The organism is Corynebacterium endometrii, from assembly GCF_004795735.1.
In the GTDB taxonomy this organism is placed as follows: Bacteria; Actinomycetota; Actinomycetes; order Mycobacteriales; family Mycobacteriaceae; genus Corynebacterium; species Corynebacterium endometrii.
The window spans coordinates 403001-630169 of the sequence record NZ_CP039247.1; the positions used below are offsets into that span (position 1 = coordinate 403001).

A 227169-nucleotide genomic window follows, 5' to 3' on the forward strand; every position below is an offset into this window, starting at 1 on the left:
CCACTAAGGTCCTGACTGACGCCGCGATCGACAAGCGCTCTGACAAGCTGATTGGCCTCAAGGAGAACGTGATCATCGGTAAGCTGATCCCGGCTGGTACCGGTATCTCCCGCTACCGCAACATCACGCTGAAGCCTACCGAGGCCGCGCGCAATGCCGCTTACTCCATCCCAACCTATGGTGATTCCATCTACGGCGACGATGGCTTCGGTGAGTTCACCGGCGCCTCGGTCCCATTGGATGAGGATTTCATCTAAGGCCAGGATTCGCGCCTAGGCGCCGAGTTAGTGCCGATAAGCCCCGGTTTCTTCCCCGCCCACGCGCGGTGGGGGAGGCCGGGGCTTTCGCATGCCGCGAACACGCGGCGTTTTGAATAGAAGCCATATCGTTTTTAGCCGCAAGGTGCTAGGATCAGCGGCGTTGCGCTTAAAGCGTGGACTTTACAATTACACATACACGGGTGCCTAACGGCCGCGCACCGCGGCCGGGCTGAGATTCCGCAGAAGGCGGGAACCGTTGAACCTGATCCGGGTAATTCCGGCGAGAGGAAGAATCATGACAAATACAGGGACTAGTGCGCCTGCCCGCAGGCAATCCAAGGGCTGGCGAGTGGTAGACATCATCGTGGCCTCCATCCTGGCGGTAGCCTGTGCGCTGCTGTTCGTGGTGTGGAACACCGTGGGCTACGCCGGATTCAATGCGCTAGACGCGCTCACCCCGGGCTTCGGTGGCCTGATCACGGGATTCTGGCTCATCGGCGGCGTATTGGGCGGCATCATCATTCGCAAGCCGGGCGCCGCACTTTACGTCGAGGCGCTCGCCGCTTCCCTTTCCGCCGCGCTGGGTAGCCAGTGGGGCGTGGAGACCCTCTACTCCGGGATCGTGCAGGGCTTAGGCGCCGAACTCATCTTCGCCATCTTCCTGTACAAGCGATTCGGCCTGGGCGTTTCGATGCTGGCTGGTGCTGGCGCGGGCGTGGCCGCGTGGTGCCTGGAGCTAGTCACCAGTGGAAACATCGCCAAATCTTTGGAATTCAACCTTATCTACCTTGGCTGCACGGCCCTGTCCGGCGCGATAATGGCTGGCCTGGTTGGGTGGTTGCTTACCCGAGGGCTAGCCGCCACCGGTGCGCTTGACCGATTCGCCGTGGGGCGCGAGTCACGAAATGCCCGTTCCGCCCGCTAAGCAATGGCGATAAACAGTGGGACCAGGGTTGAAGCCCAGGGGTTTGGGTGGACCCATGCCGGGCGTGACCGAGCGGCGCTGCGCAATATCGACCTGGTGATCGAACCAGGGGAGAAGGTATTACTGTGCGGCGATTCCGGTTCGGGTAAATCCACCCTGCTCGCCGCCATAGCAGGCGTCCTCGGCGGGCCAGATGAGGGTGAACAGCAGGGCGTTGTGCGGCTCGTCGATTCGGCCGGCCATGCCGAGCAGCCGGGTGGATCCATCCCCGTTGGCCTAGTCCTCCAGGATCCGGATAGCCAGGTCATCGCCGCGCGCGTGGGGGATGACGTGGCCTTTGGATGCGAGAATCTGGGCCTGCCTCGGCACGAGATCTGGAAGCGCGTGGATGAAGCCCTGGACTCGGTGGGCCTGGGTGTGGGCCTCGATTTTCCCACCGCGCAGCTTTCAGGCGGGCAGAAGCAACGCTTGGCGCTGGCGGGGGTGATGGCTATGGGCGCTGGGCTCATCCTGCTCGACGAACCCACTGCGAATCTGGATCCCGCAGGCGCCCTGGCGGTACGCGAGGCCGTGGCGAAGGTAGCGGAGGTTACCGGCGCCACGCTGATTGTGGTCGAGCACAAGTTTGAGCACTGGGCCGAACTCCTTGACCGGGCCGTGCTGATTGAGGACGGTGCTATTGCCGCGGACGGCGATTTTGCCGCCGTGACCGCGGGCCGCGAGATTACCGGACTCCCCGTGGCCACACCCGTGGCGGGCGGTGATTATGCCTTGTGGGCTAAAGACCTGGTTACCCAATGGGGGCCGGCTCGCAACTTAGGCTTTATTTCCGGCGCGTCTAACGTTGTCACTGGTGCCAATGGTGCGGGAAAGACCACGTTGTTGATGACCATGGCGGGGTTACTGCCGGCTAGATCCGGTGAGATTGGGGTAGCGGAGACCGTGCGCAGCGGGCTTAAGGGCTCCCCGCTAACTTGGAAATCCCGGCAGCTAGCCAGGCGAATAGGCACGGTGTTTCAGAACCCGGAGCATCAGTTCGTCACGCGTTCCGTCTACGAGGAACTCCTGGTGAGCTCCAAGGTCATGGGGAGGGACGTGGATGCGGCGCGGGTGGAAGAGCTCGTGGAACGCCTGCGGTTGAGCGCCTTGGCCGAGGCCAATCCATTTACCTTAAGCGGCGGAGAAAAGCGCCGGCTATCCGTGGCTACGGCACTGGTGGCCTCGCCGGCCGTGCTGCTGCTAGACGAGCCCACCTTTGGCCAAGATCCAACCACCTTCGTGGAGCTGGTTGGGCTCCTTAGGGGGTTAGTAGATGACGGGGTGACCATCGCCTCGGTAACCCACGATGAACTCTTTATTCGGGCGCTGGGAGATTGGCGGGTTGAGATTACCGGAACCGGACATGATTGGCCGGGGGAGGGGCGTGGATAGGTTGAGCAGGCTAAACCCCTTGACGCGTTTGGCGTTGATCGTAATCGTAACCACGCCGCTGCTGCTAAGCATTGACTGGGTAAGCGCTTCCGTTTCGCTGGCCCTGACCCTCGTTCTGGTTCCATTCGTGGGAATGACCTACACGCAGCTGTGGCGGGCGGGGTGGCCACTAGCGCTCATCGCGCCGCTATCGGCGGTATCCATGCTGCTTTACGGCGCCCCGGGCGGCACCGAATACTTCAGCTTCTGGCTGGTGAAAGTGACCTCTAATTCCGTGGAGCTGGCCATAGCTATGGCGCTGCGCGTGCTGGCCGTGGCGCTTCCGGTCATTGTGTTGGCGCGTGGGATTGACCCTACTCGGCTGGGTGATGCGTTGGGGCAGATTCTGCGCTTGCCGGAACGCTTCGTCCTTGGCGCCGTGGCGGGACTGCGCATGATCACCTTGTTTAAGGATGACTGGTCTTCGATGGAGCGAGCCCGGCGGGCAAGGGGGCTGGGCGATGAGGGAAAAATAAAGCGCTTCGCGACCATGACCTTTGGCCTGCTAGTTCTGGCACTTAGGCGCGGAGGCAAGCTGTCCACCGCGATGGAGGCGCGGGGGTTTGGGCGTGCGCCGGTGTATGCACAGTCACGGACATGGGCCCGTGAGTCTCGCATGGGGACGGCGGATTACTGGGCACTGGCCGTAGGTTTGCTGGTGGCCGCGGCGCCGGTCGTGGTTTCCGTTGCGTCCGGGGCTTGGCGGTTCCTAGGCATGTAGCGCCCTATGCTTGCTGCTGGCCGAGGGGCGGGGATGCTGGACGCGTGTGGGAAAGAAAATAAAGCCAGGCGCCGCGTTATCCGCGTCGGAGCTGGTGGTATTTTCGATAGAAAGTAGCGGCTGGAGAACCTTTGGGCTCCCGCTGCTGCGGGGCCGGGTTATCGGCAGGACACAGACTTTTCCCAAAGAGGATAGATGGGGCCTAGGCCATGGAGAAACACACTCGCGACGAGGAGTTTACGGCGGAAGTAGAGCGCCTGGTGGGGGAGATCATCCGGGCAGCGCAGGATCGAAAACGCCCGTTTAAACCGGTAACGGTGCTGGTGGATGGGCCCTCGGGCGCGGGGAAGACCTGGTTGTCCGCCACCCTGTCGGAGCGGACTGGCTGGCGAACCGTTCACCTCGACGAGTTTTATCCCGGCTGGAAGGGCCTGCAAAAGGGCTCGGCGATGGTCGCGGAACAAGTATTGCGCAAAAACAACCCGGGCTACTGGCGCTGGGATTGGGATGCCAACCTGCCGGGGGATTGGGCCTCCTTGGACGCGCGCGATGAACTGATCGTGGAGGGCGCCGGGGCGATTACCAAAGAGTCAATTGCCGCGGCGGAAGAGCGTGGCGGGGTGGTCACGGTTTACGTCGACGGTCCCGTTGAGTTGCGCAGGGAGCGTGCGATAAAGCGCGATCCGGGCTACGAGCCCTGGTTTGAGGACTGGGCGGAACAGGAAAAGGCTCACTTCGCGGTCTGGGGACCGGAGGGGATCGAACCAGAAATCGCCTGGCGATGGGAATAGAAGGCGCTTGCCGGCCTGCGTGACTGGCCGCCGGCGGTAGGCGATAGCCGCAGAGGGAAACTCCCCCATAGAGATCGAAATAACGTTTTGATCTGCGGCTTTAGATGTGTTAAGTTAGACGGCGGTTCGCCTGCAGAATCTGCAGCGCGAAGGTCTGATCATTTATTGGCCGCAGGCTAGTGAAATGTTCTGGACATGCGGAAGGGCCCCGGAAAAGAGCCCCTATTTTTGCATGTTTAGGTCTTTTGCCTCGCCTGGCAGGCTGAAACTCAATAGAAAGACTGGTTAATGCCAACTATTCAGCAGCTGGTCCGCAAGGGCCGCCACGATAAGCGCTCTAAGGTAGCCACCGCAGCGCTGAAGGGTTCCCCTCAGCGTCGTGGTGTTTGCACCCGCGTGTACACCACCACTCCTAAGAAGCCTAACTCCGCACTGCGTAAGGTAGCCCGTGTTCGCCTTACCTCCGGCATCGAGGTTTCCGCTTACATCCCAGGTGAGGGCCACAACCTCCAGGAGCACTCCATGGTGCTCGTACGTGGTGGTCGTGTGAAGGACCTCCCAGGTGTTCGTTACAAGATTATCCGCGGCGCACTGGATACCCAGGGCGTTAAGGACCGTAAGCAGGCTCGTTCCCGCTACGGCGCAAAGAAGGGACAGTAATCAACAATGCGTAAGAATGCTGCACCAAAGCGTCCAGTAGTTAAGGACCCTGTATACAACTCCGAGCAGGTAACCCAGCTCGTCAACAAGGTTCTCCTGGACGGCAAGAAGTCCACCGCTGAGCGCATCGTTTACGGCGCTCTGGAGATCTGCCGCGAGAAGACCGGCACCGAGCCAGTAGGCACCCTGGAGAAGGCACTGGGCAACATCCGCCCGGATCTCGAGGTTCGCTCCCGCCGCGTCGGTGGCGCTACCTACCAGGTTCCGGTTGAGGTTCGCCCTGGCCGCGCAAACACCCTTGCACTGCGCTGGCTCGTAACCTTCACCCGTCAGCGCCGCGAGAACACCATGACCGAGCGTCTCGCCAATGAGATTCTGGACGCCGCTAACGGTCTTGGCGCTTCCGTCAAGCGCCGCGAGGACACCCACAAGATGGCTGAGGCAAACCGCGCGTTTGCTCACTACCGCTGGTAGTCCTTGGCATGAGTTTTATGACCCAGGCTCACTGAGTGGCCGCGGCCTCGTGGTGACGGGGATCCGCCGCCGGTTGGTGCTGAGCCCGGGTCATTTTGCTAAAGACCACGCGTGTAGGGGAAGCCTTACACCACGGCATTTTCGTTAAGCCGGACTTGATTACCGCTGCCGGAATTGCCGAGACGTGGCACAATGGAACAACGAAATTATCCGATTACATGAGTTGGAGTAATAAACGTGGCACAACAAGTGCTTAAGGACCTCAACAAGGTCCGCAACATCGGCATCATGGCTCACATCGATGCTGGTAAGACCACAACCACCGAGCGCATTCTCTTCTACACCGGTATCAACCGTAAGGTCGGCGAGACCCACGACGGTGCATCCACCACGGACTGGATGGAGCAGGAGAAGGAGCGCGGCATCACCATTACGTCCGCTGCCGTCACCTGTTTCTGGAACAACAACCAGATCAACATCATCGATACCCCGGGGCACGTGGACTTCACCGTTGAGGTTGAGCGCTCCCTGCGCGTCCTCGATGGAGCAGTCGCCGTCTTCGACGGTAAGGAAGGCGTAGAGCCTCAGTCCGAGCAGGTTTGGCGTCAGGCCGCTAAGTACGACGTTCCCCGTGTCTGCTTCGTCAACAAGATGGACAAGATGGGTGCTGACTTCTACTTCACCGTAGACACCATCGTTGAGCGCCTGGGTGCTAAGCCACTGGTTATGCAGCTGCCGATCGGCGCTGAGGATGACTTCGACGGCGTAGTAGACCTCCTTGAGATGAAGGCTATTACCTGGCGCGGCAAGGTAGAGACCGGTGCCGAGCCAACTATCGAAGAGATTCCAGCCGACCTGCAGGAGAAGGCTGAGGAGTACCGCGAGAAGCTCATCGAGACCGTTGCCGAGTCCGACGAAGAGCTCATGGAGAAGTACTTCGGCGGCGAGGAGCTGACCCTTGAGGAGATCAAGGGCGCTATCCGTAAGCTCACCGTTAACTCCGAGATCTACCCAGTTCTGTGCGGTTCCGCATACCGCAACAAGGGTATCCAGCCTCTGCTGGACGCGGTTGTTGACTACCTGCCTCACCCACTGGACATCGGCGAGGTTAACGGCCACGCTGTGGGCAACGAGGACGAGGTCATCACCCGTAAGCCTTCCGTAGAGTCCCCATTCGCTGCGCTGGCATTCAAGATTGCCGCTCACCCATTCTTCGGCACCCTGACCTTCATCCGCGTGTACTCCGGCCAGGTTGTGCCGGGTACCGAGGTGATGAACTCCACCAAGTCCAAGAAGGAGCGCATCGGCAAGCTGTTCCAGATGCACGCCAACAAGGAGAACCCTGTTGAGCAGGCAGACGCTGGCAACATCTACGCCGTCATCGGCCTGAAGGAAACCACCACCGGCGACACGCTGTGTGACAAGGACAACCAGATCATCCTGGAGTCCATGGACTTCCCGGATCCAGTTATCAAGGTTTCCATCGAGCCAAAGACCAAGGCAGACCAGGAGAAGCTGGGTACCGCTATCCAGAAGCTCGCCGCCGAGGATCCAACCTTCACCGTCGAGCTCGATGAAGAGACCGGCCAGACCGTTATCGGCGGCATGGGCGAGCTCCACCTCGACGTTCTGGTTGACCGCATGAAGCGTGAGTTCAAGGTCGAGGCAAACGTTGGTGCGCCTCAGGTTGCCTACCGCGAGACCATCCGCAAGAAGGTCGAGTCCCTGGACTACACCCACAAGAAGCAGACCGGTGGTTCTGGTCAGTTCGCGAAGGTTATCGTCACCATCGAGCCTTACAACCCAGACCCAGCAACCCTGGAAGAGGGCGAGTCCGCTACCTACGCATTCGAGAATGCCGTCACCGGTGGTCGCGTTCCACGCGAGTACATCCCATCCGTTGACGCTGGTATCCAGGATGCAATGCAGTACGGCTACCTTGCAGGCTTCCCACTGGTTAACATCAAGGCAACCCTGGAAGACGGCGCTTACCACGACGTTGACTCCTCCGAAATGGCCTTCAAGCTCGCTGGATCCCAGGTGCTGAAGGAAGCCGTTGCCAAGGCAAAGCCAGTACTGCTCGAGCCGGTTATGGCCGTTGAGGTCACCACCCCTGAGGAGTTCATGGGCACCGTTAACGGTGACATCTCCTCCCGCCGTGGCCAGGTTTACGCAATGGAAGACCGCTCCGGCGCAAAGGTCGTTAAGGCTAAGGTTCCGCTGTCCGAGATGTTCGGCTACATCGGCGACCTGCGTTCCTCCACCGCCGGCCGCGCAAACTTCTCCATGGTCTTCGACTCCTACGCTGAGGTTCCTTCCTCCGTAGCCCAGGAGATCATCGAGGAGCGCACCGGCAACAAGGCTTAATCCCCTCTGGAAAGCCTTGAACGGGGCTAATGATTATTAGCCCCGAACGCCTGGGATCCTTAGTTGGTCGCAGCTCGCCAGTAGTGCGGCCAGGTAAGAATCCGGCTGAGGCGTTAATCGGGGAGTAGCGGTCCGGGCTGAGCTCGCGAAAGCCCTTAGGGTGCGAAGCGCGGGCTGAGCCGGCCGTTACTCTCCAAACTAAGATCCACCATGGATTCTTGTGCGGAAAAGTACGTCCGTGAGAGTTTTTCCACGGACATATCGAATTCCTATGGATTCGGTTTGAAAAATCCGTGGCATAAATCTAGGATCGTGTAACTGGCACGTAAAGAAAGCGTCATTAGCGCTTCGAGCTCCGGTTTAGGCCGGTGAGCGGGTGCCAATGACAATGTTAAAACCACGTGGCTGCGAACGTCGTAGCCACCTATGAAGTCCAGGAGGACAAACAGTGGCAAAGGAGAAGTTCGAGCGTACGAAGCCGCATGTGAACATCGGCACCATCGGACACGTCGACCACGGCAAGACCACCACCACCGCAGCGATCACCAAGGTTCTGGCTGACCAGTACCCTGAGGAGAACGAGGCATTCGCATTCGATCAGATCGATAAGGCTCCTGAGGAGAAGGAGCGCGGTATTACCATCAACATCTCCCACGTTGAGTACAACACCCCTAAGCGCCACTACGCACACGTAGACGCACCGGGCCACGCTGACTACATCAAGAACATGATCACTGGTGCAGCTCAGATGGACGGCGCAATCCTGGTTGTTGCTGCTACCGACGGCCCAATGCCTCAGACCCGCGAGCACGTTCTGCTGGCTCGCCAGGTTGGCGTTCCTTACATCCTCGTTGCACTGAACAAGTGCGACATGGTTGACGATGAGGAAATCATCGAGCTCGTTGAGATGGAAATCCGCGAGCTGCTCGCCGAGCAGGAGTTCGACGAGGACGCTCCAATCATCCACATCTCCGCTCTGAAGGCTCTTGAGGGCGACGAGAAGTGGGTACAGGCTGTCGTTGACCTCATGCAGGCTTGCGATGACTCCATCCCAGACCCAGAGCGTGAGACCGACAAGCCATTCCTGATGCCTATCGAGGACATCTTCACCATTACCGGCCGCGGCACCGTGGTTACCGGTCGTGTTGAGCGCGGTCAGCTGAACGTCAACGAGGACGTTGAGATCATCGGCATCAAGGAAAAGTCTCAGACCACCACCGTTACCGGTATCGAGATGTTCCGCAAGATGATGGACTACACCGAGGCTGGCGACAACTGTGGTCTGCTGCTTCGTGGCACCAAGCGTGAGGACGTTGAGCGTGGCCAGGTTGTTATCAAGCCAGGCGCTTACACCCCTCACACCAAGTTCGAGGGTTCCGTCTACGTCCTGAAGAAGGAAGAGGGCGGCCGCCACACCCCATTCATGGACAACTACCGTCCACAGTTCTACTTCCGCACCACCGACGTAACCGGCGTTGTGCACCTCCCAGAGGGCACCGAGATGGTTATGCCTGGCGACAACGTTGAGATGAGCGTTGAGCTCATCCAGCCAGTTGCTATGGATGAGGGTCTGCGCTTCGCTATCCGCGAGGGCTCCCGCACCGTTGGCGCTGGCCGCGTTACCAAGGTTCTGGACTAATTTAGGAAGCTCCCAGAGCGCCTAAAGAGTCCTCACCTTAACCGGTAGAGCTTAAGCCGCCCCATTCTTTGACTTCGGTCACTGAATGGGGCGGCTTTTTGTTGTCCTAACCCCTATGGATTCAGCTGTAGATCTGCCGGGTGGGGTAGCAGTGTGGGCCGGCGCCAGATAATGATGCCGTAGGCGTCGCTAGAATTGAATGAGGGCCCTTTCGCGGGAAAGCCTGTTTGTGGCTTCCGCGAAGGGCCCTCGGCGCTACCTAAAGCGGCAGGGTGGGATTGTAGTTACTCCTTGGCCCAGCCGATGTTTTCTTTTGGTAGGACGGCGAAGCCGGCGGCTCCCATGTTCGCCAGGCCCTTCTTTACCGCAACGTAGGAAGGACCGTTTGCCCATGGGAGCAGTCCGTACTGCGCGAAGGCTTCCTTCTCAAGCTCGTTGGAGCGCTCGATTTGTTCCTCGGCGGTAGGCAGCTGCTGGAGTTCCTTGATCTTCTCATCCAGTTCTGGGGTGCCGGTGCCGGACATGTTCAGGTCAGAATCGGAATTGTAGATCTGACCGAAGTAGGCCACGCCGAACGGATCGGATGAGGCGAAGCCGGAGAAGAACATATCGAAGTCACGCTCAGAGGTGATATCAGAGAACTCGGAGGACGGCTTGTTATCGATGGTCATCTCGATGCCGATATCCTTGAGCATCTTCTGGGTAGCCAGGGCGATGGACTTAGAGACCTCATCGTCGCCAACTACTACGTAGCGGATGGACAGCTGCTCGCCGTCCTTCTCGTAGTACTCAGCGTCGTTGAGGGTGTAGCCGGCCTCTTCGAGGATGGACTTGGACTTTTCCGGATCGTAGGAGATTAGATCCGCCAGGTTGTCCTCGTAGTCTTCCTGGGTGGAGAAGAGGATGAGTGAGCCCGGCAGCTCCTCGGAGTAGCCCATGCCGTTGTAGCGAATCTGGGCTAGCTGGGAGCGGTCGATGCCGTTGAAGATTGCCTCGCGGACCTTGATGTCTGCCAGCGCGGGGGCGTCGGAGTTCAGGGTGAATAGGGCGTTGGAAGGCTGCAGGGCTGCGCGTACGTCGATGGCGTCACCCATGGAGGCCGCGACCTCGAGGTTCTCGCGGTTGCCAACACCAGCGGCGTCAATTTCGCCGGCCTCGAAGGCGTTGATTGTCGCTTGGGACTCCATCTGGCGGTAGGTCACCTTATCGAGTTTCGCTTCGTCACCCCACCAGTTGTCGTTGCGGGTGAAGACCACGGTGCCGGCGTTGAAGTCAACGGATTCTACCTTGAATGGGCCCGCGCCATATTCAGGCTTGAGGTTGTTGAGGTACTCATTGTCGAACTTCTCAGGCGTGTTGATCTCCGGGTGCAATACGTTGTTGAACAGACCCTGCCACCATGGGTACGCAGTGGAGAACTTGACGATAACCTCGAAGTTATCGGCACCCGCCTCGACGGTCTCGATGAGTTCGTAGCCGTCGGTGGAGTTCGGGGTGACGGCAGCGTTGGAGCCGTTGTTCATCTCCCAGGTGTTCTTGAAGGCTTCGATGTCGATAGGGGTACCATCATTGAACTTAGCCTCAGGGTTGAGCTTATAGGTGACAACCGTCTTGTCATCTTCAACGCTCTCCTCCGCGGAGAGGACGTACGCTTCATTAGGGGAGTAATTGCCCGCGCCATCGAAATTGGCCAGCACCGGGTTGTACCAGTTCCACACCGCCCTGGTGTCAGAGGTCATGTTTGCGTGGAATGCATTTTGCTGCTGCGTTAGCTCACCCAGGGCAAGGGTCAGCTCGCCGCCGTCTTGGATCTGGTCGCGCTCGAGTGGGTTGTAGTCTCCTTCGGGGTTGACCTCGATATCGAGGCCCTCGGGCGCTGGCGACACGTTGGATGCACCAGCACCGTTTGAGTTACCGGCATCGCCACCACAAGCGGCGAGGGTCAGGGACAGTGCCGCCATAGTGGCAACACCGGCGAGGCGCAGGCGCTTAGTCTTCTGCATGAAATTACTCCTTTTGGTAGGGGTGTTAAATGAATACGCACCGCGGCCCGTTCGGATGTGTCGCAAGTCCGTATTCATCCAGGAATTAGCTAGTGGTCCTGGCCTTTAGCGTCGTGCCATGCAATTCACTGGAGGGGTTGTCAAGCGATATGAAGTTGTAAGTCATTGAAATCTTCAGTGGTGCGCTATGCAGTTTTGTTGATTTTTATCTGTTACCCGAAAGAATTTGACCGCTTCCCCTATCTTGCCACGCCCTACCCGGCTCGTCCCGGGCTTTGGGCTTTTAATTGGCAAGATAGGTAAAGCGAGGCGTTTACCTCGGGTGCTACTCCGCTAGCGTATGGATTTGTCCTCGACGGCCTGGGCCGCCAAGGCGTCTCGCCGTGTGCGCTTCTCGCGGGCTGCCACCGGGTCCGGGATGGGGATGGCGTCCAGCAGCTTCTTGGTGTATTCGTGCTGCGGGTTATCGAAGATGTCATCAACGTCGCCAAACTCGACGAATTTTCCCTTGTACATCACGGCGACACGGTCGGAAAGGTGCCGAACCACGGACAAGTCGTGGGCCACGAAGAGGTAAGTCAATCCCAGCTTGCGCTTCAAATCCTCGAGCAGATTGATGACGCCCGCCTGGATGGACACGTCCAGCGCGGACACGGGTTCGTCAAGGACGATGACCGAAGGATTGGTCGCTAGAGCGCGCGCCAAGCCAATGCGCTGGCGCTGGCCGCCGGAGAAGTGCCCGGGGAAGCGGTCGATCTGGGAAGAATCGAGACCAACGAGCCCCATCAACTCGGCCACGCGTGCATCCACGTCTCCTTCGTAGCCCAGGGAATTGAGGGGTTCGGCGATCACTTCGCGGACGGTTAGTCGCGGGTTCAGCGAGCTCATGGGATCCTGGAAGACAATCTGCAGATCCTTGCGGGCCTCGCGGCGCTCCGCGCTAGACATCGCACGCGCATCCTGACCATTGAGGGAGATCGAGCCATTCTTTGGGTTCAAATCCATGATCTCGAGCAGGGTTGTGGTCTTACCGCATCCGGATTCGCCGACGATTGCCATGCACTCGCCTTCGCGGATATCGAACGTTAAGCCGTCAACGGCCTTTACGGTACCCACCTTGCGTTTGACCAGGGATCCCTTGGTCAGGGGGAATTCCTTGCGCAAGTCCTTTACTTCCAGAGTGACCTTGCGGTCCTCACGCGCCACATTCGCGAACTTATCCTCGCTCAGCGGGGGAACCTTAAACAGTGATTCGCCGCCGATGCGCTTATCGTGAATCTCGTGGGAACGGATGCAGGCGGTTGCATGCCCGCTATTTTCATCCGAGAGCGGAAGCAGCTCGGGTTCGCGCTGCGAGCACTCCGGCAGCGCGACCGGGCAGCGATTGGCGAATTGGCACCGCTTGTCCAGGTCGACCAGGATCGGAGGGTTGCCGACGATAGGCGTCAATGGCTCCTCCGAGGAGACGTCGGGGCGCGGGGTAGAACCCAGCAGGCCCACCGTGTACGGCATACGTGGTTGAGAGAAGATGGTGTTGACATCGCCCCGCTCGACCGGGCGGCCCGCGTACATGACCATGACATCGTCGGCGGTTTCCGCGACCACGCCCATGTCATGGGTGATCATGATGGTCGCCGCGCCGGTCTCGCGCTGGGCGACGCGGATGACGTCCAAGATCTGGGCCTGGATAGTTACATCGAGCGCGGTTGTGGGCTCATCGGCGATGAGTACTCGGGGATTATTCGCGATGGCGATGGCGATCACCACTCGCTGGCGCATGCCGCCGGAGAACTCGTGGGGGAAGGATTTCAAGCGCATCTTAGGCTCGGGGATGCCCACGAGGTCCAACAACTCCGCCGCCTGCTTGAGCGCCGCAGCCTTCGGGATTTTCTGGTGCGTCTGAATCGCCTCGACAAGCTGGGTGCCGATATCGAACACGGGCGTTAGCGCGGACAAGGGGTCCTGGAAAATCATGCCGATGCCGTTGCCGCGGATAGCTGACATTTGCTTATCGCTAAGGCCTAGCAATTCGCGGTCATTGAGTTTGACTGATCCCTCCACCTTTGCGTAGTCCGGGAGCAGCCCCATAATGGCCATCGATGTCACGGACTTGCCGGAACCGGATTCGCCCACGATACCCAAGGTGCGGCCGGGGTAGAGGTCAAAGTCCACGCCCCGCACCGCGGACACGGAACCCGCCTCGGAGGGGAAGGAGACCTTTAGATCCTTGACGGAAAGTACTGGACTTGTTGGATTGGTCATTTAAGCCTTGCCTCCGGACTTCGAATTGGGATCTAGTGCATCGCGTAGGCCATCGCCGATAAAGGCCATGGACACGGTCAGTAGGGTGAGTGCGCCGGCCGGAAAGTAGAACAGCCACGGCGTTGAGCGCAGGGTGGCGGTGCCGCCCTGCAGGAGGGTGCCCAGCGAGACGTCGGGCAGCTTGACGCCCAGGCCGAGGAAGGAAAGCGCCGTTTCCGAACCGACGGTGCCGACGATGCCGAAGACAAACTGGATGATGAGAAGGGACCCGATGTTAGGGATGACGTGGCGTACGACGGTCGTGAAGCGGGAAACGCCCATGTACCGCGCGGCGCGGATGTAGTCCTGCTCGCGAATCGAAAGCGCCAGCGACCAGATGACGCGGGCCTGGTACATCCAGCCGAAGGCGATGAGAACCACGATGAGTAGGCGCCAGTCGCCGCCAGAGTCGCTGACCAGCAGGGCGATGATGAGGAAGGTAGGGACCGAGAGCAGGAAGTGGATAATCGCCAGCACGACCTTTTCCGGGGCCCCGCCCCATAGGGCTGCGCCGGCGCCGACCAGCGCCGAAATCACCAGGGTCGCGGCGGACACAATCACCGCGATGGTCAGGGAACGGCCGATGCCGTGGACGATCTGCGCGTAGAGGTCCATGCCGGAGTTGTCCGTGCCGAACCAGTGCTCGTCATTCGGTGGCACCGCGAGCGACAGGAAGTCAGGTTCGGTGTAGTGCCATTTTGCGAAAAACCCGCCGAAGATCGAGAACAACGCAAGGGCTAGGAAGATAATAAGCCCCACCACGGCCAGCTTGTTGCGGAAAAATCGGCGAATATACAGCTTGGCGCGTGACGTGCCTGAGGTTTCGGCGGCGTCGGCTGAGGCAAGCGCCTCGGCCTCCGCGGCGGTGAGCTGGTTGTGCGCGGCGACCTCGGCCTGCGGTGATAGCTCGCCGGTGCCCTTATCGGCCCGGGCCTTCAGTGGCTCGATACCCTTGGACTGCTGTGGTTTGTTAGGAGTAGTCATCTTTTAGCTCACCCTCACGCGTGGATCTAGGGCAACCACGACCAGATCGGCCAGGACTGCAGAAATAGCCGTCATTGCGGCGCCGAACGCGGCCACCGCCACTGCGCCGTTGATGTCATTTTTGGCAATGGTCTCGAGGAAGTACTGGCCCATGCCGTTCCAGCCGAAGATGCTTTCCGTCATCACGGCGCCCGTGAAGATGCCCGGGATGGAGAAGGCGACCGAGGTGGCCACCGGAATGATCGAGGTACGCAGCGCGTGGCGGCGGATTGCGGTGGTGCGGGTAAGCCCCTTAGCGCGGGCGGTACGGACGTAATCGGCATTCAGGTTGTCCAGCAGCAGGGTGCGCTGGGTCATGTGGTAGCTGGCGTAGGAGATGATGACCAGGGATATGGTCGGCAGGATCATGTGCTGTGCGGAATCGATGAGCTTATTCCAAAAGCCTTCGACGCCAATAGAGCTGGCGCCCACCACGTAAAAGATGCGGGTCCCGGTTATATCGTTAATCTTGATGGCCGCCCACACCACCGCGATGGAGGCCACGACAACGTGCGTGTTCATCGCGAAGATGGAGATACCTTGCCAGACACGGTCGCCGAGCTTGTACTGGCGCGAGGCGGTATACACGCCAACGGCGACGCCCAGAACGATGGAGATGACCGTCGCCAGGAGCAAAAGCTGGGCGGATACCCAGATGCGGTAAGAGATCTGTTCGTTGACAAAGTCGCCGACTGGGGAACGGCCCCAGTCCCAGCGGGTGATGATGCCGGTGAGCCACGTCCACCACCGCTCTAGCAGAGGGGTGTCAGGGTTGAGGTTGTAGGGCTCGAGAAGCGTAGATATCTGTTCATCTGACAGTGGAGGGCGGCGGCCCTCGTAGTTTGACCGCGGGTCTAAGAAGAACGAGGCCAGGAAATATGTCAGGTTCGTCGCCAGGAAGATCATCAGTAGCCAACCGACGGTCTTCCGGAATAGATATCTAAGCATGCAGTGCTCCACTTGAGTCGGAGTAGTACGTCATCGGGGATTCCCAGTGCTGAGCATCGCGGCGGGTGGCGCAGGCGACAAATCAACCACTAATAGAAATGCCTTGGGAAAGAATTTAGCGGGTTTGTTACCTAAACCACAATTATTACTGCTAGTGGTAGCGATCCCCTGTCGGTCGATAAATATTAAATGCGCGTAAAACCCCTCAAAGGCGTGCGTGCGCAGTGCGTTGGTGCGGGGCAATGAGCCACCGGGCGCGCGACGGCTTCCTGCCTACGATCGCCGTAGGCGAGGCATTGGTTGAGGCGCTTGGGAAGCGGCTAGGCTAAGATGCCATGCTTGACCCCACGAGAATTGAGCCCACCCTGGACGCCCTGCGCCGCGCGTGGGAAGGCCAGCCGGATCTGAGCCTGTCTACCTTATTTGGGATTCTGGCGGGTCAGGGCGTTGGATGGGGCGCCTCAGACGAGGCGCTGATCCAGGCTTTGGATTCGATGTCCGCGCAGCACCCGCCTCTGCTTCCACTGGGGGCTGACGGCCTAGCCAAGGGGGCTTGGCTTGCGACGTGCAATGGCGGACGCGTAATGGTGACGCTGACGCGGGATTCTAGCGGTGCTGCCTGCGTGATTGTTCGCCGAAGGGACAAATCCTCGACGTCGCCGGGCCAGCCGGTGGTGTGGAAATACGCGGGCTTGCGCCCCGCAGGACCCGGCCGCCCGCTAGTCATCAAGGATATGGATGGCATAGAGCACCGCCTGGGTGTGGTGGACCTCCTCACCGCTGTGCGCACTACCACGGCGCCCGCTGCGGAACTCGAGGGGCGCACGCGGCGCAGGATTGGCGATTCCTGCTACGTCATCCGCACCACCGAGGGACTGCTTTTGCTCGAACGGCGAGCCTACAACTTCACCACCGGCCGGCGAACCGTGGATTGTGATGCGATGGAGTGGTCCCGCGTGGAGCAGTGCCGCCCCGGCCAGCCGTTGATTCTGGCGTTACCTGGCGGCCGCCAGCGCGACTGCGGCGCGGTGGAAGAAGTATTCTTGGCCCAGTAGCGCCCAGTAGCGGCGGCCATTGGGGTCAAGGCTCCTTAGGGGTCGCTGCGGCGCACCGTGTAGTAACCGTTTCGCGTAGGTGCGCGGACGAGTAGGCCCCAACCACCTAAATCTATAAGTGGCTGGGGCCTGAAGCGTGTGTGCTACTTGACCGCCAGGTTGGCTGAATGCAGTCTGTAGACGGTTTCCACTTCTACGTCCGGCAGGGCCGCGCGGAAGTCGCGCTCGGTTTGCTCGATGAGTTCGCGCAGCTGCTTCGGATGCATTTCCGCGGCGGAGGTGACCGTGAAGGTCAACGTTGGACGCTTGCGGTCTAGGGCCACTTTGCGGTCACACTTGACGATGTTGGGGTGCTGCGCCAGGGATTGGGAAATGCCCTCGGCTATGCCCTGTATGGAAGCGGTGATCTTGCCTTTGTCCGACGAAGCCTCCGATACCACCCGGTCAAGCTTGTGCGGGCGCAGGTTGGCGATGAGCAGCCACAGCCCGCAAAACAGCAACAACAGGCTCGCACCGGCCAGGGCCCACGGCCACCAACCCGCCCCCGGAACGGCGGCCCATGCGTCATGGTCAACCCAGCGCGATGCCTCCACCGCGAGTGGCACATCGAAGTGCAGCAGGATGGGCCAGACGCCTAGGGCAAGCAGGACTAATCCCAGCACGAAGAACAGGATTCTCTCAAAAGTAGCCAGCCCCTTAGACATTGTTATCTACCTCCTGAGTCTGTTCGTAGTGCACGGTCAGCTCCGGGCGGGGACGCAATCCCTCAATCGTGTGTTCCAGCGCCGCGGTGGTGCGTTTCGCCAGGGTGGGGTCCTCAGCGTCACCGTTGATGATGACGCTGACCTTCTTGGCGGAGGTATTGCTCCGGGCGGCCGCCACTCCGGGCACGGTACGAGCCGCCGCCGCGACCCTGCGGGCCACATCGACCGGGCGCGTCCACATGCTGGTGATTTCTGTGGAGTAATCGATGTGCGTTGACTTGCGCGGTTTGAGCGCCACGAAGAGGAAGACGAGGCCCAAGGCTACGGCCCCGGCGCCCGCCCAGACCATCCAGTCCTGCAAAGCATCCGTTTCCATTATGGAGAAGAACCATTGCAGCCAGGATTGGGCATTGCCATCCCCGAAGAGCAACCAGGCCTCTCGGGCGGCAACGAAGGAAGCGCCCAGCAGCGCTATCGCCAACAGGACGGACCATGGGCGCACCGCCGGCGAAGGCTGGGGTTCCTGCCCTCGACGGTAGGGCAGGCTCTGACCGGATGAGTTCTCATTCATGGCGGCCTCCAGGTTGTGTGCGGATGCGGGTTGGTTCCACCCTGATGTCTTTAAGCTTTAACGGGCGGACTTCGATGGCGCGCAACGGCTGTGGCCGGGGCGCCTGGACTCGTACCGGATTAGACGGGCGCACCGTTACCGGCTTAAGCGGCGATGCCTTGGGAACGGAAACCGGCCGCGTCTGCATAGGCTTTGGGCGGCTTACAGGTACCAGCTCTTGCGGCTCAGGGGCGCTAACCGAACGCACGGGGGCCGGATTAGGGGTGCCGATAGTGCGGACCTCGACGGGGGCAATATCGCTCACGGACGGGCTGCGTACCTCCGCTCGCGGCGCGATAGTGGGGGAGGAGATCCCAAGGGGGTGCTTAACCACCACCGGCTTGAGTGATACCCTGCGCTTAACCTGAGGCTGCCACACGTTCGTGGGGGTTACCTGCGGGGCGCGCGCGGCGGCAACGGGGCGTGCGGCGAGATCTTGTTGGCTTACACGCTTGCCGGGCACGGTGCGGCCGATGGCCACGTTGACACGGGTGGTCTTAAATCCCAGGTAGGCGTCGATGGCCTCGGCCACGGCATCCTGCACGGCCACGGAAACATCCGTGATGGGGGAGGGCCACACGGTGGCGATGGCGCAGTCCACCGCGGCCACGTTCGCCTCCGGGTCGAGCTGCACGGCCACGCGAGGGTACGCCCTGCGGCTAAACCCGCCGAGCTTAGAGTCAACCGTGGCAATGCCGGGCACGGTTTTAATCGCCGCGGCCACCAGGCGTTCTACTGCGCGCATGGAAAAGGCGGTGCCACCATGGTCACCAATAGATGACTGGTTGGCCGGGTCTTCCCCGGTTCCGGTCTCAGGTGCGGCGGGAGAGGTCATGAAGCTCGGCCTTTGCCCACCAGGGTCTGGTACAACTCAACCAAGTTGATGCGCCCGTCAAAGTGGGCGCCGGCAATGGCGCCAATCAACGCGAAGATAACTGCGGTGAGAAAAAGCTTCCAGCCGCCCAGCACCAAAATCATAGCTATGGCTACGCCTAGAAGCGCGCCCAGCAGGGTGTAATTCTTCATTATGTTTTCCTCATTAACAAGGTGTGCTTCTACGCCGAGACATCAGCGAAGATGACGTCCACGGTAGTTATCTCTGGACAGGCAGACTGCACGGCCTCGCGGATCTGGGGTGTCAGGTCACGTAAAGGGGTGGCTTTTTCAAGCCCGCCCTGCGCGGATAGGTCCGCGATGACAAAAATCTCTAGGTGGGTGTCATCCTGTACGTGGGCCTTGCGCAGGCCCTTGATGCGCTCACCGGGGTAGAGCAGAGAGATTTCCCCGTAGCTGCCGCCGTACATGCCGGCGATTCCAGGTAGCCCGGCCACCGCCTCGGCGATAGCCTTAGCGCCGGCCTGGGTCAGCTCGAAACCAGACATGGGCTAGTTCTGGGGCGCAATGGCGGTTTCTGGGTCCTGCTCGTTGGCAGCTTCCTGCGGCAGCTTGACGTCAGTGACACTGACGTCTACGCGGTCTACCTCGAGTCCGGTCATGCGTTCCACGGCGGTCATGATGTTGCGGCGGATGGCCTCCGCGAGCTCGTGGATGGCGACGCCGTACTCGGCGATGATGGACACGTCAATATTGGCCATGCCATCGGCCACCGCGACGGAAACGCCCTGACGGACATCCTCCGAGGCGCCAAGGGACTCGCGGATGGAACCCAGCATGCGCGCACCGCCGCCGCCCAGGGCAGCCACGCCGGAAACCTCGCGCGCCGCGATGCCGGCGATCTTGGAGACCACCACGTCCTCAATGGCGGTGGTGCCGTGTTCCGTCTCCAAGTTCCTATTAATCTTGCGCTCCGGGACGGCGATATCCTGGGTGCCCGGGGTGCCTGGGGCGGCGGGTGCTTCTGCGACGGGGGCGTCGGCAGGAGTGGTTGCGTTTGCCGGGGTATTGGTTGCGGTGGAATCAGCCATGACGAGCCTTTCTTTGCGATTGTCCTAGTGCCCTCATGGTAACGCTTTTAGCCCGCAAGCGTCAGAAAGTGATTTTGAACACTGTTGCCTGAAAGGTTTGTGTTTAGGCCTGGGACGTGCTTAAATACAGGGGTTGCTTTAACAGAGGTAGCGGAAACGCGAACCGGATTTATCCGGCGCAGCGGGGAAGTTATCCCTGGTAAGGCGAACATGACACCTTTGATTCCGAATGCGTAATCATTAGTGAGCGCAGGCGGTAAGAAGGTCGGTCACACGGGCTAGGTCCGCGCTTTTAGCGCTTTAAGCAGAGACATCCCGTGAGGCTGGACCGGAGAAGGGGCATGGCAAATAAACAGCGGCAGTATACGAAATGGGTCATTTTCGGCTGTGTGGCGTTTCATCGCCGCGCGTAATGCGTGAAAACCGTCCCCTTCCGTGATTCTTATGACTTCGGGTCTCTTGTACCCCGTCACGAGCACTGCAAGATGGTTGTTTGCCGGCTTGTATCTCGTGGTCATCATGACAATCTAAGACAACTGGCGTTTGGCCTGGCCCTAGAGACCGGTACAACGTTATAGAGAAATCGAGAAAGCTTTTTCCCACCGCTTTACGCCCCGGATACGCCGGGTATGTGAAAGTGGGGAAGCGAGGAAGAGGATAAGCGTGGCGGGACAAAAAATCCGCATTCGGCTGAAGGCCTACGACCACGAGGCAATTGACGCTTCTGCAAAGAAGATCGTTTCTACCGTAACTTCTACGGGCGCTCGTGTTGTTGGTCCAGTGCCGCTCCCAACGGAGAAGAACGTATACGCCGTTATTCGTTCTCCACACAAGTACAAGGACTCTCGCGAGCACTTCGAGATGCGCACTCACAAGCGCCTCATCGACATTCTCGACCCAACCCCGAAGACCGTTGACGCCCTCATGCGCATCGACCTTCCGGCAAGCGTCGACGTCAACATCCAGTAGCCAACAGCTGCTGTCGAAGTAAATACTTTGGTGGAGAAGAATTAATGAGTGAAAACGAGATCAAGGGCATTCTGGGCAAGAAGCTCGGCATGACTCAGGTCTTCGACGAGGATAACCGCGTAGTACCGGTTACCGTCGTTGAAGCTGGTCCATGCGTAGTGACCCAGATTCGCACCGCAGAAACCGATGGCTACAACGCCATCCAGATCGCCTTTGGCGAGATTGACCCACGCAAGGCCAACAAGCCTGCCACCGGTCACTTCAAGAAGGCTGGCGTGACCCCACGTCGCCACGTTGCCGAAATCCGCATGGATGACACCTCCGCATACGAGGTTGGCCAGGACGTGACCGTTGACATCTTCGAGGGCGTAACCTTCGTTGACGTCACGGGCACCACCAAGGGCCACGGCTACGCAGGTGCTATGAAGCGCCACGGTTTTGCAGGTCAGGGTGCCTCCCACGGTAACCAGGCTGCACACCGTCGTGTTGGTGGCATCGGCGCATGTGCTACCCCAGCACGCGTCTTCAAGGGCAAGCGCATGGCCGGCCGCATGGGTCAGGACCGCGTTACTACCCAGAACCTGAAGATTCAGAAGATCGACGGTGAATCCAACCTGCTGCTCATCAAGGGTGCTATCCCTGGTGCTCGCGGCGGCCTGGTTACCGTCAAGACCGCAGTGAAGGGCGGTGCACACGCATGAGCAACCTCAAGCTAGACGTCCGTACTGCTGAGGGTAAGACCAACGGCTCTGTCGAGCTGCCGGCTGAGATCTTTGACGCAGAGGTGTCCATCGCTTTGATGCACCAGGTTGTCAACGCTCAGCTTGCTGCAGCACGCCAGGGCACCCACGCAACCAAGACCCGCGGCGACGTTCGCGGCGGTGGCCGTAAGCCATTCCGCCAGAAGGGCACCGGCCGTGCGCGCCAGGGTTCCATCCGTGCTCCTCACTACACCGGCGGTGGCACCGTTCACGGTCCACAGCCACGTGATTACGCACAGCGCACCCCTAAGAAGATGATCAAGGCCGCCCTGTTCGGTGCACTTACTGACCGTGCCCGCAACGAGCGCATCCACGTCATCGAGGAATTGGTTGCAGGCCAGGAGCCTTCCACCAAGAAGGCAAAGGCATTCTTCGCAGACCTAACTGACCGCCGCAACATCCTGCTGGTCATCGGTCGCGAGGATCTGACCGCCCGTCGCAGCGCCAACAACCTGCCTAACGTTCACATCATCGATGAGGGCCAGCTGAACACCTACGATGTTCTCAAGTCTGACGATGTTGTGTTCTCCGCAGAGGCACTGCACACCTTCATCTCTCGCGTATCCAACGCTCGCGATGAAGAGAAGAAGGAGGAGAAGTAATGGCTAAGATCGCCAATCCGCGCGATATCATCATCGCCCCGGTTGTCTCCGAGAAGTCTTACGGCCTCATGGAACAAAACACCTACACGTTCTATGTAGCCACTGACTCCAACAAGACCCAGATCAAAGATGCCGTAGAGCAGATCTTCGGCGTGAAGGTTGACTCCGTGAACACCGTAAACCGTGCAGGTAAGCGCAAGCGCACCCGCACCGGCTTCGGTACCCGTAAGTCCACCAAGCGCGCTTACGTGACGCTCCGAGAGGGCAGCGACGCTATCGACGTCTTCGGCGCTGGCGCCTAAGAAGAAAGTCGAGAAGTAAGGAAGAATTATGGCTATTCGTAAGTACAAGCCGACAACTCCGGGTCGCCGCGCATCCTCCGTTTCTGAGTTTGATGCACTGACCCGCTCCACTCCGGAGAAGTCCCTTCTCCGTCCGTTGAGCAAGACCGGTGGTCGTAACAACTACGGCCGCATCACCACCCGCCACATCGGCGGTGGCCACAAGCGCCGTTACCGTCTGATCGACTTCCGTCGCAACGACAAGGATGGCATCCCAGCGAAGGTCGCTCACATCGAGTACGACCCAAACCGTACCGCTAACATCGCCCTGCTCCACTACGTGGACGGTGAGAAGCGCTACATCATCGCTCCAAAGAACCTGCAGCAGGGGCAGATCGTGGAGTCCGGTGCGAATGCTGACATCAAGGTGGGCAACAACCTGCCACTGCGCAACATCCCAACCGGTACCACCATCCACGCTGTAGAGCTAAAGCCGGGCGCTGGCGCTAAGTTGGCTCGTTCCGCTGGCGCTTCCATCCAGCTGCTGGGTAAGGAAGGCAAGTACGCAATCCTGCGTATGCCATCCTCCGAGATTCGCCGCGTGGACATCCGCTGCCGCGCGACCGTGGGTGAGGTTGGCAACGCTGACCAGATGAACATCCGCTGGGGCAAGGCCGGCCGCATGCGCTGGAAGGGCGTTCGCCCAACCGTCCGTGGTGTCGTTATGAACCCGGTTGACCACCCACACGGTGGTGGTGAGGGTAAGACCTCCGGTGGTCGTCACCCAGTATCCCCATGGGGTAAGAAGGAGGGTCGCACCCGCAACCCTAACCGTTACTCCAACAACATGATCGTGCGCCGTCGTCGCCCGAACAAGAAGCGCTAAGAGGAGGTAAACAATGCCACGCAGCCTTAAGAAGGGCCCGTTCGTCGATGAGCACCTCCTCAACAAGGTGGATGCTCAGAATGAGGCCGGCACCAAGCAGGTCATTAAGACCTGGTCTCGCCGTTCGACCATTCTTCCAGATTTCATTGGCCACACTTTCGCCGTCCATGACGGCCGTAAGCATGTTCCAGTGTTTGTCGATGATTCCATGGTCGGCCACAAGCTGGGCGAGTTCGCACCAACCAAGACCTTTAAGGGTCACGTCAAGGACGATAAGAAGGGACGTCGATAAGCGATGAGTGACAACATCACCTCCGCATCCGCAACGGCCCGCTACGTCCGCGTTACCCCGATGAAGGCACGCCGCGTCATCGACCTGGTTCGCGGTAAGTCCGTAGCTGAGGCTCTTGCAATCCTGAAGTACGCACCTCAGGGCGCTGCAAAGCCAGTAGCTAAGGTAGTTGCTTCCGCAGCGGCTAACGCTGAGAACAACTTCGGCCTGGATCCACAGACCCTGGTTATCTCCGAGGCTTACGCCAACGAGGGTCCAACCATGCGTCGTTTCCAGCCACGTGCGCAGGGTCGCGCGTTCATCATCCGTAAGCGCACCAGCCACATCACCGTGGTTGTCGAGAGCCAGAAGGAAGGGGCCAAGTAATGGGCCAGAAGATCCATCCTCACGGCCTACGTTTGGGCATCACTTCCGACTGGAAGACCCACTGGTACGCCGACAAGGACTACGCAACCTACGTTGCTGAAGACATCAAGATTCGCGAATACCTCTCTAAGGGCCTCGAGCGCGCCGGCATCGCCGACGTAGTTATCGAGCGCACCCGCGACCGCGTCCGCGTTGACATTCACACCGCCCGTCCGGGCATCGTGATTGGTCGCCGCGGCGCAGAGGCTGACCGCATCCGCCGCGAGCTGGAAAAGCTCACCGGCAAGATGGTTGCGCTCAACATCCTCGAGGTCAAGCAGGTAGACGCAAACGCAACCCTGGTTGCTCAGTCCATCGCTGAGCAGCTGGTTAACCGCGTTGCTTTCCGCCGTGCAATGCGTAAGGCAATTCAGTCCGCTATGCGCCAGCCACAGGTAAAGGGCATCAAGGTCCTTTGCTCTGGCCGCCTTGGTGGTGCTGAAATGTCCCGCACCGAGCGCTACCACGAGGGTCGCGTTCCACTGCACACCCTGCGCGCAGAGATCGATTACGGCACCGCAGAGGCCCACACCACCTTCGGCCGCATTGGCATCAAGGTGTGGATCTACAAGGGTGACGTAGTTGGTGGCGTGCGTGAGTCCGAACTGAACGCTCCGTCGCAGGGCCGTGGCCGCGGCGACCGTAACGGTCGTCCTCGCCGCGGTGGCCAGCGTCGCCAGCGCGCAAATCAGAAGCAGGAGGGCTAATCCATGCTGATTCCAAAGCGCGTTAAGTACCGTCGCCAGCACCGCCCTACTCGTAGCGGCGTGTCCAAGGGCGGTAACCGCATCAACTTCGGTGATTACGCTATCCAGGCTCTGGAGCCTGCGTACATCACCAACCGCCAGATCGAGGCAGCTCGTATTGCCATTAACCGCCACGTCAAGCGTGGTGGCAAGGTCTGGATCAACATCTTCCCTGACCGTCCTTTGACCCAGAAGCCACTTGGCGTTCGTATGGGTTCCGGTAAGGGCCCAGTTGAGAAGTGGGTGGCCAACGTTAAGCCAGGCCGCGTACTTTTCGAGATGAGCTACCCAAATGAGGCTGTTGCACTCGAGGCTCTGCGCCGCGCTGGCCAGAAGCTTCCTTGCAAGGTCCGCATCATCAAGAAGGAGGACCAGTTCTAATGGCAACCGGTACCCCTGCACACGAGTTCCGCGAGCTCGATAACGCCGAGCTGGAGCAGCGTCTTGCAGATGCGAAGGAAGAGCTGTTCAACCTTCGTTTCCAGAAGGCCACTGGCCAGCTGACCAACAACCGCCGCATCGGAACCGTAAAGCGCGACATTGCGCGCGTGTACACCGTTCTGCGCGAGCGCGAGCTTGGTCTGTCCACCACTCCAGGAGCTGAGGCATAATGACTGACGTTAAGAAGGAAAAGGGCGCACGCAAGGTTCGCTCCGGCTACGTTATCTCTGACAAGATGCAGAAGACCATCGTAGTTGAGCTCGAGGACCGCAAGCAGCACGCCCTGTACGGCAAGATCATGCGCTCCAACTCCAAGGTGAAGGCGCACGATGAGGATGAGATCGCCGGCGTCGGCGACCGCGTCCGCATCGAAGAGTGCCGTCCGCTGTCCAAGGACAAGCACTACCGTCTCGTTGAAATCATCGAGAAGGCTAAGTAATTCCTTCGGGGCGCAACGCCCCGGCAGCTGAATTAACTTTCCGCACGAGCCCCGATACTTAGTTGTATCGGGGCTTTTGCGATCTTCTATTCCTCGGCGGATTCTAGGGATCGTCGAAACACCTGACCTTGATTGGTGGTGTTTGTGGTGTCGAGTCGTTGGGATCCTTCGCCGGAGGTGGTGGAGCAGCTGTGCGTCTTAGTCCACGGTGGCCGCAGCGTGTGTAGTGCCGCGACGGAATTGGGCCTTAGCCTGAATGTTGCTTATCGTTTAGCCCGCGAACTTCAGCTGCCTATTCGCAGTAAGAAGACTCTTTCCAGGCCAGATGCTCAACGCATTGAACAGCTGTGGAAGCAGGGCGTGAAGCCAATGCAGATTGCGTCCCGGCTCAATCTGACCCCGAGCGTGGTCTACCGCATTGGTATTGAGCGTGGCCTGTGGCACCGCAATCGGCATGGTCGTCGCGCAAACGCCACGTCACGTCGCTGTGAGTATTTGACGCTGCGGGTTAGCGCAATGGGCCGAAAGGACGCCGCAGAAGCCGTCGGGACCAATCCGCGCGACGCCCTCGATATCGACAAGGCAGTTATTAAGCTCAATCCTGTAGGACGCGTGCCGTTTGTCCCCGACGGACCCGATGTCGCGCTCTATAAAAGACTTATGCAGGTCTTGCCCTATGTTGACGGCCGCCTAGCAGTACCCGTCGAAGTCATCCCACAGCACGCAATAGACAAGCGCATCAGTTCACGGTATTTGTCCGTCGAGGAGCGCGAACTCATCGCCGATTTGCACCGTCAAGGCCTTGGTGTGCGTGCTATTGCCCGACGATTGGGACGCTCTGCTGGAACGATAAGCAAGGAAATGGCACGCAATCGCGACGAGTGTGGGCTGTATCTACCGCATGCAGCTCACAGGAAATCGGTGCTGCGCAGGTTTCGGCCAAAGCCACGCAAACTCGACACGAACGCGGCACTGCATGAGGTGGTGTGGTCGTTGCTGAAACAGCGGTATTCGCCGGTGCAGATTTCGAATCGGTTGCGTCTGGACTTCCCTGACGATGACACTATGAGGGTGTGTCCTGAAACTATCTACATGTCGTTGTTCTTCCAAGCTAAAGGGGAGCTGAAGAAAGAAATTGCTGCGTGCCTGCGTCAAGGCCGCGCCGTGCGCAAGCCTGGCAATCAGCGCATTCCACGTCAACGGTTTAGCGATCCCATGGTGATGAGGTCAAGTCCTGGGTAGTGGTGTATCTGTATTTCGAATCTGGGGTTAGTTTCATGGCGGTGGTTTAGGGGCCGTCTCGGGGATGTGGGGTGAGGGTATTCATGCGGCGTTTTCCTGGTTGTTGTCGCGGTCCTCGTCGATGACCCCAGCGGCGATGATGTCTTTGGTCTGTGTCAGGCTGGCCAGTGACATATAACGCTTCTGTTGGATCCAGTCATCGTGCTGTTCGGCCAAAACCGCCCCAACAAGGCGCACAACAGCGTCTCGGTTTGGGAAGATTCCTACGACATCGCTACGCCGGCGGATCTCCCTATTGAGCCGTTCAGTGGGGTTATTCGACCAGATTTTGCTCCACACCGCTTTCGGCGCAGCGGTAAACGCCAACAGCTCGTCGAGACACTCCTCGAGGTAGCCTGCCACGTTCGGGAACTTGTGCTGGCAGAACTCCACCACATCCCTGGCCTGGATCCACACGCTGGTGGCATCGGGTTGCTGGAAGATCGTGTGAAACATTGCTGATAGGGTCGGCCACTGGGTCTTCGGTACCTTGGCTGATAGGTTCTTCGCGAAGTGGGTGCGGCACCGCTGCCAACTAGCCTGCGGCAGGCAATCACCCACGGCTGCTTGAATACCAAGATGGGCATCACTGGTGACCAGGAATACCCCGGTGAGGCCACGGGCGATGAGGTCGCGGAAGAAACCCGTCCACGACGCGGTAGATTCCGCGGTGGCAACCTGCATGCCAAGCAGTTCGCGGTAGCCGTCAGCGTTGACACCTGTGGCCAGTAGCACGCTGGCTTTGACGACTCGGCCGCCTTCCCGCACTTTCATCGTCAACGCGTCACAGGAGAGGTAGTAATACGGGCCCTGGTCCAATGGTCTGGTACGGAATTGTTCGACCATCGTGTCAAGCTCTTTGGCCATCTCGCTGACCTGTGATTTCGATAGGTTGTTGATACCGAGTGTGGCGACTAGGTCGTTCATCCTGCGGGTGGAGACCCCCTTGAGGTAGCAGGTGGCGATAACTGTGGTCAGGGCGCGTTCGGTGCGGCTGCGGCGCTCTAGCAGCCAGTCGGGGAAAAATGAGCCGGTGCGTAGCTTCGGGATTGCCACATCAATACTGCCGACGCGGGTATCTAGCTGTCGGTGACGGTAACCATTGCGGGTGTTTGTACGATCCGGCGAGACTGTTGCATAATCTGCCCCGCAGACGGTGTCTGCCTGGGCGGAGAGAATCTGGTTGATGAAGTCAGTGAGCATTTGGCGCATCAGGTCTGGGGAGGCTTGAGTCAGTAGCTCTTCGACATACGCGGTCGGATCGATATGATTGGGGTCAGCGGCCATCGCAGGGTACTTCCTTTCGAGGATAGGTAAGAGTTGATTCGAAAGGTACCCGCGATGGTCGCCTCATTGTGCACCGGCACAAGGCCTACCGCGGGCTACAGATACACCACGCTAGCGGACGCAACCGGTGATGATTTCTCAGCGGCCTGCAACGGTCGACGATCGCGCAGTCCCTGGACATTGGGAAGGCGACCTCATCTTGGGCAAAGCAAACAAGTCAGCAATCGGCACCCTTGTAGAACGCAGCACCAGGTACGTGATGTTGCTTTACCTGCCCAACGGCCACGGTGCTGTGGAAGTACGCAACGCGCTCGTTGATGCTATCGAGCAGTTGCCGGCGCATTTGCGTGGTTCGTTAACGTGGGATCAGGGAAGTGAAATGGCTGGTCATAAGTCCTTCACCATTGCCACAGATTGCCCGGTGTACTTCTGTGACCCTGCATCACCATGGCAGCGAGGAAGCAACGAAAACACCAACGGGCTGCTGCGCCAGTATTTCCCCAAAGGCACTGACCTATCGGTCCATACCAAAGAAGACCTCGAGTTCGTAGCCATGCAACTCAACGACAGACCACGCGCAACCCTAGGATTCGCCAAACCAGCCGAAAAGATGGCTGAACTGCTAGGCTGTGCCAACGAAAACTAGAACCGTGTTTCCACGACCACTAGAATCCGCCCTCACGGGGAATCAAGAGCTGTTCCTGAGGGGAGCTGAGCCCCGGGGTAGACGGTTCGATGAGCAGGGCAAGTACATCCGTCGCCACGGCCAAGAGGGTTTGGCACGCCGGTTTGTTTGTCGGGCACCGAGCTAGCGTTGCAATACCACGGACGCATCCGGCCGCGATAAAGATAGGTGAGGTGGACCTGAAGCGGCGTATCGAGTCTAGGATCGATAATTGCGCTAATGAGTTGGAGCGAAGGGGCGGGAGCTGATGCTTACTTCAGTGCCAACATGGGAGCAGTGGGCCTTGCCCACGAGTGCGGGGCACTACTTAAACAGGTGCGGATTCTGTGCCGCGTACTCGGCCAACACGATGCGCCAGGTGACCTTTGTTCCGGGCTGGAATTCGGGCACTCCAAGCTTGGCTAGCGTGTCCGCGATGTATTGGATCTTCCGTTCAAGCTTCTTGGAGCTCCAGCCCAAGTCCGCGGCCAGTTCCTCATGGGACTTTACCGCGATGCGCGGCTCCTTATAGGGGTGGTCCAGCAGGGGCTGGGCCAGGCGCCGGAGGAGTTCGCGCTGCTCCGCGTTGGGTTCGAAGGTATTCGCGGTGAAGGTGCCGTCCGGAGGGAAGCTATACTCGGGCTCCCTGACCCCCTCGGCCACGGTTACTTCAATCTCGTAGTCCATCTGCGGGGTGGAGAAGTAAATACTAGAGACCCCGGGTTGCAGGATTTTGCGGCCACCCGCCGGCAGCTTTTCCGCGGTGTAGGCCTTGTCCGCGCGGGGCTGGATGGAAGCGGAGACGAAAGAACCGATGTTTTTGATGTACCACTGGCTGCCGTTGCTCCATACCTGAAGGAAGTTGCGGTGGAGGGAGGTATCCTCGGCGCCGACCACGAAATCGGAAAGGCGGCCGATGGTCAGTGACTCGCCGGGGCGCACTACGCGCCGGTTGCCAATCAGGTCGTCGACTAAGAGTTCACCGCGCTGGAGCATGGAGCACCTTTCTTCTCATGGATACGGGGGATAGTTTAGTCCACCTCGGCAGCGGCGGGGAGTAGCCCCCAATAAACACCCCGCCGGCTGTAAGGAGCGGTCTAATGAAGTCACTCTATTGCCAATCACGGGAGAAACCATGGATGCCCCACTGCCATCGCAATTGCTGCCAACTCAGCCAGGAATCCCTACCCTGGCCTACCTTGCGGGGCAGTGGGACTCAGATCAACCAGTCCAAGATTATGACTGGGGACACTGAGTAAGCAGGATTAGTCTTCTGCATAAAGGTGACAACTCACGGGCTGAGGCCACAGTTGCTTACGGTTGACCACCGTCTAACCGGGAGGGCCCTTACGGGCGCTAGGCCCAAGTGAAAGGTGGGGCTGCGGGCCGCTAATGGGAAGGGCCCGTCAACAGTAAGGGCCGGTGCGAGCTGTAGTTATCTGCCCGCTGCAGTCTGGATGGAACTGAGGAAGGTCGCGTAATCCTGGCGGATCGCACCCAGCGGCTCCACCACTTGCTTCTCGGAGGTCTCGGCCACCTTCCTGCGCAGGGCGGCGCGGGTGCGGGATTTGATGCCGGCGCCGATGAAGCCGCCGAAGACCGCGATTAGCGTGCCCAGCAGAATGCCCAACAACAATCCGCCCGCAATGAGCAGGGTTGGGATTGACCAGCCCTCGACCTCGGGGGTCAATTCATTGCCGAGGAGCGGAACCAGCACGCCTGGCAGGAATGCCACGGCAAGGTACCACGCCACGCCCACCAGCGCGGCGAGCAGCGCGAACCACTGGATGACCTGGAAGATTTTCCAGGCGCCGGACGGCTGCGCGGGCAGTTTGGTGCCGGAGGCCGCGCGGTCCAGATGGTCCGGCATTTTCTCGGCGATCGCCTCGGCGCGGTCAGAGACGGCGGAAGACCAGGCGTTCGGCAGGCCTTCGGAGGCAGCCGCGGCGTAGTGGCGCACGCCCTTGTTGGCAATTGCTTTGCGTGAGGCGTCCAGCTCGGGCATGGACGTGCGGCGGACGCCGAGCTCGTCGGCCTCCTCGCGCAGGCCCAAGCGGCGCAGCGGATCTGGCTTGAGCTTCGTGATCCACGAGGTCAGGAGCCAGCCGGTGGTTTGCCCGAGGCGCTGCCGGTAGGCCTTGGACGTGGCGTTAGCGAGTTCCTCGGCGCCGGCGGCCTCGGAAAGCAGCGTGTCCATCTCCTTCTTGGCGGACTTCGGCACGCCTTGGATAGCGGCGCCCTCGGTCCACGGAGTAGTTACGGCGGAAAGATCTGCCTCGATACGCCGGGTCTGGGCGTTGTGAGCCTTGGCCACGCGGGTGATTTCCTTGCGCAGGTCATCGATGCCCATGCCATCTCGAGCGGAGGTCGGTACCACCTTCACCTTCTTAAGCCCGTCCTCGCGCAGCAGCTGAGCGTAGGACTCGCACACGGCCTGGACATCGCCGTCACGGAGCCTATCGGCTTTGTTGAGCACGGCCAGCGTTACCGCGGAGTGGTTGGCGTGGGGGCGGATAAAATTCTCGTGGATGATGGAATCAGCGTACTTCTCCGGATCTGTGACCCAGACCAGCACATCTACCTGGCCCGCCAATCGCGTGGCGATTTCACGGTTAGAAAGCTCCACGGAGTCAAAGTCGGGCAGGTCAAGCAGAATAAGCGGCCCAGCGCCCGGGGCGAATTCGCCCGAACGGTTGCGGCGGTCTTCCACGCTCAGCCAGTCAAGCAGCGCCTCGGAACCGCGGGGCTCCCACACGGCAGCCAGTGGGGAAGAAGTGGTAGGGCGGCGGGGAGAAGACTTGCCTAGGTCCTCGCCCACCACGGCGTTAAAGAGCGTGGTCTTGCCGGAGCCGGTGGCGCCGAAGAATCCCACCACGGTGTGGTCTGCGGAGAGCTCGCGGCGCTCGGCGGCTGCCTTGGCCACGCGGTCGAGCGGCTCAAGCTCGGTTGGGGTCAGGTACGCAGTGCCGGCCTCGCGGGCGGAATTTAGCGCCTCGAGGCGCTCGGAGAGTTGGGGCTTTTTCTTAAACATCGCGATCCTCCTCGCGGATAACCGGGACGCCGCGCAGGCGGTTGAGGCGATCCATAAAGCTTGCGGTCATTGTTGGCCGAGCGGACTCGATTTCCTTTACCTCGTCAATCACCTCGCCATCGATGATGGCTGGCTCGATGGCCTCAACCCCGGCCTCTTCACGCACCGCGGCGGCGGCAAGCCGCGCGGCCTGACGCATCTCGCCGGAGGTAGTGCCGGAGGCCAGGGAGTCAATGAGTTCGTTGTAGCGGGCTTCTTCCTGTTCGAACAGGACGTGCACGCGGGCGTTGAGATCCTCGCGGGCGTGCCTTGCCATGCGGCGAACGGCGTCTTCACCAAAGATGGTCTCGAGCAGTTTCTGGCCCACCACGGCGGAACCGCCGGCGATGGCTAGTTCACCGCCGGAAAGACCAGCGGTGGATGCAAACACCACAAGCATGAGTGCCACGGTCACCACGTTGAGACCGATGGACATCACGCGGGCCTTCATGCGCTTATCTGCCGCGTTGTCCTGGATGTAACCCATGAGCCCGGTCTGCCACTCGCGGACCAGCTCAGAGGCGGACCCGTTGATGGTGGTGGAGGCGTGGGCGAGCTCTGGGGCGGCGTCGGCACGCAGGGAAGGCGCCACCGAGCCCAGGTGGGACCAGGAGCGGGTGGCGGCGGTCTCGGCGGCGTCCACGACCACGGCATGGAGGCCGGACTCTATTTCGGTTTCGACCTCGCGCATCGGCGCAGGTTTACCGCTGAACCAGGACCCCAGTTTGTCCAGCGCGGAGGAATACCACCGTTCGATTGTGCGAAAGGCATCCGAGGTCCCCACAAAGTCCTGCCAGCGGGCCATGACTTCCTGGCGGAGCAGGTTGCCATCCGACGTCGCGTCAATGACATGCTCACTCGCGCGGTCATAGTTCGCGGAGATGGCCTCACGCAGCTGGGCGGCGAAGGCCTCCTGGCGGGCGCGTTCCTCGGAGAGGGCGTCCACGCGGGCGACCAGGCGCTCCATAGCGCCTAGGACCGTCTTGCCTGCCATCTCGCGGCGGGCTGCGGAATCCGCGGCGAGTCGGGAGAGTACTTCGCGGGCTGGGGCCACGGTCTCGTCCGGAAGGAATTCGGCAAAATCCTTCGCGAATGGGACAGTAATGAGCCGGGATTCGTTAAGGCCAGCTTCGTCCATCATGCGGCGCAGGTCCTGCGGCACGGTGGCCATGGCGTCCTCATCCACGCGGTTCAAGATGACGAGGACCTCAATATCGCGGCCGGCCGCGTCATTAAGGAAATCCCACACGAGGTTATCCGCGTAGCGCGCCGGGGTGGTCACAAACACCCACAGGTCGGCGGCGGCCAGCAGCTGGGAGGCGAGGGCGCGGTTCTTATCATCGATGGAATCAAAGTCCGGCGCGTCTAGCAGGGCAAGTCCCGGGGACAGGCGCGGGGTCTCGACGATGCGGAGGGAATCAGCCTGTGCGCCGGGTTCCTCAGGGCCGTGGGTGCGCGGCAGATCCGGGAGCACGTGAGGGGAATTGAACCACTCAGCATCCGCCGGGTTGACAACTAAGGATGGCTGGCGGGTGGTGGGGCGAATAACGCCGGAGGCGGTGACCTTCTCGCCGATTGTGGAATTGACCAGCGTTGACTTGCCGGAGCCGGTGGAGCCGCCCACCACGGCCAGTAGAGGGGCGTCAATATTGGCCAGGCGGGGCAGGACGTAGTCATCCAACTGGGCGACGATGGCGCTGGCATCAGCCCCGGTCTGGTCTTCGGGGCGAAACCTGGCCGCGGCTAGCTTATCCCGCAGGGCGGTCACTGATTCGAGGCTTTGAATACTCACCCCATATATCGTACAGAGGGGCCCGCGCCTCCCAGCGCAGATGCCCCTAACCTGGATTTGTGCAGGCCGGGGCGATGTGGTTAAATATTCGGGTTGCTTGAAGCCGGTCGGCTCCGGCGTGGAAGTTTCCGGTCCACCCTTGCCGAGACCCCTCGACTAGTTCGTTGCACACTTCAAGCCGCAAGCAAGTAGACCAGGTGCGTTAAGGCCGGAAATCTTACGCACAATAATCCAGGTCAGGAGACCAAGCAGTGATTCAGCAAGAATCTCGTCTGCGAGTCGCCGATAACTCTGGTGCACGAGAGATTCTCGTCATCCGTAACCTCGGCGGTTCCGTTCGACGTTTTGCCGGCATTGGTGACGTTGTAGTTGCCACTGTCAAGGAAGCCGTCCCAGGCGGCAACGTAAAGCAGGGCGAAGTTGTCAAGGCTGTTATCGTTCGCGCGAAGAAGGAAACCCGCCGTCCGGACGGTTCCTACATCCGCTTCGACGAGAACGCGGCCGTCATCCTCAAGGGTGACAACGAGCCACGCGGTACCCGTATCTTCGGCCCAGTCGCGCGCGAGCTGCGCGACAAGCGCTTCATGAAGATCGTTTCTCTCGCACCGGAGGTGATCTAATCTTATGAAGATTCATAAGGGCGATATGGTGATTGTTATTTCGGGTCCTGACAAGGGCGCGAAGGGCAAGGTCATCGAGGCATACCCACAGCGTGACAAGGTTCTCGTTGAGGGCGTAAACCGCATCAAGAAGCACGTTGCAAACTCCGCCGCTGAGCGTGGCGCTGAGTCCGGCGGCATTGTTACCCAGGAAGCCCCAATCCACGTTTCCAACGTTGCGATTGTTGACTCTGAGGGCAACCCAACCCGCGTGGGCTACCGTTTCGATGAGAACGGCAAGAAGGTCCGCATCGCGCGTAGCAACGGGAAGGACATCTAAACAATGAGCGAGAACTACACTCCACGCCTGAAGGCTCGCTACCGCGAGGAAATCCGCAAGACCATGCAGGACGAGTTCTCCTACGAGAACGTCATGCAGATTCCTGGCGTCACCAAGGTTGTTGTCAACATGGGTGTTGGCGAAGCCGCTCGTGACTCCAAGGTCATCAACGGTGCGCTCGAGGATCTGACCGCAATTACCGGTCAGAAGCCACAGCTGCGCCGCGCAAAGAAGTCCATCGCTAACTTCAAGCTCCGTGAGGGCATGCCAATCGGCGCAAAGGTTACCCTGCGCGGCGACCGCATGTGGGAGTTCCTGGACCGCCTGCTGGTCATCGCGCTGCCACGTATCCGTGACTTCCGCGGCCTGTCCGATCAGCAGTTCGACGGCAACGGCAACTACACCTTCGGCCTGTCCGAGCAGTCCATGTTCTACGAGATCGACATCGACAAGATCGACCGCCCTCGTGGTATGGACATCACCGTAGTGACCACCGCTACCACCGATGAGGAAGGCCGCAAGCTGCTCAAGGAGCTCGGCTTCCCATTCAAGTAAAGCGTGATGTGGGCGCCTAACAGTAGGGCCCGCAACCGCTATCAAAGCCCCAGCCTTTGTGGTTGGGGCTTTTTGCTTGCCCGCTTTAACCCCGCGAGGTTTTATCCGCAATCCCGCTCGAAGCCGCGGGCGGGCGGGTTATCATGTTCCGGTTCCAAGATTCACCCGGTAACCCCATGATTCGCGCGGCGCATCCAAGGGCTGCGAGCGCTTATACACCGTAATGAATAAAGGCTAAGAATAATGTCATATTTCTCTCGCAGCGCGATTATCGCTCCCAAGGAGTTTAATCGCTGGCTGATTCCGCCGGCGGCGCTGGCGATCCACCTGTCCATCGGCCAGGTCTATGCTTTCTCCGTTTTTAAGATTCCGCTCATGGAGCACTTTGGCGTCCAGGATGTGGCCGTGGGATGGATTTTCTCCCTTGCCATTTTGATGTTGGGCATTTCCTCAGCGCTGTTTGGCACGTGGGTTGAGCGGGTAGGCCCGCGCGTATCGATGACGGTTTCCGGCACCCTATGGGTATTGGGATTCTTTATCGCCACCTTCGGTATTCAAGCCGGCCACCTGTGGCTGGTTTACCTTGGATACGGTTTCATCGGCGGCATTGGCCTGGGTATCGGTTACATTTCGCCGGTGTCCACGTTGATGAAGTGGTTCCCAGACCGCCCGGGCCTGGCCACGGGGTTGGCGATTATGGGCTTTGGCGGCGGTGCGTTGATCGCGTCGCCGGCGTCCAACCGCATGATGGAGTTCTTTGGTGGCGGTTCGGATACCGCCCAGCTTGCCGCCGGACTGCGCGGCACGTTCCTTACCCTCGCCGTCCTATACCTTGTGGTCATCGCGTTGGGTGCCTACTCCATCCGCATCCCTCACCCCGACTGGAAGCCAAGCGGTGGGCCGGCCGCACCGGCCGAGCCCGATGCAATGAAGACCACCGGCAACGTCTCCGCCAACACGGCCATCAAGACGCCCCAGTTCTGGTTGCTGTGGATCATCCTGTTTACGAACATCACCGCGGGTATCGGAATCCTTGAGAATGCCGCACCGATGATTCAGGATTACTTCCCGGCCATTACCGCCGGGGCGGCCGCTGGGTTTGTTGGCCTATTGTCGCTGACCAACATGGGCGGGCGCTTCGTCTGGTCCTCCCTGTCTGACATCATTGGCCGCAAGAACATCTACATGGTCTATCTGGGCATGGGCCTCCTCCTGTACTTGGTCGTGGCCCTATTCGGTTCCTCAAACCTGGTGGTCTTCGTTGCCTGTGCGCTTATCATCTTGTCCTTCTACGGTGGCGGCTTCGCAACGATTCCGGCCTACCTGAAGGATCTGTTTGGCGTATACCAGGTGGGGGCCATCCATGGACGCCTGCTCACCGCGTGGTCCGCAGCGGGCGTGGCGGGTCCACTTATTGTCAACATGGTCCTGGAGAATCAGGGCGCCAAGGGCTACGAGGGCCCAGAGCTATACAAGCTATCCCTGTTTATCATGTGCGGCCTGCTGGCCGTTGGCCTCATCGCCAATATCCTGGTCCGTCCGGTGGCCGAGAAGTACATGGAGGATCCGACGGTGGTCAAAGCTAAGGCTGACGCCGACCGCAAGGCCGTTATGGACGCTGAGGCTGAGGCTGAGGCTGAGGGCCATGATAACGGATATTCAGGCAAGCTCCACGCGGCCGTGGCGTTGATCCTGGCGCTGTTTATCGGCGCATCACTTATCTTTGGTCTCTGGGAGACCGCCGTTAAGGCGGCCCAGATGTTTACCGCTTAACCCGCGGGCTGACCGGCGCGCACCGCTTCCCTTCACTAGGGGAGGGTGCGCGCTTTCGCATTTGCTGGGGTAGGGGTCCTTTCTTGCAGAAACTATATGTGTGACGTAGGCTACAGAATAAACTTTGAGTGACCTAATCCGGGATTAAAGAGGAGATTTTCATGACGGACATCCACTTCGTGGGCGCTGCCCGCCTACCCATCGGCAAGTTTGGTGGGGTACTTGCCGGTCTAAGCCCCACTGAGATGGGGACTACGGTGGCGCAGGAAGCCATTGGGCGCTCAGGAGTGGACGCGGCGGACATTGAGACGGCGGTTTTCGCTAACGTTCTGCCCTCCGAACCGTCCGATTTGTACATCAGCCGGAAAATCGCCATCAGGGCGGGCATGCCTCATTCCTCCATCGCGATGAACGTCAACCGCCTGTGCGGTTCCGGTCTGCAGGCCATCATCTCCGCGGCCCAGACCGTACGCGACGGTGACTCCACCTATGCGCTGGCCGGGGGAACCGAATCCATGACGCGCGCGCCATACAGCGTGGAGGGCATGCGAGCGGGGAAGAAGATGGGCGATGGGCGCCTTTATGATTGGCTCACCGGCGCGCTGACCTGCCCGTTCGGTACAGGTCATATGGGGGTGACCGCGGAAAACGTGGCCAGCGATCATGGCGTGACCCGCGAACGCCAAGATGAGTTCTCCGCCGAGTCCCAGCGCCGCGCTATGCAGGCCCGCCGGGACGGCGTGCACGCTGAAGAGATTGTCCCAGTCGGTGAGTGCGACTTTGATGAACACGTCCGCGAGACCAGCGTTGAAAAGCTGGCGGGCCTCAAGCCCGTCTTCCAGAAGGATGGCACGGTCACCGCGGGCAACGCGTCGGGCATCAATGACGGCGCGGCCGCGGTGGTATTGGCCACCGGGGAGGCCGTGGCGGACAAGGGCCTGACGTCACTGGGCAAACTCATCGGCTGGGGGATTGCCGGCGTGGATCCAACCCGCATGGGTATCGGCCCCGTCGAAGCGGTCCCCAAGGCGCTGGCCAAGGCGGGTATCACACTCGATGACGTGGATTTGATTGAGTCTAATGAGGCCTTCGCCGCCCAGGCCATCGCGGTGGGGGACGCGCTTGGCTTCGATCCCGAAAAGACCAATGTGTGGGGAGGCGCGATTGCCCATGGCCACCCAGTGGGCGCGACCGGCGCGATCCTCGCCACAAAGATGCTTTACGCCCTGCGCCGGGAGGCGAAGCGCTACGGGCTTGTCACCATGTGTATCGGCGGCGGACAGGGAATTGCCATTGTTATTGAGAATGGAGAAGCATAAATGACTACTCACATTACTAAGGCAGGCGTTATCGGCGCGGGCTCCATGGGCTCCGGAATCGCGGCCCTACTGGCATCCGCGGGCATCCAGGTAGTGCTGTTGGACATGAATGAAGACGGCGCCTGCAAGGCCGTGGAACTCCAGCGCAAGCGAAAGGGCTTCTATCACCCCGATTTCGCAGACAATGTCACCGCGGGATCGGATTTCTCGCTGCTCGAGGGCTGCGAGTGGGTAATCGAGGCAATTTTCGAGGACCTTGAGGCCAAGCACAACCTATACCGGGATATCGAGCCGCACCTTGGCGCGGATACCATTTTGAGTTCCAATACATCCACGCTGCCGCTGGAACGCCTGCGCGAGGGCGTGGCCGCGGAGCGCCCGTTCGCCATCACCCACTTCTTTAACCCACCAAAGGTCATGCGCCTGGTGGAGCTTATTGCGAGTGGCGAGACCGAGCGGCGCCTGCGCGCAACCATTGAACAACAGTTGGGCAAGGTGGCCCTGGAATGCCGTGATACCCCAGGTTTCATTGCCAACCGCCTGGGATGTTATTGGATGGCGGCCGGCGCGGGCATCGCCATGCGCGACGGTATAAGCTACGAGCTCGCCGACGCCTCCTTCGGCCGCGCGCTCGGCATCCCACGCACCGGCGTATTTGGGCTGTTGGATTACATCGGCCTGCAGCTGGTGAAGCCAATCTGGGGAAGCCTTGAAGACGCGCTGCCCGCGGATGACCTCCTGTTCCGCTGGCCGCTGGGATCAAATGAATTCATCGCGGGCCTGGTCGAGCGCGGCCTGACCGGGCGCACTGGCGAAGGCGGCTTCTACAAGGGGCGTGACCAGGTCATCAACGAGGACTATGAGTATGTCCAGCGCACCCAGCCCGATGATGAGGCCTTAGCCGCTCGTGATCCACGCACCCTCCTGGAAACTGATTCGCCGGGCGGGCGCTATGCCAAGGAACTGTTCTTGGAGACTTTGGAATATTGCTGCGTCGTGGCCCCCGAGATCGCTGACCACGTGGGGCTTCTCGATGAAGGCCTCAAGCTGGGATTCGGCTGGAAGAAGGGCATATTCGAACTCGCGGACGTGGTGGGCGTTAAGTGGCTTGCCCAGCAATATGAAACCGCGCCCGCGCTCCTTGAGTCCGCCGTCAAGGCCGGTGGATTCTACGTTGACGGCAAGGTGCTGGGTAGCTCCGGCGTACTTACGCAGCTCCCAGCCCGCGAGGGCGTGGTATCCGTGGCCGGTCTGGAGGCTAAGGGGCGCAAGGTAGTGGATGAAGAGACCATTCAGGTCCTGCTGCTCGACAACGGGGTGGCCATCGCTAGCCTGAAGACCCCGCTCAACTCCCTGCCGGTGCCGGCGCTCAAGGCGCTAACCCAGGCGGTCAACGACGCGGAGTCTCTGGGCATTAGGTCCTTGGTGATCGGGAGCGATGAAACGCGCGCCTTCAGCGCCGGCGCCCACCTTGACTCCCTGGCCTCGGCAGCGGAATCCGGCGATGAAGCCGCCGTGCGCGAGATGATAGAGTCCGGTTCCATCCTCATGCGCACGCTGCGCTTTGCCCCCATCCCCGTGGTGGGCGCGGTAAAGGGCGTGGCCCTTGGCGGCGGGGCGGAGTTGGCGCTGGCCTGCGACGCTCGGGTCATTCACGCCGATACGCAGCTTGGCTTCCCGGAACGACTCGTGGGACTGTACCCGGCGTGGACCGGCACCGTGTCTTCCCTAGAGAACATGCTGGCTGCCGGGAAGACTCACCAGGAGGCCTTTGATTTCATTGCCCAGGCCGTGCCTGCCCCTAATGCGTTCTACGCGCGCGAAGCGGGGCTCCTGCGTCCCTCTGATGAGATCCTTCTTTCCGTTGATCACGTCTTGAGCCGTGCCATCGACTTGGCGGCGGAACTCGCCGAGGGCTACGAAGCACCACAAGAGCCTCGGTTGCCACTGGCCCAGGATCTTGAGATCAACCTCGAGGACGCTTCAAGCACTGACCTCGTTATTCTCGAGGCACTTAGGGCGCACTACACCGGAGACGGCGAGGTTTCCCACACGGAGCTTGCCGAGAGCGAAGTGGACAAGGCAGTTCCGGTTATCCTGAACGGGCCTAACGCGGAGCGCGCCAGGCATTATGCGGACCATCGCAAACCGTTGAAGAACTAGGCGCGTCCGGCCATGGGCCTCAGCCCGGTACTCCGTAGTAAACGGGAGCGACCGAGGATGCTATGGGGGATGCTATGGGGGATGCTATAGGCGGGCCGTTTAGCCCCTATAGCACCGCCCGTGCCTTTCTGAGGTGGCTCTGAGGCGGCTGCCGGGCGCGGCGGGGGCTGGGTCTGGGGCGGCCGCAGGGGCAAAAGTTTAAAAGACTGGTTGCAAACAACCGGCAGCAAGAAAATCCCTCGGCTTGGGAGGGGAATCCACGCGAATTTGGTCGGTGTCAGTCGTTTGTGACCAGTCTTTTAGTGACCGCGCCCGTTTAGGCTGTCTTATTTGTAGGCGGAGAAGCCCGTAATTTGCTTGCCGATGATCAGCGACTGGACAGTGTCAGTCCCCTCGTAGGTATGCATGGCCTCGATATCGGCGAAGTGGCGCACGATGTGGTGCTCAAGGAGGATACCCACGCCACCCAGCATGTCGCGGGCGTCTTGCGCGATGCGCCGCGCGGCGCGGGTGTTGTGCAGCTTAGCCATGGACGCTTGCTCGGGACGCAGGGTGCCGGCAGCATCAAGCTCCGTAACCTTGCGGGCGGTGAGCATCATCTGATTAATATCAACCAGCATGTTAGTCAGGCGCTGCTGGATGATCTGCGACTTGGCTAGCTCGCGCCCAAACTGCTGGCGCTCAAGTACGTATTCGCGGGCGTATTCGTAACAGGCAATCGCAGAGCCCAGCGCCATCCAAGCCACGCCTGTGCGGGTCGCGGTTAGAACGCGAGCTGCGTCTTTAAAGCTTTCCGCGCCGGGCAGGCGGTTTTCGGCCGGGACGCGGCAGTCCGTCAGGGTGATCCTTGCCTGCTTGATGGCGCGCAGTGAGACCTTGCCCTCCTGGGTTTCGCCGTGATATCCGGGAGTGTCCTGCGGGACGATGAAGCCGGAGACGTTTCCATCTTCCATACGCGCCCAAACAACGGTGATATCCCCGACGGAGCCGTTACCAATCCAGCGCTTTTCGCCGTTGAGCACGTACTCATCGCCATCGCGCACCGCGGAGGTTTCCAGGGCAATAGAGTCTGAGCCGTGGGCGGGTTCGGTCAGGCCAAATGCGCCCAGGATTTCACACTTGGCCATGCCTGGGAGGTATTTAGCCTTCTGCTCCTCGGAGCCCAACATGGCGATGGAGCGCATGGCCAAGCCCGCTTGGACCGCAATGACGGTGCCCATGGAGGCATCCGCGCGGGTGACCTCCATCAGCGCCAAACCGGCGGCGAGTGGGGTCATGGTCTCGTGCCCCTCTACGTCGAGCCCGTCCGTCATAAGGTCAAGTTCGCCCAGGCGGCGGACTAGGCCCATGGGGTATTCCGCCTTTTCCCACGCGTCATTGATCACGGGGAGGCAATCGCCCCGGAAGGAGCGGGCCCGTTCCCACACCGCAGAGTCTTCGGCAGAGAGGTCATTGAAGACACCTAGAAAGTCCGTGGTTCGATCAAACAGGTTAGGGGTGGGCATAGTTAACTCCTTGAGATAGGTCACTAATTTCCACTATTGTGACCCCGCTCTCAATAAGGTGTCAAGTAAAACAATTTCGTAAACTAAGTATTCAGTTCGCCGGAGTATACGTTGAAGCGGTCGCCTCGGATGAAACCAGCCAGGAACATTCCAGTCTCCCGCGCGGTCTCAACGGCCAGTGACGAGGCCGCGGACACGGCCAGCAGCGCCGGGAAGCCGGCCATGGCGGCCTTCTGGACTAATTCAAAGGAAGCGCGGGAGCTCATAACGAGCATGAGCTCACTCGCGGGCAGTAGGCCCTCCATAAGCAGGTGGCCAATGACCTTGTCGGCGGCGTTGTGGCGGCCCACGTCCTCGCGAACCACCACGGGCTCCCCGTCGAGGGTAAATGCCCCGGCTGCGTGTATTCCGCCGGTCTTTTTAAACTGGCGCTGGTGTTCTCGCAGTAGTTCGGGCGCGCGGGCGATAACGTTAGGCGCCAGCGTGCGGGGAGAAATGGGGAAGTGGGTTTTCGCAAACAACTCCTCGATCGACGAGGTGCCACACACACCACACGCGGAAGTTCCAGCGGTGAGGCGTAAATCTTTGAGCTGAATGGAATTTCTGCGTGTCAGTTCCACATCGAGCACGTTGTAGGTGTTGGCGCCGTCCGGCCCCGTCGCCCCGGCGCAGTAACGGGCGGTGTGCACGTCCTCCGCATCGCGGATGTGGCCCTCGGAATGCAAGAAGCCATGCGCCCATTCAATATCGTGGCCAGGAGTGCGCATAGTGGTGGTGACAACCTGGCCATCAACGCGCAGTTCAAGGGGTTCTTCGGCGGCGACGAAATCCGCGCGGGTATCGCGCTGGGTAATATTGCCGTCCTCGCCGAGCTGTACGCGAGTTACTGCAAATGACTTATTGAGTCTGCTCATAACTATTCAGCATAGATAAGGTGCAGAACAAGGCTGCGGGCCATATCGCGCGAAGGGGTCCGTATGTAAGTTCCGGAAGTGATGGTCGGGCCCCTTGAAGGCCTTTCCTTGTGGAGGCCTAGTGGGGTTATGGGTCATGCGCCCAGGCCTAACGGGCTGGGGCGGTATCTCGTAGGCTTTATTTTTCCGTCCGTTCCAAGAGGCTACGGACCCTGTCGATGTTGGCGACTACGTGGGCGGGAAGATCGTCGGGGGAGGTGCTGGACGCAGAGAGTCCTGCGGCAACGCCCACAAGAAACGTTGTGATTGGTGCCGCCGCCCTCGACGGCCCGTGCGCTACGTCCGAGGTCAGCGCGAGCAAATCGCCCAGGGACGTGCGTGCTAGATGCGGATCCAGGCCTAGTTCCTGTGAGGCGGAATCTAGCCAGGCGAGCGCCGCGGCTTTCTCTTCGGGGGAGTTCTTCTTGGGTTGAGGGGATGTGCGAGCCATGACCACGAGTCTATCGGGCGTGACCGCAACCTGCGTGTCGATAAAAAGCCCTGCTAAAAGGTCTTGTGTAAAGCTAAGGGAACCTGTAAAGTAGTACGTCGGGCCTGTGCTCAGGGCGGAATGAATCGCATTTCCGCTGCTTGCACGTGGTCCCCGTAAGAATTGAACAACTACTTTGTTGTAGGCCCCCCGCCAAATGCGGCGGACCGTGTATGCATCAAAGGGTGGCGAGCGCCTCGAGGTACTGACCCCGGGGAGCGTGAGTAGCCCGAAATCACACGGAGAACGTCTTTAGGTGGGACTCATGCCTAACACGTTCGTCGCGATTGGGTTCATCCAGTACGCGATGGGCGCGGTGGCGGAGGTTTGGGAACCGCAACGAGAAAGGTAACGGTCACTTAACCATGACCATGACTGATCCAATCGCGGACATGCTGTCTCGCGTGCGCAATGCAAACCATGCGCACCATGACACCGTGTCCATGCCTACCTCCAAGATCAAGGTCAACATCTCCGAGATCTTGAAGCAGGAAGGCTACATTGCTGGCTACTCCGTCGAGAACAACCAGCTGACCATCGAGCTTAAGTACAACAACCGCGACCGCTCCCTGTCTGGCCTGCGTCGCGTGTCTAAGCCAGGTCTGCGCGTTTACGCTAAGTCCACCAATCTGCCGAAGGTTCTGGGCGGCCTGGGCGTGGCTATCATCTCCACGTCTCAGGGTCTGCTGACCGATCGTCAGGCTCACGAGAAGGGCGTAGGCGGAGAAGTTCTCGCCTACGTCTGGTAAAAGGAGGTCTGACTAAATGTCTCGTATCGGTCTAGCACCAATCGCCATCCCGAATGGCGTTGAAATCAACATCAATGGCCAGGACGTAGAGGTTAAGGGCCCTAAGGGCACCCAGACCGTCAACGTTGTTGAGCCAATCACCGTGGCTGTTGAAGACGGCGAAATCAAGGTTTCCCGTCCAGATGACCACCGCAAGAACCGCGCTCTGCACGGCCTCGTTCGCTCCCTGGTTAACAACGCAGTTGTGGGCGTAACCGAGGGCTACCTCATCAAGATGGAAATCTTCGGTGTTGGTTACCGTGTTCAGCAGAAGGGCAAGGATCTGGAGTTCGCTCTGGGTTACTCCCACCCGATCCTCATCGAGGCTCCGGAGGGAATCACCTTCGCAGTGGACGGCGCAACCAAGCTCTCCATCGCTGGTATTGACAAGCAAGCTGTCGGACAGGTCGCCGCGATTATTCGCCGCCTGCGTAAGGACGATCCTTACAAGGGCAAGGGTATTCGCTACGAGGGCGAGCAGATCCGTCGCAAGGTCGGAAAGACGGGTAAGTAAGCAATGGCTAACACTGAAAACGCAAAGCGCACCCCGGTCGGCAAAGACATCTCCTCGCGTCGCCGCGAGGCACGTGCCCGCCGTCACTTCCGCATCCGTAAGACCCTGCGTGGCACCCCAGAGGCTCCACGCTTGGTTGTTCACCGCTCCTCCCGCCACATGCACGTTCAGGTCATCGATGACCTGGCGGGCCACACCTTGGCTGCCGCTTCCTCCATGGAAGCTGACATCCGCTCCTTCGAGGGCGACAAGAAGGCTAAGGCTGCCAAGGTTGGCGAGCTGATCGCTCAGCGCGCTAAGGAAGCGGGCATCGAGCAGGTCGTCTTCGACCGTGCAGGTTACAAGTACCACGGCCGCGTTGCTGCGCTGGCCGAGGCTGCACGCGAAGGTGGTCTGAAGTTCTAATGAACATCAACGGAAACATCAACGGAAGGAACGCCTAATGTCGGACCGTGAACAGCGTGACGGCGGACGCTCCGCCGAGAACAAGAACAACAACCGCGGTGGCCGCAATGATCGCCGCAACAACGATCGTCGTAACCAGGACAACGAGCGCGATAAGTACATCGAGCGCGTAGTCACCATTAACCGCGTCTCCAAGACCGTTAAGGGTGGCCGCAACATGTCCTTCACCGCTCTAGTAGTGGTAGGCGACGGCCAGGGTATGGTCGGCGTTGGCTACGGCAAGGCTAAGGAAGTACCTGCAGCTATCCAGAAGGGTGCAGAAGAGGCTCGCAAGAACTTCTTCCGCGTTCCTATGGTTGGCGGCACCATCACCCACCCGGTAGAGGGTCGCGACGCAGCCGGCATCGTAATGATGAAGCCTGCAGCACCTGGTACCGGTGTTATCGCTGGTGGCGCTGCACGTCCAGTGCTTGAGTGCGCTGGCGTTCAGGACATCCTGTCGAAGTCCCTGGGCTCCGACAATGCCATCAACGTCGTCCGTGCAACCGTGGACGGCCTCAAGCAGCTGGTTCGCCCTGAGGAAGTTGCTGCACGCCGCGGCAAGTCCGTAGAAGAGGTAACCCCAGCCCGTATGCTGCGCCTGCGCGCAGGTCAGGAGGCTTAAGACTATGGCTCTGAAGATTACTCAGGTTAAGGGCCTCGTGGGCACCAAGCCAGTACACCGCAAGAACATTGAGGCACTCGGCCTCAAGCGTATCGGCCACACTGTTGAAAAGCAGGACACCCCGATCATCCGCGGCATGGTGAACAAGGTGCGCCACCTGGTTACCGTTGAAGAAGTAGCAGGGGAGTAAACCATGGCTGACATCATTAAGCTGCATGACCTGCGCCCATCTGCGGGTGCAAACAAGCCAAAGACCCGCGTCGGCCGCGGTGAGGCTTCCAAGGGTAAGACCGCTGGTCGCGGTACCAAGGGCACCAAGGCTCGCAAGCAGGTATCCGCTGCTTTCGAGGGTGGCCAGATGCCGATCCACATGCGTCTGCCTAAGCTCAAGGGCTTCAAGAACCCTAACAAGGTTGACTACCAGGTAGTTAATGTTTCTGACCTGGCAAAGGCCTTCCCACAGGGCGGCGATGTAGCCAAGGCTGACATCGTTGCTGCAGGCCTGGTTCGCAAGAACGAACTGGTTAAGGTTCTGGGCAACGGCGACATTGACGTTAAGCTCAATGTCACCGCTGACAAGTTCTCCAAGTCCGCTGTTGAGAAGATCGAGGCTGCTGGTGGTTCCACCACCGCCGCTAAGTAATCTGCTTAAAGCTAGGGAGCCGTGGCCGCTCCTGGACTTAGAAGAAGCGCCCCGCCCCCTCCGAGTGAGGGGCAGGCGGGGCGCTTTTGCGCTGTCTAGCGATTATGCGGGAGAGCAAACCTCGGTTGGCGCGCGGTCGCTTGGAGGAACAGGGGAAATTGGGGGTCTAAAGAGCGTTATTCAAATGTGGAGATAGGCGCTTATGCTGGTAGGGTGGTGGGGTCATTACTGTTCAGCCGCCCAGTTTGCGCGCGCAAAATCTCTTTCATCGCGAGGTTTTCCGTACTAGCTGGGTCGATGAGGAAAACCATCCCTGCTTGCCTTGCGCTTGCCAGGGGCCAGGAGGATTTCTCTAGTGTCCGCCATTTTTCAGGCTTTCAAGGACGCCGACTTACGCAAGAAGATCATCTTCACCATTGTGATGATCATTGCGTACCGCATCGGTGCTCAGATCCCTTCCCCGGGCGTGGACTACGCTTCCATCGCCGGGCGTCTGCGCGACCTGACTGCGGAGCAGGGCAACTTGTACTCCGTCATCAACCTCTTCTCGGGTGGCGCGTTGCTTCAGTTGTCCATCTTTGCCATTGGCATCATGCCGTATATTACGGCCTCCATCATTGTTCAGCTGCTGACCGTGGTCATTCCGCGCTTCGAGCAGCTAAAGAAGGAGGGCCAGTCCGGTCAGACCAAGATGACTCAGTACACCCGCTACCTCACGGTAGCGTTGGCACTGTTGCAGTCCTCCGGCATCGTGGCGCTGGCGGACCGCCAGCAGCTGCTGGGCCAGGGCATCGAGGTTCTCAAGGCTGACCGTTCCATCTGGACCTTGGTGGTCCTAGTTATCGTCATGACCTCCGGTGCTGTGCTGGTTATGTGGATGGGCGAACTGATTACCGAAAAGGGCATCGGCAACGGTATGTCCCTGCTGATCTTTGCTGGTATCGCTACCCGCCTGCCTACGGACGGCGCCCAGATCCTTCAGAACAACGGCGGCGTGGTCTTCGCGATGATTCTCGCCGGCGCCATCGTGTTGGTCATCGGTATTACATTCATCGAGCAGGGTCAGCGCCGCATCCCCGTGCAATACGCAAAGCGTATGGTTGGTCGCCGGCAGTATGGTGGGTCTTCCACCTACCTTCCGTTGAAGGTCAACCAGGCCGGCGTTATCCCGGTTATCTTCGCCTCCTCACTGATTTACATGCCGGTTCTTATCACCCAGATCGTTAATTCCGGCAACCCGGTGCCGCCGGACAATTGGTGGCAGCGCAATGTGATTTCCTGGCTGCAGTCCCCGGCGTCGTGGCAGTACATCGTCACATTTTTCGTGCTGACTATCTTCTTTGCATATTTTTATGTCTCGGTTCAGTACGATCCGGCAGAGCAAGCGGATAATATGAAGAGGTACGGCGGATTTATCCCAGGTATTCGTCCAGGCCGGCCAACGGCCGAGTACTTGGGCTTCGTGATGAATCGCCTGCTGTTCGTCGGTGCGGCCTACCTTGGCCTCATCGCAATCCTGCCTAACCTGCTCCTGGACCTGGGTGTGGGCAGTGGTCAGGGTGCCGGCATGACCGCTTTCGGCGGAACTGCAATCCTGATCCTGGTCTCGGTCGCGCTGACTACGGTTAAGCAGATCGAGTCCCAACTTCTGCAATCCAACTACGAAGGACTTCTTAAGTAATGCGACTCGTACTCCTCGGCCCTCCAGGTGCTGGCAAGGGCACTCAGGCAGCAATCCTCAGCGAAAAGCTGGGAATCCCACATATCTCCACCGGTGACCTGTTCCGCGCCAACATTGGTGAGGGCACCCCGTTGGGTCTCGAGGCCAAGTCTTACATCGATGCCGGCAAGCTCGTGCCTACCGACGTGACCGCGCGCATGGTTGAGGACCGTCTTTCCCAGGAGGATGCGCAAAACGGCTTCCTTCTGGACGGCTTCCCACGCACCGTCGAGCAGGCGGAGATTCTCAAGGGCCTGCTCGAGGGCAAGGGTGAGAAGCTTGACGGAGTGGTTAACTTCCAGGTGGCTGAGGACGTTGTTGTAGAGCGCATGCTGGCTCGCGGGCGCGCGGATGACAACGAAGAGACCATTCGCACCCGTCTGCAGGTATACCGCGATGAGACCGCGCCTCTCATCGACCACTACGGTGCGGAGATCATCAACATCGAGGCTGAGGGCACCGTTGAGGAAATCAACGCCCGCACCCTCGAGGCTCTGGGCAAGTAAGGCCCATGGCTTTTCGACGCCGCAGTAAGCGCATCCCGGCTAAGACTCCGGGCGAACTAGACGCCATGCAGGCCGCGGGCGAGATTGTCGGCAAGGCCTTGCAAGCGGTCCGCGCTGCTGCGGCGTCTGGCGTATCCACACTAGAGCTTGACGAGGTAGCCGAGCAGGTCATCCGCGAGAATGGCGCCATCCCGGCATTCAAGGGGTACCAGGGATTCCCGGGTTCTATCTGCTCTTCCGTCAACGACGTGATTGTGCACGGGATACCGTCGAAGGAAACCATCCTGGCCGACGGGGACTTGGTCTCCATCGATTGCGGGGCAATCCTGGACGGCTGGGTGGGGGATTCGGCATGGACCTTCGGTATCGGCAGGCTCGATGAGAAGGTTCAGCGTTTGAATGAGGCCACCGAGTGGGTGCTGATGGAGGGGATAAAGGCCATGGTGCCCGGTAACCGCCTTACGGATATTTCCTACGCTTTAGAGGTGGCGACCTTTGCCGCCGAGGAAAAGTTTGGGGTGGAGCTATTCATCGTGGATGGTTACGGCGGGCATGGCATCGGACGCGCGATGCATGAGGAACCGTACCTAGCCAATGAGGGAAAACCCGGGCGCGGCCCGGTGATCCAGGAGGGATCAGTTCTGGCCATCGAGCCGATGCTCACCCTCGGCACGGAGGATAACGAGGTGCTCGATGACGATTGGACCGTGGTGACTTTAGATGGTTCTTATTCCTCGCACTGGGAACACACCGTCGCCGCCACCAGCGATGGCCCGCGCATCCTGACCCCGCGTTACTAGAACCCCAGTCCGGTCAGTGGCCAAACCTTCGGTCATTAACCGAGCCATGGCGGGCCCGCATCAACAGATGCCGGCCCGCTTTCGGGATTTGGCGGTTTTAGCGGGCCGGTAAGCACGCGTGGGGATTTCCGGGGAATATCACCCAAGAGGGCCAAAATGCTCGGGCTATAACTAGGTATTAATACGGGTTGGGGTTTATACTGCTCTTTATGACTAAAACCTGGTTTTCCGCTGTGCCAGTAGGGGCGCGTCGCGCGTTTGTAGCTTTCGTCGCCGTTCTGGTTATGGCTATCTCCATGATGGGCAGCGCCCCTAGCGCCCAGGCCCAGCAGAATCCGCAGATTGAGCAGATTTCCTCCCAGCTCAATTCCCTTAGCTCTGATTTGTCCGTCGAGAAGTTGGCGGCGCGTTCCCGCGATGACGCCTGGAACCTGCGCAACAAGTGGCTAAGCGATCTGCGCAAGCTCAACCCTCAGGCTGAGACCATCATCCGTCCCGCGATTGATAACGCGATGAACGCGATTTTCCCAGGCCTCAAGGCGGAAAAGCAGCGCGAGGAACGCTTGGCGCGTGAGGCCGCCGCGCGCAAGCTGGCTGCCGAGCAGGCGCGCGAGCGCGCTATTGCTGAGGAGGCCGCTCGCCGCGCGGAGGCGGAGCGCCGCCGCAACAGCTTTAACGTGGGCCCCTGCCCGCGAGACGCAAAGGTCTGCGTCGATATTGACGGCCGCCGCACCTGGCTGCAGGACGGCAAAGGTGGGGTAACCTACGTTGCACCTGCAATGGCCCCCGGCCGTCCGGGCCAGGACACGCCGCGCGGCACGTTCTACGTGAACCGCAAGGTTAAGGATGAGATCTCCTACGAGTTTAATAACGCCCCAATGCCATGGGCCGTCTACTTCACTTACAACGGCCACGCTTTCCACCAGGGAGACCCGTCCTTTATGTCTGCTGGTTGCGTTCGTCTTCCGGCCGATGCGGCGCAACGCTTCTTTAACACCCTGCAGATCGGTGACAAGGTCTTCATCTACTAATCGTGGTCCTCGATTAGAAACGTGAAAACTTTTCATCCCGGCTTCCCTAGCGGAGGCTGGGATTTCAATATTTGGGGTTACGGATATCTGGAACCTCGGAGTCTTAAATGAGGGGCGGGGCGTGACCTGCGATGATTTTAAAAATATCGGCAGAAACGTTTGTGTTTCGTGTCCTTAAGGCGTAAGGTTTATCGATGGTGTATACGCGGGCTAGAAATGCTTGCGTTATATGCCAGCAGTAGATACCAACATGCGGTGGCCACTTAACTTGTAAGGCCGCCAGAAAAGTAGAGGTTATGGCTAAGGAAGGCGCAATCGAGGTAGAGGGTCGCATCATCGAACCGCTGCCAAATGCAATGTTCCGCGTCGAGCTGGATAACGGCCACAAGGTTTTGGCACACATTTCCGGCAAGATGCGTCAGCACTACATCCGTATTCTCCCAGAGGATCGCGTTGTTGTAGAGCTGTCTCCTTATGACCTGACTCGCGGACGCATCGTCTACCGCTACAAGTAAAAACCGTAAGCCTCCTTACCCCACGGGTCCGTGTTCCTCAAGGAACTCGCACGCTTTTCGGCGCGTGCGCAAGCGGGCCTCCATTTACCTTAGGCCGCGGTGGCCTGAGCCCCACCAGATAAAGCATCCCCATGGTTCCGGCACGGTCCGGGCAAAGCGGATGATGGTGAGGGACGGGTGGGGAGAAAACCACCGTAACAACCCGAAAGGACTCTGCCACATGGCACGTCTTGCTGGTGTTGACCTCCCACGCAACAAGCGTATGGAGGTAGCACTTACCTACATTTACGGCATCGGCCCAGCCCGTGCCGCCGAGCTTCTTGAGAAGACCGGCATCTCTCCAGACCTGCGTACCGATGACCTGTCTGATGACCAGGTTGCGGCACTGCGTGACGTGATCGAAGCTACCTGGAAGGTAGAGGGTGACCTCCGCCGCCAGGTCCAGGCTGACATCCGCCGCAAGATCGAGATTGGCTGCTACCAGGGCATTCGCCACCGTCGTGGCCTGCCAGTTCGTGGCCAGCGCACCAAGACCAACGCTCGTACGCGTAAGGGTCCTAAGAAGACCATCGCAGGAAAGAAGAAGTAATAGATGCCTCCTAAGACTCGCTCCGGCGCACGTCGTACTGGTCGTCGCGTCGTCAAGAAGAATGTGGCTCAGGGCCACGCATACATCAAGTCCACCTTCAACAACACCATCGTGTCCATCACGGACCCACACGGTGCTGTGATTTCCTGGGCATCCTCCGGCCACGTTGGCTTCAAGGGTTCCCGTAAGTCCACCCCGTTCGCAGCTCAGATGGCTGCTGAGTCCGCTGCCCGCAAGGCAATGGAGCACGGCATGAAGAAGGTAGACGTTTTCGTCAAGGGCCCAGGCTCTGGCCGCGAAACCGCTATCCGTTCTCTCCAGGCTGCCGGCCTGGAGGTATCCTCCATCTCTGACGTGACGCCACAGCCACACAATGGCTGCCGTCCACCGAAGCGTCGCCGCGTATAAGGAAAGGAAAAGGTAACTTACAATGGCTCGTTATACTGGCCCAGTAACCCGTAAGTCCCGCCGCCTCCGCGTCGACCTCGTCGGCGGAGATATGGCGTTTGAGCGCCGCCCATACCCACCGGGACAGGCTGGCCGCAACCGCATCAAGGAATCTGAGTACCTGCTGCAGCTCCAGGAGAAGCAGAAGGCTAAGTACACCTACGGTGTGCTTGAGCGTCAGTTCCGCCGCTACTACGCAGAGGCTAACCGTCTCCCAGGCAAGACCGGTGACAACCTGGTCATCCTGCTGGAGTCCCGCCTCGACAACGTGATCTACCGCGCTGGTCTGGCCAACACCCGTCGCCAGGCACGCCAGCTTGTTTCCCACGGTCACTTCACCGTGAACGGCAAGAAGATCAACGTTCCTTCCTTCAAGGTCACCCAGTACGACATTATCGACGTACGTGACCGTTCCCAGAAGATGGAATGGTTTGAAGAGGCTCAGGACCGCCTGGCCGAGGCCGTAGTACCGGCTTGGCTTCAGGTTGTTCCTGAGACCCTGCGCATCCTCGTGCACCAGCTGCCCGAGCGCGCTCAGATCGACGTTCCGCTGCAGGAGCAGCTCATCGTCGAGCTTTACTCGAAGTAAAGTCTTATCCCCTCTTTTTCTTTTTAACCTCTACCGGCTTCAAATAGTGGGAGCCGAAAAGGAGAAGCTCAATGCTCATTTCTCAGCGCCCTCAGCTCACCGAGGAGTTCATCGATTCTTCCCGTTCCCGGTTCGTCATCGAGCCGCTGGAGCCAGGTTTCGGTTACACCCTCGGCAACTCCCTGCGTCGCACCCTGCTGTCCTCCATTCCTGGTGCAGCGGTTACCTCCATCAAGATCGACCGTGTTCTCCACGAGTTCACCACGATTGCCGGTGTGAAGGAAGACGTTTCTGAGATCATTCTCAACATCAAGGGTTTGGTACTTTCCTCCGACTCTGACGAGCCGGTTGTTATGTACCTGAGCAAGGAAGGCCCTGGTGCGGTGACTGCAGGCGACATTCAGCCGCCCGCAGGCGTTGAGATCCACAACCCGGATCTGCACATCGCTACCCTGAATGAGACCGCGAACTTGGATATGGAGCTCGTTGTGGAGCGCGGCCGCGGCTACGTCCCTGCGGCGACCACCTCTGGTGATATCGGACGCATCCCGGTTGACCAGATTTACTCCCCGGTTCTGAAGGTTTCCTACAAGGTCGAAGCTACTCGTGTCGAGCAGCGCACCGACTTTGACAAGCTGATCATTGACGTTGAGACCAAGAACTCGATTTCCGCACGCGACGCGCTGGCATCTGCCGGCGGCACCCTGGTTGAGCTGTTCGGCCTGGCGCGCGAGCTGAACACCCAGGCCGAAGGCATTGAGATCGGTCCATCCCCACAGGAGACCGAGTACATCGCTGCTTACGGCATGCCAATCGAGGACCTGAACTTCTCCGTTCGTTCTTACAACTGCCTGAAGCGTCAGGAGATCCACACGGTCGGTGAGCTCGCAGAGTGCACCGAGTCCGATCTGCTGGATATCCGCAACTTCGGACAGAAGTCCATCAATGAGGTAAAGATCAAGCTGGCCAACCTGGGCCTGGCCCTCAAGGACACCCCTGAGGACTTTGACCCAACCCAGCTCGAGGGTTATGACGCTGAGACCGGTGACTTCAAGGATCCGGCCGCAGAGGACAACGAGTAAATCAGACCCAAGGCGGGCTGCCCGCCCGCCAACGCGCTCAAGTAAAACGCTAACGAGGAGTACACAATGCCTACCCCTAAGAAGGGTGCCCGTCTCGGCGGCTCCGCTAAGCAGCAGGCTCACCTGCTGTCTAACCTGGCGAAGAGCCTCTTCGAGCACGGCGCTATCAAGACCACTGACGCTAAGGCGAAGATGCTTCGTCCTTACGCTGAGAAGCTCATCACCAAGGCCAAGGGCGGTACCCTGGCTGACCGTCGCGCGGTTCTCAAGGTTCTCCCGCACAAGGAGACCGTTGCTTACCTGTTCGACGAGCTTGCACCTAAGTTCGAGGGCCGTGAGGGTGGCTACACCCGCACCATCAAGCTCGAGAACCGCACCGGTGACAACGCTCCGATGTCCCAGATTTCCCTGGTGACGGAGGAGACCGTTTCCACCGAGGCTACCCGCGCCACCCGCGTGGCTGCGTCCAAGGAAGCCGAGGAGGCCAAGGCTGAGGAGCCTAAGGCCGAAGAGGCTGAGGAAGCACAGGCTGAGGACACCGCGGTTGAGGAGACCGTTGAGGAGTCCAAGGAAGAGGAGAAGTAATTCTTCCGCCTAGACCCTAGGTCTTGCCTCGCGAAGGGCCATCCCCGAAAATCTTTAGGGGGGTGGCCCTTTGCCATGCTTGATGCTTGCTTAAATTCTTGTAATCGTGGCAGTGCTAAGGCCGCGGGGATTGGGAGCGGGTCGGCGTAGGCGGTAGCATCGTGGCATGCACGAACTGGTTCGCCTCCGTTTAGACGTTGCCTATGACGGCACTGATTTCCATGGATGGGCTAAGCAAAATCCCATTGATGGGGTCCCGGTTCGCACCGTTGAGGGCACGTTGACCGAAAAGTTGGCCATGATTGCCCGCTATCCAGTGGAGCTGACGGTGGCGGGCCGCACGGACGCGGGCGTGCACGCATCCGGCCAGGTCGCACACGTAGACGTGCCAAAGGCCATGTTCGCCGAGCGCTCCATCGCCGGTGACCCGTCGCGCCTAGTGCGGCGCCTTGCAAAGCTCCTCCCATCCGACGTCACCGTCACCGCCGCCTCCTTCGCCCCCGTTGGCTTCGATGCGCGTTTTTCCGCGCTGCGCAGGCATTACGTCTACCGCATCACCACCGCCCCGCAGGGGGCGTTGCCCGTCCGGGCGCGTGATACGGCGACTTGGACTCGCCCAGTTGACTTAGACGCCATGCAGGAGGCGGCTAGCGCGCTCGTTGGGTTGAATGATTTCGCGGCGTTTTGCAGGGCGAAACCCCACGCGACCACCATCCGCGACCTGCAGTCCTTTACCTGGCGTGACGCGTCAACCGATAAGGAACCGCAGCTGTACGAGGCGCACGTCACGGCCGATGCCTTTTGCTGGTCGATGGTGCGCTCCTTGGTGGGATGCTGCCTCGCCGTCGGGGAGGGCAAGCGTGATGTGGACTTTGCCGCCGCATTGCTGAAGGAGAGCCAGCGTAGCTCTAAGATTCCGGTGGCCGCGGCGGGCGGATTGTCCCTGGTGGGGGTGGATTACCCGGCCGATGATGAACTTGCCGCCCGCGCGGAGGCCACCCGCGGGCGCCGCGATGAGCTACAGGTTTAGTCCCAAAACCTAGACACCGGCCCGCGGTGCTGGGGTAGGATCCTTGGCATATGCCGCGCAGGGGGTGCGGCGCATTAGAAGCTAACAGGATTCGGGGGAACCTCATGGGCACGCCAATGCCAACTACTAAAGCGCAGGTATCGGGGCATAAGTTTCTTCGCCGCCGGGTAGAACATGGCCTGGTGATGGGGGATGTGAGGATGATCCATGATCCCCTGGCCATCCGCAGGCGCGCGCTGACCTTCGGGGCGATTGCCGTGGGGCTAATCAGCCTCGGCTCCGGCCTGCTGGCCTGGTTGCAGCCCAACCCGGCGCCGGGCGACGCGCCGATTGTCCGCAGCGCGCAAGGCCAGCTATTTGTGCGCGTCGAGGAGGCTTACCATCCGGTGGCTAACCTGGCCTCGGCCCGGATTATCGCCGGTGAGGCCGCGGAGCCGGCCTCGATTGGGAAAGAGTATCTGGACGGGGCACAGCTGGGCTCGCCGCTCGGCATTGGGGATGCGCCGGGCTTTTTGGCTATTGGTTCTCCCCACGCTGTGGGCGCATGGTCCGCGTGTTTCGCCGGTGACGCGGCGGTGGCGGAGGAAGAGGAATTCCCCACGGTCATTGGGGATTCCGGGGCGGTAGCAGCCGGGGAGACCGTGGTCACCGAGGGACTGGACGTAGCTACCCTGGGCGAAGACCAGGCTGCCCTGGTTGAGTCCGCGGGTACCCAGTGGATGGTTACCGCAGGGGGCCGTGCCGCACTGCCGGAAGCCGAGACTATCGAGGGCCGGGTGATGCGCAGAACGCTGGGAATCACGGGGGACACTCACGTGTGGGCCGTGCCTGAGGGCGTACTCAACGCCTATCCGGAGCTGCCGAGACTGGAGTTCCCTAGCGAATTGCCCGCGGTGCTAGATACCAATAAAGGCGCCCAAGGGCTGTGGGCGTCGGTGGGCAGCGGTGCGAATGAGCGCGTGTGGCCGCTGACTGAATCCCAGGCTACCATGCTGGTTGACATGGGCGCGGAGCTAAGGCGCCTAGACGCGGCCACGGTGTCCTCGATCCCCACCACCGAGCCTCGCGGAAACCTGCCGTCCCTAGTACCGCAGTGGGTTGGGCCTAACGATGGGTGGCTGTGCGCCACCCCACCAACCGAAGAACGCCTTTCCGGCGAGGTTGCAGGCCTGGCCCAGCCCGCGGGCGGCACGGTAGCCCTGTCCGGCGATGGAGTTGCGGATCACTTCCTGGGACTATCCACCGGCGGGGTGGGAGTGGATACGGGCAACGGCTACCAGGTGGTTTCTGCCACGGGGCAGCGTCATGCGGTAGCGGGGGTGGAAGTCCTAGAGGCGCTGGGAGTGGGGCGGGCGCACCGAGCCCCATGGGAGGTAATCCGGCTGCTTCCGGAGGGCACCGACCTTAACCGCGAGGAAGCGCTCAAGGTGACCTACTAACAATGCGCATGAGAAAAATGAATAGACAGGTGGATACCTAGGTAAGATATCAAGCTATGACTAGCATGCGCGACGCCGTACATGAGCGCGTGGAATCTTTCCGGGACTTCCACGCGGGTTCAAAGGAGGGCAAATACGGCTTCCTCGTGCGCCCGCTGACTCTGCTTCTAGGTTGGACGGTTTTCGCGGCGGGAATACTGATGATCCCCCTGCCCGGCCAGGGCTGGCTAGTGACCTTCTTGGGCGTGGGAATCTTGTCCCTTGAGGTTGGCTGGGCCCGCCGCTTACTCGATTGGGGAGTGGGGATCTATGACCGCTTCGTGGCCTGGTTCGAACGCCAGAGCGCCCAGGCCCGCATTGCCCTAGTCGCCACCCTCATCCTGGTTATTTGGTTGACCTTCGCGGCCGGCGCCTACGTTGCGTGGCGCCTGGGCGGGCTGGACTTTCTGACGGGTCCGCTGCTGCACTATGGGCTGACGCGCTAGACGGGGGCGTCGGACAAGTGCGGCCCCTACGAGCCCCAGGAGCGCGGCCGCGGCGAGGCCAACCCCGGCGTGCACGCTGGTCCGCACCGCCTGGGGCGTGGGGGTTGGGGCCGGGGTCACGGTCTTGGCGCGCGGCGGTATATCTCCCGCGGGCATGACGTGGGTGAGCGTGCTCAGCGGATCTACGGCGCCAAGGGATGGGTCTGCGGCTGCGGTGATTATATCCCGAAGCTCGCCAGCGTTGGAGTCCGGATAACGCTCCTTAAGCAAGGCCGCGGTGCCGCTGACCACTGGGGCGGCAAAGGAAGTGCCCTGGAAGCCTACTTCCTGGCCCGCGCGCTCGGCCGCCTTAATCCAGCCATGGCCTGAAGGATTGAGTACCAGTGGCACGGAGCCAGGCGCGCTAAGCGGAGGGATGGTGGCTTCCGGTGGGACGGGGATGGAATAGTCCGCGGTGGCGTGGCTGTGGTCTAGGGCCTCCACGGCGAGCACGGTGGGTGAGTGTGCGGGGAAGACCACGTGGCCGGCTTGGCACCCGGTGGATGTGTTGCCGGAGGCGGCGACTATGAGCGTTCCCTGGCTTTCGGCGCGCCTGAGCGCCTCATCCAATGGGCCTGGATCGAGGCGGAGCGCGGCTTCCGGCGGGAGGCAGGAGACGAGCGAGATATTGATGACGTCCGCGTCCTTATCTAGGGCGATGTTAATGGCATCGACCAGGGAGCGTAGGCTGCCCGTGCCAGCGGGGGCGTCTCCATCCTCACTGGTGCGGTAGTGGGAGGAGGATTGGCGGATACTAATCAACGTGGCGCCGGGGGCGATTCCGGTTGCCTGGGAGCCAATGATTCCGGCCACTGCGGTTCCATGGAGATCGCAGTCAAACAGTGGGTTGGGTTCATCGGGTGCCACAAGGTCCGCGCCCGCTTCGAGCCGCGGGAGCTCCGCGTGGCGGGCGATGCCGGTGTCGATGATGGCCACGCGGACCCCCGCACCTGTGGCGTGGGCATGCAGCCGTTCCCGGTATTCAGACTGGGCGGCGGTGGTATGCGGAACGGAAGAATTTGATACGGGCTCCGCGCACGGGGTGGATGGTTGTTGCGCATAGCTGCATGGCGCCCCGATAATCCCGGCTAACACGAGGAGCGTTGCGGCGACGCCCGTAGCGCTGCGCCTGCGCATTATCCCAGCCCCCTAATCAGCATGAACAACCCCAAAAGGTGTGCGGCCAGCGGTAGGGAGGCGGCGATGGTTAGGGATTCGGCGCGTTCGAACCACACGATTGTGGTGGGTTCAAGGTGCGGAATCCGTGGCGCCCACAGTGGGGCGGTGGCCCCGGCAACCAAAGCCAGGGCGGCGATGACAAACCAGATGATGTGACCGGTCGTGGTGGACCATTCGCCGCGGGACAGCCAGGCGGCTACGGCGGCGGATACTACCGCGGCGAGCCCTATGAGACTCAGCGCCCATGAGGCGAACCTGCTGGCGTGGCGGGCGGCGTGCAGGACCATGGCGCCGGCGTAGGCCAGGCTTAGCCCCTGGGCAAAGCCGGTTGTGGTGGCGCTTAAGCCAAAGGGGCCATCCCAGACGGCGGTTAGCCCACTGCCAGCCAGCGCCAGCACCGCCCATGCCGGAATGAGGGCTGCGGCCAGGCCGAATGCCAGGCCATCATAAAGGGCCTGCGCGCGCAGGGCCCGTAGGTCCACGCGAGTGGGTAGGGCATCGGAAATATCAAGGGATTGGCCCGCCGTGGGCAGGCGCGGAACACTTAGACCGGCCGCTCGGGTTGTAAGCCCCGGCGCGATGGCGACCAGAATGAGACCCGTAATGAGCGCGGCCGCCGCGGCAGAGACTAGCGGCGCCGGACCGTCTTCAGGCCCTGGCATAAACAACCCACCAACCGCGGCCACGGTGATGGTGATGGCCGTTAACGTCGCCGCCGCGGTGCGCGGCCCCACGAGCCCAGTGGCATGCGTAATCGCCAAGGCTAACCCGGCGCAGGCGCACGCTATGGCCCCGCCCAGAGCCGCCTCAACCACCGTGGGTGGCAGCAGAAACTCAAGCACATCGTGGATGAGCAGCCCGCCGGTGGATCCCGAGGAGGCTGACCAGTTGGAAATACCCGTCCAGCCGGCCGCGGCCGCCATAGCAATGATCCATCCCGCCACCGCCGGGGAGGGACGCACCCATAACGCCAGGGCGAACCCTAAGGCGGCGGCCACCGCGATAGCGGCCGCCACCGGAACATACGCGGACGCAAGCAGGGCTAAGGCAGATAGTGCCGCTAGGGACCACGCCCATGCCGCGCCGGGGGCGCCACCGGACCCAGCGGTCGCCGCCAGCGCCTCAGCGGAATCCTTAATCACCGGTGGAACAGGATCCTCGGCCGGGCTGAGGTAGATGAGCTCACCATGGCTAACCACCTCCTCAAGCGGAAGGCTACGCCCAAGCGGCGTGCCCGCCGCGGTGGTAATGGCCCACGGGCGCGTTAGTGGCGGAGCCCCAATAATCCTTAAGACCTCATCCATCACCTCATCCAGCGTGGAGCGGGAGGGTAGGGCCAGGTCGGCGTCGGTCGCGAAAGAGCCCACATGGCAACGAAAAGTGACATTAATGCGCTGAGATACAGCCACGGTAAACCCCCGAGTGTGTAATCAATTCCGGGCAACCCCTTGCCCTGACGGACTTCATTGTGGCTTACTAAAAGCACGCGTGTCTACCGCTTGGGGGAAATTCCTTGTGGCAGGGGGCCACACCCGGGGGAGAACAGCAAGGCGCGCAATTCGGAGGGACAAGACTATGACCAGTGTTGTTGTGGAACCCGTGGGGCCGGAGGGTCGCGAACCAACCCCAGACTTGCCCGTGGGGGAGATCCAGGCGGAGCCGGTGCCTGACGCATTACGGAAACAACCGGTGCCACTCGTGCGCCTGCTTATGCCGATAATCATGATAGCCGCGGTGGTGGGCATGGTGGCGCTGATGGTCATGGGAGGCGGTGACGGCCGCTCTGTTTCGCCCATGCTGCTCATGTTTCCGCTGATGATGCTGGCCAGCGTCTTTATGATGTTCAACCCGCAGGGCCAGGGCCAAGACCCGGATGAGACGCGGCGCACGTACCTGCGCCACCTCAAGGCGGTGCGGGAGGAGGCGTTAGAGAATGCCAGGGCCCAACGCGCCCATGAGTTTCATCGTCATCCCAACCCGGATGGGCTCATCGACTTGGTAGGTACCTCGCGCCTGTGGGAGCGTGACGCCGCGGACGCTGACGCGCTGGAGGTGCGTCTTGGTGTGGGTGAGACCGCCCTGTGCACGCCCATCGCCGTGCCGGACCCGGGAGCAACGGAGGATCTTGACCCCGTGTGCGCGGTGAGCCTGCGTCACTTAGTCAACGCCGTGGATTCGGTGCCGGAGGTTCCCGTAGCTCTGCAGCTTCGGGCATTCCGCTTCATTGGGTTTTCCGGAAAGAACGCGCAGTCACTCGCACGGGCGCTAGTAGCCCAGCTGGTGGTGGCGCATGGTCCGGAGACGGTGGGAATAGAAATCGAGGGCGCAGACAACGGCGAGGGATGGGAATGGCTCAAGTGGCTACCCCACGCACGCAATCCGCGCCGGGCCTCCTATTGCGTGTTGATTGTCAACAACGTTCCCACCAGCGGCGTCGAGGACTTCATTGAAGATCCCGAGCTGACAACCATCATCGATGTGGGAACCGTTGCGAATACGGAATTGGGCATGAGGGCGGAAATGGAGGGCATGACGTTTACCGTGGGCGATACCCTTAACGCGGTCACCGCCGACGGTGAAGAACCCCTAGCCCGGCCGGACGGGCTTACGTTGGGCGCGGCGCAGGCGCTGGCCCGCCGATTGGCCCGCTGCACCCGCCCGCGCGGGTCCACTGCAGCCTCCCGCAGCAAGGGGGACCTGCTATCCCTGCTGGGAGTGGAGGATATAGACCAGCTCAGTGGGGATAAACTATGGCCGGGACGCGCCGGGAGCCAGCGGCTTAGCGTGCCACTGGGAATCGACCCACAGGGCCAGCCCGTCATCCTAGATCTCAAGGAAGCCGCCCAGGGCGGCATGGGGCCGCACGGGCTTGCCGTGGGCGCTACGGGTTCGGGCAAGAGTGAGATCCTGCGCGAGATAGTGGTAGGCCTTGCCGCGACCCACAGCCCGGAAGAGCTCAACTTTGTCCTCGTCGACTTCAAGGGCGGCGCGACCTTCCTGGGCTGCGACGTGCTGCCGCACACCTCCGCTGTGATTACCAACCTGGAGGAGGAATCCACACTGGTGGCTCGCATGTTTGATGCAATCTCCGGCGAGCTGACCCGCCGCCAGGAAGTCCTGCGTAAGGCCGGGAATTTTGCAAACGTCACCGAATACAGCGCGGCCCGTGCCGTGCGTGATGACCTCGCACCGCTGCCGGCGCTGGTCATCGTGGTGGACGAGTTTTCGGAATTGCTAGCCCAGCATCCAGACTTTGCCGACCTTTTCGTAGCGGTAGGCCGCTTGGGGCGTTCCCTACATGTGCATTTGCTCCTGGCATCCCAGCGCCTGGAGGAAGGCCGCCTGCGCGGGCTGGATTCGCACCTGTCTTACCGGATTGGCTTAAAGACCTTTTCCGCAGGTGAGTCCCGTCAGGTCCTCGGTGTGACTGATGCTTATCATCTGCCCAGCCAGCCAGGCGCGGGCTATTTGAAAACGGACGCGGAAGATATCCGCCGGTTCCAGGCCGCGTACGTCTCCGGACCGTTGGAACGCCCGGCCACCAGCGCCACTGGTGCGGGTCGCGAGCTTGCCGTGCAGCCCTTTACGCAGTGGAAAGACGATGCCCCGGTTGCTGCGAGCGCAGACGTGGTTATTGACAAATCCACCACCTTGTTTGCGGCCGTGGTTGAGGCCGCCCGTGCGGAGGCTAAGACAAGGGACCAGCGGGCACACCAGATTTGGCTGCCTCCACTGCCGGATGCGGTGGAGCTGCCGGCCATCATCGCCGATTCCCATCTCACCCTGGGCAACGAAGCGAACGAGCCGGTCCGTTTGGCCGTCCCACTGGGACTAATTGATCGCCCGTTCCACCAGCGTCAAGACCCCCTGTTTGTCGACCTGGGGGCCAGCGGTGGACACGCGGTTATCTGTGGCGGTCCCCAATCCGGCAAGTCCACGGCGGTGCGCACTATGGTCGCGTCCATTGCCGCGCTGAATTCCCCAGACAAGGTCCGCTTTTACATCATCGATGCCGGTGGTGGGCAGCTCAGCGGGATGGGGATGCTGCCGCACGTGGCTGGCGTGGCCAACCGTACTGAACCGGATAAGGTCCGCCGCATTGTAGATGAGGTTATGAGCTTCGCGGAAACCCCACAAGAACGCCACACGTTCCTTGTCATCGACGGCTGGCACCACATTGGCACTGGTTCCTCCGAGTTCGAAGACCTGGCTGAGCCCATTACCAAGCTGGCCGCGGATGGCCCATCCGCCCGGGTTCACCTCATTATCACCACCCCGCGTTGGACCACCATGCGCCCATCAATTAGGGATTTAGTAACGCACCGCTTGGAGCTGCGCTTGGGTGAAGCCATGGATTCCCTGGTGGACCGTAAGGCCCAGGCCCAACTGCCGGCAAAACCTGGCCGTGGCCTAACTCCCGAGGCCCAGTTCATGCTCATTGCTAACAGCTCCAATCAGGACGTGGCTTACCTCGCCCAGTTTTATGCTGAGCATCAGCCTGTTCCCGCCCTGCGCACGTTGCCCGAACACATAAATCGCGATGAACTCGCTGCGCTATCCGCTGGTCTGGAACGGGCGGGGCTGGCCTGGGGTATCGGCGGGCGCAACCTAGAGCCGGTTACATGGGATAGCGCCGCCCATTCCCATTTCGTGTGCGTGGGTTCATCGGGTTCGGGAAAGTCGGAATTCCTGGCCACGGTTGGTGCCGCCATCTCAGATTTACCGCGTGCGGATGCGCGCATGGTGGTCATCGATCACCGCCGCTCGCACCTGGCCCGTTTCCCAGAGGAGATGGTGGCCGCCTATTCCGCCACCGCCGCCGGCACGGAAAAGGCCCTTCAGGATGCAGCCGCCACGCTTCGGGGGAGGCTGCCCGGACCGGAGGTGTCACCGGCTGAACTTAAGGCCCGATCATGGTGGGAAGGCCCGGAAATCTACATCCTTATTGACGATCTGGATCTGGTCAGCGATATGCATCTAGGTCCGCTGGTGGAGCTTATTCCGCACGCCCGGGACGTGGGCATGCACGTGGTGGCCACGCGCAAGTCTGGAGGCATCGCCCGCGCCATGTACGGCGGTTTCATGGCGGCCCTGCGCGACTCGCAGCCCGCTGCGCTGCTGCTAGATGCTGAAAAGGATGAGGGGACCATCTTTGGTATTCGCCCAACCCACCAGCCGCCGGGGCGCGGTACCTATGTAGTGCGAGGCGAAAGCCAGGGGCTCGCCCGTGTGGCGCGCTCCGCTAGCAATGAAGGCGCGGGGGAGTAAACCATGCAGGCTACCGTTACGGTCACCGTCATGGACGGGGCCACCGTATTCGAAGGCACTGAGACGGCTTTCCGCTATGACCTTACTGGTGCCGCCATCGCGGAGGGCTCCGCGCTCGAAGGGGTGGTTGAGCAAATCAAGGAGCTCGCTGCAGGGGCTTGGCCTGAATGCACGGTGGGGTTAGTCGCTGACCCGTCCGGCACGGACATCACGCGCAAGGCTTTGGTACTGCTCATGCGGCATCTTCGGCTTGAGGGGGCTACGGTTCTTAGCACCGGACAGCTCGAGGGGTACCAACCCCCGGGGCCCGACACGCACCCTCTCACCGACGAATTCCTGCCCATAGATGAACAATCCCCGCCGGAGGGGGATGCAATCGATGCCCGCCAGCAATTCAATAATGGGAACGAAGCCCCGCCCGCCGTACGCATCGTGGACAAGGAGACCAAGGACCGCCGCTTTGAACCATTCCATGCATTAATAGGCGTAGTGGTAGTAACCCTGATCGGCGTGTCCTTGTGGGCCGCGGGGGTATTCAGCCGTGGTGCTGACGATTCCGAACGTGTCAGCGCCCAAGATGAGGAAACGCCCCAGGCAGTGGCTGAGATGCCCGGACCACCGCCGAGTCCCACCCAGAGTCCTCAATCCCGTGCCACCTCAACGGAAGCGGACACCGGAGCCTGGGTGGAAGCCGGCGGGCTGCGTGCAAAACTGCCCCGTGGCTTTAAAGCCGGTGAGGAGGACGGGGTGGTCACCGCCACCGGCCAGGACCCCGACTTGAGGGTCCTACTGGCCGCAGACCCGCTCTATTCCGTCCCCGCCGAAGCGCTTTTTGCCGAATTACGCGATGAAATCGCCATGGATCCAACGCTCGAATTGCCCGAAAACGGCGGCGCCGATGAAGACGGCCAACTGACCTACGTGGAAAAACCCGGAGATGAATCCCAGGTCACATGGACCACGTGGGTCCATGAAGGCCACCAAATGTCCGTGGGCTGCCATTCCCGCCAAACCCCGACTCGGGCCCACAGGGCGGCTTGCCGCATGGCGGTCGAGAGTATGGAGAAAGTCATTTAGAACTTTTTTTAAAATCCCCGGGAACCGTTTGGCCGCAACTCCAGTCCAATATAAGTGAGAAGAAAAGGCGGTATCGCCCAGTACTTCCTACCCACACCATTTTTAAAAATCTAAATCAGGAGGGGGAGACAATTTATGTCTCAGTTTAGAACCGAAGCTGACGTAATGGTCGGCACTGCCGGCAAGGTGGATGCAGTCAATGATGAGGTACAGGCGGAACTAACCCGGCTAGGCGGCGTAGTAGACGGCCTGCGCGCCGACTGGGAAGGCCGCGCACAGGTTTCCTTCGATGACCTGATGCAGCGTTACAACACCTCCGCCACGCAACTCCGCGAGGCGCTCGCCGCAATCAGTGAAAACATTCGCTCCAACGCCAAGGGCTTCGAGGGCGTTGAAGTAGACAACGAGGAAGCCTTTAAGCGCACCGGCGGCGGCCTGTCGCTGTAAACCACTCGCGTTAAATCCGCGTGATTTAAACCAATACAAAAGGGGAAGAACAATGAGCAGAATCAAATACAACTTTGCCGCCATTGAGGGCGCGGCAGGAGATATCAAATCCACCTCCGGTCGCATTAACGGCCTGCTGCAAGATCTCAAGGGTGATATTCAACCTATGACGGCCACGTGGGAAGGTGACAGCGCCACCGCATACATCGCCGCGCAGCAGAAGTGGGATAACGCGGCTGCGGAACTCAACACCGTTCTTGCAACCATCTCCACCACGCTCAGTGACAGCAATAGCGCAATGAGCCGCATCAATACCCAGGCCATGAACAGCTGGGGCTAGCCGCGCCCAGCACCAGCGTTGGCTAATAAGCGCGAATCACTAAGACGGGAACATTGTTGGCCTTAAGGCTGACTCCACACACACCTTAAAACTTGCCGCTTTCTTTTAAGTCTCATTCGGGGGAATGAGGGGGAACTCGGGGGAGGTATGCGCCGCCATGGCGCCTACCTTGGAGTAAAAGGAAGCGGCGCTATACGGGCTCAAGGAACGCGAATGGGTTCGGGGGATAAGACACCCAGGTTCCTTGGGCCGATCGGGGGAGCGGGAGCGCCACCGTAGCGGGCACGGGATTTATCTGCGTGACCACTACGGCAGGCGCTCCACCGCGTTTTGATTGCGCAGGCCAGGGCGTGTAGAGTAGGCAATCTGTGTGTTCACTCCGCCTAAGCGCTCCTGCCTAGCATTCGGCAGGACCTTGTGCGAGAGGCACCGTATGCAGGTCTCCACCGGCCGCTGTACTACGGGTGTTAAGGCGCATGGCGTTGGCTGGCAGTTCCTAAGACAGACTTTCAAGGAGTCATTTTGTCTACTTTCCACCCAAAGAGCGGTGACGTCACCCGTAACTGGTACGTCATCGACGCAACTGACGTGGTACTGGGCAAGCTTGCTTCCACCGTCGCAGACCTGCTGCGCGGTAAGCACAAGCCACAGTTCGCACCAAACGTTGACTGCGGTGACCACGTCATCGTTATCAACGCTGATAAGATTCACGTTTCTTCCAACAAGCGCGAGCGTGAGATGCGCTACCGCCACTCCGGTTACCCGGGCGGCCTGAAGTCCATGACCCTTGGTCAGTCCCTGGACACCAACCCAGTTCGCGTAATCGAAGAAGCAGTTACCGGCATGATGCCGCACAACAAGCTGTCCCGTTCTTCCGCTAAGAAGCTGCACGTCTTCGTTGGCGAGGAGCACCCATACGCCGGCCAGAAGCCGGAGACCTTCGAGTTTAAGCAGGTGGCACAGTAATGGCTGAAAACAACATCGATAACAACGTTGCTGACGCTGCTGACATCGCCGCAGCTACCGCTGCTACTGAAGAATTCACCAACACCATCGGTGATTCCGTAGCACCGGCTTCCGAGGAGTCCGAGGCAGCTGCGCCAGCAGCTACCCATGAGGGACCAATCCAGACCGTTGGTCGCCGTAAGCGCGCAATCGCTCGCGTACGCATGGTTCCAGGTTCCGGCGAGATCACCGTTAATGGTCGTTCCCTGGACACCTACTTCCCTAACAAGCTGCACCAGCAGGACATCTTGCTGCCACTGACCCTTCTCGAGCGTGAAGGCCAGTTTGACATCAAGGTTTCCGTTTCCGGTGGCGGCCCAACCGGTCAGTCCGGCGCGCTGCGTCTGGCTATCGCCCGCGCACTGAACATCTACAACCCAGCTGACCGCGCAGCCCTGAAGAAGGCTGGCCTGCTGACTCGTGATGCTCGTGCAGTTGAGCGTAAGAAGGCCGGTCTCCACAAGGCACGTCGTGCCCCTCAGTACTCCAAGCGTTAATCTTCGCTCACGTACTTTTGTTCGCCGCTTTTCCCTTCGGGGAGAGGCGGCGTTCGCCATTTGCGGTTGACTTCATGTGGCCGCATAAGCTGGCCGGGTAACCCACCGCTACGGGGCGCACAGAGGCGAGCACAGAGGCGAGCATAATCATCGGTGAGAGGAAGCGATGAGACTTCCGCCGCTAGATCACATTTCGGCTTGTCGTTGACCGTTGGAATCCAAGATTTTTGGCGAAACATGCATAATTGGATCCATGACTCGACTATTTGGAACTGATGGCGTTCGCGGGCTTGCGAACAAAAAGCTGACTCCGGCCCTGGCCTTGAAGCTCGGCCAGGCCGCTGCGGAGGTACTCACTGCTAATCGTGAGTCCTATGAGTTGCGCCCAACCGCTGTCATCGGCCGCGATCCCCGCGTCTCCGGAGAAATGCTGGACGCCGCCATTGCCTCGGGCCTGGCATCCCGTGGCGTTGACGTGGTGCGCGTCGGTGTGCTGCCAACCCCGGCCATCGCCTTTCTGACCGATGATTACGGCGCCGATCTGGGCGTCATGATTTCCGCCTCCCACAATCCGATGCCGGACAATGGCATCAAGTTCTTCTCCGCCGGCGGAAAGAAGCTTCCGGATGCCCTTGAGGATCAGATTCAGGAGGCCATGGAAAACCTGAAGGAGGATGGCCCGACCGGCACCAAGATCGGCCGTATCATTTCCGAGGCTTCTACCGGCCGTTCCCGTTACCTTCAGCACCTTGCCGAAGCGGTTACCACTGACTTGTCGGGCATTAAGGTGGTGGTGGATACCGCGAACGGTGCGGCTTCCAAGGTCGCGCCGATGGCGTACGAGGCCGCCGGGGCTGAGGTCGTTGCGATTCATAACAAGCCAAACGCCTTTAATATTAATGAGAACTGTGGTTCCACCCATATCGATCAGATCCAAGCGGCGGTGGTGGAACACGGGGCTGACCTGGGACTCGCGCATGACGGCGACGCGGACCGCTGCCTGGCCGTCGACGCTGAGGGCAATGTGGTAGATGGCGATCAGATTATGGCTTTGTTAGCCGTGGCAATGAAGCAGGAGTCCGATCTCCGCCACAACACCCTGGTGGCCACGGTCATGTCCAACCTGGGCTTGAAGCTGGCCATGAAAGAGCATGGCATTACGGTTCTCGAGGCTAATGTGGGGGATCGTTATGTGCTCGAAGAGCTGGCTAAGGGGGATTACTCACTGGGCGGCGAACAGTCCGGCCATATTGTCCTGCCCGATGATTGCACCACTGGTGACGGCACGCTGTCCGGCCTGAACATCATGGCGCGCATGGCTAAGACCGGTAAAACGTTGAAAGAACTGGCGTCCGTGATGACCGTCCTGCCGCAGACGTTGATCAACGTACCAGTGGTGGATAAGTCCTCCATCATGTCGAACCCCGAGGTCAAGGCCGCCATAGCCGAGGCGGAGGCCGAGCTTGCTGATACCGGACGCGTGCTGCTTCGCCCTTCCGGAACGGAGGAGCTCTTCCGCGTCATGGTCGAGGCCGCCGATGGGGAGCAGGCCCGCAGGGTAGCGGGTCGCCTAGCCGCCGTTGTGGCTAGCGCCTAACCTGCGTTCACGGTTGTAAAGAAGTTGCCGCGGTTTGATGCCGGGCAACTTTTTTATTTTGCTGGGAACCGTTTGGCCGCAACTCGAGTCCAATAATGGTGACGGACTTTAGACCTTAAGAGCCTAAAGTCAGTGACCAAGAGTAAAAGGGGGGACTCCAATGGCCGAAATGCAAGTTGATTACGCGCGGGCAACGGCTAGTGCGGGGAGGCTGCGGGAACATGTGGCGCGCTTTGCGCAGGAACACGCCGCACAGGCTCCGGACTTTAATCCAGCAGCCGCGGGGCGGGGATTTGTGGGACACGGTCAGCGCCTGGCCCACTTGATGGCTCAGTTGCATGAGCGTTCCGGGCAGCGTGGCGCCGTAATGGATTCCACGGCGCTAGCCGCCCAGCGCGAGTTAGACGCAATTGAGAGCATGGATACGCAAAACTCGGATGCACTTTCGCGCCACCGTCCCGGGGATGGTGCCCGATGAAGACAGCTGCAGCAAGCCTGCTGAATGATTTCAGCTCCGCAGTCGGCGATTTTCAACTGGCCGCGATGGGGGCGTATCGGGGCCCGTCCATGCCGATTACCATGCTCCGTGAGGCTATCGGCACCGTCGATGGCCTCAATACCGCCGCGCTGGTCGATGCCACTCAGGCGGCGGTGACCAGTCGCGGGGGTTCCTCTATTGATTACAGTGTCCAGGGCTCGGCGGGGTCATTCCTGCGCGATTTGATTATCGATACTCTTGGCGGCGTCGCGGGAGGCACCATTGCCTCCTTGGTCAGCAAGCAGCTGGACTCTTTTTCGCAGGAGCGGTCCGACGCCGACTCCATCGCCAAGGGCGTCGAAGGTTGCGCACGCGCGATTGATAGCATCGTGGATACTTCCGACTCTTTCATGTCAGAGGTCATTGGCGCGGTCACGCCGGTGATCCAGATCCTCACGGCAGTAATTAAGCGCACCCCGGCGGGGCGCTTGGCCGCCCTTATCATTCCCATTGCCGCTGGACTCATCGATAACACCATGGGCGTGCTCAGCAGGCAGTGCCGCGACCGCGATACCCACATCGACGAATGCTACGCGGAGATGGAGCGCCGCTGCGATGAGATGCTGAGCAATAATCCGCCGTGTGAGTGCCCAGACAATGCCCCCGCACCGGAGCGGCCAACGCCCGAGGGCGAGCCGAATCCACAGCCTGACGCGGAGCCGGGGGCTAACACCAAGACGGATCCTTTCGAATGCACCCTGCCGCCGGCCGAGCCGGCCGGAAATCCGGACAAACCCGCCCGGGAGCAGGCGCCGGCGCCCGTTCCTTCGCCTGGCGTGTGTCCGGAGCCGAATCCGGCGACCCTACCGGTGGCGGACGCGCCGGAGTGTGCACGGCGCGTTACCCAGGCCGTGGTTGACTTCCAGGAGTGCGCCCAGCGCACCCATGCTTCCCTAAACAAATCCATTGAGGCTAACGTCAATGGTTCCATCACCGGTGCCATTAACGGCGCGGTCAACGGAGCGATAAACAACGCAATCGCCGGGGCGCATGACGTGGTTGCGGATGCTCAAAAGGCCATTAATTCCGCGGCGTCTTCCTGCCTGGGCACCTTGGGCGCCGTGGGCGCGGGTGTGGCGGCGGTTGGCTTGGGCGTTGCGGCTTACGCAGTGGCTGGTTGCGTAGGCCTTACCGAGCCGGATTGCGCACCGGAGCCCGAACCGGCGCCGGAGCCTGCGCCTAGACCCGAGCCCAAGCCTGAACCAGAACCCGCCCCTCCTGCGGAACCGGAAGCGGTTCCGGTAAAAGACTGCGTGGAAACCGATGACTCCGTTATCGAACCGCCCCCGGAGCTAAGCCAAGTCGAGGAGCCAGCCCCGCCGCCGAAGAAGCAGATCCCCGCGCCGGGGCCACAGCTCGAGCCAGAGCCTGCTCCACAACCCGCTCCGCCGCCGGCCTCCCCCAGCACAGAGTTGACTAGCTCGACGCAGGCGCAGAGTTCAGTCACTACGCAAAGTTCAGTTCAGCAATCATGGGAACGCGCACGAAAGGCAGGGCAGTGGTAATGGATTTTGACGAGTTTGCACGCGGATTCCGCGAGCGCACGGCGGCCCGCCTGGTGGAGTTCGAAAAGACCCTCGGCAAGGCCCAGGACGAAGTGGAAAAGGCCGCCCAACAGGCGGCTAAAGAGGCGTCGGGAGGTGGGGCCATGGGGGCTTCGGGCAAAGCACGCGAAGCCGAGGATCGCCAAACCCCGCCGCGCAGGCGCACGACGGGGCAAGTGAAATCTGTGCTGCGGAGGGGCTAGTCCTCGTCGCGGCGGACGCCAGCCTTATCAGACAGCTTCTCGCCAGTAAGCGAATCGAAGCCCTTGCCGGTGGCATCCGGCTCAGAGAAACCGGAATACTTCTTTTCGCCGGCGAGTTGGTGCAGAAGGAAGCCGGTGACCAGGCCACGGGCGGTCTCGGTCGCGCGGCCCTGGAACATCTCGCCGCCGAAGGCCAGCTTAAAGAGCTTGTCCTCGGAGAATCCGCCCTGGGAACCGCGTTCAATTTCGCGATACGCCACATCGCCCTTCCAGTTGTAAGCCAAGCGAGCCGGGTTGCCGGCGCTGAAAATCTCTCCGGTTTCGGAGCCAATGACCAGGCCAGGCTTGTCCAGCTGGCGGGCCGCGGAGGTGGCCTTAGGGCTGGTAACGGCAGGATAAATAGCCGCAACGGCGGAGACCTTGTCATTATTAACGGAGGCCAGCACCGCGGTGCCGCCACCCATGCCGTGGCCAATCATCCCCAGCTTGCCGGGCGAAACCGAGATATTACCGTTGCCCAGCTTCACGGTCGAGGCAATTTGCAGGGCGGTCTCCATATCGGCCGCCAGATTGCGGTGGTTGGGGCTAAGTCCCGTTTCCGTATTGGGGGCCACGACTACGATGCCCCAGGACGCCAGGTGGCGCAGGGTCGCGTGGTAATGCTTAATGTCCTTGGCCCAGTCATGGCCAAAGGCCACGGCGGGAAGCGATTTTCCTTCCGCTGGGGTGTAGACGCGGCCGTTGAGACCGGCGTAGGACAGGTCACCAACGAGTACGCGGTGGGGGCCACGCTTGGACAGGGTTGCTAGATGCTTCTTCAAATTCGCAGACACGCCTTCAAGGATAGAGCAAAAGTGATGTCTTGCGCCCGTTGCTCCACGGATTATGGGGTGAAAAATGCCTAACGGCACCTCGACGGGGCAACTAGTTATAACAACAAATGCTGTAGGATCAGGGGCTATGTGTGGAATTGTTGGTTATGTAGCCCATGCTTCGGCTGACCGTAAATATTATGCCCTTGATGTTGTCATTGAGGGCCTTCGTCGCTTGGAGTACCGCGGTTATGATTCCGCCGGTGTTGCAATGTACGCCGATGGTGAGATTGGTTGGCGTAAGAAGGCCGGCAAGGTTGCCGCTCTAGAGGGGGAAATAGCCCAACGCCCGCTGAAGGATTCGGTCCTGGGCATCGGGCATACCCGTTGGGCAACCCACGGCGGACCAACTGACTCCAACGCGCACCCGCATGTGGTTGCGGGTGGGAAGCTGGCCGTGGTCCATAACGGCATCATTGAGAACTTCACCGAATTGCGCAAGGCTATGCAGGACAAGGGCTATACCTTTGTTTCTGAAACTGACACCGAGGTCGCGGCCACCGTCCTGGCCGATGTATTCGACAATGAGGCTGAAGGCGACCTGACTCGCGCCATGCAGTTGGCCTGCCAGAAGTTTGAGGGGGCATTTACCCTTCTAGCGATCCACGCGGACCAGGCTGACCGAATCGTGGCTGCCCGCCGCGATTCGCCGCTTGTCATTGGCCTTGGCGAGGGGGAGAACTTCCTGGGCTCTGACGTCTCCGGTTTCATTGATTACACCAAGGAGGCTATGGAGATTGCCAACGACCAGGTGGTGACCATTACCGCTGATGAGGTCTCCATCACCGACTATCAGGGCAATCCCGCCCAGGGCAAGGCCTTCCATATCGAGTGGGATGCGGCGTCTGCGAAAAAGGACGGCTTTGAGTCCTTCATGGACAAGGAGATCCACGATCAGCCCGCCGCGGTGCGCGATACGCTGCTGGGGCGTTTCGATGAGTCCGGAAAGCTGACCTTAGACGAGGTCAACATTGATGAGTCCGTTCTTCGTGCCGTGGACAAGATCATTGTCATCGCGTGCGGCACCGCGGCATATGCGGGCCAGGTTGCGCGCTACGCGATTGAGCATTGGTGCCGCATCCCGACCGAGGTCGAGTTGGCGCACGAGTTCCGCTACCGCGACCCAATTGTCAATGAGAAGACCCTGGTCGTGGCGCTATCCCAGTCCGGAGAGACTATGGACACGTTGATGGCCGTGCGCCACGCGCGCGAGCAGGGCGCCAAGGTAGTGGCTATCTGCAACACTCAGGGTTCTTCCATTCCTCGCGAGGCGGATGCGAACCTTTACACGCACGCGGGCCCGGAGATTTCCGTGGCATCCACCAAAGCGTTCCTGGCGCAAATTACCGCGTCCTACCTTCTGGGCCTGTACTTGGCGCAGCTGCGCGGCAACATGTATGCCGATGAAATCCATCTCATCATCGATGAGCTGGGGGCCATGCCGGACAAGATCCAGCAGGTCATCGATGGCGAAGAACAAGTTAAGAAGCTGGGGCAGGAGATGAAGGACTCAAAGTCCGTCCTGTTCCTGGGGCGCCACGTTGGCTACCCGGTAGCCATGGAGGGTGCGCTCAAGCTCAAGGAAATTGCGTACCTGCATGCTGAGGGCTTTGCCGCGGGAGAGCTCAAGCATGGCCCTATCGCGTTGGTTGAGGACGGTCAGCCGGTATTCGTGATTGTTCCTTCGCCCCGCGGTCGGGATGTCCTGCATTCCAAGGTTGTCTCCAACATCCAGGAGATCCGAGCACGTGGTGCAATTACCATCGTGATTGCCGAAGAGGGCGATGAAGCCGTGGAGCAGTTCGCAAACCACGTCATCCGCGTCCCGCAGGCGCCGACCCTCCTCCAGCCTCTGGTGGCTACCGTGCCGCTGCAGATCTTTGCCTGCGCGGTAGCCACCGCCAAGGGATACGACGTGGACCAGCCGCGTAACCTGGCCAAGTCCGTCACCGTGGAATAGAATACCCGGCCCCGGGCCGGAGTCTGGTCCCTAGCCTTCCGCTCCGCTCGGGCGGGGCCGTCCTGGTCCGCCTAGTGGCGGGAGGGCTAGGGGCTTTCCTTATTTGCCGCAGATGGGTGGCACAATGGTGACCATGCCTTTGCTTCGTACCCGTATTGACCTCGACGCCATCGCACATAACGTCCGCCTGCTTAAAGAAGTGGCGGGCCAGGCGCGCCTGATGTGCGTGGTCAAAGCCGATGCCTATGGCCATGGCGTGGACCGCGTGGCCCCGGTGATGGTGAAAGCCGGAGCCGATCTGCTCGGCGTCGCCACACTGAGCGAGGCGGTCTATCTCCGCGCGCTTGGTGTGGATGTTCCCATCGTCGCGTGGATGTGGTCTCCGGACCAGGACCTAACGGACGCTCTGGCCAGCGGGGTAGAGATTGGTGTTCCTTCCCCGGCCCATGCGCGCGCGTTGGTGGAGGCCGGGGTTCCGGCTAAGGCGTGCATTAAAGTCGAGACGGGAATGCACCGTTCCGGCGTGGATGAGGACGCGTGGGAGGAAACTTTCACGCTGCTGCGCGATGCGGGCCACATTGAGGTCACGGGACTTATGAGCCACCTGGCTTGCGCCGATACGCCCTCGGACCGGTTCAATGACACCCAGGCAGACAACTTCCGGCGCGCCATTGAGCTGGCGCGCGAGCTGGGGCTCGAATGCCCCGTAAATCACCTGGCCGCCTCGCCCGCTACGCTGGAGCGCCCGGACCTGCACTTTGACCAGGTGCGCCCCGGCGTGGCGTGCTACGGCCTAGAACCGGTCGAGGGCCTTGAGCACGGCTTGAAGCCCGCAATGACGTGGGCCGCAACCGTCATCAATATCAAGCGCGTGGAACCCGGCGATGCCACCTGCTACTCCCTGACGTGGACCGCGGACAAACCAGGCTACCTGGCCACCATCCCATGCGGATACGCCGATGGCTTGCCGCGCTCCTTCCAGGGGGCGCTGCAGGTCGGCGTCGGGGGAAAGCTATACCCGCAGGTAGGGCGCGTATGCATGGATCAAATCATGATCGATCTCGGGGAGAATCCATTCGGCGTGGCCGCAGGGGATGAGGCGATCCTCTTCGGTGAGGGCGGCATGAGCGCCACCCAGCTCGCCGACGCCGCCGGCACCATTAACTACGAAATCGTTTCCCGTCCGACCGGTCGCACCGTGCGCACCTACGAGGGAGGAGTAGACCTTGAAGGATAGTTTCCCGGAGGAAGGAACCCGCGAGTTGGCGACCGCGGCGGATACCCGGGCTTTCGGCGCGGAGTTGGGCTCGGCGCTCGAGGCCGGAGACGTGGTAATCCTTGACGGCCCGCTGGGGGCTGGGAAAACCACGTTCACCCAGGGGCTGGCCGAGGGGATGCGGGTCAAGGGGCGCGTGACCTCGCCGACGTTCGTCATCGCCCGAGAGCATCGATCCACAGTGGGCGGACCCAGCCTAGTGCACGTGGATGCTTACCGCCTGTTGGACGATTTTGGCGCCGGCTCCGGCGATCCGCTGGGCGAGCTGGACGCTCTGGATCTCGATACCGAGCTGGAGGACGCGGTGGTCGTGGCCGAATGGGGCGGCGGGTTGGTCGAGCAGCTAACGGAGTCCTACCTTCTCATCCAGATCGACCGCGAAAGCGCCAACCTGGACGACCCGGAGGGGGAGGCGCGCATCTTCACCTGGCGCTGGGTGGAGCAGCAGTAGGCGAAGGCCGTGGTGCGCCGGCGACTCGATTATGGTGCGCCGGCGATTATGTTTTCGCAACAATCTCGTTCGATCTGCGGTGAAAACGGCATTCGGATGGCCGGATCGAACGTGATTGTTGCGTTACGCGGAAACTCTTCACCGCACTCCCCCCTAACACCTAAAGGGCAGCACACAAAGCTAACAATCGGGCGCAAACCGGCATAGGGCTGCCCCCGAATGTGCCCGTTTTTATGCAACTTTAGTTTGGCCTCGCCCGGGAACCGGGAGTAGACCGGAACTCGTGAATGCAATAACCCCGGCCCTAGACCTATTGGCAAGCGATCAGCTTCTGGCGCTGTTTTTCATCATGGCGGTGGGATTGGCCTTGGGGAAAGTGAGATTCCTCGGCGTGTCACTGGGGGCCGCGGCCGCGATGTTCGTGGCCTTGGGGTTGTCCACGGCCAACCCGGAGATTCAAATCCCGGCGCTCGTGTATCAGTTTGGACTGGCACTGTTTGTCTATGCAATCGGGTTGAGCTTCGGCCGCACGTTCTTCCGTGAGTTTCGTACGCGTGGATGGAAGCTCACCGTCCTCATGCTTTTCATGCTCATCTTGCTGGTAGGGGTGGGTGCGGTTCTTATCAAGGCGTTTGATCTGGATCCCGCCATCGGTACCGGCATGTTTGCTGGTTCGCTTTCATCTACTCCCGGCATGGCCGCGGTGGTAGAGATTCTGGGCACTTCCGATCCTGTTGTGGGCTATTCGCTGGCGTATCCGGGCGGCGTGTTGGGCGCCATCATCGTCGGCGCGGTGGGTGCGGCCGTACTCAAAATCAATCACCACAAGGACGCGGAAGAGGAGGGGCTGATTCCGGCACCCCTGGTGTGGAAGGTCGTGCGGATGACCAAGGACCACCCGGCCACGGCGTCCACAATCGCTCAGTACACCGGGCAAAAGATCATGGCTACGCGCGTGGTAACTAACCACCACCATCACGAACTAGCCCCGCCGAACCTGCCGCTGAACAGGGGCGTGGAGCTGCTGGTCAACGGCACCGAGGAATCCCTCGACGCTGCCATCGACAGGCTGGGTGAGGAAGTGGACATGGAGCTCGCCGACGCCGACGGGCTGATGTATACCCGCGTCACCGTCTCCGCGCCGGATGTGGCCGGGCACGCGGTGCGTGAGTTGGACACCCTAGAGCACGGATTCTTGATCGCCCGCGTGCGCAGTGGCGATGCGGATGCGGTTCCCAATCGCGACACGGTCCTGAATTATTCAGACCGCGTCCGCGTGGTGACCTCCCCGGAAAACATGCCGAGGGTGAAGAAGTTCCTGGGGGACTCGGAAAAGGCGCTTGGCGATGCGGATTTATTGTCCATGTCGCTGGGGCTGACGCTGGGCATCCTGCTGGGGCTTATCCCTATCCCGCTGCCGGGTGGGCAAAGCCTGAGCTTGGGCTTCGGCGGAGGCCCCATCGTCGTAGGCCTAATCCTGGGATACCTCAACCGCACGGGCCCTATCCACTGGCAGTTGCCGTTCCATACCCGCCAGGCCATATCGAACCTGGGGCTGACGCTCTTCCTGGCGGGCGTGGGTACCTCGGCCGGCGGTTCCTTCCGCGAGGCGCTCACGGATCCGGCCTCCTTTAAATACATGGCCGCGGGGTTTGCCGTCACGCTGTTTTCGGCGGTAGGCATTACCTGCCTGGGGATGATGGTCCTCAAGCTGAAGTGGGATGAGTCCATAGGTGTAGCCGCGGGTATGACCACGAACCCGGCTGTGATTTCCTATCTCAACACCCAGACCGGGACGGAGCTTGCCAACAGGGGATACGCAACGGTGTATCCCACGACCATCATCGGCAAGATTGTGGCGTGCCAGGTGCTGCTGCTTTTCCTCTAGGGCCTTAAGGTGGGGCTTTCGGGATAAAGGTAGTAGCATTACAGGGCGTTATCAACACCCTATTCGAGGAGCCTTTTCGATGGAATTGTCCAAGACCGGTCGCGCGATTGCTTTGGGAATCGTGGCGTTGTTCGTCATTGCCATGGCGGCAATCGTTGCAACTAGCGCCACCCGTGGCCCAGTTATGGCGGGCCCGTTCCAGGGAAAACTAAAGCAGGTAGAGGAACTGGGGCTTAACTCCGCTTCCATCGCGCCCCAGGACGTTTACGGCGAAGAAGCCTTTGCCTTCACCAACATCTGCCCGGGCGTTACCAAGTCTGAGCTGGAGGGCGCGATGGATACTACCGAGGTCAAGTTCGAAAACGATGTGGTTGCTAAGGACGTTAACTACCTCATCGTATTTAAAGAGAACGGCGAAGTCCTGCACGTCGAGGAATTTGACAACTCCCACATCGATGTCTGCGCCGCTGGACTGCTAAACCCGGTGCCGGCGGTGGCGGCAATCCCGCTTATTAAGACCGGTGAAGATTTCTGGCAGATCGCCGTCTAACGGGAGCACACGGGGCAAGCATGAACATCTTGGCCATTGACACGTCCACCGCGGACCTTGTGACGGGGGTGAGCGCGCGGAAAGGCGATGCCGGAATAACCGTAGACATCGAGCGGGACACCCGCGCCCATAATGAGAAGCTCATGCCCAAAATCGATGCGCTCCTGGCCTCCTCGGGCTGCAGTTATGCGGCCTTGGATGCGGTAGTGGTGGGCTGCGGGCCTGGACCGTTTACCGGCCTGCGCGTGGGCATGTCCACCGCGCAGGCACTAGCGGACGCGCTGCGCATTCCCGTCTATGGCGTATGTTCGCATGACGCCGTTGCGTGGGAGCTCCAGTCCGGCGGGGTGCGCGGGAGCGTGCTTGTTGCCACCGACGCCCGCCGCAAGGAGATCTATTATTCCACCTTCATGCTGACCGATGGGGGCATCGAGCGCACCTATGGGCCGGACGTTATCAAGCCCGAGGAATTGCTACTCGAGCAGGCTCCGGAATTCGTCTGCATTCCGGATGGGCTGTATGGGCGCTTGGTCCCGCAGTACCGGGTGGAGCGGGTGGAGGCGGGGCCTCATCCGCCGGGCCTTATGCGCGCGGCCGGTATCAGCGGTGATTCGGCGCAATTACCGGGTGAGCCTGACCCGCTAGTTCCTCTGTATCTTCGCCGCCCGGATGCAAAAGAACCCAAGGCACAACCCAAGTCGCCAGCCATTCCCGACGTGGAGTTCTAAATGGCGCAATACACGTTCGAGCTGCGGGAATTAGACCGCGGCGACGCGGCGCGCTGCGCCGAGCTGGAAGGCCAGCTGTTCCGCGGCGAAACGCCGTGGTCCGCGGAGGTGTTCCAACAGGAGTTCGCGCATCCGCATACCTTCTATTTTGGTGTCGATGCCGCGGAGCCAGTTGACGCCGCGGATAGTAGCGGCGCCGCCGGCGGGCGGGCCGTTCTCGTTGGCTATGCCGGGCTGGCCATGATGGGGCCTGCGGATGCGCCGGACTTTGAGATCCACACCATTGGGACGGATCCGGCCTTTCAGCGCCGGGGGGTTGGACGAATGATGATGGAGAATATCGCCCACATCGCGGATCTGAAGGACGCCCCGGTATTTTTGGAGGTGCGCGTTGGCAACGATCCGGCCATCGGTATGTATGAGGCCTTTGGTTTCAAGCGCGTGGGCGTTCGCAAGGGCTACTACCAGCCGGCCGGCCATGACGCGTACACGATGGTAAGGCCACGGAAATCTGAAAGGGAGTCAGCATGATAGTCCTGGGAATTGAATCCTCCTGCGATGAAACGGGCGTGGGCATCATCCGCCTGGGCGAGGACGGATCCATGGAGATCCTTGCCGATTCCGTGGCTTCCTCCATGCAGCAGCACGCCCGCTTCGGTGGCGTGGTGCCGGAAATCGCGTCCCGCGCTCACCTCGAGGCCATGCCGCAGGTGATGCGCGCGGCCCTGGATGAGGCGGGCATCGACAAGCCCGATGCCGTGGCGGCTACCGTGGGGCCGGGGTTGGCGGGCGCGCTGCTGGTGGGGGCGTCGGCGGCGAAGGCATATGCGGCGGCCTGGGGCGTGCCATTTTATGGCGTCAACCACCTGGGCGGACACGTGGCCGTGGCCAACCTCGAGGGGGAAAGCCTGCCGCATTCCATCGCGCTATTGGTCTCCGGAGGCCACACCCAGCTCCTTGAGGTCCAGGCCGTGGGCAAGCCCATGAAGGAGCTGGGCTCCACTCTTGACGACGCCGCCGGCGAGGCCTACGACAAGGTCTCACGCCTGCTGGGGCTGGGGTATCCCGGCGGCCCCGTCATCGACAAGCTGGCCGCTAAAGGCAACAAGGATGCCATTCGGTTTCCCCGCGGGCTGTCCAAGGCCGAGGATCTGCGCGGCGAACACCGTCATGATTTCTCCTTTTCCGGTTTGAAGACCTCGGTGGCCCGCTACGTGGAGCGGGCTGAGCGTGAGGGGCGCGTGATCTCCGTGGAGGATGTGTGCGCGTCCTTCCAGGAGGCGGTGTGCGATGTGCTGACCGCTAAGGCCCTGCGCGCGTGCCAGGATACTGGCGCCAAGGTGTTGCTGCTCGGCGGTGGCGTGGCGGCTAATTCACGCCTGCGCCAGTTGGCCGCTGACCGCTGCCGCTCCGCCGGCGTGGAGCTGCGCGTCCCGCGCTTTTCCCTGTGCACGGATAATGGAGTGATGATCGCTGCGGTCGCCGCCCAGCTTATCCATGAGGGGGCCGAACCTTCCGGCCTGGCGTGCGGCACGGACACTTCACTGGAGGTCGAGATTCCATTGGTGGCCGCCACCTAGTCTGGGCCTAACCCTTATTGCGGCACCGGTCCCGGGGCGCCTCAAACGCGCGCTGGGGCAGCGCGGGGCAGTGCGGGACAGTGCACCCTTAACCAGAAATTCACGCGATGTTCTCCTCGCTTTTCGCGCGCAATGGCTGGTGGGCGGGTAATTTTCCGGTCATGACTACCGGATATCTTGTCAACCCAGATTTAACCTCGCGAGAAATCTCCTTTGAGTTGGAACAGGCCAACCAGTTCCTTGGAGGCACTACCAAGGACCGCGTTGCCGTGGCTTTCCAGGAAGACGGCTCCACTTACGCCGCCCTGTTTAACCCCGATGCAAAGTTCGAAGGCGCCGATCCTAATCCAGTGGCATCCCTGGTGCGCAACGAAGCCGCCACCGGTAACTCCGCGTTCCTGCAGGATCCAACAACCGCCATTTGTGGCCCGGTGATTTTCGTGGAGGCCGAGGGGGAGGAGATAACGAAGCACATTATCGAGGGGGTGGAGCATTCGATCCGCGCCGTTCAGGTTTACCGCCAGGACAATGAAGAGGAATACACGCTATGGCGCGCGGCCGTGCTGAACCTGGGCCGAGAGGGGCGGGAGCCAAAAGCGGAGTAATCCCGCCTTGTGAGGGAAGTGCCGGAAGGCGGGCTGGCGGGTTTGCCACCGGCGATCGCGGTGGCGTTGAGAACCTAGCACTTGCAAGGGTAGAGTGCTAAGGAGGTTGATTGCCCCACAGTTGTTCACCCGCGACGACGGCTGTGCTGGACCAAACCCAACCGGCACAATAAACCCAAGATTTCACACGGAGGAATCATCATGGCAACCATCAAGCCTTTGGAGGACAAGGTCCTCGTTCAGATCGTCGAAGCTGAGACCACCACCGCTTCCGGTCTGGTTATCCCAGACTCCGCCAAGGAGAAGCCACAGGAGGCAACCGTTATTGCTGTAGGCCCTGGCCGCACCAATGACAAGGGCGACGTTATCCCTGTAGGCGTCAAGGAGGGCGACACTGTTGTGTTCTCCAAGTACGGCGGCACCGAGCTGAAGTACGGCGGCGAGGAGTACCTGCTACTGTCTGCACGTGACCTGCTCGCAGTAGTCGAAAAGTAAAAGGAGGCTAGCCAAATATGGCAAAGCTGATTGCTTTTGATCAGGAGGCCCGCGAGGGCCTTCAGCGTGGCGTGGACACCCTGGCCGACGCGGTCAAGGTCACCCTGGGCCCACGCGGACGGAACGTAGTTCTGTCCAAGGCCTTCGGCGGCCCAACCGTGACCAATGACGGCGTGACCATCGCCCGCGATATTGACGTCGAGGATCCTTTCGAGAACCTCGGCGCGCAGCTGGTGAAGTCCGTTGCCGTGAAGACCAATGACATCGCTGGTGACGGCACCACTACCGCAACCCTTTTGGCGCAGGCTCTCATCTTTGAAGGCCTGCGAAACGTAGCGGCCGGTGCGAACCCAATCGAGCTCAACCGCGGTATCGCCGCCGCAGCCGAGAAGACCGTGGAGGAACTGAAAAAGCGCGCTACCGCTGTCTCTTCCTCTTCGGAGGTCGCCAACGTGGCAACCGTCTCCTCCCGCGACCCAGAGGTTGGCGAAATGGTCGCCGGAGCGATGGACAAGGTGGGCAAGGACGGTGTAGTTACCGTTGAGGAGTCCCAGTCCATGGATTCCACCGTGGACGTGACTGAGGGTATTTCCTTCGACAAGGGCTACCTGTCCCCATACTTCGCCACTGAGGAAGAGACCTACAATGCGGTTTTGGACGACCCGCAAATCCTGTTGGTCCGCAACAAGATTTCCTCCCTGCCGGAATTCCTTCCGCTGCTGGAAAAGATTGCCGAGTCCTCCAAGCCAACCCTGATCATCGCCGAGGACATCGACGGTGAGCCGCTGCAGGCTTTGGTCGTCAACGCGATCCGCAAGGTGCTTAAGGTTGCGGCAGTCAAGGCCCCTTACTTCGGTGAGCGCCGCAAGGGCTTCATGGATGATCTCGCAGTTGTCACCGGCGCCACCGTCGTTGACCCTGAGGTTGGCATCAACCTGGGTGAGGTTGGCCTGGAGGTTATGGGTTCCGCACGCCGCGTGACCGTGTCCAAGGAAGACACCGTTATCGTCGATGGTGCCGGTACGGCCGAGGCGGTTGAGGAGCGCCGCGAGCAGCTGCGCCGCGAGATCGAGCGCACGGACTCCACCTGGGATCGTGAGAAGCTCGAGGAGCGTCTGGCCAAGCTCTCCGGCGGCGTTGCCGTTATCCGCGTCGGCGCCGCTACCGAGACTGAGGTCAATGAGCGCAAGCTGCGCGTCGAGGATGCCATCAACGCCGCCCGCGCGGCGGTCGAAGAGGGCGTCATCGCCGGTGGCGGCTCCGTTCTGGTGCAGATCTCCAAGGAACTCGAGGCTTATGCCGAGGAGTTCGAGGGAGAGGCAAAGACCGGTGTTCTATCTGTAGCTCGCGCGCTGACCCGTCCAGCATTCTGGATCGCGTACAACGCGGGTGAGGACGGCGCCGTGGTTACCTCCCGCGTGGCTGAGATGGCTAACGGCGAAGGCTTTAACGCCGCCACCCTGGAGTACGGCAACCTGATCGAAAAGGGCATCATTGATCCGGTGAAGGTTACGCACTCCGCAGTGGTAAACGCCACGTCCGTAGCCCGCATGGTTCTAACTACGGAGGCTTCCGTTGTGGAAAAGCCTGCCGAAGAGTCTGAAGATGCAGCTCAGGGCCATGGCCACCACCATCACTAAGGGTCGCTTTACGGCCTAGTATTACGACCTAGCATTACGGCTAGGCGGACCGGAAGGCGCCTCAGCGGCGCGTTTTCCGGTGCCCCGCATTTGGATTTATTGTCCGGATGCGGGGCCTTTTTATGTCCTGCAGGCGCGGAGGTTTCGGGGTGCGGCGCCTGCATCCTTTACGCATGCATCGTGGCCCTCGGCGCCGGGTTCGCCAAGGTTTAACTCTTTAGGCCCGCAGCCTTATGCGTTCACGCGCTTGCGCAGCAGCACGGTGCGTTCAGTCTCACTCATCCCGCCCCAAATGCCGTACGGTTCCGCCACGGCTAGGGCGTGATCGCGGCATAGTTCCATGACCGGGCATTCGGCGCAGATGGCCTTTGCGCGGTTTTCGCGGCGTGCGCGGGCGCGGCCACGCTCTCCATCCGGATGGTAGAAGACCTCCGAGTTTTCACCACGGCAGGCGCCGTGGAGCTGCCAATCCCAAAAGTCTGCGTTAGGCCCTGGGAGCTGGTGGGGAAGCGTCACGGAAGATTTCTCCTTTAATCGTGCGAAGCGTGCCGCCGCGGCGGCACGCGGTCAAACGTGGAGTTCTTTGAACCCAATCCGGCATTGTTCGCGCGAAAAGTGAACGGAATGTGTCTTGATGATTACCGTGGGTTGATATCTGGTTGATCTCTTAGGGACAGGCATGCCTCGCCTCCGCCGCTGGTACGGGCCTGGAATCTTGCCTAGCCGGGGCGGCTTGGTGGAGGAGCGTGCGCTTTCCGCCTTGGTGGCCCTTATGTCAAGGCGCTACTATTTACAGATAAGCCATGCGGCCGCGCGGATGATGTGGGGCTGTGCCTTGCTCGAAGTGGTTTGGGTTTTAGTTCTTTTATAAGGAGCATTGTGAGCGATACGGACGAGCGTTTAGCGGCACTTGTGCCGCTCGCCGCCGACGGTGATCGCCGCGCCATGCAGGACATTATGCGCATCATCCATCCTCCCGTGCTGCGTTACTGCCGCGCGCGCATCGGTGGTGGCCGCCACCCCACCGCGGAGGACGTCAGCCAGGAAATCTGCCTGGCCGTGGCCACCTCCATTGGCTCTTACGTTGATAAGGGCCGCCCGTTCATGGCCTTCGTGTACGGCATCGCGTTTAACAAGGTGACGGATGCTCACCGCGCGATGGGTCGTGACCAATCCACCCCTACTGAGGAGATTCCGGAAGCGGCCTCCCAGGACGGTTCGCCGGAGGACTTCGCGCTGGCAGAAGACGGTAGTAACAGAGTTCGCGCCTTGCTCGATACATTAAGTGAGAAAGCTCGGAACATCATCATTCTTCGAGTATTCGTTGGTCTATCCGCTGAAGAAACCGCAGAGATTGTGGGCTCAACCCCTGGCGCCGTACGAGTGGCCCAGCACAGGGCAGTTGCACAGTTGCGCAAGGGGCTTGGCGGAGGCCAGCTCGCAGGGGATTAACCGCCTTTCACAACCGCATACTGACATTTTTTAAAAAAGGAAAGGAGAGAGACTGTGTCGAAGCGCCCATCTGATGGTTACCGTCAGGGAGATATTGCAGCTCACCTGCAGCCTTTAGCCGATGATGATGCGTTCCTCACGGAACTTTCCTTGGGCAATGATCCGAGCAAGGGTGAGGACGCCCTCGCCGCCCTCTTGCTTGAATTGCGTGATGACGTCAACCGTCAAATGCCGCCGGCGCCCGTTATCGAGGGGGCCGATGAGCAACCAGCGGTCATTTCCCTCGACGCTGAGCGTAAGCGGCGCCGCGTAAGCCCGTTCTTTAGCGGGCTGGTGGGCGCGGCGGCCGCTACCTTGGTCATCGCGGGCGGAGGCGTAGCTATCCACAATGCTGGCCCCGGTTCCGCGCTGTACGGTATGAACCAAGAGATTTTTGGTGACGATAACCCTGACATGGTTGAGCTAGCGTCCACTCTCGACGCTATCGAGGATTCGGCCGCCAAGGGTGATTTGGAAAACACCCGGAAGTTGCTTAAAGACGCACGCAAGCAGTTGCGCGAGCGTGAAGCGCTTGCTGAAGACGCGGCGGCCCGGGCGTCCCGCGCGCCCAAGACGGTGACGGAGACTAGCACACCAAAGCCGGTGACCACCACCGTGGCCCCTCAGCCCGAGCGTAGCGAGCCTTCCACCGTGACGTCTGTGGAAACCACAACCGTCACTGAGACCGTTCTAGTTAACCCGACTGAGCCGACGGCGGAGACCCCGCTTCCTTCCGAGCCGGTTACCCCAACCGAGGTCCCAAGCGAACCCGTGGCGGGGGACATCCCAACCCCAGGTGGCGCCCAGCTGCCGCCGCCGCGGGCGCAGTAATAACGGCAATTGCGGAGTCTAAAACCGCATAGGTTAAGGGCCCGGCCCCGGACGTGCATCCGGGGCCGGGCCCTTGCCGTGCGGGGGCGCGGATTAACGAGCGTCCAGGCCGTCCATGTATCCCAGCGCGTAATCCCATGGGACGTAGCGGGTGGGGTCCGGCTGGGCGGAGGGCTCATGCACGGGCGCCATCTCGCCGGCGAGCGTGGCCTTCATATTGGAGGCGATGATATCCCATTCGTAGAAGTGGTGTTCCTCGCAGTCATCGCAGAGGAAGAAGATGCCATCGATGCCGCGCGGGCCCAATGCCTTGGCAAATTCCTGCACTAGGGCCAGGTCATGGATGATGGCTACCTTTTCTTCTTGGGTCAGCGGAACCATCTGCTCATCATCGTCGATGAAGGATGCCGGATCGTTAGGGTCATCGGCAAACGGGTCTTTAGGCATGTTGGCAAAGAAGTTCACGGCTCTGAGCCTACCTGTGCCCCGCCTGCTGAAAGCAAATAAGGCCCTCATTAGCTACCACTAGTTCACGGTTAGGCATTAAGGTGTTGGTATCTGCGAATCCGCGTCTTTGCTTGAATAGGAGATGGCAAGTATATGTCCGATAATCGCGTCCGCACTGGTGGCGACGATCCAAACAAGATCATCCTGAACGGCCTGACTTTTGATGACGTGCTTCTGCTTCCGGCGGAATCCAACGTAATTCCGTCTGACGTGGATGTGACCGCGCAGTTCACGCGCAACATTCGCCTGGGCATCCCACTGGTTTCCGCGGCGATGGACACCGTGACCGAGGCCCGCATGGCCATCGCTATGGCGCGCCAGGGCGGCATCGGCGTGCTCCACCGCAACCTGTCCGCCGAAGAGCAGGCGCAGCAGGTTGAGATTGTGAAGCGTTCTGAGTCCGGCATGGTGACGGACCCGGTTACCGCAACCCCTGATATGACCATCGAGGAAGTAGACACCCTGTGCGCGCGCTTCCGTATCTCTGGCCTGCCCGTGGTGGATTCGGACGGCACCCTGGTGGGCATCTGCACCAACCGTGACATGCGCTTCGAGCCTGATTTCTCCCGCAAGGTCTCGGAGATTATGACCCCTATGCCGCTGGTGGTGGCCAAGGAGGGCGTATCCAAGGAAGAGGCGCTTGACCTGCTATCTTCCAACAAAGTTGAGAAGCTGCCCATCGTTGATGGCAACAACAAGCTGGTTGGCCTCATCACGGTGAAGGACTTTGTTAAGTCTGAACAGTTCCCCAACGCGTCCAAGGACGGCTCCGGCCGCCTACTGGTTGCCGCGGGCATCGGCACCGGCGACGAGTCCTATGCCCGCGCGGGCCAGCTGGTCGACGCCGGCGTTGACGTGCTGGTCGTGGACTCCGCGCATGCGCACAATAACCGCGTGCTGGAGATGGTCTCCCGCGTGAAGAAGGACTTTGGGGACAAGGTCGATGTCATTGGCGGCAACCTGGCCACCCGCGAGGCGGCCAAGGCCATGATCGAGGCCGGCGCGGATGCCATCAAGGTGGGCATTGGCCCTGGTTCCATCTGCACCACCCGCGTGGTTGCGGGCGTGGGTGCACCGCAAATCACTGCCATCATGGAGGCCGCCGCGGTGGCCGCACCGGCCGGCATTCCGGTCATCGGTGACGGCGGTATGCAGTTCTCCGGTGACGTAGCCAAGGCGCTGGCCGCCGGTGCTGACACCGTGATGCTGGGCTCCATGTTCGCCGGCACCAAGGAGGCCCCTGGCGAGATTGTGGTGGTCAACGGCAAGCAGTACAAGCTTTATCGCGGCATGGGCTCCATGGGCGCCATGCAGGGTCGCGGGCTTACCGGCGAGAAGCGTTCCTACTCCAAGGACCGCTATTTCCAGGGTGACGTCAAGAGTGAGGACAAGCTGGTCCCAGAGGGCGTTGAGGGCAAGGTCCCTTACCGCGGTGAGATTGACGCCATTACCCACCAGATCATCGGTGGCCTGCGCGCGTCCATGGGCTATACCGGTTCCGCCACGCTGGCGGAGCTCAAGACCAAGCGTTTCGTGCAGATTACCGCTGCGGGCCTGAAGGAATCCCATCCTCACCACCTGCAGAACATCGTTGAAGCACCGAACTACCGCTAGAGACTGGAAAAGAATCACCATGCGTGAATATGTAGAAATTGGCATCGGCCGCGAGGCTCGCCGGACCTATGACCTTTCCCGGGTTTCCCTGGTGCCCACCCGCCGCACCCGCTCCTCCAAGGACGTGGACACCACGTGGCATATCGATGCGTATACCTTCGATATTCCATTCGTGTCCCACCCAACGGACGCGTTGGCTACCCCTGAGTTCATCATTGAGATGGGCAAGCAGGGCGGCCTGGGCGTGATTAACGCGGAGGGCCTGTGGGGCCGCCATGAGGATCTGGAGGGCGCGCTGGAGAAGGTGCGCACCAGCCCCCTGTCCGTTCTGCAGGAGCTGCACGCCGCGCCGCTCAACGATGAGCTGCTGGCGGAGCGCATTTCCCAGGTCCGCGACTCCGGCGTGACCGTGGCGGTGCGCGTGTCTCCGCAGAATGCGCGTGAGATGGCGCCTAAGGTCATCAAAGCTGGAGCCGAGATCCTGTTCATCCAGGGCACCATGATTTCCGCCGAGCACGTGGCGCAGGGCGGCGAGCCGCTGAACTTAAAGGAGTTCATTGGCGAGCTTGAGGTTCCTGTCATCGCCGGCGGCGTTATGGATTACACCACCGCGCTGCACCTGATGCGCACCGGTGCGGCCGGTGTCATTGTCGGTGGCGGCACGAATACCAACGCGTTGTCCTTGGGCATCGAGGTTGGCTTGGCTACGGCTATCGCCGATGTTTCCGCGGCGCGCCGCGATTATCTCGATGAGACCGGCGGCCGCTACGTGCACATCATTGCCGACGGCGAATTCAGCAACTCCGGTGATCTTGCCAAGGCCATTGCGTGCGGCGCGGATGCCGTGGAGTTGGGCCAGTTGCTGGCTAATGCCAAGGAGGCCGGCGGCAAGGGTTCCTATTGGCCGGCGGTGGCGGGCCATCCACGTTTCCCGCGCGGTCTGGTGGAGTCCCTCGCGGATTTCTCCGATGCGGATTTCCTCACCGAGGAAGATGAGGCGGACGCCTTTGAGGAAAATTCCAAGACCCTCGAGGTAATCCTGCATGGCCCATCCAGCGAGCCTTTCGGCCTTGAGAACCTGGTTGGTGGTCTCAAGCGCGCCATGGCCAAGTGCGGCTACACGGACCTCAAGGCCTTCCAGAAGGTAGGGTTGTCCATCTACTAGCGCGTGTGGATTGAGCCCGTCCAGGTTGGTGTAGGCCTGGGCGGGCTTTTCCGTGCGCCGGCCACCGGCGCGTGCCGTCCATGACCAGCGGCTTGGTCCGCACCCCAGGGGGTAATCAGTGGGGCGAAGGGGGAGGAGGCGGCTGCGGGGAGGCGTGGGACCGCGATGCGTCCTTGCCTAAGATTCCTTGGTAGGCGGGGCCGGAATTCGCTTGATACGTAAGCGTGCTGCGGCGCGGGGCGGGCGTTTGACGCGCGAGGCGATTCCGCGGAGCACCCGGGCGCTCGATATGCGGGCGCCTCGGCCGGCGCGGCGGGTGTGCTCGCGGCCCACCCGGGCCACGGTCGTGAGCCTGCGCTGGATGCCGCGCGGTGGGGCCATGGACTGGACCACGGAGGCGGCCACCACGAACCCAATGCCGATCCCCTTTAACAGGCTGACGGACTGGTCCAAGGTCCACCAGGCGATGAGGGCGGCCACGCATGGTTCCAACGAGGTGAGCACCGCGTAGATGTTGGCCGGCAGCCGGCGCAGGGCCAGCATGTCCAGGGAAAACGGGATCAGCGAGCCAATCATGGCCACGAGCAGACCCATGCCGAAGACGTCAAGGTCGGTGAAGTAAAGCGCCACGGCGCCGCGGGCGAAGGGGAGCATCGCCGCGCCGGCGATGAGGAAGGCTACGGCGAGGCTATCGAGGCCACGGATGAGCGTCGTGGCGCGCTTGCCGGCCACAATGTAGCAGGACCAGCACGCCGCCGAGGCCAGAGCCACGGCTACGCCCATAGGGTGCAGCGAGGTGCCGGTGACGGAATCTAGCGCGATGAATCCCAGGGCGATAAAAGCCAGGCCAACCCCCGCAACGTCCCTGGCGGACCGGCTCATCACCGCGCCCAAGGCTAGCGGGCCTAGAAACAGCAGAGCCACGGCCGTGCCCACCGGGATGTAATCGATTGCCACGTAGTAGAGGCCAATCATAAAACCTAGGGACAGGCCCAAGCCCGCCGTTGCCAGCCACTGTTCGCGGGTCCACAGGGATACCTTGGGGCGGACGAAGATTGTCAGGACTACCCCGGCAAAGAACATGCGTGCCGCTGCTACGCCCCACGTTCCCACGACGGGAAACAGGCCTATTGCTATTCCGTTGGCGAGGTGGATTATCACCATGGCGGTGACCATAAAAGCAATGGGGATAAGTCGAGACATTCATTAAGTTCTACCAGTGGGGCAGCCCAATCCATGCATGGCCCGACCTATTATTTTTCCGTGCGGTTTTATTGGCCCTGATGCGTGGGTGATGGTCTAAACTAGGCGGCGTGACTAAACCAAGCACTACTCCACGTCCAGTCCTCGTGGTGGACTTCGGCGCCCAGTACGCGCAGCTTATTGCGCGTCGCGTCCGCGAAGCGAACATCTACTCCGAGGTTGTTCCTAACTCCGCCTCCGTGGAAGAGATCAAGGCCAAGAACCCTGCGGCTTTGATCCTCTCCGGCGGTCCGTCTTCCGTCTATGCAGATGGCGCCCCGGCCCTCAAGCCTGAGCTGCTTGAGCTGGGCATCCCGGTCTTTGGCATCTGCTACGGCTTCCAGGCCATGAACCATGCCCTGGGCGGCACGGTGTCTTCCACCGGCGAGCGCGAGTACGGCCGCACGGACATCAACGTCAAGGGCGGCGTGCTGCACGCCGGCCTTGAACAGACCCACAAGGTGTGGATGTCCCACGGTGACGCCGTATCCCAGGCCCCCGAGGGCTTTGAGGTAACCGCCTCTTCCGCCGGCGCGCCTGTGGCCGCCATGGAGTGCCCGGCAAAGAAGATGGCCGGCGTCCAGTACCACCCTGAGGTGCTGCATTCCCCGCATGGCCAGGAAGTCCTGACCCGCTTTTTGACCGAGATTGCTGGCCTCGAGCAGTCTTGGACGTCCGCCAATATCGCCGAGCAGCTCATTGAGGATGTTCGAAACCAGATCGGCGAAGACGGCCATGCCATCTGCGGCCTGTCCGGCGGCGTTGATTCCGCGGTTGCCGCGGCCATCGTCCAGCGCGCCATTGGTGACCGCCTGACCTGTGTCTTCGTCGACCATGGCCTGCTGCGTGCGGGCGAGCGCGAGCAGGTGGAGAAGGACTTCGTGGCCTCCACCGGAGCCAAGCTCATCACCGCCGATGAGCGCGAGGCGTTCTTGGACAAGCTCGCCGGCCTGACGGATCCGGAGGACAAGCGCAAGGCTATTGGCGCCGAGTTCATCCGCTCCTTTGAGCGCGCCGTGGACCAGGCCCTTGACGGCCAGGACACCGCGTTCCTGGTGCAGGGCACCCTGTACCCGGATGTGGTGGAGTCCGGTGGCGGCGATGGCGCCGCAAACATTAAGTCCCACCACAACGTGGGCGGCCTGCCCGATGACGTTGAGTTTGAACTGGTTGAGCCGCTGCGCCTGCTGTTTAAGGACGAGGTCCGCGCCGTGGGGCGCGAGCTGGGCCTGCCCGAGGATATCGTTGGCCGCCAGCCATTCCCCGGCCCGGGTCTGGGCATCCGCATCATCGGTGAGGTTACCGCTGAGCGGTTGGAGATCCTGCGCGCGGCTGACCTGATTGCCCGTACCGAGCTCACCGCTGCCGGCCTCGACAATGAGATCTGGCAGTGCCCGGTAGTCCTGCTCGCCGACGTCCGCTCCGTAGGCGTTCAAGGAGATGGCCGCACGTATGGCCACCCAATCGTGCTGCGCCCGGTCTCCTCTGAGGACGCCATGACCGCGGACTGGACCCGTATCCCGTATGACGTGCTGGAGCGCATCTCTACGCGCATCACCAATGAGGTCAAGGACGTTAACCGAGTGGTCCTCGACGTGACCTCCAAGCCGCCTGGAACCATCGAGTGGGAATAACTCCTGCTTATGCCTTTAGCCGCGCCGCCCGCCAGTGCATTAATCTGCACCAGCGGGCGGCGTTTGGCATTTGCTTCCGCGCCTTTTCGCGCGGCTTATCCTTTGGGGATGGTTCCCGGCCCGTCCGGCAGTGATATGGACATGGCGATATGGATATGGCTCGCGGATGCTTGACTTGCCTACGCGTAGGCCATTTTGCGGGTGCCATCCACGTGCGGATAAAAGAGTACGGTGATGGCAAAGCCTGCCACCCACACCAAGACGGTGCCCCATAGGGGGAGGGTGAGCAACGGGGCGAGCATGATTGCCAGCCACAGCAGCATCAGGGGGAGGAGCTGCTGCACGCTGGGCATCATGGTCACGTTGTGCGTATCGGCAAACTCACGCAGGCGGCGGCGGTAGGAATGGCATAGCGTCAGCACAACCGCAGCGATGGTGCAGACCAGCGCCACGGGAGCGGCCACCGGGAGGCTTAGATCGCTGACCAGGGCCGCGAGTGCCGTGGCCACCAGGATGGATCCGCCATAGCGCACGAGTAGCGGAGTGGGCACCGGGGTGGTGCGGGTGCGGATGTCGGCGATGGATCCGGTCGATAGGGAAGATGGTGTGGGGCGTGATTCGCGGGCGTTCATAACCGCCCACCTTATCATTCGAACAAACATTTGCATGTGTCAGATGGAGGGTTCATACTAGTGGTGTGAGTCAAACAGCAGTTCGTAAATTGCGCGATGTGGAGGAGCTGGGCCACCTGAGCCGGGCTGACCGCATCGCCACTTTGCGCGCTCAGATGGAGGCGCTCACCACCCCCGAAACTGCCGTCCCCGCGGCCGCGCCGGACGCTGAGGTGGGGGAACGTGAATATCTTAAAGTCCCGCTTGAGCTGGAAAAAGCCCTCCCGGGCGGCGGGCTGCCGCGCCGCGCGGTGGCGTCCATGGCGGATTGCCCGGCGTTGGTGGTAGAGCTAATTTCTCACGTTACTAGGGCTGGCGGGCACGTGGCCGTGGTGGGCTGGCCGGAACTCTCACTCGCACAGGTTAGCGAGAGCGGGGATATCTCCAAGGCAATCGTCATCCCGGACGCGGGCGTAGATCCGTGGGGCGTGACCGCGGTGCTGGCCGAGGGGCTAGATCTGGTCATTCACCATGGGGCGCCGGTCACGCTGTCCCCGGCCAGGGCACGGCCAGTGCTGGCCAAGATTCGCGGCGGGCGGGCCGCGGTCCTTAGCGTGGGGGCTTGCGTTCCCAGTCCGGTGTTGACTATCCGCGCTGAGGTGGTGACGTATCGCGGAATAGGCCGGGGAACCGGCCGGATTAACGGCGTGGATATTGCGGTTGCCGTGCAATCCAAGGGGCAGCGCACGGCGCACGCCACCGTCACATGCGGTAAGCACAGAAAGCTAGAAGCGGTATGAGTGGCCAGCCCTGTAACCGTCTGGTGCGCCAGCGCGTGGTGGCCCTGTGGTTTCCTGACTGGCCCATCCAGGCCGCCCGGATTGAGGCGGCGGGGGAACTTGATGGTCCCGTCGTGGTGGTCCGCCAGCACAGGGTCCAAGTGTGTAGCGCGGAGGCGCGCGCGGCGGGCGTGCGCAGGGGCATGAAGATCCGCCAGGCTCAGGCTATATGCCCGGGCGTGGCGGTCTTGGAGTCCAATCCGGACCGGGATGGTGTGGTCTTTGCGGAGATTTCGGGCAGCCTGGATGAGGTGGCCTCTTCGGTGGAGGTCATGCGCCCGGGCCTCGTGATTGCGGACGCCGCCGCGGCCGGCCGCTTTCACGGCAGTGAGGACAGGGCAGTGGAGATGCTGCTGGATGCCACCGCCCGCCAAGGCGTGGATGCGTGCGTGGGGGTTGCGGATGAGATTGCCACGGCGCTCATCGCCGCCCGGCATCCTGGTGGCGGCATGGTCGTGGCGCCGGGCGAGTCCCGGTCGTATTTGTCCGGGATGCCGGTAGGGATTCTCAGCGCGGAGGTAGCGCTGGGGTGCGAGCCGGCGGTCATAGACAAGCTCGGAGTGCTGGGCGTGCGGACTCTGGGCGAGCTGACGGAATTGCCGCTGCCGCAGATCGTGACGCGTTTCGGCGAGGCGGGCCGCCTGTGCCATTCGGTGGCGCGGGCCGCCCAGGACCGGCGTGTGGCGCCGGAATTACCAGTGAGTGATCTGGCGGTATCCTTCGCGCCGGAAGAACCCATTGAGCGCGTGGATACCGCGGCGTTCGCCGCCCGCCAGTTGGCGGCCAGGCTGCACCACCGCCTAGCGGCCGCCGGCGTGGTGTGCCTGCGCCTGCGGATCAGCGCGGAATTGGCCAGCGGTAAAACGGTAGAGCGCATGTGGCGCACTCGCTCGGCGTTGACAGAGGAGGCCACCGCTGACCGGGTGCGTTGGCAGCTAGATGGCTGGCTAACCCGGGCCCGGGCGGCGGACGCTGATGGTGCCGGAATTACAGAACTCATCTTGGATCCGTTGGAGACCGCTGCGCCGGAAATGGTGGGCCAGCTGTGGGGGACCGGGGCCACGGAAGACCAGGCGCGCCGGGTCATCTCCCGTGTGCAGTCACAACTGGGCGTGGATAGGGTGCTGCAGCCGCGCCCGGCCGGTGGCCGTGGCGTGGCGGAGCGGATTGAGCTTGTCCCCTACGGGGAGGAGCGGGACCCGGTCTCGGAAGGCAGCTGGCCGGGGAGGATTCCGTCACCACTGCCGGCGCGCTTAGGCGGCGGGGCAACGCATCCATCGGCCAGGGTGAGGCTGATTGATGCCGCCGCCAAGGATGTGTACGTCACCGCGGAAGCCTTGTTGTCCTCCGTGCCGTACGCGCTGGGCTGGGGAAAACAGCGCTACCGCGTGGCCGCGTGGGCGGGGCCATGGCCTGTGGATACCTTCTGGTGGAATGACAAGGGCGAAAAGGTAGCCCGGCTCCAGGTTGTGGGCCAGGCGGAAAAGGAATCACACCAACGCGCGTGGCTGCTGCTGTGGAGCCAGGGGCAATGGCGGGTGGAGGCGGCCTATGAATAAAGGCCGCGGGCGGCGATAATTACCGGGTGAAGATGTCAATGACCAGGCGGGTTGGCTCCTGGAGCACCTCAACGGAGTAGGCGTGTTTAGCGTCGAGGCCAATGACAAACTGGGAGCGAGCCTCAAAGGTACCCAGGCTGATGATCTCGGTGACAATGCCGCCCTTGCCCTGGACGGTGCCGATGTGGGGGTCCTCCATGCCCATTTCAAATGGGTAAGTGGTGCCGTCAATGTTGACGTTGAGGGCTACCGCGCCGTTGAAATCCACGGCGTTGCCCGAACCCTGCTGGGCGGGCGAATCCGTGTAGTCGATGAACCAGCCGGGGGTGCCTTCGCCCTCAAGATCGAAGACCACACGCTCAAATCCCTCGTGCACGCCGACGCGGACACCGGTGGGAACCAGCATGGCGGTGGGCTCGGGGCGCAGGGTCTTCATGGCTAGATCGGCGTCACCCACGGGGGCCACGCCGGCCTCGGCGGTCTGCGGGTTTGCGGGAACCGCGGCCGAGCTAGTCTGGGTGGCGGCGCCGGACTGCGTGGCTGAACCGGCGGTGGCGGCCATGGTGCTATCCGAGGCGGCGGGGTCTCCGGAGCCGGGGGTGGAGTCATCCGTAGGCGCGCAGGCAGACAGGGCTACGGCGCAAGCGGTAAGGGCAGAGAGCGCCACAGCAGGGGTGCGGAAACTACGGATACTTTTATTCATGAGTTAAAGCGTAATGGGCCGAGGGGTGAAGTGAAACTCAATAGGGGTAAATCGGCGGTATCGTAAGCGAATTGTTGTAAACGCATGGGGCTGAAGTGGCGTGACTAGGGGAAAGCCCACGGGGGTGGGATGGGGGCTTTGGGAGGCCTTCCGGCATTGCGATTAGACTGGCACTATGATTGACGCACTTGCTGACACCCCAACTTCCGGACCTGCGGATTCGGCGGGATCGCGCTGCTCGGATGCGCAGGTAGAACCGCTGCCGGGAACGGCGAAGAAGGAGTCTGTCTATGTGGTCTTCGAATGGCCGGGCGGGTGGTCCCATGATGTTTTAGACGGGGGCACCTTTGGCGAAGAGCTCACCGCGAAGCTTAAATCAAAGCTCAAGGGGGTGGCCGGCCTGCAGCTTGTTCGCCGCCCCGGCCGCGACGGTCGCCAGGTGGGCAAACTTCACCGCTGCTACCTGGTGTGGGCCGAACAGGGGACCATGGAGCTGCTGCTGTTGAGTGGACCCGAGGCGATCCTGGACCTAGACCTGACCGGCCCCGGCCGCAACGGAGGCGGCCCAATCGATACCCCGCTGATATTGGTGTGCACGCATGGGCGTCGCGACGTGTGCTGCGCGGTTAAGGGCCGCCCATTGGCTGCGGCGCTGGATGAGGTTTATCCATCCGGGCTGGTCTGGGAATCCTCGCACACCAAGGGCCACCGCTTCGCCCCTAGCGTCATCGTGCTGCCGTGGGGTTATTCCTTCGGCCGGCTCAACGTGGAGGCCGCCAAGGAGATGGTGGCCAGGGCCGTGGACGGCGAGATGTTTATCCCCGCGTGCCGCGGCTCGGGGCTTCATAGCCCGCGCGGGCAGGTGGCTGAGTTAGCGGTAGCCACTCGTCTTGCCCGCGACGGCGAGGCGGTGCGCTATGGGGAACTGAAGGTGGGGGAGAACTCGGACGAGCCGGCGGCCGTGACCGTGACCCACCCCGACGGGCGCGTCTGGGAGGTGACCTTGGAAAAACGCGCCGTAAATGGCGTCATTTCCTCCTGCGGTGACGCGCCCAAGCCCGGCACCGCGTGGGCGGCCACGGGTATTGCGGCCACCTAAAACACAAAAATGCGGTACCCAGTACGAAAGGGGTACCGCATCTTTGGTGCGCGACGATTTAGCGGCGCATGATCTTTGCGGAAAGCCAGTTGCCAAAGAACTGGGCCGCCTGGACCAGAACGATGATGATAAGGGTCGCCACCAGGGTGACCTCCCATTCGAAGGCGCGGTAGCCGTAGACAATGGCAAAGTCGCCGAGGCCGCCGCCGCCCACGTAACCGGCCATCGCGGACATATCCACCACGCCGATGAAGAGGAAGGTGTAACCCAGGACCAGCGGGCCAAGGGCCTCGGGGATAATCACCGTGGTGATGATCTTCCAAGGGGAGGCGCCCATTGCGCGGGCCGCCTCAATCACGCCGGGATCGATGGCCACCAGGTTTTGCTCAACGATGCGGGCCACCGCGAACGTCGCGGCGATGACCATCACGAATGTGGCGGGCTCGCGGCCGATGGAGGAACCCACCACGGCCACGGTGACCGGCTGGACGAACGCCAGCAAGATGATGAACGGGATGGGGCGAACGAAGTTCACCAGGATGTTCAAGATGGTGTAGACCACGCGGTTGCTCAGGATTCCTGAGGGGCGGGTGGTGTAGAGCAAGACGCCGATGATTAGTCCCAGCAGACCGCCGATGAGCATGGTGAGGCTGACCATGATGAGGGTGTCAAAGATTGCCTCGATGAGGGTATCGCCAAGGCGGTCCCAGTTAGCTTGTGCGAGAGTAGTCACGTTCATCGGGTGATCTCCTCAATTTCCGTGGTTGCGGTTAGAGTGTCGTAGAACTGCTTGATTGCGTCCTCCGGGCCGTTGATGCGGACGGTCATCTTGCCGAAGGAATGCTTCTGAAGGGTGGTCACGCCGCCGTGCACGATGGCGATATCGGCGCCGGCCTCGCGCAGGGCTGAGGCCGCACCGAAGAATCCGGAATTCTCTGTCAGGTTGATGGTAAACAGGCGGCCCTCATGGGCCAGCAGATCATCGGCCTCGACCAGGTCGGGGGTGTTGCGCAGGGAAGTGGCCACAAAGCGCTGGGCCACCGGGGTCTGCGGGCGGGAGAAGACCTCATAGATGGAACCGTGCTCTACCACGCGGCCGTTTTCCATTACGGCGACCGTATCGGCGATGGAGCGGACAACTTCCATCTCGTGGGTAATCACCACGATGGTAATGCCCAGTTCGTCATTGACGCGGCGCAGGACGTCAAGCACCTCCTGGGTGGTGGATGGGTCCAGTGCGGAGGTGGCCTCGTCCGCCAGCAGGAGCGAGGGGTTGGTGGCCAACGCTCGGGCGATGCCCACGCGCTGCTTCTGGCCGCCGGAGAGCTCCTCCGGGTAATTGTTGCCGCGTTCGGACAGGCCTACGAACTCAAGGAGTTCAGCGACGCGCTTTTTGCGCTCCGCCTTGGGCATGCCCTGCAGCTTGAGCGGGTATTCAACGTTGCCGGCGGCGGTGCGGGAAGAAAAGAGGTTGAACTGCTGGAAGATCATGCCGATGTCGCGGCGGATCTTGCGAAGGTTCGCCTCGGACATCCCGACGATCTCCTTGCCGTCGAGCTTAATGCTGCCCGAGGTGGGGGTATCCAGGCCGTTAATCATGCGCACGAGGGTGGACTTGCCGGCACCGGAGTAACCAATGATGCCAATGATCTCCCCGGATTCGACGGTCAAGGTTACCTCGTCGAGGGCCTTGACGTCCTTCTTCTTGGTTTTAAATACCTTGGTTAGGTCGCGGAACTCAATGCGAGTTCCGGCTTTGCGTGTTTCAGTCACGTTCTTTCTTCCCTGAGAGTGTGGGGTTTACTGAGCGTCTTCTTCGAGGCGGTCCAAGATGGCCTGAAGTTCTTGCTGAGACTCCTCAACAAAGATGGTAGTGCCGCCGGTGGTTTCCTGGACGGCCGCCTTGACCTCATCGGACAAATAGAGCTCTGCAAGGCGCTTTACGTCCTCGCTGTCCTTGTCCTCCTCGCGAACGGCCCACACGTTGATGTACGGGTCGAATTGCAGGGCGCGGTCAACGCCTTCGCCCGCCGGATCATCGGTGAACAAGGAGGTGGAGGGGTCAATGTTGGCGCGCTTGAAGAAGGAGTTCAGGATGATAGCTGGCTTTCCCTCGCCGTAGGCGGATGGCGTCTGGGACGCGTCCACGGGAGTGACGCTTACCTTGGACTTTTCCTCATCGATATCGGCGGGATCCGGGGTCAGGGACGGGTCTACGCCGTCCTTGAGCACCACCAATCCCTTGGATACCAGCAGGTTGATGGCGCGGCCCTGGTTGGTCGCATCATTGGGGATGGCTACTTCCTGCCCCTCGATTCCATCAATGGAATCGTGGCCCTTCCAAAACAGCGGCATGGGGTAGACCTGCGTGGAGGCTACCGGAACGAGGTTGGTGCCGTTGCCCACGTTGTATTCCGCCAGGTACTTCAGGTGCTGGAACTTGTTGGTGTCCGTGGAACCTTCAGCAAGGGACTGGTTTGGGGTGGCGTAATCCGCGAAGGACACCATCTCAACCTCAATGCCTTCCTTGGCCGCGAGTTCCGTTAAAACTTCCCACTCGGGCAGCTCCGCGTCGGTGGTGCCAACCTGAATTACATTGTCCTCGGCGGCCTCGGTGGAAGAATCGGAGCCGCAGGCGACCAAGCCGGCGGCGGTGGCAATGGAAACGGCGGCAGCGGCGCACGCACGGCGAATATTCATCGAAAGTAGATCCTTTAATTCTTTAATCGTGCCCGCCTTTGCGGCGAGGCGGGTCTGTTCACGCAAGAGGCCACCCGGGGCCTCGAGAGGTTCGGGTGGCTTCTAGGGATGGGGTGGAGGGGGAGGGCGTTTTACTCAGACTCGAGGCGGTCGAGGATGGCCTGCAGCTCTTCCTGGGAGCGCTCAACCGGAACTGCGGAGTTGCCGGAGGATTCCAGAACTGCCTCGGTGACTGCCGGATCCTTCCAGATTTTGGCCAGCTCAACCAGGGCCTCATCGGAGACGTCCTCAGACTTGACGGCCCATACGTTGATGTATGGTTCTGCGAGCTCGGAGTTAGGGTCGTCCTGCAGGTCGGCGTCATCGATGGTGACGTTAGCCTGTGGCCAGAAGGAGTTGTTAATGATGGCCGGCTTGCCCTCGTTGTACGCGGAGGCGGTCTGGGCGGCATCGATTGGGGTGATGGTTACCTTGGACGCCTCGGTGTCTACGTCAGCCGGAGCAGGATCATCGATCTCTGGATCCTTAAGGGTAACCAGGCCCTCCTGGACCAGCAGGTTAATGGCGCGGCCCTGGTTGGTGGTGTCATTAGGGATAGCGATGTCTTGGCCCTCGAGGCCGGACTTGTCGCCGTCCTTCCAGAATAGGGCCAGTGGGTAGATCTCAGTTGCTGCCAGTGGGGCAAGGTCAGCGCCGTTACCCTTGTTGAACTCGGCTAAGAACTTCAGGTGCTGGAACTTGTTAGCGGCCAGGTCACCCTGATCTAGGGCCTTGTTCGGGATGTTGTAGTCGGAGAAGGACTGCAGCTCAACCTTGTAGCCGGCCTCCTCGGCCAGCTGCTGGAACACGTTCCACTCTTCAAGCTGCGCATCGGTGGTGCCAATGACGATAGTGTCCTCAGCGCTTGAGCCGCAGGCAACGAGGCCGGTAGCTGCAACGACGGTGGCTGCGGAAGCAGCCAATACGCGACGAATCTGCATGGATGGATATTCCTTCGAGTTTGGTAATAGAAGTTCTAGAGGTTGAACCTAGCAACTATTGAACAGCTTTGTCTATTTCGTGACGCCGGGGGAGCCGGCAGGATTAGAACAAAATTTCTAATTAAGCGATTATTGGGTGTATTCTTGGCGGTCATGAGGTTCGGCATATGAGGTTCAATGGCGGGCGAGCGCTGTCATGGTCCCGGGTGGAGAGGATTCTCTCCGGGAGGCCCGGGCCCGTGCCCGTTCCGGTTGACCATACGGGGCGTGGGGCGGGCCCAGTGTTGCGCGGGAAATCCACGGTGCCTTTCGCCGAGCTGCACTGCATCTCCGCCTACAGTTTTCTCGCCGGCGCCTCCGAGCCTGAAGATATAGTCTCCCGCGCGGTGGAGCTGGGTTTATCGGGTTTGGGCCTGCTGGATCGCGATGGTTTCTATGGCCTGATGAAATTTGCGGAGGCTGCCGCGAAGGCGGATTTGCCCACGTTGTATGGCGCGGAACTGACCACGGCAGATGGCGTGCTCGCGGTGCTTGCGCGCAACCCGGAGGGCTACCGGCGCCTGTCCCGCTTGATTGCCCGCGCCAGGATGGCGGCGGGGGAGAAGGGTGGGGTGTTGTATCCGCCCATGGGGGAGATTGCAGGGCTCCTTCAGGAGCACTGCTTGTTCCTCATCGGCCCGGAGTGGTTGGGAAAAATCGATTATCTTATCGAAAGAATAAAAATAGACAGCATGGTTTTGGAATATCCCGTAACCATGACCCCGGAAGACGCCGATTGGCACGCTGAACTGGATAAATACAATAATTTCCGCGCCATTGTATCGGCCCGCCCGGCGGCCGCGACTCGGCAACAGGCGCGCCTAGCGGCGGCGAAACAGGCCCTGGGCAGGCGCATGTCCTTAGAGGCCGCGGAACCGGAGCAGCACCCCATGGGCGCTCACTGGCTGCGCTCCGGGGATCAGCTGGCCCAGATGATCCCGGGCCGCGAGCACCTCCTGCAGGAGACCCTCAGCGTACTGGAGGAATGCGCCTTCACGTGGGAGTCCCTAGCGCCCAACCTGCCGCATTTTGACGTGCCAGAGGGGCACACGGAGATGAGCTGGCTCAAACACCTTACCCACAGCCGCGCAGAGGTCCGTTATGCCTCCCGCCCAGCGGATATCCGCGAGCGCGCCATGACCCAGATTGATTATGAGCTAGGCGTGATTGAGCAGTTGGATTTCCCCGGCTACTTCCTCATCGTGTGCGACCTTGTGGATTTTGCGCGGGAGTCCAATATCTTGTGCCAGGGTCGGGGTTCCGCCGCGAACTCCGCGGTCTGCTTCGCCCTGGGGATCACCAACGCGGAGCCCATATCAGCGGGCCTGCTCTTTGAGCGGTTTTTATCCCCTGACCGTGATGGCCCGCCGGACATCGATATCGATATTGAATCCGGCCGCCGCGAGGAGGTTATCCAGTACGCCTACGAGAAACACGGCCGCGAGCGCGCCGCTCAGGTGGCTAACGTCATTACCTACCGCGGCAAGGGGGCCGTGCGCGATGCCGCGCGCGCCTTGGGCTACCCGCAGGGCAGCGCGGATGCGTGGTCCAAGGGGACCGCGGACCCGCCCCCGGACGTCGAGGCGCTGGCGGATCAGTTTGAAGGCCAGCCGCGTCACCTGGGAATCCATTCCGGAGGCATGGTCTTGTGTGACCGCCCCATCGCGGACGTGGTGCCCATGGAGTGGGCGCGCAAGGAAGGCCGTAGCGTGCTGCAATGGGATAAAGATGATTGCGCCGCGGCGGGCTTGGTGAAGTTTGACCTGTTGGGACTGGGCATGCTCGAAGCGCTCCATCACATGCAGGATCTGGTGCTAGAAAGCACGGGAGATAAGGTTAATTTCTGGGAATTAGATCTGGCGGAGCGGGAGATCTATGACATGCTCTGCCGTGCCGATGCCGTAGGCGTGTTCCAGGTGGAATCCCGCGCCCAGATGAACACCTTGCCGCGGTTAAAACCCCGCCGCTTCTTTGACCTTGTGGTGGAGGTGGCGCTGATCCGCCCGGGCCCCATCCAGGGCGGTTCCGTGCACCCGTACCTGCGCCGGCGTGATGGGCTAGAACCTATTGAATATGACCACCCGGTGCTGGAAAAATCACTGGGAAAGACGCTGGGGGTGCCGCTGTTTCAGGAGCAATTGATGCAGATTGCGGTGGATGCAGCAGGTTTTTCGGGCACGGAGGCGGATGACCTGCGCCGGGCCATGGGTTCCAAGCGCTCGCCCGCACGCATGGAGGCCATCCGCAAGCGCTTTTATGAAGGCCTCGCTGCCACCAACGGGATTACGGGTGAGGTGGCGGACAAGCTGTGGTCCAAAATTGTGGCCTTCGCCGCCTATGGGTTCCCGGAGTCTCATTCGCAGTCCTTCGCATCCTTGGTGTATTTCTCCGCGTGGATGAAATACCATTACCCGGCGCAATTCTGTGTTGGCCTGTTGCGGGCCCAACCCATGGGGTTTTACTCCCCGCAGTCCCTGCTTCAGGACGCCCGCCGCCATGGCGTGGCGGTTCTTCCGGCCACCATCAATGACTCCGGCGAGCAGGCCCGCATCGAGATGTGCGAGGGGGAAGCGAGGATCCGTTTAGGCCTCAACCTGATCAAGGGGTTGGGGGACAAGGCGGCCAAGCGCGTGGAGGAGGCCGCGCCGTTTAGCGGTGTTGCCGATTTGTCCCGACGCGCGGATTTGTCCGTGACTCAGGTAGAGGCCCTGGCGGAAGCCGGGGCGCTGGACTGCCTGGGGTTGACCCGGCGTCAGGCCATGTGGCAGGCGGGCGTTGCCGCCACGGAGCGAGCGGGCATGTTGCCGGGATTATCCGCCATAACAGCGCCGTCGCTGCCGGGCATGAGCGCGTTTGAGCTCATGGCCACGGACGTGGCGTCCACGGGCGTTACCCATGACAAGCAGCCCATGGAGATGGTGCGCGCGCAGCTCGATGCGCAGGGGATTGTCCCGGCAAGCCGCCTGCTCTCTCTTCCCGACTCCACCCGCATCAAGGTCGCAGGCATTGTCACCCACCGCCAGCGTCCGGGTACCGCGGGCGGCGTGGTCTTCTTTGGCCTAGAGGATGAGACCGGGCTTATTAATGTCATGGTCACGCCGGGGCTGTGGAACCGCGACAGGATCACAGCTCGGACCGCCCGGGCGATGATTGTCCGCGGCATCGTACAAAACGCCTCCGGCGCCGCGACAATCGCCGCGGACCGCCTCGAGCCGCTTCCGCTGGGGGAATACCTCTCCCGCGGATCCCGGGATTTCCGGTAGGCGTTACAGGCCTGCAATAACCGGCCCCAAACCCAAAAGACTGGCTGCAAACGACCGGCACCGAGTAAAAGACCTGGGATGAGGGCCAAATCTAGGCGAATGTGGTTGATGTCGGTCGTTTGCGAGCAGTCATTTGCGTAGAAGAGCCGCTTTCGCCAGTAGTGATCGGCTAGTAGACGAGAACACAGATGAGGTCGCGGGGCCCGTGGACGCCCTCGACGCGGCTGAGCTCGATGTCCGAGGTAGCCGACGGCCCGGAAATCCAAGTCGCGGGCTTCTCGGGTTTGATGCGTGAGACCAACTCCGGGACGCCGTAGACCACCGAATCGGCGCGCACGATGACCACGTGCCGGTCCGGCACCAAGGTAAGCGCGCGGCGCCCGCACAGATCGCCGGCTTCGAGGACGATGGTTCCGGTCTGGGCGGAGGTGACGTGGGAATCAGTGACCACTGCGTCAACGGCGTTGAGATCGCGGGGGTCGGTGGAAGGGTCGTCGGGCAAGGCGGTGCCGCCGAAGCCGCCCAGCAGCGCCGCGTCGAGGCCTGGGGCGTAGCGCACCTGACGGCACTGCCGCTGCTCAAGGATGTCCGCGAGGCACGCGGGCAGGCCATCCTCATCGGTGACGTGAACCTCGGCCTTGTAGTCCTCGAGGCGGTCAATGAGCATCTCCTTGAGCTCATTGCGGTCCAGCGTGCCGCTGCGGTGATAATCCCGCGGGACCTCGACACTTGCGGGCAACCCAGCACTTTTCTGGGCGGTGCGGATGCGCTGGAGAATCTCAGATTTCGCGTTCATGCTTACTTCTCCTCCTGTGGGGTGGTGCCGGGCAGGCCCTCGGCGCGGGCATCGGCGAGAAGCTGCTGGGCCTCATCAGAACCGAACCACTGGCGGAAGGACTTCTTTGGCGGGACGGCGGTATCGCGGCCATCGGACCACCCGGACAGGAACAACGGAAGATTCTCAATGGTGCCGTTGAAGCCGCCCAGCACGCGGCCCAGGGCCACCATGCGGGTGACCTGATTCCACAAGCCGGGATGGCCCCACAGAAGCTGGACCACGCTAAAGAGCTTGGGCTCAATGGGTGGCGCCGCGTTGGTGACCTTCTGGTAGCGGTTTTCCAAAATGACATCCGAGAGCGGAATCTTGACCGGGCAGACCTCATCGCAACGCCCGCAGAGGGAGCAGGCGTACGGCAGCGACGCGGATGGATCATGATGATCCATAATGCCGGTGAGCTGGGGGGTTAAGGCGATGCCAATGGGGCCCGGGTAGACCGAACCATAGGCGTGACCGCCGGCGCGCTCATATACCGGGCAGACGTTGAGGCATGCGGAGCACCGGATGCACTTGAGAGCCTGGTGACCGATCTCGGACGCCAGGGCGGCGGTGCGGCCATTATCTAGTAGCACGATGTGGAAGTTTTGGGGGCCGTCACCCTCGGTGACCCCGGACCAGATGGAGGTATAAGGGTTCATGCGCTCCGCGGTGGAAGACCGAGGCAGAAGCTGCAGGAAAACCTCCAGGTCCGCGAAGGTGGGCACGAGTTTTTCGATGCCCATGACCGTAATCAGGGTCTCCGGCAGGGTCAGGCACATGCGGCCGTTGCCTTCAGACTCCACGATGGTGACGGATCCGGTCTCCGCCACGCCGAAGTTGGCGCCGGAGATGGCCACCTTGGCCTTCATGAACTGCTTGCGCAGGAATATGCGCGCGGCCTCGGCCAATTCGGGTGGGTTGGAGGTTAGGGATTCATCCGTGTGCGGCATCGTCCGGATGAAGATGTCACGCACCTCCGCACGGTTGCGGTGGATAGCGGGGACCAAGATGTGCGACGGCTTGTCCTCGCCCAGCTGCACGATAAGCTCCGCCAGGTCCGTCTCCTGTGCGTGGATGCCCTCCTGCTCGAGATGTTCATTGAGGCCAATCTCCTGGGTGGCCATGGACTTGACTTTGACCACCTCATCCACGCCCTCAGCGCGGATGAGATCCGTAATGATGCGGTTGGCCTCGGCGGCGTCACGGGCCCAATGGACGTGGCCTCCGCGGGCGGTGACTGCGGCCTCGAACTGCTCCAGCAATTCGGGCATGCGCGCGGCAACGTTTTCCTTAAGCGCCGAACCCGCGTTGCGCAGGTCCTGCCAGTCGGGGGTTTCGCCCACCGCGGCCTCGCGCTTGGCGCGGATAGTGGTAGTGGCGTGGTGAAGATTGCGGCGCTGAGTGGCGTTGTTGAGGCCGTCATGGGCGGCACGGACGAAGCCACGGTCACCGCGCAGATTGCCCACCCCGTCAGGGGCGGTGGGCATGCCAAGATAGGTAGACATTAGAGCATCTTCTCCTTTGAATACGCGGCGGACGTGGGGGTCCAGGGATGGGCTTTAGTGGATGCGAGGATCTCCGCCATATGCACGGCGCGGACGCCGGTGCGCTGGCGGGATAGGGAGCCGGCGATGTTCATCAGGCAGGAGGAATCGCCGCCGGTGACGTATTCGGCGCCGGTTTCCTTGATGTGGCGGACCTTATCGGAAACCATGGCCTGGGAGACTTCCGGGTTCTTCAGCGAGAAGGTGCCACCAAAGCCGCAGCACTCCTCAGCGTTGCTGAGCGGGACCAGATCGATGCCCTCCACCTGGCTCAGCAGCTTGAATGGACGGTCCTCCAGCTTGAGGAAGCGCATCCCGTGGCAGGAGGAGTGATACGTCACCTTGTGGGGGAAGAACGCGCCGAGATTGGTGACCTGGGCAATATCGACCAAAAACTCCGGAAGGTCGTAGGTCTTATTCGCGGCAATCTTCGCGCCGTCCACGTCGGCGGCGGAGCCGTGGCGCTGGGCCAGGCGCACGTGCTGTTCGCGGACCGCGCCCACGCAGGAGCCGGAGGCGGCAACCACGTAATCAATCGACGGATCGGCAAAGGCATCCGCATAGGAGCGGATCATGCCCAGCGATTGCTTCTGATAGCCGGTGTTGAAGTGCATCTGGCCGCAACAAGTCTGCTGCTCGGGGAAGACCACCTCGTGGCCCAAGCGGGCGAGGATGAGCGCGGTTGCTTTGTGCGCGTCGGGGAATAATGCATCCCCGATGCATGTGGAAAAGAGGGCGATTTTCATACAAGCTCCTAGCGGAATATATGAGCTCAGTACTACGCTTCTTCCGCGTGAAAATCTATATGACCTGCGGTGAATGCGCGACTGGAGGGCCGTGTTTATGGGGAGAACAACACGCCGGTGCTTAACCGGCCGAAAAGGGCCAATGCAGCACTGGCTGGTCCCTGGCGCGCCGCAGGGTCGCGCGCTCAACTCCCTTAGATTAAGGGGGTGGACACCTCCAACCCTAGTGGGTTTTGCGCCAATTCGTCTAGTTTTATCCAGCTCACAACGGGACGTGGCGGGCGTAGCCGGGGGAGGGCCGGCGGCGGCCTCCATGGGTGGAAAGCGGAGGCGGGGGTAAAGGCCGTTTGCAGGAGGATTTCGGCTAATCTTTGAAGGTGCTATGGCTACGACACGTGCGCACGAAAAGGTTCTGGACTGGGTCACCTCTCAGTTAGCTGCAGGTCAGTTGACTATAGGCGACCGTTTGCCTGCGGAGCGCACCTTGGCGGAGACCCTTGGGGTATCGCGGAACTCGCTGCGGGAGGCGCTGCGTGTGCTCGAGGCTATGGGGGTGCTCCAGTCCGCGACGGGGTCCGGCCATAATTCCGGCACCATCATCACCGCCGCGCCCGAGCAGGCCTTTGGCATGGCCATGGGCCTGCAGTTGGCCAGCCGGCAGATGCGGCCGGAGCACATCTTCCGCACCAGGCTGCTGCTGGAGACCGCTGCGGTGAGCCAGTCCGATCCGGCCCAGCTGGACGTGGCGGCCATAAACGACATGCTGGACGCCATGGATGACCCCGACATGCCCATCCAGGGCTTTTTGCGCCTGGACGCGGAATTTCATGTGGCCCTGTCCCGCGCCGCGGAAAACCCGCTGCTTAGCACCCTGATGGGCGCGGTGAGCCTGGCTATTTCCGATTACACCCTCGAGCTATCCCACCGCCTGCCGGATTGGCAGGCCACCGCGCGCAGGCTGCAGCGGGAGCACCGAGGGGTGCTTGAGGCCATGGTCGAGGGGGATGGCGCCGCGGCGTCCGAGCGGGTGGAACGCCACATTCGTGGGTACTACCGGGAGACTAACGCAGAGGCCTAGGGCCTCTTTAAACCCCGGCCATTCCGCAACGGGGGTAGGCAGGGGGAATCAAGGCTCGGGGCATAGTCGGGGGATTTTCTCCATAGTGTGCCGGCGATCGCCGTAGCCTTAAGCTGCGCATTCCCGGCGGGGGCCGTATTTAATGCACCAGCCCGGCGGTGTCCCACCTCACATTTTTGGATGTAGTTGTGTTGACGCACACACCCGCGGGCGACTAGCGTCTGTGGTCCAACCACATGGTAGGACCACACGGTGCAATTTCGCAGGGGCGCCAACGTGGGACTTTCACCTGACGGTTCCCCAACCAGTTATCACGTGCTCATCCGTAACCAGCTTGGAATGTTCAAGCAGGTTTCGTTCAAGGAGATTGAATCTGTGACTACACAACACTCATCGGCCCAGACGCCGCCAGCGTCACCGGGCAAAGGTCCGGGCAAGGAATCGGGGCTCAATTGGCGCGTCATCGTCGGAAGCCTCAGCGGTAGCACCGTCGAATGGTTCGACTTCCTGGTCTACGGCACCGTTGCGGCCCTGGTGTTCAACCAGACGTTCTTCGTCACCGACAGTGAATTCCTGTCGACCATGTTCTCCATGGCCTCCTTCGCGCTGACTTTCTTCTTCCGCCCAATCGGCGGCATCATCTTTGCCCACATCGGTGACCGAATCGGCCGCAAGAAGACGCTATTTATCACCCTCATGCTCATGGGCGGCGGCACCGTGGCCATTGGCCTGATTCCGGACTACAACACCATCGGTGTCGCGGCGCCAATCTTCCTCATCATCTGCCGAATCATGCAGGGTATTGGCATCGGCGGCGAGTGGGGCGGCGCGCTGCTATTGTCCTACGAGTACGCGCCAAAGCACCGGCGCGGCCTCTACGGGGCCATCCCGCAGATGGGCATCAGCCTGGGCATGCTGCTGGCCTCGGGTTTCGTTGGCCTGCTCAGCACGATGCCGGAAGACGCCTTCATGAGCTGGGGATGGCGCATCCCATTCGTGGGCAGCGTCATCCTGGTGGCCATCGGCATGTTCGTGCGCCACAAGCTGGAGGAAACCCCCGATTTCCAAAAGGTTCAGCAGTCTGGCAAGGTTGCACGCCTGCCGATCAAGGTTGTGTTTAAGGACCACTGGCGTGCGGTGCTGGTCTCCATCGGCGCCAAGGCCGCCGAAACCGGCCCGTTCTACATCTTTGGCACCTACGTCATTGCCTACGCTACCGGCATCCTGGACGCCCGCCGCGACCTGGTGCTGACCGCCGTTGCGGTGGCGGCACTCATTGCAACGGTATGGACCCCCCTCTTCGGCTCCCTGTCGGATCGCGTGCCTCGCCATATCTTGTACCGCACCGTTACGATCCTGACCATCGCCTACGCCTTCCCGTACTACATGATCCTCAATACGGGCAGCACCTTTGCATTGTTTGCCACCACCGCCGTGGGCTTTGGTCTCCTGTGGGGCAGCGTGAACGCAATCCTGGGCACCATGATTGCGGAGAGCTTCAGCCCCGAAATCCGTTACTCCGGCGCAACCCTGGGCTACCAGGTTGGCGCCGCGGTATTCGGCGGTACCGCACCGCTCATCGCAACCGCCCTCATGGAGTGGTCCGGTGGCGAATGGTGGCCAATCAGTGTCTACATGATCGCCTGCGCGGCGCTTGGTTTGGTCGCTTCCTTCTTCGTCAAGCACGTGGCGCATATCGAAGCAGAGCATGTGGCCCACCACTAGGCTTTTATTCCCTTAATTACCCGCACCCCGCCGCTGGTTGCAGACGCATACCAGGCGGGGTCTCGTGGTTTTCGGCTTAGGCCTCAGGTGGGACGGGCTCATCCCCGGGATTCCGGCGACTCTGGCTCCTTGGGGTCATCGGGGTACTCGCCCTTTTCATAGTCGTAAGGGATGGGGTTGCCCTCCTCGTCGGTACGCACGTACCAGGACGTGACTTCCTCCGCGGTGGAATCGAAGTCTGCGCCGGCCGCGTATTCCGAGTCCGGTTCGGTAGCGTCGATGGCCAGGGTGAAATTATCGCCATGGTCGCGCACGCCATGGATAACCGCGTTGGACAGCGCTTGTTCTTCAAAGTGCTGGCGCAGGATGGCCGGGTCTAGTGAAAGCTCCCTCATGAGAGCGACTGCCATCGCGATGATGATGACGGCGAACGGCAACGCCGTAATGGTGATGAAATTCTGCAGGCCCTGAAGCGCATCGTTGCCGCCGGCCAACAGGATAACCACCGCGATTCCAGCCATGCACAGCACCCAAAAGACCGTCACGCCCTTCTTTGGGTTTGGGTTTCCCTTCTGCGACAGCTGGGAGTTGACCAAGGAGGCGGAGTCAGCAGTGGTGATAAAGAAGACAGCCAGCATCACGATGACCACCGGCGCAACAAACTGTGAGCCTGGCAGGTGATCGAGTACGACGAAGAAGATTTCTTCGGCCGCTGGGAGCGAAGCCGTGGTGCCGTCGGGAGCGATGGTGCCACTGTTGTGCTGAATCCAGACGGCGGTGCCGCCCAAAATGGTAAACGCGGCGACGATGATCGCGGATGGAATAAAAAGGACGCCCAACACGTACTGGCGGATGGTGCGGCCGCGGGAAATCTTTGCCACAAAAACGCCTACGAACGGCGCCCACGAGACCCACCATGCCCAGTAGAACGTGGTCCATCCGGACAAGAAGGCTTGCATATCCTCGCCTTGGCCCATGTTGGCGGCGAGCATCTCCGGCATATCCGCCAGGTATTCAATGATGGTGGCCGGCAGCATGTTCGCCAGGAACGCCGTTGGACCCGCAACAAAGAAAAACAGTGCGAGCGCCACGGCGAAGAACATGTTGACATTCGAGAGCATCCGGATGCCCTTAGAAACGCCAGAGACCGCGGAGAAAATGGTGCCAATGGACAACACCACGATGATGCCAATAGCAACGGCATTACCCTCCCTGGACCAACCGGAGACAACCTCCACGCCCCGGCCAATCTGCAAAGCGCCAATACCCAAGGACGCCGCGGTGCCGAAGAGTGTCGCGATGATGGCCAGACTGTCGATGATGCGTGCCGGGAATGAATCAGAGCCCTTGTTCCCCAATAGCGGCTGCAGGATGGAACTCATCAACGGGACCCGGCCTCGGCGGTAGGAGACATAGGCAACGGCCAATCCGACGATGGCGTAAATCGCCCAGGCATTAATGCCCCAGTGCATCGCGGACTGGGCAAGCGCCCCCAGCATGGCCTCCTCGGTCGCCGGGTCGTACGCGCCCGGCCGCGGGGAGAGGTAGAAGGTCAACGGCTCATACGGGCCGAAGAAGATGATGCCGATGCCAATGCCCGCCGCGAAGAGCATCGCGGCCCAGCTAGGCGTGGAGTATTCCGCCTCCTCACCGTCAAGGCCCAGCGGGATCCTTCCATACTTGGAGAAAGCCAGGAAGAGAAGGAAAAACAGCATGCCCGCGGCGATGATGGTAAAGACCCAACCCAGGTTGACCATGACCCAATTCAACGCGGCCGATGAAGTCTCAAAGACCTGCTGCGGGTTGATAACTCCCCATGCCACAAACGCGACGATGAGCGCGCCTACGGTAAGCAGAATGGGTTTATCTACACCGTATTTGACCTTTTGGTCCTCGATAGAGACTCCCGGAACCAGCGCCGGGTGAATGTTGTGCGGATAGATGAAGTCTTTTAGGATGCGCCGCGCGTTGCGTTTCGCTGCGTGGTTTTCGGGAGTGTGACTCACAGTGATTCCGTATCTCTTCCTGCGTATATTCGTGCAATCTTGCCGAGCCTATTGCTTATGAACATAATTCAACCAAGCCGGCGCGCAAACCTAATTTTGCCCTGGTAGCGCTACAAGGGGGCCGAATATAAGAAACTCACGGGCCGGCGAGCCCTTATGCACGAGGGGATGAAACCGCCACTTGTATCAGCGGATAAAGGCCAGAAATGTTAAGAACAAGTGCTTATGGCGCTGCGGGTTGCTAGCCTATAAACCCATGAGCACCAGAGAATCACAACCCGAATCGACGCCCGCATCGGGCTCGGCGGCGGGAGTTAATGAGGGGATGAATCCCGTCGACCCCAAGCTCGCTAAGGTGCGCTACATCGTCAACCTCACGTGGATGGTGGTACTGGCGCTGGGCTGCATACTACTGGGCTACTTCGCGTGGCGTTGGTTCTACGCTGGAGCGGCACTCTTTGCCGTGCTGTTCTTTTGGCTTGTCTGGCTCATACCGGCCCAGGTGCGCAACATGGGCTGGCTGGAGACCGCGGATGAACTGCTGATTACCCGCGGCAAACTCTGGCATACATTCACCGTGGTGCCCTATGGACGCATCCAGTTCGTAGACGTCACGGCGGGGCCCGTGGCGCGCATGTATGGGTTGAAGACGGTGGAGTTGCATACGGCGTCGGCCGGCACGGATGCGAAGGTGAAAGGCCTTTGCGCCGCCGAGGCCGACGCGCTGCGCGAGCGTCTTACCGTCAAGGCGCGTGAGAGGATGAGCGGGCTGTGAGCCGGCACCGCAAGAAGCCGGATAACGCCACCGTGGACGCCGAGGGATTCCACCGCGTCCATCCGCTAACCCCGTTGCTGCGCTTTTGGGGCTTCATCGCGGCAATGCTCACGGTGATGGTCCTGAATTTCAACCTAGAGATGCTGACGGAAACCGTCTCCTACCTGCGCGGGGGCCACCTGGGCGAGGCGCTTAAGGGCGTAGGGATCGCGGCGGCCGCGTTTGTGGTGGTGTGCCTGCTCATCTGGTGGTTATCCCGCATTTGGTGGCGCCAGCTGGGATTTAAACTAAGCGATGAGGATATCTCCATCCGCCGCGGAGTCATCAACACCTCCTTCCGATCTGCGCGCTATGACCGCACCCAAGCGGTCGACGTTGTGGAGACGCTCATGGCCCGCCTCTTTGGACTAGCGGCCGTGCGGGTCGAAACCGCGGGCGGCGCGGGCTCCGCGCTGGAGGTGGGTTACCTCAAGAAGGCCGAGGCGGAGGCGTTGCGCCTCGAGGTTCTGCGCCATGTGCGCGGCGCCCATCGCGACTCCGCCGCAGAATCGGCGAGAGCGGCCGGGATAAATCCCGCAGGCACCGTGGAGGTTGGGGAGCATCCAGACCGCCACGAATCCGGTGCGGAAATCATTGCCCCCATCTCATCCTGGCGCTCGCTCATGGGCGCCGCCACGCGCCTGAGCACGGTGCTGACCGCTGCATTAGTGGTGCTGCTGTTTATCCTTCCTATTTCAGCATCAGTGTCCATCCCATTCCTGGTGGGTATCGTGCCCAATATCTGGGGCCTGCTGGATAGTTCGTGGGGCTTTACCGCACGACTAGCCCGTGACGAAAGGACCGGCGCTCGGGTCCTTAACGTCAATTACGGGCTGACGGACCTGCGCCGCCAGTCCATACGCCTGTCCCGTATCCACGCGGTCCAGGTCTCACAGCCGTTGCTGTGGCGGTTGTTCGGCTGGTACGAGGTCCAGGTCTCCGTGGCGGGTTACGGCGCCCAGGGCGGCGGCAAGCAGTCCGGCTCCACGCGCATCCTGCCGGTGGGCACGCGTGAGCAGGCCATGGAACTTTTTGCATTGGTTTCTGACTTATCGCGCGAAGAAATAGAGGCCTATGCCCGCCCCGAGGGCCCCACTCATGCCACCTATTCCTCGCCGAAGCGCGCGTGGTTTGTTTCCCCGCTAGACCGCGGCAAACAGGGCGTGACGTTCCTGCGCGATATGGTCATAACCCACGCCGGTCTCATCACGCGGCGGGTGGCGGCGATCCACAGCTCGCACATCCAAGAGCTAACGTACAAAGCGGGGCCTATTGCGCAGGCGTTGGGGGTGGCCTCGGTCAGGCTACAGCTCGTGGCAGGACCAGTTGTAATGGAGGCGCAGGACCTAGAACCGCAGGACGCCGCGGCGGTGCTTGGCAGGCTGCGCGACCGTGAATTGCCAGAACTTCAACGCCCTATCTAGGGCTACACCCCGCCTTTAAAACCAAGCTGGCGCCACGCCTCGTAGACGGCGATGGACGCGCAGTTAGAAAGGTTCATGGACCGGCGCGCCGGGGTCATCGGGATGCGGACATGCTTGGTCACGCGCGGATGGTTGCGGTGTTCTTCCGGCAGGCCCGTAGGCTCCGTACCGAAAAGCAACACGTCGCCCTCCTGGTATTCCACGTCGGTAAAGAAATCCGTGGCCTGGGTGGTAAAGGCAAAGACGCGCGCGCCGGGAAGGGCGTCCATGCAGGCATCAAAGTCCTTGTGAATCTGCATGTCGGCCAGGTCGTGGTAATCCAGCCCCGCACGCTTGAGGTGCTTGTCCTCGAAATTAAATCCCAGCGGTTCAATCAGATGAAGCGTGGCTCCCGTGCACGCGGCGGTGCGGATGGCGTTGCCGGTGTTGGTGGGGATGACGGGATTATCGAACACAATATGCAGATTGCTCATGCTTAGAGTCTAGAATGGGCGGCATGACTGCAACCAAACTGGACGGCAAACTTTTCCGCGGCGAGATTTTCGAGGACCTCAAAAAGCGCGTCGCTGCGCTCAAAGAGCAGGGGATTACCCCAGGACTGGCCACCGTGCTGGTGGGCGATGACCCAGGCTCTCACTCGTATGTGAAAATGAAGCATCGCGACTGTGAGGAGCTGGGCATCAAATCCATCCGCAAGGATTTGCCTGGTGATATCACCCAGGAGGAGCTGGAGAAGGTCATCGATGAGTTGAATCACGATGACGCATGCACCGGATATATTGTGCAGTTGCCGCTGCCAAAGCACCTGAATGAAAACCGCATTCTGGAGCTTATCGATCCGGATAAGGACGCGGACGGCCTGCACCCGGTCAACCTGGGCAAGCTGGTGCTCAACGAAAAAGCGCCGCTCCCGTGTACCCCTAACGGATGCATTTCGCTGCTGCGCCGCTTCGGCGTGGAGCTGGATGGTGCCAAGGTTGTGGTGATTGGCCGTGGCGTCACCGTTGGCCGCCCGATTGGCCTGATGCTCACCCGCCGCTCGGAGAATTCCACCGTCACCCTATGCCATACGGGCACTAAGGATCTGGCGGCGGAAACCAAGGCCGCGGACGTCATCATCGCCGCCGCCGGGGTTGCCCACATGCTCACCGCGGACATGGTAAAGCCGGGCGCGGCGGTGCTTGACGTGGGAGTCTCCCGCAAGGACGGCAAACTGGCCGGTGACGTGCATCCCGATGTCTGGGAGGTCGCCGGCGCCGTATCCCCAAACCCAGGCGGCGTGGGCCCACTGACCCGGGCGTTTTTGGTTTACAACATCGTCGAGCGCGCCGAGCATGCAGCAAAGCAGCAGTAACCCAGCCGCTGCCACCGAGCCGCTTCTGGGAAATCCCCACGACATTGGGCTCGAACCGTCCCGCCTGCCGGGGTGGGTGCAGTGGGTCATGATTGGCATCGTGGGTGCGCTGGTGCTCGCCTCTGGAGTGTATTCCGTGCTGGAGCACTGGCGCCGCGCCACGTTTGCCCTGGGGGTGGCGATGGCGTGGCTGGCCGTGGTGCGTCTGTTGTGTGATTCCCACCGCGTGGGGGTGCTGGCCGTGCGCTCCAGGCGTTTTGATGTGGGCTTCTGCGCGGTTTTGGGATTGACGATCATCTGGATGTCCGCCTCGGTCGACTCGCTGGGCTCATAGGCCATGCAAGGCTGGCGGCGGGGAGTAATGCAACAATCCCGTTCGATCCGGGGTGGAAACCGCCCTCGGCCTCGCTGATCGAACGGGATTGTTGCGCTCAAGCCCCGTTCCGCACCCGGAACAAAACCGGACCGCACCCGAAACTCACCCGCACCGGCGCCGGGCGTGGGCTAGATGGAATACTCCGCGCCGCCGGGGCTGGCGGCCATGGCCAGGAAGCTGCGGATGATGCGGTCCATCTGGCGGGTTTCCGTTAGGAAGGCGTCATGCCCGCACGGGGAGGTGATCTTGGCGATTCCCAGCAGGTTTCCCACGTTGCGTGAGAGGTGTTCCTGCTGGTGGTAGGGGTAAAGGATGTCCGTGTCCACGCCAACGATCATGGTGGGGACAGCGATAGAGGCCAAAGCCTTATTCAGCCCGCCGCGCCCGCGGCCCACGTCATGGCGATTGAGGGAATCGGTCAGGGTGACGTAGGAGCCGGCGTCGAAACGCTGGACCAATTTGTCGCCCTGGTGGTCGAGGTATGAATCAACGGCAAAGCGCTGGTCCGAGCTGCGGTAGGCACCCAGCGGGTTCTCGCCAGGCTGGGCGGAGGTGCCAAAACGCTCGTCCACCTCGAGCTCGCCCCGGTAGGTCAGGTGCGCAATGCGGCGGGCGGCGGCCAGGCCCTGCTTGGGGGATTGACCCGTGGTGTAGTAATCGCCGCCGTGCCACGCGGGGTCGCGCTCGATCGCGGAGATTTGCGCGGACTGAATGCCAATCTGCCACGCGGATGCGCGGGCGGAGACGGCAATGACGCAGGCGGCGTCGAGGAATTCCGGGTAGAGCAGGCACCATTCCAGGGTGCGCGCGCCGCCCATGGAGCCGCCGATGATCGCGTGGACCTTATCCACCCCCAGCGCGTCCAGGAATTGCTTTTCAGCGTGGACCTGGTCGCGGATGGAAATGGCGGGGAAGCGGGAACCGTAGGGGGAGGCGTCGGGCGCGGGGGAGGCGGGGCCAACCGAACCCTTGCAGCCGCCGATGACATTGGTGCACACCACGGTGTAGCGCTCCGGGTCCAGCGCCTTGCCCGGGCCCAGGGCCTCACCCCACCAGTCGGCGACGTTGGAATCGCCGGTCAGGGCGTGCTCAACCAGGACAATCTCATCCCCGGTGCCCCAACGCTGATAGGCGATAAACGCGTCCGGAATGGTGGCGCCGGCCTCCGTGGTGAAATCCCCGATGGGGACCACCGTCAATTCTGCCTCTGGTGCCCACATGGCCTATACCGCTGCGAAACCCTGCTCGAGGTCTGCGATGATGTCATCCACATTCTCGATGCCTACGGACAGGCGGATGGTTGCCTGGGTAATTCCGGCTACGCGCAGGCCCTCTTCATCGGACTGGGAGTGCGTGGTGGTGGCGGGGTGAACGGCCAGGGAGCGGGTGTCACCGATGTTGGCCAGGTTGGAATGCAACTTCAGCGCGTCGATGAATGCCCATGCCTCATCCTTGCCGCCCTTGATGTCGAAGGAGAGGACGGAGCCTGTGGTGGCGTAACCGAGCTTCTCCTTGACCGCCTTGTACGGGGAGGAATCCAGGCCGGCGTAGTTGACCTTTTCGACCTTGTCATGGGACTCGAGGAACTCCGCAACCTTCTGTGCGTTGTCATTGTGGCGCTCAACCCGCAGGGCCAGGGTTTCCAGGCCGGCGAGCGTGATCCACGCATTGAGTGGGGCGATGGCCGCGCCAGTGTCACGCAACAGGCCAACGCGGGCCTTAAGCGCGAACGCCTCTGGACCAAGATCCGCATACTTCAGGCCGTGGTATGCCTCGTCCGGGGTGACGAAATACGGGAAGACCGGCTTACCGTCGCGCTCAACGGTCCAGTCGAAGGTGCCACCGTCTACGATCACGCCGCCGAGCGCGGAACCGTTGCCGGAGTAGAACTTGGTGGTTGAGGCCACCACAATGTCAGCGCCCAGTTTCAGCGGCTGCGCGATGGCGGCGGTCGCGATGGTGTTATCAATGATCAGTGGCACCTGGTTCTTGTGCGCCACCTCGGCCACGGCCGGGATATCCAGAACATCGGCAACCGGGTTGCCGAACGTCTCGCCGTAGAAGGCCTTGGTGTTTGGCTGGACGGCCGCCTGCCAGGACTCCGGGTCATCCGGGTTCTCCACCAGGGTGACCTCGATGCCTAGGCGCTTGAGGGTGACGGTAAACAGGGTGGTGGTGCCGCCGTAGAGGCGAGGGGAGACCACAATGTGGTCGCCGGCGGAAGCCAGGTTCAGGATGGCTGCGGTCTCTGCGGCCTGACCGGAGGCGAAAGCCACGGCTGCCACGCCACCCTCCAGGGAGGCGAGGCGAGCCTCAAGCGCATCCTGGGTTGGGTTGTTCATGCGGGTGTAGACGGGGCCCTGATCGGACAGGTCGAAGCGGGCCGCCGCGTGCGCCGCGGAGTCAAAGACGTAGGACGTGGTCTGGTAGATGGGCACGTTGCGCGCGTTGGTAGAACCGTCCAGGTTCTGCCCTACGTGGAGTGCCCGGGTCTCGAAGGACCAGTTGGCGGCGGTTTCTGGGGAATTGTCATATTTGGTAGCCATGCTGACCAAGGCTAGACCAAGCGGTACAGACTGTTAAGGGAATGTGACCGCGCCATGCATTGATGCAGCGTGGGCTATGCAAAAGCGATGAATGAAAATAGACAAAGGGGTCCGCTCGGGCCGGATGCGGGGGCCGTGCACCCCGATCTTTTAGAAGAATCCGTCCGTGGCGCCCCTCCTATGCGGCACAATGGGCAGGGAAAGCTCGTGAATGCAAACCTTCCGCTGAGGGGCCTGGCGTGTTAGGCTCGGGCCGTTTTACGGCTATGAGTCGCAAAACCCGTGAAAAGGAGAGACATGACCATGGACGGGACCGCCGCGGCGGCTAGTGTTACCGGGGTCCACTACCCGGCGGATGCCATTATTTTCAACGTCTACCCGGGCGGAGGCGAGTAATGCGCGTGCCCGAAGCCACCGAACTCATCCGTGCGACGCTGGCAGAAGACCTCGCCTACGGGCCCGACGTCACCACGTTAGCCACCATCCCCGCCGACCAACACGGCACCGCGTCCATCGTGGCGCGTGAGGCTGGCACGCTGGCGGGCGTGCCGATCGCCGCGGCCGTCCCGCGGATCCTTGCCGACGACACCGGCGTCGACGTGCAGATTACCGTGCACGCCGGGGACGGGAACCGCGTCGGCGCCGGGACCCCGGTGCTTACAGTTGAGGGGCCGGTGCAGACCCTGCTCACGGCGGAGCGCACCATGCTCAACCTGGTGTCGCAGCTGTCCGGCGTGGCCACGCATACCGCGCGCTGGGTGGAGGCTCTCGAGGGCACCGGCACCCGCGTGCGCGATACCCGCAAGACCATCCCCGGCCTGCGCGAATTACAAAAGTATGCCGTGCGCTGCGGCGGCGGGGTAAACCACCGCATGGGCTTGGGCGATGCCGCGCTGATTAAAGACAATCACGTGGCCGCGGCCGGCTCGATCACCGCGGCCATCGATGCCGTTCGGGCCTACGCACCGGAGACTCCGCTGGAAGTGGAGTGTGACACCGTGGACCAGGTTCGGGAGGCGGTGGACGCGGGCGCCACGCTCATCCTGCTGGATAACATGTCCCCGGCCACTATCCGCGAGGCGCTGGCCTTTACCCAGCCCGCGGGAGTTGCCACCGAAGCCTCCGGCGGCATCACCCTTGAGCGCGCCGCCGAGTATGCGGCCACCGGCGTGGACTATATCGCCGTGGGCGCGCTCACGCATTCGTCACCGGTGCTGGACCTGGGCTTCGATCTCCAGGCATAACCCCCGGCTTCCACGCGCGGGGGTTAAGCGCGGGAAGCTAGGCGCCGGATAGGCCGCGGCGCTTGAGGAGCGGGGCCAGGTCCTTGTCGCGGCCGCGCAACTCGCTGTATGCGCCCTTAAAGTCGCGGGCGGCTCCCCGGGAAAGGATTAGGTCGCGGAACTTCTGCCCGGCGGCGCGGGTGGCCTCTGGACTCGAGGCAGAACCGGCGGCCCCGCGTTCGCGGAACCATTCGAATCCGTCGGCGTCGAGCACCTCGGCCCACAGGTAGGAGTAGTAGCCCGCGGAGTATCCGCCGGCGAAGATGTGGTTGAAGTAGGTAGACCGGTAGCGCGGGCGAATGCTGCCGGCGCCCTCCGGCGCCCGCTCGCCGAGGCCGGCGGCGGCCAGCGCCTCTGCCTCGAACGCGTCGATGGCCTCCGGGGTGGCTTCCAGCTCTTTGGCCTGCTCCGGGGTCAGCGAGTGCCACGCCAGGTCGATGATGGACGCCGCGAGGTATTCCACCGTGGCAAAACCCTGGCCAAAGGCTTTCGCCTTGTCCACCGCGGCGAGCAGGTCATCCGGGATGGGCTCACCGGTTTCTACATGGAAGGCATAGTTTTTGACCAGGGAGGGATCCAGCGCCCAATTCTCATTGATCTGGGAGGGGAATTCCACCCAGTCGCGCGGAACGTTGGTGCCGGAGAAAGTGGGGTAGCGCACGTCCGAGAGGAGGCCGTGCAGAGCGTGGCCAAACTCGTGGAAGACCGTGTGCAGCTCATCGATGCTCAGCAGTGGCGTGGAACCGTCCGCCGGCTTGGTAATTCCCATGACGTTGACGATGACCGGCTTGGATTCCAGCAGCCGGGACTGGTCGCGGAAGGAAGACATCCAGGCGCCGCCGCGCTTCGACGGGCGAGCGAAGTAATCGGTCAGGAGCAGGCCGATGCCCTCCTTCTTGCCGTCCTCGCCTTCGCCGAAGACCTCCCAGACGCGCACGCCCTCCGCGTACCCCTGCAAATCGTCACGGGGCTCCACGGTGATCCCGTACAGGCGCCTTGCCGCCTCGAATACGCCGTCCGTAAGCACCCGGTCTAGCGGGAAGTACTTGCGAAGCTCCTCCTCGTCAAGGGAGAAATCGCGGGCGCGGACCTTTGATTCCCAGTAGGGCCAATCCGCCGGGGCGAAGCCCTGATCGTGGAGACCGGCTTCCTCGGCGAGCAGCTTGTGTTCGCCGGCGGCATTCGTGGCCGCGGCCGGGGCCAGGTCGAAGAGCATCTTCTTCGCCGCCGCCGCTTCACCGGCGGTCTCCTCCGCGATGACGTAATCCGCGTGCGTTTCAAAGCCTAAGAGCTGGGCGCGCTCGGCGCGCAACCGCACCGCCTCGACCAACCCGGCGGCGTTGACCTCGGAACCGCGAAGGTTGGACGCCTCGAACAGCGCGGCGCGGGATTCCGGCAGGGCCAAACGCGCCTGCTCGGATTGGTTGGTGGGCAGCTCCAGCGGGATGACGTAGCCATCCCTGCCCACCTGCTCTGCGTAGGCGGCGGCCGCATCGATGCGGGACTGGGGGAGGCCGGCGAGCTGGGCGGCGTCGGAAAAATGCACCGCGCGGGCGCGGGTATCGGCCAACAGGTTGCGGCCGAACTGCTCACTAAGTGCGGACAAACGCTGATTAATTTCGGACAGGCGGGCCTTATCTGATTCCTCCAGCGCGGCACCCTTGCGCACGAACATGCGCAGCAGGTGGCTATGCAGGCGCTGGGACTCCTCATCCTCCGGCGGGGTCACGGCCTGGAGGCGCTCATACAGAGCGGAGTTTTGATAAATGGCGTCCGCGTGCGCGGCGTACTGGGGGTAGAACTTCTCTGCAATCGCGTCCAGCTCCGCACTCGCATCCGTGCCGGACAGGTTGGAGAAAATGGAAGCCGCCCGGTCCAAATCCTGGCCGGAGGCCTCCAGCGCCTCTACGGTGTTTTCCCAGGTCGGGGCCTCGGCGTTTTCTACTATCCGGGAAATCTCCGCATCGTGGCGGGCAAAAGCCTCCTCGAATGCGGGGAGGAAATGCTCCGCCTTGATCTCCGCGAAGGGCGGGAGCTGGTAGGGGAGCGGGGATGGGACAAGCAAGGGGTTTATAGTCATTCCCTCAAAATACCCAAAAATGGGAAGCGGTGACCGGCGGGCGGAAAAGTCCTATATAAAGCCTGCTAAGCCCTGCCCACGCGTGTAACTTAATCTGCACAGCACAGATAAGATTTATCGAAAGGGTCGCCGTGACTGATCACGTCCGGGAAGATATCCGCCTACTCGGCCGAGTTTTGGGCCGCGTCATCGCGCAGCAGGAAGGCGAGGAAATCTACCAGCTGGTGGAATCCACCCGCCGCATGGCCTTTAGCGTGGCCCGCGGGGAGGCGCAGGCGTCTGACCTGTTGGCCATCTTCCGGGATATGGACATCACCAAGGCAAACCTGGTGGCGCGCTCCTTTTCCTATTTCGCGCTGCTAGCGAACATCGCCGAGGATCTAGATGATGAGTCCGTGCCCGCTCCGGCCTCGCTGGCCAAGACGCTGGAAAAGCTCAAGAATTCGGATATCAGCCCCGCCGAAGCCGCCACGGTGGTCCGCGAGGGGACCGTGGTTCCCGTCCTGACCGCCCACCCGACCGAGACGCGCCGCCGCACCGTCTTCGACGTGCAGACCCGCATCAAGGCCCTGCTCAAGCAGCGCAAGTGGGCCTCGGAGGAGGAGCGGGCCGAGATTGACCGCGAAATCCACCTGCGCATGACCCTGCTGTGGCAGACCGCGCTCATCCGCATTTCCCGTCCCACCATCGAAGACGAGGTGGATGTGGGCCTGCGCTACTTCAAGCTCTCCCTCTTAAAGCAGGTCCCCGCGCTCAACCGCGCCATCAAGGACGGCATGAAGGAGGCCTTTGGCCTGCAGCTTCCTGATCTGTCCATGGTTCAGATGGGGTCCTGGGTGGGCGGCGATCATGACGGTAACCCGTTCGTTAACGCGTCCACGCTGGAGTACGCCACGTCCAAGGCGTCGGAGACGGTGCTGCGTTACTACGAGGCGCAGGTGGGCAAGCTCGAGCGCGAAATCAGCCTGTCTGACCGCTATTCCTCTTGCTCCAAGGAGCTGATGGAGCTGGCGGATAAGGGGCGCAATGACGTGCCTTCCCGCGTGGATGAGCCCTACCGCCGGGCGCTCCACGGCGTCCGGGGCCGCGTCCGCGCCACCATGGGCCAGGGTGACTTTGAGCCTTACGCCACGCCAGCGGAGCTTTTGGCGGAGCTCGAAATCGTGGACCGCTCCCTGCGCCAGTTCAACGATGACGTGATTGCCGATGATCGCCTGGCCCGCCTGCGTTCCGCGGTAACCACCTTTGGCTTCCATCTCTACACCATTGACCTGCGCCAGAATTCCGATTCCTTCTGCGCGGTTCTCACCGAGCTCTTCGCGTTGGCCGGTTTGTCCGAGGACTACGCCTCGCTGTCCGAGCCCGCCAAGGTCGATCTCCTCGTGCGCGAGCTCCAGCAGCCGCGCCCCCTGCTATTCCCGGGCGCGAGCGGGCTGAGCGAGGACACGGAGAAGGAGCTGGGCATCTTTGCCACCGCGTCCCAAGCGGTCAAGAAGTTCGGCCCCAAGTCCGTGTCTTCCTGCATCATCGCCATGACAGGTGCCGTTTCCGACATCCTAGAGCCGATGGTGCTCCTCAAGGAGGTGGGCCTAGAAGGGGTTAACGTGGTACCGCTGTTTGAGACCATCGATGACTTGAAGTCCGCCGCCCCGATCCTGGAGCAGCTGTGGTCCGTGCCCTTCTACCGTGACTACCTGCGCAAGCGGGGAGACGTGCAGGAAGTCATGCTGGGCTACTCCGATTCAAACAAGGACGGCGGCTACCTGTCCTCCAACTGGGCGCTGTATGACGCCGAGTTGGAACTAGTTGAACTGTGCAAGAAGCACGGCGTGGAGCTGCGCCTGGCCCACGGCCGCGGCGGTGCGGTTGGCCGCGGCGGCGGCCCAACCTATGACGCCATCCTGGCCCAACCGAAGGGCGCGGTACAGGGCTCGGTCCGCATCACCGAGCAAGGCGAGGTAATCTCCGCAAAATACGGCAGCCCGGTCACCGCCCGCCGGCATCTGGAGGCCTTTGTGGCCGGCGCACTGGAGGCATCCCTCCTAGATACCGAGGGAATCGCCGAGCCGGAGCGAGCCTACTCCGTCATGCGCGAGATAGCCGACCTGGCCGGCCACAAGTACAAGGAACTCATTGGGGATCCGGGGTTCATCGAGTATTTCACCCAGTCCACTCCGCTTCACGAGATCGGGGACCTGAATCTGGGCTCCCGCCCGGCGGCGCGCAAGCAGACCACCGCCATCTCGGATCTGCGCGCCATCCCGTGGGTGCTGTCCTGGTCCCAGTCGCGCACCAATATCCCCGGCTGGTTCGGCGTGGGAACCGCCGTGACCACCTGGGCCGGCGAGGACGATAAGCGATGGGAGGAATTGGCCGAGCTCTACCGCACCTGGCCGTTCTTCCGCTCCGTCTTGTCCAACATGGCGCAGGTCATGGCGAAGGCCGAGATAAAACTCGCCCGGCTATACGCGGACCTAGTGGATGACAAGGCCATCGCCGATCGCATCTACTCGATGATCGCCTCCGAGTATGAACTGACCCGTTCCGTCTACCTCCGTATTACCGGCAACGAGGATCTGACGGGGGAGAACCCGCGCCAGGCCCGCTCCTTAAAGCGCCGCTACCCGTACCTGCTGCCGCTCAACGCCGTGCAGCTGGAACTTCTGCGCCGATACCGCGCCGGCGATGATTCCTTCCTGGTCTCCAAAACCATCCAGGTCACGATGAACGGCCTGGCGACCGCCCTGCGCAACTCCGGCTAAAGGTGGCCAGCGGCGGCCCGCGGTCGATTCCCGCCGGCGGCTTAGCCCCCAAATGACTGGATGCACCCGACCTACACCGAATAATTCGGCCCCGAAAAGCCGCCTTTTCCGGCTCGGGACGTTGGTGTAGGTCGGGTGCATCCAGTCATTTGCGTAGATTCACATGCCGGCGCTGGACAAGACGGCCCCGAACGGCGAAAGGCGCGCCTGGCGGATGGTCGACGTGAATCGACCAAGCACCGGGCGCGCCTTGTAGCGCTCTAGCTCGAAGGCTTACTTCAGGGCTTACTTCAAGGAAGCCAGGATCTCGTTGAACTTAGCGGAAGGACGCATAACGGCGTTGGCCTTCTCCTCGTCTGGGGAGTAGTAGCCGCCCAGGTCCGCAGGGGAACCCTGGTTGTCGATGAGGTCCTTGTTGATCTCCTCGGATGCCGCGGACAGCTCGCCCGCAACGGCCTTGAAGGCCTCCGCCAGCTCGGAGTCCTCAGACTGGTTAGCCAGCTCTTCGGCCCAGAAGGTGGTTAGGTAGAAGTGGGAACCGCGGTTGTCGATCTCGCCAACCTTGCGGGACGGGGACTTGCCCTCGGCCAGCAGGCGCTCGGTCGCCTTGTCGAGGGTAGCTGCCAGAACGCCGGCCTTCTCGTTGCCGTTGGTGTGCAGCTCGTGGCGGAAGGACTCGGCCAGGGCCAGGAACTCGCCCAGGGAATCCCAGCGCAGGTGGTTTTCTTCCTCGACCTGCTGAACGTGCTTAGGAGCGGAGCCGCCCGCACCGGTCTCGAAGAGGCCGCCGCCTGCCATCAAAGGTACAACGGAGAGCATCTTTGCAGAGGTGCCCAGCTCGAGGATCGGGAACAGGTCCGTGTTGTAGTCACGCAGGACGTTACCGGTCACGGAGATGGTGTCCTCACCGCGGCGGATGCGCTCGATGGAGCGCTTGGTTGCCTCGACTGGGGATGCGATGGTGATATCCAGGCCCTCAGTGTCGTGGTCTCCCAGGTACTTCTCGACCAGCTTGATGAGCTGTGCATCGTGGCCGCGCTCTGGGTCCAGCCAGAAGATAGCTGGCATGCCGGAGATGCGGGAACGGGTGACGGCGAGCTTGACCCAGTCCTGGATTGGGGCGTCCTTGGTCTGGCAAGCGCGCCAGATATCGCCCTCTTCGACGTCATGCTCGATGAGCACGTCGCCGGCGGTGTTAACTACCTGCACCTTGCCGGCGGCCGGGACCTTGAAGGTCTTGTTGTGGGAGCCGTACTCCTCGGCCTTCTGGGCCATCAGGCCGACGTTAGGAACGGTACCCATGGTGGCTGGGTCGTAAGCGCCGTTCTCGCGGCAGTCATCGATGACCGCCTGGTAGACACCCGCGTAGGAGGAATCAGGGATAACGGCGAGGGTCTCCTGCTCCTTGCCCTCGGCGTTCCACATGATGCCGCCGCCGCGGATCATGGCTGGCATGGAAGCGTCGATGATCACGTCGGAAGGAACGTGCAGGTTGGTGATGCCCTTATCGGAGTTCACCATGGCCAGGTCTGGGCCGTCCGCCAGCGCCTGGTCGAACGCGGCCTTAATCTCAGCGCCGTTGTCCAGATCCTCCAGACCGGCGTAGATGGCGCCGAGGCCGTTCTCGCCGTTGAGGCCGGCCTCGAGCAGCTCGGAGCCGTACTTGTCATAAACGTCGGCGAAGAACGCGCGGACAACGTGGCCGAACAGAATTGGGTCGGAGACCTTCATCATGGTGGCCTTCAGGTGAGCGGAGAAGAGAACGCCCTCTTCCTTGGCGCGCTTTACCTGCTCGGCCAGGAATGCGTCTAGGGCCTTGGCGGACATGAAGGTGCCGTCAATGACCTCATCCTTGATTACCGGAAGCTTGTCCAGGAGCACGGTCTCGGTGCCGTCGGCGGCAACGTGCTTAATCTGCAGCGTGTCATCCTTTTCGATGATGACGGACTTCTCATTGTGGCGGAAGTCGTTTGCATCCATCGTTGCAACGTTGGTCTTGGAATCCTTGGTCCACTCGCCCATGCGGTGCGGGTTCTTCTTCACGAAGTTCTTAACCGCCTCAGGTGCGCGGCGGTCAGAGTTGCCCTCACGCAGGACCGGGTTAACGGCGGAACCGGTAACAACCGCGTACTTTTCAGGCGCGTCCTCATAATTAGGAATGTCGTAACCGGCGGCCTGCAGCTCAGCGATGGCCTTCTTCAGCTGAACCAGGGACGCAGAGATGTTTGGCAGCTTGATGATGTTTGCCTCAGGGGTCTTGGCTAGCTCGCCCAGCTGGGTCAGAGCGTCAGGGACCTTCTGCTCATCGGTCAGGCGGTCTGGGAACTGCGCCAGGATGCGGCCCGCCAGGGAAATGTCGGCGGTCTCAACCTCAATACCTGCGGTGGAAGCGAATGCCTCAACAACCGGCTTGAAGGAGTAGGTAGCCAGCAACGGCGCTTCGTCAGTACGGGTCCAGATAATCTTTGCCATGTCTCTCCTCTTTAAGTGGAAAATGTTCAACTTACTAGGATACCCATCCCGCGTCCGCCACGTCATCCAAAGGCGATAAAACCACCCCTGCTTAAGATGTGACCCGCGACACATCGGTGCCGCTAGGGTCAGCTTCCTTACCAACCGATCCCCGGACGTGCGTTTGAGCGCCCCACGGTCTAGGGTTGCGCGAGTGAAAATCGCGCGCAGAATCCCCCAGCAAACCCAGATCAGCAAGCGCCAACGCGCCATCATCATGGTGGCCCTAGCCTTAGGCGGCTTTGGCATCGGCACTACGGAGTTCGTCTCCATGGGCCTGCTGCCGCTCATCGCAGAGGACTTTGGGGTCACCGAGGATACGGCCGGGCAGGTGATTTCCGCATACGCCATGGGCGTGGTGATTGGCTCGCCTCTTATCACCGCGTTTACCGGCCGCATTCCGCGCCGCCGCCTACTCATCATTTTGATGGCCGCGTTTACCGTGGGCAACGCTCTGTCCGTGCTGGCGACCAATTACCCCGTGTTGCTCGCCGCGCGCTTTATCGCCGGGTTGCCCCATGGCGCATACTTCTCCGTGGCCGGCTTATGCGCGGCGTCCATGGCGGATCGCGGCCAGCGCGGCAGGGCGGTGGCGCTTATTGGCCTGGGCCTTTCGGTGGCCACGGTCGTTGGTGTGCCAGCCGCCCAGGCCCTCGGCGCTGGGCTGGGGTGGCACGCGGCCTACGTGCTGGTGGCGTTCATCGGGCTGACCACCTTGGCCCTGCTCTATGCCCTCATGCCACACATGACCCGCATGAAGCCCACCTCCGTGGCCACGGAACTGGGCGCGTTCAAGCGCGCGCAGGTGTGGCTCACCCTGCTCATGGGAGCGGTGGGATTCGGCGGAATGTTCGCGGTCTACACCTACATCGGCTGGATCATGACGGAGCGCGCCGGGCTCGCGGAATCCTGGATGCCGGTAGTTCTAGCCGTCTACGGCGTGGGCATGGTCCTCGGTAACTTCCTGGGCGGCTGGCTGGCGGACCGCAACCTGGAGCTGGGCATCCTGCTCGCGCTCGTGATGATCGTTACCGTGCTCGTGGCTTTCTTCTTCACCTCGCACCACCCGTGGCTGGGCATGGCCAACTTCGGGCTGGTGGGATTCTTTGGGTCCGCGCTGGTGCCATCCCTCCAGGTCCGCCTCATGGATGTGGCCGGGGACGCCCAAACCCTGGCGGCATCGCTGAACCATTCCGCCCTCAACTTGGCGAATGCGGCCGGCGCGGCGCTGGGCGGCGCGGTGATCGGCGCGGGCTTTGGCTACGGCGCCCCGGCGCTGGCGGGCGCGGGCCTGGCATTGGCCGCGATTGTCGTGTGGGTGGTTACCCAAGCCGTCAAGAAGGTGTCTGTAGAGTAACTGTCATGACTTTTACCATCGCTTCTGTCAATGTCAACGGCATCCGCGCGGCGTGCAAGCAACGCAGCGAGGAGAACCTGGGATTTAACCACTGGCTCGCACAAACCAGCGCTGACGTGGTGCTTATGCAGGAGGTGCGCGCAACCCCCAAGCAGACCGAAGCGGCATTGGCACCGGCCATGGAGGCCGGCTGGTCCCACTTGGCCATGAGCGAGGCTGAGGCCAAGGGCCGCGCGGGCGTGGGCATCCTATCCCGCACCCCGCTTTCCGAGGTCTCCGTTGGTTTTGGTTCCTTCGCCACCGGCCGCTACATTGAGGCATCCGTTGAGAAGGAAGGCGAAAGCTTCCGTGTGGCCTCCCTGTACCTGCCATCCGGCGCCGTGGGCACGGAGAAGCAGGATGAGAAATACCGTTTCCTCGATGAGTTCGCGCAGGTGCTGGCCGAGCGCCCCGCAAGCTACCCCAACATGGTCATCGGCGGCGACTGGAACATCTGCCACCGCGCGCAGGATTTGAAGAACAATAAGTCAAATGAGAAAAAGTCCGGTCACCTGCCGGAGGAGCGCGCGTTTATGGATCACGTCTTTGGCGCCTTCCCGGACCCGGAGCCGCAGGCAAAGAAGGGCTTGGGAGACTACTTCGGCGCGGTGGAGTATGCGGGAAATACCGCTTGGCAGGCCTCGGAATCGCCGCAGTGGTTTGACGTGGTCCGCCGCCTGCACCCCGACGCGGACGGCCCGTACTCCTGGTGGACCTACCGTGGGCAGGCCTTCAACAATGACGCCGGGTGGCGCATCGACTACCAGGCGGCCACTAAGCCCATGCTTGACCGCGCGGAACGCACCTGGGTGGACCGCGCCGATAGCGTGGAGATGCGCTGGTCTGATCATTCGCCGGTGGTTGTTGAGTATCGCTAAACTTCTCCGGTGCCCTTGACCCGCACCCGCGCAATGGTAGACTAGCCGGGTCCTGAACCAAGTTTTTAAACGAACTCACACTTCCTGGAGTAAATAGCATGGCAAGCGCAATTATTGAATTGGTGCTGGGGGTTATCCTCCTAGCGGTAGGCCTGTGGTGGTGGACCGTTATGGGTCCGTCCTTCGCATTCCTTGCTCCAACCATCCTCGCGGGTGTTGGCGGTGCTCTAATCGTGGCTGCGATCGCAACCTTCCTCGATATCAAGAGCCCTACCTCCCGCAAGCTGTAGAAGCATCGACGATCTAGCACTCCACGTGCTAGCGGCGGCGTACCCTTTAATCCGGTACGCCGTTTTTTATTGCTCCCATAGGGCCTTAAAGTAGGAAGACATGTCTGAAGAAACCACCACCCCAACCCCCGCCGCAGGCTCCCGCATCCTGTCCGGCATTCAGCCCACCGCTGATTCTTACCACCTGGGTAACTTCCTGGGCGCGTTGAAGCAGTGGATCGATCTGCAGGAGGGCTATGACGCCTTCTACTTCATCCCCGATCTCCATGCCATCACGGTGGATCAGGATCCTGCCGAGCTGCGCGAACGCACCATCGCCGGCGCGGCGCAGCTGATTGCGCTGGGCATTGACCCAACCCGCTCCACCCTGTTTGTCCAGTCCCACGTGCCAGCCCACGCCGAGCTGACCTGGGTGCTGCAATGCCTGACCGGCTTCGGTGAGGCCTCCCGCATGACGCAGTTCAAGGACAAGTCCGCAAAGCGCGGTTCTGACCGCACCTCCGTGGGCCTTTTTACCTACCCCATGCTCATGGCGGCCGATATCCTGCTCTACTCCCCGCATTACGTGCCGGTGGGCGAGGATCAGCGCCAGCACCTGGAGCTCACCCGCAACCTGGCGGAGCGCTTCAACACCCGCTTCGGCGAGGTCTTCCGCGTGCCGGAGCCGTTTATTCCCGAAGGGGCAGCGAAGATTTACGACCTCCAGGATCCAACGTCCAAGATGTCAAAATCCGGTGACAACCCCAAGGGCCTGATTAACCTGCTGGATTCGCCAAAGACATCCGCTAAGCGCATTAAGTCAGCCGTGACCGATGACCTGGCTAAGGTGGCTTTCGATCGTGAGAATCAGCCGGGCGTGTCCAACCTGCTGGTCATCAACTCCGCCCTGTCCGGAGAGTCCATCGACTCCCTCGTGGACAAGTACGCAGACAAGGGCTACGGCCACCTGAAGGTGGATACCGCCGAGGTGCTGGAACAGTTCGTCACCCCGCTTAAGGCCCGCTTCGACGAGCTCATGGCGGATCGCGGGGAGCTGGAACGCATCCTGGCCGACGGCGCCGACCGCGCGTCCGAGGTCGCCGAGCCCCTCCTCGACAAGGTGTATGACGCCGTGGGGTTCCTTCCACGTCTGCGCCGCTAGGTCCCGCACCCGCTTTCGTGAACGCTCAGGCGTTGACGAAGGCGACTAAACGGGCGCGAGTCCGGGCGGGCTCGCAGGCCCCGCAGGGTTGCAATCTGGCAACAATGCGGGGCCGTTTGGCTACCTAGCTAACTATCCCAACTCATTTATCAGTACGCTAGTCCTGGTTAATAGATTCTCTATCGTGAACAACCCCGAGTGACGATCACGTGACAACAGACGCAGAAGGGATTCTTTCTCGCCGTGGCAACTACGACGCAATGGAACAGTGAGAAGACTGACGATTACGGCATCGAACGCAGCCGTCAGGATGAGCCAACCGCAATCGATAAGGTGCGCGATAAGTCGCCCATGGTAGACCACCTGATGCGCATGCAGGACCGCTACGTCTCCGAGGGAGGCAACCAGTTCGCCGCGGGTATCACGTACTTCTCCGTCCTCTCCATCTTCCCGCTGATGATGCTGCTTACCGCAACAGCGGCCGCGGTCCTGGCAAACCGCCCCGAGCTGATGACCCAGCTGCAGGAGCAGATCACCTCCTCGATCGAGGGGGATCTGTCCGATACGGTCAATGAGATCCTGGAAACCGCGATTAGTCAGCGCGCCGCGATGTTCGGCGTCGGTGGTTTGACGGCCCTGTGGTCCGGCCTGGGCTGGATGTTCAACCTGCGCGCGGGCATCTCGGCGATGTGGAACCTGGATGTTAATGAGGGCACCGGTAACTTCTTTGTCACCAAGCTCAAGGACCTGCTCGGCCTGATTGGCCTGCTGCTGGCCCTGGTGCTTGCCTTCGGCGTCACCGCGATTGCCTCCTCCGGAATCATCCGCACCATCTTCGGCTGGGTTGGGCTGGACGAGTTCCCGGGCATGGGCATCGTCTTCTGGCTGATTGGTCTAGCCATCGGCCTGCTGGCAAACTTCCTGGTCATGCTGTGGCTGATTAAGTTCCTGCCGCGCACCAAGGTGCCAATGAAGTCCGCGCTCAAGGGCGCGCTTGTTGGCGCCGTGGCCTTCGAGCTGATTAAGCAGCTGTCCACCGTGATTGTCTCCTCCGCAACGGGCAATCCCGCCGGCGCAGTCTTTGGCCCGGTTATCGCCCTGATGATTGTCCTTTACCTGGTATGGCGCGTCATCCTGTACGTTTCCGCCTGGACTGCGACGACCGAGGAGTCCATGCGCATGGTTGAGACGCCGGTTCCAGCCCCCGCCGTCATTCGCGTGCGCAACGAGATTAAGGAAGGCCCATCTACCGGGGCCACCCTTGGCGCGGGCGCGGCGCTGGGTGCCGTAGCCGCCGGTGCTGTGGCCTTGCTACGCAAGAAGTAACCCCGCGGGGTCTAGCCCGCTAAAGCTAAGACAACAAGTCTTCGAACGTTCCGCGTCGGAATGTCCGGGGGCTTGACTAATATCGGGTTTATGACTTCTTCAGCGAACGTGCCGAACCTGTATGAGTACTATGGTCTAGACCGCGGTGATGCGTGTTCTGCGATGGGCATACTCCTGGCGGACAAGGATGCCCTTTTAGAGTCGCAGGGTTGCGCGGTCACGGACCCGCGTAGATCCGAGTTGCAGTTGGCGTTCGCGGTGCTTTCTTCCCCCGCTAAGCGCGGCCTGTATGACCGGGCCCTGGCCGCGGGGCGTGCCATCACGAGGGCCGAATTGGAGTATTTGGCAAACTTCGGTGTCTGGCCGGATCCCGCGTTGCAGCGTGGCGCGGTCCCGCCGCAACCGCCGGAGCAACCGCAGCCAAGGCCGCAGCAGCCGTACAAGATGCCGCAGCCTTCCCCATACGCCCAGCCTTACAATCCGTTCCAGCAGCGGGGCTATCAGGCCCCTGTACCGGCTGAGGTTCCTGAGCAAACTGCGGATAATCTGCGGGCCTACTCCGCCTACTTAAACGGCCCTGCGGAGCGGGCCACGGCGGGCCAGCGGGTTGTAATGGCCATGATTGATTTTAGCGTCGTGGCAATGCTTTCGTCCCTGGCGGTCGGTTTGTTCGCATGGACGGATAATACTGCAGCCTTATCCCTACTACTGCTTTCCGTCCTCTACGTTGTGGGGCTGGAATCACGGTTCGGCGCGACCTTGGGCAAGAAGCTGCTGGGCTATGAGGTTAGGAACCGCAAGAACGGACAAAAGCTCAGCGTGGTGGAGTCAGCGAAGCGCCAATGGTTCAAACTGGTGTACTTCATTCCGGGCCCTGGAACCGTCGCATCCATTGTGGGCGCTATCTGGGGCTGGGACAGCATCAACAAAAGCAACGATTTTATTTCGGTCCACGATGACATAGTTGATGCCGAGGTCGTAAAGATGCGTAAACAACCCTAGCGCTTGCGGTGCCGGCCGGGACGGCGGGATATGGACCAGAACGCCGCGGCTAGGGCGCAGGAGCCGATTAAGAACGCAATCAACCAGGGAACCCAGGCGCCACTGGTGCTCAGCGTGGGCTCTAGATCAGGATTCGTGGCAGCGGGCGCCGGGGTGGGGGCAGAACCAGAAGGCGTAGAAGTCGGTGCAGATAGCTCATCCCTGGAGGACTCGGCCCGCTGAGCACTTAAGGTGTCTACGCCGGAACCCGCCGGGACCGTATAAGCCTCGTTGAGGAGTCGCTGGGCCTGCTGCCAGGCGCGTGGGCCGTGATCCACGGTGGTATCAAGCAAAACCGCGAACAGGCGGCGGCCATTACGGTCCAGGGCGCCAACAAACGTATGGTTCGCGTCATCGGTGTAACCGGTCTTGCCCCCAATTCCATCCGGGTCGTTTAAGAAGAGGCCATTGTCATTCCACAACTCGTATCCGGGTACATCGCCGTAGCCGGGGAATTTCACCTTTTCCGTGTTGACCAGGCGGGCAAACGCTGGGTTTGAGTAGGCGGCCCGATAGATTAACGCCATGTCGTAGACGGAGGTCGACATGCCAGGAGCATCGAGTCCGGAATAGCTAGCTGCGTAAGTGGAGGTGGTTCCCAATCGCTTGGCCAGAGCATTGACCTTCTCCAGCGCGCTTTCATCGCCGCCCAGCTCCTGGGCCAGGGCGTGGGCCGCGTCATTGCCGGAGGCCATGAGAAGCCCCTGCAGGAGTTGTTCGATGGTGTATTTGCCTCCGGAGCCCAGCCCTACGGCCGAGCCGTCAATAGTGGCGGAAGCCTCGGAGGCCTCGATTGTTGTGGAGAGATCCAGCTCTTCGATTACAACGAGCGCCAGCAGCGCCTTAATGATCGATGCCGGCCGGTAGCGGCCGTGTGGGTCTTTGATGGCGATGATCTCACCGGAATCAATGTCCGCCACAATCCAGGCGCTGGCCATGAGATCTTTGGGGACGGTGAAACCGGCCGGGGCGCTGATGCCACACGCCGCGTCCATCACCGGCGGAAGCGGGGTAGGGGCTGCCTGACCCGGTGCGAGGCGTTCAGACGTAGTGACCGGCTTGGGCGGGGTGAGACGAAACGGGCAATCATCAGTTGAGGGGGCCGCGGTGCGGGTGGTGGGCTCCGGGGTGGACTCCGCCACCCCAGGAAGAGGCGTGGTGGCTTCCTGGGCGTATGCCTGCGGGCACGCTAGCGCGGCGCAGACGGCCACTGCAAGGAACTTCTTCATGACATGACACATCTTAAGCCCCCGCCTACGATGGTCCGTATGCATGACGCACCGATTATTAGCCCGGAAAACAAAAGCTCTTCACGTGAGATCATTGAGACCCTGCCCAAGGTGGACCTCCACGTGCACGTCCCCGCCGCGGGAGATCCGCGCGAAGACGTGCACGCATGCCTCGAAAAATTGGCAGCGGACCGGGTCGCGTATGCGGAACTGCGTGTGAGCCCCGAGTCCTACGAGGGCCGTCCGGCGGAGATTATCTCCCTGGCTCTCGAAGGTTTAGACGTGCCGGGCATCGATGCCCGCCTGGTCATTGAGGTGCGTAAGGATACGGGCCGCGCCGAGGAGATCGCCGGGCTGGCCGTGGAATGCGCGCAACGCGACCCGCGCGTGGTGGGCGCTGACTTTGCGGGTCCCGGTTCACTGGATGCAGTTGCGCAGGCCGCGGCAGTTTTGCGCCAGGCGTATGTGCCGTTTTCAGTCCAGGCCGGAGCGGAGGACTTCGAGGAGATTAGCCAGGCGGTACAGCTGGGGGCGACCCGCATCGGCTTTGCGACCGCGGTATTGGAGGATTTCACCGCGACCGTTGATGGCATCGTTCCGGGCAAGGTGTCGAGCTGGCTGCGAGACCGCCGGGTGACCATTGAATCGGCACCCCTGCACGAACAGAGGCAAGGCGCCTTGGATGACATTGAGGATCACCCGCTGCCGCTGCTGCATCAGCTTGGCTTTACCTGCGCCATTTGCGCCGGCGATGGTGCCTCCGGCAGCCTCACGGACGTGTTTGAGGCCCTGCACGAGCGTTTCACCTATGGCCTTGAGGAGTTCTTTGAGCACACCGTTAAGGCCCTGGACAATGCTTACTGCGCAATGGAGGATCGCCAGCACATCCTGGAGACCTACATCGTTCCCGGCTATCGGGCATATGCGGACGCGGAATACGCAGAGGATGCCGCCTTTGCCGGTAAGCCAGATGCCGACGCCGAAGACGGCGAGCAGCACTAATGCATCGGCGCGTCAAGGGTGGCCTCTACGCCGCGGGAGGGCTGGCCGCGGCCGGTGCGCTGACCGCCTGCGCCTGGGGCGCGGCGGGCTACGCCTATGCGCGAACCCGCAGGCCATTTCTGTCCGAGGTAGCCCCCGAGCTTCGCAGCCCCGCGCTCTACTGGCCGGGTCATCTGCTACCGGAGCGGGGCTTTATCTGGTTGTCCCGGCTGATAAACCTGGTCAACCCGGACCGCGCGTATAGCGCTGATTATCCGGTGGACCTTGACATAGTCGCGGGCAAGTCTCCTGAAGGCCATCCCTTCCGCGCCCGCAGGCTGACCCCTCACGCGGGTAGGGACACCCTCAAGCCCGCAATGCTGTGGACCCATGGAGGCGGCCACCTGATCGGCAGCGCGGGATTTTATGACCCGCAAAATGCCCGCATCGCTGCCGAACTGGGCATGGTGGTCTACGCGGCGGAGTACCGCAAGTCTACCGAGGCACCGTTTCCCGCCGACCTCGATGATTGCTACGCGGTGCTGCGCTACATGCAGGACAACGCCCGGGACCTAGGCATAGATCCGGAGCGGATTGCAGTCTGCGGTGATTCCGCCGGAGGCGGGTTGGCCGCGGGAGTGGTCCAACGCGCGCATGATGCGGGCCATCCCGTGGCTTTCCAGGGCTTGGTATATCCCATGATCGACCACCGCACCGGCCAGGTGGGTGACGTAAAAGCTGGCTCCATGGGCCAGTTCATCTGGTCCCCGCAATCCAACCGGGGAGCGTGGGCGCAGTATTTGGGCGCGGACCACATCGCCCGCGGCAAGCAGGGCCGGCTGCCACAGTATGCGTCCCCCGCGCGCCGGGAGGACCTGAAGGGGCTGCCCACGACCTGGATAGGTGTGGGCAGCATCGACCTATTCCACGATGAATCCGTGGCCTTTGCCCGGCGCCTGGCGGAGGCCGGCGTACCCGTCGACTTAGAGGTCTATGAGGGCGCATATCACGGTTTTGAGCACATCAAGCCCAAGGCCCCACAGTCGCGTAAGCTGCTCACTGACTTTATCGCCGCGGTGAGAACCGGGGTAGGGGCCTAGGCGCACGCCGAGGAGGCGGAAGGTGAAATACCGGCAAGCGCCTGGGGCGCGGAAACTAAGCAAAGAAAAAGCACCTAACCGCCTTGAAAGGGGGCTAGGTGCTAAAGAACTGCTTGCCTAGAACTTGGAGAAGCGCTTTACCAGCATCTCTTCGATCTTCTTCCAGGCCTCCGCATGGTCGGAGTACGGCTTGGAGGGGACGTAACCCGCGTGCTCGGTGGAGCCCAGCATGTATCCCAAGTAATCCTGGAAGCGCGGGTTTGCCAGGAGGAACTCGTTGATGGAATCATCGCCAGCCCAGTCCGCCGCGTCCGCGCAGACTTCATAACAGCGCCCCAGCTGATCCGCATCAACTTCCTCTGGCCCCTTTTCTATGGAACGGGTAAGGCCGTTAAAGGAGTACTGGTTGTCCGGGTGGACCATGACCTCAAGCTCGCCGGCGTTGGCAGCGGTGGCCAAATCCTCCCAGGTAGACACCCGTGCCAAATCATGGTCATCGTGCTCCATTATCCAGCGCTGCAGGTGCTTGCCGGTTGGGAAGGTGAAGATTTCACCCCATTTGCCCAGGAAGACAGGCTTGGACCCCAGGTAAGTGCGCAACGTGTATACGGACTTGGAATCGATGGTGATTTTCACCGGGTCAATGCCGGCTGCGGCCCACGCGGACTTGTCATACGGGTCAGCCTGCTCCGCGGCGGCCTTGCGCGCTTCCGCGGCCTCGGTGCGTGCCTTCTCGGCCGCGGCGGTGGCGGCCTGGATGCGGGTTTCTGCGTCAGTAATTGCGGCGGAATCTAGATCGGAGCTCGGGACTATCTTGACGGCCTCATCGAAGTCCTCGATGACCTGCTTCCAGTTGCCCAGGATTACGCGGCCCACGCCGGACCATTCACTCAATCCCTGGTCGCCGGAGTAGTGCTCGGCGCCGCGAGGCACGTTGCGCAGGATGGAGTGTGAGGCGAAGAAGATAGAGGTCTTGTTGCAGCCGGCAACCTCGGCGAGGTGCTCGGCGATCTCCAGGTTGCGGGCGACGGTGGAGACGTTCTCGTGGGACGGGCGACCCGCCAGGTACTCGGGCACGCCGATTAGGTCATACTCATCCCGCTTGCCCGGAACCACACGATCGGCTTCGCGCGCATTGAATGACTCCCAGTGCGGATGGCCTAGCAGGTCATGGCGGGCACCGGACTCAATGAAGGCTAGGAGTTCTGCGGGGGAGTTAAACAGCAGTACGTTGACGTCATCGCCCAAAAAGGCGTGCCATTCCGTGCCGTTTTGGCGCCACTTTGGGGCGTAGAGGGTGAAAAAATCCCCCTCGGTAAGGGACAGCTGTACGGGAACGATTGCGCGGGTGCTCATGGGCACACAGTCTACTCAAATCGCAAGACAATCCACATATTTGGCCCGCGTGAGCTGCCAGCTTCTAACCCGTTGGCCTCCAAAAGCCCTTAAACGCCATGCCCATGTTCGTGGTGCGCAGTGGGTTGGTCTGGACCGGGTCTCCGGCCTCGATGATTTGCCCATCGCCGGCGTACATTGCCACATGGCCATCCCAAACCACGAGGTCCCCCAGCTGCAATTCGTGGGCGCTGACTTGTCTTCCCACAGTTTGTTCCTGAGCCAGACGCGGCAGTTCCACCCCGGCCTGGCCCCATGCATATTGGGTAAGCCCAGAGCAATCGAAACCCCCATTGCCGGTGCCGCCCCAGGCGTATGGGGCTCCAAGTTGGCTCCGCGCCGCCGCCACGGCCGCGGCTCCGGCGGAGCTGCCCGCGCCCTGGGCCTCTTCGCCCACCGCCGCCGGGGTTTCCGGTGCGGCCTCTCGCGGCGCGGCGACGGGGGCAATTGCCCGGCTCGTTGCCGCCGCCGATTCGAGCTCGCGAAGAGCCGCCGCGCCTCCGCTCGTGGTTTCCACCGGCGGGCGCCGTGCGACGGGCAGCAGGGGAGTGGCCGCCTCGGCCATGTCTGAGGCCAATTCCTGGACCCTGCGGGTGGCCTGGGCTATGAAGCTCCGTGCTAACACGGCCAGCTCGGCGCGGGCGGCGGCCTGAATCGCCGGCACCGGAATCAGCATCCGCAGCCCGGGGGCCAAGGCGTGACGGAGGAGCCGTTGGCCGATGAGCAGGACGTCCGCCGCGGCGGCCTCGGCGAGTTCCTTGCCCTTGCGGGCCACGGCCGCAACGGTGGATTTGTCCTCGCCGAGGAGGCGGGCCGCGGCTACGAGGGCGGCGTCGGAGCCGTGGGTGGCCTGGGCCAACTCGCGCACTGGCCGCAAGTCTGGGCCTGGCGGAAGCTGCGGGAGTTCAACGCGCGGAGGGGTCAGGCCGGCGATGACCCGCAGGGCGCTGGCGATACCAATCCACATTAGGCACCACCGCCGGCGAACGCGCGAGCGTAGTCCCCGTCTACGCGCCTGCCTGCGGCGGCGACGGCATGGCCCAGGCTGGCTAGGTGCGTATAATCCCTACGCAGCGCCGCCTCATGGGCGGCGATCGCTGCCAACGCAGCGCGCATTGCCGAGCCAAACTCACCGTAAACACTGAATCCCCCGGCCCCACCGGGGTCTGGGCTGCGCCCTAGTTTTTCGGCCTGAAAGGCGAGGTCACGGGCCACGACGCGGACATGGTCTGGGTCAATGTCAAAAATCTTCATACCTCATTGGACTGTGATTAGCGCCCAATGGTTCCCGAATTTTTTCATGCTGGCATACGATAGACGTCATGGAAATCCACGTAGTAGACCACCCATTGGCCGCTTCACGCCTGACTCTTATGCGCGATAAGCGCAGTGACAACGCTGCGTTCCGTGCCGCTTTGAATGACCTGGGCACCATGCTCATCTACGAAGCCTCCCGCGACCTGCCCGTCGAGAGTTTCGATTGCGAAACCCCAGTGGCGGTGGCGCAGGGCACCCGCCTTGAGAATCCTCCAATTATTGTTCCGATTATTCGCGCCGGCTTGGGCATGATTGACCCGGCGCTGTCCATGATTCCGGACGCGCAGGTGGGTTTCATTGGCCTTGCTCGCAACGAGGAGACCCACGAACCGGTTCCGTACCTCGAGGCGCTGCCTGAGGATCTGTCAGGCCACAAGGTATTCCTGGTGGACCCAATGCTGGCTACCGGTGGCTCGTTGATTTACGCGTTGCGCCTGCTGGCCGACCGCGGCGCTAAGGACATCGTGTGCGTTTGCATGGTTTCCGCTCAAAAGGGCGTGGACACCCTGGTCGATTCCGGATTGCCGATTGAAAAACTGGTGACCGCCTGCATTGACCCCGAGCTCAATGAGGACGCCTACATTGTCCCCGGGCTGGGTGACGCGGGTGACCGCCTGTACGGTCCGCGCAACATCGACTTCTAAGGGTTGAAGCGCCTAGCCGGGCGCCCTCATTTGTAAAAGGGGTTCCATGGTTGGGCCGGGTTGGCTAGACTGGTCAGCAAGTTTCCACGCGGGGGCGTGGGGCTTGCTGATTTTTCTATATCGGGTAAAAGACGATTCATCGGGGGAATTATCGTGGATTTCAATCGCACCTTTAAACAATCGGGGCCAATCCAGGCACGACTCGCCACGGCAACGGCGGCAGCGGGCACGCGCCCAGGTCGCAGGGCGGGAAAGCGCTCGTCGACCCGTAGCGCAAGCGGCACTGGCCGCGGCTCGCAGGGCTCCGTCCATAGGCTCGTGTGGTCCCGCTACGGGTATAGCTTTTCCGTCCAGCTTAAAAGCCTGCGGCGCGCCCGCGGGCTCTCGCAGCAGGCGCTGGCGGATATCTCCGGGATATCGCGCAACCAGATTTCCAATCTGGAGCGTAATGAAAATAACCGCAACTCCATGGCAGACCCGTGCCTTTCTACTATCTACCGCTTGGCGTTAGCCCTTGAGGTGGAGCCGGCGATGCTTTTGCCGTCCGCGCAGCCCCGGGACACGCCGCAGGACCTTATGCCATTTCCGGCCGAGTACGTGGCTGAGCGGCGGGGGAGCCTGATGGCCGCGGCGCGCTAGCGAGGGGCACGGCAGGGGCCGATGAAACTAACGGTTGGTCGGGGCGCTGGGTAAGTTGTAAGCTGGAGCGAGTAAAACGTACTGCTTTGTCTATTCACGTGTAAAAATGACAGGCAGCACGGTCTATTTCTCCTGTTCGACGCGGCTTTTGGGAGGCGCACTTATGACGCAACCGGCACCGGTGACCATCTCGGAGTTCGTCAACTCCTGGTTTGACACCCACCGCGCTGAGGTCATCTCCTGGCGTCGCCATATCCACCGCAACCCGGAGACCTCCAATAATGAGGTGGAGACCACCAACTTCCTGTGCTCGATATTGGAAGAGTACGGCCTTAAACCGCACCGCTATCCGGAGACCGGCCTGCAGGTAGACATTGGCCCTGACACGGATCTGGGCCGCGTGGCATTCCGTGCGGATATCGATGCGTTGCCCATCCAGGAAGTCACGGGCCTAGAGTTTACGTCTGAGGTTCCTGGCGTGGCCCATGCCTGCGGCCACGATGTCCACACCACCATCGCATTGGGGTTGGCCTGCGCTGTGGCGGATTTTGATAAGGCCCATGGCCTGCCCATCGGCGTGCGCGTAATTTTCCAGCCGGCCGAGGAGGTCTGGGTTGGCGGCGCTACGGATGTCATCGAATGGGGAGCGCTGGAGGGCGTGCATTCCATTTACGCCGTGCACGTCGAGCCGAAGCTGCGCGTGGGCCGCATCGGCGTGCGCACCGGCGCAATCACGTCCGCTACCGATGTTGTAGAGCTTGAGATCAAGGGCCCGGGCGGGCACACCTCCCGTCCGCATCTTTCATCCGACGTGGTCTATGCCCTCGGCAAGGTGATAACCGAACTTCCGGGTTTGCTCTCCCGCAGGGTGGATCCGCGCACCGGCACGGTCTTGGTCTTTGGCACCGTCAATTCCGGTTACGCGCCCAACGCGATGCCAGAGGCGGGCACGCTTAGCGGAACGGTGCGCACCGCGGATATCGCCATCTGGCGCAAGATGCAGGCCCTGTTCACTGAGCTCACGGAGCAGGTGCTGGCGCCGACCGGCGTGGAGCATGAGTTAACCTACCACCGTGGCGTGCCGCCGGTTCTCAATGATGATGTGGCAACCGCTCTGTTGGCGGCCGCGGCAACCAGCATCGATCCGCAGGCAGTAGTCCAAGCGCCGCAATCCTCCGGCGGTGAGGATTTCTCCTGGTACCTAGAGAAGGTGCCCGGCTCCATGGCCCGCCTGGGGTGCTGGTCCGGCGACGGTGAGCAGCATGATCTCCACATGGGTGATCTGGTAGTAGATGAGCGAGCTATCGGCGTAGGGGTAAAGCTCTTTGGCTCCGTGGTGGACCAATTCTCCCGCATCGAAGACTAGTGACGGCTTTCCCGCCCCCTATTCCTCGCCGCCGTAGCCCGGAGGCGCCTTATGCCCGATAGGGCATAATGATGCGCGAACGGTTAAACTAATCAACCGTCATTATTCTCGGAGCATATTTAGGCATTGAAGGAGTAAGCGCGTGTCCCACACTTCGAAGCGCATTGTGATTGTTGGCGGCGGCCCCGCGGGCTACGAGGCGGCACTGGCGGGTGCGAAGTACGGCGCTGATATCACGGTCGTTGAAGACCAGGGCATGGGCGGCTCCGGCATTTTGCTGGACTGCGTTCCTTCCAAGTCCTTTATCGCCGGCGCCAATATCAAGACTGACCTTCGCCGCGCGGATGACATGGGCCTGAACGAGGGGCTCGGTGAGGTGGAGCTGTCCATGCAGGCTCTCAATGAGCGCGTGCAGGCGCTGGCCGCCAACCAGTCTGAGGACATTTTGCGCAACATGGAGGAACGCGGCATCCGTGTGGTCAACGGTCGCGCCTACTTCGACACGGACCAGGCCACCGCCAACGTTGCCGGCCATAAGGTGACCGTAACCCTGGCGGATGGCAGCACCGAGGTGATCGAGGCTGACCTCGTGTTGATTGCAACCGGTGCCACCCCGCGCGTCCTGCCGGGCGCGCAGCCTGACGGCGAACGCATCCTGACCTGGCAGCAGGTGTACAACCTGACCGATCTTCCAGAACACCTTGTTGTGGTGGGCTCCGGCGTGACCGGTGCCGAGATGGTCTCCGCATTCGCGGAGCTGGGCGTCAAGGTCACCATGGTGGCCTCCCGCGACCGCATCCTCCCGCATGACGATGCCGACGCGGCCGATACCCTGGAGACCGTCCTTGCGGAGCGCGGCGTTCAGCTGGAGAAGAACTGCCGCGTGGATACGGTCACCCGCACCGAGGATGGCGGGGTGTCCGTCAAAACCGCCGATGGCCGCGAGATTCTGGGCTCCCACGCGCTAATGTCCATCGGCTCTATCCCTAACACCAAGGACCTGGGCCTGGAAAACATTGGCGTTGAGGTCTCTGACTCCGGTCACATTCGCGTGGACCGCGTCTCCCGCACCAACGTCGCCGGCGTCTATGCCGCCGGCGATTGCTCCGACCTGTTCCCGCTGGCATCCGTTGCCGCGATGCAGGGCCGCGTGGCCATGTACCACGCGCTGGGTGAGGGCGTTTCCCCCATCCGTATGCGCACCGTGGCTACCGCGGTCTTTACCCGCCCGGAGATCGCCGCCGTGGGCTTTACCCAGGCCGAGATTGAGTCCGGTGAGGTCTCCGCACGCACCATCACCATGCCGCTGCAGACCAACCCGCGCGCGAAGATGCGTTCCCTGCGCCACGGCTTCGTCAAGCTGTTCTGCCGCCGCAATTCGGGCATCGTCATCGGCGGCGTGATCGTTGCGCCTACCGCGTCCGAGCTCATCCTGCCCGTCGCCGTGGCCGTCACCAACCACCTGACCGTGGATCAATTGGCGGAGTCCTTCGCCGTGTACCCATCGCTGTCCGGCACCATCACCGAGGCCGCGCGCCGCCTAGTCGCCCATGACGACCTGGCCTAAAAGGCTTGCGGGTCCTGGGGATTTCCCAGTCCCCGGATAAGGAGCAAGGGCGCAGAGTTAATTGCTCTACGCCCTTGTTTCCTTCTCCCGGCAGGTTTAGCAGCGGACTACCATTCCAATGAGTCTGCGCCGGCTATGGCCTGGTCATAGGTAAACCCATCGCCGTATTCGCTGGAGAGTTGGCCGATCAACTCCTCCCGGGACATGGGGGATAACTCTTGATAGGACGCTGCGGCCTGCTTAGCTTCCTCCGTGTAGTCAACGTCTACGTTGTCTACGGCGTATTGCGCCCGTTCCGGGGTGAACTTATCGGCGTATTCGCTGGTGAGCTGCTCAAGGAGCCCGGATTGGGAGAAGTGAAGGGAGTCCACGTAATCCTGGGCTGATTCAAGGGCCTCCGCATTCCAATCCACGTCGATGTTATCCATTGCGTACTGTGCCGCGTCCTCTGGATAATTATCCGCGTACTCACTGGTGAGCTGTTCAAGGAGCCCGGCTTCCGAGAATGAGGTGAAGTCAAGGTAGTTTTCCGCGGAGCGCAGCGCGTTGCGGTGCTCAAGCGGAACGGATTCATCCTCCCCGGCGGCCGGCGCGCCAAGCTCTCCTCCTAGGGCGTTGCGGTCTTCCTCGTTAGAGGCGGTGGCCCCGGTGGAATTTTCCGGGTCGCCGCCGCCGGCTATATTGCCGATGGCACCTACGCCTAGCACGACCGCGATGGCGATGGCGCCCCATTTGAAGCAGCCGCCCTTTTTCTTCTTTGGTTCCGGCATGGGTGGGGTTGTGGCGTTGAATTGCAGGTTTTCGTAGTGCTGGCCGTCCTCCTGTGGTGCGTGCGGCAGGGGGCTGGGCTGCGGCGGCCCATAGGGCTGCTGTGGGTCGTTGCGGTGGGGTGGGCCGTAAGGGCTGCGTTCTGACACGGTGGACCTCCAGGGGTAGTGATTAGGAGTGATAAGGAATCTCAAGGCAATGTCTTGATGCCTTGAGCCTTCCATAATGGCCGGACACTCCCGCCTGAGGATTCGAACGCCTAGGCGTGAAGAACGCGCTTACCCATGTGGCGGCGTTACCGGCCTACCGCCGCACGTGGGAGATCCCTTTTGACAGGGCAATGGCGCGTTGCGGGCATTCCTCTCGTGGGCACGTGTCACAGCCCGGGCCGATGGGGGTGGCTGAATCGGGGGAGAGGTTGAGGGCATCGGAGTAGATGAGGCGGTGGGCCTCGGAAATATCGCAGCCCAGCGCCACGGCGTGCTCCTTGTGTGGGGTGCCGAAACTGCGCACGGCGCCTTGGACCATGCGGGCTACCCAAAGATAAGTATGTCCATCCGGCATGGAAGCCACCTGGCGGGTGATGCGGTTCGGGGTTTCGAATGCGCGGTGGACAACCCACAGCGGGCACGTACCGCCGGAGCGGGAGAAATGGAAGCTGGTGGCAGAGGCCCGCTTGGAAATATTGCCGCCCCTATCCGTGCGAATGAAGAAGAAAGGGACGCCGCGGGCGCCGTTTCGCTGCAGCGTGGATAGGCGATGGGCAGTGGATTCGAAGCCGGTGCCAAAGTGGCCGGCGATGCGCTCGATGTCATAGCGGGTGCTTTCCGCGACGTCCAGGAATTCCATGTACGGCATGGTCACCGCCGCGCCAAAGTACTGGTGCAGGCCATAGCTGGCCAGGTCGCGCGATTCCTGCGTCGGCAAGGTGGACACCAGGTTACCCACCAGGTCCTGCAGGATGTTGTCCGCGTAAAACATGGACATCTCGAAGCACGTTTGGGCGCCGGTGAGGTCATTGCGCAGGGAAAGCTCACGGGTTGTGGGGTCAAAGATGCGCCGGGGGCCGGTTTCGTGGGAGCGGAAACGGGTGTGCACGCCGAGCTCGGAATCCAATACGCCGGAAAGCTGGGTGAGCCGGGAGAGCTTGCCGCCGATGCGTTTGCCAAGTTCTTCGCCCAGAATGTCCAGTTCGTGGATGTAATTGTTGGCTTCGTAGAAGAAATCGCGCACGAGGTCATAGGGGCTAAGCTCGGCGGATTCGGGGACGCGGGCGGCTATGTCGATAAGCCTCGGCATCAATTCAGGGAAGCGGGCGGCGAGCTCTGCCAACTCGCTTTCCTTGGCGGCGGGGAAGATGACGCGCAGTTCGCTGATGGTGCGGACATCGCGGTCCTCGGAAAAGTAGGAGGCGTCCACGTCGAAGCGCTGGGTCAGCTGCATCAGAACGGTCACGGTGAGCGGGCGCTGGTCATTTTCGAGCTGGTTGAGATAGCTGGTAGACAGGTTGAGCTCTTTCGCCATGGCCACTTGGGTCAGTCCACGCGACTTTCGCAGTGCATGGATACGTGCCCCCGCGTACATCTTGCCCATCGCCTCGTGGCCCCTTTCAACCGCCTTAACCTGCTAATTCCACAGCTTACGCTAATTACGCTTAATAATGACGCAATATTTCACATTTTACAAACATGGTGCAGGTTACTTTCCACGCTCTAGTGTGATGTGTAACGCAATCGGCACTCCGGCTGTGCATCACTACAGAATTCAAGATTTCACTCCAAGGAGGAATGCAACGTGATTGAGCACAAAGTTCGCACTCACAAGTCTGCGGAAGACTTCCCCATCGAGGAGCATCTGGCTCACAAGATCGCCGTGATGGCTGCTGATCCTGTAGAGGTTCCAGAAGAGACCAAAGAGATGATCATCAACCGCATCATCGACAATGCATCGGTTGCAGTGGCATCCGTCCCACGCCGGCCGGTGACGTCCGCCCGCGTCATTGCTGAGGCGCACCCGGTAGAAGAAGGCGGCGCCACCATCTTCGGCTCTGAGGGTACCTATTCCGCGGAATGGGCGGCATTCGCAAACGGCACCGCCGTCCGGGAACTGGACTACCATGACACCTTCCTGGCGGCAGAGTATTCCCACCCAGGTGACAACATCCCGCCAATCCTGGCCGTAGCGCAGCACAAGGGGCTTGACGGCAAGGCCCTGATTCGCGGCATCGCCACCGGCTACGAGGTGCAGGTCAACCTCGTGAAGGGCATCTGCCTGCACGAGTGGAAGATCGACCACGTGGCGCACCTTGGCCCATCCGTTGCGGCAGGTATCGGCACCATGCTGAACCTGCCGGTTGAGACCATTTACCAGGCAATCGGCCAGGCGCTGCACACCACCACCGCCACGCGCCAGTCCCGCAAGGGCCTTATCTCTTCCTGGAAGGCATCCGCCCCAGCATTCGCCGGCAAGATGGGCATTGAGGCCGTGGACCGCGCCATGCGCGGCGAGGGCGCACCAGCCCCAATCTGGGAGGGTGAGGACGGCTTCATTGCATGGATGCTGCACTCCCCAGAGCGTGAATACACCGTTCCGCTTCCAGCGGAGGGCGAGGAAAAGCGCGCCATCCTGGACACCTACACCAAGGAGCACTCGGCGGAGTACCAGGCGCAGGCACCAATCGACCTGGCACGCCGCATGAAGGGCACCATTGAGGACAAGGGCCTAGAAACCAAGGACATTGAGTCCATCGTCCTGCACACCTCCCACCACACCCACTACGTGATTGGTACCGGTGCTAATGACCCGCAGAAGATGGACCCCAAGGCCTCCCGCGAGACCCTGGATCACTCCATCATGTACATGTTCGCGGTAGCGCTCGAGGACGGCACCTGGCACCACGTGAACTCCTACACGCCAGAGCGCGCCGGACGCCCAGAGACCGTGGAGCTGTGGCACAAGATCTCCACCGTGGAAGACCCAGAGTGGACCCGCCGCTACCACTCCCACGACCCGAATGAGAAGGCTTTTGGCGCCAAGGCGGTCATCACCTTCAAGGACGGCACCGTCATCGAGGATGAAATGGCCGTTGCCGACGCCCACCCGCTGGGCGCCCGCCCATTCGAGCGCGAGCAGTACATCAACAAGTTCCGCACGCTGGCCGAGGGCCTGGTTGACCCGGAGGAGCAGGACCGCTTCCTCGAGGCCGTGCAGAACCTCGAAAACCTCACCGACCTGTCCGAACTGCACGTCAAGGTCAACCAGGCCTGCCTTGACCAAGCACCTGAGACCCCGGAGGGACTGTTCTAAATGGCTGGATTGTTTGGCTCTTTAAAGACCAATGCCGAAAAGCGCGCGGACTTCCGCGCCAGCTTGAATGATTCACAAATCACCACGCTTCCAGGCGCGTTCAACCCACTGACCGCACGCCTCATCCAGGACATCGGCGGCTTCGGCGGCGTCTACATCTCCGGCGCCGTGCTGGCCAACGACCTGGGCCTGCCGGACATCGGCATGACCACGCTGACCGAGGTAGCGAACCGCTCCGGGCAAATCGCCCGCGTGACGGACCTGCCGGTGCTGGTCGATGCGGATACCGGCTTCGGTGAACCAATGTCCGCGGCGCGCACCGTTGCCTCCCTCGAGGACGCGGGCCTGGCCGGCTGCCACCTTGAGGACCAGGTCAACCCTAAGCGCTGCGGCCACCTGGACGGCAAGGAAGTAGTCCCCACGGATCTGATGGTTCGCCGCATTACCGCCGCCGTCAATGAGCGCCGGGATGAGAACTTCATCATCTGCGCCCGCACGGATGCTGCCGGGGTGGAGGGCATTGACGCCGCCATTGAGCGCGCCAAGGCTTACGCGGACGCCGGCGCGGACCTCATCTTCACCGAGGCTTTATACAAGCCGGAGGACTTCGAGAAGTTCCGCGCGGCCGTGGATACCCCGCTGCTGGCGAACATGACCGAGTTCGGCAAGACGGAGCTGTTGTCCGCCAAGACCCTCGAGGATCTTGGATACAACGCGGTCATCTGGCCGGTCTCCACCTTCCGCGTGGCCATGGGCGCGACGGAGGAGTTCCTTCGCGATATGGCCGAGTCCGGCCTGCAGACCGATTGGCTGGAGCGCATGCAGCACCGCTCCCGCCTCTACGAACTGGTTCGTTACAACGAATACAACGATTTTGACCAGTCCGTATTCACCTACTCCAAGGAAGCCTACAAGCCCACCTTCGAGTAGCCGGAGCTACTGACGATTCCCTATTCCCTTTCCCAACACCTTCAATCCAAGAGTGCGGCCGGCCCGCCGTGTTCGCACCCAAGCATAAGGAGAAAAAATGTCTGACAAGAACACCGAAATTCGCAAGGGCCTCTACGGCGTTGTAGTCGATGAAACGGCCGTATCCAAGGTGGTTCCAGAGACCAATTCCCTGACCTACCGCGGCTATCCAGTCCAGGAGCTGGCTCGCTACTGCAGCTTCGAGGAAGTGGCATACCTCCTGTGGAACGGTGAGCTGCCAAGCCAGGAAGAGCTCATCCGCTTCTCCGCGCGTGAGAAGGCGCTGCGCCACCTGGACCGTCACCTCATCGACCTGATCACCTCCATGCCGAAGTCCTGCCACCCAATGGACGTGTTGCGCACGGCTATCTCCTTTATCGGCTCCCAGGATCCTGAGGCATACACCCGGGATTCCGAGCACATCCGCCGCACCGCGCTTGAGCTGATGGCCAAGATTCCGACCATCATCGCGCTTGACATCCGACGCCGCCGCGGTGAGGGCTACATCGAGCCCTCCCGCAAGAAGGGCTTTGCGGAAAACTTCCTGTGGATGGTCTTCGGCGAGGAGGAGGGCTCCCCGGCCAACAGCCGCGCTGATATCGAGGCCTTCGATAAGTCCCTGACCCTGTACGCGGAGCACTCCTTCAACGCTTCCACCTTCGCGGCCCGCGTGATCACCTCCACCATGTCCGATACTTACTCGGCAATCGTGGGCGCAATCGGCGCGCTGAAGGGCCCGCTGCACGGCGGTGCCAACGAGGCCGTGATGCACAACTTCCTGGAGGTTGATGACCCAGCCAAGGCAGAGGAGTGGGCAAAGAACAAGCTGGCCAACAAGGAACTGGTTATGGGCTTCGGTCACCGCGTCTACAAGAAGGGCGACTCCCGCGTTCCTACCATGGAGGCCGCATTCAAGGAGCTGGCTGAGCAGCACGACCAGACCAAGTGGGTTGAGATGTATGACATCATGGCGAAGACCATGTATGAGAATACGTCCATCCAAATCCGTCCTAACCTGGACTTCCCGGCGGGCCCTGCCTACTACATCCTGGGCTTCGACATCGAGTTCTTCACCCCAATCTTCGTGATGGCTCGCATCACCGGCTGGACCGCTCACATCGTGGAGCAAAACGAAAACAACTCCCTGATCCGCCCGCTGTCCGCATACAACGGTGAGGAACAGCGTCCGGTTCCGCCTAAGTCCTTCTAAGGCCCTCTAGGACCTTCCAGGACATGTGTGTCCGGCTGAGTTGGACACACATGTAGACCGCCCGCCTATCGCTGATAAAGCAGCAGGTGGGCGGTTATTCGTCCAACCCCGGAATCTCCCTGAATTTTGATTAGGGGTTTCCGCTTCACCCCCATCACAGGGGTTGGAAAGGCTGAGCCTGGATTAAATTCCATGTTTCTTCCCGATCCTTGCAGGTGAGCCTATCTTCGCTGGCCATGCGCGTGAATGCACAGTAAAAACGGTAGAAATCGCTACGTTACGGGTCTACAGTTATATAAGGATCATCTGACGTGGTGCCTTTTTCGCGTGCACTCAAAAGCGGCCTCGGTAGTACATTCCGGGCCACCGTGTATGGGGGAGGGGTGCTACTCACTCAATGAAAGGACCTACGTTCGTGGTTGACACCGCGCTTTCATCATTCAATAAGATTCTCGTCGCCAACCGTGGTGAGATTGCCGTCCGCGCTTTTCGTGCAGCATTTGAGACCGGCGCTAAGACCGTAGCTATTTACCCACGCGAGGACCGCAATTCCTTCCACCGCGCATTCGCCGATGAGGCGGTACGCATTGGTGTTGAGGGTCAGCCGGTCAAGGCGTACCTCGATATCGATGAGGTTATCCGCGCGGCCAAGAAGTCCGGTGCTGATGCCATTTACCCTGGTTACGGCTTCCTTTCCGAGCGTGCGGATCTCGCGCGCGCCTGCAGGGACAACGGCATTAAGTTCATCGGTCCTTCCGCAGAGACCCTGGACCTAACCGGTGACAAGGCCGCTGCGGTGCAGGCCGCGGAGGCCGCAGGCCTACCAACCCTCAAGGACTCCAAGCCGTCTACCGACCCGGACGAGCTTTACGAGTACGCAAAGGAATTTACTTACCCGGTCTTCGTCAAGGCAGTTGCCGGTGGCGGCGGCCGCGGCATGCGTTTCATCGAGAATGAGGCGGAGTTCAAGCAGAAGGCTGCGGAGGCATCCCGCGAGGCGGCGGCCGCGTTTGGTGATGGCCACGTATACGTTGAGACCGCCGTTATCAAGCCCCAGCACATCGAGGTGCAGATCCTGGCCGATGAGCATGGCAACGTCATGCACCTGTATGAGCGTGACTGCTCCGTGCAGCGCCGCCACCAGAAGGTAGTGGAGATTGCCCCGGCTCCTACCCTGGATCCGGAGCTGCGTGACCGCATCTGTGAGGACGCAGTTAAGTTCTGCCAGCACATTAACTACTCCGGTGCGGGCACCGTTGAGTTCCTGGTTGATGAGCGCGGCAATCACGTGTTCATTGAGATGAACCCGCGTGTCCAGGTGGAGCACACGGTGACTGAGGAAGTTACCGGTGTAGACATTGTGAAATCCCAAATGCAGATTGCCGCCGGTGCCTCCCTTGAGGACCTGGGCCTGAAGCAGGAAGAGGTCAAGCTCACCGGCGCGGCCCTTCAGTGCCGCATTACCACTGAGGATCCAAACAACGGTTTCCGCCCAGATACCGGTACTCTGACCGCTTACCGCTCTCCGGGCGGCGCGGGTGTGCGTCTCGATGGCGCGACCTCGGTGGGCGCAGAGATTTCCCCTAACTTCGACTCCCTGCTGGTGAAGATGACCTGCCGCGGCCAGGATTTCAAGCAGGCTGTGGCGCGCGCCCAGCGCGCCCTTAACGAGTTCCACGTTGCCGGCGTTGCTACCAACATCGGCTTCCTGCGCGCCCTGCTGCGCGAGCCGGACTTCACCGAAAAGCGCGTAGACACCGGTTTCATTAATGACCACCCGGACCTGCTGAAGGCTCCTCCGGCTACCGACGAGCCCGGACGCATCGTGGAGTACATCGCAGATGTGACCGTGAACCGTCCAAACGGTGAGCGTCCTACCTCCCTGCGCCCGTTCGATAAGCTCCCAACCCTGGATAAGCAGGAACCCCTGCCGAAGGGCTCCCGCGATGAGCTGCTGGAGCTGGGGCCTAAGGCCTGGGCTGAGAAGATCCGTAAGCAGGACGCACTTGCCGTGACGGATACCACCTTCCGCGACGCGCACCAGTCCTTGCTGGCCACCCGCGTTCGCGGCACCGCATTGGTTTCCGCCGCCGAGCACGTGGCACGCCTGACCCCTAACCTGTACTCCGTTGAGGCATGGGGCGGCGCCACCTTCGATGTGGCCATGCGCTTCCTCCAGGAGGATCCATGGGTACGCCTGGACCTGCTGCGTGACGCCATGCCAAACGTGAATATTCAGATGCTGCTGCGCGGGCGCAATACGGTTGGCTACACCCCGTACCCAGACTCCGTATGCCACGGTTTCGTGCAGGAGGCCGCTAAGTCCGGCGTGGACGTATTCCGTATCTTCGATGCTCTTAATGACGTATCCCAGATGCGCCCGGCTATCGAGGCCGTTCTGGAGACCAACACCACCGTGGCCGAGGTAGCCATGGCATACTCCGGTGACCTGTCTTCCCCGAAGGAAGACATTTACACGCTGGATTACTACCTGAAGCTCGCCGAGGAGATTGTCAACACCGGCGCCCACGTACTGGCCATCAAGGATATGGCCGGCCTGCTGCGCCCGGAGGCTGCAACCAAGCTGGTGACCGCGCTGCGCAAGGAATTCGACCTGCCGGTTCACGTCCATACCCATGACACCGCCGGCGGCCAGCTGGCTACCTACTTCGCGGCCGCCGCAGCCGGCGCTGACGCTGTGGACGGCGCTTCCGCGCCTTTGGCCGGTACCACCTCCCAGCCTTCCCTGTCCGCAATCGTCGCGGCGTTCTCTAACTCCGATCGCGACACCGGTATCGATCTGCAGGCGGTTTCCGACCTGGAGCCTTACTGGGAGGCAGTGCGTCAGCTGTACGCTCCGTTTGAAAACGGCATCCCAGGGCCAACCGGCCGCGTCTACAAGCACGAGATCCCGGGTGGCCAGCTGTCTAACCTGCGCGCCCAGGCATCCGCCCTGGGCCTGGCTGACCGTTTCGAGGTCATCGAGGATAACTACGCTGCCGTGAATGAGATGCTGGGCCGCCCAACCAAGGTGACCCCTTCCTCCAAGGTCGTTGGTGACCTGGCGCTCCACCTGGTGGGAGCCGGCGTTGATCCCGCAGACTTCGAGGCAAACCCAACCAAGTATGACATTCCGGATTCCGTCATCGCGTTCCTGCGCGGTGAGCTTGGTACACCCGCTCATGGTTGGCCGCCGCTGCGTGACAAGATTCTGTCCTCCCGCGGTGAGGGTGACGTCACGGTTAAGGAGGTGCCGGAGGAAGAGAAGGCACACCTGAGCTCCGATGATTCATCCGAGCGTCGTGACGCCCTGAACCGTCTGCTCTTCCCTAAGGAGTTTGAGCAGTTCAAGGAGTTCCGCCGCCAGTACGGAAACACCGAGGCGTTGACTGATGCCACCTTCTTCTACGGTCTGACCGAGGGCGAGGAGCAGGTAGTCCACTACTTCACTGGCGAGGCTGGCGACCGTTCCTCCCTCAACTCCATGATCGTCCGCCTGGACGCCGTGGGTGAGGCAGATGAGAAGGGTATGCGCTCTGTCATCTTGAACGTCAACGGCCAGGTCCGCCCAATGAAGGTCCGCGATAACAACGAGGATTCGGTTGTGGATACCGTTGAGAAGGCTGACTCTTCCAATGAAGGCCACGTTGCCGCGCCTTTCGCCGGCGTTGTTAACGTAACCGTCGAGGTTGGCGCCGAGGTCAAGGCCGGCGACCAGGTCGCCGTCATCGAGGCGATGAAGATGGAAGCGGGCATCTCCGCAACCAAGGATGGCAAGATCGAGCGCGTTGCGATCGGTCAGGCCACCAAGGTTGAGGGCGGCGATCTGATCGTCGTGATTTCCTAGCCGGCACTGCCCAGGCCCGTACGGCATGAGCCCTGGGGCTGAAAGCTCCCCTCCGCAGTATCGAATCTGTGGAGGGGAGCTTTGCTGTACCGGGACGAAAATGCAGGCGGCGGGCGAGCATCGATTGCTCTCCTAAGCCGTTACCCCCTCATTGGCGTGGGAGGGGGCGATGTCCGCGTGCGTTTAGGCGAAGTACTTGATCATCGGACCCGGATCCTGGCCGGGGACGTTGATGTCTGTGAAACCTTCAGATTCGTACAGCGCGCGGGCCGGCGCGTTGTTCGCATCCACCCACAGGGCAATCGCCGGGGCTTCCTGCGCGGCCGCCAAATCACACACATTGCGCAGCAACATCCGGCCCACGCCCGTGCCGCGGTAGCGGCCCTCCACCGCGATGCAAAGCTCGGGGATGGTCTCCGGGTCGTACTGCGTGGCCCACTGGCTTTCGTCGAGTGGGTCAGCGTCATGCGCGCCCATGTACGCGGCTCCCTTGGGGCCATAGGTGAAGTAGCGCAGCCACGCCCCGCCGGCGGGTACGCCCATCTCGCTGAGCGCAATGACTCCACCGTCCACCAATGGAGACCAATTCTCAACGTAACGGGGCAGGTCTACCCTGTGAACCGGCGGTAGGTCTGCGGTTTCATCGCCGAAGACGTTGGTCAGGTAGAGCAGGCGCGAGATGTAGGTCCGGTCTTCCTCCTTGGCCAAGCGTACGCCCTTGATTGAGTCATTAGCCTTGTAATTGTCCGTCATGTACACCAACCTACCCAAGTCCTAATCCCGCCGTCCGGGCCAGCCCCCGTGGCACTCGTGGTAGCTACACAACGGCTCGGCTAAGCGCGCTTGGTCCGCCTCGACCGGGGCGGCGTGATGCACGGGTCGGGGCATGGAAAACCCCGCGCCAATAGCACACGGCGCGGGGTAGGGGGAAGTAGCGTTGGCTACTTGATCTCGAGGATTGGGTTGCCCTTGTTGATCTGGGAGCCCTGTTCTACGGCGAGTCCGGTAACGGTACCGGACTTGTGGGCCTTGACTGGGTTTTCCATCTTCATGGCCTCGAGGATGACCACCACGTCGCCCTCGGCTACTTCCTGGCCCTCTTCAACGGCTACCTTGATGACGGTGCCCTGCATCGGCGCTACCACGGCGTCACCTGATACGGCAGCCTTGGCGCCGCCGCTGCGGCGCTTCTTAGCCTTCTTCCTCACGGCGCCGGCGGCGCCCATGATTAGGTTGCTTGGCAGGGCCACCTCAATGCGGCGGCCGGCTACCTCAACCACGAATTTCTGCGCAGGGGCCGGGGCTGAATCCTCCGCGTCGGCAGGGTCGCCGTACGCTTCGAGCTGGTTGTTCCACTCTTCTTCAATCCACTTGGTGTAGACGTCAAAACTCTCGCCGTTTCCAATGAACGCGGCATCATCAAGGACGGCCTTGTGGAACGGGATTACCGTTGGCAGACCCTCAACAACGTACTCACTGAGAGCGCGGCGGGAACGAGCAATGGCCTCATCGCGGGTTTCACCCCAGACAATGAGCTTGCCCAGCATTGAATCAAACTGGCCACCAATGACGGAACCCTCACGCAGGCCCGCATCCACGCGAACGCCTGGGCCGGCCGGCTCCGAGTACTTGGTCACGGTGCCTGGGGCGGGCATGAATCCAGCGGCGGCGTCCTCGCCGTTGATGCGGAACTCAATAGCGTGGCCGCGTGGCTCAGGATCTGAATCGAAACGAAGAGCCTCGCCCTCGGCGATGCGGAACTGCTCGCGCACTAGGTCCAAGCCGGTGGTTTCCTCGGTCACGGGATGCTCCACCTGCAGGCGGGTGTTGACCTCGAGGAAGGAAATCAGGCCATCGGCCCCAACCAGGTATTCCACGGTGCCGGCGCCGTAGTAACCGGCTTCCTTGCAGATCCGCTTGGCGGACTCGTGGATGGAAGCTCGCTGCTCCTCGGATAGGAATGGGGCAGGGGCTTCCTCAACAAGCTTCTGGAAGCGGCGCTGCAGGGAACAATCACGCGTTCCCACGACAATGACGTTGCCGTGCTGGTCCGCCAGTACCTGCGCCTCGACGTGGCGGGCCTTATCCAGGTAGCGCTCCACGAAGCACTCACCGCGGCCGAAGGCGGCGGTGGCCTCACGGGTGGCGGACTCAAACAATTCGCCAATTTCCTCGCGGGTGTGCGCAACCTTCATGCCGCGTCCTCCGCCGCCAAAGGCTGCCTTGATCGCAACGGGAAGTCCGTGCTCGTCTGCGAATGCCTCGACCTCGGCCGCGTCCGCGACGGGCTCCTTGGTGCCAGGCGCCATGGGGGCATCAGCGCGCTCGGCGATGTGGCGGGCGGTGACCTTGTCACCTAGATCCGCAATGGATTGGGGCGAAGGGCCAATCCAGATAAGGCCCTTGTCGATGACGGCCTGAGCAAAGTCAGCGTTTTCAGAGAGGAACCCGTAGCCGGGGTGGATGGCGTTAGCGCCGGACTTATCCGCTGCGTCAAGAATCTTATCGAAGTCAAGGTAAGACTCGGCGGAGGTCTGACCACCAAGGGCAAAGGCCTCATCGGCCAGCTCTACAAAGGGCGCATCGGCGTCAGGCTCGGCGTAGACGGCAACGGAAGCGATGCCGGCGTCACGGGCTGCGCGGATTACGCGCACCGCAATCTCACCACGGTTAGCGATGAGAACCTTGGTGATCTTCTTGGTTTCTACTGCCACGGCAGGAACCCTCCATATACAGACTTGTAGGTAGGCGTGAAAAAGTAACGCCTACTATTCTTACACACAAAAACGTGAGGAAACAGTCAAGTTTTGGCCGTTGCTCACAGAAACTAGTTTGACCAGTAAAAATAAAATAGAAATAGGGCGTGTCACGCACTGTAACAACGCCCCATCCTACCTTTTGATGGTCATTTAAAGCTCGATAGGCATGCGAACCATGTTGCCCCACTCGGCCCAGGAACCGTCATAGACACGAGCGTCTTCGAATCCAAGAAGGAACTTCAAGACAAACCAGGTGTGGGCCGCCTGCGCGCCCAGGTGGGAATACAGGGCGATGGACTTCTTCGCGTCTAGCTGGCTGTAGGTTTCACGCAGCTGCTCGACGTTCCTGAATACGCCGTTGGGATAGACGGACACGTTCCAGGTCAGGTTGATGGCGCCCGGGATGTGGCCGTGGCGGATGGTGGTGCCGTACTGGGAATCGCCCTTGATCGACGTTTCGGTCGGCTTGCCCGCGAACTCATCGGCGGGGCGGGTGTCAACCAGGGTGAGGCTGCCGTCACGTAGTTCATCGACGAACACGCGCAGTGGGGTTTCGTTTAGCTCTGGCACCGGATAATCAGATACTGGGAATTCCGGAACCATGTAGGAGGTATCGCGTTCTTCGCTCATCCAGGCGTCCCTGCCGCCGTCAAGCAGGCGCACGTCCGGGTGGCCGTAGAGGCAAAATACCCAGAGGGCAAACGCTGCCCACCAGTTGTTCTTATCGCCGTAGATGACCACGGTGTCATCACGTTTGATGCCCTTGCTGCGCATAAGTTCGGCGAACTCTTCTGCGCTAATCACGTCACGGGTCAGCGGGCTTAGGAGCTCACTTTGGAAGTTAATCCGCGTAGCGGTGGGGAGGTGCCCGATGTCATAGAGCAACGCATCTTCATCCACTTCGATGACGCGCAGTCCTTGAACGCCAAGGCGGGCGGAGAGCCATGGGGCGGAGACTAAACGCTCAGGGTTGGCGAATTCCTGGAATTGCGGAGCTGGGTCAAACTCAATCATGGGTTGGCGCGCCTTTCTGTGGGGCAGTTGGTACGCAAATAATACTTCCCGTCAACTTTAGCGCGGCGGGCGGATCCCTTCTTAAAATGTGGTGTTGGATACATAAAATACAGATAAATCCGGCAGCAGTTATATCTGGTTATAACAACACCGCAGGTAAGCGTCGTGGGGGTGCGATTATGGGCGCAAAACCCGTGGAAATTCGCGGGGGATAACGCGGGGTTAGTTACTCCGCGGAACGGCGTGAAGTCCGATAATTTTATTAGTGAGAGCGCGGCGCAAAAATTGAGCGTCAACGCGTTCGCTATTCCACTACACCCAGATGAAAGGGATTCACCTGTGAAGAAGGCAATCGTAGTATTTGAGGTCGAGGGCGGCTCCGACAAGGGCGCTGACGGCCACCGCAAGGACACCATGCCGATCGTTAATGCGATCAAGGAGAAGGGCTGGCACTCTGAGGTTATCTTCTATCACCCAGATAACGCTGAAGAGATTTTCAAGAACGTCTCCGAGAACTTCGATGCTTACATCTCCCGCGTGAATCCGGGCAACATCCCTGGCGGCGAGAAGGGCTACTTCGAGCTGCTGACCAAGCTGGCCGACGCTGGCCTGGTTGGCATGTCCACCCCGGCCGACATGATGGCTTACGGCGCAAAGGACGCGCTGGTCAAGCTCAATGACACCGATCTGGTTCCGGAAGACACCGCCGCATACTACGAGGTGGAGGACTTCCACAACACCTTCCCAACCTCCCTGTCCTACGGTGAGCGCGTTCTGAAGCAGAACCGCGGCTCCACCGGCGAGGGAATCTGGCGCGTTCGCCTGGCCGACGCCAAGCTGGCGGAGTCCGTAGAGCCGGGCACCGCACTGCCGCTGGACACCGAACTTAAGTGCACCGAGGCCGTGGACAACAAGACCCATGACTACAAGTTGGGCGAGTTCATGGACTTCTGCGACCAGTACATCATCGGTGACAACGGCATGCTCGTTGACATGCGTTTCATGCCTCGCATCGTCGAGGGTGAGATCCGCATCCTCATGGTGGGCAACAACCCGGTCTTCATCGTTCACAAGAAGCCAGCAGAGGGCGGCGACAACTTCTCCGCAACCCTGTTCTCCGGCGCGAAGTACACCTACGACAAGCCAGAGGCATGGCCAGAACTGCTGGAGATGTTCGATGAGGCTCGTCCGGTAATCGCCTCCAAGCTCGGTGACACTGACAATGTTCCACTGATCTGGACTGCTGACTTCATGCTGGCCGACGGCGAGAACGGCGAGGACACCTACGTCCTCGGCGAGATCAACTGCTCCTGCGTAGGCTTTACCTCCGAGCTGGACATGGGCATCCAGGAGAAGGTTGCCGAGGTCGCCATCGAGCGCGTCGAGGCTGCACAGGCCTAAGGAATACCAAGCCCAGCCGCGAGTAGTCCCCCTGCTCGCGAAGGCGCAACCGGATTACATCCGGTTGCGCTTTTTCATGGGGAATTATCCCCAAACGGCACCATGCGTGAACAGTGCCAAGTTACTATAAGCTTATGAGTACTGACATCATGCTGGCGCCCGGTGAAAAGGGTCTGCACAGCGTATCCCTACGCCCTAATCTTCTTTTGTTCTGGCTGAAATCCAAATTCCTTGTCACCAACAAGCGAATTGTGGTTAAGCACCCGAATACTCTGTTCGGAATCATCCCACTCGGCTATGAGGAAACCGCAATGCCCATGGGCTCGGTCGCCGGTGTTCAGGCTACCGTTGCTGTGAAGACGGCACGACTCGTTTTCTTTGGTCTACTCTTCATCTTTTGCTTCTTTGCCATGTTCGATTCGCAGTACGATTCGGACGGCAAGTTCTTGTTCTTTGTCATGTCGTTATTTTTCTTTGCCCTTGCGGCGAACGCTATTCTTGCGGGCCTGATCGTCACCAACAACGGCGGTGGAAAGTCTCAGGTTACCGTATCGATTATGGATAAGGCGCGCCTTGAGGAGTTTAAGAACAAGGCGAATGAGTACATCTATTCCGCTTCCGTGGGCGGAACGTCGTGGAATGATGCTCTGGCGCAACCACAGCCACAGCAAAATCCCTACTTTCAGAATGGTTGGGGCCAGCCATACTCCGGTCCAACCGGGCCGGAATCCAACGGCAACCCCAGGAACTACTAGTCTCTAAGATTTAACCTATGCACCAGCGGCATTGCCGCTGGTGCACTTCGCGTTTTCCTAGTCCAACAGCCGTGGCACGGATTCCGGATCGGCGTCTGAAAGCATCTGGCGCAGGCGATCGTATTCATCGTGCTCGCCGATTGCTTGGGCTGCATGGGCGAGTGCTGCGATGGAGCGCAGCACGCCCTGATTGGGCTCGTGGCTGAAAGGGACCGGGCCCCAGCCCTTCCAACCGTTGGCCCGCAGGCGGTCAAGGCTGCGGTGGTAGCCGGTGCGCGCGTAGGCGTAGGCGGTGATGTATGCGTCCGGGAGTGCCTCATCGGCGCGGACCCGCGCCAATTCATCCTCCGCCAGGCGGGCCCACAGGATAGGGGAGTTGGGGTGTTCTACTACTCCGTGGGCCAGTTCTTCGATCCCCTGTCCTGGGTCATCTGGTAGCCGGATTGGTTCTGGGGCAAGCATGTCATTAATCTTCATGCCGCCAGCCTACGGCGAAACGTAGCCCGTAGCCAGAATTATTCGCGATAGCCCTAGCCGTGCGGGATTGCTACCTATTCCAGAACCGGGAGACGTCGAGACCGAAGGAATACACGGCCCGGCGCACCACGGGCAGCGACAGGCCGATCACGGAGGACGGATCCCCCTCTATGCGGTCGATGAACCATCCGCCGATGGCCTCCAGGGTAAAAGCCCCGGCGCACTGGAGGGGCTCGCCGGTTGAGGCGTAGGCGGTGATGTCGGCGTCGGACGCGGAGGCGAAGTGGACCGTGGTCGATGCGGTCTCATTGAAGTGCGCGTCGCCGAAGATGATGTGGTGCCCGGTGAGCAGCTGTGCGGTCTTCCCGGCCTGCCGGCGCCAGCGGGCGATAGTGTTGTCCACGGTGTGCGGTTTGCCCTGCAGCTCACCGTCGAGCAGGAGCATGGAATCCCCGCCAATGACCAGATCGCGTGGGTAGGCGGCGGCGACCTTTTCTGCCTTGGCCTTCGCCAAAGCGGCGACGATATCTGCGGGGGTGGCAGACGGCATCGAGGCGATGATGGCATCCTCGTCCACGTCAGCGGGGTGCAAGACAGGCTCAACCCCGGCGCCGCGCAGGATAGACGCGCGGGACGGGGACTGGGAGGCTAAAACCAGCCGGGGTTTAGTAGTAGCGGACATTGCGGAAGGCGGAGGGGTTGAACTGCTTTAGCGGCTCGAAACGGTCCGTGGCGCGGCCCCATAGGTTTCGCTCGCCGGTGGCGTCCACGGTGGAATTACCGGCGGCGGCCTTGCGGGCGTTGGCCGAAAGCTGGGCGAGGGCAGCGCTCAGCGCGGCTACCTCTTCCTCGGAGGGATTGCCCTTCACCACGGTGAACAACGGGGTGGAGTGGGCCTGGGATGCCTGGTTGTTGGGGATGGTCATAAAACTCCTTACAGCGGAATGTTTCCGTGCTTCTTAGGCAGGCCAACCTCTGTCTTGCGTTCAAGCAGGCGCAGGCCCTGAATCAGATTGCCGCGGGTAGTGGATGGTTCAATTACGGAATCCGCAAGGCCGCGCTCGGCCGCGGCATAGGGGCCCATGAATTGCTCTTCGAGGGCGTCAATCTGCTCCTGGGTAGCTTCCGCGCCGTAGATAGCCGCAGCAGCCTGGGAGGTCTGGGTCACGGCAATTTCGGCCGTAGGCCACGCGAAGACTAGGTCCGCGCCCAGGTCCTTAGAGCCCATGAAGACGTAGGCGGGGCCAATGGCCTTGCGGGTAATCACGGTCAGCTTGCCTACGGAGGCTTCGGCCTGCGCGTAGGCCAGCTTGGCGGCGTGGGAGAGCAGGCCCGCCCGCTCCTCCGCCGGGGCCGGGATGAAACCGGGGGAATCGACGAACTCGATGATTGGGGTATTGAAGGCGTCACAGGTGCGGATAAAACGGGCGGCCTTGGCGCACGCGGCGTTGTCCAGGGCGCCGGCAAGCGCGGCCGGCTGGTTAGCCACAATTCCCACGGCGCGGCCCTCGATGTGGGCAAAGCCGGTGACAACGTTGGTGGCAAAATCGGGCTGGATTTCCAGGAAGGAATCGGCGTCCACCACGGCGTTGATGATGTCCAGGACGTCGTAGACTGCGGACTCTTCGTCAGGGATGAGGCCGTTGAGTCTGAGATCAGACTCGGAAATATTGTCGGCGATAGATCCGCCGGTGATATCCGCGTCGGTGCGCGGCGCCTCGGCGCGGTTGTTGACCGGCAGGTAGGCCAGCGCGTCGCGGGTGAGGGCGATGGCTTCATCTTCGCTGGACGCGGTCAGGTGCGCCACGCCGTTTGCGCGGTGGACCTCGGCACCGCCTAGCTGGGCCGCGGTGACATCCTCATTAAAGACCTCTTTGACCACGGAAGGGGCGGCCTGGTGCAGTGCGCCCTCGTCGCTGAAGACGAGCAGATCCGCCAGGGCCGGTGGGAACGCGGCCATGCCCTCGTTATCGCCAAGGACTACGGCAACCTGTGGGATGACGCCGGAGGCCTTGGTGGCGCGGTTCAGGATGCGGGAATACATCGCCAAAGTGACAATGCCCTCCTGGACGCGGGCACCGGCGGACTCGTAGATGCCTACGATGGGCACGCCGGTTTTGATGGCCAGGTCGTAGATCTTGATGATCTTGTCGCCGTAGACCTCACCCAGGGTGCCGTCAAAGATCGCGGAATCCTGGCTGAAGACGCACACCTTGCGCCCGTCAATGGTTCCGTAACCGGTGATGACGCCGTCCGTGTAAGGGCGGTCATGCTCGCGGCCAAAGTCCACGGAACGGTGGCGTGCCAGAGCGTCCGTCTCAACGAAGGAATCGGCATCGAGCAAAGCCTGCACGCGGGAGCGCGCGGGGGAAGCGGTCCGGGCCTCAGACAGCTTTGAGTTCAGGTCCTCGATCTTGCCAGCGGTGGTCTTGAGATCAGTCATAAAAAGTAATTCTATACGCCGCGCCGAGCGCGGCGGGAATCAATGTTATAGCGGAATGTTGCCGTGCTTGCGGGCGGGGCGGGCCACGGACTTGTCGGCATAGAGGCGCAAATTGCGCGCGATCACGTGGCGGGTTTCGGACGGGAGGATAACAGCGTCAATGAGCCCGCGCTCCGCGGCCGTGTACGGGTTTAACATGTGGTCTTCATACTCGCGCTCGAAGGACCTGGTCAGTTCGGCCACATCCAGGCCCTCTTCACTGGCCCGGGCGAGCTCCTTGCGGTAGATAAAGCCCACCGCTCCGGAAGCGCCCATCACGGCGATCTGGGCCGTTGGCCACGCCAGGTTTACGTCGGCGCCCAGGCCCTTGGAGCCCATGACGCAGTATGCGCCGCCGTAGGCTTTGCGCATGGTCACCGTGATCTTAGGGACGGTGGCCTCCCCGTAGGCGTAGAGCAGCTTGGCGCCGCGGCGCAGGATGCCGTCATGCTCCTGGGAGGCGCCCGGCAGGAAGCCTGGGACGTCAACCAGCAAGACGAGGGGGATATTGAAAGAATCGCAGGTGCGGATGAAACGCGCCGCCTTTTCCGAGGAATCAATGTCCAGGCAGCCGGCGTAGACCTGGGGTTGGTTGGCGACGAAGCCAATGGTTTGCCCTTCTATGCGGCCGAACGCGATGACCACGTTCTCCGCGCGCTCAGCCTGGATCTCCATGTATTCCCCGTCATCGGTGAGGTGCTCAATTACTTCGCGCACGTCATAAGGCTGGGTAGGGGAATCAGGGATGAGGTCATCGAGCAACAGGTCATCCGCGGTGATTTCATCCATTTTTTCAAACGGCTCCGGTGGGGCGGTCTGGCGGTTGTTGGATGGCAGGAAGCCTATGAGGTCATGGACCCAATCCAGCGCCTCTTCATCGGACTGCGCGGTGAAGTGGGAGGTGCCCGCGGAATGCATGTGGGCGCCGGCCCCGCCCAATTCCTCCTGGCTAATCTCCTCACCGGTAACGGTCTTGATAACGTCAGGGCCGGTGACGAACATCTTGGACTTCTTGTCCACCATGACAACAAAGTCCGTCAGCGCGGGGGAATAGGCGTTACCTCCGGCGCAAGCGCCCATGATGACGGATATTTGCGGGACCACGCCGGAGGCGTTGATGTTGTGCCAGAAGGTCTTTGAGATCCAGTCCAGGGAGACCGCGCCGTCTTGGATGCGGGCGCCGGCTCCCTCATAGAGGCCGATGAGTGGGCGGCCGGTGGTGACTGCGAGTTCCATGATCTTGCACATCTTCTCCCCGTAAACCTCACCCAGGGCGCCGCCGAAGACGGTCCCGTCTTGGGAGAAGATGCACACCTCCCGGCCGTCAATGGTCCCCCAACCGGTGACGATTCCGTCCGTGACGATCCGCTTTTTGCCCATGCCAAAGTCCTCAGTGCGATGCTTGACTAGCATGTCCGTTTCCACGAAGGAGCCCTCATCGAGGAGGTAGTCCAAGCGCTCACGGGCGGTCAGGCGGCCGGAATCGTGGACTTTATCCACGGCCGTATCCCCCAAGGGACGCTCCGCTTCGGCCCGGCGACGCTTCAGCTCGGCAATCTTGCCGGCGGTGGTGTTCTGGTCTTCCAAGCTATTCAAATCCGTAAAAGGTGAGGAAAGGGTCATGTTTGGCAATCGTAGACGTTAGACCTGCGAAAATCTAGCAAGATTCGCCGGTAATTCGGCGAACAAAACTAAGTTGGCAGGTCAGTGCCCTTAAAAACGTGAGAAATTCCTCGCGTTAGGGTGTGTCCAGTTACCCCTAGCCTAGCGCTTCGGCGGTGCACGATAGTCAAAAAGCCCGTCCATAGGGACGGGCTTTGATTCAAAGTGTGAGAACCGCTTACGTGCAAGGCTTATTGCGCGGCGCGAGGTGCCAGCACGTCCAGTGGGGTGCGGGTGCGTGCGGCAAAAGCTGCGGAAATGGTATCAAGGATGCTGTTTAGAGCCTTCATGGTGTGCTCACCTCTTCCTGATTCTCTGGCCGAGAAACTATCGAATTGCAGATTAGTAAGCGACTGTACTCCTCGAGTTAACCTCTTTCAACTTTTTGTTAACTTTTTGTTTACTTTGTGTCTGTTCTTGCGGCTGTCCTCGTGCCTGTCCGCGTGGCCTTAGCCCGGCGGGCCGGTGGAGGCACGATGGGGCCTATGTGTTGTCAGCGCTCGAGCAGAATGTGCGCATCCAAATTGCAGCCCAAGGGCCTAGGGGCTTGAAGTCAAAAGAAAAAGCCCGCGTGCGCGGGCTGTTATGGATGTCTAGGGCTGGCCTAGTGGGCCTTGCCGGTCATGCCGGGAAATACTTCAAAGCCCGTGTAGTGGAATATAGTTTCACGGGCAATCCACAGGACGGCCACGACAATGACGATGCCCAGGACGGCAAATACCGCGGTACCGGCGGCCTTGGCAGCGATGGAAGAATTCCGGTCGCCTTGGAGCTTGATGCCCAGGGAGAAAAGGAACGGGATGCCCACGCCGAAGGCTAGAGCCAGGGCGGCGACGCGGGAAATACTGATGAGCATTTCTGCAATAGTCATAATTTAGCGACCTTCCTGGGTGTGGGTGGCGGCGCCGGTGCGGGTCCCTGTGGCCGCGGCATCGCGAGCGACTGGTTCGGTGTGAACGGCATATCCGCCGTGCTCCGCGGCATCGTTGCCCGCTGCGTCGTCGCGCTCCGGGTGGTCCTTGACGTTGCCGGCGTGGACCGGGTCCTTGCGCGAGCGGATGAAGATGGCTGCGGCCAGGGAGACCAGGATGAGGAAGTCAACAACTACGCCATAGACGGGCTCGGTGGCGTTTGCGATAAGCGTGCAGATCCACCAGGTGATAAAGCCAACCAGGGCGGCCATGGGGATGGTGATAAACCAGGCCGTTACCATGCGGCGGACCACATTCCAGTGGACCACGGCGCCCTTGCGGCCCAGGCCGGAGCCGGTGATCGAGCCGGTAGCCACGTGGGTGGTGGATAGGGCCATGCCGCCGGCGGCGGAGGTGAGCACAATCGCGGCGGACGTAGCGTCCGCGGACATGCCCTGAGGGGCCTCGATTTCCACGACGCCGCGGCCCAGGGTGCGGATGACGCGCCAACCGCCGGACAGGGTGCCCAGGGCGATGGCGAGCGCGCAGGAGATGATTACCCAGGTGGGGATGCGTGCGTCCGTGGTGGTTTCACCCGCGGCAACCAGGGCCAGGAAGATCACGCCCATGGTCTTTTGTGCGTCACCTGCACCGTGCGCCAGTGCCAGCAGGCAGGCGGTGACGATTTGGCCGTAGCGGAACTTCTGATCGCGCTGATCGCGCTGGATCTTCTGGGTCATAGCGTAGGAGACCCGCGTGGCGATCATCGCAACGATAGCGGCCAAAATCGGGGCCACGATGGCCGGGATGAGGATTTTGCCGGCGATGGAGGACCATGCCACGCCGGAGGCGCCCATGGCGGCGAAGGCCGCGCCGATGAGGCCGCCGAACAGGGCGTGGGATGAGGAGGACGGCATCCCCAGCAGCCAGGTAAGCAGGTTCCACAGGATGCCGCCGATGAGGCCGGTAAAGACCACGATGAGCAGCTCCACCCCATCAACGGGCACGTCGCCGGGGGCCGCAGAAAGGTTGTACGAGTCGAGGTTGACCACGCCCTTGGCCACGGTTGCGGCGACGTTGACGGACAAGAAAGCGCCAACCAGGTTAAAGAAAGCGGCGATGGTTACCGCAACAACCGGCTGAAGGGCGCCGGTGGCGATGGACGGCGCCATCGCGTTAGCGGTGTCATGGAAGCCATTAGTGAAATCGAAGGCCAGGGCTGCGATGACCACGATGGCCAAGATGATGAACGTTGCTGTCACAGCTTGAGACCCCTTGGAGTGTATAAAGGGCGCGAATAGTTAACACATTAAGGCTACTCGCCGAAGTATGGGTAAATTAAAATTCCGGCAATACCGCACTTAAGCTGGGATTTTGGTGCGGGGTGCCGATTTTAAGCGTGTAAGTTGCAACATAATTCAGCAAACTAAGCAATAGGTTTGACTTGGGTTCATCTCCAGTTCATCTATAGTTCACTTGCCTGGCGCGGTAGAAGGCGGCCAGGCACCTATTGTGAGCAAAGCAACATCCACATCCTCCCCTCAAGGATGTGCCCGGCAGCGGTCTAATGCGCCGAAAAGTCGTTGTGCTTTGCCCGTATCAACCCGTAGGTGGCCAAGCACAGGCCGGCCGCCAGGAAACCAGGCCACAGAGCCGGTTCGGGATCAAAGAGGTTCATAATTGCCTGCACTAGGGCAAGCAGGGCAAAGAAACCCACAAACCCGATTACCGTATCCCACATCAGTGCCCGGCGTTCATTCATGCGGGATAGTCTAGCGCGCCGGGGCGTAAGAATCGCGCGCCTCAAGGGCGCAGGCATGAAAGTACCCCGCAGCCACGAAACGAGAGGTGGGTTTAGTGACTGCGGGGTTGAAGGGGGCGGGGCGCATGGCTGCGCCGCACGAAAGCGCGCCGGGGTCCTAAGATTTGACGCCACCAGCAGTCAGGCCGGCGACAATGCGGTGCTGGAAGACCAGGACCATAATCACCAGCGGGATGGTCACCAGCGCGCCCGCGGCCATGGTGGAGGCGTATGGGAACTCAAAGTTCGATGGGCCGGCGAAGCGGGCAATCGCCACGGTTACCGGTTCGGTATCCGTGTTCGAAAGCTGGGAGGCCAGCATGTACTCATTCCAGGTGGTGATGAACGCGATGATGGCGGTGGTAAAAAGCGCCGGCGCGGCGAGTGGGAGCAGCACCAGGCGGAAGGCCTGCCCCTTCGATGCGCCGTCCACGCGGGCTGCCTCCTCGAGTTCCCAGGGGAGCTGACGGAAGAAGCTGACCAGGGTGTAGACTGTCAACGGCAGCGCGAAGGAGATGTTTGGAATGATCATCGCGCGGTAGGTGCCAATCCAGCCCAAATCGCCAAAGAGCTGGAACAACGGGGTAACCAGCGCAATGCCGGGGAACATCGAGGCGGCCAGGATGATGCCGGTCACGATGCCCTTGCCCGGGAAGTTCAGGCGGGCCAGGGCATAGGCCGTGAACACGCCAACCGCTACGGCCACCGCGGTGGTGGCCAGGGAGATGGCGAGGGAGTTGACGATCGCGGAGAGGAAGTCATTGCCGCGGTCCGTGGCGATTGCGTCACGGAAATTGTCCATGGTCACATGCGTGGGCCACGGGGTGGTGTCAAACGTGTGCCCGGAATCGCGCAGCGCCGTAATGACCATCCAGTAAAACGGGGCCAGGCCCCAGAACATGATGAAAAGGATGCCGGCGTAGTGACCCACAACGCTCATGGTGGATTTCTTCATGATGGTGACCTCCTAAGCTTTCTCACCCGGTTTATTGGCTGCCGCGCCCGTGGCGGTAGCTTCCGCCTTAGCGCGGCGCTTGCGCTCCTTCTTCGCCTTGCGCTTGGCCTTTTGGTCCGTGCCGCCCACATCGGCGCCCAGGAAGCGAATCAGGATAAACGCCACCGCGAAGATGAGCAGGAAGATGAGAGTGGACAGGGCGGAAGCGGAGTTGTAATTGCCCTGCTGCATATCGTTGACCACCACCTGGGAGATGGTGGCGGTAGGGGAGTTGGAAGAACCGGAGATCATAATCGCTGGCAGATCAAACATGCGCAGCGCGTCGAGGGTGCGGAACAGGACCGCCACCATCAGCGCCGGGCGGACCAGCGGCAGGGTGATGCGGAAGAAGGTCTGGAGACGGGATGCGCCGTCCACGCGGGCGGCGTCGTAGACATCGCGCGGAATCATCTGCAGGCCCGCCAGGATCAGCAGCGCCATAAACGGTGCGGTTTTCCACACGTCCGCGATAATCACGGCCATGCGGGCGTAAAACGGGTCCGAGGTCCACTGGATGGGTTCGCCTATTAGCGCATTGATGATGCCGTTAGGGGCAAACATGAATTGCCACAGCTTGGCGGTCACCGCGGTGGGAATGGCCCACGGGATCAACACCGCGGCGCGGACCAGGCCGCGGCCCTTGTACTCACCGTTCATGATGACGGCCATGAAGAGTCCCAGGACGGTTTCGAGGAGGACCGTGACCACCGTGAACAACAGGGTGATGCGCACGGCGGGCCAAAAATCGGTGGCAATCACGCCGGTGGCGCACTGCTCAACCTCGCCCATGGCGTTCATGCAGCGGTTGCCCAGCCAGTACAGGTAGTTCTGCAGGCCGGCAAAATCGCCCTCGACGAACATGCCCGTCTCGGGGTCGAGGCGGCGGTTGCCTTCGAAGGAGAGGAATACCGCGCGGATAACCGGGTATCCAATGACGATGGCCAAGACCAGCAGTGCTGGGGTGACAAGCCCGGCGGCGGTATACCACTGCTTGCGTTGTAGGGCGCGGCCAGCGTTCTTACTGGACTTAGGCGTTGTTGTGGTGGACACTCCGTTACCTTTCTCAAAGTCGTGAGTGGGGGAGAACTTCGTTTATCACGCTAAAGGGCGGGGCAGTACCGGAAAACTCGGAACTGGCCCCGCCCTTGCGGCTCTTCAGACTACTTGAGCTGCCCTAACGCTGGCTGCCTTCACGCAACGAGCGTTATTGGTACTAGCCCTGAGCAGACTCGATCGCGGACTTCATGTCGGCGGTTGCATCGTCCACGGACTTGCCGCTGTAGAGGGCGGCGTAGGCGTTGTCCTGGATGGCCTTGGAGATTGCGTCGTAGAACGGGGAAACCGGGCGTGGGACGGCGTTTTCCAGGGACTCCTTCAGGGCAGGGAGGTACGGCAGTTCCTCGGCCAGGGCGGCGTCATCGTAGATGGACGCCAGGACCGGTGGGAAGGCCTTCTCGGCGAAGGACATCTGGGACTCCTCGGAGATGATGAACTTGATGAAGTCCAGGGCGGTTGCCTTGTGCTCCGAGTTGATGTTGATGCCGTTGTTGTAGCCACCCAGGGTGGATACGCCTACGCCGTCCTTGCCGACCAGGGGCTGTACCTCAACGTTCTTCGCGTTGGAGCCCTTGGAGCCGTCAGCGTCGAGGGCGGAATCAAACATGTATGGCCAGTTGATTGCGAATGCGGTATCGCCGCGCAGGAAGGCCTGCTCGGTCTCGGCCTCGGTAGCCTCCTGGGATTCAGGGGAGATGGTCTCATCCTCCACGGCATCGACCAGGGCCTGCAGGCCCTCCTTGGACTCGGCGGAATCCACGTTAGGGGACTGGTCATCATTCAAGACGGACCCGCCCCAGCCCTCCATGAAGCCGGCGGTGTTCACGGTAATGCCCTCATACTGGGACAACTGGGTGATAAGGCAGTTCTGGTCATCCTGCAGCGCCTCGCAGGCGGAGCGGACATCCTCGAAGTTGTTGACCGGCTCCGGGGCCAAGTCGGTGTTGCGGAAGAGCAGCTGACCGTTGGTGTTCTGCGGCAGGGCGTAGAGGGTGTCATTGTAGGTGGCGGAGTCCACGGTTGGCTGCAGCAGTCCGGAGGTATCTACGGCAAAGTCGCCCTCCAGCGGTACCAGCCAGCCCTGGGCGGCGAAGTAGCCGGTCCAGATGACGTCCAGCGCCATGACGTCATACTCGGCGTTGCCCGCCTCGAGGGACTGGACCAGGGTATTGCGCTGGTCGCCGGACTCGTTGCCCAAGTCATGGATGGTGACCTGCTCATCCGGGTGATCGGCGTTCCATGCATCGACGATTGGCTGGATCTTGTCCAGATCGTTCGATCCCATGGCGAAGGTGATGGGGCCGCGGCCGTCAGCGTTTTCTACCTCTGCAGCACCATTGGCGCCGGAGGCGCCGTCAGTGGACTCAGAGGAGGAACAAGCTGCCAGGGTAAGGGCGGCGATAGCGGTGGTTGCCACTGCGCCCTTTCGAGCGGTGCGAAGGAAAGATTTCTTCATTGTTCTCCCTTGATTAGTATCGGTCATTCTAATGTAGAGCAATCCACATCACAGAGGGCTCATTCTTCCGATTTCACCACTATAAGGGGGTGGGATTTCGGTCAGCGGCCTGCACTACGGTGTGATTCGGTTGCCCGTTTCCGGGTCGAAACGCAGGGCCTGTGAGGGGTCAAATGCCGCCGTGACCGTATCTCCGCGGCGAGGCATATTGGCCATATCGGCGCGGGTCACAAAGCTCTGATCCTCAGCGGTGAAGTACACGTAGGCCTCGGCGCCGAGCTCTTCCACGATCGTCACGGTGCCGGTGACGGAATCCCAGCCGGAGGGGACCTCGGACGCAAGGCGCATGTTTTCCGGGCGCACGCCCAAGCGCGCGCCGGCATGGTCGAAGAGGTTCATGGCAGGCGACCCAATGAAGCCCGCCACGAATTCATTGGCCGGCGCGTCGTAGAGCTCGCGCGGGGAGGCCACCTGCTGCAGGACGCCGTCCTTGAGCACGGCCACGCGGTCACCCATGGTCATTGCCTCGACCTGATCGTGCGTGACGTAGACGGTGGTAGTGCCCAGGCGCTGCTGCAGCGCGGCCAGCTCGGAGCGGGTCTGCACGCGCAGCTTAGCGTCTAGGTTGGACAGCGGCTCGTCCATCAAAAACACCTTGGGATTGCGCACGATCGCGCGTCCCATGGCCACACGCTGGCGCTGACCGCCGGAAAGGTCTTTAGGCTTGCGGTCCAGGTAAGGGGTGAGGTCCAGGATTTCCGCGGCCTCACGCACCTTGGCGTCGATCTCTTCCTTGGGCATCTTGGCCAGCTTGAGTGCAAAACCCATGTTTTGGGCCACGGTCAGGTGGGGGTACAGGGCGTAGTTCTGAAACACCATGGCGATGTCACGCTCGCCGGGCTCCAAACCGGTGACATCCTTGTCATCAATTAGGATGGCGCCGCTGGTGACGGGCTCAAGGCCCGCAAGGGAGCGCAACGTGGTGGACTTGCCACAGCCGGACGGGCCCACGAGGACCAGAAATTCACCGTCGGCGATGTCCAAGTTGAGGTCCTTCACGGAGGGTTCCTCGGCGCCAGGGTATTGGATGACTACGTTGTTGAATGTGACCTTTGCCATGCAGCTTAATGTAACACCCTGGGTAGGCTGTAGGGCGTGAAATGGTTGAAGGAATACGTGGACCTATGCGCCTCCACCAACGCCGAGCTGCTGGAACGCGAGACTCTCAAAGACGGCGCGGCGCTTATTGCACGAGGCCAAACGGGGGCACGGGGGCGGCTCGGGCGGCAATGGGCCTCGCCGGCGGGCACGCAGGCCATTATTTCTGTGGGTTTGCTACCCCAAGACGTGTCACGCTTCGGGCTCCTGCCCCTGGCCGCGGGTTTGGCCCTGACGGATGCGTTGCCCGGCGTGGGGCTCAAATGGCCCAATGACGGCCTCGTGGAGGGAAAGAAGATAGCCGGCATTTTGTGCGAGGCCGCCGCCGATGCTGCCTCCCCATGCGGCATGCGCGTGGTCATCGGCATGGGCATTAATGTCACGGACGCCCCGCTTGATACCGCAACCTGCGTGCAACATCTGGGGTGGGGGCTAAGCGTCGAGGAGGTGGTCCACAGGGTGCTTGGCGCCCTGTCGGTGCGGGTGGAACAGTGGGCGGCGGGCCGCGACATTGTTCAGGAGTATTCCCAGGTGTGCACCAGCGTGGGGCAGCGCGTGCGTTTGCAGGCCCCGGGCGGCGATGTAGTAGGCAAGGTGGATCGCATCTCTTCCGACGGCTCCCTCATCATCGCCGGTAAATCCTACTCCGCCGGGGACGTCACCCACCTGCGTCCGGCCTGAAAGCAGCTAGTAGGATGGGGCCCATGTCCGTGATGAGAATGGCCCCAGGCGAACACAAGCTGGCTGACGTTACCGCCCCCATGCGGGCTCTGACGCTGCCCGTGCTAGAACTCATCATTATCACCGGCCTGGCCTGGATGGGGATTGGATGGATGGACGCCCACGGCATCCCCTCCATTGCGGGCACGCCGCTGGGGGAGTACCCCACCACGCGCAATGGGCTGGTGGGGCTGTGGGCTGTGGGCGTGGCGTGGCGTTTCATCCTTCCCGTCATGCGGCATCGCCGCAAGCGCTTTATCCTCACTAACCAGCGCATCATCGCCCGGCCCGGGAACCTCGGCGGGAGGCCGGACAACATTTGGCTGGGTGACGTGTTGGGCGTGCGGCGGCGCCGCGGCGGGATCTCCTTGGCCATCCGTGGTTACGAACAGGGCGTGTTCATGCCGGACGTGGCCAAGAACAAGCAGATTGAAAAACTCATCCATTCGCAGCTGCGGCGATAAGCCCTAATAGATATAGTGAGGGGCGTGCTAGAAGCTGAAAAGATTACCCATCCGGCCCACGCGCCGGGCATGCCCACGGTCACCGTTTTAGGAGACGGCCAGCTCGCACGCATGATGCAGACTGCGGCCATTGAGCTGGGCCAGTCCATCAGGTTGTTGGCGGGAGCTGAGGATTCCTCGGCCGCGCAGGTGTGCTCCGATGTGGTGCTGGGCGACTACAAGGATTATCAGGATTTGGTCAAGGTCTGCGCTGGCGCCGACGCCGTGACCTTCGACCACGAACACGTGCCTAATGAGCACCTGTTGGCGTTGATCGATGAAGGCCTCAACGTGCAGCCGCGCCCCGAGGCGCTGGTCTATGCCCAGGACAAGCTGGTCATGCGCAACCGGCTGAAAGAGCTGGGGGCGCCGGTCCCGCGCTTTAGCTCCATCGAATCCGTCGAGGACGCCGCGCAATTCTGGGAGTCAACCGGCGGGCGCGTGTGCCTCAAGGCCCGCCGCGGCGGCTATGACGGCAAAGGCGTGTGGTTCCCGGACTCGGCCGGCGAGCTTTCCGACCTAGTTAGCACCCTGCTCGATTCCGGAACCCCGCTCATGGCGGAGGAGAAGGTAGCCCTGGCCCGCGAGTTATCCGTCCTGGTGGCCCGCACCCCATCCGGCGAGACCCGGGTGTGGCCGATTACCCAGTCCGTCCAGCGGGACGGCATCTGCGCCGAGGCCATTGCGCCGGCCCCTAACCTGGACGAGGCCCTAGCGGCCCGCTGCCGCGAACTGGGCGTAAAGGTCGCCGAGGAGCTGGGGGTCACCGGCGTGTTGGCGGTGGAACTCTTCGCCTTCGACGCCGGTGGGGCAGACGGGTCCGTTGTGGAGGACATTGCCATCAATGAGCTGGCCATGCGCCCGCACAACACGGGGCACTGGACCCAGGAAGGAGCGGTGACCTCCCAGTTCGAGCAGCACCTGCGCGCGGTCCTGGACATGCCGCTGGGCTCGACCGAGCCACTGGCCCCGGTCACCGTGATGGCCAACGTGCTTGGCGCGCCCGAGGATCCCGCGATGCCCATGCAGCAGCGCGTGGTTGAGGTGGCTAAGCGTTACCCGGAGGCCAAGATTCACCTCTACGGCAAGACGCACCGGCCGGGGCGCAAGATTGGCCACGTGAACCTCTGCGGCACGGACGTGGAGGCCACCCGCCGGGACGCCGCGGCCGCCGCGCACTTTCTGGTGCACGCCAGCTGGGATTAATCAACGCAACTATTAAGGAGCAGCACATGTCACCATTGGTGGGCCTCATCATGGGGTCCGATTCCGATTGGCCTACGGTGGAACCGGCGGCTGAAGTCCTAGCAGAGTTCGGTATCCCATTCGAGGTGGGCGTGGTCTCCGCGCACCGCACCCCGGAGAAGATGCTCAACTACGCAAAGACCGCGCACGAGCGCGGGCTCAAGGCGATTATCGCGTGCGCCGGCGGTGCGGCCCACCTGCCCGGCATGGTGGCCGCGGCGACGCCGTTGCCGGTCATCGGCATCCCCCGCGCGCTCAAGGACCTGGACGGCCTGGACTCCCTGCTTTCGATCGTGCAGATGCCGGGCGGTGTACCGGTGGCCACCGTATCCATCGGTGGGGCCAAGAACGCCGGCCTGCTGGCCGCCCGGATCCTAGGCGCCGGTGATCCCAAGCTGGTTGAAGCCATGGCTGACTACCAAAAGAAGATGGCCGACGAGGTGGAGCAGAAGGACGCGAACCTGCGCAACAAGCTCCTGGGATAGCCCCGCCCACCCCTGCCATATTCCAAGTAACTACAGCCACTGTGGGCAACGCGTTGCCCCACGGCCAGCGCGGGGAGCGCAGCCGCCACCGCGGTAACCGCGCGCGGGCTAGCGTCCGCCGGTTTAGCAGGCCGGGAGCTGCGTGTCCATGTCCGCGTAGGAAGGCTGCGCGCCGCTGGCCAAGGTGGCATGGGCGCCCACCCGGGCGGCAAACTGAGCGGCGGCGTCCAGCCCGTCCCCGGCAAGCAGCCGGGAACAAAGCGCGCCGGCAAAGGCGTCACCCGCACCCGTGGTGTCCACCGCACTGACCCGCGGGGTGGCCACATCCCGCAGGCCCTCAGCGTCCGCGACCACCGCGCCCTTCGCCCCGAGGGTAAGCACCACGGAGGCAAACCCGGCCTTGAGCAGGGCCTCGGCGATAGCATGGGGCTCGCCGGATTCCGCGCCCGCGCCCAGTTGTTCCAAAATCAATCCGGCCTCGTGCTCGTTGGCCACAAGCGGGTCCGCCCGCAAGAGCGCATCCCTTGGGACCTCTACCACCGGTGCTAGGTTGATGACCACGCGCCCGCTAGCGAGGCTGACGGCCTCAGCGAATCCGCTGGCGGGGACCTCTCCTTGCAGCAGGACAATGTCAGCCCCGCTGACCTTGCCTCGATGGTCGCGGACATAGTCCCGGGTTACCAAGCCATTCGCGCCGGGGATGACCACGATGGTATTTTCTCCGTCTTCGGCGACGGTGATGACGGCCAGCCCTGTCTGTGTGTTGGCTGCGCGTTTCACGGCGCTGAGATCCACCCCGGAGGCGCGCAGGTATTCCAGCGCGGGTTCCGCGTATGGGTCATCACCCACCGCGCCGACGAAGCTAACCTCCGCGCCCAAAAGCGCTGCGGCCACCGCCTGATTAGCGCCCTTCCCCCCGGCGGAAATCTCCCCGCCCTCGCCGCTGAGCGTTTCGCCAGGTGAGGGGTGGCGGGCCACGCGGGCTATCAAATCCGCGTTGATGGAACCAACGACCGTAATGCCCATGGCTTACCTCGGCGCGGGAAGGTCAAAGTCTGAGGACGCGCGGGCAATAAAGGTCGACGGGGAGATAGAGCCCTGCGGTTGGGCACCATCCTTCTCCACGGCGGCAAGCAGCTCGTGAGCGGCGCGGCGGGCAAGAGCATCCACGTCCTGGTCGATGACGGATACCGGCGCGGGCTGGAGTCGCAGGAATGGCACGTCATCGAAACCGATGAGCGCCAGCTCAGAACCCAGGCTCACCTTTTCGCGGTGGCAGGCCTCCAGCGCGCCGGTGGTCATCATACCGTCGCCGGCGACGATGGCCGTAACTCCCTGGGCAAGCAGTTCCTTGGTCCCCGCGAAGCCCTCCTCATGGGTGAACCCACCGTGGTGGATGACCCAATCCAGGCCATACTTGGCGGCCGCCTCGCGGCCCGCGCCGAAACGCTGGGCGCCGGTTGAGGTGTTCTTTGGGCCAGACAGGAAACCCACCCGCCTGTGCCCGTGGTCTGCCAAATGCGCCAACGCCGCGTCCATGCCCGGTGTGGGATCGGAAACCACAGCGGGTAGTTCACCCACCGTGCGGTCAATCAGCAGCAGCGGCTTGATGCGAGCCGCCTGCGCCAGCGTGGCCTCGTTGCCGGCAATAGGCACGGCAATGATGCCGTCCGATTGGTGGCTGAGCAAAGTATCTACGGATCGTGCAAAGCGCTGGGGATCTTCCGCGGAAGAGATCACCAGGGTGCTTAGGCCCGCGGCGCTGGTTTCCTCCTCGATGGCGGACGCCATTGCCGAAAAGTATGGATTGTTCAGGGTTGGAACAATGACCCCGATTGAGTTAGAGCGCGAAGCGCGCAACCCCTGCGCCTGGGCGTTGGGGCGGTAGTTGAGTTCCTTGGCTATTTGTTGAACCTTGTCACGGGTTGCCTGCGCGATGGTGGGGTTATTGGCCAGGGCGCGCGAGGCCGTGGACATGGAGACACCTGCCGCCTGGGCAACGTCCTTGAGTTTGGCATTCACGGTTATTCCTCGCGCGGGGTGACGGGTAGGTAAAACTAGAAGGAGGGAGGGGATTAGGGGTGCAAACGGTTGCACTTTCCGGGAACTACTTTTGCAGTACACGGTTAGCGATGTCAAGAATTCGGGTCCTTTTGTTCCCCGGTCCCATTGATGACGGCTAGCGCTAACTCGCTAGACTAGGCGTCATGATTACTCACCCGCGCCCCATCCTGGTTCTGGGAGCAAGGGTTGTCCATGGGGCCGCGGGCCCGGTCCTTGCCGCCCGGCTAGATACTGCCTTAGATATTGCCCGGCGATATCCCTCCGCACCCATCATCGTTTCCGGCGAAGGGGAGGCGCCCGTGATGGCGGACTACCTGGCCGCGGCGGGGCTCCCGCGGCGGCGCATAGTGCTAGAAAACCAAGCGACATCCACGAATGAGAACCTCGAGCGGGCCCTGGCTTTGTGTTCACACGTTGAGCGCTTCGAGGTGGTGACCAGCAACTTCCACGCGCTGCGCACGCGCCTGTGGGCCTGGCATCATGGGATAGGCGTGGTGGTTCATCGCGCCCCCACACCGGTCCGGAAGAAGCCCAAGAATTACCTGCGGGAAATCATCGCCACCCCGCATTCGGCAGCCAGGGTCCTGTGGCGGAAATATAAAGCCCGCTAACGCCGTTGGCTAGGAGGGCAGTACCTTTTCTATGCCTTTGAGCAGAGTGGGGCGGGCGGCCTTTTCCGGATGGGCCGTTGCCCGCAGACCCATGTAGGCAATGCGGTCTGCCGCCTCGTTGAGGGGATCTCCGGCATGGCCCATTACCCGTCGGATGTCCACCCTGCATTGGTCCTTGAGATCTAGCCACGCCTGCTGGAAGCGGGAGAGCGCCCCGGGGGCTAATCCACGCCACTTGCGCCCACGATGCCCGTTGCGCTGAATGTGCTTTACCGCTTCCAGTGCACCCTGACTGTCTGTTTGGATAATGACACGCTTGACCTTTGTGCGGGCCGCGTATTTAAGCGCCAGAGTGATGGTCTCTAGTTCAAGTTCGTTGGTGCTTGCGCGGCTGGGCATCGAACGCAATTGATAGTCCCCATTTGAAGCAACGAAACACATCGCGCCTTTCGAGCGGGTATCTGAAGACGCGTCCGTTGCAATGCGCAGCGTGCCCGCAGTGGATGCAGCATTGTCAAAGGCCTTTACATTCGGCCACCACAATGCGTGAGTCACGGGTCCGGTAGTAACGGTTTTAGTTCGTGGTGCCTCACCAGCCTTTCGGCTTGCGCGCAGGGCCTTGCGCTCCTCGATGCCACGCAGCTTGCTTACGCGCACCACGGCGCGGTTTTGGTGGGAAAAGCTACCGGTGACGGTAAACCCCTTGTCCTCCAGCGCTTTGCGCAATGCGGCCTGGCGGCGGCCCGTAACCACCCACTTTTCCCCCTTCCTGCCGCGCAAGCAGGCCAGTAGGGACTTCTTCACCTCCGGCACGGGGGTCTCCGCCTTGGTTTGGCCGGTCCGGATGAAGGTTTTGGATGTGCCATCGTTAATCCCGATGATCCAGCCGTGAAGCTTGCCTGCCTTTGCCGATTTAAACGGCACATCCCACAGGGCGATGGCCACATGGACCGGGCGGGAGACCATCTCCTTCGTGACGGCACGCGTGACGTATGTACGTGACGCGGTGCCGGTCAGCTCGGAGAGGTTCAAAGATTTCATTGCTACTAATATGCCCTAAACGAGGGGGAATCCGCTAAACGGAAAAGTCTACATTCGTCGCGTGTTCCACCGTGCGGGATACGGTGCAGTCCTTATCGTGGCTGACCTGCACCAAGCGTTCCACCATGCCCTGGGCCTGCCGGCCCTCCGGGGAATCATCAAAGGTCACGTTGAATGACACTCTCACGTCACTGAGCCGCGAGGCGCCCTCCTCATTGACTCGATCCCCTTCCACGTGAACCTTAAACTCCGTGGGCTCCGCCCGGCGGCCGGTGACCACGTCCACATCGACAGAGGCGCAACCGGCCACGGCGGCGAGCAATAATTCCACCGGGCTTAACAAGCCTTCGCCGGAGCCGAACTCAAGGGAGGAGCCGGCGGCGTTCGAGGCCTTGTAATGGGTGGGCCCCACCCGTTCAACGTCGACCGCATACTGTTTGGTGATTTCAGGCTTAGAGAACGAAGACATGCCTTGAGTCTAAATGCCCAGGGCCACTTTCGTGCGCCGAAAGGCCTTTTCCCGCCCGCGGCCGCCGAAGGGCAGTGTCGGTGTTAATCATGTATACCGAAAGCAACTTCGGCTATCTCCCGCATCAAATAAATTCAGCAGCCCGCCTCGCCTTGATTGCTGGGGGTAACGGACTGCTGAATCTGTAGAAGCTAGAAGCTAGAAGCTGGGGCGGTGGGACGGCCACAGTGGCGTTTAGTCCTTTTTTATTTCTTCTTCTGCTTCTTGTCCTTCTTGGCGTCCTTGGGCTTCTTGGAAGCGCCTTTCTTGCGCTTGACGTTGCCCTTGTCTTCGGACTTCTCTTTGGCTTTCTTGGATTTCTTGTCCTTAGTCCCTTTTTTCTTAGGCTTTTCGGAGCCGCGCGCGCCTCGGTCATCTTCGGTGTGCTTACCCTCGGGTGCGGGGGAGTCTTCCGTCGCCGCCTGTGTAGTTGGGGACTCTTCGACCGGGTCCGCTATATGGGCAGCATCCTGTTCAGCTGAGCCAAGTTCGGCCAGGCGGCCGGCTACGTCAGCGGCCGGCAGTGGATCGTCGAGGGAGAGGTCCTTGGCGCTGTAGGCCAGGTGGCCACCGGGGCTGGGCGATTTGAAGCTATCCGCCCATTCGTCGAAGCCATCGGCGGATTGCGGCGCGCCGGCAACCGCTTCCTGCACGGCGGCCAAAAGTTTCCTGCCGCGCTTGTCCTCCATGGTGTCGCGCAATGGGTTATGGCCCTCGTGCGCCTCGTATTCCGCGAGGAAGTCTTCAACGTCTTCGGCGCTGAAGTTAAGCGGCTCCCAGATAAGCTCGTCTTCGCTCAGGCTGGAATCGAAAAGGAATATGTAGCCTACCTTGCCGCCATTCTTATCGACCGGCTGAATGTGCCAGCCGTAGTCGCCATCGGGGTTGGAGAACAAGCCGTCGGCCTTGGCCTTCAAGCCGGGTGCGGTGCTGAAGGAAACGGGGCGCGTATTCCAGATTTCAAGACCATAAATTTTCTCTTCACCGGTCTTGATTTTCCCGGTCGCGAAGTAGCTGACCAGTTCGCTTACGTGGAGGAGATCGCGAAGCTGCTCGCGGGCCTGCGCGGGCACAGGTTGTGGGAGTTGGTCCGCCCACTCGGCCACCACGGACAAATGCCCAAGCAAGGCGCGCTCACACATCGCCGGCCAGGAATGGTGGTAGTCCCACCGGTAATTGCGCTGCAGATGAGACCAGAGTTGCTCAAGGCCGTCCACGGCGTCGTAGGCCGCGGAGCGCGCACTTTCCCGCACCAAGGTGGTGTCTGCAGCGATGACTTCTCGCAGGGTGTTAAGCGCGGTGCGCATGGGGCCTCCTTATAGCATGGGGCTTGGTGAATCGGCTTGCACCCCCAACATTACCGGTTATGACCAGGTGGCCGGGTGGGTTTGCGCGCCAATCGGGCAAGGACAGCCTGAACCTGGTGACCATGGCGGCCTGCGGGCGATTTTGCGGCCGCTGCCTGCCCAGCTTGATAGGGGCAGTGGGGAGAGCTGCTGCCACTCGATATACAGGGAACAGGCGCTTCGAGGGCTAGGCTGCAGATATCCGCGTAACGGAAAAGCCACGGTGGTTTAGTGCATCGAGTTGTGGGAGGCCAGAAATTGAAAGACAAATCAAGCAGCGCTTATTAGACTGGGCGCTTATGAGCACACCATACAAACTGGACTATGAATGGCTGCGCAACGATATTGACGCCGTGGCCACTGTTGAATTGACCGTGAAGGGTGAAGGCGCCCGGGAGGCTATCTTGGCCTGGTTTGAAGAGGTGCCACTAGATGAGCTAGGAACGCGAGGTGGGGGCGGCTGGATGGTGGCAGAGGCCACGGACATCGCCCGAACGGATGCGGATACCGTGGTCCTGCACATCACCTCCGGGGGCGAGGACGTGGCGGACGGAATCCAAAACGGAACCGAATCCGCTTACGAGGCACTAGAACCCTTTGGCGTGGAGTTGAGCTGGAAGAATCTTCCGCGGCGTTAAATAAAAAGGTGCTTTCCTTGGCCGAGGAAAGCACCGAATGCGGGGGCATGCCCCTTATCTCCGAGCCGATGCGCTAGGCAAAACGCCCTACACCAGGGCGTAAACGGCACCGGTAATGATAAAGCCAGTCACGGAGAAGATGGTGGACAAAGTCGTCCAGTACATAATGCCCTGCTTGACGGACAAGCCCAGATACTTGGTGACAATCCAGAATCCGGAGTCATTGATGTGAGACAAGCCCAGGGCGCCGAAGCCGACTGCGAGCATGACCATGGTCAACTCGATGGAGGACAGTCCAGCTGCGGCCGCAGGGGTTGCTAGCAGTCCCGCGGTGGTGAGCATTGCCACGGTGGCCGAACCCTGGGCGGCGCGCAGCGCGAGGGCTAGCAGATACGCGGTCACGAAGATGGACAGGCCAGCCTCCGTCAAAGTGGTGGACAATTCATCGCCGATGCCGGATTCCACCAGCACGTTGGCGAATCCCCCGCCTGCGCCGGTTACGAAGATAATCACGGCCACCGTTGGGAGCGCGGATTCTATGATTCCGGAGGACTTTTCTAAGGACCACTTCTGGTTCATGCCCAGGGCAAACCACGCAACAACCACGGCGATGAGAAGGGCTATCGGGGAGGCGCCAATGAAGCCGAGGAAGTCCTTGGCGGCCCCATCCTCCAGGACCATGGCGCCGGTAGTGCCACCCATGATCAAGATGATCGGCAGCAGGATAAGTCCCATCACCAGGTACGGACCGGGTGCTGAAGCATTGTCCTCCAGCGGGGTTGCCTCAGCGGGGGACTTGTCGCGCTTGACGCCGTCTACCTTGTAGAAACGAGCGACGAGGAATCCGATAGTTGCGGTCACCGCGCCGATTGGCAGGCCGACGGTGAGCATCAGTCCAGGGTCTCCACCCATGAGTTCGGCCACGGATACCGGGCCCGGGTGCGGGGGCAGTGCGACGTGTACGACCATAAGGATGCCGGCAATAGGCAGGCCCAAGCGGAGTGGATTAATTCCTGCGACGGCGGCGAAGCCAAAGATCAAAGGGGCCAGGATGATGAATCCCACGTCGAAGAAGACGGGGATTCCCAGGATAAACGCGGCGATACTCACCGCGGCCGCCACCTTGGCGCGGCCTAATTTGTCAGTAAAGTACTGCGCCACGGATTGCGCGCCGCCAGATACTTCAATTAACCGGCCCAGCATCGCGCCAAGGCCAACGACCACGATGACGGAGCTCAGGGTATTGCCAATGCCATCCGTCACCGTAGAAACCGCTTCGGCAAGCGGGATTCCGGAAATTATGGCCGTGGCTACGGACACCATGATGAGGGCGATGAAAGCAGGCACGCGGCCCCAAATAACTAAGGCCAACAGCACGGCCACGGCCGCGATTGCTAGACCAATGAGAGCGAATCCGGTCATGGTTTAGGTCACCTTCTTTGGGTTAACTACACGAATAATGGTTGAGTCATCCTCGGCGCCTTGGCCTAGCCCAAGGCCAGTCAGGTACTGATTCTGTGCGGCCGCAGCCACCGGCACGGGCAGGTTAGCGGCGCGAGCCGCCTCGGTGACTATGCCCATGTCCTTGACGAAGATATCGAGCCGGGAACGTACCTCCGGACCCCGCTCTGAGTAAGCTTCCAGCATGCGTGGGCCGCGATCCCCCAACATGAATGACGCGGCTGCGCCAGACATCAGCGCATCCAGCGTGGCCTCCAGGTCAAGACCAAACGAGTCAGCCAAGGCCAAAGCCTCACCGGCCGCGGCGATGTGGACACCACACAGCAGCTGGTTGACGGTCTTCATCGCCTGCCCCTTGCCTGGCTCATCACCCACAATCACCAAATTGCCGGCCATATGCTCAAGCACGTCACGGCACGCATCCACGGCGGCGCCGGTCGCGCCGACCGTGACTAGTAGAGTTCCATCGCCGGCACGCGCGGGGCCACCGGAGACCGGCGCATCCACCAGGTGCAGGCCCGCGGCCTGAAGCTGGGCTGCAGCATCGGCCACCGCGGCGCCACCGACGGTCGAGGTCAGCAGAACCACGGAACCGGGCAGCATCCGGGAGGCGATACCCTGCTCGCCAAAGAGCACGTCCGCCAACTGTTCCTGGTTGCGCACGGCCAGCAGGACCACATCCGCACCGTTTGCGGCATCTGCGGCGGAGGAATAACACTCCACCCCTGCATCCTTAGCCAACGCCAGGCGCTCTTCTGAGATATCCACGCCACGCACGTTAAACGCCGAGGCTAAGTGGGTGGCCATGGGCAGGCCCATGGCGCCCAGTCCAACCACCGTAACGGTCTTAGTCATTGTCCAGTTCCTTTCTGTAATTGTTTGCCGCTGCTTGTTCACACACCCCAACCACGTAGCTCAACGACGAATCGGAGCCCACATTGCCCGCAAAAACGATGTACGGGGTGCCCTGCGCGGGGCCGTCTTGGGCGGCCCAAAGAGAGATAATGCCGGGCTGCATGGGGCCAACAACGGTAGCCCTGCGCATCTCCAGGCCCTTCGATGCCACGTCCGAGGAAGTGATACCGCCCTTCGCAATTACAAACGCCGGCGGAGCCTTATGCACCACGCCATTGACCACGCTCACCAACGCCTCCGACACGCGCCGGGCGATGGCCAAGGATTCATCTTTATCCTTGCCCTTGATGAGTTGGCGCGAGGTGTGGAAGACCACAGTGGAATGCTTCAGCGCCTCATCGACGCGTTCGGTGAGTTCATCCAGGTACCCTTCGCCGTGGTTAAGCACTGTTGCGGCGTCGAGCTCGATGACGGTGGCTTCACGCTCTTTGAGCAAAGCAGCAAGTTGGCGGGTGGTAGTGGGAACGTGGGAACCCACAACGACCAAGCCTCCGCGGTCCGCAGCAGCCACTGGTATGTTCTCTGCGGTGAGGGGTGCGGCTAGCTCCTGGCCTATGAAGGCGCGCACGAAAGGCGGTCCAACCCGGTAGATAAAGTTCTTTCCGCTCTCAATTACCCCTAGCGCAACTGCTCTAAGGTCTTCTTCCGTCACAGCGTCGCAAGCGACGTACCGCCCGCCACTGATGCCGCCGAGTAGTTCCGCCGCGCGTCCGTCGCGGATGGTGGTGAGATCCAGATGCGCAACCTCCGCGGCCGGGGTTTTACCGTGCGTCTTTTCTTCGACCCAGTCGCATAGATTGGATGCGGAATATCCAAAGGTGGCATCTTGTGCGAATTCGCTGGCGCCCACTGGCTCAAAACCGGATTCTTCGCTTCCCGCGTAGTGAACGCCGCCAACAGTTACGCGTCCCGCGTCGCCGAATGCGGGGATAATGAGCACCCCGTCGATTGTGTGGCCTGCGGCGGTTTCTTCCTCAATAAGGGTTTGGGGTTCGAGCGGGAAATGGCCGCGGAGGGTGGAGTCCGAACGGGAGACAAAGCCTAGCTCGAGGCCTTGGGTCCGCGCGGCTACTCGTGCGTTGCGCGCCACTTCGCGGTTTATCCGCTCCGCCGCCTCCGGGCTAAGGGAGCGGGAATTGGTCATGACGTATATGGCAGGCGCGCCCTGACTGAATGCCCACTGGAAATCTGCTTCCTCCCAAGAGGTAATCACCGGTAGGCCGGTGACGGATTGCGTGCCCGTGGGGTCATCATCCAGCACCACGAGAACCGATCCACCCGCGTGTGCAGCACGGACGTCCTGCGCGCTAATCGCCCTGGCTGCGGGGTACCCCTTAAGTAATTCGGAGAGTGATTGCGACACTCTGCTCCTCCTTCGCCTTCACTTCGAGCTTTGACCTCAGAGGTCTCTAGGCACATGGTAGTGAACTGGGGCACAGGCCACAAGGGTGTGTAATCGGCCTAACTGTTTGCCCATGACCCGCGTTGTGCCGATAGGCCGGCGCCCCTAGTAAGGGACACAAGTGGCAGTTACGCTAAATGGCTTAGGCGGCTTTCTAGCTCTCGAGGAATTTCTCCACGTCACCGCGGGTTTGCTTCATGTGCCTCAACATGGCCTTTTGAGCCGCCTCGGGGTCGCGGGAGGCTAGGGCGTCGAGGATAGCCCTATGGTGAATAAGGGCGCGCTCGCGGACCTCTGGAATCGATGAGGTGCCCAATCTGCTGGCCTCCAGCGGCCCGCCTAGGGAGCGGAGGACCGCGTGGGCAAAAGGGTTCCCGGTGGCCTGGAGGATTAGATCATGGAATTCCATGTCATAGCGTGCGGCCTCCGCTGCGTTATCAGCGTCGTGGGCCTCTTCATAGCGCTTAATGGCTTGGGTTAAACGCTCCAAATCGAGTTCGGTGGCCTTCTGGGCCGCCAGGCCCGCGGATCCCACCTCGATCATGGTGCGAACTTCGGTGAGGTAGACGCCCACTTCCCTCGGCGAACGCTCCCTTGATACGGCCTTGACGATGGTGCCGGCATCCGTCCAGTTGGACATGGGCTGGACAAAGGTCCCCCGTCCGTGTTGGACCTTGAGAACTCCGCGCTCCGAAAGCGAGCGCACGGCCTCGCGCATGGTGGGGCGGGAGACGTCAAGGTGTGCGGCTAATTCGGCCTCCGGGGGCAGGGAGGATTCGGCGGGGAAGACTCCGTCGCAGATTTCCTCAAGAAGGGATTCCACGCATTGGGATACTCGAGTGTTACTCACGCTTGCGCACCTCCGTGGTAGTTACGGGATTGCAACCGGCATCGAACCAGAATGTGCAGGCTCAGCGCGGCCATGGGGTCAATAGTACAGGCACGGGCTTACCTGAAACCCGCGAACTCCTTCCGTTTTCCCGTGACACCTGTGTACTTCTGTGACTGTTGGGTTATTGTTGGTTGAACCGCTAAGTCCACTGCCTAGATGGGATTGACCGTGAAGAAGTTTGTTACGGCGCTAGCAGGCGCCTTGCTCATCGGAATGGGCGGCCTTACCGCACCGACCGCCGCGGCTCAGGGCCAGGTCATCAACATCCCGCTGCCGCACGGTTCCTCCGTGCGTGACTTTGTGGCGGTAACGGGGATCGGCAAGAACACGGTAAATCAGGGCGCCACTATCTACGGCGAGGATGGGCCAGGCCGCGTCATGCGATGCACCCTTGGCTACATTTCGCCGGGCAACACCTACGGCTACGCGGCAGCCCACTGCTTCACCCAGCGCGAGGGTTCGGTTGTATACGATTCTCGCTTCCGCCCAATCGGACGAGTATCAAATATCTACACCGGCGGCGGCAGGGATTTCGCTCGCATTGCTTTCAATGACAACGTCTTTGGCCGCAACGTCATGACGGGCGATAAGACCTTGAGTTGGCGTAATGCCCGCGTGGGGGACCCCATCTGCTTCTACGGGCAAAGCAGCGGTGCGCCCAAGTGCTCCCGGGTCAGTAACGTGGCGCCGTATAAGGTCACAGCAAGCAGTCATTCCGCGGTTCGCGGGGATTCGGGCGGGCCGGCTTGGATTCCGGGCAAGGGATGGATCGGCGTAGTCTCCGCGGCACAAATCATGTACGTGGGTAACGCGCCGGTCCGCCACGAAACGCTCATCGAGACCGTGCGTTAACCGGCCACGTAGTAGAGCTGCTTATTGCAGAATTCCTCCATCGCAAGATGCCCTAATTCGCGACCGTATCCCGAACGTTTAATGCCGCCGAATGGCAGGTCGGCCGTCTCGGCCGACGCCGCGTTCGCGTGCGTCATGCCCGATTCAATCAACAAGGCCAGGCGTTCCGCGCGGCCTTCTTGCTCGGAGTGGACCGACCCACCCAGGCCGAACAGGTTGTCATTGGCCAGCTCGATAGCTTCCTGTTCGCTAGAGACCTTGTAGACCACGGCGGTGGGACCAAAGAACTCCTCGTAGTACGATTCGCTTCCGCGCGGGATGCCAGTGATGACTGCGGGGGAGAAGTAAGCGGTGGAATCGTCAATTTCGCCGCCCACATGCACGGTGGCTCCAGCTTCCTTAGCCTTTGATACCTGCTCGTAGAGCCTTTCCGCAGCCGCGCGCGAAGACAGCGGCGAATACGTGTCTGAAGAAGGCTCCATTGGATTGCCGCGCTTGAGCGGCGCGGCGAGTTTCACCAGCTCGTCGACGAACTGGTCGTAGATATCCTCCATGACAATTATGCGCTTGTTGGAATTGCACGCCTGTCCGGTGTTTTCAATTCGCACGGCCCAAGCGTCCTTGGCGGCTTGAGCTACATCGGTGGAATCGAGAACAACATAAGGATCGTTGCCGCCGAGTTCCAAGACACATTTTTTCAGGTGCTTGCCGGCCTGAGCCGCAACGGCGGCGCCAGCCCGCTCGGAACCCGTGAGGGAGACCCCCTGGATGCGCCTATCGGCAATGATGGTGCTGACCTGGTCATGGCTGGCGTAGACATTGGCGTATACGCCCTTAGGCACACCGGCTTCCGCAAACAGTGCGGCGATGGCTGCCGAGGATCGTGGGCAGATCTCTGCATGCTTCAAAATGATGGTGTTGCCCAACACCAGGTTGGGGCCCGCGAATCGCGCCACCTGATAATACGGATAGTTCCACGGCATAATGCCAAGGAGTGGCCCCAGCGGGCGCTTGCGGATGACCGCCTTCCCCGGGGATGCGTGGTTGAGTTCTTCATCCCTCGCCAATTCCGGCCCGTGGGTGGCGTAGTAATCGATAATCTCCGCGGAAAACTCCACCTCGCCGATGGATTCATCGAGCGGCTTGCCCATTTCCAGGGCGATTATCTCACCCAGCTCTTCCTTCTTCTCGCGGAAGAGGTCTGCGGCTTTGCTCATAATCCTAGCGCGCTCAGAAATATCGCGGTCCCGCCAATTACCGAACGCCTCATGCGCGGCGGCAATCGTCGCTTCAATGGCCTTATCAGTAGCGGTTTCGAAGGTCTCAATGACCTCGTTGTTCACTGGATTTTGGACACGGTAGGTCAAATTCATGCGCACGCCTTACATGGTTCGGGGATACTTGTTTCCCCTTTGTACACGGCTTCGCAGATCGGCGCTGCACGCGGGCGCAACGCCTAATAACTTTGCGGGGTAGTAATTGGATTCTCCCCATAGATCTCGGCTGCAAGCCCGCGGATGGAGTTGGCGAGTAATTGCACGTCAGCGCCCATGGCAACAAAAGCCGCGCCGGCGGCGATGTAATCCTCCGCCTGGTCCTTGGCAAAGGAATTGGCGCCCACAATGATGTCATTGGCGCGAGCTACGTCAAAGATGTGCTTCACCGCGGCCGCTACCTCAGGGTGGCGAGGCTGGTCCATATATCCCATGGACGCTGCCAGGTCAGCCGGCCCGACGAAAATTGCGTCAATCCCATCGACCTTGCAGATCTCTTCGAGGTTTTCCAGGCCTGCCGCGGATTCTATCTGGAGCGTGAGGGACACGGATTCCGAGGCAATCTCGGAGTAATTAGGGATGCCGCCAAACCTGCCGGCGCGGACCAAAATGGAACCCACTCCGCGGACGCCGCGCGGCGGATAGTGCATGGATGCCACGGCCTGTTCGGCCTCTTCGGCGCTGTCAATCATGGGAATCATGAGGTTTTGCGCGCCAAGGTCCAGGTAGCGCTTGATGAGGGAGACGTCATTTTTAGGCAAGCGGACTACCGGTGTGGCCGGATAGGCATCCGTAATGCGGACAAGCTCAAGAATGGTTTCGAGGGAATAGGCAGTGTGCTCGGCGTCAATGAGCAGCCAGTCGTAACCAGCGGACGCCGCGATCTCACACGCCACGGGTGACCCGGAATTAATCCAGAAACCGTATTGCGGGCGGTCTGCCTTGCGCAGGCGCTGGGCGAATGTTTCGGGGAGCTGCAGCGGTGCAGGCATGGGGGCGGCCTTTCGTGTCAGTCGGGACTGAAAAGACTTAGTATCAACACTTTCGATTCTATGATGTAAATCTGCGGAGGAGGAGTGAGAATGATGTCACCTCCATAACCTTTTCTGCACTGCAAAGCGTGGTGCCGTTTATGGAGGTTTCGCTTCCGCTCCCGCACTTAACCCTCAGTCAATTATTGGTATGGTTTCGTGATTAAAGCGGATGGTCCCGAAATTGTCACGCTTACGCTAGTGGGTGAGATAACCGTAGAGTCCGCAGATACACACTGCCCAAATAGGGTCACGAGCGGCACGCGGAGTTGCCTCCTAGTAATTTGCGATTCGCTGAATGCCTCGCAACGGTCCAGCGATTGGCCCAATGGGGAGGACTTGCGTGAATTCTCCTTGACTGAACCTGCGGTTAGTGCGCGTGTATTTCAATTACAATTTTCTCAGGGGGCGCCTGGGCACTTAACAGTGTTCGCTAGCGAGCGGGACCAACCGTTTCGATTTGATTGGTTCAGACGATATCCAACCGATTGCGTCAGGCCGCGCAGAATCGTACGAATCGGCTTTCATTCTGAATCCGCACCCTGCCGTGATCTACACAGTGGCAGAATACGGGGCCAGTGAGATTGTTGTGACTAGGCCGATGCTTACACCACTATTTGCAGTGAGGCAGAAGAGGAAATTCGACCGTTGGAGGAGTCGCAGGATTCAACTAACCCTAAGGGCGAATCTAGGAACGCGGAGAGTGACGAGTCTCAACCTGTTCCGACGTCAGAACCTCGGGCTCACCTGATCTCCGGTAACGAAAAGTAACGCCCCCGCGCAACAGTCGCATCAACAGGCCTTTCCACAGCCCCGTAGCTTAGCGGTTACAGGATTCAGCACCGGTTTTCTCGCCACTGCTGGAATGGCCCTGCTAGGCGTGATTGCTGGTGGTGTCTACTATGCATGGCGTCGCAAGTCGGCTGGAATCAGTGTTGGTTAGTCGGTAATGCTCACTACGGTGCACAGTCGTTGTTGTGCACTAGTTACGCCCGAAACAGCCACTGACCACATGATGGTCCAGGTGCAATGCTTCGGGCGTGGTCGTTTAATCTGTTGGTTGTTTCATCTGTGGGAGCCTTAACCAACGGTTGATAGATATCGCGGCCCATCCCGCCGGCAGACTTGCCGGCGGCGAAATCAGGGCATTCGAACGATTGGGTTGCCTCTAACGAATCATGTCAAGGATGGCGCCGGCCATAACGATAAGGCCCATGACAAACACGAAGTAATTAACTGGGTCATTCCGGAATTTCTCGTAGACCTTGAGCTTTCGGAATAGCATCACTGGGAGAAGGTACACAAGGAATGCAACGAAAATTCCTCCTACCACGGAAATCATATCGATTACTGACGGGTTGAAGATGGCGGTCAGCGTGGTGGCAATGAAGATTCCAAAGTAGATCCAGTTAAGCAATGCGCGGCGCGACATGCGTGCTGTCAGCCGTGGCGCAACCGCACGCACTAAGTATTCGGTTCCTTCCTCAGTGCCGAGCATGTGGCCGAAAAACGAAGAGATGATGGCGCAGATGACCACGATCGGAGCAATCCAACTCATCAGCGGGGCGTCGGTCACGTTGGCGAAGTAGGAGAGCACCGGAAGATTCTGCTCGATGGCCTCGTTCATACCCTCTGCGCCCAGGCTTAATACACAGGACCAGACGAAGAACATCGTGAAAATGACCAAAAGCAGCGAGGCGTAGAACTCTGTCTTTTCCACCTGCTTGAGAGTGTTAGAGCCATGCCCTCTTTGAACGTCCACACAGAACTGCGATACCGCTGGGAAGTGGTTGAAGGCAAATACCAGCATCGGAAGGACGAGCATAATCGCGTAGATAATGGATGTCCCTGACTGGTCTGCGTTGTAATTGACGAAACTATTGAAGTCCCACGTGGGAATTAGGTAGATAGATACCGCGCCCAGTGAAAAGATCAATGGGTAAACCAGCGCCTGAGTGAAAGCCATCATTGGTTTGCGCCCGAATGCGAAAACTAGGGTCATCAGGCCTACGCATGCAACCGCGAGAACCGGGCGCGGAATCGATGGGCCACCAAATTGGTTCACTATAAAGCTGTCAATGCTATTGGTGATTGAAACACCGTAAATTAGCACAATGGGGAAAATCGCTAGCCAGTACAGGAATGCAATTCCGGCGCCAAGGCCCCTTCCCAGGTATTTTGTGGTGAGCTCCAGAACGTCTTTGCCATGGTCATCTTCTGGTACTCCCGCGATGATTCGAGCAAACGTGCGGTGAGAGAAATAGACCAACGGCAGGATGATGAGGGTGGCAATGGTCAGTGGCCAGAACCCAAAGCTGCCAGCGTTGAGTGGGAGGAATAGGATTCCGGCTCCTACAGCGGTGCCGAAGAGGGTGATGACCCAGCTTAGCGTAGAGCCATTGGATCCTTTAGTTTCCGTAGGGGGCTCAGGCCTTTGTAAGGCTGTTTCCTTAATCGCCATGCCAGTTTCCTTCCATGCCCCGGGGTAGCGGGGAGTAGGTGGTAAGTCCCAGGGGTGTAGGGACGGGCGCTTAGTGTTGCGCGAGATACACTTCCATGGTTTCAGAGTGCTGGGTCATATGGGAAGGGTTGAGAATATAAAGCGTCTGGAATTCCAGACTCCAAACGTCGACTTTTAGGTCTAGCGACTGAAGGCCTCTCCATATTTAGTGGGATATAGCCACTCGAGAAGCATCAGTGGCGGTTGGCATGTGTATTCCACGAACCAATTGCTGAAAGTGCAGCTACGCGAGTAAATGGCATAAATCAAAGTTTTTAGATTTACCTTTGATCTGATTACTGGAGTTAACTAAAGCTTCGGTGAGTAGGTCGCGAGGACACAAGTTAGAGGTGTCTTCATAGGCATCGTGCGAGTTAGTCCGTTCCTCCCGTAGCGGGCTCGAATCGTTTGTCTTCTATGCTGATTTAGAGCCGAGGTAAATAATCAGGACGAAAGATAATCCTCATGGCGCTTTTGCGGGTTTGAACTGGCGTATTCTATTGACGGTGCCGTTAATAATGGGTGGATAGCTAGAGAACATCGTTCGGCTCGCGGCCAGTAATTGCGGGCAGAAATCTGAAAGGACGTGGCTTAGTGGTTGAAAGGAATCGGGGAGCAGTTGATAAAGCTTTCGATCTTCTTCGTGCTTTCGGTGAGGATAATTCTGTTGGGCTCGGTGTTTCTGAGCTAGCTCGGCGATCTGGCATGTCTAAATCCACCGCGTTTAGGTTGCTTGCAACGCTCGTAGAAAATGGAGCCGTGCAGAAGGCTGGAGAGCTGTATCGGATTGGGCCGCTGTTCTTTGACATCGTGAAAAGCGCTGACTCACCGGATTACAACCGTGTGGGTGAACTACTCACGCCCTATCTTTCAGCATTATTCGAGCGTACGCGCCAGACTGTGCACTTAGGCTACTTGGTCGGTACGGACGTTGTTTATGCCAATAAGCTGTTTTCGTTGAATCCCGTCGATGCCCCATCGCGCATCGGGGGACGCGTACCGGGATTTTGCACCGGTGTTGGCAAGGCCATCATGGCGTGGGATGAGGAACTAATTGAGACGGTAATTGACGCAGGTCTACCGCAGTGGTCCACCAACACGATTACAGATCCGGATGAATTCCGCTCGGTCCTAGCTAAGGTCCGCAAGGAGGGAGTGGCCTACGACCGTGAGGAGGTCACCCCGGGATTAACCTGCGTAGCGGCGCCCATTTATGGTCTTGGTGGGCAACCTGTAGCAGCCATGAGTGTCTCGGGCGCAACTGGTGTATTTCGTCCCGAGGACCACATACTGACATTGAAGAAGGTTGCCGCGTCTGCATCGAGGGCTTATATACGTGCAACGAAATGATTCGTTGCACCTTAGATTGCATGGACCGTAAGCTTTTAACACTAGGGTGGGGTCATACCACGAAACCATCGGTGAGCGCGAAGCTAGCCGTGGCCCTGGGCATCAGCCCTTAGAGAAATGGAAGGGGCTTACGAAGTACCGTAGTCGCGTAAAGCGATTGAAAGATTATCTCGACTCGCTGCAGCGTAGTGTGGTGCAAGGGTGGGGCAATCGGAGTTTCCTACATCGTGCTAATCACAGCAGGGAAAGCTGCGCCGACACGATGGAATGAGTTTAGCCTGCGATGGAATTCGAGGGGGTTATTACTTAGTTTCCTGTAACACCACGGGCAACGGTCCTACTATCTTGGCAGCCAGAGGGATAAAGCGGCCAATGACAAAGCCGATACCAAACGCTGAAATGATAGTAGCTTCTCGCACAGCCTCGAAGTTTCCAACGAGCGCGATGCATAGGATGAGTGCCACCACCACGTTGCACAGATCGAATACGACCTTGATTCGGGGAAACGGTTTATTTAGCGTTTCAGAAATAGCGGCCACGAGGCCTTCCCCGGGCATGTAGATGGCCTTTGAAGCCACCAATAAAGATAATCCACCCCCAGCCACCACAATTCCTGCAATTACAGTAAGCAAACTGAGAAGGTAACTATCTGTCTCTATCCAGGAAAAGAGCCACATCCAGAAGTCGAGTACCACGCTTGCCACGAGCAGAGCAGGGATTTGAAGCCATCCGGACTTGGGGAATTTCTTTCTGAGAATCGCTAACTGTGCCACGATGAACAGAGCGTTGAGCACGAACGTCCAGCCGCCAAATGACAGTGGTGTAGCTAGTGATAGAGCAAACATCGTCGAGGATATTGGAGACGTGCCCAACGCAGATAGAGAAATAATCGCCGTGCCGGCCATGCCGATGCAGATGCCTATGAAAGACGCTGTATAGCGGCGAGTGACGGTTGCATACGGAGCCATGGGACCTTCCTCGGTTTGCGCGATGAAACGAGCTAATTTGACAATTTAATGCAAACGCAGCCCAAGAGCCCCGGTCTTCGCCGTAAAAGGAGGAAAACCGAGGCTGGTGTAAGACTCTGATTGAAGTTTAGTTCTGACCTTGCAAAGCCAATGCAACCTCGATAATCATGTCCTCCTGGCCACCAACGTAACCGCGTCGGCCAACCTCGGCCAGAATTTCTTGGGCTGGAACGCCGTAGCGCTCGGATGCACGCTCAGCATGCAACAGGAAGGAGTTGTACACGCCAACCTGGCCCTGGACAATGGAACCACGGTCCATCATTGGCAGGCGGGAGACCATTGGTTTGAGCACATCTTCGGCAGCATCCTGAACCGCCTTGACGTTAACATCGCCAAAATCAATGCCGCGGCGCTCGAAGACGGTAGCCAGTACCTCAATCGGAGCGTTTCCGGCACCAGCACCCAGGCCGTAAAGGGTGCCATCAATCTGCGTAGCACCGTTTTGCACCGCCAACAAGGAGTTAGCGACGCCGAAACCCAGGTTCTGGTGTCCATGGAAACCAACCTGTGCCTCGCCGCCAATCTCCTCGTACACAGCCTTCACGCGGTCCGCTGCCTCCTGTCCGATGAGATAGCCGGCGGAGTCAACGACGAACACGCACTGGCAACCTGCGTCGACCATGATGCGGGCTTGCTTCGCCAGCCCTGCTGGGTCTAGACGGTGGGAGAGCATGAGGAAGCCGCCGGTCTCCAAGCCGAGTTCCCGAGCCTTCTCGAAGTGCTGGATGGAAACGTCGGCCTCGGTGGAGTGGGTAGCGATACGGCAGGCGCGGGCACCGCGTTTGGTTGCCTCTTCCATGTCCTCAGCGGAACCAACACCTGGCAGGCAGAGGAAGGCGATCTTGGTGTTCTTAGCCTCATCTACCGCCGCGGAGATGAGGTCCATCTCGTTGGTTTTGGAGAAGCCGTAGTTAAAGGTGGAACCTCCCAGGCCGTCGCCGTGGGAAACTTCCATCATTTCCACGCCTGCGTCATCAAGGGCGCGGACTACCTTGCGAACCTGTTCCTCGGTGTACTGGTGGCGTACAGCGTGGGAACCGTCACGCAGGGTGGTGTCATTTAGACGAATCTTGGTCATGGTTCGTGTCCTTTACGCTTCGATGATTTCTGCGAGACGGTCAGCGGTTGCCACTGCTGCGGAGGTGATGATGTCTAGGTTGCCTGCGTACTCAGGCAGGTAATCTGCTGCGCCCTTGACCTCGATGAGAACGGTCACGCGGGCCCAGCCATTCCAATCATCGCGAGCCTCGTCGAACTGCGGCTCGGAGGTTAGGTGGTAACCAGGGACATACTCCTGGACTTCCTCAACACGCTTCTTGATGGCTTCGCGGATCTTGTCTTGCAGCTCACCCGGTACGCCTGCCTCTGCTGGAAGGGAGCAGTACACGGTGTTGCGCATGAGCATTGGTGGCTCTACTGGGTTAAGGATGATGATTGCCTTACCCTTCTTAGCACCACCAATTACTTCGAGGGCCTTGGAAGTAGTCTCCGTGAACTCGTCAATATTTGCGCGGGTGCCAGGGCCAGCGGAAAGGGACGCGATGGACGCAACAATCTCAGCATATTCAACTTCAGCCACGGAGGACACGGCGTGAACAATTGGGGTGGTTGCCTGGCCACCACAGGTAATCATGTTCACATTATCCATGTCGCCGAGGTTATCGAGGCCTACAGCGGGGCACATGTATGGGCCAATTGCGGCGGGGGTTAGGTCAATGGCACGGATGCCGGCTTCTTTGTATAACGGCGCGTTGTATTCGTGAGCCTTGGCGGACGTTGCCTCGAAGACTACGTCCGGCTTTGGCTCCTGCTTAAGCAGCCACTCTACGCCCTCGGCGGATGCTTTAAGGCCTGCTTCTCGGGCGCGCTTTAAGCCCTCAGATTCCTGAACGCCCACCATGTATTGGAGGTCAAACTTTTCAGAGTTACGCTGGATTTTGATCATCAGGTCGGTACCGATATTGCCGGGCCCGACAATCGCAGCAATAAGTTTTTTAGCCATGTGAGTTCCTTGGTTTCTACTTAAAGGAGGTGGTCAAAGTTCCGTATGGGCCGTAATCAACGATTACTTCTTGGCCTGCAACTACGGGGGCTGCGCCGCAGAAGCTGCCGGACAAAATGATGTCTCCGGCCTTGAGGGTGGTCCCCATTTCGCCGAGGATTTCCGTAAGCCAAGCAATTGGTTTTACCGGGTGGCCCATCACTGCCTCACCAGTGCCTTCACCCGCTACCTCGCCGCCGATGAGCATGCGGGCAGGAACCGCGGTGAGCTCTTCTAGTGGAATATTCGCTGGTTCAGGGTCGAGGACAATGGCACCGCAGGACGCATTGTCCGCGACGGTATCTACCAGGCGAATATCCCAGTCACGCACGCGGGAATCGATGATTTCAATCGCCAGGTGTACGGACTCAATCGCATTGAGAACTTCCTCGAAGCTCGAATTCGGGGCCAGGTCTTTGGCGAGCTTGAAGCCAAGTTCCGGCTCGACCTTTGGAGAAATGAATTGGTCTACCGCGATTGCTTCGTCCGAGCTAAACAGTAGGGACTCCGTGAAGAAACCGAAGTCAGGGCTGTCAACGCCGAGCTGTTTTTGCATAGCAAGAGAGGTCAGGCCAATCTTTCGCCCTACGACTTTGTCGCCCTTAGCCTCGAAGGCTTTCTCTTGCCATTGCTGAATTGCGTAAGCATCCGCAACGGTCATATCCTCAATGATTTCACGAGGAGGCTGAATCGGTTCCTTGGATGTGTACGCGGCAAAAAGGTCAGCTGCGATGGACTCAATCTGGTCCTGTGTAGCCATGAATTGTGCTCCTTTCCTATCAAAGGGAGTTACTGTGCGGCCATCTTGTCGGAGTTAGCAACGAACTCTGGAATTGGCTCGTACCACTTGAAACCTGCGTTGAACTTGATATTGGGCTTAGGTAAAGCGGAAAATTCCGCATCTCTTCTACGTTCCTTCTGTCTAGAGAGCCCCGTGCCTTCGTTCTTGCGCTCTACGGCCTTAGTCTTTAAAGACGTTGTGGTCGCCCATAAGGTTGGTGCCCAAGGTGGGGTAGGCGTAGCAGATTGCTTCTTCATGACCAATACGTCGTGGTAATCTCGCCGTTCTTCGGGGGTAGGGCCGAAGAACAAGGAGCTTTTATCGTGGTCATGAGCTACAGTCCAGAGTGCGAATAGTGGATCGACAAGCAAATCGGTGGAGGCCAGCGGCGCACAGATGCCCTGAATTGGGCGGTGGGACATCGCAGGCGGCGCGCCGGACATGCAGATTCTCCTCAAAGTAGTCGGGTATAGGTTGGCTTACTGTCGGAACAGTAACTAACTGTGCAATGGAATCACTTAGAGGGTCTACGGTGACCCCAAACACAAAATTCACTTTAAGGCGAGGAGGTGTCTGAGGGAACCTACTGTTCCGGCTACTGGAACACCCTAAAAGCCGAATATCGCCTTCACAATCAATGCGATGGCAGCGCCGATGGAAACACCGACAACCAGTTTGTTAAGTCTGGCTTTATCGATATGCCTACTGACTTTGGTGGCGGCCCACAGACCGCCTAGAACTACGGGTAGATACATGGCGGCCACGGTCCAGATTTCGCCATTAAACTGACCCGACCCCATGAGCATGCCTATTGAGACCAAGCTGGCGGTCACAAATGTAGCTGACAACGTGCCGCGCATCTTCGACGCCTGCTGGCTCTTGAGGACCAGAGCCAGCGGCGGCCCTCCAATGGCAGTGGATGTTCCTAAGAAACCTGAGGCCACCGAGGCGATTGCCACATTCTGCTTGTTGTACCGAGGCGTCCATCCGAATGATGACAGCATCATGGCAAGAATTACAGCAATACCAATGAAGACTGACAGTCCGCGATGCGATAGTGATGCCACCGCCCAGGCGCCGGCGACGGAGCCAGGCAGACGCATGATTGTACGGGCCTGACCCCCGGAAAGTGGACACGGGGATGTAATCAAGATGCAATAGTCAGTGTAGCTAATCCTGCGGTCTCGAAGGCGTTCGGCGAGCGATATCCGCACCAAGAGTGCAAGCGCTTGGTGTTGTAGCGCGTGCACCATCGGAACACGTCCCGGCGACACACCAGTTGGCTGGCGAAAACAGGCTCGCCCTTCAGGACTTCCCGTTTCAGTGTGGCGTTGAACGACTCCGCCAGCGAGTTGTCCGCGCTCGTCCCGATTGCTCCCATCGATTGGGTGACACCGAACCGTTCGCACAGCTTCCGGTATTGCTCAGAGGTATAGACGCTGCCGTGGTCCGAGTGGAAAATCGCTCCATCAAGGTTGCCTCGCACCTTCCGGGCCATCGTGAGGGCTTCTTCGACCAACTCCGTGCGCATGTGGTCGGCGATCGCGAAACCGGTCAACTGCCGCGAATAGCAGTCGATGACGGTGGCCAAGTACATATTCGACCCGTCCGCAATCGGCAGGTACGTGATATCGCCGACGTAGACCGAATTCGGCTTGGCTGCGGTGAACCGACGCCGAAGCAGGTCTGGGAACTTCGGAGCCCGTTTCGCAGACACGGTGGTCTTCACCCGGCGTCTTTTCGTGTAGCCGAACAGACCCATCTGCCGCATCAACCGGGCCGTGCGCTTGTGATTGACCCGCTGCGCAGCAACGCCGCTGACGGAGTTATCGTCGCTGGCGTTGATGGCCGCAGTCACGCGTTTCGCCCCGTAGCAGCCGTTCTCGGCCGTGAACACGGCCTTGATCCTCGCTCCCAGCACCGCGTCGTCGACAAGGCGTCGCCGACGACGGGGAGCAGCAGATTTCCATGTGTAGTACGAGGACCGGTTGATCTTTAGGACCTCACATAACCGCTTGACCTGATAGAGGCCTCGGTGGTCGTCAACGAATCGGAAGCGGTTCACCAGTTCGTCTCTTCCGCGAAATATTTGGCCGCCTTGCGCAGGATCTCTCGTTCTTCCCGGAGCTTGGCGTTCTCGCGTTCCAGCACGCGGATGCGCTCGGCATCGGAGAGTCCTTCAGCAGGGGTGCGTTCGCTGTTGGTTGCGGCGATGGGGCTGGCGACTTTTTCACCGTTGGCGTTGGTTTTGGTGCCGGTGCCGAAGGCGTCGAGCCAGGTGCGCAGAGAGTTGCGGTTGACCCCGAGGTCGGAGGCAATGGCGTTGAGCGTGGCTCCGGGGGTCGACTCGTACAACGAGACTGCGTCACGCTTGAACTGCTCGGTGTAGGTCTTGCGTGGCATAGTAGAAAGGTACCTCACTTCCCCAGCGAAATGCTGGTTTCAGCGTGTCCACCATCAAGGGGTCAGGTCCTACATAGCCAGAAGAACTTCCAGTCCACATCGCGTGCGGTTTGCACCGTGGTGACGACGGAAATGACAAAAGCCAGCATCAAAATCAGCATCGGAACAAGCTGCGGTGCCACGATTGCAACGATAGGCGTCGCGACGGTTCCGAGTCCAAACCCAATACTGCCCTGGATCACAGTCCCCACGAAGATGAGAATGCCTATGAGGACAAGTATTGGGATGGAGATCGTCATGCGGAACACCCTACGCCGCTCCGACGCCACGATTTGGCACAAGGAAGTGTCCATTTTGTATTCAGTCAGCTTTGGGCCTGTTTACTGCGCTATATCGGAAATTAGTTTTTGGACATTTAAATGCCAGCCTTGAATATTGCGGGGCCTTAGACGCCTTGGAGATGCAGTTCTTAGTTCAAGCGCGGCATGGGGCGTGTGCGATTGATTGATCTTCGCGAAGGCTAGCTCTGTGAGTGGGCATTGGGTGCCCCTTAGTTCAATCTCTTTTATCCACAAGTTTTCCTTTAACCATGGACAAGGTCGCTAAAGTCATGCGAGAATGGCTACCACGTGAAAGGGAAGCTCCGCCGATACTGGTGACGGGGTATTTTCGGGGAATTGTCACCCTTTTGCGCTTCGATAAAAACTAAGAACATCTTCGTAGAGACAATTGAATGCTCGGGGGCATCATGACACCTACACATACGACGTGCGGCATAATGACTGCCGTTTTAGCTTCGGCGACGCTAACCGCTTGTTCTACAACGAGCGCCGATGAACAACAAAACTCACAGTCCCAGCCTGCACACCAAACAGCGGCAGTATCCAGCGAACCCAGCACTACCGATACTGCCGAGGAGGATGCGCGGCCTCCTTTCCCAGAGCTTGGCCCGTTTGACCCTAACCTGCGGGGTGAAGACATGCCCGACCCATGCACTTGGGCCACTCCGGAAATCATGGCAGAACTCGGCTATACCGATGTGATGGAATCAGAAGTCTTTACTGATTTCCGTGACTGTGCTTACTCGCACAGGGACGAGGAGGGCAATCCTACTAATCGGGTCGTAACGTTTTCGATGAATAATACGGCCTCCGCGCATTTTCCCGGAGCTACCTTGGCGAAATCTACAGTGCCAGGGCTTTATCGAACCCCCGATGAATTATTCGATTTCAACGGTTATTCCTCGGTAGATACTACGAAAGGAATGTTCGAGGTGGGGGTGAGTCGCTTCGATGTGAATGAACAAGAACTACAACGTGAAGCTCAAGAAATCCTGGAATTTGTTTACGAAAGGAGCAAGTGATGCAGGCTGACTTGGATAATTTGGCACAGAGTAGTTTTAGGCTTCGCAAGCTTGCTTCCATAATTATCAGCGAAGCCGCAGCGTTAGATTCCCCTGTATCGGCCGGCTTTTCAACAATCGTGGGGGTTTCTGAAGCTGGGGGCATTCACGGCCAGACGCTTTCGGGGCATTCTGGTTCTGCTGACGCTCTGCTGCGGGGGTTGGGCGAAAGGCTAAATACTATCGCCCAGCTTCTTGCCGATAACGCCACCGCAGTAGACTCCCAGGACCAAGCGAATTCCACAGGGCTAGCTCTTGCCGACCATGGCGGGCGGGTTGAGGATTCTTCAGTCGCGTTGTCTATGCTCAGCGAGATTCCCGCCGATCCGATTTTGGTTGCCTCACCCATCGTCAACGTGGGGGCGAGCCTTGAAGGGCTAGATATGGCTTTGAAAGCTACTAGCACCTCGCAGCTGACCGATACCGCGCACCGCTGGGTTGAGCTTTCCGCTCAACTCGATGAGGTTAAATCAACCATACAGTCAACCGTTGAAGAGCTTTCAGAGGCTAACGATGCTGACTTTGTCAACGCTGCTGCCGATGCGTTGGGCCAGGTGGCCAACTCGGCTGGTTATTTTATGGACCATGCGCTCGCGATGGCGGCGCGAGCAGACAAGCTCGCGGGCATTATCACCATCGTTGGCTACAACACTCATGCCGCAAGCTTCGTGATAGGTTCAGTGCCCGACCCGGTGTTAAAAAGTGCGGCTGAGCAAGGTTTGCTCTCGCTTCAGCAGCAGATGCTCCAGTCCGGCGTCACCGGCTCAATTCCACCAAGTACACCTATGGTCATGCCCGCGGAGGACACTAGCGGGGATATCGCATCCGTTGGCCTCAACAGCATCGCAGGACCAGGTCACCGTTACAATACCGATGATCTGACATGGCCCCAGGAGTTTATCGATGCCATTGATCGTGGTGATGTGGGCCCCGGTTCTTTTGAGGTAACCGATGGGTCTATTACAGGGCTGCGCGATGTTGGCGGGATGAGTCAGTCTGCCATCGACGATACGGTGGCTACAGCTAACGCCTACCGTGACTACGCTCTTGCCGAAGCGGGATACCTGCCCCCTACCGGCATGGCGGGCCTGGATGCCGTAGGCACCCACGCCGCGGGCGCCCAGCCCGTTGGTGGTAACGGTTCAGCCATGCATTTAAGCCCAAACACCACCAGCTTCGGTACTAGCTCAAGCGCCAGTGGTCTTCCCTCACAGCTCGGGGCGGGCGGTTCCAGCCTGGGTAGCGCTAGCCTGGGCGCTCTAACCGGCGCTGGGCTCGGGTCTACCAATGGGGCCGGCCGGGTGCTTAGCCCGTCTGTTGGTGGCGGGTTGCCGGTGTCTGGGTCAGGTAGTGGTGCTGCGCCTAGTGGCGGTGCTCCCGCGGGGACTCATCCGGGTGCTTCTGCCAGTGGTGGTGGCTTGGGCGGGGGTTCCCACGCTACTGCGGGCGGTCACCCGCGCGGTGCTACCGGCGCACATGGCAGTGCTGGCGGCTATGGTGCCGGTTCGCCGGGGCGTTACGGGAAGGGCGAGGGAAAGAAAATAAAGACCGTGACCAGTCGGGTTGAAATCAACAAAAACAAACGCGACCTGCTTGGGCAACGCAAAGCCGTGGTACCGGGCGTGCTCGGAAGCTGGATACGCCAGCAGTAGAGTCCCCGGTAGCAGCCTAGGGCCGTAGAGTTCCCTGCCGAGGGGCGGCTTTGCATAAGGAGTGGGCGGGCGAACCCGCACCGGGTTAGTCAGACCCGGGCGGTGACCCTCTCGGCGGCGGCAATGGCGTCGAGGCGGGTGGCGTCGGACGTGCCGGTGACTACCACGGCGGAGCCACCGGCGGCCAGCGGTGCAAGTACGGTAGCCGCGAAGCTCTCCTTGTCCGTCCACCCCGCGGATAGGAGGCGTTCCGGTGAACCGAGCGGGGCTACAAGCTGGTCGAGTGGTTGGGTTGGCTCGTAGTACTCGTCGCCGTAGAAGCGGACGGTGGGGCCAAAATCCACCGCGCCGGGTGCAACGGTGCCACCAGTTTCTGCCACCCCGCGGCCGAAAGGGTCCTCGGTGACCAGCACGATATCCGCATCCGGGTAAGTAGCGGAAAGCTCCCCATGACGCTCCGGGGTGGTAAACACCGCCTCCGGGGTGCGCGACCTATCCGCTGGGTAGTGAAGATCGGCACCACGCGCCAGGGCACCTATGGCGATCACCGCGCTGTGCCAAGAGACAGGGAGGTCAATCAGAACCGGATCATCCGCCTCGATTTCCAGCTCTTCGGCCAGGAAATTGGCAACCTTCGCCGCCCAGTTCTCCAGCGTCGTGGCGGAGAAATCCATGCGTGCGCCGGTCGTTTCCGTGTAGACGGTCAGGCGAGGGGACGCCGGGTCAGCGTGAATGAGGTGGGATAGGAGTTCCATGGCATCCCATCGTAGGCAAAAGTCCTAGTTCACGCAGCGGGGGCCGTCACCGCCGGCATTAATTTCCGGTGCAACTTCTGCGGTGCCAAAGTCGGCACCCGGGGTGCCCACCTGATTGGTGGGGTCCGGCTGCGCCGCGGCGGATTCGGATGCCTGTGCCTGGGAGGATTCGTCGGTAGGGCCGGCGTAATCATCGGCGGTGATAACGATGAACGTGTCGGGTTCTAGCTCCGCATTGGCGGTGACTGGCAGACCGCCCATTTGCTCGGCGAGCGCAACCACGCGCTCATCGGTTGGGTCGGCGGCGACAATCTGGCTCTCCCAGTACACGCCCGGCATGGCATTACCGGTGTTTTCAACGTTGTAGCCTGTGCCGGTAAGCCAGCCGGACACGCCCGCTGCCAGGCCGGCGATTGAACCGGCGTTAAGCACCTGTAAGTTGATGTCTTCCGCGACCGGCGTAATGCCGGCGCTGTTGCCCTCGCTGTCGTCTGCCGAAGGCTGGGCGGCCGCGGTTTCCTCCTCGGTGCGGGCAAGATCGTCCATGAAAGCATGAACCTCGTCCACGTCGACGGTGACGATGGACTCTCCAAAATCACCCACGCCGTCGATCGAGGTCACCGGGATGGTGGAGAAGGTGACGTTGCCGCCGGCCAGGCCGGCCATCTGGGTGGCAAACCCCATAACGTCCCACCCTTCGTCGATAACCACGGAGCGTTCAACGGCCTTCGACACGTCGGCTAGGGTGGACGGGTTGGTCAGGGTGCCGGTATCAAGCATCTTATTAACCAAGGAGGCCATGTACGCCTGCTGGCGGACGATGCGGTCCAGGTCACCGCGGGGCAGCCCATAGCGCTGGCGCACGAAGGTCAACGCCTTGGCGCCGGAAATGGTTTGGCGGCCGGCCTTGAAGTCCGCACCGGACATCGGGTCATTGACGTCATTATTAAGGCAGACCTCCACGCCGTCCACGGCATCGGTAAGCAGCACAAAGCCCAGCAGGCCGATTTCCGCGTAGTGGTCAACCTCAATGCCGGTTAGCGAGTGAATCTGATCGAGAAGGGCGGCGCGGCCGGCCGCGGTGCCTTCCTGCTCAATTTCTTTATCCGTATGGACCGCGTCATTTCCTGCGGCAACGGCCTCTTCATTCTCCAAGGTCATCTGCTCCACGACCATGTCCTTGTGGGTGGAAAAGACGCCGTTGATCTTCATGTTGCCCAGCTCGCCCTCGTTGACATAGGTGTCACGTGGGATGGACACAGCCGTGGCGCGGGAGCCGTCATTCGGGATGCGGATGAGCATGATGGTGTCAGTATTTTCCTCACCGCCCGCTTCGCCCGCGTTGAGAGAGTCCAATTCCTCGCGGGAGAGGGGATTGCCTTGGGCATCGGTACGTGAATCAGACCCCACCAGGAGGATGTCCATCGCGCCGTCTACCGCGTCCTGCTTGAAACCGGATCCGCCGCCAAGTGCCAAGTTTCCTACGGAGGCCATCTCGCCGCCTAAGCGGCCGATGGCAAGGTAGCCTACTGCTGAAAACGCCAGCACCATCACACTGAGCACGGACACCAGGGCCTTCAGGGGCTTTCCACCTTTTTGCTGCGTGGGCGCAGCCTTGGTAGGGGAGGGCTGAATGTCGCGGCTATGGCGGTGCGGCGCAGAGTGTGCCGAATTATCTGAGTTCACGGTGACTTAAGCAGCTTTCAGGTCCATGGACATATCCCTGACAGTTTAGGCTACATTCCGGCTCCCGCCGGAACCGTCTGGCCCAATGTGGCGAATTAGTCTCTGCTAAGCAGTGTCATAGCGTGGTAACGCGAATACGCGTGGGTAGTCTGTACGCATTGTGAAAGACTCAGTCAAGGCCCCACTAGCCGTAGTAACGGTGACGTATTCTCCGGGCGATTACCTCACATCCTTTCTGGATTCCTTGGAGGCTGCCAGCACCCAAGGAAGCTTCGTGATGCTCGCTGATAACGGATCGACGGACGGTGCCCCGCAGCGCGCCGCCCGGCGCCCCGGGGTGGAGCTTCTAGATACCGGGGGAAACCTTGGCTACGGCGGCGGGATGAATGCTGGCGTGCGAGCTTTAGCCGCCCGCCGCGCGGCCGGCGAGATTGACGCGGATTATGTGCTGCTATCCAATCCAGACGTGGAATTTACCCCGGGCAGTATCGACCGCCTCCTAGAATGCGCGCGAAAGTGGCCGAAGGCCGGGGCGGTGGGCCCGCGCATCGTGGAGCCGGACGGTTCCAACTATCCGTCCGCCCGCGCGGTTCCTAACCTATGGACGGGTATAGGGCATGCGCTCTTTGCCGGCGTCTGGCCGTCAAACCCGTGGACCAAGCGCTACCAACACAATTCAGATATGGATATCCAGAGAACGGCGGGCTGGCTTTCCGGCTCCTGTGTCTTGGTGCGTTGGGACGCGTTTGACGCTATTGGCGGTTTCGATGAGCGCTACTTTATGTACCTGGAAGACGTGGACTTGGGGGACAGGCTTAGCCGCGCGGGATTCGAGAATGTCTATTGCCCGGAGGCGGTCATTACCCACGCCATTGGCCATTCCACCAAGGCAAATTCGGCGGCCATGAAGGTGGCACACCACGAATCGGCGTACCGCTTCCAAGCGGACCGTCATCCCCACTGGTGGCAGTGGCCGGTGCGCCTTGCCCTGCGGATTGGGCTCAAGGCCCGGGCCGCGGTGGTTGTGGCGCGGGAGAAGGCCGCGCCGAATAAGCGGGCTTCCCGAAGCTAGGGCGCTTAAGCAATATAATTTTCACGATATGTAATCAACCAAGGTGCCTTGGCTCTTTGCAGAGCTTCCCCAAGGCGTTACGGAGGAAAATCACTGATGTCTGATGCCTCGGCAGTAGATGCCGTCATTTTGGTGGGCGGGCGTGGCACGCGCCTGCGCCCGCTGACCATTGGTACGCCAAAGCCAATGCTGCCAACGGCAAACTACCCGTTCCTGCAGCATCTTCTGGCGCGCATCAAGGCCGCCGGCATAGATCACGTTGTGTTGTCCACTTCCTTTAAAGCCGAAGTCTTTGAAGAGTATTTTGGCGACGGTTCGGAGCTTGGCCTTGAGATTGAATACGTGGTGGAAGAAGAGGCCTTGGGCACCGGCGGTGGCATCCGCAACGTCTACGACAAGCTGCGCCACGACACGGTGATGGTCTTTAATGGCGACGTGCTCTCCGGCATGGACCTAGGTGGGATTATCAATGCGCACCACGCCAAGGACGCGGATTTGACCATGCACTTGCTCAATGTTGCCGATCCTCGCGCCTTTGGTTGCGTGCCCACCGATGCTGACGGCCGCGTACAGGCCTTTCTGGAAAAGACCGAGGATCCACCAACAAACCAGATCAACGCCGGCTGCTACGTGTTTAAGAAGTCCCTGATCGAGGCCATCCCCACCGGCCGCATGGTCTCCGTCGAGCGTGAGACGTTCCCCGGACTTCTGGAGCAGGGCTACAAGGTGTACGGCCACGTGGATAACTCCTACTGGCGTGACATGGGTCGCCCGGAGGACTTCGTGCGCGGTTCTTCCGATATTGTCCGCGGCATTGCGCCATCCCCATTGCTTGAAGGCCATACGGGCGAATCCGTGGTCTCTTCCTCCGCCGGAGTTCAGGGCGGCGTACTGCTGCTTTCCGGCACTTCGGTTGGCCGCGGTTCTGAGGTGGGCGCGGGCTCCCGCTTGGATGGCACCGTGGTGATGGATGGGGTGACCATCGAACCCGGAGTCGTGATTAAGGATTCCATCATCGCCGCCGGTGTCCATATCGGCGCCAACACGCGCATTCATGATTGCGTGATAGGTGAAGGCGCTTCGATCGGGGCGCGGTGTGAGTTGCGCGGAGGCATGCGCATATTCCCCGGTGTGCAGATCCCCGACGCGGGCCTGCGCTTTAGTTCCGACGCCTAGGAAGGGCGGCTACCGCGCGGCCTCCGCCTGGTCCATGGGCGGGTCGTGGCGGGAAAATCTCATTGCATGGTTTGTCGATGGTGCTGGTAGAAAAGTGGTTTCGGCAATCCGGGGTGGCCTTCGAGGCCTGCGATGCGGATGCGTTCCGATCCCCGAGATGTGGCGGATGGGTAGCGACACGCCGATCCATTCGGCAAATTGTGAACAGCACGGATTGCCACCACAATATGTAGTACCCCCGCTGTGTACCCCATATGGTGCCGCCTTGTGACTCGTGTGACTTAAGTGATTGTTGGCTTGGGGTTTTGTCCGAAACTGAAAAGAAAATCAGATCGCGGGTTGCACATATTTAGTGTTTCGGTGTGTAATCACATCAGTGTAAGAAACATTAATCGGCGCTTCGGTGACCTCAGTTTCCGGCAATGCGCGCAGGGGCCTTCCTAAAAACCTCGTGAGAATTTGAAGAACTTTTGAATTTCATGGGAATTGCGGAGGGCTCGGGCGCACCGGGTGGGTTTTCGCTAGAGTCGGTGCAATGAACAACGGACCAACTACGGAGAAAGGGATGGGCGTGGACAACTTCTCTAACAACGTCATTCTCCGTGGCGGTGCTGCTGCAGAGATGTCACTCGATGAACTCTTCGGTGCCGTCGAGCAGGAATGGCAAGATCAGGCGCTATGTGCGCAGACCGATCCAGAGGCTTTCTTTCCAGAAAAGGGTGGCTCTACCCGCGAGGCAAAGCGCATCTGCAAGGCATGCAGCGTGCGTGACGAGTGCCTTGAATACGCGCTTGAGCATGATGAGCGCTTCGGCATCTGGGGTGGCCTTTCCGATCGTGAGCGCCGCCGCTTAAAGCGAGAGATTGGTTAATCCATCCATCTTCTCTCTTACTTAGGGAATTAAGCGTGAGGCCCTGACCGCATTAACGGTTGGGGCCTTTGTGCTGCGCCGGTTCACCACGAGAAGCGGGGATTGATCTCTACGGGATCCACGTTGAGGTAGTTGGCCACTAGCGCGGTGAGCACGGTTGAGAGCAGCTCCGCCTTCTCCTCGTCGGAGGCGCAGCGCTGTTCAATGGGCATGCGAAAGATAACTAACCTGGCGCGGGTTGGCCGCCCCTGGCGGTCGATGCCGGCGGGAACAATTCGGCCCAGCGGGACCGGCCCGTCAGCGATGATCTCGTCCGGCATGATGGTCATGTCTGAGCGCAGGCGCATGCGAGGGACGGTATCTACGGCCAGATCCAGGCCGGATAATTGCTGCGCGAAGGCATTTTGAATGGGGGCGTACGCGTCTAGGACGGCCAGGTCAAAGGCCTGGGAGCGGGAACGGTGGCGCGGCGTTTGCTGCGCTAATAATGGCCCGCGCATGCCGCGTCCACGCAGGTTGCGGGCGGGGCGCACGTATAAGCGGGCTGCAGTCATGTGGAACAATGTATCGCTTTTCCTGCAATTTTCTGCCCGCGGCGCGCCGGAAATGCTGTTCAAATCTCAAGTAAGCGTTTAGACTTGGGCACCGTGAATGAGATTCGTCGTTGCTCCCGCCCAGGTTGCGGCCGCCCGGCCGTGGCCACACTCACGTATGCCTATTCTGAGCAGACGGCCGTGGTGGGACCCCTGGCCCAGGTGCCTGAGCCGCACTCCTGGGACCTATGCGAGGTTCACGGCGAAAAGATCACGGTGCCAATCGGCTGGGAGATGCTCCGCGTGGACCGCATCGAGCTCGACGATGAGGATGATGATCTGCTGGCGCTTGCTGAGGCCGTCCGAGAGGGTGGCAGGGTGACCACCGGATTAGTGGAGGGCGAGCAGGCGGGTTCCGGCGCTGACCCAATAGATTACAAGGCAACCTTTGATGGGGCCGATCCGTTGCGTTCCAACCACCCGGTTTTCCGCACCCGCCGCGTGGCGAGCGTGAAAAAGGCTCGCCGCGCTCACCTCTCCGTGGTCCCGGACCAGGCGGCGGCGGAAGAAGAGGACTAGTTACGGCCAGAACGGGTTTCTTGGGCGCGAGCGGGCGCCGGATTGCCGTGAATCGGCCGCAGGTGTTCGAGCCGCGGGACGCCGCAGGCTAGACTAAGGGGTTATGCGTACTCGTGAACAGCTCGATGCTGTAATCAAGGCCTATGACGTTAGGGGCGTTGTGGGCGTAGACATTGATGAGAACTTTGTCCGTGATACCGGCGCGGCCTTCGCCTCGGTGCTGCGCGAAGAGGGGGAGACCACGGTAGCCGTGGGCTATGACATGCGCCCATCCTCCCCGGCTTTGGCGCGGGCCTTTGCTGAGGGCGTGAAATCTCAGGGTCTTGATGTGGTTGTGCTGGGACTGACCTCCACCGATGAGCTCTACTACGCCGCTGGCGATATGGGCTGCGCGGGTGCAATGTTTACCGCCTCCCACAACCCCGCCAAGTACAACGGAATCAAGCTTTGCCGCGCCGGCGCGGTCCCCGTTGGGCAGGAGACCGGCCTCGGCGCTATCAAGGACATGTTGGTGGAGGGCATCCCAGCATACGGCGGTAAGCCCGGTTCCATCACCGAACGTGACGTGCTTGACGGTTACGCCCAGTTCCTTCGCGGCCTGGTCGATTTGTCCGCTTCGCGTCCCTTGGTTGTGGCCGTGGATGCGGCCAACGGAATGGGTGGCCACACCGTGCCGGCCGTCTTTACCGGCCTGCCATTCGACGTGCGTGAGCTCTACTTCGAGCTTGACGGCACGTTCCCGAACCACGAGGCCAACCCGCTGGATCCCAAGAACCTGGTGGACCTGCAGGAGTTTGTCCTTAAAGAGGGCGCGGACATAGGCCTGGCCTTCGACGGTGACGCGGACCGTTGCTTCGTGGTAGATGAGAAGGGGCAGCCGGTCTCGCCTTCGGCCATTTGTGCGCTAGTAGCGGAGCGTTACCTGGCTAAGTTCCCAGGCGCCACGGTCATCCATAACCTGATTACGTCGAAGACCGTGCCGGAGTACATCGCCGAAAACGGCGGCAAGGCCGTGCGCACGCGCGTGGGCCACTCCTTCATCAAGGCCCAGATGGCTGAGCATGGGGCGGTCTTCGGCGGTGAGCATTCCGCCCACTACTACTTCCAGGAGTTCTGGAATGCGGACTCCGGCATGCTGGCCGCCATGCATGTGCTTGCCGCCCTGGGTGAGTCTGATAAGCCGCTGAGCGAGCTGATGGCAGATTATGACCGCTATGAAGCATCTGGTGAGATCAACTCCACCGTGGATGATCAGGCGGCCTCCACCCAGGCGGTGCTGGATGCGTTTGCCGGGCGCATTGAATCCGTCGACGAATTAGACGGCGTGACCGTGGAGCTCAAGGGCACCAAGGCGTGGTTTAACGTACGTGCGTCGAATACGGAGCCTCTGCTGCGCCTGAACGTTGAGGCGCCAACCAAGGATGAGGTTCAGGCAATCGTAGAAGAGGCGCTGGGGGCCATCCGCGCCTAAGACCGGTTAGGGGACTAAGCGGGCAGGAACCGCAGTCCCACCAAAACAGCGGCCAAGTAAATCGCCGGAATGGGAATCCGGTTTTACTTGGCCGCTGTTACCTTTTGCCTGTGGTTAAGGGTTTAGCTGTGGGGGCGGCCCCTTAGGCCTCGCGGGAGGCGTTGACCATCTCGTCCCACTCGACGAGCTTCTTGCGCTCGCGGCCTTCCTTCTCGCCCAGGGCCCTTTCCGCGGCCTCAAGCAGCTTGAAGCCGTCCCAGGTGAGGTAGTCGATGCCAGCGGCCTCGAGGACCTCGACGATGTCGGTGTCCGCCTCGTGGGAAAGCTGGCCGGCCTCCGCGTCCTCCAGGAGCTTGGTGATGGTCTCGGTAGCGTCAGACTTCGTGTTGCCGATCAGGCCAACCGGGCCGCGCTTGATCCATCCGGTCGCGTACAGGCCGGGGACAATGGTGCCCTCAGCCTCGTCGAGGACGTGGCCACCGTCATTAGGGATGACGTGCTTGGACTCATCGAACGGCACGCCCTCTACCGCGTCGGAGCGGTAACCCACGGCGCGGTACACGGCCTGCACCGGCCAATCGGTGAATTTTCCGGTGCCGCGAACGTTGCCGTCACCGGTAAGCTCGGTACGTTCGGTGCGCAGGCCCACTACCTTGCCGTTTTCGCCGAGGATTTCCACGGGGTTTTCGAATAGGTGAATCTGCAGCGTGTGTGGCGCCTCCTTGGGCTCGCGGATGGCGTAGCCCTCCAGAATCTGGCAGACCTGATCCTGGTGCTTCGAGGAGGAACGCGCCTCGAGCGATGCCTCGTCGTAATCAATGTCTTCCGGATCCACTACAACGTTGATGGTCGGGGAGTGATCCAGCTCCTTGAGCTCCAGGGGAGAGAACTTTGCCTGCGCCGGGCCGCGGCGGCCGAACACGCGAACCGTCTCGGCCTGGTTGGCCGCGAGGGACTCGTATACGTTGTCCGAAATCTCGGTGACCTTGAGCTCATCGCCGGTCTTTGCGAGGATGCGGGCCACATCGAGGCCCACGTTGCCCACGCCGATGACGGCGACTTCCTTGGCGGAGAGGTCCCAGGAACGCTCAAAGCGTGGGTTGCCGTCATAGAAGCCAACGAATTCACCCGCGCCGTGGACACCGTCCAGGTCGGCGCCGGGGATATCCAGGTCGCGGTCGCCCACGGCACCGGTGGAAAATACCACCGCGTCATAGTGCTTCTGCAGCTCCTCGACGGAGATGTCCTTGCCAACTTCTACGTTGCTCAGCAGGCGAATCTGCTCGGTCTCCATCACGCGGTGCAGGGAGTTGACGATGCCCTTGATGCGAGGATGGTCCGGTGCAACGCCGTAACGGATAAGTCCAAACGGTGCGGGCATCTGCTCGAAGAGATCGATTTGAACATCACCGTTGGTCTTTTTCACCAGGATGTCTGAGGCGTAGATACCTGCTGGGCCGGCGCCGACAACGGCAACGCGCAGAGGGGACATGTAGTTTCCTTTCATGGGCTGGCCTAGAGCCACGTGCTCCTAATAGACCTATTAGTCTACTGCGCACTGTAGAAGGTGCGTTGGAGGTGGCCCTGGCCGGGACGTATGTACGTTGATACGGTCAGTTCATTGAAACGCCTAGAACGTCGAAGCGCAATGTAAGACATTTAAATTCTTGCACCGACGCTCTTGTTCTTGCAGGCTGCGCGTTCTAGGGTAGCAAAGAATATAAAAGTCCAAGCGGTCTATTTTGAATGAACTGACTTGTGCGGTTAGTTTGGCCCGTATCACATATTTACTCATCATCTTTTGTGAGCCCCGTAATAAAACCCGGTGCTTCACTGAAAGGGAAAGACCATGAGCACTACCACCAAGCCGCGTTCGTCCCGCCCTAAGAAGCCAGAAGGGCAGTGGATGATTGATGGGACAGAGCCCCTAAACGATGATGAACGCATCAAGCAGGAAGACGGCGGCCTTGCCGCGCGCCAGCGCATCATAGATATCTACTCAAAGGAGGGCTTTTCCTCCATCCCGGCCGAGGACTTGGCGCCCCGCTTCAAGTGGCTGGGGCTTTATACCCAGCGCAAGCAGAACCTTGGGGGTGATCTCACCTCGAAGCTGGATAACAGCGAACTGCAGGATGAGTATTTCATGATGCGAATCCGCTTCGATGGCGGGCGCGTTAGCCCTGAGCAGCTCCGCGTGGTGGGCGAGATTTCCCGTGATTTTGCCCGCTCCACCGCGGATTTCACGGATCGCCAGAATGTCCAGTTGCACTGGATCCGCATTGAGGATGTGCCTGAAATCTGGGACCGGTTGGAGGCGGTTGGCCTGTCCACCCTGATGGGCTGCGGTGACGTGCCGCGCGTTATCTTGGGTTCCCCGGTCGCCGGCGTGGCCGCCGATGAGATCATTGACGGCACCCCGGCCATCGAGGAGATTGTCAATGACTACTTGATGCGGGACGAGTTCCAGAACTTGCCGCGCAAGTTCAAGTCAGCCATCTCCGGCAACGCGCGCCAGGACATTACCCATGAGATTCAGGACATCGCCTTCGTGGGCATGAATCACCCAGAGTATGGTCCCGGTTTTGATTGCTTCGTCGGCGGCGGCCTGTCCACCAACCCAATGCTGTCCCAGTCCCTGGGCGCCTTCGTGCCCCTCGAGCGCGTGCCGGAGGTATGGGCTGGCGTGGCAGGGATCTTCCGTGACTACGGATATCGGCGCCTGCGCAACCGCGCCCGCCTCAAATTCCTCGTTGCGGAATGGGGCATCAAGAAGTTCCGCGAGGTATTAGAGCGTGACTACCTGGAATCCCCGCTCCAGGACGGCGTCCCGCTGGTGGAAGCGCCTCGTTCCCGTGACCACCTTGGCGTGCATGAGCAAAAGGACGGCAAGTTCTACGTGGGCGTTAAGCCTACGGTGGGGCATGCTACCGGTGAGCAGCTCATCGCTATTGCCGATGTAGCAGAGCGCTTCGGCATCTCACGGATCCGTACCACTCCGTTTAAGGAATTGCTGTTCCTCGACGTGGAGCAGGGCGACATTGAGGCCCTTTCCGCAGCGCTCGATGAGACCGGGCTGTATTCCAACCCGTCGGAGTTCCGCCGCGGGATCATCTCCTGCACCGGCCTGGAGTTCTGCAAGCTTGCGCATGTGACCACCAAGGCGCGCGCTATCCAGCTGGTCGACCGGCTGGAAGACGCCCTTGGCGACCTGGATGTGCCACTGACCATTTCCCTGAACGGTTGCCCCAACTCGTGCGCCCGCACCCAGGTGGCTGACATTGGGCTCAAGGGTCAGATAGTCACTGACTCTGAGGGCAACCGTGTTGAGGGGTTCCAGGTCCACCTCGGTGGAGCCCTGGGGCTCAACCCCGATTGGGGACGCAAGGTCCGCGGGCACAAGGTGATCGCGGATGAGACCGCCGATTACGTCATTCGCGTGGTGACTAAGTACAAGGAACAGCGCCATGAGGGCGAGCAGTTCCGCGAGTGGGTGCTGCGCGCCGACGATGAGGACCTAAAGTAAATGAACTTCCGCAGGAAGCCCAACCCTAACCGCAACCATCCGCTGTACTGTCCGTACTGCGCGGGGACCCAGCTATTTCCGGACGCCGAGAGTGATTTCGCCTGGAAGTGCGTGGAGTGCCTCAGGGTGTTTTCTGTGATGTTTCATGGGCAGGATGATGCGCCATCCCTGCCTACCTCCATGCCGTCTTCCGCCCAAGCGCTGCAGGAATCCCTTCGCAACCGCGGCCACTCCACGGCAAAGGACGCATAAAACCAACGGACGCTAGCCCAAGTTCAAGAAAGGTGGCCGCGCATGACGGCGCTCATCGTGCTTTCCCATGGTTCGCGCCACCCACGCGCGGCCGGCCTCATTGAGCAGCTTGCCCGGGCCGCCCACGGGGGTGCCCCGGAAGCCTTAATCGCGTGTGCGGCCCACCTGGAGTTCAATGACCCTAATCTTGAGCGCTGCGCAGCGCAGGCCCGCGAAGCGGGGGCGAGGCGCGGAATCGTCGTGCCGCTGCTGTTTACGGATGGCTACCACTCCCGGGTGGATGTGCCACGGGCGGTGCGCGAGGCGTCCGCAGCGTCCGGTGTGGAGCTTGCGGCCGCCCCGGGCCTGGGCAGCGGTGAGAGCGTGGCGCGCTGCATCGCCCGGCGAGTAGAGCGCGATGCGCCCGAGTCCTCCCGCGTGGTCCTTGCGGCCGTTGGCTCCTCGGATGAGGCGGCCAACCAGTCTGTGCGCCGGCTCGCCGGGTTAGTAGCCGGGATGACCGGCCGGGGCGGCGTCGGCGTAGTCTTTGCCACCCGCGGCGGGGTGGAGGACTTGATGGACCAGGTGCGGGCGCATGGGCGAGTCCACGTGGTGCCGCTGTTTGTCACCCATGGGTTGCTCCTCGACAGGCTAGTGGCCGCGCGCGCCGATATTGAGGCCGCTACCGGGGGCGCGCTCACTTTCTCCCAGCCCCTGGGCACGGACCTAGCGGAGGTGGTGGCCCGCCGCTTCCGGGAGGCGCTGAGCCGCACGCCCTAAGTTTCCCACCCCCTGACCGCACTGCTTGCGTGCCCACGCCTGTACAAGAGGGTTGGCCGTGCTTATGCAGACAGGCCCGCAACCTCACCTATGACGAACACGGCCGGAGGGGCAATGCGCTCTGCCTCTACCGTGGGGCCCAACTGATCCAGCGTGGTGCGGAAGACCCGTTGGCCGGCCATCGTGCCCTCCTGGATGATGGCGGCGGGGGTGGATGGGGCCAGCCCGCCCTCGGACAAGGCCTGCGCGATGGGGCCGGCATTCTTGACCCCCATGATGACGGATATAGTGGCCCCGGATTGGGCCAACGCGCGCCAATCGACCAGGGAGCGCGGGTGGCCTGGGGGCAGGTGGCCGGAGACCACGGTAAAGGCGTGTACCATCCCGCGCTGCGTGATGGGGACGCCGGCCACGCCAGGCACGGAAATGGCGGAGGTGACCCCGGGAATGACCTCACAGGCAATGCCGGCCTCGCTTAGGGCCTGGAGCTCTTCGAATCCCCGGCCAAACACGTATGGGTCCCCACCCTTAAGCCGGACCACCTTCTTGCCCGCCCGTGCGTTGCTGATGAGCAACTCATTAATTTTCTCCTGCGAGGTTTGGCGTTTGTACGGCAGCTTGGAGACGTCAATGACCTCCTTGCCACTGGGGTCGCACAGCTTCTCGAGCTCGCCGATGGGGCCAAGATGGTCCGCGAGGATAACCTCGGCCGCTTGCAGCGCCCTCATGCCGCGAACCGTGATGAGATCCCACGCGCCGGGGCCTCCGCCAACTAACACAACTGGAGAAGTAGTCATGGCCCCTGACTATAAGCTCCCCGGGCGGCCTCAGCTAACTCACAGCCCCGGGGCTTAAGATGATGGCCATGACCAACTCGTATGATCCGGAGACGGTGCGGTATTTCGATATCGCCCATGAGGGCGCACAGATTCGCGCGATCGCGCAGGCACTGCCGGAAATTGAAAAAGCGGTATCCGGTATCGATCCACGCAGCGTGATCATCCTCGCCACGGATCAGGTATCCCGCGCCTGTGCTGAATTTATTACCTCCGCCCCGACCCCCGCGTCCGGGCGGGCGGTCACCGGCCGCTGGCCCGTCACCGTAGCGTCCGCCCTGCCCGGCTACGTCGGCGCCCTGGACGTAGTAGTAGTCGTGGGCGAGCGCGGTGAGTGCGATTGGGCCTCGCAGGCGCTCATCACGGCGCATAATCGCGGCGCAACCTGCGTGTACGCTGGTCCCGCGGAGGGCCCGCTGGCCGGCGATGTCCCGCAATCAGAGCTGCAGATTCCCGCCCTGCCGGGGGTTGAAGGCTTAAGCCCCGCCCGAGTCATCGCAACCATTTATGCCGTCCTAGCCCTCGCCAACCGGGGCGCGGCAAGGAATCCGGAATTGGCCGGGGTCTTGATGGGCTGGGCCGCGGCCGTGGACCACGAGTTGGAAAACCTCAGCCCCGCGCGTGGTGCCGATATCAATCCTGGACGGGAGCTGGCGCGCTTCGTCGCCGGGGCGTGGTCCATCCATTCCGGTCTAGGCCAACCGCATCCACCGGAGGGGACGCCTACCCTGGGCCAGCGCATCGGCCATGTCGCCGCAGCCCTGTGGTCCGCGCACGGCATCCCCGCCGCGGCGGTGGACACCGCTCAGTTGCCCATGGTGCTAGAGAAATACCATGAGCGCGCGCGGGAGTTGGACGCTGGAACATCGCACGTGGATGACATTTTCCACGATCCGTTCATCGATGGTGAGGCGCCACGGGCGGATTTGGTACCCTTGAAGGTGATTTTGTGGGCGCAGGACAACACTGACCTGCCCCATGCATTGGCTGTTAACAGTATGGCTTCACATAGTGCTGAGGGGCGTTCGGTGACCGGCGAATCCGCTTCCCCAGAGCTTTCAGACATACGCACCGCGTTGTGCCTTATCGCTAGGGCGTACGCGGTGACCGCTTATACGCCGCAGTAAACAGGGAGCGCGCGGGATCGTGGCCCGCGTGTTCCCCCTTAGTCCTGTCCATCGCTGGCCAGCGGTGGTCAACGGCCTCAAGAGTTAGAAGGAAAACGAAACTTACATGCAGTTGCTCGACGCACACGCCCGCCACTACGCGTGGGGTTCACGGACGCTCATCCCTGAGCTCAAAGGGGAGGAGCCCGGGACCCGGCCGGTAGCGGAGCTGTGGTTTGGTGCGCATCCGGCTAACCCAAGCACCATTGGTGATGAGCGCCTAGATGACATCATCGCCGCCGCACCGGAGGCTATGCTGGGTGCGCAGGTGTGCGCGAAGTTCGATGGCCGCTTGCCATTCCTGATGAAAATCCTGGCCGCGGGAGAGCCCCTGAGCCTTCAGGCGCACCCAACCCCGGAGCAGGCGCGCGATGGATTCGAGAGGGAAGATGCCGCCGGCATTGCCCTGGATGATCCGAAGCGCAATTACAAGGACACGTCCCACAAGCCGGAGATTATCATCGCGCTGACGGACTTCTATGCGATGGCCGGATTCCGCCCGCTGGAGCAGACCCGCGAGCTCTTTGCCGCCCTGAACTGCGACGGCCTGGCGCACTACGAATCCATGCTGGTGGACAGCCCGGAGGCGGAAGAGTCCAACCTGCGCGTGCTCTTTACCACCTGGATCACTATTCCGGCGGCCATCCGCACAAAGCTCATTGAGGACGTCACCGTCGCGGCGCACGAGTATGTGGGCTCCGCGGAGCCGGGGGACTGGATCGCGGGAGTCCTGCGGACGGTTATTGCGCTTCAAGAACAGTACCCGGGGGATCCGGGAGTGCTGGGCGCCTTGCTGCTCAATCACATTCAGCTAAGCCCCGGTGAAGCCGTCTATCTCGATGCGGGTGAGCTCCACGCTTACGTGCGCGGCATGGGCGTTGAGGTGATGGCCAATTCTGACAACGTCCTGCGCGGGGGATTGACCTCGAAGCATGTTGACGTGCCGGAACTGGTCAGGGTTTTAAACTTCGAGGCGCTTTCTTCGCCGCGTGTGGAGCAGGAGGACCTATCCCAGCATGAGTCGCTCTCCGGCGGGGCCGCGTGGGGATATCCGGTGCCCATCGATGAGTTCTCCGTCGTCCGCTGCGAGCTAAGCGGGGATGATTCTGTGGAGCTGGCTAGCTCCCGCCCAGGAATCGTCCTGTGCACGGCTGGGCGGACCGTAATCGAACACGCCGATCCGCAGGCTGGTCCGGACCCCGTCACCCTCAGCCCGGGCCAGGCGGTGTGGCTGCCGGCTAACGCCGCGCCGTGCAAGGCTAGCGTGGGTGAGGGCGCCGAAAGCACGCAGCTATTCATAGCCCGGGCTTAGAGTCTTTAACTAAGGCCCACCCGGGCCACTGCAATTCAAGCTGGGCCTGAAAAAGAAGGAATGCCCTTGGAGCGCGAGTCCAAGGGCATTTTTTGATGTCTAGTTCGTTGGCGCGGGCTCGGAGGCAGTGGCAGAAGCCTCAGGCACCCGGGTTTGCGTATCACCGGGCGTTTCGTCTGCGCCATTGTTCCGGTTGGCCCCATCCTCCTGAGGGGATGTGGTAGTTGGTTCCTCCGAAGTGTCAGCGTCCGGTGTGCCGGTAGGTTCCGAATCCCCCGTTGGTTCGGGGTCCTCGCCTGGCTCAGGGGTCTCCGGGGTGACCTCATCCGGCGTGGGGGTTGGGACCGGGGTAGGGGTATCGCCTCCCGAGGGGCGCGTTGGCCTAGTGGTTTCGGGCTCGCGGCCCTCGTCGCGGTCATCGTCCCCGCCACCGATGTTGGGAACCCAAGGGTCGGGCAGGAAGGGCAGATCGAAGGTTGGGAAACCGGGCTTTGGATCGCGTGGCGCCGGCTGGTTCTCCTGAACCTGCGGCTCTGCGGGCTCTGGGGTGTCCGCAGCCGGTAGATCCGCCTCACCCGGCTCAGCGGATCCCGGGGCCTCGGAAATGTTGTCAGGGCGGTAGAAGCGCGTGGGCTCCGGCTGGCTGTTTGGCGCGCCAAGGTAGGCGTTAGGCGCCAAGAATGGGTCATCCGCCAAGGCCTCCGCCGCTTGCTGGCCCATTGCCTGAGTTTGAGAGTTGGAACGGCGCTGGGTAGGTGTGCTTTGCGTTGAGTGGTTACCAGAGGTGGCCTGGGTAGAATGTGATCCTCCGCCGGGCTGCTCAGTCTGTGTGGTGTGCAGCGTGGTAGACATGGCAATATCAGACGCAGAGGGAGACTGTGGAGTGCTGAGACGCCAGACGCTCACGCCAACAGCGGCTGCGGTAAGTAATCCAGCGATGATGAACGTCATCACGCGGCGGGTTTCAGTATTCACCGTCCATCCCCTTTCACTGGTCACAAGATGGTAACGACCATACCATGATGTATATAGATTGAGAACACACCGCTGCTATCCCGCCGCGGCCGGATATTTAACAAAGGAGGATGCTATGAGCACCTGGGATGAAGAAATCTTCACAAATGAAACCAACGTGGATTTTCTCGATGAACTCGCGGGGCTTGATGATGAAGACATCGTAGAGGCGGTCCGCGACGCAGTGATCCTGGCGGCCGCCGGGGACGGCGTTAGTGAAGATGAGCTAAGCAACGGCTACGCCGCAGCGACTATCGCCGCAATCTGGGCGGGCGCGCCCTTTAGCGCCGGTGACGTGGTCTCTAGCTACCCATTCATCCGCGGCCTCGCGGGTTCGGGCGATGAAGAACTTGAAGAAAAGGCCGCCGAACTGCTGGAGGGCGTGGAGGCGGAATACGATTTGGAAGTCTTTATCGAGGCGCTTTCTTAAACAGCTGCTGCAACGGCTACTGCCGCGCCGCTGGCGCGTGAACGCTTAAACGTTCCCACGGGGAATCGCTGCGAAATGCCGGTTGGTTCGGCATTTCGGGTGGTTACGCGAACCCGCCGATAGTGACAAGGTTATCCGGATATTCGATAGGAAATTTTAAACTGTGATTCTCGCCATAGAGGGCATCGACGGTGCCGGCAAAAACACTCTGGTCCGGCGGATTGGCCAGGAACTCGGGGTGACGGTGGAGCTGCTGGCATTCCCACGTTACGAGGAGTCCGTCCACGCGCAGCTGGCGCAGGAGGCGCTCTACGGCCGCATGGGGGATCTGACTGACTCCATTTACGGCATGGCCACCCTTTTTGCCCTCGACCGCCACGGCGCCGTGGAGCGGCTGCGCGCGGCCAAGGATTCCCGCGAACTCCTTATCTTGGACAGGTATGTGGCCTCCAATGCCGCATACTCCGCGGCGCGCCTTGGCGATGATTCCATTATGGATTGGGTGTATGAGCTCGAATTCGGGCGCCTGGGCCTGCCCCGCCCCGATCTCCAGGTGTTCCTGGATACCGATGTATCCCTGGCCGCGTCGCGCGCGCAGTCCCGTGCGGACGCGGATGCCACCCGCGAGCGCGATGAATATGAGAAGAATGCGTCGCTGCAGGCTGATACCGCCGCGGCGTATCGCCGCCTGGCTGAAAAGAACTGGGCGGGGCGTTGGCTAGCCACCGGTGATGCGGATATGATTGTCGAGGCAGTAAAAGAACTGGTTGGGAAGTGACAACGTGGCGCCAAAAATCCTCGTGGTAGATGATGATCCAGCGATCTCAGAGATGCTCACCATCGTCTTGGAATCTGAAGGCCTTCAGCCTATCGCTGTTACTGACGGCAATGATGCCGTGCCGGAGTTTCGCAAGCATGACCCTGATCTGATCCTGCTGGATCTGATGCTGCCCGGGATGAACGGCGTTGATATTTGCCGCACCATCCGCCGCGAATCGGACGTGCCCATTGTCATGCTGACCGCTAAGACGGACACCGTCGACGTGGTTCTGGGCCTGGAATCCGGTGCTGATGATTACATCACCAAGCCGTTTAAGCCCAAGGAATTGGTGGCGCGCATCCGTGCGCGCCTGCGCCGCAACGGCTCCGCCTCCTCCGAAATCATCGAGGTTGGTGACCTCATCATTGACGTCCCTGAGCACACCGTCACCCGCAAGAATGCGGACGGCAGCCCGGGCGTTGAGATTTCCTTGACCCCGCTCGAGTTTGACCTGCTCGTGGAGATGGCCCGCAAGCCGGGCCAGGTGCATGCGCGTGAGGAGTTGTTGGAGTCAGTCTGGGGCTACCGCCACGCGTCCGATACCCGCCTGGTCAACGTGCACGTCCAGCGGCTGCGCGCCAAGATTGAGCATGATCCGGAAGACCCGCAGATCGTGCTGACCGTGTGTGGTGTGGGGTACAAAACGGGTAAGACCGGTAACGGCGAATAAATAGGGGAGCGTGCAGCCATCCTAGAACGGCTTCGAAGCTACGGGGATGCCGTAGGGGAAAAGTGGCGTACTTCCTTGCAGGTACGCGTCCTTGGGTTGATTCTTGCGGCCTCAACGGTGGTCATGCTGATTCTGACCTACGCCCTGATTACCGTTTTGACCCAGCGCCTCGTGGACCAGAAGATCGATGTGGCCAGCCAGGAGCTGGACCGAGCCCGGGTCGCGGTGGAACAGCAGGTCAACGCGACCGGTAGCGCCAATTCCGTGCAGGTCAGGATCAATTCGGCGCGCGCCTCGCTCACGCAGCTCTCCGCCCGCGCGGGAGAAACCCAGGCGGCCTATGAGCCCGTCATCGTGGTGCAAAACAATGACGGCTCAGTTACCACGTCGCCGGAGGGGTTCAGGATCCCCGAGAACCTCCGCACCCTGGTTTCCCAGGACCAAGTGTCCTACCAGTTCATCACCACGGAGCGCTCCGATGGTGGCACGTATAACGCGCTAATCATGGGCACCCCCGCGGAGACCGATATCCGCGGCGTGCAGGTGTACCTCGTGATGTCCATGGAGTCGGAGGAGTCCACCCTGGCCCTGCTGCGCGGCCTGCTGTCCGCGGCGGCGGTGGTCGTCGTCGTGCTCCTAGTCGGCATCGCGTGGCTGGCTACCCAGCAGGTCATTACCCCCATTCGCTCCGCCTCCCGCATCGCCCAGCGGTTTGCGGCCGGCCATTTGCGCGAGCGCATGGTGGTGGAAAGCGAAGACGAAATGGGCAGCCTGGCCGCTTCCTTCAACGACATGGCGGACAAGCTGTCCAGGCAAATCACCCAGCTGGAGGAGTACGGAAATCTGCAGCGGCAGTTTACTTCGGACGTCTCTCATGAGCTGCGCACGCCCCTGACCACGGTGCGCCTGGCGGCGGACATGATCGCGGCGGATCCGGATTCACTGGAACCGGGCCCGCGTCGCGCGTCCGAGCTCATGATCCGCGAGCTGGACCGCTTCGAGGAACTGCTCGCCGATCTGCTTGAGATCTCCCGCCACGATGCCGGTGTGGCGGATCTGTCCTCCGCGCCGATTGACGCGCGCTCCTGCGTCGATTCCGCGTGGGGACAGGTGGAGCACCTGGCGCGGGAATTGGACGTGGAAGTCACCTTAAACCTGCCGGATGAACCCGTCACGGTGGAAGGGGATTCCCGCAGAATCGAGCGCGTGCTGCGCAACCTGCTGGCCAACGCCATCGATCACTCGGAGGGCAAGCCAGTGGTCCTGGACATGGTGGCGAATGAGACCGCGGTGGGTATCGCCGTTACGGACCACGGCGTGGGGCTGAAACCGGGGCAGGAGGAGCTGGTGTTCAACCGCTTCTGGCGTGCCGATGCCTCCCGTAAGCGCCATTCCGGTGGCACAGGCCTTGGCCTCGCAATCGCCCGCGAGGACGCGGCGCTGCACGGCGGCACCCTGGACGCCGTGGGCATGGTGGGGGTCGGTTCGCGATTCCGCCTGATCCTCCCACGCACGCCGCTGGGCCCAATCGAAGAGGAACCGATCGCCCTAGAAATCCCGCACGCGCCGCAGGCTCCCGAGCCCGCTGAGCCGGGCGAAGGCGGGCCGGCTATCGCGGGTATCGCGGAAAGCCCAGGGCTTACCGAACCGGCTTCAGAAACCTCGCCAGAGGAGGGCAAGCCCTATGCCAAACCGGATTGGCGGAAGGACTCGTGATGAAAAGGCCTCTTAAGCATCTTCGCCGGGCGGCCCTGAGCGTCACCGCGTGCGCCGCGGTGGCCTCGCTGGGGGCGTGCTCGACGCTGCCGCGGGATACCAATCCCGAGGTTTTGTACTCCCTTGAAGCGGCCCCGGATGAACAGCCCGCGGTGGGGCCGCAACCGGGGCAGGAGCCGGACCTGCTGCTGCGTTCCTTCTTCACCGCCGCGGCTATCCCGGCGGGCGATTACGAGGCCGCGCGCAGTTTCCTCACCGCCGATGCGGCAAGCAGGTGGAGCCCCCAGGGGGACGTGTTACTCGTCGACGCTATTGACCTGACCACGGTCGCCGGCGCGTCCGAGTCCGACCAGCGCACCTTCGCCGTGCGCGGTTCGGTGATTGGTTCGCTCGCAGGCGGCCTCTACACCCCGCAGACCGGAACCTATGAGGCGGAGATCGAGATGACCCAGGTCGATGGCGAGTGGCGCATCGCGGACCTGCCCAGCGGCGTGGTCATCGAGAGGACCGAGCTGCGCAATCAATACCAGCCGCAGGCGCTGTACTTTTTCGATCGCACCGGCAAGGCCCTGGTCAAGGACCGCCGGTGGCTGTACTCCGGCCAAAACTCGCTCGACGTGGAGCTCATCACGCTCTTAATGCAGGGGCCAAACCGGGATCTAGCGCCGGCAACCCGCACCGTGCTGCCCACCTCCGCGGAGTTTGTGGGCGTGGATGATGGCACCTACACCTTCACCGGGCTCAACGAAATGGGCGAGGATGACCGCCGCCGTTTGGGAGCCCAGATTGTGTGGACGCTATCCAACGCCGGCGTGCCGGGCCCGTACGCCATAGAGGCGGATTCGGCGCCGCTGATCGATGGGCTCGACGAGCTCACCACGGATGACTTTGCCGATGTAAACCCACAGGTGCCGGCGAACTCGGTCGCGCCGCTGTATGCGGTCAATGACGGGCGCATACTGAGGGTGACCGGTAATTCGGCCGAGCCCGTCGAGGGGCAGCTGGGCGTTTCGGACGATATCCAATCCGCTGATGTTTCCGCCGCCGGAACCGTGGCCGCCGTGCGCTCGGCGGGGGATGAATACCGCCTGTACTTTGGCGACGTTGGCGGCCAGATCGATCGCTCGCTGTCCGGGGAGACCTTGTCCCGCCCCACGTTCGAAATCGGTGGCGAGGCGGCCTGGACCGTGGTCAACGGCGAGACCGTTGTGCGCGTGGTCCGTTCCTCGAATGGTCAATTAGCCGAGACTGAGGTCAATACCGCGGAACTTGAGGATATTGACGGTGAAATCTCCGTCCTGCGCCTTTCGAGTACCGGTGCCCGCGTGGCCATGATCATTGGCGGCAAGATTTTCACCGGCATGGTGGAAAGGCAGTCCTCGGGCGAGGTACGCATTGTCAATGTGCGTGAATTCGCCCCGGAGCTGGGCGGCACCGCCCTAACGCTCGACTGGCAGCCCGATGGCTCCATCGTGGTCGGCACTTCCGCTCAGGAATCCCCGGTCTGGCGCGTGGAACAGGATGGCTCCTCTGTCTCGGCGCTTCCGTCCGGCAATGTCACCGCGCCGGTAGTGGCCATCGCGGCGTCACCGTCCACGGTCTACATCACGGACACGAGGGCAATGCTGCAAACGCCTTCCACCGATTCTGACACTGCGTTCTGGCGCGAGGTGCCGGGCCTGCAGGGAGTGCGTTCCGCGCCTATTGTGGCTAATTAAAAGGCCGTTTGACAGGGGAGGCGGGCAAGGCGCGCGATGTTTGGCTTGGGGGAGCTGTTGTTCCCGCGCGAATGCGCGGGATGCCGGGTAGCCGGGCAGTTGCTGTGCGCCGCGTGCCGCGAGCACCTGCGCAGCGCGCCCCATCCGGTGGTCCGGCCACGGGACCTTGGGTTCCCGGTCTTCGCACTCGGACCGTATTCGGACGTGCGCCGCAACATCATCATTGCCATGAAGGAGCGCGGCCACCAGGAAATCCGGCACGTGATGGGTGAGGTCTTCGCCGCCGGGCTCGCACACCTCCAGGCGCGGGGAGCCTTGCCCTATAGCTTTGCCCTTGTGCCCGCGCCAACCCGCGCCCGATCCGCACGCCTTCGCGGCGGAGATCCCGTGACGGCTATGGCTTTAACGGCCGCGAAACGCTTGCCGGGGGTAGAGGTTGGGCGATACGTTGAATCTTCTCGAATCGCGCAGGATCAGTCTGACCTTTCGGCCGGTGGGCGCTGGTTAAACATGGATAACGCCGTGAAAATACGCGCCGGTGCGGTGATCGCCCACCGCGATATTGTGCTCATGGATGACGTGGTTACAACCGGTGCAACCCTTGCCGCTACGGGCAGAAAATTGCAGGCAGAGGGGGTAAAAGTGCGGGCTGGTTTGGTGCTCGCGGACGCGTAAGTCACATGGGGGTAGTTCTGCGAAGTTGTGGGCAGCGGTTATGACCACTGGTAGAATGGCGGTTGTCACACACGGTGGGAAACGAAACCGGTGCACCACGTCTCTAGGGATAGAAACGGGGACTTTATACCCCCCTTTCGGTGCGCAGGGAAGTTTCTTACGAATGTGAGTCCACATACCCCCAGGGGATACGTTGGGCATGAGCCCCGCCCCGCGATTACAGGGAGGCACGTCATGACCGAACCACAGGTCGACACCACCGCACAGGTCACCATCACCGGACGCAATGTGGAGGTGCCAGATCACTTCGCAGAGCGCGTGAAGAGCAAGCTGGCCAAGATTGAGCGTTTGGATCCAACCCTGACTTTCTTTCACGTTGAGCTCAAGCATGAGCCAAACCCACGTCGCGATTCTGAGTCTGACCGCATTCAGATCACTGCTACCGGCAAGGGCCACATCGCCCGCGCGGAGGCCAAGGAAGATTCCTTCTACGCCGCTCTCGAGACCGCCCTCGCGAAGATGGAGCGTTCTCTGCGCAAGGTTAAGGTTCGCCGCGAGACGGTGAAGTCCGGTCACCGCGCACAGAAGGGCACCGGCGAGCTAGCGGCCGAGTTCGTGGCCGAGGCGGAAGCAAAGCGCACCGAGGCTCAGCCGGAAGACCGTTATGTTGACCCATACGCTGAGACCATTGAGGAGCAGCGCCCAGGCCAGGTGGTTCGCACCAAGGAGCACTCCGCTACGCCTATCACTGTCGATGAGGCGCTGAGCGAGATGGAGCTCGTGGGCCATGACTTCTACCTGTTCATCGACAAGGAAACCAACCGTCCTTCCGTGGTCTACCGCCGTCACGCCTTCGACTACGGCTTGATCGTCCTGTCTGAGGACGCCGAGGGCTAGATTTCGCCTTACCTGCCGGTTTGAAACCTGGCGGGTAGGCTCCCGCCACATTCGTGAAGAAACCGCCGCCCCGCTAGGGGTGGCGGTTTTGCGTTACGCGTACAATGGCGGGGAGTTAACTACATTCTTAGTCGCGACTAGAAGGAATAAATTTAGTGTTTGGTTTATCCAAGCTGCTCCGTGCCGGTGAGGGACGCACCGTTAAGCGTCTGGACAAGATGGCCGATCAGGTCATTGCCCTAGAAGACGAGTACAGCAAGCTTACTGATGATGAACTCAAGTCAAAGACTGGCGAGTTCAAAGAGCGTCTGAGCAAGGGGGAGGATCTAGATGACATCTTCCTCGAGGCCTTTGCTACCGTCCGTGAAGCCGCATGGCGCGTGCTGGATCAGAAGCACTACAAGGTTCAGATCATGGGCGGCGCGGCGCTCCACTTCGGCAACGTAGCCGAGATGCGCACCGGTGAGGGCAAGACCCTGACCTCCCTGCTTCCCGCCTACTTAAATGCGCTTGAGGGCAAGGGCGTCCACGTGGTCACCGTGAATGATTACCTCGCTAAGCGTGACGCCGAGATGATGGGCCGTGTGCACCGGTGGCTGGGCCTGAGCGTCGGCGTGATTCTTTCCGAGATGCGTCCCCCGGAACGCAAGGAGGCCTACGCGTGTGACATCACCTACGGCACCAACAACGAGCTGGGGTTTGACTACCTGCGTGACAACATGGTGCGCAACCTTAATGACATCGTGCAGCGCGGCCACCACTTCTGCATCGTCGATGAGGTTGACTCCATCCTGATCGATGAGGCGCGTACGCCCCTCATCATTTCCGGCCCCGCCGGCGGTTCTTCCCAGTTCTACACCGTGTTCTCCCAGTTGGCCCCGCGCATGCGTGAGGGAATCCACTACGAGGTGGACCACAAGAAGCGCACCATTGGCGTTTTGGAAGACGGCGTTGAATACGTCGAGGATCAGCTGGGCATCGACAATCTCTACGCCCCTGAGCACTCCCAGTTAGTCTCCTACTTGAATAACGCCATCAAGGCCAAGGAGCTGTTTACCCGCGATAAGGACTACATCGTCCGCAACGGCGAGGTTATGATTGTGGACGGCTTTACCGGCCGTGTGCTTCCCGGCCGCCGGTACAACGAGGGCATGCACCAGGCTATCGAGGCCAAGGAAAATGTGGAGATTAAAAACGAGAACCAGACTCTGGCTACCGTTACTCTGCAGAATTACTTCCGCCTGTATGAAAAGATTTCCGGCATGACCGGTACCGCGGAGACCGAGGCTGCGGAGCTGCATTCCATCTACGGCCTTGATGTTGTGCCGATCCCTACCAACCGCCCTAACCAGCGCCAGGATCATTCCGATCGCATCTACAAGACCCAGGAAGCCAAGTTCGCTGCGGTTGTTGAGGACATCGCTGAACACGTCGCCAATGGGCAGCCGGTACTTGTTGGTACCACTTCTGTCGAGCGTTCCGAATACCTGTCGCAACTGCTGACCAAGCGCGGCGTGAAGCATTCCGTGCTCAACGCTAAGCACCATGAGGAAGAGGGCAATATCGTTGCCCGCGCCGGCCGCCCTGGCACGGTGACCGTGGCCACCAACATGGCCGGCCGCGGTACGGATATCGTGCTTGGCGGTAACCCGGAAGTCATTCTCGACATGAAGCTGCGCGAGCGCGGGCTGGATCCTTTCGAAGACGCGGAGGCCTACCAGGCGGCGTGGGATGCTGAGATCGATGAGGAAAGGGAACGCTCCAAGCGCCTTGGCGATCAGGTTCGCGAGGCCGGCGGCCTGTACGTTCTGGGTACCGAGCGCCATGAGTCCCGCCGCATCGACAACCAGCTCCGTGGCCGCACCGGCCGCCAGGGTGATCCGGGTGAGACCCGCTTCTACCTGTCCATGCGTGATGAGCTGATGGTTCGCTTCGTGGGTCAGTCCATGGAGAACATGATGAACCGCCTCAACGTCCCTGATGATGTGCCGATTGACTCCAAGATGGTGTCTAACTCCATCCGCGGCGCCCAGGCCCAGGTTGAGAACCAGAACTTCGAAATGCGCAAGAACGTCTTGAAGTATGACGAGGTCCTCAATGAGCAGCGCAAGGTTGTCTACCGGGAGCGCTATTCGATTCTCAACGCGGGTGACATAAAGGACAATATCCGCGACATGATCGATGACACCGTTTCCGCGTACGTCGGCGGAGCGACCGCAGTGGGCTACGTCGAGGATTGGGACCTGGACCAGCTATGGCAGGCGCTGGAGTCCCTGTACGGCCCAACGGTTACCGCTGAAGAGCTAATCGAGGG

General features: G+C 61.0%; 214 protein-coding genes and 3 pseudogenes (2 of these 217 only partly in view). 132 read left to right on the forward strand and 85 right to left on the reverse strand.

Annotated elements, in window-relative coordinates:
* From CENDO_RS01780 to tuf, 9 genes are all read left to right on the forward strand, one after another.
* Positions 1-257, forward strand: partial view of a DNA-directed RNA polymerase subunit beta' gene (locus tag CENDO_RS01780; protein WP_136140504.1) — the 3' end only. The gene continues 3733 nt to the left of window position 1, outside the view; the window shows 257 of its 3990 coding nt (coding positions 3734-3990); its start codon lies beyond the left edge, outside the window; the stop codon is at positions 255-257.
* Positions 258-555: 298 nt separating this feature from the next.
* Positions 556-1185: an ECF transporter S component gene (locus CENDO_RS01785; RefSeq protein WP_136140505.1), complete on the forward strand. Its 630-nt coding sequence runs from the start codon at positions 556-558 to the stop codon at positions 1183-1185.
* Between the two features lie 3 nt (positions 1186-1188).
* Positions 1189-2616: an ABC transporter ATP-binding protein gene (locus CENDO_RS01790; RefSeq protein WP_136140506.1), complete on the forward strand. Its 1428-nt coding sequence runs from the start codon at positions 1189-1191 to the stop codon at positions 2614-2616.
* Positions 2588-3376, forward strand: a complete 789-nt coding sequence (locus CENDO_RS01795) for an energy-coupling factor transporter transmembrane component T family protein (protein WP_136142095.1) — start codon at positions 2588-2590, stop codon at positions 3374-3376. The genes CENDO_RS01790 and CENDO_RS01795 overlap by 29 nt, the downstream gene beginning before the upstream one ends.
* Positions 3377-3585: 209 nt before the next feature.
* A complete protein-coding gene (locus CENDO_RS01800) occupies positions 3586-4167 on the forward strand; it encodes a nucleoside/nucleotide kinase family protein (protein WP_136140507.1) in 582 nt (193 codons plus the stop codon).
* Positions 4168-4455: 288 nt separating this feature from the next.
* Positions 4456-4827 (forward strand): 30S ribosomal protein S12, encoded by a 372-nt coding sequence (gene rpsL, locus CENDO_RS01805; protein WP_046646811.1) that lies wholly within the window; start codon positions 4456-4458, stop codon positions 4825-4827.
* Positions 4828-4833: 6 nt separating this feature from the next.
* Entirely contained in the window at positions 4834-5301 is a 468-nt protein-coding gene (rpsG, locus tag CENDO_RS01810; protein WP_136140508.1) for a 30S ribosomal protein S7, read from the forward strand.
* A gap of 237 nt (positions 5302-5538) precedes the next feature.
* Positions 5539-7668, forward strand: a complete 2130-nt coding sequence (fusA, locus tag CENDO_RS01815) for an elongation factor G (protein ID WP_136140509.1) — start codon at positions 5539-5541, stop codon at positions 7666-7668.
* 448 nt (positions 7669-8116) lie between these two features.
* A complete protein-coding gene (gene tuf / locus CENDO_RS01820; RefSeq protein ID WP_136140510.1) occupies positions 8117-9307 on the forward strand; it encodes an elongation factor Tu in 1191 nt (396 codons plus the stop codon).
* Between the two features lie 284 nt (positions 9308-9591).
* On the opposite strand, the gene CENDO_RS01825 is transcribed toward tuf, so the two are convergent.
* The 4 genes from CENDO_RS01825 to CENDO_RS01840 form a co-directional block, all read right to left on the reverse strand.
* Positions 9592-11310, reverse strand: a complete 1719-nt coding sequence (locus CENDO_RS01825) for an ABC transporter family substrate-binding protein (RefSeq protein ID WP_136140511.1) — start codon at positions 11308-11310, stop codon at positions 9592-9594.
* 333 nt (positions 11311-11643) lie between these two features.
* Complete coding sequence (locus CENDO_RS01830; RefSeq protein ID WP_136140512.1) at positions 11644-13572, reverse strand: ABC transporter ATP-binding protein; 1929 nt, start codon at positions 13570-13572, stop codon at positions 11644-11646.
* On the reverse strand, positions 13573-14595 hold the full coding sequence (locus CENDO_RS01835) for an ABC transporter permease (protein WP_136140513.1): 1023 nt from the start codon (positions 14593-14595) through the stop codon (positions 13573-13575).
* Between the two features lie 3 nt (positions 14596-14598).
* Positions 14599-15582: an ABC transporter permease gene (locus CENDO_RS01840; protein ID WP_136140514.1), complete on the reverse strand. Its 984-nt coding sequence runs from the start codon at positions 15580-15582 to the stop codon at positions 14599-14601.
* A gap of 335 nt (positions 15583-15917) precedes the next feature.
* Between CENDO_RS01840 and CENDO_RS01845 the strand changes: the two genes are divergently transcribed.
* Positions 15918-16637, forward strand: a complete 720-nt coding sequence (locus CENDO_RS01845; protein WP_136140515.1) for a hypothetical protein — start codon at positions 15918-15920, stop codon at positions 16635-16637.
* 143 nt (positions 16638-16780) lie between these two features.
* On the opposite strand, the gene CENDO_RS01850 is transcribed toward CENDO_RS01845, so the two are convergent.
* From CENDO_RS01850 to CENDO_RS01875, 6 genes are read right to left on the reverse strand one after another with little or no spacing between them, the layout of a single operon-like run.
* Positions 16781-17341 (reverse strand): alkaline shock response membrane anchor protein AmaP, encoded by a 561-nt coding sequence (locus CENDO_RS01850; RefSeq protein ID WP_136140516.1) that lies wholly within the window; start codon positions 17339-17341, stop codon positions 16781-16783.
* Positions 17334-17912, reverse strand: a complete 579-nt coding sequence (locus CENDO_RS01855; protein ID WP_136140517.1) for a DUF6286 domain-containing protein — start codon at positions 17910-17912, stop codon at positions 17334-17336. Before CENDO_RS01855 ends, CENDO_RS01850 begins: the two co-directional genes overlap by 8 nt.
* Positions 17905-18786 carry an Asp23/Gls24 family envelope stress response protein gene (locus CENDO_RS01860; protein WP_136140518.1) on the reverse strand — a complete coding sequence of 294 codons (882 nt, stop codon included), beginning with the start codon at positions 18784-18786 and terminating at the stop codon, positions 17905-17907. The genes CENDO_RS01855 and CENDO_RS01860 overlap by 8 nt, the downstream gene beginning before the upstream one ends.
* Positions 18783-18977 (reverse strand): hypothetical protein, encoded by a 195-nt coding sequence (locus CENDO_RS01865; protein WP_136140519.1) that lies wholly within the window; start codon positions 18975-18977, stop codon positions 18783-18785. Before CENDO_RS01865 ends, CENDO_RS01860 begins: the two co-directional genes overlap by 4 nt.
* Positions 18978-19006: 29 nt before the next feature.
* The gene (locus tag CENDO_RS01870) at positions 19007-19333 is read right to left on the reverse strand and encodes a hypothetical protein (RefSeq protein ID WP_136140520.1); all 327 of its coding nucleotides are present in this window, start codon (positions 19331-19333) and stop codon (positions 19007-19009) included.
* A gap of 3 nt (positions 19334-19336) precedes the next feature.
* Positions 19337-19876: an Asp23/Gls24 family envelope stress response protein gene (locus CENDO_RS01875; protein ID WP_136140521.1), complete on the reverse strand. Its 540-nt coding sequence runs from the start codon at positions 19874-19876 to the stop codon at positions 19337-19339.
* Between the two features lie 663 nt (positions 19877-20539).
* Between CENDO_RS01875 and rpsJ the strand changes: the two genes are divergently transcribed.
* The 12 genes and pseudogenes from rpsJ to CENDO_RS11120 all read left to right on the forward strand — a co-directional run.
* Positions 20540-20845, forward strand: coding sequence for a 30S ribosomal protein S10 (gene rpsJ, locus CENDO_RS01880; protein WP_136140522.1), 306 nt, complete (start codon positions 20540-20542; stop codon positions 20843-20845).
* A gap of 44 nt (positions 20846-20889) precedes the next feature.
* Entirely contained in the window at positions 20890-21546 is a 657-nt protein-coding gene (rplC, locus tag CENDO_RS01885) for a 50S ribosomal protein L3 (protein WP_136140523.1), read from the forward strand.
* Positions 21543-22208 carry a 50S ribosomal protein L4 gene (rplD, locus tag CENDO_RS01890; RefSeq protein WP_136140524.1) on the forward strand — a complete coding sequence of 222 codons (666 nt, stop codon included), beginning with the start codon at positions 21543-21545 and terminating at the stop codon, positions 22206-22208. The genes rplC and rplD overlap by 4 nt, the downstream gene beginning before the upstream one ends.
* The gene (gene rplW, locus CENDO_RS01895; protein ID WP_136140525.1) at positions 22208-22510 is read left to right on the forward strand and encodes a 50S ribosomal protein L23; all 303 of its coding nucleotides are present in this window, start codon (positions 22208-22210) and stop codon (positions 22508-22510) included. Before rplD ends, rplW begins: the two co-directional genes overlap by 1 nt.
* A gap of 28 nt (positions 22511-22538) precedes the next feature.
* Positions 22539-23375 carry a 50S ribosomal protein L2 gene (gene rplB, locus CENDO_RS01900; RefSeq protein ID WP_136140526.1) on the forward strand — a complete coding sequence of 279 codons (837 nt, stop codon included), beginning with the start codon at positions 22539-22541 and terminating at the stop codon, positions 23373-23375.
* Positions 23376-23388: 13 nt separating this feature from the next.
* On the forward strand, positions 23389-23667 hold the full coding sequence (gene rpsS / locus CENDO_RS01905; protein WP_040084843.1) for a 30S ribosomal protein S19: 279 nt from the start codon (positions 23389-23391) through the stop codon (positions 23665-23667).
* Between the two features lie 3 nt (positions 23668-23670).
* Positions 23671-24033 carry a 50S ribosomal protein L22 gene (gene rplV / locus CENDO_RS01910; protein ID WP_136140527.1) on the forward strand — a complete coding sequence of 121 codons (363 nt, stop codon included), beginning with the start codon at positions 23671-23673 and terminating at the stop codon, positions 24031-24033.
* Complete coding sequence (gene rpsC, locus CENDO_RS01915; protein ID WP_136140528.1) at positions 24033-24779, forward strand: 30S ribosomal protein S3; 747 nt, start codon at positions 24033-24035, stop codon at positions 24777-24779. The genes rplV and rpsC overlap by 1 nt, the downstream gene beginning before the upstream one ends.
* Positions 24780-24782: 3 nt before the next feature.
* Positions 24783-25199, forward strand: coding sequence for a 50S ribosomal protein L16 (gene rplP / locus CENDO_RS01920; protein WP_136140529.1), 417 nt, complete (start codon positions 24783-24785; stop codon positions 25197-25199).
* A complete protein-coding gene (rpmC, locus tag CENDO_RS01925) occupies positions 25199-25429 on the forward strand; it encodes a 50S ribosomal protein L29 (protein ID WP_136140530.1) in 231 nt (76 codons plus the stop codon). The genes rplP and rpmC overlap by 1 nt, the downstream gene beginning before the upstream one ends.
* Positions 25429-25698 carry a 30S ribosomal protein S17 gene (rpsQ, locus tag CENDO_RS01930; protein WP_136140531.1) on the forward strand — a complete coding sequence of 90 codons (270 nt, stop codon included), beginning with the start codon at positions 25429-25431 and terminating at the stop codon, positions 25696-25698. The genes rpmC and rpsQ overlap by 1 nt, the downstream gene beginning before the upstream one ends.
* 147 nt (positions 25699-25845) lie before the next feature.
* Positions 25846-26928: pseudogene (locus tag CENDO_RS11120) on the forward strand (helix-turn-helix domain-containing protein); the annotation flags it as partial.
* Between the two features lie 93 nt (positions 26929-27021).
* Here the strand turns inward: CENDO_RS11120 and CENDO_RS01940 are convergent.
* Positions 27022-28266 carry an IS256 family transposase gene (locus CENDO_RS01940; RefSeq protein ID WP_136140269.1) on the reverse strand — a complete coding sequence of 415 codons (1245 nt, stop codon included), beginning with the start codon at positions 28264-28266 and terminating at the stop codon, positions 27022-27024.
* 127 nt (positions 28267-28393) lie between these two features.
* Between CENDO_RS01940 and CENDO_RS01945 the strand changes: the two are divergent.
* A pseudogene (locus tag CENDO_RS01945) lies at positions 28394-28912 on the forward strand (IS30 family transposase); the annotation flags it as partial.
* 342 nt (positions 28913-29254) lie between these two features.
* On the opposite strand, the gene CENDO_RS01950 reads toward CENDO_RS01945, so the two are convergent.
* The 3 genes from CENDO_RS01950 to CENDO_RS01960 all read right to left on the reverse strand — a co-directional run bounded on the left by CENDO_RS01950 (position 29255) and on the right by CENDO_RS01960 (position 33792).
* Complete coding sequence (locus CENDO_RS01950) at positions 29255-29926, reverse strand: hypothetical protein (RefSeq protein WP_136140532.1); 672 nt, start codon at positions 29924-29926, stop codon at positions 29255-29257.
* Positions 29927-30365: 439 nt separating this feature from the next.
* Entirely contained in the window at positions 30366-31961 is a 1596-nt protein-coding gene (locus tag CENDO_RS01955; protein WP_136140533.1) for a GTPase, read from the reverse strand.
* Positions 31954-33792, reverse strand: a complete 1839-nt coding sequence (locus CENDO_RS01960) for a GTPase family protein (RefSeq protein ID WP_210726555.1) — start codon at positions 33790-33792, stop codon at positions 31954-31956. Before CENDO_RS01960 ends, CENDO_RS01955 begins: the two co-directional genes overlap by 8 nt.
* A 251-nt stretch (positions 33793-34043) precedes the next feature.
* Between CENDO_RS01960 and rplN the strand changes: the two genes are divergently transcribed.
* From rplN to CENDO_RS01990, 6 genes are all read left to right on the forward strand, one after another.
* Positions 34044-34412 (forward strand): 50S ribosomal protein L14, encoded by a 369-nt coding sequence (gene rplN / locus CENDO_RS01965; protein ID WP_136140534.1) that lies wholly within the window; start codon positions 34044-34046, stop codon positions 34410-34412.
* Between the two features lie 4 nt (positions 34413-34416).
* Entirely contained in the window at positions 34417-34731 is a 315-nt protein-coding gene (gene rplX / locus CENDO_RS01970) for a 50S ribosomal protein L24 (protein WP_136140535.1), read from the forward strand.
* A gap of 3 nt (positions 34732-34734) precedes the next feature.
* Positions 34735-35286, forward strand: a complete 552-nt coding sequence (gene rplE, locus CENDO_RS01975; protein ID WP_136140536.1) for a 50S ribosomal protein L5 — start codon at positions 34735-34737, stop codon at positions 35284-35286.
* 243 nt (positions 35287-35529) lie between these two features.
* Positions 35530-37059, forward strand: a complete 1530-nt coding sequence (locus CENDO_RS01980) for an OFA family MFS transporter (protein WP_136140537.1) — start codon at positions 35530-35532, stop codon at positions 37057-37059.
* Positions 37060-37220: 161 nt separating this feature from the next.
* Positions 37221-38378, forward strand: a complete 1158-nt coding sequence (locus tag CENDO_RS01985) for an acetyl-CoA C-acyltransferase (protein WP_210726556.1) — start codon at positions 37221-37223, stop codon at positions 38376-38378.
* The gene (locus CENDO_RS01990) at positions 38379-40541 is read left to right on the forward strand and encodes a 3-hydroxyacyl-CoA dehydrogenase/enoyl-CoA hydratase family protein (RefSeq protein WP_136140539.1); all 2163 of its coding nucleotides are present in this window, start codon (positions 38379-38381) and stop codon (positions 40539-40541) included. It abuts the gene before it with no gap.
* 326 nt (positions 40542-40867) lie between these two features.
* On the opposite strand, the gene CENDO_RS01995 is transcribed toward CENDO_RS01990, so the two are convergent.
* From CENDO_RS01995 to CENDO_RS02005, 3 genes are all read right to left on the reverse strand, one after another.
* Complete coding sequence (locus CENDO_RS01995) at positions 40868-42046, reverse strand: acyl-CoA dehydrogenase family protein (RefSeq protein WP_136140540.1); 1179 nt, start codon at positions 42044-42046, stop codon at positions 40868-40870.
* A gap of 83 nt (positions 42047-42129) precedes the next feature.
* A complete protein-coding gene (fdhD, locus tag CENDO_RS02000; RefSeq protein ID WP_136140541.1) occupies positions 42130-42960 on the reverse strand; it encodes a formate dehydrogenase accessory sulfurtransferase FdhD in 831 nt (276 codons plus the stop codon).
* 178 nt (positions 42961-43138) lie between these two features.
* Positions 43139-43450 carry a DUF6457 domain-containing protein gene (locus CENDO_RS02005; RefSeq protein WP_136140542.1) on the reverse strand — a complete coding sequence of 104 codons (312 nt, stop codon included), beginning with the start codon at positions 43448-43450 and terminating at the stop codon, positions 43139-43141.
* Between the two features lie 404 nt (positions 43451-43854).
* Here CENDO_RS02005 and rpsH point away from each other — a divergent pair, with 404 nt between their 5' ends.
* The 19 genes from rpsH (at position 43855) to CENDO_RS02100 (ending at position 57321) form a co-directional block, all read left to right on the forward strand.
* Complete coding sequence (rpsH, locus tag CENDO_RS02010) at positions 43855-44238, forward strand: 30S ribosomal protein S8 (protein WP_136140543.1); 384 nt, start codon at positions 43855-43857, stop codon at positions 44236-44238.
* Positions 44239-44254: 16 nt separating this feature from the next.
* Complete coding sequence (gene rplF, locus CENDO_RS02015; protein WP_136140544.1) at positions 44255-44791, forward strand: 50S ribosomal protein L6; 537 nt, start codon at positions 44255-44257, stop codon at positions 44789-44791.
* Between the two features lie 3 nt (positions 44792-44794).
* A complete protein-coding gene (rplR, locus tag CENDO_RS02020; RefSeq protein WP_136140545.1) occupies positions 44795-45196 on the forward strand; it encodes a 50S ribosomal protein L18 in 402 nt (133 codons plus the stop codon).
* Positions 45197-45233: 37 nt separating this feature from the next.
* Positions 45234-45860 carry a 30S ribosomal protein S5 gene (gene rpsE / locus CENDO_RS02025; RefSeq protein ID WP_136140546.1) on the forward strand — a complete coding sequence of 209 codons (627 nt, stop codon included), beginning with the start codon at positions 45234-45236 and terminating at the stop codon, positions 45858-45860.
* 4 nt (positions 45861-45864) lie between these two features.
* A complete protein-coding gene (gene rpmD / locus CENDO_RS02030) occupies positions 45865-46050 on the forward strand; it encodes a 50S ribosomal protein L30 (protein WP_136140547.1) in 186 nt (61 codons plus the stop codon).
* Between the two features lie 3 nt (positions 46051-46053).
* Positions 46054-46503, forward strand: coding sequence for a 50S ribosomal protein L15 (rplO, locus tag CENDO_RS02035; RefSeq protein WP_136140548.1), 450 nt, complete (start codon positions 46054-46056; stop codon positions 46501-46503).
* 355 nt (positions 46504-46858) lie between these two features.
* Positions 46859-48184: a preprotein translocase subunit SecY gene (gene secY, locus CENDO_RS02040; RefSeq protein ID WP_136140549.1), complete on the forward strand. Its 1326-nt coding sequence runs from the start codon at positions 46859-46861 to the stop codon at positions 48182-48184.
* A complete protein-coding gene (locus CENDO_RS02045) occupies positions 48184-48729 on the forward strand; it encodes an adenylate kinase (RefSeq protein ID WP_136140550.1) in 546 nt (181 codons plus the stop codon). Before secY ends, CENDO_RS02045 begins: the two co-directional genes overlap by 1 nt.
* Before the next feature lie 5 nt (positions 48730-48734).
* Positions 48735-49529, forward strand: coding sequence for a type I methionyl aminopeptidase (map, locus tag CENDO_RS02050; protein ID WP_136140551.1), 795 nt, complete (start codon positions 48735-48737; stop codon positions 49527-49529).
* Positions 49530-49738: 209 nt separating this feature from the next.
* Positions 49739-50560, forward strand: a complete 822-nt coding sequence (locus CENDO_RS02055) for a L,D-transpeptidase (protein WP_136140552.1) — start codon at positions 49739-49741, stop codon at positions 50558-50560.
* Positions 50561-50856: 296 nt separating this feature from the next.
* Positions 50857-51075 (forward strand): translation initiation factor IF-1, encoded by a 219-nt coding sequence (gene infA, locus CENDO_RS02060; RefSeq protein ID WP_004566852.1) that lies wholly within the window; start codon positions 50857-50859, stop codon positions 51073-51075.
* 220 nt (positions 51076-51295) lie between these two features.
* A complete protein-coding gene (gene rpsM / locus CENDO_RS02065; protein ID WP_136140553.1) occupies positions 51296-51664 on the forward strand; it encodes a 30S ribosomal protein S13 in 369 nt (122 codons plus the stop codon).
* A gap of 3 nt (positions 51665-51667) precedes the next feature.
* Positions 51668-52072: a 30S ribosomal protein S11 gene (gene rpsK, locus CENDO_RS02070; protein WP_136140554.1), complete on the forward strand. Its 405-nt coding sequence runs from the start codon at positions 51668-51670 to the stop codon at positions 52070-52072.
* A 22-nt stretch (positions 52073-52094) separates the two neighbouring features.
* Positions 52095-52700, forward strand: coding sequence for a 30S ribosomal protein S4 (gene rpsD, locus CENDO_RS02075; RefSeq protein WP_136140555.1), 606 nt, complete (start codon positions 52095-52097; stop codon positions 52698-52700).
* A gap of 71 nt (positions 52701-52771) precedes the next feature.
* On the forward strand, positions 52772-53782 hold the full coding sequence (locus CENDO_RS02080; RefSeq protein WP_136140556.1) for a DNA-directed RNA polymerase subunit alpha: 1011 nt from the start codon (positions 52772-52774) through the stop codon (positions 53780-53782).
* Between the two features lie 66 nt (positions 53783-53848).
* A complete protein-coding gene (gene rplQ / locus CENDO_RS02085; RefSeq protein WP_136140557.1) occupies positions 53849-54367 on the forward strand; it encodes a 50S ribosomal protein L17 in 519 nt (172 codons plus the stop codon).
* A 166-nt stretch (positions 54368-54533) separates the two neighbouring features.
* Positions 54534-55397 (forward strand): tRNA pseudouridine(38-40) synthase TruA, encoded by an 864-nt coding sequence (gene truA / locus CENDO_RS02090; RefSeq protein WP_136140558.1) that lies wholly within the window; start codon positions 54534-54536, stop codon positions 55395-55397.
* Positions 55398-55513: 116 nt separating this feature from the next.
* Positions 55514-56836 carry a type VII secretion protein EccB gene (gene eccB / locus CENDO_RS02095; RefSeq protein WP_246014336.1) on the forward strand — a complete coding sequence of 441 codons (1323 nt, stop codon included), beginning with the start codon at positions 55514-55516 and terminating at the stop codon, positions 56834-56836.
* A 56-nt stretch (positions 56837-56892) separates the two neighbouring features.
* On the forward strand, positions 56893-57321 hold the full coding sequence (locus CENDO_RS02100) for a TIGR02611 family protein (RefSeq protein WP_136140560.1): 429 nt from the start codon (positions 56893-56895) through the stop codon (positions 57319-57321).
* A 213-nt stretch (positions 57322-57534) separates the two neighbouring features.
* Here CENDO_RS02100 and CENDO_RS11250 read toward each other — a convergent pair.
* Positions 57535-58497 (reverse strand): annotated as a pseudogene (locus tag CENDO_RS11250) (S8 family serine peptidase); the annotation flags it as partial.
* Complete coding sequence (eccD, locus tag CENDO_RS02110) at positions 58497-59906, reverse strand: type VII secretion integral membrane protein EccD (protein ID WP_168707156.1); 1410 nt, start codon at positions 59904-59906, stop codon at positions 58497-58499. The gene eccD and the pseudogene CENDO_RS11250, both read right to left, overlap by 1 nt.
* Positions 59907-60114: 208 nt before the next feature.
* Between eccD and eccCa the strand changes: the two genes are divergently transcribed.
* The 10 genes from eccCa to CENDO_RS02160 all read left to right on the forward strand — a co-directional run bounded on the left by eccCa (position 60115) and on the right by CENDO_RS02160 (position 71055).
* Positions 60115-63807, forward strand: coding sequence for a type VII secretion protein EccCa (eccCa, locus tag CENDO_RS02115; RefSeq protein WP_136140563.1), 3693 nt, complete (start codon positions 60115-60117; stop codon positions 63805-63807).
* A gap of 3 nt (positions 63808-63810) precedes the next feature.
* Complete coding sequence (locus tag CENDO_RS02120; protein ID WP_136140564.1) at positions 63811-64884, forward strand: type VII secretion-associated protein; 1074 nt, start codon at positions 63811-63813, stop codon at positions 64882-64884.
* Positions 64885-65019: 135 nt separating this feature from the next.
* Positions 65020-65331: a WXG100 family type VII secretion target gene (locus CENDO_RS02125; RefSeq protein WP_136140565.1), complete on the forward strand. Its 312-nt coding sequence runs from the start codon at positions 65020-65022 to the stop codon at positions 65329-65331.
* A 52-nt stretch (positions 65332-65383) separates the two neighbouring features.
* Positions 65384-65671 carry a WXG100 family type VII secretion target gene (locus CENDO_RS02130; RefSeq protein ID WP_136140566.1) on the forward strand — a complete coding sequence of 96 codons (288 nt, stop codon included), beginning with the start codon at positions 65384-65386 and terminating at the stop codon, positions 65669-65671.
* A gap of 522 nt (positions 65672-66193) precedes the next feature.
* Positions 66194-66637, forward strand: a complete 444-nt coding sequence (gene rplM, locus CENDO_RS02135) for a 50S ribosomal protein L13 (RefSeq protein ID WP_136140567.1) — start codon at positions 66194-66196, stop codon at positions 66635-66637.
* On the forward strand, positions 66637-67173 hold the full coding sequence (gene rpsI, locus CENDO_RS02140; RefSeq protein WP_136140568.1) for a 30S ribosomal protein S9: 537 nt from the start codon (positions 66637-66639) through the stop codon (positions 67171-67173). The genes rplM and rpsI overlap by 1 nt, the downstream gene beginning before the upstream one ends.
* Positions 67174-67426: 253 nt before the next feature.
* Positions 67427-68770 carry a phosphoglucosamine mutase gene (gene glmM / locus CENDO_RS02145; protein WP_136140569.1) on the forward strand — a complete coding sequence of 448 codons (1344 nt, stop codon included), beginning with the start codon at positions 67427-67429 and terminating at the stop codon, positions 68768-68770.
* A gap of 160 nt (positions 68771-68930) precedes the next feature.
* Complete coding sequence (locus CENDO_RS02150; RefSeq protein ID WP_136140570.1) at positions 68931-69248, forward strand: hypothetical protein; 318 nt, start codon at positions 68931-68933, stop codon at positions 69246-69248.
* Positions 69245-70813, forward strand: coding sequence for a hypothetical protein (locus CENDO_RS02155; RefSeq protein WP_136140571.1), 1569 nt, complete (start codon positions 69245-69247; stop codon positions 70811-70813). Before CENDO_RS02150 ends, CENDO_RS02155 begins: the two co-directional genes overlap by 4 nt.
* Positions 70813-71055 carry a hypothetical protein gene (locus tag CENDO_RS02160; protein WP_136140572.1) on the forward strand — a complete coding sequence of 81 codons (243 nt, stop codon included), beginning with the start codon at positions 70813-70815 and terminating at the stop codon, positions 71053-71055. Before CENDO_RS02155 ends, CENDO_RS02160 begins: the two co-directional genes overlap by 1 nt.
* On the opposite strand, the gene CENDO_RS02165 is transcribed toward CENDO_RS02160, so the two are convergent.
* Positions 71052-71888 (reverse strand): dienelactone hydrolase family protein, encoded by an 837-nt coding sequence (locus CENDO_RS02165; protein ID WP_136140573.1) that lies wholly within the window; start codon positions 71886-71888, stop codon positions 71052-71054. The two genes, CENDO_RS02160 and CENDO_RS02165, sit on opposite strands and share 4 nt — an antisense overlap.
* Before the next feature lie 127 nt (positions 71889-72015).
* On the opposite strand from CENDO_RS02165, the gene glmS reads away from it, so the two are divergent.
* The 11 genes from glmS to groL all read left to right on the forward strand — a co-directional run bounded on the left by glmS (position 72016) and on the right by groL (position 83100).
* The gene (gene glmS, locus CENDO_RS02170; RefSeq protein WP_136140574.1) at positions 72016-73887 is read left to right on the forward strand and encodes a glutamine--fructose-6-phosphate transaminase (isomerizing); all 1872 of its coding nucleotides are present in this window, start codon (positions 72016-72018) and stop codon (positions 73885-73887) included.
* A gap of 133 nt (positions 73888-74020) precedes the next feature.
* Positions 74021-75124 (forward strand): alanine racemase, encoded by a 1104-nt coding sequence (gene alr, locus CENDO_RS02175; RefSeq protein ID WP_136140575.1) that lies wholly within the window; start codon positions 74021-74023, stop codon positions 75122-75124.
* A complete protein-coding gene (gene tsaE, locus CENDO_RS02180; RefSeq protein ID WP_136140576.1) occupies positions 75114-75614 on the forward strand; it encodes a tRNA (adenosine(37)-N6)-threonylcarbamoyltransferase complex ATPase subunit type 1 TsaE in 501 nt (166 codons plus the stop codon). Before alr ends, tsaE begins: the two co-directional genes overlap by 11 nt.
* Before the next feature lie 292 nt (positions 75615-75906).
* Entirely contained in the window at positions 75907-77502 is a 1596-nt protein-coding gene (locus CENDO_RS02185) for an aspartate:alanine exchanger family transporter (RefSeq protein ID WP_281276161.1), read from the forward strand.
* A 79-nt stretch (positions 77503-77581) separates the two neighbouring features.
* The gene (locus tag CENDO_RS02190; protein ID WP_136140577.1) at positions 77582-78052 is read left to right on the forward strand and encodes a hypothetical protein; all 471 of its coding nucleotides are present in this window, start codon (positions 77582-77584) and stop codon (positions 78050-78052) included.
* A 20-nt stretch (positions 78053-78072) separates the two neighbouring features.
* On the forward strand, positions 78073-78780 hold the full coding sequence (tsaB, locus tag CENDO_RS02195; protein WP_136140578.1) for a tRNA (adenosine(37)-N6)-threonylcarbamoyltransferase complex dimerization subunit type 1 TsaB: 708 nt from the start codon (positions 78073-78075) through the stop codon (positions 78778-78780).
* The gene (locus tag CENDO_RS02200; RefSeq protein ID WP_136140579.1) at positions 78781-79311 is read left to right on the forward strand and encodes a GNAT family N-acetyltransferase; all 531 of its coding nucleotides are present in this window, start codon (positions 78781-78783) and stop codon (positions 79309-79311) included.
* Entirely contained in the window at positions 79308-80360 is a 1053-nt protein-coding gene (gene tsaD, locus CENDO_RS02205) for a tRNA (adenosine(37)-N6)-threonylcarbamoyltransferase complex transferase subunit TsaD (protein WP_136140580.1), read from the forward strand. Before CENDO_RS02200 ends, tsaD begins: the two co-directional genes overlap by 4 nt.
* 161 nt (positions 80361-80521) lie before the next feature.
* Positions 80522-80965 (forward strand): hypothetical protein, encoded by a 444-nt coding sequence (locus CENDO_RS02210; RefSeq protein ID WP_136140581.1) that lies wholly within the window; start codon positions 80522-80524, stop codon positions 80963-80965.
* Positions 80966-81166: 201 nt separating this feature from the next.
* Entirely contained in the window at positions 81167-81460 is a 294-nt protein-coding gene (gene groES, locus CENDO_RS02215; protein WP_136140582.1) for a co-chaperone GroES, read from the forward strand.
* 17 nt (positions 81461-81477) lie between these two features.
* Positions 81478-83100, forward strand: a complete 1623-nt coding sequence (groL, locus tag CENDO_RS02220; protein WP_136140583.1) for a chaperonin GroEL — start codon at positions 81478-81480, stop codon at positions 83098-83100.
* A 231-nt stretch (positions 83101-83331) separates the two neighbouring features.
* Here the strand turns inward: groL and CENDO_RS02225 are convergent, their stop codons facing one another.
* The gene (locus CENDO_RS02225) at positions 83332-83616 is read right to left on the reverse strand and encodes a WhiB family transcriptional regulator (protein WP_136140584.1); all 285 of its coding nucleotides are present in this window, start codon (positions 83614-83616) and stop codon (positions 83332-83334) included.
* Between the two features lie 363 nt (positions 83617-83979).
* On the opposite strand from CENDO_RS02225, the gene CENDO_RS02230 reads away from it, so the two are divergent.
* Together CENDO_RS02230 and CENDO_RS02235 are read left to right on the forward strand one after the other, a co-directional pair.
* The gene (locus tag CENDO_RS02230) at positions 83980-84552 is read left to right on the forward strand and encodes a sigma-70 family RNA polymerase sigma factor (RefSeq protein ID WP_136140585.1); all 573 of its coding nucleotides are present in this window, start codon (positions 83980-83982) and stop codon (positions 84550-84552) included.
* Between the two features lie 54 nt (positions 84553-84606).
* Entirely contained in the window at positions 84607-85422 is an 816-nt protein-coding gene (locus CENDO_RS02235) for a hypothetical protein (protein WP_136140586.1), read from the forward strand.
* A 93-nt stretch (positions 85423-85515) separates the two neighbouring features.
* Here CENDO_RS02235 and CENDO_RS02240 read toward each other — a convergent pair whose 3' ends face one another.
* Positions 85516-85887, reverse strand: a complete 372-nt coding sequence (locus CENDO_RS02240; protein ID WP_136140587.1) for a DUF5319 domain-containing protein — start codon at positions 85885-85887, stop codon at positions 85516-85518.
* A gap of 135 nt (positions 85888-86022) precedes the next feature.
* Between CENDO_RS02240 and guaB the strand changes: the two genes are divergently transcribed.
* Positions 86023-87543 (forward strand): IMP dehydrogenase, encoded by a 1521-nt coding sequence (gene guaB, locus CENDO_RS02245; RefSeq protein WP_136140588.1) that lies wholly within the window; start codon positions 86023-86025, stop codon positions 87541-87543.
* A gap of 19 nt (positions 87544-87562) precedes the next feature.
* A complete protein-coding gene (locus CENDO_RS02250) occupies positions 87563-88708 on the forward strand; it encodes a GuaB3 family IMP dehydrogenase-related protein (protein WP_136140589.1) in 1146 nt (381 codons plus the stop codon).
* Between the two features lie 177 nt (positions 88709-88885).
* Here CENDO_RS02250 and CENDO_RS02255 read toward each other — a convergent pair whose 3' ends face one another.
* The gene (locus CENDO_RS02255) at positions 88886-89911 is read right to left on the reverse strand and encodes an EamA family transporter (protein WP_136140590.1); all 1026 of its coding nucleotides are present in this window, start codon (positions 89909-89911) and stop codon (positions 88886-88888) included.
* A 110-nt stretch (positions 89912-90021) separates the two neighbouring features.
* Here CENDO_RS02255 and guaA point away from each other — a divergent pair, with 110 nt between their 5' ends.
* Positions 90022-91584, forward strand: a complete 1563-nt coding sequence (guaA, locus tag CENDO_RS02260) for a glutamine-hydrolyzing GMP synthase (RefSeq protein WP_210726557.1) — start codon at positions 90022-90024, stop codon at positions 91582-91584.
* 179 nt (positions 91585-91763) lie between these two features.
* On the opposite strand, the gene CENDO_RS02265 is transcribed toward guaA, so the two are convergent.
* Positions 91764-92216: a hypothetical protein gene (locus CENDO_RS02265; protein ID WP_136140591.1), complete on the reverse strand. Its 453-nt coding sequence runs from the start codon at positions 92214-92216 to the stop codon at positions 91764-91766.
* Positions 92217-92281: 65 nt separating this feature from the next.
* Here CENDO_RS02265 and CENDO_RS02270 point away from each other — a divergent pair, with 65 nt between their 5' ends.
* Positions 92282-92995: a hypothetical protein gene (locus tag CENDO_RS02270; RefSeq protein ID WP_246014338.1), complete on the forward strand. Its 714-nt coding sequence runs from the start codon at positions 92282-92284 to the stop codon at positions 92993-92995.
* A complete protein-coding gene (locus CENDO_RS02275; protein WP_136140592.1) occupies positions 92992-94593 on the forward strand; it encodes a DNA polymerase Y family protein in 1602 nt (533 codons plus the stop codon). Before CENDO_RS02270 ends, CENDO_RS02275 begins: the two co-directional genes overlap by 4 nt.
* Positions 94594-94612: 19 nt before the next feature.
* On the opposite strand, the gene CENDO_RS02280 is transcribed toward CENDO_RS02275, so the two are convergent.
* On the reverse strand, positions 94613-95296 hold the full coding sequence (locus CENDO_RS02280) for an AMIN-like domain-containing (lipo)protein (protein WP_136140593.1): 684 nt from the start codon (positions 95294-95296) through the stop codon (positions 94613-94615).
* Between the two features lie 175 nt (positions 95297-95471).
* Between CENDO_RS02280 and CENDO_RS02285 the strand changes: the two genes are divergently transcribed.
* Positions 95472-96395 carry a ferredoxin family protein gene (locus CENDO_RS02285; protein ID WP_136140594.1) on the forward strand — a complete coding sequence of 308 codons (924 nt, stop codon included), beginning with the start codon at positions 95472-95474 and terminating at the stop codon, positions 96393-96395.
* Between the two features lie 58 nt (positions 96396-96453).
* Here the strand turns inward: CENDO_RS02285 and CENDO_RS02290 are convergent, their stop codons facing one another.
* From CENDO_RS02290 to CENDO_RS02305, 4 genes are all read right to left on the reverse strand, one after another.
* Positions 96454-97134, reverse strand: coding sequence for a methionine ABC transporter permease (locus CENDO_RS02290; RefSeq protein WP_136140595.1), 681 nt, complete (start codon positions 97132-97134; stop codon positions 96454-96456).
* Positions 97131-98168, reverse strand: a complete 1038-nt coding sequence (locus tag CENDO_RS02295) for a methionine ABC transporter ATP-binding protein (RefSeq protein ID WP_136140596.1) — start codon at positions 98166-98168, stop codon at positions 97131-97133. The genes CENDO_RS02290 and CENDO_RS02295 overlap by 4 nt, the downstream gene beginning before the upstream one ends.
* A 27-nt stretch (positions 98169-98195) precedes the next feature.
* Entirely contained in the window at positions 98196-99095 is a 900-nt protein-coding gene (locus CENDO_RS02300; protein ID WP_136140597.1) for a MetQ/NlpA family ABC transporter substrate-binding protein, read from the reverse strand.
* Positions 99096-99226: 131 nt separating this feature from the next.
* Positions 99227-100075, reverse strand: coding sequence for a MetQ/NlpA family ABC transporter substrate-binding protein (locus CENDO_RS02305; RefSeq protein WP_136140598.1), 849 nt, complete (start codon positions 100073-100075; stop codon positions 99227-99229).
* Between the two features lie 167 nt (positions 100076-100242).
* Between CENDO_RS02305 and CENDO_RS02310 the strand changes: the two genes are divergently transcribed.
* On the forward strand, positions 100243-103377 hold the full coding sequence (locus CENDO_RS02310; RefSeq protein ID WP_136140599.1) for an error-prone DNA polymerase: 3135 nt from the start codon (positions 100243-100245) through the stop codon (positions 103375-103377).
* A gap of 169 nt (positions 103378-103546) precedes the next feature.
* Here CENDO_RS02310 and CENDO_RS02315 read toward each other — a convergent pair whose 3' ends face one another.
* The 3 genes from CENDO_RS02315 to CENDO_RS02325 are packed head-to-tail and all read right to left on the reverse strand — an operon-like array spanning position 103547 to position 106484.
* The gene (locus CENDO_RS02315; protein WP_136140600.1) at positions 103547-104173 is read right to left on the reverse strand and encodes a LutC/YkgG family protein; all 627 of its coding nucleotides are present in this window, start codon (positions 104171-104173) and stop codon (positions 103547-103549) included.
* Between the two features lie 2 nt (positions 104174-104175).
* Complete coding sequence (locus tag CENDO_RS02320) at positions 104176-105699, reverse strand: LutB/LldF family L-lactate oxidation iron-sulfur protein (protein WP_136140601.1); 1524 nt, start codon at positions 105697-105699, stop codon at positions 104176-104178.
* Positions 105699-106484, reverse strand: coding sequence for a (Fe-S)-binding protein (locus CENDO_RS02325; RefSeq protein WP_136140602.1), 786 nt, complete (start codon positions 106482-106484; stop codon positions 105699-105701). Before CENDO_RS02325 ends, CENDO_RS02320 begins: the two co-directional genes overlap by 1 nt.
* A gap of 382 nt (positions 106485-106866) precedes the next feature.
* Here CENDO_RS02325 and CENDO_RS02330 point away from each other — a divergent pair, with 382 nt between their 5' ends.
* Together CENDO_RS02330 and CENDO_RS02335 are read left to right on the forward strand one after the other, a co-directional pair.
* Positions 106867-107562, forward strand: a complete 696-nt coding sequence (locus CENDO_RS02330) for a FadR/GntR family transcriptional regulator (RefSeq protein WP_136140603.1) — start codon at positions 106867-106869, stop codon at positions 107560-107562.
* A gap of 375 nt (positions 107563-107937) precedes the next feature.
* Positions 107938-109287: an MFS transporter gene (locus CENDO_RS02335; RefSeq protein WP_246014340.1), complete on the forward strand. Its 1350-nt coding sequence runs from the start codon at positions 107938-107940 to the stop codon at positions 109285-109287.
* 98 nt (positions 109288-109385) lie between these two features.
* Here CENDO_RS02335 and CENDO_RS02340 read toward each other — a convergent pair whose 3' ends face one another.
* On the reverse strand, positions 109386-111293 hold the full coding sequence (locus CENDO_RS02340) for a BCCT family transporter (protein ID WP_246014342.1): 1908 nt from the start codon (positions 111291-111293) through the stop codon (positions 109386-109388).
* Positions 111294-111618: 325 nt separating this feature from the next.
* Between CENDO_RS02340 and CENDO_RS02345 the strand changes: the two genes are divergently transcribed.
* Together CENDO_RS02345 and CENDO_RS02350 are read left to right on the forward strand one after the other, a co-directional pair.
* Positions 111619-112068: a PH domain-containing protein gene (locus tag CENDO_RS02345; RefSeq protein ID WP_136142100.1), complete on the forward strand. Its 450-nt coding sequence runs from the start codon at positions 111619-111621 to the stop codon at positions 112066-112068.
* Positions 112065-113531: a PH domain-containing protein gene (locus tag CENDO_RS02350; RefSeq protein WP_342773419.1), complete on the forward strand. Its 1467-nt coding sequence runs from the start codon at positions 112065-112067 to the stop codon at positions 113529-113531. Before CENDO_RS02345 ends, CENDO_RS02350 begins: the two co-directional genes overlap by 4 nt.
* Positions 113532-113533: 2 nt before the next feature.
* Here CENDO_RS02350 and CENDO_RS02355 read toward each other — a convergent pair whose 3' ends face one another.
* Positions 113534-114004, reverse strand: coding sequence for a tRNA (cytidine(34)-2'-O)-methyltransferase (locus CENDO_RS02355; protein WP_136140605.1), 471 nt, complete (start codon positions 114002-114004; stop codon positions 113534-113536).
* 23 nt (positions 114005-114027) lie between these two features.
* Between CENDO_RS02355 and CENDO_RS02360 the strand changes: the two genes are divergently transcribed.
* Positions 114028-114885, forward strand: a complete 858-nt coding sequence (locus tag CENDO_RS02360; RefSeq protein WP_136140606.1) for a bifunctional methylenetetrahydrofolate dehydrogenase/methenyltetrahydrofolate cyclohydrolase — start codon at positions 114028-114030, stop codon at positions 114883-114885.
* On the forward strand, positions 114866-115219 hold the full coding sequence (locus CENDO_RS02365; protein WP_136140607.1) for a DUF3017 domain-containing protein: 354 nt from the start codon (positions 114866-114868) through the stop codon (positions 115217-115219). The genes CENDO_RS02360 and CENDO_RS02365 overlap by 20 nt, the downstream gene beginning before the upstream one ends.
* Before the next feature lie 170 nt (positions 115220-115389).
* Here CENDO_RS02365 and metX read toward each other — a convergent pair whose 3' ends face one another.
* Both metX and CENDO_RS02375 read right to left on the reverse strand, forming a co-directional pair.
* Positions 115390-116481 (reverse strand): homoserine O-acetyltransferase MetX, encoded by a 1092-nt coding sequence (gene metX, locus CENDO_RS02370; protein WP_136140608.1) that lies wholly within the window; start codon positions 116479-116481, stop codon positions 115390-115392.
* A 3-nt stretch (positions 116482-116484) separates the two neighbouring features.
* The gene (locus CENDO_RS02375) at positions 116485-117807 is read right to left on the reverse strand and encodes an O-acetylhomoserine/O-acetylserine sulfhydrylase (protein WP_136140609.1); all 1323 of its coding nucleotides are present in this window, start codon (positions 117805-117807) and stop codon (positions 116485-116487) included.
* 395 nt (positions 117808-118202) lie between these two features.
* Between CENDO_RS02375 and nadC the strand changes: the two genes are divergently transcribed.
* On the forward strand, positions 118203-119051 hold the full coding sequence (gene nadC, locus CENDO_RS02380) for a carboxylating nicotinate-nucleotide diphosphorylase (RefSeq protein WP_136140610.1): 849 nt from the start codon (positions 118203-118205) through the stop codon (positions 119049-119051).
* A 37-nt stretch (positions 119052-119088) separates the two neighbouring features.
* Here the strand turns inward: nadC and CENDO_RS02385 are convergent, their stop codons facing one another.
* Positions 119089-121170, reverse strand: coding sequence for a M3 family metallopeptidase (locus CENDO_RS02385; RefSeq protein ID WP_136140611.1), 2082 nt, complete (start codon positions 121168-121170; stop codon positions 119089-119091).
* A 131-nt stretch (positions 121171-121301) separates the two neighbouring features.
* Here CENDO_RS02385 and ppc point away from each other — a divergent pair, with 131 nt between their 5' ends.
* Positions 121302-123932 carry a phosphoenolpyruvate carboxylase gene (ppc, locus tag CENDO_RS02390; protein WP_136140612.1) on the forward strand — a complete coding sequence of 877 codons (2631 nt, stop codon included), beginning with the start codon at positions 121302-121304 and terminating at the stop codon, positions 123930-123932.
* 285 nt (positions 123933-124217) lie between these two features.
* Here ppc and CENDO_RS02395 read toward each other — a convergent pair whose 3' ends face one another.
* Entirely contained in the window at positions 124218-126404 is a 2187-nt protein-coding gene (locus tag CENDO_RS02395; RefSeq protein WP_136140613.1) for an NADP-dependent isocitrate dehydrogenase, read from the reverse strand.
* Positions 126405-126597: 193 nt separating this feature from the next.
* Here CENDO_RS02395 and CENDO_RS02400 point away from each other — a divergent pair, with 193 nt between their 5' ends.
* From CENDO_RS02400 to CENDO_RS02425, 6 genes are all read left to right on the forward strand, one after another.
* Positions 126598-127800, forward strand: coding sequence for an MFS transporter (locus tag CENDO_RS02400; protein ID WP_342773420.1), 1203 nt, complete (start codon positions 126598-126600; stop codon positions 127798-127800).
* 5 nt (positions 127801-127805) lie between these two features.
* A complete protein-coding gene (locus CENDO_RS02405; RefSeq protein ID WP_136140614.1) occupies positions 127806-128717 on the forward strand; it encodes an exodeoxyribonuclease III in 912 nt (303 codons plus the stop codon).
* Between the two features lie 98 nt (positions 128718-128815).
* Positions 128816-129007, forward strand: coding sequence for a hypothetical protein (locus CENDO_RS02410; protein ID WP_136140615.1), 192 nt, complete (start codon positions 128816-128818; stop codon positions 129005-129007).
* A gap of 100 nt (positions 129008-129107) precedes the next feature.
* Entirely contained in the window at positions 129108-130148 is a 1041-nt protein-coding gene (gene trpS / locus CENDO_RS02415; RefSeq protein WP_136140616.1) for a tryptophan--tRNA ligase, read from the forward strand.
* A gap of 243 nt (positions 130149-130391) precedes the next feature.
* The gene (locus CENDO_RS02420; RefSeq protein WP_136140617.1) at positions 130392-131474 is read left to right on the forward strand and encodes a YhjD/YihY/BrkB family envelope integrity protein; all 1083 of its coding nucleotides are present in this window, start codon (positions 130392-130394) and stop codon (positions 131472-131474) included.
* A 90-nt stretch (positions 131475-131564) separates the two neighbouring features.
* On the forward strand, positions 131565-132476 hold the full coding sequence (locus CENDO_RS02425) for an RDD family protein (RefSeq protein WP_168707157.1): 912 nt from the start codon (positions 131565-131567) through the stop codon (positions 132474-132476).
* On the opposite strand, the gene CENDO_RS02430 is transcribed toward CENDO_RS02425, so the two are convergent.
* Positions 132473-133744: a D-alanyl-D-alanine carboxypeptidase family protein gene (locus tag CENDO_RS02430; protein WP_136140619.1), complete on the reverse strand. Its 1272-nt coding sequence runs from the start codon at positions 133742-133744 to the stop codon at positions 132473-132475. The genes CENDO_RS02425 and CENDO_RS02430 overlap by 4 nt on opposite strands.
* 3 nt (positions 133745-133747) lie before the next feature.
* Here CENDO_RS02430 and CENDO_RS02435 point away from each other — a divergent pair, with 3 nt between their 5' ends.
* Together CENDO_RS02435 and CENDO_RS02440 are read left to right on the forward strand one after the other, a co-directional pair.
* On the forward strand, positions 133748-134746 hold the full coding sequence (locus CENDO_RS02435; protein WP_246014344.1) for an amidohydrolase family protein: 999 nt from the start codon (positions 133748-133750) through the stop codon (positions 134744-134746).
* Complete coding sequence (locus tag CENDO_RS02440; protein WP_136140620.1) at positions 134746-135825, forward strand: alpha/beta hydrolase; 1080 nt, start codon at positions 134746-134748, stop codon at positions 135823-135825. The genes CENDO_RS02435 and CENDO_RS02440 overlap by 1 nt, the downstream gene beginning before the upstream one ends.
* Before the next feature lie 117 nt (positions 135826-135942).
* Here CENDO_RS02440 and CENDO_RS02445 read toward each other — a convergent pair whose 3' ends face one another.
* From CENDO_RS02445 to CENDO_RS02455, 3 genes are all read right to left on the reverse strand, one after another.
* Positions 135943-137181: a hypothetical protein gene (locus CENDO_RS02445; RefSeq protein WP_136140621.1), complete on the reverse strand. Its 1239-nt coding sequence runs from the start codon at positions 137179-137181 to the stop codon at positions 135943-135945.
* Positions 137182-137245: 64 nt separating this feature from the next.
* Positions 137246-138187 (reverse strand): C40 family peptidase, encoded by a 942-nt coding sequence (locus CENDO_RS02450; RefSeq protein ID WP_136140622.1) that lies wholly within the window; start codon positions 138185-138187, stop codon positions 137246-137248.
* The gene (locus CENDO_RS02455) at positions 138187-138474 is read right to left on the reverse strand and encodes a hypothetical protein (protein WP_136140623.1); all 288 of its coding nucleotides are present in this window, start codon (positions 138472-138474) and stop codon (positions 138187-138189) included. Before CENDO_RS02455 ends, CENDO_RS02450 begins: the two co-directional genes overlap by 1 nt.
* Before the next feature lie 68 nt (positions 138475-138542).
* Here CENDO_RS02455 and upp point away from each other — a divergent pair, with 68 nt between their 5' ends.
* From upp to CENDO_RS02475, 4 genes are all read left to right on the forward strand, one after another.
* Positions 138543-139181 (forward strand): uracil phosphoribosyltransferase, encoded by a 639-nt coding sequence (upp, locus tag CENDO_RS02460; protein ID WP_136140624.1) that lies wholly within the window; start codon positions 138543-138545, stop codon positions 139179-139181.
* A gap of 153 nt (positions 139182-139334) precedes the next feature.
* Complete coding sequence (locus tag CENDO_RS11410) at positions 139335-139820, forward strand: helix-turn-helix domain-containing protein (RefSeq protein ID WP_246014346.1); 486 nt, start codon at positions 139335-139337, stop codon at positions 139818-139820.
* Between the two features lie 163 nt (positions 139821-139983).
* Positions 139984-141186 carry an amidohydrolase gene (locus CENDO_RS02470; RefSeq protein ID WP_136140625.1) on the forward strand — a complete coding sequence of 401 codons (1203 nt, stop codon included), beginning with the start codon at positions 139984-139986 and terminating at the stop codon, positions 141184-141186.
* A 142-nt stretch (positions 141187-141328) separates the two neighbouring features.
* Complete coding sequence (locus CENDO_RS02475; protein ID WP_136140626.1) at positions 141329-142753, forward strand: NAD(P)H-quinone dehydrogenase; 1425 nt, start codon at positions 141329-141331, stop codon at positions 142751-142753.
* Positions 142754-142860: 107 nt separating this feature from the next.
* Here CENDO_RS02475 and CENDO_RS02480 read toward each other — a convergent pair whose 3' ends face one another.
* Both CENDO_RS02480 and CENDO_RS02485 read right to left on the reverse strand, forming a co-directional pair.
* Positions 142861-143670 carry an Ltp family lipoprotein gene (locus tag CENDO_RS02480; protein WP_246014348.1) on the reverse strand — a complete coding sequence of 270 codons (810 nt, stop codon included), beginning with the start codon at positions 143668-143670 and terminating at the stop codon, positions 142861-142863.
* Between the two features lie 154 nt (positions 143671-143824).
* Positions 143825-145114 (reverse strand): short-chain fatty acyl-CoA regulator family protein, encoded by a 1290-nt coding sequence (locus tag CENDO_RS02485; RefSeq protein WP_136140627.1) that lies wholly within the window; start codon positions 145112-145114, stop codon positions 143825-143827.
* Positions 145115-145315: 201 nt separating this feature from the next.
* On the opposite strand from CENDO_RS02485, the gene prpD reads away from it, so the two are divergent.
* The 4 genes from prpD to CENDO_RS02505 all read left to right on the forward strand — a co-directional run bounded on the left by prpD (position 145316) and on the right by CENDO_RS02505 (position 152853).
* The gene (gene prpD, locus CENDO_RS02490; protein WP_136140628.1) at positions 145316-146827 is read left to right on the forward strand and encodes a 2-methylcitrate dehydratase PrpD; all 1512 of its coding nucleotides are present in this window, start codon (positions 145316-145318) and stop codon (positions 146825-146827) included.
* On the forward strand, positions 146828-147757 hold the full coding sequence (gene prpB, locus CENDO_RS02495) for a methylisocitrate lyase (RefSeq protein ID WP_136140629.1): 930 nt from the start codon (positions 146828-146830) through the stop codon (positions 147755-147757).
* Positions 147758-147854: 97 nt separating this feature from the next.
* Positions 147855-149006 carry a bifunctional 2-methylcitrate synthase/citrate synthase gene (locus CENDO_RS02500; RefSeq protein ID WP_136140630.1) on the forward strand — a complete coding sequence of 384 codons (1152 nt, stop codon included), beginning with the start codon at positions 147855-147857 and terminating at the stop codon, positions 149004-149006.
* 397 nt (positions 149007-149403) lie between these two features.
* Positions 149404-152853 (forward strand): pyruvate carboxylase, encoded by a 3450-nt coding sequence (locus CENDO_RS02505; RefSeq protein ID WP_425456192.1) that lies wholly within the window; start codon positions 149404-149406, stop codon positions 152851-152853.
* 183 nt (positions 152854-153036) lie between these two features.
* On the opposite strand, the gene CENDO_RS02510 is transcribed toward CENDO_RS02505, so the two are convergent.
* The 3 genes from CENDO_RS02510 to CENDO_RS02520 all read right to left on the reverse strand — a co-directional run bounded on the left by CENDO_RS02510 (position 153037) and on the right by CENDO_RS02520 (position 156626).
* A complete protein-coding gene (locus CENDO_RS02510) occupies positions 153037-153606 on the reverse strand; it encodes a GNAT family N-acetyltransferase (RefSeq protein ID WP_136140631.1) in 570 nt (189 codons plus the stop codon).
* A gap of 188 nt (positions 153607-153794) precedes the next feature.
* Positions 153795-155567 (reverse strand): acetyl/propionyl/methylcrotonyl-CoA carboxylase subunit alpha, encoded by a 1773-nt coding sequence (locus tag CENDO_RS02515; protein WP_136140632.1) that lies wholly within the window; start codon positions 155565-155567, stop codon positions 153795-153797.
* Between the two features lie 195 nt (positions 155568-155762).
* Positions 155763-156626 (reverse strand): sulfurtransferase, encoded by an 864-nt coding sequence (locus CENDO_RS02520; protein ID WP_136140633.1) that lies wholly within the window; start codon positions 156624-156626, stop codon positions 155763-155765.
* 339 nt (positions 156627-156965) lie between these two features.
* Between CENDO_RS02520 and CENDO_RS02525 the strand changes: the two genes are divergently transcribed.
* Positions 156966-158027, forward strand: a complete 1062-nt coding sequence (locus CENDO_RS02525) for a Cj0069 family protein (RefSeq protein ID WP_136140634.1) — start codon at positions 156966-156968, stop codon at positions 158025-158027.
* Between the two features lie 134 nt (positions 158028-158161).
* Entirely contained in the window at positions 158162-158782 is a 621-nt protein-coding gene (locus CENDO_RS02530) for a hypothetical protein (protein WP_210726558.1), read from the forward strand.
* 57 nt (positions 158783-158839) lie between these two features.
* On the opposite strand, the gene CENDO_RS02535 is transcribed toward CENDO_RS02530, so the two are convergent.
* The 12 genes from CENDO_RS02535 to CENDO_RS02590 form a co-directional block, all read right to left on the reverse strand.
* Complete coding sequence (locus tag CENDO_RS02535; RefSeq protein WP_136140635.1) at positions 158840-159259, reverse strand: DUF3151 domain-containing protein; 420 nt, start codon at positions 159257-159259, stop codon at positions 158840-158842.
* 70 nt (positions 159260-159329) lie between these two features.
* Positions 159330-159941: a Maf family protein gene (locus CENDO_RS02540; protein WP_136140636.1), complete on the reverse strand. Its 612-nt coding sequence runs from the start codon at positions 159939-159941 to the stop codon at positions 159330-159332.
* Entirely contained in the window at positions 159925-160185 is a 261-nt protein-coding gene (locus CENDO_RS02545) for an acyl-CoA carboxylase subunit epsilon (RefSeq protein ID WP_136140637.1), read from the reverse strand. Before CENDO_RS02545 ends, CENDO_RS02540 begins: the two co-directional genes overlap by 17 nt.
* Positions 160186-160193: 8 nt before the next feature.
* Positions 160194-161702 carry an acyl-CoA carboxylase subunit beta gene (locus tag CENDO_RS02550; protein ID WP_136140638.1) on the reverse strand — a complete coding sequence of 503 codons (1509 nt, stop codon included), beginning with the start codon at positions 161700-161702 and terminating at the stop codon, positions 160194-160196.
* Positions 161703-161747: 45 nt separating this feature from the next.
* On the reverse strand, positions 161748-163364 hold the full coding sequence (locus CENDO_RS02555; RefSeq protein ID WP_136140639.1) for an acyl-CoA carboxylase subunit beta: 1617 nt from the start codon (positions 163362-163364) through the stop codon (positions 161748-161750).
* Positions 163365-164007: 643 nt separating this feature from the next.
* The gene (locus CENDO_RS02560; RefSeq protein ID WP_136140640.1) at positions 164008-164274 is read right to left on the reverse strand and encodes a hypothetical protein; all 267 of its coding nucleotides are present in this window, start codon (positions 164272-164274) and stop codon (positions 164008-164010) included.
* Between the two features lie 3 nt (positions 164275-164277).
* Entirely contained in the window at positions 164278-165576 is a 1299-nt protein-coding gene (locus CENDO_RS02565) for an inorganic phosphate transporter (protein WP_136140641.1), read from the reverse strand.
* Between the two features lie 302 nt (positions 165577-165878).
* Positions 165879-166076, reverse strand: coding sequence for a hypothetical protein (locus CENDO_RS02570; protein ID WP_136140642.1), 198 nt, complete (start codon positions 166074-166076; stop codon positions 165879-165881).
* A gap of 157 nt (positions 166077-166233) precedes the next feature.
* Positions 166234-167055 (reverse strand): carbohydrate ABC transporter permease, encoded by an 822-nt coding sequence (locus CENDO_RS02575; RefSeq protein ID WP_210726580.1) that lies wholly within the window; start codon positions 167053-167055, stop codon positions 166234-166236.
* Between the two features lie 27 nt (positions 167056-167082).
* Entirely contained in the window at positions 167083-168159 is a 1077-nt protein-coding gene (locus CENDO_RS02580; protein ID WP_136140644.1) for a carbohydrate ABC transporter permease, read from the reverse strand.
* A gap of 163 nt (positions 168160-168322) precedes the next feature.
* On the reverse strand, positions 168323-169621 hold the full coding sequence (locus CENDO_RS02585) for an ABC transporter substrate-binding protein (protein WP_136140645.1): 1299 nt from the start codon (positions 169619-169621) through the stop codon (positions 168323-168325).
* A 114-nt stretch (positions 169622-169735) separates the two neighbouring features.
* The gene (locus CENDO_RS02590) at positions 169736-170740 is read right to left on the reverse strand and encodes an ABC transporter ATP-binding protein (RefSeq protein ID WP_136140646.1); all 1005 of its coding nucleotides are present in this window, start codon (positions 170738-170740) and stop codon (positions 169736-169738) included.
* Between the two features lie 36 nt (positions 170741-170776).
* On the opposite strand from CENDO_RS02590, the gene CENDO_RS02595 reads away from it, so the two are divergent.
* Genes CENDO_RS02595 through purE form a run of 4 tightly spaced genes read left to right on the forward strand, consistent with a single transcriptional unit; the run spans position 170777 to position 173732 of the window.
* A complete protein-coding gene (locus CENDO_RS02595; RefSeq protein ID WP_136140647.1) occupies positions 170777-171460 on the forward strand; it encodes a biotin--[acetyl-CoA-carboxylase] ligase in 684 nt (227 codons plus the stop codon).
* Positions 171461-171483: 23 nt separating this feature from the next.
* Complete coding sequence (locus CENDO_RS02600) at positions 171484-171963, forward strand: hypothetical protein (RefSeq protein ID WP_136140648.1); 480 nt, start codon at positions 171484-171486, stop codon at positions 171961-171963.
* 24 nt (positions 171964-171987) lie between these two features.
* On the forward strand, positions 171988-173208 hold the full coding sequence (locus CENDO_RS02605) for a 5-(carboxyamino)imidazole ribonucleotide synthase (RefSeq protein WP_281276144.1): 1221 nt from the start codon (positions 171988-171990) through the stop codon (positions 173206-173208).
* A gap of 26 nt (positions 173209-173234) precedes the next feature.
* On the forward strand, positions 173235-173732 hold the full coding sequence (gene purE / locus CENDO_RS02610; protein ID WP_136140649.1) for a 5-(carboxyamino)imidazole ribonucleotide mutase: 498 nt from the start codon (positions 173235-173237) through the stop codon (positions 173730-173732).
* A gap of 123 nt (positions 173733-173855) precedes the next feature.
* Here purE and CENDO_RS02615 read toward each other — a convergent pair whose 3' ends face one another.
* Together CENDO_RS02615 and CENDO_RS02620 are read right to left on the reverse strand one after the other, a co-directional pair.
* On the reverse strand, positions 173856-174758 hold the full coding sequence (locus tag CENDO_RS02615; RefSeq protein ID WP_136140650.1) for a ribokinase: 903 nt from the start codon (positions 174756-174758) through the stop codon (positions 173856-173858).
* Between the two features lie 3 nt (positions 174759-174761).
* Positions 174762-175754 (reverse strand): LacI family DNA-binding transcriptional regulator, encoded by a 993-nt coding sequence (locus CENDO_RS02620; RefSeq protein WP_246014349.1) that lies wholly within the window; start codon positions 175752-175754, stop codon positions 174762-174764.
* Between the two features lie 185 nt (positions 175755-175939).
* Between CENDO_RS02620 and CENDO_RS02625 the strand changes: the two genes are divergently transcribed.
* Positions 175940-176407: a YdcF family protein gene (locus CENDO_RS02625; protein WP_136140651.1), complete on the forward strand. Its 468-nt coding sequence runs from the start codon at positions 175940-175942 to the stop codon at positions 176405-176407.
* Between the two features lie 9 nt (positions 176408-176416).
* Here CENDO_RS02625 and CENDO_RS02630 read toward each other — a convergent pair whose 3' ends face one another.
* The 3 genes from CENDO_RS02630 to CENDO_RS02640 form a co-directional block, all read right to left on the reverse strand.
* Complete coding sequence (locus CENDO_RS02630) at positions 176417-177448, reverse strand: ribonuclease HI (RefSeq protein WP_136140652.1); 1032 nt, start codon at positions 177446-177448, stop codon at positions 176417-176419.
* A gap of 34 nt (positions 177449-177482) precedes the next feature.
* The gene (locus tag CENDO_RS02635) at positions 177483-177917 is read right to left on the reverse strand and encodes an OsmC family protein (protein WP_136140653.1); all 435 of its coding nucleotides are present in this window, start codon (positions 177915-177917) and stop codon (positions 177483-177485) included.
* Positions 177918-178162: 245 nt separating this feature from the next.
* On the reverse strand, positions 178163-179263 hold the full coding sequence (locus CENDO_RS02640; RefSeq protein ID WP_136140654.1) for a hypothetical protein: 1101 nt from the start codon (positions 179261-179263) through the stop codon (positions 178163-178165).
* A 338-nt stretch (positions 179264-179601) separates the two neighbouring features.
* Between CENDO_RS02640 and CENDO_RS02645 the strand changes: the two genes are divergently transcribed.
* A complete protein-coding gene (locus tag CENDO_RS02645; protein WP_136140655.1) occupies positions 179602-179940 on the forward strand; it encodes a hypothetical protein in 339 nt (112 codons plus the stop codon).
* A gap of 87 nt (positions 179941-180027) precedes the next feature.
* Here the strand turns inward: CENDO_RS02645 and CENDO_RS02650 are convergent, their stop codons facing one another.
* From CENDO_RS02650 to CENDO_RS02665, 4 genes are all read right to left on the reverse strand, one after another.
* Positions 180028-181362, reverse strand: a complete 1335-nt coding sequence (locus CENDO_RS02650) for a GntP family transporter (RefSeq protein ID WP_136140656.1) — start codon at positions 181360-181362, stop codon at positions 180028-180030.
* 3 nt (positions 181363-181365) lie between these two features.
* The gene (locus tag CENDO_RS02655; protein WP_136140657.1) at positions 181366-182256 is read right to left on the reverse strand and encodes an NAD(P)-dependent oxidoreductase; all 891 of its coding nucleotides are present in this window, start codon (positions 182254-182256) and stop codon (positions 181366-181368) included.
* The gene (locus CENDO_RS02660; RefSeq protein WP_136140658.1) at positions 182249-183679 is read right to left on the reverse strand and encodes a four-carbon acid sugar kinase family protein; all 1431 of its coding nucleotides are present in this window, start codon (positions 183677-183679) and stop codon (positions 182249-182251) included. The genes CENDO_RS02655 and CENDO_RS02660 overlap by 8 nt, the downstream gene beginning before the upstream one ends.
* A gap of 193 nt (positions 183680-183872) precedes the next feature.
* On the reverse strand, positions 183873-184568 hold the full coding sequence (locus tag CENDO_RS02665; RefSeq protein WP_136140659.1) for a FadR/GntR family transcriptional regulator: 696 nt from the start codon (positions 184566-184568) through the stop codon (positions 183873-183875).
* Between the two features lie 210 nt (positions 184569-184778).
* On the opposite strand from CENDO_RS02665, the gene CENDO_RS02670 reads away from it, so the two are divergent.
* Positions 184779-185462, forward strand: a complete 684-nt coding sequence (locus tag CENDO_RS02670; RefSeq protein WP_136140660.1) for a chymotrypsin family serine protease — start codon at positions 184779-184781, stop codon at positions 185460-185462.
* On the opposite strand, the gene CENDO_RS02675 is transcribed toward CENDO_RS02670, so the two are convergent.
* The 3 genes from CENDO_RS02675 to CENDO_RS02690 all read right to left on the reverse strand — a co-directional run bounded on the left by CENDO_RS02675 (position 185459) and on the right by CENDO_RS02690 (position 190228).
* The gene (locus tag CENDO_RS02675) at positions 185459-186835 is read right to left on the reverse strand and encodes an NAD-dependent succinate-semialdehyde dehydrogenase (RefSeq protein ID WP_136140661.1); all 1377 of its coding nucleotides are present in this window, start codon (positions 186833-186835) and stop codon (positions 185459-185461) included. The genes CENDO_RS02670 and CENDO_RS02675 overlap by 4 nt on opposite strands.
* Before the next feature lie 83 nt (positions 186836-186918).
* Entirely contained in the window at positions 186919-187728 is an 810-nt protein-coding gene (locus CENDO_RS02680) for an HpcH/HpaI aldolase family protein (RefSeq protein ID WP_136140662.1), read from the reverse strand.
* Between the two features lie 1207 nt (positions 187729-188935).
* On the reverse strand, positions 188936-190228 hold the full coding sequence (locus CENDO_RS02690; RefSeq protein WP_136140663.1) for an SLC5/6 family protein: 1293 nt from the start codon (positions 190226-190228) through the stop codon (positions 188936-188938).
* Between the two features lie 633 nt (positions 190229-190861).
* On the opposite strand from CENDO_RS02690, the gene CENDO_RS02695 reads away from it, so the two are divergent.
* Positions 190862-191617, forward strand: a complete 756-nt coding sequence (locus CENDO_RS02695) for an IclR family transcriptional regulator (protein WP_246014351.1) — start codon at positions 190862-190864, stop codon at positions 191615-191617.
* Positions 191618-191919: 302 nt separating this feature from the next.
* Here the strand turns inward: CENDO_RS02695 and CENDO_RS02700 are convergent, their stop codons facing one another.
* The 8 genes from CENDO_RS02700 to CENDO_RS02735 form a co-directional block, all read right to left on the reverse strand.
* A complete protein-coding gene (locus tag CENDO_RS02700; RefSeq protein WP_136140665.1) occupies positions 191920-192585 on the reverse strand; it encodes a YczE/YyaS/YitT family protein in 666 nt (221 codons plus the stop codon).
* A gap of 127 nt (positions 192586-192712) precedes the next feature.
* The gene (gene dmpG, locus CENDO_RS02705) at positions 192713-193723 is read right to left on the reverse strand and encodes a 4-hydroxy-2-oxovalerate aldolase (RefSeq protein ID WP_136140666.1); all 1011 of its coding nucleotides are present in this window, start codon (positions 193721-193723) and stop codon (positions 192713-192715) included.
* 12 nt (positions 193724-193735) lie between these two features.
* Positions 193736-194647 (reverse strand): acetaldehyde dehydrogenase (acetylating), encoded by a 912-nt coding sequence (locus CENDO_RS02710; protein WP_136140667.1) that lies wholly within the window; start codon positions 194645-194647, stop codon positions 193736-193738.
* Positions 194648-194663: 16 nt separating this feature from the next.
* Positions 194664-195446 carry a 2-keto-4-pentenoate hydratase gene (locus CENDO_RS02715; protein WP_136140668.1) on the reverse strand — a complete coding sequence of 261 codons (783 nt, stop codon included), beginning with the start codon at positions 195444-195446 and terminating at the stop codon, positions 194664-194666.
* A 29-nt stretch (positions 195447-195475) separates the two neighbouring features.
* Positions 195476-195910: a hypothetical protein gene (locus CENDO_RS02720; protein WP_136140669.1), complete on the reverse strand. Its 435-nt coding sequence runs from the start codon at positions 195908-195910 to the stop codon at positions 195476-195478.
* Between the two features lie 165 nt (positions 195911-196075).
* Entirely contained in the window at positions 196076-196720 is a 645-nt protein-coding gene (locus CENDO_RS02725; protein WP_136140670.1) for a TSUP family transporter, read from the reverse strand.
* Positions 196615-197870, reverse strand: a protein-coding gene (locus CENDO_RS02730) for an IS3 family transposase (RefSeq protein ID WP_425456195.1) whose coding sequence is annotated in 2 segments (ribosomal slippage) — positions 196615-197543 and positions 197543-197870 — 1257 coding nt in all. Because the reading frame shifts where the segments join, the coding sequence is not laid out codon by codon here. The genes CENDO_RS02725 and CENDO_RS02730 overlap by 106 nt, the downstream gene beginning before the upstream one ends.
* A gap of 62 nt (positions 197871-197932) precedes the next feature.
* Entirely contained in the window at positions 197933-198169 is a 237-nt protein-coding gene (locus CENDO_RS02735; protein WP_136140672.1) for a hypothetical protein, read from the reverse strand.
* Positions 198170-198648: 479 nt separating this feature from the next.
* Here CENDO_RS02735 and CENDO_RS02740 point away from each other — a divergent pair, with 479 nt between their 5' ends.
* Positions 198649-199233, forward strand: a complete 585-nt coding sequence (locus CENDO_RS02740; RefSeq protein ID WP_136140673.1) for a DUF3558 domain-containing protein — start codon at positions 198649-198651, stop codon at positions 199231-199233.
* Positions 199233-200924 carry a TrbL/VirB6 family protein gene (locus CENDO_RS02745; protein WP_136140674.1) on the forward strand — a complete coding sequence of 564 codons (1692 nt, stop codon included), beginning with the start codon at positions 199233-199235 and terminating at the stop codon, positions 200922-200924. The genes CENDO_RS02740 and CENDO_RS02745 overlap by 1 nt, the downstream gene beginning before the upstream one ends.
* Positions 200925-201013: 89 nt before the next feature.
* Here the strand turns inward: CENDO_RS02745 and CENDO_RS02750 are convergent, their stop codons facing one another.
* On the reverse strand, positions 201014-201679 hold the full coding sequence (locus CENDO_RS02750) for a TIGR03089 family protein (RefSeq protein ID WP_136140675.1): 666 nt from the start codon (positions 201677-201679) through the stop codon (positions 201014-201016).
* 24 nt (positions 201680-201703) lie between these two features.
* Positions 201704-203230 carry an LCP family protein gene (locus CENDO_RS02755; protein ID WP_246014408.1) on the reverse strand — a complete coding sequence of 509 codons (1527 nt, stop codon included), beginning with the start codon at positions 203228-203230 and terminating at the stop codon, positions 201704-201706.
* 292 nt (positions 203231-203522) lie between these two features.
* On the opposite strand from CENDO_RS02755, the gene CENDO_RS02760 reads away from it, so the two are divergent.
* The 3 genes from CENDO_RS02760 (at position 203523) to CENDO_RS02770 (ending at position 206484) form a co-directional block, all read left to right on the forward strand.
* Positions 203523-204437, forward strand: coding sequence for a glycosyltransferase family 2 protein (locus CENDO_RS02760; protein ID WP_136140676.1), 915 nt, complete (start codon positions 203523-203525; stop codon positions 204435-204437).
* A gap of 96 nt (positions 204438-204533) precedes the next feature.
* Positions 204534-205613 (forward strand): mannose-1-phosphate guanylyltransferase, encoded by a 1080-nt coding sequence (manB, locus tag CENDO_RS02765; protein ID WP_136140677.1) that lies wholly within the window; start codon positions 204534-204536, stop codon positions 205611-205613.
* Between the two features lie 622 nt (positions 205614-206235).
* Positions 206236-206484 carry a WhiB family transcriptional regulator gene (locus tag CENDO_RS02770; protein WP_210726582.1) on the forward strand — a complete coding sequence of 83 codons (249 nt, stop codon included), beginning with the start codon at positions 206236-206238 and terminating at the stop codon, positions 206482-206484.
* 83 nt (positions 206485-206567) lie between these two features.
* Here CENDO_RS02770 and CENDO_RS02775 read toward each other — a convergent pair whose 3' ends face one another.
* Positions 206568-207038: a metallopeptidase family protein gene (locus CENDO_RS02775; protein ID WP_136140678.1), complete on the reverse strand. Its 471-nt coding sequence runs from the start codon at positions 207036-207038 to the stop codon at positions 206568-206570.
* 93 nt (positions 207039-207131) lie between these two features.
* On the opposite strand from CENDO_RS02775, the gene CENDO_RS02780 reads away from it, so the two are divergent.
* On the forward strand, positions 207132-207596 hold the full coding sequence (locus CENDO_RS02780) for a DUF3499 domain-containing protein (RefSeq protein WP_136140679.1): 465 nt from the start codon (positions 207132-207134) through the stop codon (positions 207594-207596).
* A gap of 103 nt (positions 207597-207699) precedes the next feature.
* Positions 207700-209067 carry a phosphomannomutase/phosphoglucomutase gene (locus CENDO_RS02785; RefSeq protein ID WP_136140680.1) on the forward strand — a complete coding sequence of 456 codons (1368 nt, stop codon included), beginning with the start codon at positions 207700-207702 and terminating at the stop codon, positions 209065-209067.
* A 142-nt stretch (positions 209068-209209) separates the two neighbouring features.
* Here the strand turns inward: CENDO_RS02785 and CENDO_RS02790 are convergent, their stop codons facing one another.
* Positions 209210-210559, reverse strand: a complete 1350-nt coding sequence (locus CENDO_RS02790) for an FAD-dependent oxidoreductase (RefSeq protein WP_136140681.1) — start codon at positions 210557-210559, stop codon at positions 209210-209212.
* 357 nt (positions 210560-210916) lie between these two features.
* On the opposite strand from CENDO_RS02790, the gene CENDO_RS02795 reads away from it, so the two are divergent.
* From CENDO_RS02795 to CENDO_RS02805, 3 genes are read left to right on the forward strand one after another with little or no spacing between them, the layout of a single operon-like run.
* Complete coding sequence (locus CENDO_RS02795) at positions 210917-212590, forward strand: nitrite/sulfite reductase (protein WP_136140682.1); 1674 nt, start codon at positions 210917-210919, stop codon at positions 212588-212590.
* On the forward strand, positions 212591-212842 hold the full coding sequence (locus CENDO_RS02800) for a hypothetical protein (RefSeq protein ID WP_136140683.1): 252 nt from the start codon (positions 212591-212593) through the stop codon (positions 212840-212842).
* A 42-nt stretch (positions 212843-212884) separates the two neighbouring features.
* Positions 212885-213601: a sirohydrochlorin chelatase gene (locus CENDO_RS02805; RefSeq protein WP_136140684.1), complete on the forward strand. Its 717-nt coding sequence runs from the start codon at positions 212885-212887 to the stop codon at positions 213599-213601.
* A gap of 62 nt (positions 213602-213663) precedes the next feature.
* Here the strand turns inward: CENDO_RS02805 and cobA are convergent, their stop codons facing one another.
* Positions 213664-214398 carry a uroporphyrinogen-III C-methyltransferase gene (gene cobA, locus CENDO_RS02810; protein WP_136140685.1) on the reverse strand — a complete coding sequence of 245 codons (735 nt, stop codon included), beginning with the start codon at positions 214396-214398 and terminating at the stop codon, positions 213664-213666.
* A gap of 68 nt (positions 214399-214466) precedes the next feature.
* Here cobA and CENDO_RS02815 point away from each other — a divergent pair, with 68 nt between their 5' ends.
* Together CENDO_RS02815 and manA are read left to right on the forward strand one after the other, a co-directional pair.
* Positions 214467-215564 carry an exopolyphosphatase gene (locus CENDO_RS02815; RefSeq protein ID WP_136140686.1) on the forward strand — a complete coding sequence of 366 codons (1098 nt, stop codon included), beginning with the start codon at positions 214467-214469 and terminating at the stop codon, positions 215562-215564.
* A 106-nt stretch (positions 215565-215670) separates the two neighbouring features.
* The gene (manA, locus tag CENDO_RS02820; RefSeq protein ID WP_136140687.1) at positions 215671-216915 is read left to right on the forward strand and encodes a mannose-6-phosphate isomerase, class I; all 1245 of its coding nucleotides are present in this window, start codon (positions 215671-215673) and stop codon (positions 216913-216915) included.
* Between the two features lie 99 nt (positions 216916-217014).
* On the opposite strand, the gene CENDO_RS02825 is transcribed toward manA, so the two are convergent.
* Positions 217015-217890 (reverse strand): hypothetical protein, encoded by an 876-nt coding sequence (locus CENDO_RS02825; RefSeq protein ID WP_136140688.1) that lies wholly within the window; start codon positions 217888-217890, stop codon positions 217015-217017.
* A 115-nt stretch (positions 217891-218005) separates the two neighbouring features.
* Between CENDO_RS02825 and CENDO_RS02830 the strand changes: the two genes are divergently transcribed.
* From CENDO_RS02830 to secA, 8 genes are all read left to right on the forward strand, one after another.
* The gene (locus CENDO_RS02830; protein WP_136140689.1) at positions 218006-218359 is read left to right on the forward strand and encodes a DUF4259 domain-containing protein; all 354 of its coding nucleotides are present in this window, start codon (positions 218006-218008) and stop codon (positions 218357-218359) included.
* A gap of 163 nt (positions 218360-218522) precedes the next feature.
* Positions 218523-219137, forward strand: a complete 615-nt coding sequence (locus tag CENDO_RS02835) for a dTMP kinase (protein ID WP_136140690.1) — start codon at positions 218523-218525, stop codon at positions 219135-219137.
* A gap of 4 nt (positions 219138-219141) precedes the next feature.
* Complete coding sequence (mtrA, locus tag CENDO_RS02840; protein WP_136140691.1) at positions 219142-219849, forward strand: MtrAB system response regulator MtrA; 708 nt, start codon at positions 219142-219144, stop codon at positions 219847-219849.
* A gap of 75 nt (positions 219850-219924) precedes the next feature.
* Positions 219925-221565 (forward strand): MtrAB system histidine kinase MtrB, encoded by a 1641-nt coding sequence (gene mtrB, locus CENDO_RS02845; RefSeq protein ID WP_246014353.1) that lies wholly within the window; start codon positions 219925-219927, stop codon positions 221563-221565.
* A complete protein-coding gene (lpqB, locus tag CENDO_RS02850; protein WP_136140692.1) occupies positions 221565-223283 on the forward strand; it encodes an MtrAB system accessory lipoprotein LpqB in 1719 nt (572 codons plus the stop codon). Before mtrB ends, lpqB begins: the two co-directional genes overlap by 1 nt.
* A gap of 36 nt (positions 223284-223319) precedes the next feature.
* On the forward strand, positions 223320-223958 hold the full coding sequence (locus tag CENDO_RS02855) for a ComF family protein (protein ID WP_136140693.1): 639 nt from the start codon (positions 223320-223322) through the stop codon (positions 223956-223958).
* A gap of 234 nt (positions 223959-224192) precedes the next feature.
* Entirely contained in the window at positions 224193-224855 is a 663-nt protein-coding gene (gene hpf, locus CENDO_RS02860; RefSeq protein WP_136140694.1) for a ribosome hibernation-promoting factor, HPF/YfiA family, read from the forward strand.
* 155 nt (positions 224856-225010) lie between these two features.
* Positions 225011-227169 carry the 5' portion of a preprotein translocase subunit SecA gene (secA, locus tag CENDO_RS02865; protein WP_136140695.1) on the forward strand. 418 nt of this gene lie beyond the right edge of the window, so 2159 of the gene's 2577 nt are visible here — the first part of the coding sequence; its start codon is at positions 225011-225013; its stop codon lies beyond the right edge, outside the window.

What these genes read in the sequence shown, in the direction of transcription:
- CENDO_RS01785 (WP_136140505.1), top strand. Translation starts at nt 556, where the DNA reads ATGACAAATACAGGGACTAGTGCGCCTGCCCGCAGGCAATCCAAGGGC.
- CENDO_RS01790 (WP_136140506.1), top strand. Translation starts at nt 1,189, where the DNA reads ATGGCGATAAACAGTGGGACCAGGGTTGAAGCCCAGGGGTTTGGGTGG.
- CENDO_RS01795 (WP_136142095.1), top strand. Translation starts at nt 2,588, where the DNA reads ATGATTGGCCGGGGGAGGGGCGTGGATAGGTTGAGCAGGCTAAACCCC.
- CENDO_RS01800 (WP_136140507.1), top strand. Translation starts at nt 3,586, where the DNA reads ATGGAGAAACACACTCGCGACGAGGAGTTTACGGCGGAAGTAGAGCGC.
- rpsL (WP_046646811.1), top strand. Translation starts at nt 4,456, where the DNA reads ATGCCAACTATTCAGCAGCTGGTCCGCAAGGGCCGCCACGATAAGCGC.
- rpsG (WP_136140508.1), top strand. Translation starts at nt 4,834, where the DNA reads ATGCGTAAGAATGCTGCACCAAAGCGTCCAGTAGTTAAGGACCCTGTA.
- CENDO_RS01825 (WP_136140511.1), bottom strand. Translation starts at nt 11,310, where the DNA reads ATGCAGAAGACTAAGCGCCTGCGCCTCGCCGGTGTTGCCACTATGGCG.
- CENDO_RS01830 (WP_136140512.1), bottom strand. Translation starts at nt 13,572, where the DNA reads ATGACCAATCCAACAAGTCCAGTACTTTCCGTCAAGGATCTAAAGGTC.
- CENDO_RS01835 (WP_136140513.1), bottom strand. Translation starts at nt 14,595, where the DNA reads ATGACTACTCCTAACAAACCACAGCAGTCCAAGGGTATCGAGCCACTG.
- CENDO_RS01840 (WP_136140514.1), bottom strand. Translation starts at nt 15,582, where the DNA reads ATGCTTAGATATCTATTCCGGAAGACCGTCGGTTGGCTACTGATGATC.
- CENDO_RS01845 (WP_136140515.1), top strand. Translation starts at nt 15,918, where the DNA reads ATGCTTGACCCCACGAGAATTGAGCCCACCCTGGACGCCCTGCGCCGC.
- CENDO_RS01850 (WP_136140516.1), bottom strand. Translation starts at nt 17,341, where the DNA reads ATGTCTAAGGGGCTGGCTACTTTTGAGAGAATCCTGTTCTTCGTGCTG.
- CENDO_RS01855 (WP_136140517.1), bottom strand. Translation starts at nt 17,912, where the DNA reads ATGAATGAGAACTCATCCGGTCAGAGCCTGCCCTACCGTCGAGGGCAG.
- CENDO_RS01860 (WP_136140518.1), bottom strand. Translation starts at nt 18,786, where the DNA reads ATGACCTCTCCCGCCGCACCTGAGACCGGAACCGGGGAAGACCCGGCC.
- CENDO_RS01865 (WP_136140519.1), bottom strand. Translation starts at nt 18,977, where the DNA reads ATGAAGAATTACACCCTGCTGGGCGCGCTTCTAGGCGTAGCCATAGCT.
- CENDO_RS01870 (WP_136140520.1), bottom strand. Translation starts at nt 19,333, where the DNA reads ATGTCTGGTTTCGAGCTGACCCAGGCCGGCGCTAAGGCTATCGCCGAG.
- CENDO_RS01875 (WP_136140521.1), bottom strand. Translation starts at nt 19,876, where the DNA reads ATGGCTGATTCCACCGCAACCAATACCCCGGCAAACGCAACCACTCCT.
- rplC (WP_136140523.1), top strand. Translation starts at nt 20,890, where the DNA reads ATGAGTGAAAACGAGATCAAGGGCATTCTGGGCAAGAAGCTCGGCATG.
- rplD (WP_136140524.1), top strand. Translation starts at nt 21,543, where the DNA reads ATGAGCAACCTCAAGCTAGACGTCCGTACTGCTGAGGGTAAGACCAAC.
- rplW (WP_136140525.1), top strand. Translation starts at nt 22,208, where the DNA reads ATGGCTAAGATCGCCAATCCGCGCGATATCATCATCGCCCCGGTTGTC.
- rplB (WP_136140526.1), top strand. Translation starts at nt 22,539, where the DNA reads ATGGCTATTCGTAAGTACAAGCCGACAACTCCGGGTCGCCGCGCATCC.
- rpsS (WP_040084843.1), top strand. Translation starts at nt 23,389, where the DNA reads ATGCCACGCAGCCTTAAGAAGGGCCCGTTCGTCGATGAGCACCTCCTC.
- rplV (WP_136140527.1), top strand. Translation starts at nt 23,671, where the DNA reads ATGAGTGACAACATCACCTCCGCATCCGCAACGGCCCGCTACGTCCGC.
- rpsC (WP_136140528.1), top strand. Translation starts at nt 24,033, where the DNA reads ATGGGCCAGAAGATCCATCCTCACGGCCTACGTTTGGGCATCACTTCC.
- rplP (WP_136140529.1), top strand. Translation starts at nt 24,783, where the DNA reads ATGCTGATTCCAAAGCGCGTTAAGTACCGTCGCCAGCACCGCCCTACT.
- rpmC (WP_136140530.1), top strand. Translation starts at nt 25,199, where the DNA reads ATGGCAACCGGTACCCCTGCACACGAGTTCCGCGAGCTCGATAACGCC.
- rpsQ (WP_136140531.1), top strand. Translation starts at nt 25,429, where the DNA reads ATGACTGACGTTAAGAAGGAAAAGGGCGCACGCAAGGTTCGCTCCGGC.
- CENDO_RS01940 (WP_136140269.1), bottom strand. Translation starts at nt 28,266, where the DNA reads ATGGCCGCTGACCCCAATCATATCGATCCGACCGCGTATGTCGAAGAG.
- CENDO_RS01950 (WP_136140532.1), bottom strand. Translation starts at nt 29,926, where the DNA reads ATGCTCCAGCGCGGTGAACTCTTAGTCGACGACCTGATTGGCAACCGG.
- CENDO_RS01955 (WP_136140533.1), bottom strand. Translation starts at nt 31,961, where the DNA reads ATGTTTAAGAAAAAGCCCCAACTCTCCGAGCGCCTCGAGGCGCTAAAT.
- rplX (WP_136140535.1), top strand. Translation starts at nt 34,417, where the DNA reads ATGAAGATTCATAAGGGCGATATGGTGATTGTTATTTCGGGTCCTGAC.
- rplE (WP_136140536.1), top strand. Translation starts at nt 34,735, where the DNA reads ATGAGCGAGAACTACACTCCACGCCTGAAGGCTCGCTACCGCGAGGAA.
- CENDO_RS01980 (WP_136140537.1), top strand. Translation starts at nt 35,530, where the DNA reads ATGTCATATTTCTCTCGCAGCGCGATTATCGCTCCCAAGGAGTTTAAT.
- CENDO_RS01985 (WP_210726556.1), top strand. Translation starts at nt 37,221, where the DNA reads ATGACGGACATCCACTTCGTGGGCGCTGCCCGCCTACCCATCGGCAAG.
- CENDO_RS01990 (WP_136140539.1), top strand. Translation starts at nt 38,379, where the DNA reads ATGACTACTCACATTACTAAGGCAGGCGTTATCGGCGCGGGCTCCATG.
- CENDO_RS01995 (WP_136140540.1), bottom strand. Translation starts at nt 42,046, where the DNA reads ATGCCCACCCCTAACCTGTTTGATCGAACCACGGACTTTCTAGGTGTC.
- fdhD (WP_136140541.1), bottom strand. Translation starts at nt 42,960, where the DNA reads ATGAGCAGACTCAATAAGTCATTTGCAGTAACTCGCGTACAGCTCGGC.
- CENDO_RS02005 (WP_136140542.1), bottom strand. Translation starts at nt 43,450, where the DNA reads ATGGCTCGCACATCCCCTCAACCCAAGAAGAACTCCCCCGAAGAGAAA.
- rpsH (WP_136140543.1), top strand. Translation starts at nt 43,855, where the DNA reads ATGACCATGACTGATCCAATCGCGGACATGCTGTCTCGCGTGCGCAAT.
- rplF (WP_136140544.1), top strand. Translation starts at nt 44,255, where the DNA reads ATGTCTCGTATCGGTCTAGCACCAATCGCCATCCCGAATGGCGTTGAA.
- rplR (WP_136140545.1), top strand. Translation starts at nt 44,795, where the DNA reads ATGGCTAACACTGAAAACGCAAAGCGCACCCCGGTCGGCAAAGACATC.
- rpsE (WP_136140546.1), top strand. Translation starts at nt 45,234, where the DNA reads ATGTCGGACCGTGAACAGCGTGACGGCGGACGCTCCGCCGAGAACAAG.
- rpmD (WP_136140547.1), top strand. Translation starts at nt 45,865, where the DNA reads ATGGCTCTGAAGATTACTCAGGTTAAGGGCCTCGTGGGCACCAAGCCA.
- rplO (WP_136140548.1), top strand. Translation starts at nt 46,054, where the DNA reads ATGGCTGACATCATTAAGCTGCATGACCTGCGCCCATCTGCGGGTGCA.
- CENDO_RS02045 (WP_136140550.1), top strand. Translation starts at nt 48,184, where the DNA reads ATGCGACTCGTACTCCTCGGCCCTCCAGGTGCTGGCAAGGGCACTCAG.
- map (WP_136140551.1), top strand. Translation starts at nt 48,735, where the DNA reads ATGGCTTTTCGACGCCGCAGTAAGCGCATCCCGGCTAAGACTCCGGGC.
- CENDO_RS02055 (WP_136140552.1), top strand. Translation starts at nt 49,739, where the DNA reads ATGACTAAAACCTGGTTTTCCGCTGTGCCAGTAGGGGCGCGTCGCGCG.
- infA (WP_004566852.1), top strand. Translation starts at nt 50,857, where the DNA reads ATGGCTAAGGAAGGCGCAATCGAGGTAGAGGGTCGCATCATCGAACCG.
- rpsM (WP_136140553.1), top strand. Translation starts at nt 51,296, where the DNA reads ATGGCACGTCTTGCTGGTGTTGACCTCCCACGCAACAAGCGTATGGAG.
- rpsK (WP_136140554.1), top strand. Translation starts at nt 51,668, where the DNA reads ATGCCTCCTAAGACTCGCTCCGGCGCACGTCGTACTGGTCGTCGCGTC.
- rpsD (WP_136140555.1), top strand. Translation starts at nt 52,095, where the DNA reads ATGGCTCGTTATACTGGCCCAGTAACCCGTAAGTCCCGCCGCCTCCGC.
- CENDO_RS02080 (WP_136140556.1), top strand. Translation starts at nt 52,772, where the DNA reads ATGCTCATTTCTCAGCGCCCTCAGCTCACCGAGGAGTTCATCGATTCT.
- rplQ (WP_136140557.1), top strand. Translation starts at nt 53,849, where the DNA reads ATGCCTACCCCTAAGAAGGGTGCCCGTCTCGGCGGCTCCGCTAAGCAG.
- truA (WP_136140558.1), top strand. Translation starts at nt 54,534, where the DNA reads ATGCACGAACTGGTTCGCCTCCGTTTAGACGTTGCCTATGACGGCACT.
- eccB (WP_246014336.1), top strand. Translation starts at nt 55,514, where the DNA reads ATGCCAACTACTAAAGCGCAGGTATCGGGGCATAAGTTTCTTCGCCGC.
- CENDO_RS02100 (WP_136140560.1), top strand. Translation starts at nt 56,893, where the DNA reads ATGACTAGCATGCGCGACGCCGTACATGAGCGCGTGGAATCTTTCCGG.
- eccCa (WP_136140563.1), top strand. Translation starts at nt 60,115, where the DNA reads ATGACCAGTGTTGTTGTGGAACCCGTGGGGCCGGAGGGTCGCGAACCA.
- CENDO_RS02120 (WP_136140564.1), top strand. Translation starts at nt 63,811, where the DNA reads ATGCAGGCTACCGTTACGGTCACCGTCATGGACGGGGCCACCGTATTC.
- CENDO_RS02125 (WP_136140565.1), top strand. Translation starts at nt 65,020, where the DNA reads ATGTCTCAGTTTAGAACCGAAGCTGACGTAATGGTCGGCACTGCCGGC.
- CENDO_RS02130 (WP_136140566.1), top strand. Translation starts at nt 65,384, where the DNA reads ATGAGCAGAATCAAATACAACTTTGCCGCCATTGAGGGCGCGGCAGGA.
- rpsI (WP_136140568.1), top strand. Translation starts at nt 66,637, where the DNA reads ATGGCTGAAAACAACATCGATAACAACGTTGCTGACGCTGCTGACATC.
- glmM (WP_136140569.1), top strand. Translation starts at nt 67,427, where the DNA reads ATGACTCGACTATTTGGAACTGATGGCGTTCGCGGGCTTGCGAACAAA.
- CENDO_RS02150 (WP_136140570.1), top strand. Translation starts at nt 68,931, where the DNA reads ATGGCCGAAATGCAAGTTGATTACGCGCGGGCAACGGCTAGTGCGGGG.
- CENDO_RS02155 (WP_136140571.1), top strand. Translation starts at nt 69,245, where the DNA reads ATGAAGACAGCTGCAGCAAGCCTGCTGAATGATTTCAGCTCCGCAGTC.
- CENDO_RS02160 (WP_136140572.1), top strand. Translation starts at nt 70,813, where the DNA reads ATGGATTTTGACGAGTTTGCACGCGGATTCCGCGAGCGCACGGCGGCC.
- glmS (WP_136140574.1), top strand. Translation starts at nt 72,016, where the DNA reads ATGTGTGGAATTGTTGGTTATGTAGCCCATGCTTCGGCTGACCGTAAA.
- alr (WP_136140575.1), top strand. Translation starts at nt 74,021, where the DNA reads ATGCCTTTGCTTCGTACCCGTATTGACCTCGACGCCATCGCACATAAC.
- CENDO_RS02190 (WP_136140577.1), top strand. Translation starts at nt 77,582, where the DNA reads ATGGAATTGTCCAAGACCGGTCGCGCGATTGCTTTGGGAATCGTGGCG.
- tsaB (WP_136140578.1), top strand. Translation starts at nt 78,073, where the DNA reads ATGAACATCTTGGCCATTGACACGTCCACCGCGGACCTTGTGACGGGG.
- CENDO_RS02200 (WP_136140579.1), top strand. Translation starts at nt 78,781, where the DNA reads ATGGCGCAATACACGTTCGAGCTGCGGGAATTAGACCGCGGCGACGCG.
- tsaD (WP_136140580.1), top strand. Translation starts at nt 79,308, where the DNA reads ATGATAGTCCTGGGAATTGAATCCTCCTGCGATGAAACGGGCGTGGGC.
- CENDO_RS02210 (WP_136140581.1), top strand. Translation starts at nt 80,522, where the DNA reads ATGACTACCGGATATCTTGTCAACCCAGATTTAACCTCGCGAGAAATC.
- groES (WP_136140582.1), top strand. Translation starts at nt 81,167, where the DNA reads ATGGCAACCATCAAGCCTTTGGAGGACAAGGTCCTCGTTCAGATCGTC.
- groL (WP_136140583.1), top strand. Translation starts at nt 81,478, where the DNA reads ATGGCAAAGCTGATTGCTTTTGATCAGGAGGCCCGCGAGGGCCTTCAG.
- guaB (WP_136140588.1), top strand. Translation starts at nt 86,023, where the DNA reads ATGTCCGATAATCGCGTCCGCACTGGTGGCGACGATCCAAACAAGATC.
- CENDO_RS02250 (WP_136140589.1), top strand. Translation starts at nt 87,563, where the DNA reads ATGCGTGAATATGTAGAAATTGGCATCGGCCGCGAGGCTCGCCGGACC.
- CENDO_RS02255 (WP_136140590.1), bottom strand. Translation starts at nt 89,911, where the DNA reads ATGTCTCGACTTATCCCCATTGCTTTTATGGTCACCGCCATGGTGATA.
- CENDO_RS02265 (WP_136140591.1), bottom strand. Translation starts at nt 92,216, where the DNA reads ATGAACGCCCGCGAATCACGCCCCACACCATCTTCCCTATCGACCGGA.
- CENDO_RS02275 (WP_136140592.1), top strand. Translation starts at nt 92,992, where the DNA reads ATGAGTGGCCAGCCCTGTAACCGTCTGGTGCGCCAGCGCGTGGTGGCC.
- CENDO_RS02280 (WP_136140593.1), bottom strand. Translation starts at nt 95,296, where the DNA reads ATGAATAAAAGTATCCGTAGTTTCCGCACCCCTGCTGTGGCGCTCTCT.
- CENDO_RS02285 (WP_136140594.1), top strand. Translation starts at nt 95,472, where the DNA reads ATGATTGACGCACTTGCTGACACCCCAACTTCCGGACCTGCGGATTCG.
- CENDO_RS02290 (WP_136140595.1), bottom strand. Translation starts at nt 97,134, where the DNA reads ATGAACGTGACTACTCTCGCACAAGCTAACTGGGACCGCCTTGGCGAT.
- CENDO_RS02300 (WP_136140597.1), bottom strand. Translation starts at nt 99,095, where the DNA reads ATGAATATTCGCCGTGCGTGCGCCGCTGCCGCCGTTTCCATTGCCACC.
- CENDO_RS02305 (WP_136140598.1), bottom strand. Translation starts at nt 100,075, where the DNA reads ATGCAGATTCGTCGCGTATTGGCTGCTTCCGCAGCCACCGTCGTTGCA.
- CENDO_RS02310 (WP_136140599.1), top strand. Translation starts at nt 100,243, where the DNA reads ATGAGGTTCAATGGCGGGCGAGCGCTGTCATGGTCCCGGGTGGAGAGG.
- CENDO_RS02315 (WP_136140600.1), bottom strand. Translation starts at nt 104,173, where the DNA reads ATGAACGCGAAATCTGAGATTCTCCAGCGCATCCGCACCGCCCAGAAA.
- CENDO_RS02320 (WP_136140601.1), bottom strand. Translation starts at nt 105,699, where the DNA reads ATGTCTACCTATCTTGGCATGCCCACCGCCCCTGACGGGGTGGGCAAT.
- CENDO_RS02325 (WP_136140602.1), bottom strand. Translation starts at nt 106,484, where the DNA reads ATGAAAATCGCCCTCTTTTCCACATGCATCGGGGATGCATTATTCCCC.
- CENDO_RS02330 (WP_136140603.1), top strand. Translation starts at nt 106,867, where the DNA reads ATGGCTACGACACGTGCGCACGAAAAGGTTCTGGACTGGGTCACCTCT.
- CENDO_RS02345 (WP_136142100.1), top strand. Translation starts at nt 111,619, where the DNA reads ATGAATCCCGTCGACCCCAAGCTCGCTAAGGTGCGCTACATCGTCAAC.
- CENDO_RS02355 (WP_136140605.1), bottom strand. Translation starts at nt 114,004, where the DNA reads ATGAGCAATCTGCATATTGTGTTCGATAATCCCGTCATCCCCACCAAC.
- CENDO_RS02360 (WP_136140606.1), top strand. Translation starts at nt 114,028, where the DNA reads ATGACTGCAACCAAACTGGACGGCAAACTTTTCCGCGGCGAGATTTTC.
- CENDO_RS02365 (WP_136140607.1), top strand. Translation starts at nt 114,866, where the DNA reads ATGCAGCAAAGCAGCAGTAACCCAGCCGCTGCCACCGAGCCGCTTCTG.
- metX (WP_136140608.1), bottom strand. Translation starts at nt 116,481, where the DNA reads ATGTGGGCACCAGAGGCAGAATTGACGGTGGTCCCCATCGGGGATTTC.
- CENDO_RS02375 (WP_136140609.1), bottom strand. Translation starts at nt 117,807, where the DNA reads ATGGCTACCAAATATGACAATTCCCCAGAAACCGCCGCCAACTGGTCC.
- nadC (WP_136140610.1), top strand. Translation starts at nt 118,203, where the DNA reads ATGCGCGTGCCCGAAGCCACCGAACTCATCCGTGCGACGCTGGCAGAA.
- CENDO_RS02385 (WP_136140611.1), bottom strand. Translation starts at nt 121,170, where the DNA reads ATGACTATAAACCCCTTGCTTGTCCCATCCCCGCTCCCCTACCAGCTC.
- CENDO_RS02395 (WP_136140613.1), bottom strand. Translation starts at nt 126,404, where the DNA reads ATGGCAAAGATTATCTGGACCCGTACTGACGAAGCGCCGTTGCTGGCT.
- CENDO_RS02405 (WP_136140614.1), top strand. Translation starts at nt 127,806, where the DNA reads ATGACTTTTACCATCGCTTCTGTCAATGTCAACGGCATCCGCGCGGCG.
- CENDO_RS02410 (WP_136140615.1), top strand. Translation starts at nt 128,816, where the DNA reads ATGGCAAGCGCAATTATTGAATTGGTGCTGGGGGTTATCCTCCTAGCG.
- trpS (WP_136140616.1), top strand. Translation starts at nt 129,108, where the DNA reads ATGTCTGAAGAAACCACCACCCCAACCCCCGCCGCAGGCTCCCGCATC.
- CENDO_RS02425 (WP_168707157.1), top strand. Translation starts at nt 131,565, where the DNA reads ATGACTTCTTCAGCGAACGTGCCGAACCTGTATGAGTACTATGGTCTA.
- CENDO_RS02430 (WP_136140619.1), bottom strand. Translation starts at nt 133,744, where the DNA reads ATGAAGAAGTTCCTTGCAGTGGCCGTCTGCGCCGCGCTAGCGTGCCCG.
- CENDO_RS02435 (WP_246014344.1), top strand. Translation starts at nt 133,748, where the DNA reads ATGACACATCTTAAGCCCCCGCCTACGATGGTCCGTATGCATGACGCA.
- CENDO_RS02440 (WP_136140620.1), top strand. Translation starts at nt 134,746, where the DNA reads ATGCATCGGCGCGTCAAGGGTGGCCTCTACGCCGCGGGAGGGCTGGCC.
- CENDO_RS02445 (WP_136140621.1), bottom strand. Translation starts at nt 137,181, where the DNA reads ATGAGCACCCGCGCAATCGTTCCCGTACAGCTGTCCCTTACCGAGGGG.
- CENDO_RS02450 (WP_136140622.1), bottom strand. Translation starts at nt 138,187, where the DNA reads ATGTGGATTGGTATCGCCAGCGCCCTGCGGGTCATCGCCGGCCTGACC.
- CENDO_RS02455 (WP_136140623.1), bottom strand. Translation starts at nt 138,474, where the DNA reads ATGAAGATTTTTGACATTGACCCAGACCATGTCCGCGTCGTGGCCCGT.
- upp (WP_136140624.1), top strand. Translation starts at nt 138,543, where the DNA reads ATGGAAATCCACGTAGTAGACCACCCATTGGCCGCTTCACGCCTGACT.
- CENDO_RS02470 (WP_136140625.1), top strand. Translation starts at nt 139,984, where the DNA reads ATGACGCAACCGGCACCGGTGACCATCTCGGAGTTCGTCAACTCCTGG.
- CENDO_RS02485 (WP_136140627.1), bottom strand. Translation starts at nt 145,114, where the DNA reads ATGGGCAAGATGTACGCGGGGGCACGTATCCATGCACTGCGAAAGTCG.
- prpB (WP_136140629.1), top strand. Translation starts at nt 146,828, where the DNA reads ATGGCTGGATTGTTTGGCTCTTTAAAGACCAATGCCGAAAAGCGCGCG.
- CENDO_RS02500 (WP_136140630.1), top strand. Translation starts at nt 147,855, where the DNA reads ATGTCTGACAAGAACACCGAAATTCGCAAGGGCCTCTACGGCGTTGTA.
- CENDO_RS02505 (WP_425456192.1), top strand. Translation starts at nt 149,404, where the DNA reads ATGAAAGGACCTACGTTCGTGGTTGACACCGCGCTTTCATCATTCAAT.
- CENDO_RS02510 (WP_136140631.1), bottom strand. Translation starts at nt 153,606, where the DNA reads ATGACGGACAATTACAAGGCTAATGACTCAATCAAGGGCGTACGCTTG.
- CENDO_RS02520 (WP_136140633.1), bottom strand. Translation starts at nt 156,626, where the DNA reads ATGATTGAGTTTGACCCAGCTCCGCAATTCCAGGAATTCGCCAACCCT.
- CENDO_RS02530 (WP_210726558.1), top strand. Translation starts at nt 158,162, where the DNA reads ATGAGTACTGACATCATGCTGGCGCCCGGTGAAAAGGGTCTGCACAGC.
- CENDO_RS02535 (WP_136140635.1), bottom strand. Translation starts at nt 159,259, where the DNA reads ATGAAGATTAATGACATGCTTGCCCCAGAACCAATCCGGCTACCAGAT.
- CENDO_RS02540 (WP_136140636.1), bottom strand. Translation starts at nt 159,941, where the DNA reads ATGTCCGCTACTACTAAACCCCGGCTGGTTTTAGCCTCCCAGTCCCCG.
- CENDO_RS02545 (WP_136140637.1), bottom strand. Translation starts at nt 160,185, where the DNA reads ATGACCATCCCCAACAACCAGGCATCCCAGGCCCACTCCACCCCGTTG.
- CENDO_RS02550 (WP_136140638.1), bottom strand. Translation starts at nt 161,702, where the DNA reads ATGACTGATCTCAAGACCACCGCTGGCAAGATCGAGGACCTGAACTCA.
- CENDO_RS02555 (WP_136140639.1), bottom strand. Translation starts at nt 163,364, where the DNA reads ATGACCCTTTCCTCACCTTTTACGGATTTGAATAGCTTGGAAGACCAG.
- CENDO_RS02560 (WP_136140640.1), bottom strand. Translation starts at nt 164,274, where the DNA reads ATGACTATTGCAGAAATGCTCATCAGTATTTCCCGCGTCGCCGCCCTG.
- CENDO_RS02570 (WP_136140642.1), bottom strand. Translation starts at nt 166,076, where the DNA reads ATGAATGAACGCCGGGCACTGATGTGGGATACGGTAATCGGGTTTGTG.
- CENDO_RS02575 (WP_210726580.1), bottom strand. Translation starts at nt 167,055, where the DNA reads ATGAGCGTTGTGGGTCACTACGCCGGCATCCTTTTCATCATGTTCTGG.
- CENDO_RS02585 (WP_136140645.1), bottom strand. Translation starts at nt 169,621, where the DNA reads ATGAAGAAATCTTTCCTTCGCACCGCTCGAAAGGGCGCAGTGGCAACC.
- CENDO_RS02590 (WP_136140646.1), bottom strand. Translation starts at nt 170,740, where the DNA reads ATGGCAAAGGTCACATTCAACAACGTAGTCATCCAATACCCTGGCGCC.
- CENDO_RS02600 (WP_136140648.1), top strand. Translation starts at nt 171,484, where the DNA reads ATGTCCGTGATGAGAATGGCCCCAGGCGAACACAAGCTGGCTGACGTT.
- purE (WP_136140649.1), top strand. Translation starts at nt 173,235, where the DNA reads ATGTCACCATTGGTGGGCCTCATCATGGGGTCCGATTCCGATTGGCCT.
- CENDO_RS02615 (WP_136140650.1), bottom strand. Translation starts at nt 174,758, where the DNA reads ATGGGCATTACGGTCGTTGGTTCCATCAACGCGGATTTGATAGCCCGC.
- CENDO_RS02625 (WP_136140651.1), top strand. Translation starts at nt 175,940, where the DNA reads ATGATTACTCACCCGCGCCCCATCCTGGTTCTGGGAGCAAGGGTTGTC.
- CENDO_RS02630 (WP_136140652.1), bottom strand. Translation starts at nt 177,448, where the DNA reads ATGAAATCTTTGAACCTCTCCGAGCTGACCGGCACCGCGTCACGTACA.
- CENDO_RS02635 (WP_136140653.1), bottom strand. Translation starts at nt 177,917, where the DNA reads ATGTCTTCGTTCTCTAAGCCTGAAATCACCAAACAGTATGCGGTCGAC.
- CENDO_RS02640 (WP_136140654.1), bottom strand. Translation starts at nt 179,263, where the DNA reads ATGCGCACCGCGCTTAACACCCTGCGAGAAGTCATCGCTGCAGACACC.
- CENDO_RS02645 (WP_136140655.1), top strand. Translation starts at nt 179,602, where the DNA reads ATGAGCACACCATACAAACTGGACTATGAATGGCTGCGCAACGATATT.
- CENDO_RS02650 (WP_136140656.1), bottom strand. Translation starts at nt 181,362, where the DNA reads ATGACCGGATTCGCTCTCATTGGTCTAGCAATCGCGGCCGTGGCCGTG.
- CENDO_RS02655 (WP_136140657.1), bottom strand. Translation starts at nt 182,256, where the DNA reads ATGACTAAGACCGTTACGGTGGTTGGACTGGGCGCCATGGGCCTGCCC.
- CENDO_RS02675 (WP_136140661.1), bottom strand. Translation starts at nt 186,835, where the DNA reads ATGAATTTGACCTACCGTGTCCAAAATCCAGTGAACAACGAGGTCATT.
- CENDO_RS02680 (WP_136140662.1), bottom strand. Translation starts at nt 187,728, where the DNA reads ATGCCTGCACCGCTGCAGCTCCCCGAAACATTCGCCCAGCGCCTGCGC.
- CENDO_RS02690 (WP_136140663.1), bottom strand. Translation starts at nt 190,228, where the DNA reads ATGGCGATTAAGGAAACAGCCTTACAAAGGCCTGAGCCCCCTACGGAA.
- CENDO_RS02700 (WP_136140665.1), bottom strand. Translation starts at nt 192,585, where the DNA reads ATGGCTCCGTATGCAACCGTCACTCGCCGCTATACAGCGTCTTTCATA.
- dmpG (WP_136140666.1), bottom strand. Translation starts at nt 193,723, where the DNA reads ATGACCAAGATTCGTCTAAATGACACCACCCTGCGTGACGGTTCCCAC.
- CENDO_RS02710 (WP_136140667.1), bottom strand. Translation starts at nt 194,647, where the DNA reads ATGGCTAAAAAACTTATTGCTGCGATTGTCGGGCCCGGCAATATCGGT.
- CENDO_RS02715 (WP_136140668.1), bottom strand. Translation starts at nt 195,446, where the DNA reads ATGGCTACACAGGACCAGATTGAGTCCATCGCAGCTGACCTTTTTGCC.
- CENDO_RS02720 (WP_136140669.1), bottom strand. Translation starts at nt 195,910, where the DNA reads ATGTCCGGCGCGCCGCCTGCGATGTCCCACCGCCCAATTCAGGGCATC.
- CENDO_RS02725 (WP_136140670.1), bottom strand. Translation starts at nt 196,720, where the DNA reads ATGGTGCACGCGCTACAACACCAAGCGCTTGCACTCTTGGTGCGGATA.
- CENDO_RS02735 (WP_136140672.1), bottom strand. Translation starts at nt 198,169, where the DNA reads ATGACGATCTCCATCCCAATACTTGTCCTCATAGGCATTCTCATCTTC.
- CENDO_RS02740 (WP_136140673.1), top strand. Translation starts at nt 198,649, where the DNA reads ATGACTGCCGTTTTAGCTTCGGCGACGCTAACCGCTTGTTCTACAACG.
- CENDO_RS02745 (WP_136140674.1), top strand. Translation starts at nt 199,233, where the DNA reads ATGCAGGCTGACTTGGATAATTTGGCACAGAGTAGTTTTAGGCTTCGC.
- CENDO_RS02750 (WP_136140675.1), bottom strand. Translation starts at nt 201,679, where the DNA reads ATGGAACTCCTATCCCACCTCATTCACGCTGACCCGGCGTCCCCTCGC.
- CENDO_RS02755 (WP_246014408.1), bottom strand. Translation starts at nt 203,230, where the DNA reads ATGGTGCTGGCGTTTTCAGCAGTAGGCTACCTTGCCATCGGCCGCTTA.
- manB (WP_136140677.1), top strand. Translation starts at nt 204,534, where the DNA reads ATGTCTGATGCCTCGGCAGTAGATGCCGTCATTTTGGTGGGCGGGCGT.
- CENDO_RS02770 (WP_210726582.1), top strand. Translation starts at nt 206,236, where the DNA reads ATGTCACTCGATGAACTCTTCGGTGCCGTCGAGCAGGAATGGCAAGAT.
- CENDO_RS02775 (WP_136140678.1), bottom strand. Translation starts at nt 207,038, where the DNA reads ATGACTGCAGCCCGCTTATACGTGCGCCCCGCCCGCAACCTGCGTGGA.
- CENDO_RS02785 (WP_136140680.1), top strand. Translation starts at nt 207,700, where the DNA reads ATGCGTACTCGTGAACAGCTCGATGCTGTAATCAAGGCCTATGACGTT.
- CENDO_RS02790 (WP_136140681.1), bottom strand. Translation starts at nt 210,559, where the DNA reads ATGTCCCCTCTGCGCGTTGCCGTTGTCGGCGCCGGCCCAGCAGGTATC.
- CENDO_RS02795 (WP_136140682.1), top strand. Translation starts at nt 210,917, where the DNA reads ATGAGCACTACCACCAAGCCGCGTTCGTCCCGCCCTAAGAAGCCAGAA.
- CENDO_RS02800 (WP_136140683.1), top strand. Translation starts at nt 212,591, where the DNA reads ATGAACTTCCGCAGGAAGCCCAACCCTAACCGCAACCATCCGCTGTAC.
- CENDO_RS02805 (WP_136140684.1), top strand. Translation starts at nt 212,885, where the DNA reads ATGACGGCGCTCATCGTGCTTTCCCATGGTTCGCGCCACCCACGCGCG.
- cobA (WP_136140685.1), bottom strand. Translation starts at nt 214,398, where the DNA reads ATGACTACTTCTCCAGTTGTGTTAGTTGGCGGAGGCCCCGGCGCGTGG.
- CENDO_RS02815 (WP_136140686.1), top strand. Translation starts at nt 214,467, where the DNA reads ATGACCAACTCGTATGATCCGGAGACGGTGCGGTATTTCGATATCGCC.
- manA (WP_136140687.1), top strand. Translation starts at nt 215,671, where the DNA reads ATGCAGTTGCTCGACGCACACGCCCGCCACTACGCGTGGGGTTCACGG.
- CENDO_RS02830 (WP_136140689.1), top strand. Translation starts at nt 218,006, where the DNA reads ATGAGCACCTGGGATGAAGAAATCTTCACAAATGAAACCAACGTGGAT.
- lpqB (WP_136140692.1), top strand. Translation starts at nt 221,565, where the DNA reads ATGAAAAGGCCTCTTAAGCATCTTCGCCGGGCGGCCCTGAGCGTCACC.
- CENDO_RS02855 (WP_136140693.1), top strand. Translation starts at nt 223,320, where the DNA reads ATGTTTGGCTTGGGGGAGCTGTTGTTCCCGCGCGAATGCGCGGGATGC.
- hpf (WP_136140694.1), top strand. Translation starts at nt 224,193, where the DNA reads ATGACCGAACCACAGGTCGACACCACCGCACAGGTCACCATCACCGGA.